The organism is Collinsella sp. AM42-18AC (assembly GCF_003467965.1).
Lineage (GTDB): Bacteria > Actinomycetota > Coriobacteriia > Coriobacteriales > Coriobacteriaceae > Collinsella.
This window is the reverse complement of the sequence record NZ_QSFY01000001.1, coordinates 173,015-403,700: the sequence shown is the minus strand read 5'-3', so window position 1 is coordinate 403,700 and position 230,686 is coordinate 173,015. Positions and strand designations below refer to the sequence as shown.

Below are 230,686 nucleotides of genomic sequence, written 5' to 3'. Positions count from 1 at the left end.
GCCGGGGAGCTCAGAAGGCTCCGAACGGCCCTTTGGGGCTTTAAAAAATACGTATCTGAACTAATTGTCCAGGAAAGGTTGGCGAGGGATAGAAAAAGGGTCGGAAGCGAGCTTCCGACCCTTTAAAAGCATCAAAGATGATGCGATGCGTGGCAGGCTACAGCGCGAAGTCGCCGCCGACGAGCGTGGAGACGGGCTCCTCGTGGTAAACGGCGGAGATGGCCTGAGCGAACTCCTCGGCGACCGAGATGGTCTTAATCTTGCCGCCGACCTCGACGGGAATGGCATCGGTGACGACGCACTCGACGATGGGGGCGTCGTTCAGACGCTCGATGGCCGGACCGGAGAAGATGCCGTGGGTGGCGCAGACGTAGATGTCGCCAGCGCCCATAGCCTTGAGCTCCTTGACGTTGGCGCACAGGGTGCCAGCGGTGTCGATCATGTCGTCATTGATGACGCAGGTCTTGCCCTTGATGTCACCGATGATGCCCATGACCTCGGCGGCGTTGTGGCGCGGACGGCCCTTGTGGGCGATGGCCAGGTCGCAGCCGAGCATGTCGGACAGCTTCTTGGCGGCCTTGGCACGACCCACGTCGGGGGAGACGACAACCAGGTTGTCGGTGTCGAAGTTCATGGCGTTGTAGTACTGGCCAAACAGCGGCAGTGCGGACAGGTGGTTGACCGGGATATCAAAGAAGCCCTGGATCTGACCCTGGTGCAGGTCGAGGGTGATGATGCGGTCGACGCCGGCGCGCTCGAGCAGGTTGGCGACGAGGCGGGCGGTGATGGGCTCGCGCGGGCCGGCCTTGCGGTCCTGGCGGGCATAGCCGTAGTGGGTGATAACGGCGGTGATGGAGCGGGCGGATGCACGCTTGGCAGCGTCGGTGGCGATGAGCAGCTCCATGAGCATGTCGTTGACGTTGCCGCCGGCCACGGACTGAATCAGGAAGACGTCGGCGCCGCGGACAGTCTCGTCGTAGCGGGCGTAAATCTCACCATTGGCGAACTGCTTTAGCGTAAGGCCCGAAAGCTCGACCCCAAGGTACTCAGCGATCTTCTGAGCGAGGGGACGGTTGGAGGAACCGGAATACACGCGGATGGACTTGCGCATATTCTCCGACTTCTCGGGATCATTAATCGGCATTACCCTTCTCCTTTATATCGAATGCCATATAGATGCCTTGTTGCATTGTAACCGCGCGGCGGGGTTTATCGGGTCCTGATAACGTCTTTACCGTCAACGGACACGAACCGACCACTCATCCGGTCGCGCAGGTCACGATAGAAAAAGGAGCCGTCCCCATGGGAACAGCTCCTTAGATGCTTGGTAAAACGTTATACCTCGTCATCCTCGTGCAGACGGCGGCGATAATCGGCGGCCCAGCCCTCGATATTTACCTGACGGGCGCGGCCCAGACCGAGTGCGTCGGCCGGGACCGGCTCGGTGATGACGGAGCCGGCGGCCACGAGCGCGCCGTCGCCGATCTGGGCGGGCGCGACCATCATGGTGTCGGAACCAATGAAGGCATCCTTGCCGATGACGGTCTTGTGCTTGTGGACGCCGTCGTAGTTGCAGGTGATGGAGCCCGCGCCCACGTTGACGCCGGAGCCCATGGTGGTGTCGCCGATGTAGGACAGGTGGGGCACCTTGGAACCCTCGCCAATCGTGGACTTCTTGATCTCCACGTGCGTGCCGGCCTTGGATCCGTCGAGCATGTGGGTGCCCGGGCGCAGGTAGGCGCGCGGGCCGCAGTCGACGCCGTTCTCGATGACGGCCTCGATGGCGATGGTCTCATCGATGGTGCAGCCGCTGCCGACGGTGGTGTCGGTGAGACGGCTGTTGGGGCCGAGCTGGCATTCCTCGCCCACGGTGACGTGGCCGATCAGGTGCGTCTGCGGCCACACGACGGTGTCGCGGCCGATGGTGGCGTCGGGGCCGATCCAAGCCTGCGTGGGGTCGATGAACGTGACGCCCTCTGCCATCCAGTGCTCGTTGATGCGGTCGCGCGCGATGGCGGTGAGCTGCGCGAGCTGGATACGACTGTTGACGCCCAGGCCGTCGCGGTAGTCGTCGCAGTGGAAGATGGAGGCTGCCTGGCCGTGACCCTTGAGGATTTCGAGCATGTCGGGCAGATAGTACTCGGACTGCGCGTTGTCGTTGCCGATCTCGTTGATGTGGGCGGCGAGCTGCGCGCCGTCGAAGGCGTAGCAACCGGCGTTGCACTCCAGCAGCGTGGCGGCCTGCTCGGGTGTGCAGTCCTTCTGCTCGATGATGCGCTCGATCTGACCGTCGGCGCCCAGCTTGATGCGGCCGTAGCCAAAAGGATCGGGCGGGGTCATGGTCATGACGGTGCAGGCGAGCTCGCCGGTGGCGACGGTCTGCGCGAACTTGGCGACGGTGTCGGCGGTGATGAGCGGCAGGTCGCCGTTGAGCACGACGACGGGGCCTTGCGTGATGCCGCAGGCCTCGAGCGCGACCTTGACGGCATGGCCGGTGCCCAGGCGCTCGGTCTGCTCGACGCACTCGACCTTGGTGGCGCTGTTGGCGTAGGCGCCATCGATGAGGGCGCGCATCTCGTCGGCGTGGCTGCCGATGACGACCACGACGCGGCTGCAGCCGGCCTTGATGGTGGCGTCGACGATCCACTGAACCATGGGCTTGCCCAGGATCTTGTGCGAAACCTTGCAGTGGTTCGACTTCATGCGGGTGCCCTCGCCGGCGGCGAGGATAATTGCGGTTGCGTCCATGTGATCTCCTGTTACGTTATTAGAGACGTGTGTTTGGAAACGATACACGGCGCAATATGATACCGCAGGCATATGATGAGCGCGTAACGATTGGTTTGCGGCAGCTGATGCTTGGGCCGGCGGTGCGGCGTTTGCGCTGGTTGTGTATGGCGGAGGCGCTGCGGCGTTGTCGTTTGAGCGAGGGGACGGGGGTGCCCGTGGATATCATGCGAGAGGAATCGGGCAACGAGCCCGTCGCGGCATTCTCGATGTCGCATCCGGCGGTGCCGGCACTCTACATGGTGCTGACGTTGGGGCTCACCATGTTCTCGATGCAACCGGTGCTGATCGCGCTGTCGCTCGCGGGCGGGTTGGCATACGGCTTTGCGACCCGCGGGGCTGCCCGCACGTTGGGCTCGCTTCGCTGGCAGCTGCCGGTGATTTTGATCATTGCGCTGGTCAACCCGCTGTTTAGTGCATCGGGCTCGACCGAGCTTTTCCATATTGGCATGCGCGCAGTGTATTTGGAGAGCATGGTATACGGCCTGTGTATGGGCGGGCTGTTTGTGGCGAGCGTGCTGTGGTTTGAGGCTGCGGCGTCGATGCTCGAATACGACAAGGTGCTCGCGTTGCTGGGCAACGCCGCGCCGGTGCTCGCGCTCATGATCTCGATGTGCATGCGGCTTATCCCGCAGTTTTTGCGCCGCGGCCGCACGGTGCTGGCGGTGCAGGACGCGATCGATGTGCCGGGGCGCGCGCCGGCTGACCCCGTGCGCTCGCGCCTGCGGGCGTCGAGCGTGCTGATGGGCTGGGGCATGGAAGATTCGCTTGAGCGCGCGGATGCCATGCGCTCTCGCGGGTGGGGTGCTGCGTCGCGCCGTACGACGTATGCGCGGTATCGGCTGAGGCGCGGCGATGTTGCCGCGCTGGTTGGACTTGCAGTGTTTGGTGCCGCCGCGGTGGCGGTGGCATGGACCGCGACAACGCAGTATTCGTTTTACCCGCAGCTTTCGGTGCCCGCGCCGTGGCTGGGCTATGTCGTGTACGCTGCCTGGATGGTGCTGCCCTGCGTGCTGCATGCGATCGATGAGAAGAGGTTCGGCTGATGGCTCGGTTGGATAGTGGCCCGGTGTCGGGCGCGGCGTGCGACCCGGATATGCCGGCGATTGAGGTGCGGAGCCTGAGCTTTACCTACCCCGGGGCTGATGCTGCGGTGCTCGAGGGGCTCGACTGGTCTGTCCCCCAAGGTGCATTTGCGCTGCTTGTTGGCGGTACCGGATCGGGTAAGTCGACGCTGCTGTCGTTGCTCAAGCCCGAGATCGCTCCGGCGGGCGAGCGCACTGGCGATGCGCGCGTGCTGGGCGAGAGCGTTGCCGACATGGACGTGCGCGCGTCTGCGGAGCGCATGGGCTACGTGTTCCAGGATCCCGAGAACCAGATTGTGTGCGAGACCGTGTGGCACGAGATGACGTTTGGCCTAGAGAATCTGGGTGTGTCGCGCGACGAGATGCGCCGCCGTGTTGCTGAGACCAGTTATTTCTTTGGTCTGGAGGATTGGCTTCATCGCGATACCGATACGCTTTCGGGTGGCCGCAAGCAGCTGCTGTCGCTTGCCGCCGTCCTGGCGCTGCGTCCGCGTGTGCTGCTGCTCGACGAGCCCACGTCTCAGCTCGATCCCGTTGCCGAGAAGAATTTTCTGCACGCGCTGTTTCGCGTGAACCGTGAGCTGGGCTGCACGGTTGTTGTGGCTACGCATCAACCGCGGCCGATGCTCGAGTATGCGACGTGTGCGTACCGGATGGAGGGCGGTCGCGTGCGCGAAGTGGCAGATATGGCTTCTTTGGGACGCCGAGAATCGCTGTTTTCCGATGACATGTTGGGGTGGGGTGCCATCCGATGTGCAAAAAACGGAGTATTCAGCAGGCGTGAGGACAATTTGGGCTCTCTGGAGCCGCCCGGGGACGTATCGAGCGCGAAAAAAAGTTCGGAATTGGACAAATCGTCCGAATTTGTGGCGCAAACGTCACTCGAGAACGGCTCGGAAGCCTTCCCGCGTACGGATGGAGGCAGAATACTCCAAAAAATGCACGGCGGGTCGGCTACCACCCTGTCGGAAGGCTGGTTTCGCTACGATCGCGTTGGCGGTTGGGTGCTGCGCGGGCTCGACGTGACGTTTTCGGCCGGTGCGGTGCATGCGATCGTGGGCGGCAACGGATGCGGCAAGTCGACGATGCTCTCGGTGCTGGCCAAGACGGCTAAGCTGCAGCGTGGCCGCATAGTGCGTGGGACGACTTCGGCGGCGCTGCTGCCACAGAATCCCAAGGCCCTGCTGGTCGCCGAGACGGTTCGCGATGAGCTGATGGAATGGGCCTCGACCTGCGGATATGACGAGAACTTGGCGCGGGAGCGTGCGGCGCAACTGGGATTGGACGGCCTGGAGACGCGCCACCCCTACGACCTCTCGGGCGGACAGCGCCAGCTGCTCGCGCTGGCAAAGCTGCTGCTGATTGGCCCCGAGCTGCTGCTGCTTGACGAGCCCACGAAGGGCTTGGACCTGGAGAGCCGCCGCATCATCGCCCGCGCCCTGCGTGACCATGCGAAGGCCGGTGGCACCGTCGTCATTGCCACGCACGACTTAGACTTTGCCGAGCAGGTGTCCGACGACGTCGCCATGATGTTTGACGGCGAGATTGCCTGCATGGAGCCCCCGGCCGACTTCTTTGCCGACAACGTGTTCTATAGGGCGTGATGGGATGACGGACTGTCGTTTCTCGCGCTTGCTTGCAAAACTGGAGATCCCGCTGCTGCTGGCGGTGCCGGCAGTGATGACTGCGGCGTTGCTGGTGGGCATTGAGCAGGCGGCGCTTGCCATGCTGGTTGTAGTGGCGCTCGTGCTCGCACTGTTCTTTGCGGGCTATGAGACATCACGTCCGGGCCTGCGCCAGATCATGCCCACGCTGGTGCTGGCGGCGTTGGCCGCGGCGGGGCGTATCTTGTTTGGCCCCATTCCCGACTTTAAACCGGTGAGCGCCATCGCCATTATCGCGGGGGCGACGCTTGGTCGCCGCAATGGTTTTATGGTTGGCGCGCTGGCGGCGCTGACCAGCAATTTCTTTTTTGGACAGGGCATGTGGACGCCGTGGCAGATGTATGCCTGGGGTCTGGTTGGCTATGTTGGCGGCGCGCTGGCGCATGCGGGCGCGTTCGACCGTGCGGATGGAACCGTGCGCATGCCGGCGCTGATGGCGTACGGCTTTGCCTCGGGCTTGCTCTACGGCGTTGTGATAAACGCGTATGACATCATCGGTTTTGTTCAACCGCTCACGTGGGCGGGCGCCATAGCGCGTCTTGCTACGGCGGTGCCGTTCGACATCACGCATGGCCTCGCGACCTGCGTGTTCTTGGCCGCTCTGTACAAGCCCTGGTGTCGCCGCATCAACCGCGTCGTCGTGAAATACGGGCTGTAGGGCTGGTTGCGCCGGGGCGGGAATCAATGCTGCCGAAGTGCCATTTCAAAACTATGCCGGTTTACGGGGCTAGATTGGCACAGGCAGACCATACCGGCTTTTTTCGAAATAGAGCAAGCCGTTTACCTGCGGTTTTATTATTTCGGAATTGCGTATGGTTGGGGGTTTGCGATTTAGCCCCGTAAACCGGCGTAGTTTTGAAATGGCCGGTTGATATGACGGGCATCATAGCCCTCAGAGGGTCAATTGATCCGTTTTCTTCCGTCCCCAGACGTCCCCAGGGAATCAGTTGACGGCGCTCGCCACGAAACTGGCCCATCTACTACGTTTAGCCCGACACCCCCAAGCACAACCGCGTTTTATGAAAAACCGCAGGCTTTCTACCTGCGGTTTTCTTTTTGCGTTGTTCGCTGTGGTTGAGGATGGCGGCCTAAACGTAGTAGATGGGCAGGTTTCGTGGCGGGCGGGGTGCGCGAACACGCTCGCAAGACGAAAACGACCCGCCTTTCTCCGCCTTTGGGAGATCAGTTGGGCTAGAGCTCCAGGGCGAGCGTGACGGGGCAGTGGTCGCTGCCAAAGATGTCGCCGCGGATGCCGGTGTCGCGTACGTTGCCGGCGATTGCGTCGCTCACCAGGAAGTAATCAATGCGCCAACCTGCGTTGTTCTTGCGGGCATTAAAGCGGTAGCTCCACCAGCTGTAGACGCCCTCGACGTCCGGATTGGCTGCGCGCCAAGTGTCGGTAAAACCGGCGTTGAGCAGCTCGGTAAACTTGCCACGCTCCTCGTCCGAAAAGCCTGCGTTGCCGCGGTTGGACTTGGGGTTCTTAAGGTCGATCTCCTCGTGTGCCACGTTAAAGTCGCCGCAGGTTACGACGGGCTTGCCGGTTTCGCGCTCAAGCGCGCTCAAAAAGCCGCGATAGGCATCGTCCCAGGCCATGCGCACGTCGATGCGCGCGAGCTCGTTTTGGGCGTTGGGCGTATAGACGTCCACGAACCAAAACTTGTCGAACTCGAGCGCGCAGACGCGGCCCTCGGTTGCGGCTTGGGCGACGAGCTCGGCCGCCTCGCCCTCGCCGGCGTAGGGCAGCAGTGCATCGGCGCGCAGCACGCGCAGCGGTTCCTGGCGGCTAAAGACCGCGGTGCCCGAGTAGCCCTTGCGCTCGGCGTAGCTCCAGGTTTGGTGATAGCCGGCCAGGTCGATATCGACCTGGCCCTCCTGCAGCTTGGTTTCCTGCAGCGCTAGGATATCGACATCGAGTTCCTGTGCGATCTGGGTAAAGCTCGGGTCCTTTTTGAGCACGGCGCGCAGGCCGTTAACGTTCCACGAGGCGAAAGTGTAAGTCTGAGGCATGGTGTCCTTTCGACGGGGTTGGCAGGCTTAAGATTAACGCAACTAGAGCGGGGCGGAGTCCGCGAGTGATAGTGCGAACGCCGCCGTCCCGGAGACACGGACGGAGGGCTCATATGACGCAGGCAATATCGGATCCCAAGCAGGCCTCCGCCGCGCTGGCGGAGCTTTTTGATACCCACAAGCGCGTGGTCTTCTTTGGCGGCGCGGGTGTTTCCACGGCAAGCGGCATTCCCGATTTTCGCAGCGTGGACGGCCTGTATCACCAGCAGTTTGCCTATCCGCCCGAGACCATGCTGTCGCACAGCTTTTACGAGACACATCCGGCGGAGTTCTTCGACTTTTACCGAACCAAGATGATCGCGCTTAACGCTAAGCCCAACCGCTGCCACACCAAGCTGGCCGAGCTGGAGCGCGTCGGCAAGCTTGATGCCGTGGTGACGCAAAACATCGACGGCTTGCATCAGATGGCGGGCTCGCAGCGCGTGTTTGAGTTGCACGGATCGGTCCATCGCAACATTTGCCAGTCGTGCGGAGCGGTCTATAGCGCCGAGTGGATTTGCTCGCGCGAGCACGAGGACGCCGCGGGCGTGCCCGTGTGCCCCGCGTGCGGTGGTCGCATCAAGCCCGATGTGGTGCTATACGAAGAGCCGCTCGACGAGCATGTGCTGACCGGCGCCGTTGCCGCCATCGCCGCGGCCGATGCCCTCATTGTGGGCGGGACCTCGCTCGTGGTGTATCCGGCGGCGGGCCTTACGCGCTACTTTACCGGCGATACGCTGGCCATTTGCAATCTTGCTCCCACCGATCAAGATGCAAATGCCGACCTGCTGATTTCTTGCGACATCGCGGCCGCGTTTGCGTTCTAGCCCGTGTGCGCGGATACAATAGAAAGACTGATTGCAAAGCGACCCCGCCGCCTGCGCCCGAGCGCGGCGGCGCGGGCATTTGAGGAGGATGTTCATGGCGAACGATAGCAAGACATGGCGGTGCGGAAAGTACGAGCTCAGCTTTGACCGTCCGCGCATCATGGGCGTCCTCAACGTGACGCCCGATTCGTTTAGCGACGGCGGGGAGCACTTCGACCCGGATGCCGCAATCGAGTACGGCCTGGCGATACTCGACGCCGGCGCCGACATCATCGACGTGGGCGGCGAGTCCACGCGCCCTGGTTTTACCCCGGTCAACCCCGACGAGGAGGCTCGCCGCGTGCTGCCCGTGGTGCGCGCGCTGGCCAAAGAGGGTGCCATCGTCTCGATTGACACGCGCCACGTGGCGGTTGCCAAGGCGGCCGTGCGCTGCGGCGCCTCTATTGTCAACGACGTGACGGGCTTCACCGACCCCAAGATGGTCGAGTTTGTTAAGACGAGCGCCTGCGGCGTTATCGTGATGCACGCCGGCGAGGTCGCCGCCCCTGCTCGTACGCACGCGACGGTGCAGCTTGATACCTCGGCTGCGGCGTTTGTTGCCGAGAAGGCACGCGAAGCGGCCGCCGAGGCCGCGCGCGAGGCCGAGAAGCCAGCCCGTCGCCGTCGCGGCAAGTTGCTGGGCGAGTCCAAGGTTGAGACCAAGCTTCCGGGCGGTGTGGTACAGCCCTCGCTGCCGTTTGGCGAATCAGAGCCCACGCCCGAGCCTGTTGCCGAGTCAGAGACGCCGGCTACCGAGCAGGCTGCCCCTGCTGCCGTTGCGCCCGAGGCCGTGCCCGCAGCTACCGAAGTCGCACCAGAGCCCAGCGACCACCTGGCCGCCATGATGCGCCGCAGTGCCCGCCGTGAGGAAGCCTATGTGCCCACCTCGCAGCTCCGCCGCTTTACCCTGCCCGATTCGGCGCCCATCATGCGCCGCGTCATGGGCTTTCTGTCCGACCAGGCCCGCGCGCTCATCCATGCCGGCGTGTCGCGCGACCGCATCTGCATCGATCCCGGTCCGGGCTTTGGCAAGACGGCCAACGAGGATATCGTCATCCAGCGCGAGACCGCTAAGATGGCGTCGCTGGGCTATCCGCTCATGTGCGCCGTGTCGCGCAAGCGCTTTGTGGGCGCCGTCTCGGGCGTGACCGATGCCGCCGCGCGCGATGCCGCCACGTTTGGTGTGTGCCTGGGCGCCATCCAGGCCGGCGCCAACATCGTGCGCGTGCATGACGTTGCGGGCTTTGCGCAGTTCCTGAACGGGTACTGGGCTGTCGCCAAGCCGCAGCCGCGCCGCGCGTTTGTGGCCGTGGGTTCCAACCTGGGGCATCGCTGCGCCAACATCCGCGCCGCACGCGACATGATCGCCGAGATTCCACTTACCTGCGTGTCCAACTCCTCCAAGATCTACGAGAGCGAGCCGGCCTACGAGACGCGCCAGGACGCGTTTGCCAACGCCGTCATCGAGATCAAGACCGAGTTGGCGCCGCTGGTGCTGCTCGACGAGCTCATGAAGATCGAGGCCGAGCTGGGCCGCGACCGCTCCAAAAAGGCCAAGGCCAACGGTCCGCGCACCATCGACTTGGACCTGCTGTGGATGGACGGCGAGACCCACGGCGGCAAAAAGCTGCGCCTGCCGCATCCGCTGATCGGCGAGCGTGACTTTGTGCTGGTGCCGCTCGAGGACCTGATGCACGACCCGGCGCGGTTCTTCCGCTATAACGGTGTCGAGGTCAAGGAACCCGAGGATCGCGTGGGCCATATCGTGGGCGAATTGGGGCGTATGTAGATGATCGAGATGAATGCTGTTGTCGCCGGTACCGAGCTCGACGCGGCGCGTGACGCGGGCCGCGAGGGCGTGTCCGCGGGCTGGTGCGCGTGGAGCGTGGGCGATGCTTCGCTGACGTTTTCGCTGGTTGTGCGCCCCGATGTGAACATGCATGCCTTCCACGGCCTGCCGTTTGTGGCCGCGATGGGCATGATGGACGCGCTCGTGGGCACGGCTTCGACGCCGGGGTTGGGCCTTGCCGGTAAGGTGGGTATCCAGTGGCCGAGCGATATCGTGTGCGGTGCGCCTGCGTTTGAGGCGTCGCTCGCGCGTGTTGCCGTGAACGGCGGTGCCGGTGCTGCGGGCATGTTTGCCGCGGTGACGGTTGATATTGAGCGTGCGGCGCTGGGTGAGCTTGGCGTGGATATGGCAGATGAGGCGCTGATCGAGGCATTGGCCGCCGCTGTGCTGACCCGCGTTGACGCCTGGGCGGTTGCCGCCAACACGCCGCAGGGCGCTGCCGGCCCGCTGGCTCCGGTGCTGGGCGAGTACTTTGACATGGTGCCACTGCTGGGTCGTCAGGTCGCGGCGGTGTCGCCCAACGGCTTGCCGCTCGCAGTCGGTGTGTTTGCGGGCCTGGACATCTGGGGCCGCGCGACCATCAAGACCGATGCCGGCGAGCAGGAGTTTCCGCCCGAGGCCGTACGGATTCGCGGACTGTAACGCGAGGCGCCCGCGCTCAAAGATAACGATGACAACGAAGCCCTCTTCGGCCTGTGCCGGGGAGGGTTTCGCCTATCTGGTGAATGGGTTGCCAGCGCCCTATTCCTCAAAATTGAAAATTTTTCAGTTTTGAGGAATAGGCTTGGCGAACGTTTGCGGGGCTGTGACATCGGGCGTGCTCGACTTATGTCCCTGTTTTACCCCCAGCTTCTGCATGCGGCGGTAGATTTCGCAGATGCCCTTGATGGTGAGCTGCCCGTCGACTATGTCGAAGGCGTCGGTCGAATCGGCGACGATGCTGGCGAGGCCGCCCGTGGCGATAACGGTGGCGTCCTCGCGGCCCAGCTCGCGCTTCATGCGCGCGACCAGGCCCTCGGCCATGGCGGCAGCGCCCACCACGGCGCCGACCTTGATGCACTCTTCGGTGTCGCGACCGATGGCGTGCTCGGGCGCCTCGAGCGGCACGCTGGCGAGCTTGGCGGCACGGGCGGCAAGCGCGTCCATGGAGATGCGGATGCCCGGCGCAATCGCCCCGCCAATGTAATAACCGTCCTCATCGATGACGTCGATATTGGTCGCGGTGCCAAAGTCCACCACGATCGCCGGCGCGCCGTAGAAAGTCTCGGCCGCAACGGCGTTGGCGACGCGGTCGGCGCCCACGGCCTGGGGGCGCGCCGCGCGCAGCTTGGTCACGGCGGCCGTCTGCGGCCCGATGACGATGGCGTCTGCGGCAATGCGGTCGGCCACGGCGTGCCACTCGCGCGAGAGCTGCGGCACCACGCCCACAAAGGCGATCGCGTCAACCGTATCGAGCGAGAGGCCGTACATCTTAAAGAAACCCATCAGGCGCACGTGGATCTCGTCGGCGGTATAGGAGCGGTCGGTGGGCATACGCCACGACTGCACCAGCTCGTCTCCGTCAAACAGGCCCATGGCCGTCTGCGTATTTCCCATATCGATAGCGAGCAGCATGTCTACTCCCGGTGTTGGCATAAAAGGACGCGCACCATTGTATACGTGCCGTCGACGGCGCTCGGCTGCAATTCGTTTACGGTGATAGGGGCTGAGGGGTTTAAATATGAAGGAATTATGCTCTACGAGATTTTCCTTGCCGTTTACCGAACTCCCGCGTAATATTCTTTCTTGCGCACATGAGGCGCCCAGACATTGCGGGGTGGAGCAGTCTGGTAGCTCGCCGGGCTCATAACCCGGAGGTCGTAGGTTCAAATCCTGCCCCCGCGACCAAGAACTTGCAGCTCGTCGGCCTAGCCGGCGAGCTTTTTTGTTATTCCGGGACTGTTCTCTCAGCCCAATTCCCAACATCTCAAACAAAATCTCGATCTGTAACATCTAGACCCGATTTGGGCGGCCAGGTGTTACAGATCGAGATATACCGGTGGGTTGGGTCCCGTTTGTCTAAATCTGTAACACGAGGGACGGATTTTGCCGAGTAACTGTTACAGATTGAGATTTTCTGCCGGGACGGTTTTGGTTTGTCTCGATCTGCTCCAATGTGCCCTGCGTCTTTATGGGTCTTGCCACGTCGTTCTTCACGTTTATGCTGCAGCAGCCGATCAACTTTGGCCACCTCTTCGCATTCTGGGCCTTTGGAATCGCGCTCGCGGTTTGCCTGGTTATGTCGGGAACGCTCGTGTGCTCGGCAATCTTTGGAAAAGAGCGCGCTATTCAGGCGCTTACGCCGCTCGATGTGCTCGAGGCACAGCGGAACCATAAATAAGAAAACTCGATTATCAGGGGCGGACGCCGTGAAGCACACCGCCCCCCTGTACGTGTGGCGTCAGGGCCATGCGCTCGAAAGCGTCGCCCAAACGCATGGTTCATCCGCACAAAGCCCATGGTCGCTATGGGCAAACATCGGTGCGCCTGCACATGGCTTTGAGTCTGTTTTCGAGCGAAAGTATGGCTGTCGATACGCATGCAATTCGCATGAAGTCCGGGTTCGTCCAAGAGCCCTATAAAGGAGGATTCGCATGAAACAGTTAGAGACCGACGTCGTTGTCGTTGCCGCGGGTCTGAGTGGCCTTGCCGCAGCGGTCGCTGCAGCCGAGGCAGGCGCTCGCGTCATTGCCCTAGAGAAGGCCCCCATTACCGGTGGCGCCGCCAACATGGGCATGGGGCCTGCCGCCGCTGGCTCTCCGCTTCAGAAGGCTTCGATGATCGAGGTCACGCCTGGCGAGCTCTTCCGTCGCCATATGTTCTACACCCATTACCAGGTCGATGCTCGCCTGGTGCGCGACTACTACTTTAAGTCGGGCGACACCATCGCATGGCTGCAGGACATGGGCGTGGTGTTTAACTCCGTGCGTCCGGCGTTCCGCGCCCGCGAGCGCACGCGTGCCTATTCCGACGGCGAGTACACCTGGCATGTCGTGCAGCCCGAGGACGGCTCGGAGCCCGGTCCTCGCGCGGCGACCACGATGACCAAACGCATGACCGAGCGTGCCCAGGACCTGGGCGTCGAGTTTATGTTCGAGTGCCCGGGCACCGGCCTTATCAAGGGCGAGGACGGCGCCATCTGCGGCGTGACCGCCAAGGACAAGGACGGCGAGGAGTACCAAATCTCGTGCAAGTCTGCGATTGTCGCTACGGGCGGTTTTGGCCACAACGCCAAGCTCATCAAGGAGAAGCTCGACTTTGAGTGGGGTAAAGACCTGTTCTCGTTTGCCATTCCGGGCATGGACGGCGACGGCATCAACATGTGCCACGAGGTCGGCGGCGGCCACACCCCGGTGACCATGGAGCTCATGTACCAGATCCCCGACAACATGAACCACTTCTATGTCGAGGGCGCATTCCGTCAGCCGTGCTACTGGTGCAACCGCCTGGGGGAGCGCTTTATGCCGGAGGACGAGATCTTCAACACCACCTTTGTCGGCAACGCCATCAACCATCTCCCCGGCAAGGTCGCCTATGCCATCTTTGATTCCCGTATGCTCAAGCACTGGAAGAAGGATGGTCCGGATATCGTCAGCCACGTTCATCCGCACGACCTGTACGACGGCTTTGAGGAGCAGTGGAACCGCGACCTGGAGGCCGGCTATCCGGCGATCTGCCAGGCCGATACGCTGGAGGAGCTTGCCGAGAAGGCGGGTATCGACGTGGAGGGTCTGCTCGCTAACGTCGACGAGTACAACGAGATGTGCGACAACGGCTGGGACGACATCTTTGAGAAAGAGCGCGAGTTTATGAAGCCGCTCGAGAAGGGCCCCTTCTATTGCTGCAAGCAGTACTGTGGCGCCTACGGCACCCTGGGCGGCGTGCTCATTAACCACAAGATGGAGGTCATGACCGACGACTATGAGGTCATCCCTGGCCTGTACTGCGTTGGCACCGATGCCTGCACCATCTATGGCGACTCCTATAACTACTGCATTCCGGGTAACACCATGGGCTTCTGCCTTAACTCGGGTCGCATCGCCGGTGAAAACGCCGCCGCAGCCCTCTTTGAGGACGCGGGCGACGAGGAGTGGTCGTAACACCGCAGCTATTCGCGCCTGCAGACACCCACGCGTTGGGTGCGGGCGGGGATTTGCCCTACAAGCGAGGCGCTCGGGATCGCTTTGGTCCCGGGCGCCTTTCTGGACAAGAGCGACGTTTTGAGGGGAACGAATGAAGCTAACGATTAATGGAGCCGAGGTCGAGGCACGCGAAGGGCAAAATGTCCTGGAAGCCGCGCTCGATGCCGGTATCTATATTCCGCATCTGTGTAAACATCCCGATCTTGAGGCCGTCGGCGGATGCCGTCTGTGCATGGTCGAGATCGAAGGCCAAGATGAGCCGGTGTGTGCCTGCAAGACGCAGGTTGCCGAGGGAATGGTCGTCAACACGACAGGCGAGCAGGCCGAGCGCGTGCGCAAGCTGGCAATGGAGCTTATCTTGGCCACGCATCCCGCCGATTGCACCGGCTGCCCCAAGTATGGCAAGTGCGAACTGCAGTCTATGTATCAGTACCTGGGAGTTTCGCCTGCGCACTGGCGCGCCAAGAGCCGTCCGGTCGCAACGGACGAATCGAACCCGCTGATCACCCATATGTTCACCCGCTGCATTCGCTGCGGCCGCTGCGTGCGCGCGTGCCGCGAGCTGCGCGGCGCCGGCGTCTTGGACTATCAGCGTACCGAGGACGGCATTCGCATTGGTACCGACGGCAGCGTGAGCCTGCAGGAGGCCGGATGCCGTTTTTGCGGCGCCTGTATCGAAGTGTGTCCCACGGGCTCGATCGTCGACACGCTCAATATGTTTGACGAGAACAAGTCCTATGCCGATAACGTGGTTCCCTGTCGCTCGGGCTGTCCCGCCCACGTGGATATCCCGCGCTACCTGCGTCACATCCGCAACGGCGAGTACACCCGAGCCGCCGCGGTGGTGCGCGAGAAGGTCCCGTTCCCCGAGAGCCTGGGCGACATTTGCGTCCATAGCTGCCAGGATGCCTGCAAGCGCAACGAGCTCAACGGCACGCCGGTTTCGGTTTGCCGTCTTAAGCGCGCCGCGGCCGTGCGCGATACGGGCGACTGGAAGGCCAACGTGCGCCATGAGCCGTTGAGCGGCAAGAGCGTCGCCGTTGTGGGTGCCGGTCCCGCCGGTTTGACCGCCGCACTCTATTGCGCCGAGAAGGGCCACAAGGTCGTGGTGTTCGAGGCCAACGAGAAGGTCGGCGGCCAGATGCGCTACGGCATTCCGGCGTATCGCCTGCCTGATGCCACGGTCGATGCCGAGGTTGCGACGATTTTAGAGATTGCCCAGGGTGATGACGCCGAGCCGCGCATTGAGCTGCGCTGTGGCGAGCGAATCGCCGAGCCCCAGGCGCTTTTGGAGCAGGGCTTCGATGCCGTGCTGGTTGCGGTGGGCACGCATGACGGAACGGTGCTTCCCATGCCCGGCCACGACCTCGAAGGCGTGCTGCGTAACACCGATTTTCTGAAGGCCGCCCGTATGGGCAGCGCCCCGGACCTGACGGGCAAGCGCGTCGTGGTGCTTGGCGGCGGCAACGTGGCGTACGACTGCGCCCGCACTGCCGTGCGTCTGGGTGCCGCCTCGGTCGATGTCGCCTGCCTTGAGGCCCAAGACGCGATGACCTCGACGCCCGAGGAGCGCGCCGAGGCTGCCGAGGAAGGCGTGGTCCTGCACGATGCCTATGCCTTTACCAGCATTAACGAGACCGAGGACGGTTCGGGCAAGGTCGGTTCCATGACGATCCACAAGATCGAGCGGTTCTACTTTGACGAGAACCACCGCGCCGTCACCGAACTGCTCGACGGCGGCGAGAAGACCATCGATGCCGACTGCGTGATCTTTGCCGTGGGTCAAAAGCCCGAGGGCACGGCCCAGATGGGCCTTGAGCTTACGCACGGCCCGTATATCGTGGCCGATACCGAAGGCAAGACGAGCGTTGAAGGCATCTGGTCGGCGGGCGACTGCGTGACGGGTACCAAATCGGTGATCGCGGCAATCGCTGCAGGTCGCACGTGCGCCTCGGCCATCGACCGCGCTTTGGGTGGCGATGGCAACATCGACGAGGAGCTGACCGAGCATGATGCTCCCGAGCAGTGGATTGGGCGTGTCCCCGAGGGCTTCTACGACGATGCCGTGCAGCCCGAGTTTGTCGATGCCCAGACGCGTAAGGACAACTTCGATACGTTTGAGTGCCCCTATACCGACCATGAGGCAACGTGCGAGGCGAGCCGCTGCTTGCAGTGCGATTTGCGCCTAACGATCAGCACGCCGCGCCTGTGGAACGAGTACTAGGAAAGGAGCGATAACTCATGACGATCATCAACTTTATGCCTGCGCATAAGCAGGCCCCCGTCGCGCTCTGGCTTCTTAAGAAGGACGTGGCGGCCGCCGCGGAAAAAATTGCAGGGGCCGGTGCCCAGGCGGTTTTGGTGCCGGCAGGCGATGAGGTCTCTGCCGCGCTCGCGGATGCGTTGGGCGAGTCCTGCCGCGTGATCGAGTGCGACCCGAGCCTGGGCTTTGTCCATGCCAACGGTTCGGCCGCGGCCAAGATGCTCGACGGCGAAAAGCCTCTCCCATCTTGCTGTGAAGGTGAAGGCGATGACCACTGCCTGAGCGGATCGGAGTTACTTGCCGCCGAAGGAAAACGCTGGGTGTGGTTTGACGGGGCCGATGAGCCCGTTGAGGTCGACCGCGTCGTGAGTGCGGAATCCTTGGTTGCCGCGGCGGGCGTCGACGACGCCAAAGCGGTGGGGATTGGCTATCCCAGCGGTCTGCTGCTGAGGCCCGACGACACCTCAAAGATTGAGCTATGCAGCGACTACGTGTGCGTCTATACCTCCAAAAACTGCATGGCAAAGGCGCTTTTGGACATTTGCACGCTGTATCGTCACGAGAGCTGCGGACGCTGTGTCTTTGGCTACGAGGGCTCGCATCAGATTGCGACGATTCTTGCCGATATCTGCCGCAAGAAGGGCAAGCCGGGTGACTTGGCGCTCTTTCGCGACCTTTGCCCCGTGATGCAGACGCAGTGCCTGTGCGAGCAGGGTCGCGTGCTGGCGCGCGCGGTGCAGTCGTTCCTCGACCTGTTCGAGGACGAGATTGTGCAGCACACCACCAAGAAGGTCTGTGCCGCCGGGGAATGCCAGGCATTCTTGACCTTCCATATCCTCGCCTCCAAATGCCAGGCATGCAACAAGTGTGTCGATTCGGGCGTTTGCGAGGAGGACGCGATTCTGGGAAGGCCGCGGTTCATCCACGTGATCGACCAAAAGGCTTGCACCCAGTGCGGTGCCTGCCTGGATATCTGCGACAACGGCGCGATTGTTACGGCTGGGGCCGTCAAGCCCAAGTGCCCGCCCAAACCCATTCCCTTTAAGCGCAAATAGCGCGATTCCCCCTCTCGTTTTGCCCACATTGAGCAGGGCGGGAGGGGACTTTGTTTATCTGCACGAGATGCCCTGCAGACTATCGCATGAGCCTTGGTTGCCTGGACGGTGCGCATGTTTTGCGTCTGCCGTACGCTTTTTGCGAAGTACACACGGGCAGAATCCGTGTCCAAAATGCTCTGGAGAGGAGCGACCATGTCGTTTAAAGTGATGGCGATTTGTGCCGGCAGGCACGGTGGCAACGGCGAGGCTTTGGCCAAAGAGGCCCTTTGCGCGGTGCGCGAGGCTGGCGGCGAGGTCGAGCTGATCAATTTGTTCGACTATAACATCTTGCCCTGCACCGGTTGCGAGGGCTGCACCATGCAGATGGGAAAGATGGGCGCCGGCCTGCAAAAGGAATATCACGGCTGCGTTCTTAAAAACAAAGACGATGTAGATGCGATTATTCGCGAACTGCAGACCTGCCAGGGCGTGATCTTCTCGGTTCCGACCTACGACCTTACGCCCAGCTCGGTGTACACCCGCTTTGCCCAGCGCTTCTTGGCATACGAGCTTTCGTTCTTGCTTGCCATCGGTGCCGTAAAGGAGAATCCGCATACCGTTGCCGGCCTCATCTCCGTCGGCGGCTCCATGCACGATTGGCAGTCCCTGGCACTGGAGAGCCTGCAGGCGACTATGTTTACCATGTCGATGACTGTCGTCGATCGCTATATGGCGCAGCGCGACGGCCGCCCGGGCAATGCTTTTGTGTGGGGAGACGACGTGGAGTGGGGCGGACAGATCGCCCGCGCCCACAAGATGGGCGAGAACATCGTCAAGGCCATTCGCACGCCTGTTGACGAGCGCTGCTGGCTGGGCGATCCGGATGACGGCGTGTGTCCCAACTGCCACAGCTCCCTGGTGTACCCCGGCGACAAGCATTGGGATGGGGTCGAGTTTCCCTGGGAGTGTGCGGTCTGCGGCGCGGGCGGCGATATCGTAACCGACGAGCGCACCGGTCGCCCCAAGCTCAAGATTGCCGAGAACGGCCTGATTCGCGACCGCAACGACGACCACGCGCGCGCCGAGCACCTCAACGAGATCAACAAGACCCGCGACGAGTTCTTCGCCCATATGGACGAAGTAAAGCCGCTCATGGAAAAGTACGCCAAGATGACGTTCCCCACGCTGGAGATTAAGCGCGACTAGTTTTGCCCAAGCCCCGCCCGGCCTACTTGCGGCAGTGCAGGTCGGCGCTGGTGCGGGGCTTAATCCTCGGCTCAAGAAAGCCAAGGTAGATTAGGGTGCGAATCGAGAGGTGGAACAAAAAGAGGTCCTCTCCCGATGCCAAGTCGTTACCGGTGATTTCCTTTATGCGGTTAATGCGATAGAGCAGCGTGTTTTTGTGAAGCGACAAGATCGCGGCGGTGCGCACCGTGTTACAGCTGTGCTGCATAAAGGCAAAGAGCGTCTCGACCAGCTCGGAATCGTGCGACTGGTCATGCTTCCAAAGTGCCCAGATTGCCGGATGGCAGTAGTTTATAAGGTTGATGTGGTCGTTGCAGATGTCGAGCATTTCCATGTAGGTGTATTCGCAATAGCGATACACATGGGTGTCTTCGAGGATTTTGGTAAAGGTCGAGCCGTATCGAATGGCGGCGCGTGCCTGATTGAGGTGCGAACGCACATCGGTTGCCTGGGAAAACTCGTTGCTGATGCCAATGAACAAATTGTTCGTGGCAGCAACGCGGGCAAGGATCGCCTCATCGTTGGCGGGTAGCTGCGTGGAGGGCGGACGGCTTACCAGCGCCACGAGCTCACCTCCGTACATGGTGATAAGGCTATGGTGCAGTAGCGGCTGCAATTGTCCTCGGATGCTCTCCGCCTCGCGCGCCTCGAGCTGGGAATCTTTTTTGAGCAGGCATACAACGTAGAGGGCGGGAAGCGGCGCAAAGCCGACGAGCTGCATTTTGCGTGTGCAGGTGATGGGGTTGGGGATTTCGTCGTCCAGGAGGCGCGAGAGAAAATATGGCCCCTGTTGCGGGCCGCCCAACGAAAGAAAGCCGCCTTTCTGCAGTTCTTGCGCGAGCAGTCGGACAAAGAACTCAAAGACCTCGCGATCGCTATCGCCAAAGGCGTGATTGCGTTCGATCATCATCGCCCGGCCCAGACACGTGCCGTGCACCTTGATCGCATCGGTCATGGTGTTGAGGCGGAACATGTCGTTATAGCGTGTAAGCGGGCCTGTCGAGCGGGCAATCTCCTCGTCTAAGCCGCATTTGATGATGTATCGCACGGCTTCGTCCTGCAGCATGTCACCTTCGGAGAGCTCGGCGCGGGTGATGGCTGCAAAGGGGGAGTCGTCGTCATCGTCGAGCTCAAAGCCGCCGCGGGCGGCATAGCGGTACACGGGATCGACGACGAGCACCGGGTTGTCCATAGCGGCAGAGGCCGTTTGCGTGAGGCTCTTGAGCCCCGCGTCGCTCAAGAGCGCCTCGAGCAGCGCTTGCTTTGCGGTAGACGTATCGGTGGTACTCGGTTGCATGGGTGTCCCTTCTGCCGCGTCTTCGCCGTAGTCGACGCGTGACCAAATTATTATCGCAGGCTGAGCGGTGCCAGGTTGTTTAAAACGGTGAGTGTGGCGGTCGTTTCCTCGAACGGGGACGGTGTCGTTGTTATTGGGGTTTGTCTCGATCTGTAACAGGTGGGTCCGGTTTTGGTCTGTAGTTGTTACAGATTGAGATGTTTCGGCAGGACGGTCTTCGTTTGTCTAAATCTGTAACACGAGGGACGGTTTTTACTGAGTAACTGTTACAGATCTAGATCTTTCGGCAGGCTAGATTGGTTTGTCTCAATCTGTAACAGTTGCTCGGCAAAATAGGGTCTTACTGTTACAGATCGAGACAAACCGACGGGCCGCCCCGCCCCATCCACCTGCCGCTACCTGCTGTCTGCCGATTTCCGTTGCGCCACTGTGCTCCCATGCCATATCCTCTAGACAACTACGCGGCACCATCGCCGCCGCGCCTATAAGAGAGGAATGTCCATGACCGCACCTGCATCCAAGCTGCTCCAGCCCATTACGGTTGGCCCCCTTGAGCTCAAAAACCGCATTATGTTCCCGCCGCTGACCACCGGCTACGAGGAGCGCGACGGTTCCATCGGCGAGCGCAGCCTGGCTTTTTACGAGCGCCTAGCCCGTGGCGGCGTGAGCTACATCGTCATCGGCGACGTCGCTCCCGTTATGACCGCGAGCCCCACGCCCAAGTTGGCGACCGACGCCCAGATCCCCACGTTTAAGGCGCTGGCCGACGCCGTTCACAAGCACGGCGCCAAGGTCGCGCTGCAGCTGTTCCACCCCGAGTACGACGTGCCCGGTGTCGGCCGCATGGTCATGGGTTCCATGGCCGCCGCCAAGGCTGCGCAGGAGGCTAAGGCCGCCGGCGACGAGGAGACCTTTGCCGCCAAGATGGCCGAGTCCAACGAGATCCGCAAGCAGGCCTACGCCAAGTTGCACCACGATATGCAGCACTTTGTGAACGAGGCGAGCGTAGAGCAGCTCACCCAGATCAAGGAGGCCATCGCCGCCTCGGCCGCTCGCGCGCAGCAGGCCGGCATTGACGCCATCGAGGTCCACGGCGACCGCTTGGTGGGTTCGCTATGTTCGGCCATCCTCAACAAGCGTACCGACGAGTACGGCGGTTCGTTCGAGAACCGCGTTCGCTATGCGCTCGAGGTCGTCGCCGCCATTAAGGAGGCCGCGCCGCAGCTGATGGTGGAGTACAAACTGCCCGTGATCATGGAGAACCCCGACGGCACGCCGCGCGGCAAGGGTGGCCTGCAGCCCGACGAGGCCTGCGAGTTCGCCAAGCTGCTCGAGGGCGCGGGCATCGACATGATCCAGGTCGCGCAGGCCAACCACACCGGCAACATGGGCGACACCATTCCGCCCATGGGTGCCATGCCCTACAACTGGACGCTGCCGGTGGCCGAGCGCGTCAAGGCCCTGGTCTCCGTGCCGGTGGCCACCGTCGGCCGTGTTGTTTCGGTCGAGGCCGGCGAGAAGATTCTTGAGGACGGCGCGGCCGACATTATCGCCTATGGCCGCTCGCTCATGTGCGACCCCGACATTGCGCTGAAGGCCGCGACCGGCGAGCCCATCCGCGAGTGCCTCAACTGCAACAAGGGCTGCGTCGATGCGATTCAAAACCGCAAGTACATCTCGTGCGTGCTCAACGCCGAGAACGGCGACGAGGCGACCATCGCCATTAAGCCGGGCGAGGGCGACAAGAAGATCGCCGTGGTGGGCGGCGGTATTGCCGGCCTGGAGGCCGCACGCGTGGCGGCCAAGCGCGGCTACGACGTGACCGTCTATGAGGCGAGCGATCACTTGGGCGGCCAGATTGTGCTGGCGGCCGCGCCTCCGCGCAAGGATGAGATTATGCGCTCGGTCGAGTATTACGAGAAGATTCTGCCCGGCCTGGGCGTGAAGGTCGAGCTCAACCATGCCGCTACGGCCGAGGATCTCAACGCCGCCGACGCCGCGATTGTGGCCGTGGGCGCACACGACGTGGTCATCCCCGTTCCGGGTGCCGACTCGGACAAGGTCGTCTCGAGCTGGGACGTGCTGGCCGGCAAGGTGGAGCTCAGCGGGCGCGTCGCCGTCATTGGCGGTGGCCTGGTGGGCACCGAGACTGCCGAGTACCTGCTGCAGCACGGCTGCGAGGTGGCGATCGTCGAGATGCTCGACAAGATTGCCGCGGGCGAGTCCGAGACCATTCTGCCGCTGATCATGAGCGACTTCGCCGCCCACAACGTGGAACAGCACGTTAAGACCCGCCTGACCGCCGTTACCGACGAGGGCGTGGAGGCCGTGCACACCACCGAGGACGGCCCCGAGGAGCCGGTGAAGATCGCCTGCGATTACGTGGTGATGGCCGTGGGCTCCAAGGCCAACGCGTTTGACCTGGATGGCGTGACGGTGCCCGTGACCTGCGTGGGCGACTGCTCGGGCGAGCGCACCGCCGACATTGCGAGCGCCATTCGCACGGCGTATCACGCGGCCAACGAGCTGTAGTTGAACATCGCGGCCAGGCGGGGCGGTAGCACGGATCCGCCTCGCCCGGCTGTGTCCCGTCGGGTGTCAACCGGTGCGGGGCCTGCAAGCGCAGCAGGCCCCGCCCTTTTTGTTTTGCTTCGGTGGATGGCAATGCGCGGTAATCATGAGGAGTAAGGACGTCTACTGCCTTGCCGATTACTCAAAATTATTGGGGGAGGGGTTAATAACTATATCCTCTATGCCAAAGGACATAAAGAGGTGTCAATTTTGTTGACAGGCGAATGACGATTGGCTGCGAGTCAGCTACCAGCGTAAATAATCGATAAAGAAATGTCGTAAATTGGTGCCAAATGCCCAGATAACGCCGCGTCTATTTTAATTAACTGCTTTGAGCAAACAGTAAAATGCTACTATCTAACTTGCACGTAAGAAAGCAGATTAACGGTTAAGGCTAAGAAGTGGCAGGTATGTCGGAAGCAACTAGGACTCGCACGCATGCGCCCGAGGTTAGGCAGCGCGCCGTCGAGATCCTCCAAGAGGGGGTCGGTCATCGCGCCCTCGCCGCGGAGCTTGGCATTCCCCAGGCCACGGCTCGTCAGTGGGCCCGCGCGTATGCCGTAGGCGGTGCCGACGCCGTTCTCAACGCCGGTTCGCATCATCACACCTATTCGTACGAAGTTAAGCTCGCCGTGGTCAAGGACCGCTTGGAAAACGGCTTAACGGTTCGCGAGGCCATGATCAAGCACAAGATTCCCAGCGAGTCTTCGGTCAAGGCTTGGTGCCGCCAGTATCGCGAGAGCGGTGAGTCCGCGCTGGTTGATAAGCCGCGCGGTCGCAAGCCGCGCGTTAAAAAGGCGGAATAGCGAACGGGATGGTGCGCCCACAGGGGCGCATTTTTCTTGCCGCGCCAACTTTTTGGACCGTCGTGAGCCTACTGGAACATCCTCCAAAGTGGTTAATAAACCGCGCGCAGTGGCCCGTGCGCCCGCCGCCGCGATAGGGGGAGCGTCGCCTCTCTGCTCCAAAGCGGACAGACTCGTTACCCCGTACGCCTAAAACTCCCCAGTTGACCGAAAACCCGCCGCCGCTACTCCTCAACTGAGCTATAACGTTAAACAATTGCAGCGTTTTTGCATGGGGGAGTGATGGTATGACGCTACTGTATTTCCTTACCCTGTTTCCGCTGGTACCGGCGCTGGGCATGCTGCTCGCGCGCGGTGACCGCGCCCGCGATGCGCTAGGGCTTGTAGGCTCTGGCATCATTATGGCGGTGACGGTTGTAGTCGCCGTCATGTTTTTTGGCACGGGCCCGCAGAGCTTCGAGGTTGCCCCCGGCACCTCGCATGTGCTCTCGATCATCAGCTCCGTCATCGACGTGATCCTGTGCGCCGTCATCCTGTACAACGCGCGTAAATATAAGAGCACGCTCACCACGGTGCTCGGCGTGGTGCAGCTGGTGGGTTCGGTTGCCTTCGCTGCCATGACGCTGCCCGCGGCCGAGGTTGTCACCGCCACGCCGCTCTACCTGGATTACATGAGTGTGATCATGGTGCTTGCCGTCGGCATTGTCGGCAGCCTTATCTGCGTGTACGCCCTGGGCTACATGAAGGACTTCCAGGCCCACGACGAGCACGAGGCAGCGCTGCGCGGGCAGGCGGCGCCCGACCGACGCCCGCAGTTCCTGGCGCTTATGTTCCTGTTCCTCTCGGCCATGTTCGTCATCGTGACAAGCGACAACCTTGAGTGGCTGTTCTGTGGCTGGGAAATCACCACCGTGTGCTCGTTCCTCATGATTGGCTACACGCGCACGCCCGAGGCCATAAAAAACGCTTTCACCCAGATCATCCTCAACATGCTGGGCGGCATCGCGTTTTTGGCCGGACTCATGTACCTGCACGTTAACGGCATGCCGCTGACCATCTCGGGCATGATCGAGCTTTCCAGCGCCGGAACCGCGCAATCCGCGCTGCTGGTGATGCCGGTCCTGTTGCTGTCGCTTGCCGCGCTCACCAAGGCCGCACAGATGCCGTTCCACACTTGGCTATTGGGTGCCATGGTTGCCCCCACGCCCACGAGTGCCCTGCTGCACTCGTCAACCATGGTCAAAGCCGGCGTGTTCCTGATGGTCAAGCTCAGCCCGCTCTATGCCATCTATCCCGTGACCGGCTTTATGGTCACGAGCGTGGGTGCCATCACGTTTTTGCTCGCTGCCCTCATGGCCATCTCGCAGAGCAACGCCAAACGCGTCCTCGCGTACTCCACCATTTCCAACTTGGGCCTCATCAGTGCTTGCTTGGGTGTCGGCGCGCCCGAGGCCGTATGGGCCGCCATCTTCCTGATCCTGTTCCACACGGTGGCCAAGTCGCTGCTGTTCCTGTGCGTGGGCACGGCCGAGCATCATATCGGCAGCCGCAATATCGAGGACATGGACGGTATGTTCAGCCGCATGCCGCACCTTACGCGTCTGATGATGCTGGGCATCATGGGCATGTTCGTGGCACCGTTTGGCATGCTCGTGTCCAAGTGGGGCGCCCTGGTGGCGTTCGCGCAGACCGGCAACGTGCTCATGATCATGGTGCTTGCCTTTGGCTCGGCCGCGACGTTCTTCTTCTGGGGCAAGTGGCTTGCCAAGCTTTCGGGCGTCGACCCCACGGCTCAAAACGTTGAGGTCAATGTCCATAAGACCGAATGGATGGCCCTCAACACCATCGCCGCGCTGCTGATTCTTTGCTGCGTGGCGTTCCCGCTCATCTCGAGCGGCCTGGTGTCGCCTTACTTGGCCATGGTGTTTGGCCGCGTGCCGTACGTTATTGGCAAGGACTCCATGTATCTGATGGTGGTTATCGTGGCGTTTATCGCCGTGGTGCTGCTGACTTCATTCCGCGTGAGCAACAAACCGCACGTAAACGTATATCTTTCGGGCGTGGGAACCGACAATTACCGCCATTTCCGCGGCTCGATGGGACACGAGGTGAAGGCCGAAAAGCGCAATTGGTACTCGGAGGACGCCCTTGGCGAGAAGCGTATTGGCCCCGCGGGTAGCGTCGTGTGCTGCAGCATTATCTTGTTTGCGCTGCTGTGTTGCGCGTGGATTGGGCCCGAGAGACTTGCCATGAGTGCGCCCTCGGTGCTGCGCGGTAAGTATTTTGAAGGTTCGGGTGTCGTGGGCATATTTATTGGTACCGTGGCGTTTGCCTTGATTGCGCCGCTTGTGGGTGGCCTGATCGACGGCCTTGACCGCAAGCTTTCGGCCCGCATGCAGGGCCGTGTGGGCCCGCGCCTGCTGCAACCGTTCTACGACGTTGCCAAGCTGCTGCGCAAGGCTCCTGCCAGCGTAAACACCATGGACGATACCTATATGGCATGCGCGCTCATCTTTACCGTCGTGGGCGGCGGCATCTTTGTGTCGGGTTCCAACACGCTGCTGTGCGCTTTTATGGTTACGCTCGCCGCGATCTTTGTGGTGCTGGCGTCCGCCTCGACGCAAAGCCCGTTTGCCCAGGTTGGTGCCGATCGTGAGTTGCTGCAGGTCATGAGTTACGAGCCCGCCGTTCTGCTGATGAGCGTGGGCCTGTACCTTGCCACCGACAGCTTCGATTCCATCGCCGTGACGGGGCAGTCGGCCCCCATCATCGTGTACAGCGCGCCCATTTTCCTTGCGCTGCTCGCGGTGCTCACCATCAAGCTGCGTAAGTCGCCGTTTGACCTTTCGTACTCGCATCACGCGCATCAGGAGATTGTCCAGGGCGTCGCCACCGAGATGAGCGGCAGCACGCTGGCCAAGATGACCCTTATGCACTGGTGCGAGACCGTGCTGTTTTTGATGTGGGTGGGCATGTTCTTTGTCTGGGACAACCCGGTGAGCTGGGTGGTCGCCCTGGTCGTGATGGTCGCGACGTATTTTGTCGAGGTACTGATCGACAACACCTTCGCCCGCAGCACCTGGCGCAGCTGCTTTAAGCTCGGCTGGGGCGTGGCGCTGGTGTTTGGCCTGCTCAACCTTATGCCCATCCTCGTCGACGTGTTTATTTAGGAGGCGGCATCCATGGATCATAAAATGTCGCGCTCGCCGTGGGTTATTCATTACGACGGCTCGAGCTGCAACGGATGCGATATCGAGGTGCTGGCCTCGCTCACGCCGCTGTTCGATGCGGAGCGCTTTGGCGTGGTCAACACCGGCAACCCCAAACATGCGGACATCTTTTTGGTGACGGGCTCGGTCAATGCCCAGAACCTGCCCGTCGTGCGCCAGATCTACAACCAGATGCTCGAGCCCAAGTGCGTGGTGGCGTGCGGCATCTGCGCGTGCTCGGGCGGCGTGTTCCGCGATGCCTATAACGTGATCGGCGGCGTGGACCGCGCGATTCCCGTGGACGTGTACGCGCCCGGGTGCGCCATTCGCCCCGAGACGGTGATCGATGCCATCGTGGAGGCGTGCGGCATCTTGGACCAGAAGGAGGCCGTGATGCGCGCCGGCGGCGACCCGCTCACCGTGGGCGGTGCCGCTACCTGGGACGGTGGCGTTGAGCTGGGCGAGGACGGGTTTGTGGCCGCGGGGGCCGGGACTGATGGCGCCGGTGACGCGCCTGTCGGGAAGCCCGCCGCGCCCGCCGCTGCGAAGGAGGCCGAGTAATGCAAAAGGCAATCTATACCACCGTCGGGATCGACGAGCTCCTGGCGCATGTACAGGCGCTCAAGGGCACCGGCGCGCGCTTTGTGCAGATGCATGCCGAGCGCTGTGTGGACGACGGCACGTATCGCTTGGTCTATACGTTTATCAACGTTCATGCTGCTCAGGAGCATATTGCGCAGGACGGTAGCTATGCGATCGAGAACCTGGTGGTTGAGGGAATTGATCGGCACCAGGAGATTCCGTCCATCAGCTCGTACTGTCCGGCGGTATTCCCGTTTGAAAACGAAGCGCACGACCTATTCGGTCTTGCCATCACCGATATGCAGATCGACTTTAAGGGCTTTTTCTACCAGGTCTCGACTGCCGAGCCCATGAGCGTTATCACGCCCGAGGTGAAGGCTGCGCGAGAGAAAGCCATGAAGGTCCGTGCCGCTGCCGAGGCCAAGGCGCGCAAGGCCGCGGCCGAGAAGGCCGCCGCTGCTGCGGCTGCTGCAGGGGAGGGCGCTGCCAGCGCCGGCGATGCCGCGGGCGCCGCTGCTCAGCCCGCTGCGGCTGCCGGCTCCGATGCTCAGCACGATGGGGCTGCTGCGAAGGCGGCGCTCAAGGCCGCCGAGATGGAGGCAAAGCTCGCCGCCATGGATCCCGAGAAAGCGGCCAAGGTCCGCGCGGCGCTTGCCGCCAAGGCCGCCCGCGACAAGCAGAAAAAGGAGGCGTAAGGTCCATGGCACATCGCTCCGTTATTCCGTTTGGCCCGCAGCACCCGGTGCTGCCCGAGCCGCTTCATCTGGACCTGGTGATCGAAGACGACCGCGTCATCGAGGCAATTCCGCAGATCGGCTTTGTGCACCGCGGACTCGAGAAGCTCACCGAAAAGCGCGACATGCATCAGTTTGGCTACATCGCCGAGCGCATCTGCGGCATCTGCGCCGTGGGCCATAGCTGCGGCTACGCCAGCGCCTGCGAGCGTATGCTCGGCATCGAGGTGCCTGGTCGCGTGCAGTATATCCGCACCATTCTGCATGAGCTTTCGCGCATTCATTCGCATCTGCTGTGGTTGGGTCTGCTTGCCGATGCCTTTGGTTTTGAGGCGCTGTTCTATCGTTCGTGGACCCTGCGCGAGCAGATTCTCAAGATCTTTGAGAGCACTTGCGGCGGCCGCGTGATTTTGTCGATCAACGAAATCGGCGGCCTTAAACACGACATTGAGGACTCTGAGCTGGCGGGCATTGTCCAGGCGCTCGATGCCATGCGCCCCGACTACGAGGCCCTGGTGCATACGTTTTTGGACGACAATAGCTGCGGCGAGCGCCTGCATGGCGTGGGCGTGATCAGCAAGAAGGACGCGCTGGAGCTTTCGATGGTCGGCCCGTTTGGGCGCGCCTCGGGCGTGGACTACGACGTGCGCATGTTCGGCGACGGTGCCTATGCGGACCTGGCTGCGTTTGAGCCCATCGTTGCTACCGATGGCGATTGCTATGCCCGCTGCCAGGTGCGTTGCGCCGAGGTCACGCAGGCCATGGACATCATCAAGGAGCTTGTGGGCAAGATTCCGCACGACGGGATCGGCGGGCGCGCCAAGCTTACGCCGGCCGACGGCGCACGCGGCGAGGTTGTGATTGAGCAGCCGCGCGGCGAGGCGTATTACTATGTGCGCGGCAACGGCACCAAGAACTTGGACCGTTTTCGCGTGCGCACGCCGACGTCGCAAAATCTGGCGGGTCTGACGCATGCGCTGCAGGGCGTGCTCATTGCCAACGTGCCCATGATTATCCTGACCATCGACCCCTGTATTAGCTGCACGGAAAGGTAGGCGCGGCATGAGTTTGCTGACATTTGCCAAGACGGCCTTGGGTTCTATGGTCAAGCAGCCGGTAACGGTGTGCTATCCGCAGGAGAAGCTCGCGGCACCCGAGCGCCTGCGCGGGCATATCGTCAACGATATGGACGTGTGCATCTGCTGCGGCATGTGCGCGCGCCGTTGCCCGGCGGGTGCACTTGCGGTCGATCGCAAGGGCGGAATGTGGTCGATTGACCCGTATGCCTGCGTGGTGTGCGGTGAGTGCATCGAGAGCTGCCCCAAGCACTGCCTGACTATGGACACCGCCCGCACTCCAGTCGCAGCGGACAAGACTCCCACGGTGGAAACCAAACCGGAATAGGGCTGGGATAGGGGCCGATGGGGCAAATGCCCCACCGGCCCCGCGCTTAAACGAGCGGTGGAGCCGCCGCGAACAAAACTATGCCGGATTACGGGGCTGGATAGCGAACCTCCGACCATACAGAAAATCGCAAAAACAAAACCTCAGGTAATTAGCCTGCCGTTTTTCAAAAAATGGTGGTATGGATAAGGGCCCCGACATTAGCCCCGTAATCCGGCATAGTTTTGAAATACCACCATATCCGTAGCATCCCTTGATCTCCCGTGGACAGAGGGAAACGGATCATTTTGGCCTTGCGAGGGCTGCCGCGTGACCCGTCTGCCACGAAATGGGCCCATCTACTACGTTTAGGCCGCTACCCTCAACCATAACGAACAACGCAAAAACAAAACCGCAGGTAAAATGCCTGCGGTTTTTCATGAAATGCGGCTATGGTCAGGGGTATCGGGTCAAACGTAGTAGATGGGCCAGTTTTGAGGCGAGCACCACCAATTGATCCCCCGGGGACGGAGGAAAACGGGTCATTTTTGCCTGATGGCTCGAGTCGCACCCGTTTTCCTGCGAAAACGCCGTGTCTCAACTTTGGTGAGACATTTGTCTCACGCCCAAAACACAATCTGGAACATGTGTCACCTGCCCTAATTGTGTCTCATTCCGTAACTTTAGGCTGATGCAAGGTCTGAGACCGCGAGAAGGGAGACGTGATGAGTAAGTACACGAGGGGTCTCTTGGCGGTGATACTTGCCGTAGTGCTTGTGTTGCCGGCTGCAGCATTTGCCATGCTGCCCGAGGCCAACGCCAGGTCCAGCACCGGAATGGACGGGCCGACAGTAAGCGGAACGGTCGTCGACCCCGACACCAGCGGACGCTGGGAAATCTGGGCGGCCGGTCACAACGGTAACAAAGTAACGACTCAAAACGTCGGCCGAATCTGGACCGACAAGACGGTCAAGAAAGCCGGAGAAAACGAAGCGTCAGATTTTGTGACTACGCTTTCGGCGATGTCCTCGACGTCTAATTCAACCGTAACGGTTACCACGCCACTCGACATCGTGATGGTGCTGGACGCCTCTGGCTCGATGGATGATCATATGGGCGGTATAGACTCACCTAAGCGTATCGATGCGTTGAAGAACGCTGCGAATAGCTTTATCGATACCATTGCCAAGCAAAACGAGGGCATCGAGGGCGTCAATAGGCAGCATAGGGTTGCCATTGTTAAGTTTGCGGGCAAGAAGTCCAACGATATCGGCAACAATATGTATCGCGACGGAGGGTACTCCTACAATTACACCCAGGTTATGAAAGAATTGACCTACTGTTCCGGCAGCAATGCGGATGATCTCAAGAAGAATACAATTAATCAAATTCAGCCTGCCGGCGCCACGCGCGCCGACTATGGCCTAGAGCTGGCCGAGGGAATCACTATCACTTCTGGCCGCAAAGACGCCAAGAAGATTATTGTGTTCTTTACCGACGGTACGCCAACAAAGCAAAATAAATTCGATGCGGGTGTCGCCAACGCTGCCGTGACAGCTGCTAAGAACATGAAGGACAGCAAGGCCACCGTTTATACTATCGGCATCTTTGATGGCGCGGACCCCAGCGCTGGTATCCAGGATTCGGGAAAAAGCCAAAAAGAGAACAAGTTCATGCACGCCGTTTCGAGCAACTACCCCAATGCCACGGCATGGGATACTCATGGTGCACGCGCGGAAAACTCCGACTACTACAAGTCGGCGACCAATGCCGAAGAGCTCAAGAAGGTCTTCGACGACATCTCGCAGGCCATCACATCGGAGGCGCCTTATCCGACCGAAATCCATAAGGGATATGACAAGACCAAGTCTGGCTACATCACGTTTACCGACGAGCTGGGCGACTTTATGCAGGTCGATGGATTTACCGAAGTCGTCATCAACGGCACGCCGTTTACCGAGGCGAGCAAGACGTTCAATGAAGAAACCAATACCGACACATATGAGTTCACCGGCAAGGCAAAAGACCTGCTCATTACCGTGCAGCGTGCCGGCGATGACAATCCCCAGAAGGGCGATATCGTAACGGTTAACATTCCTGCATCGTTGATTCCGCTGAGCCACTTTAAGACCGTAGACGGCAAGCTTTCGGTCGACAGCGTTAAGCCCATCCAGGTGAAGTATGCTTCGAGCGTGAAGAGTGTTGCGCTCGACAACCTATTTACGCCTGAGAAGGTCACGGGGCTCAAGACTTACATCGAAAAGAATACGACCGTTGCCGACGATGACAGCAAGACCGTGAGCTTCTACGCAAACAAGTGGAAGACCGGTGCGTTGGGTGATACGGTTGCGACCTTTGAGCCGGCCGATACCAACCGCTACTACTACTTCCAGAAGCAGACTCCCATTTACACCGATAAGGAATGCACGCAGCCTGCAAAGATTTCACTGGCAGAAAAAGGCACCTATTACTACAAGGATGAGTTTGAGGAGCAGGGCGAGAACAACGAGGCCAAGTCCGCCACTGCCGTCATCGAGTTTATCGGCGGCGACGCTGCGAAGTTTGACGGCGCCATAGTTCGCGACAAGGACGATAACCTTTCGTTTAGCGTGGGAACCGCGCGCCTGGCCTTTATCGACGAGCTCCACACCACCAAGGAGGGTGTGGGCGGCAACTTGACCGAGACCGCGCTCGACGTGCTCAACCCCAGGTGGAACAACGTGTCCGCCAAGGCGGGTGCTACGCATGTCAATTCCTACTTGGGCAACAACGGCAAGATCAGCTATAAGTACGACATGACGCCGGCAAAGGTTGACACCAAGGCTAGCTTTGGCCTGACCAAGGTGCTCGAGGGTCGCGAGTGGACGAAAGAGGACAAGTTTGAGTTTGGTCTGACGTCCGAGAACGGTGCCCCGATGCCGAAGTCCACGACCGCGGTCGCGACCCAGGGCAACAAAGCCATCGATTTCGGCGAGATTACCTACACCGAGCCCGGCACGTACGTTTATAAGGTCAGCGAGAAGAACGCCGGCCAAACTATCGATGGCATCACTTACAGTGGGAATGTCGCGGAGATTACCGTGACGGTAACGCCCAACAAGAAGGGTGAGCTCAGCGCTGACGTACAGGTGACTTCGGGCGAGACTGAGTTCAAGAACACCTACGCTGCAAATTCCGTCGATTCAAGCGTCACCGACAAGATCAAGGTGACCAAGGTCCTGACCGGACGCGACCTCAAGGCCGGCGAGTTCAGCTTTGAGCTGCGCGAGGGTCTCGGCGAAGACGCGAAGGTTATCGAGACCGTCAAGAATGACGCCAACGGCAACGTTACGTTCAAGGCTATCAAGTACACCGAGATCGGTCAGCACATCTACACGCTGCACGAGGTCAAGGGCAATGCCGGCGGCATCACCTACGATGGCACGACCTACACCATCGTGACGACCATCAGCGATAACAACAAGGGCCAGCTGGTGGCTACGCACGAGCTGCAGGGCGCCGCCGAGGACGTTAAGAGCATTAAGTTCGAGAACTCCTACACCGCCACGCCCGTCGCGGCATCGCTCGTGGGTAAGAAGAACCTGCAGGTTCCTGATGGCTTGACCCCGGCCGATATTGCCGGCAAGTTCACCTTTACCGTGACCGGTGAAGAGGGCGCACCCATGCCCGCGAACGCGAGCGTGACCAATGATGCCAAGGGCAAGGTCGACTTTGGCAAGATCACCTTTACGCTCGACGACCTTAACAAGGCCCTGGGCGAGAAGCCCGAGAAGCGCGAGCACACCTTTACCTACACCGTGACCGAGTCTGGCGAGGTCGCTGGCGTGACCAACGACGCTAACGCCACGCGCAAGGTTTCCTACACCGTGACCGATGACGGCAAGGGTAATCTGAGCGTATCCCACAAGCCGGACGGCGATGCGGCATTTGCGTTCACCAATACCTATAACGTGAAGTCTGTCGAGACGAGCGTCACCGAACAGATTACCGCGACCAAGTTCCTGACCGGCCGCGACATGGCTGAGGGCGAGTTCTCCTTCGAGCTCGTCGAGGGCGGGGACAAGGACGCCAAGGTCGTCGCCACCGGCAAGAACGCCGCCGACGGCACGATTACGATGAGCCCCGTGAAGTACGAAAAGGCCGGAACGCACACCTACACGCTGCGCGAGGTCAACGGTGGAACCACTAGCAAGGGCATTACCTACAGTGACGCCAAGTTCACCATCGAGACGACCATCACCGATAACGGCGACGGCACGCTCAGCGCCCAGCATGTTCTGAAGAACGCCGAGGCTGCAATCTTCAAGAACACCTACAGCGTGACCCCGCTCGACACTGAGCTCGACTTTGGCCTGAGCAAGGCCATTGACGGTCGCGACTGGACGGATGGGGACGAGTTCAGCTTTACCATCACCGCCCCCGAAGGCACCCCGCTGCCCGATCCCGCAACCGTAACCGTGAGCAAGAGGGACGCGAAGGACGGCATCGCCGCCATCAAGTTCGGTAAGATCCACTACGCCGCTGCCGGAACCTATAAGTACGAGATTCGCGAGAACGCGGGCAGCACGGTCGGCATGACGTATGACGCGCATGTCGCAACCGCCGAAGTGACCGTGACCGAGGACAGCGATGGCACCCTGACCGCCAACGTCACTAAGAAGGAAAACGGACGCTTTACCAACACGTACCGCACTGAGCTCGATTACGCCGCGGCCGGCGGCCTCAAGCTCAGCAAGACCCTCTACGGACGCCCCATGACCGAGGGCCAGTTCACCTTTACCGTGACGCCCGCCGACGATGGTTCGGCTAGCGCACTTGGCCTGCTGCCCGGGGCCAACAACTATGAGTCCCCCGCAACGATAGAGGGAACAGTCGGCCAGATTGACATTCTGGCGGGCCATGAGGTCAAATTTACGCAGGCTGATGCCGGCAAGACCTTTACATACACCGTTGCCGAGAAGAATGACGGCCAGCCGGGTTACACCTACGACGACGCTGTCCGCACCGTGACGATCGCCATCGCCGACGACACCGCCGGCACGCTCACCGCCACGACGACCGTCTCCGGCGGTTCCGAGGGCACGCTGGTGACCGAGTACAAGACCGGCGCGGCCGCGGTCGAGAGCGCCGTGGTCCCGTTCGTCAACAGCTATAGCGCTACGACCAACACGCCTGGTGGCACCGCTGCTCAGGTCGTTGCCGCCAAGACCCTGACCGGTCGCCCGATGGTTGACGGCGAGTTCTGGTTCGGTATCGCCTATCAGGGTGAGCTTGTGGGTTATGAAAATCTCAAGCCCAATATCGGTGGGCACGTGAGCTTTGATGCGCTGCACTACGACACCAAGATGCTTGCCGATCTTGAGTCTGCCGGGCTTGCCCATCGTACCGACAAGGACGGTAAGCTTGCTTGGACCATTAACTACACGGCCTACGAAGCTATACACGGGCTGCCGAACGGCGTTTCTGCTACAACGTGGTACTTTGGCTTTAAGGTTATCGTCGTCGATAACGGTGACGGTACCCTGACGGCAACGGTCGACTACGGTGGCATCGAGCCCTTGTTCGAGAACGTCTACGGCGCCGATGCCGTTGACGCCGCGCTTGCCGGCACCAAGAAGCTCCAGGCTGCCGAGGGCCTGACCCCGGCCGACATCACGGGTAAGTTTACCTTTACCGTGGCCGCCGATGAGGCGGGTGCCCCGATGCCCGAGCGCACGACCGCAACCAACGACGCGGCCGGCAACGTGGACTTTGGCAAGATCCACTTTACGCTCGAGGACCTCAACCGCGCCCTGGGCGTGACGGACGATGCGACCGATAAGGCCGAGGCAGACGAGGCCGACGAGGCAGAGGCTGAAGAGGCCAACGCCGACGCTGATGCCAACGCCGACGAGCCCAGCGACGAGTCCGAGCCCGCAGGTCCCGCTGCCCCGCGCTCGCACACCTTTACCTACACGGTGACCGAGTCCGGCACCGCCCCTGGCGTGACTAACGACGCCAATACCGCGCGCAAGGTTTCCTACACCGTGACTGACGACGGCGCTGGGCACCTGAGCGTCAAGCGCGACGGCGGCGACGGTGCGGACTTTACGTTCACCAACACGTACAGCGTGACGCCTACCGATTCTTCCGTGACCGATCAGGTCACGACCGTCAAGCGTCTGACCGGACGTGATCTTGCAGCTGGCGAGTTCACGTTTGAGCTGCTCGAGGACGGCGTGACTGTCGCTAGCGGCACCAACGACGCTAACGGCACCGTTACGCTGAGCCCGATCCGCTACGAGGCACCCGGCACGCACATGTACACGCTGCGCGAGGCTTGCCCCAACGCGCTCGGCCTGTACAAGGGCGTCACCTATGACGGTACGACCTACACCGTCGTGACCACCGTCTCCGACAATGGTGACGGCACGCTGACCGCGACGCACAAGCTCGAGGGAACCACCGAGTCGGCTGGCTTTACCAACAAGTATCACGCCATGCCCACGCAGGTTTCCATCGGCGCCATCAAGGTGCTCGAGGGACGCGAGCTCAAGAAGGACGAGTTTAGCTTTAAGCTCGTTGGCGAGGACATCGAGTCCACCGTCACCAACGATGCCGACGGCAAGATTAACTTCGACAAGTTCGAGTACGACGAGCCTGGTACGTACGTCTACACCATCAGCGAGGTCAAGGGCGACGAGGCCGGTATGACCTACGACAAGTCCGTCTTTACCGCGACCGTCAACGTGGTCGACGACGGCGAGGGCAACCTCAAGGCGAACGTCACCTTTACCAAGGGCGACAAGAGCGTCGAGGGTATCGTGTTCAACAACACGTACAAGAAGCCCGAGACGCCCGTGCCGACGCCCGATCCCGGCACGCCCAAGACCGTGACGAACATCGTCAAGACGGTCAAGGGTTTCCTGCCCACCACGGGTGACCAGCAGGCCGCCGCACTGCTCATGGCATTTGTTATTGCCATGGCCGGCGTCGGAGCCCTGGTCTGGGGTATCCGTAAGCGCTAGGCACGCTGGCAGCGCCCGGGGCCAAAAGGCCCCGGGCGGCCGGCGGGGAGCCAGAACATAGCCCCACCCCCACCCCCAGCCGCCACGGAGACGTCTCCCTTCTCCGTGGCGGCACTTTTGTGCGCAGGGGAGGAAGGGCCGCCACGAAATCGGCCCATCTACTACGTTTATCCCCTTACCCCCAACCATGCCAAAAAACGCGAAAACAAAACCGCAGGTAGAACGCCTGCGGTTTTCTGGAAAACAGGGGTATGGTCGGGGGTATCGAGTCAAACGTAGTAGATGGGCCGATTTCGTGGTTGGCGCCGCCAAATGATCCCCCGGGGACGGAGGAAAACGGATCATTTTTGGCCCCACGCGGCTGGTGGGTGCGTTCGCGCAGGACCGTTCAAACAAAACTATGCCGTTTTCGGGGCTAAACTCAGGACTCCCATCCATACCCGCGTTTTCTGCAAAATGACGGCTCGTCTACCTGCGGTTTTATTTTCACGAATATCGGCATGGTTGGGGACTCGTGACTCAGCCCCGGAAACCGGCATAGTTTTGAAATGGCATTAAATCGGTGGCAGCCATTTTGCTATGCCGGAGCGGTTGATCGTCGGGCAACTACCCTCGCAGGTAGGCGATGGCGATCTGCGTGCGGTTGCGCAGGCCCATCTTTGCCAGGATCGAGCTGATGTGGTTGCGTACGGTGCCTTCGCCCATATAGGCGGTGGCGGCAATCTCCTTGTTGTCGAGGCCGCGGGCGATGAGCTCGGCGACTTCGAACTCGCGGTCGGTTAGGCTGGCGAAGGCCGCGGGCCGGCGGGTCGTGCCGGCATCGACGCCCGTCCCATCAAAGTTGATATCTTCGATCGCCTTACCCTCGAGCACGCGTTTGCCGTCCATGACTTGCGCCAACGCCGGAGGAATGACGGCGACATCGGTTTTAATCAGGTAGCCGCGGGCGCCCAGTTTGAGCGCCGACACAATGTACTCGTCATCCGAGAATGTCGTCAGAAACACCACGCGCGCCGAAGGGTCGCGCTCAAGGATTTCGCGCGCCGCCGAAAGGCCGTCGCGCCCCGGCATCTGAATGTCGAGCAGCGCGATATCGGGCGCGTGCTCGGCGTAGAGCGCCACCGCGTCGTTGCCGTCGGCTCCGGTGCCCACCACTTCGATCTGCGGCTGGGCGCCCAGGATAATCTTGAGCGAATCGACTACCAAGCGGTCGTCGTCGACAACTATGAGCCTCATCGGGCGTCATCTCCTTGCTGTTTGGGGACGGTGGCAAACACGCGCCAGCCGGGGGCGCCGGCGCGCAGGCCGGCGGTGAAGGTTCCGCCAAGCGCCTCGACGCGCTCGCGCATGGAGACGAGCCCCATGCCTTCTGCGACGTTGCTGCTGCTCGCCGGGGTCGCGTCTGCGCCATCATCGGTAACGATGAGCTGGTAAAACGACGGATGCTCCATGCACCGCACGGTAATGGTTTTGGCATGGGCGTGGCGCATGGCGTTGGAAAGCGCCTCGCGCAGCACCGCCGCAAAGCAGTTGGCGACGTTGGCGGGCGCATGCTCGGTCAAAACCTCAAGCTCAATCTGCGGACCGCTGTCCGAGCGTGCGCCTTCAACGATGCGTTCGAGCTGCACGGAGAGGTTGGTTGCATTGTCGTTGAGCGCGTGGACGCTGGCGCGCACGAGCTGGAGCGCCTCGTCAACGGTGTATTTGACGTCGGCGAAATCGGCGGCAACGCCGGGCTCGTTGGCATGGACCACGCGCAGGGCTTCGGTTTGAAGCGAAGCGCGCGTGAGCTGGTGGCCCACGTTATCGTGGATTTCGCGCGCGATGCGGGCGCGTTCGGCGAGCGTCGCGAGCTCGACTTCGTAGTCCTGGCGGTCGGCGAGGTCGCGGTTGCGTGCCTCGAGTGCCAGGGCGCGTTCTTGCAGCTTGTCGCGGGTGCGACGCATGCGTTCCTGTTCGCGCTCCAGCTGCGCGGTGCGCAGCGACAGCAACGTGGCGGCGACCGAAAGGATGGCGGTCAGCAGGAGCGTTCGGGCGGTGAGCGCGTCGGTGCGAAGGTCCGCGACGAGCGCAAAGACAAAGGTGGCGCCAATGCCCAGCGCGGCCCAGGCGTGCTCACGGCGCGCCCGCCGCGCGATGTCATAGAGGGCGAGAGGCGCAAACGGCACAAACGGCGGCACGAAAACGGCCGCGATGACGTAAGCGCAGCTCGCGGTCTCGCTCGCGCGCCGGGCGCTTTTCCCCTGCGCGAGCTCAGCCAGCGAGGTGGCAATAACGCCAAGGCAAAACGCCGCGACCAGGCGAGCATCCACAGCAAGGCCCGTGGCGGCTGCGATGCAGCACGCCAGCACGATCGATTTGTCGAATAGCCTGTTCATACGGGTATTGTACGCGATGCCGCGCACGGGGGAGGCGCCACTCAGAGCAAGCGTGACATTCCTCCCACGCGGCGGGGCGGTCGCGTCAGCAGGCCACGCGACCAAGCCCCGCACTCGTGACAAAGCTCACTGGTGCGCGCCGGCGGTTCCTGCGATGATGCAATCGTACCGGGCCGCAATCAACAGAAGGGCCGCCTCATGACAGACATCGTCCACGTCGAAAATCTCGTCAAGCGCTACGACGATCTTATCGCGCTCGACCACTTTAACCTGTGCATCGCCCCTGGCGAGATCTTTGGCCTGCTGGGCCCCAACGGCTCGGGCAAGACCACGTCCATCAACTGCATCCTGCAGCTGCTCGCCTACGACAAGGGCACCATCGAGCTATTCGGCGAGCGCATGACGCCCGCCCGCTACGACCTCAAGCGCCGCATCGGTGTGGTGCCGCAGCAGGTGGCGGTGTTCGACGAGCTCACCGTGCGCGAGAACATCGACTATTTCTGCAGTCTCTACGTCAACGACCGCAAGCGCCGCCGCGCGCTGGTGGACGAGGCGATCGACTTTGTCGGCCTGGGCGACTTTACCAAGTTCCGCCCCGGCAAGCTCTCGGGCGGCCTGGCGCGTCGTCTCAACATTGCCTGCGGCATCGCGCACAAGCCCGAGCTCATCTTTTTTGACGAACCCACGGTGGCGGTCGACCCGCAAAGCCGCAACGCCATCCTGGAGGGCATCTGCCGCCTGCGCGACGAGGGCGCCACGGTGGTGTATACCAGCCATTACATGGAGGAAGTCGAGCAGATCTGCAGCCGCATCATGATCATGGACGGCGGCCGCGTGCTGGCGCAGGGCACTAACGACGAGCTCAAGCGCATGATTCAGATGGGCGAGAAGATTGTAATCGAGGTCGGCGAGGTTCCGAGTGCGGCGCTCGGTGCCGTCGCAAGCCTGCCGCACGTTCTGGACCTTTCGGCAACGGCGGGACAGCTCACGTTTTCGTGCGAAGCGAGCCCGCACAACCTGACGGACATTCTCGATGCGCTGCGCTCGCATGACGTGCCGCTCGGCCGCATCTATTCCGAACCGCCGACCCTCAACGACGTGTTCCTCGAGATCACCGGCCGCGAGCTGCGCGACTAGGGGGCGGCCATGTTCAACACCATCATCACCACGGTCAAGACGCTGCTGCGCCGGCCGAGCACGTGGGTCTGGGGCGCTCTCTTTCCTATTGCGCTTTCCACGATGTTCATGTTTATGTTTGCGAACCTCAGCTCCGACGGCACGGTCGACCCGGTGCCGGTTGCCGTCGTGGCGGACGAGGCCTGGGATGCCTCGACCTTTAAGGACGTGGCAGCTTCGCTTGCCAAGGCAAGCGACGATCAGCTGCTCGATGTGAGCGAGTACGAAGACTTGGCTGTCGCGCGCAAAGCACTCAAGGCCGGCGAGGTCGCGGGCATCTATACGGTTGATGCCGCGGGCACGCCCAGGCTCACGCTGCTGTCGAGTTACGACAGCTCGCGCGCCTCGTCGGTGCTCACCGACCGCAGCATCCTTGAAACGGCGGCAAGCTCGTATACGCAAAATGTCGAGCTCATGCGCCAGATTGCCCAGGACAACCCGGCGACGCTCGCCGATCCGGCGGCGGTTGCGCACGCCCTGTCGCTCGAGGGCGGAACCCGCCGCGTGAGCCTGACTCGTGCCACGCCCGATGGCACGGTCATCTACTACTACGCGCTCTTTGGCCTGGTCGCGATGATGTCTGCCGAGTTTGCCGCCTTGAGCGTCGTCGATTTGCAGCCTAATCTGTCGGGCCTTGGCGCGCGCCGCTGCGTGGGCGGTCTTTCCAAGACGGCGTCGCTGGCCGGCATTTTTGTCGGCTCGTGGCTGGTTTCCTTTGCATCGATGGCGGTTGCGATCGGCTACGTGCGCCTGGTCGTGGGCGTCGACTTTGGCGGGCGCGAGGGGTTGTGCCTGCTGGGCGGGGCTGCATCCGCGCTTGCCGCCACGGGCCTGGGGCTTTTTGTGGGCACGCTTCCCGTTAAGGGCGGCAAGGCATCCAAGTCGGGCATCCTCACGGGCTTTGCCACCACGTGCGCCCTGTTCGCCGGCCTCTACGGCGAGCCGGCGATGGCGCTTGCCGACGACGTCGCCCGCGCTTGTCCGGTCGAGTGCTGGCTCAACCCCGTCAAGCTCATCTGCGACATGTTCAATCGCCTGTATTTCTTTGAGGACCTGGGGCCCTTCGCTGTTCGCGCCGGCGCGCTCGTCCTGATGGCCCTGGTGTTTGTCGCCGCCGCTACGCTGATCTTTGGAAGGAGCCGCTATGAGCACCTTTAAGACCGCGCTTCGCATGGCGCTGGCGCACCCGTTTTACCTGCTCATCTATACGGTGTTCATCTCGCTCATGGGCGTATTCATCGCGGCTTCGGTGAGCTGGAACTCGTCGCAGCTTACCGAGTACAAGCCCTACGACACCAACGTGATCGTGGTCGACCGCGACAATAGCGACCTTTCGCGGGCACTTACCAAGCACCTGGGCTCACGCTTTGACCTGGTCACGGGCGTCGGCGACGACACGTACGACCTTGCGGATGCGCTCGCCAAGAGCAACAGCGCCAAGGGCAGCGCCGATTGCGTGTTCTTTATCCCGGAGGGGTTTGAGGACGATCTTGTTGCAGCCGCCCGCGCGGGGGAGGCCCTGCCCAAACTCGACGTGACGTACGGCTCCGGCACCATGGCGGCAGCGCTTTCGTCTGCCGAGGCCTCGCGCTGGATCTCGCTTGCGGGTGCTGCGGCGGCACTTGAGCCAGCTGCTTCCGACAGCGATGTCGCCAAAGCTGCCGAGCATGCCGCTGCAAAGCGCGCGGAGGTCCAGATCGAACAGGTCAAGGTCGACTCGACTGCCGCCGCCACGCTCGAATCGTACTTCAATTTTGGCGCGTACGCGATCATCTCGTCGGTCATCGTGTCGGTGGGATTGGTGTTCTCGGGCATGAATGAGCCCGAGCGCGTGCGTCGTATGGATGCCGGCCCAATCCCCGAGCGCCAGCGTTCGCTCGCTGTGTTCGCGGCCGCCGCCGTGCTCACCGTCTGCATCTGGCTCGTGTCGAGCATGATGGGCGTCGTGGGCTTTGCCAGCGCGGTTGCCGAGGTCGGCGTGGGTCGCGTGTGCCTGGCGCTGGCGGCAACGTTTGCCCTGGCGTGCACGCCGCTGGCCGTTGGCTTTACGCTGTCGAGCCTGGGCGCGCGCGAGGAGCTGCTCAACGGTGTGGGCAACCTGCTCGGCATGCTCATGACGTTTTTGGGCGGCGCCTGGATGCCGCTGTCGCTCATGGGCTCGGCCGTGCAGACGGTGGCGCACTTTGTGCCGACGTATTGGGTGAACGACGCGATCGGCAAGGCGCTCGCCGCGGACCTGACGTCCACCGTGCTGGGCGACATCGCCTGCGATCTGGGCGTCACGGTGCTCTTTGCCGCGGCCATCGCCGCCGTAGGCCTAGCCCTCGCGCACAACAAATCCCACGCCTAGCCACCTAGTCATTGGGGACGTTCTTAAACGACTGGTCGCTGGGGACAGTCTTTGCCGATTCGCCGGCTCGCCGGCCGGGCTGGCAAGGACTGTCCCAATATGTCGGCACTTGGGGACGTTCCTTTCCTGCCGGCACTCATTGGGGACAGACTTAAATGAGCGATTTCACTCATTTAAGTCTGTCCCCAATGAGTAGGTTGGAAAAAATTGCGCCTGTCGCTTAAAAATAGTTCACCTGGGTTTACTATTACCTTAGAAAAGTAGCAGAAGGCTAACAACGGGGGATAGCATGGCGACAAAGCGTGCCTACGTCCAGGTCAACGGACTCAAGAAACACTATGGCGACGGTGATGCACGCCTGACGGTGCTCGACGGCATCGACACGTCCATCAACCGCGGCGAGATCTGCGTCATGCTGGGGCCCTCGGGCTCGGGCAAGTCGACCTTTCTCAACCTGATCGGCGGCCTGGAGGATGCCGACGGCGGCTCCATCATGGTGGACGGCTGCGATCTCACGGCGCTCAAGCCCGCCGATCTGGGCGAGTACCGACGCCGCGAGCTGGGCTTTGTCTTCCAGTTCTACAACCTGGTGCCCGACCTTACCATCAAGGAAAACATCGAGGTCATGGCGCACCTGTCCAAAAACCCGCTCAATGTCGACGATCTGCTGCGCTCGCTGGGCCTCTACGAGCACCGCAACAAGTTTCCGCGCCAGGTCTCGGGCGGCCAGCAGCAGCGCTGCGCCATCGGCCGTGCGCTCGTCAAAAATCCGGGCCTGCTGCTGTGCGATGAGCCCACGGGCGCGCTCGACTACAAGACATCCAAGGAAATCTTGCGGCTCATGGAGGATGTCAACCGCACCTACGGCTGCACCATCATCATTGTCACCCACAATGCGGCCATCGCGCACATGGCAAATCGCGTGCTGCGCCTGCGCGACGGGCGCATCGTCGAGGACGAGCTCAACGAGTCGCCCGTCGCGGCCGCCGAGCTCGATTGGTAGGCGGCGCCATGACACCTCTCGCAAAACGTCTCCCGCGCGAGCTGCGCCGCAATATCGGCAAGTACCTGGGCATCTTTTTGCTTATGTGCGGAAGCATCGCCCTCACGTCGGGCTTTTTGCTCGCGGCGCATTCCATCGGCTGCCTCATTGACGACATGCGCGACGACTACACGATTGAGGACGGCCGCGTGACTACCTCCTTCGAGGCCACCAAAGATCAGCTCAAGGCTGCCGAAGACGCGGCTGAGGACGTCGGCGGCGTTACGTTCTACAAGAATTTCTCCATCGACGCCATCATCAAAAAGGCGGCTGGCGACGACGGCACCAAGCGCACCCTGCGCACCTACGCGCATCGCACCAAGGTTGACATTGCGTCCTACTGCGAAGGCAGGCAGCCCAAGACGGACGATGAGGTGGCAATCGACCGTGTTTTCGCCACCAACAACGACCTCGCCGTGGGTGATAAGGTCGAGCTTGAGGGCCGCACCTACACCATCTGCGGCATCATGACCCAGCCCGATAGCCAGGCGCTGTTCCTCGACAATTCGGACTTTACGGTGAACACCATCACGTACGGCGTGGCCGAGGTCACCGACGCCGGCTTTGCCGCGCTTGAGGACGCCGGCGGCGCGCCTGCCTACACCTACTCCTTTACCTTTACCGATCGCGACCTCCCCACCGCGGATCGCATCGATGCGGAGCAGGATATGGTCGAGGCGCTGACCGATGCCGATGCGCGCGTGGACGATCTGATCGATGCCGATTCCAATCAGGGCATTGGCTATGCGCGCGACGACGTGGACGGCGACTCCATGATGTGGATGACGTTGCTCGACATCATCATCGTGATCATGGCGTTTGTCTTTGTGGTGCTCACCGACGCCACCATCGAGGAGGAGAGCGCCATCATCGGCACGCTGCTCGCCAGCGGCTATCGCCGCCGCGAGATCGTTCTGCACTACCTCGCGCTTCCCGCCATCGTGGGCGTGCTCGCGGCGCTTTTGGGCACCGCGCTCGGCGTCGCGTTCTTTACCGAGCCCATGCGCGGCCTCTATTACGGTTCGTATAGCCTGCCTCCCTTCCAGGTGTACTGGAGCTGGGAGATCTTCGTGAAGTGCGCCGTGGTTCCCGCCGCCGCGCTCATCCTCATTACGCTGGTGGGCCTGCTCCGCAAGATGGGCAAGACGCCGTTGCAGTTCCTTCGTCACGAGGCGAGCGGCAAATCGGGCACCAAGCGCGGCCTGCAGCTGCCGGAGCGCATGGGCTTTGTCTCGCGCTTTCGCCTGCGCATCTTCCTGCGCAACCTGGGCAACTTCGCCACGCTCTTCGTGGGCATTGCGTTTGCGTCGCTGCTACTGCTCTTTGGCCTGGCGATTTTGCCCACGATGACGCACTACGCCGACAACCTCGAGACGAGCCTGGTCGCCGAGCATCAGTACACACTCAAGGCGCCGCTGGAGCTCGAGGGCACTACCGAGGAGCGCGAGCAGTGGTCGGCACTCGAGCGCTTGCAGTCGGTTGACGGCGCGCTGCTTTCTGCCGCCCAGGATGCCGATGACGAGCTTGACGGCGCGGCCGATGCGGCGCAGACGGCAGCCGATGCCGCGACCGCATCTCCGTCTGCCGAGAGCCTGACCGCAGCGCAGGATGCGCTTGCCAAGGTCCAGGACAAGAAGGATGCGCTCTACGCGCGCCTTGACGATCTTGCCGATGCCCTCGGCTGCAACCGCGATGAGGCCATCGATCTGATCGACAAGGCCTCTAAGATCGACACTGACAACGACGATATCCACCCGGTCAATACGACCGACAACGGCGCGGGCGCAATCGCGCAGGCCGAGAAATATGCCGTTCACCAGCTGCAGTACGACCGTGGCGACGGCAATGGCGAGGAGACGATTTCTGTCTACGGCATCTCGTCCGATTCGCGCTACTGGAAGGGCCTCAACATCGGCGATGGCCGCGTCGTCTTTGGCGGCGGTCTGCTCGATAAGTTTGGCTGGAGCGAGGGCCAGAAGGTCACGCTCAGCGACAAGTACGAGGGTGAGCATTATTCCTTTGAGTACGCGGGCAAGGACTGTGCCTGGGGCTCCAAGTCGGACATGAACATCTATATGAGTATCGACGACTTTAACGAGCTGTTCGACAACGACGCCGCCTACTTTAACGGCTATGTGAGCGACGAGAAGCTCGACCTCGACGCGCGCTACTTTGCCGGCGACACCACGCCCGACGACATGCGCGCCGTGGGTGACCAGTTCATCGGCATGATGAGCAAAATGATCGGCATGATGGTCGGGCTCGCGGTGTTTATCTTCCTGCTGTTTATGTACCTGCTGACCAAAGCGGTGATCGACCACAGCGCCCGTTCGATCAGCTACATGAAAGTCTTTGGCTATCGCGATAGTGAGATCTCGCATCTGTACATCCGCTCGATCACGCTGTGCGTGGCGGCGTCGCTCGTGCTGAGCCTGCCGGTCATTATTGGCTCGCTCACGGCCATCTTCCGCTCGATGCTGCTCGCCTACAACGGCAATATCGAGATTTACGTGCCCACTTGGTCCATGGCGGCGTGCGTGGGCATCGGCTTTGCAACTTACCTGGTCGTGGCGCTGCTACACACGCGCTCTATCAAGCACGTCAGCCTAGCCGAGGCCCTCAAGGTGCAAGAGTAGTCATCGGGGACGTTCTTGAACGACTAGTCATCGGGGACGGTCTTTGCCGATTCGCCGGCTCGCCGGCCGGGCTGGCAAGGACTGTCCCTGACGGCACCCATTAAAGTCTGTCCCCAATGAGTGGCCGTGCTTGACTTCAACCCCACTTCACCGGGTACCATCCTCTATGTCTGTAACGCCATATAGACCGAGGGGATATATCTATGACCGCAACCGCACCCGCAGCACCGGCAAAGGTGTACTTCACCAACCTGCGCACGCATGCTCGCGAGAGCCAGCTCGACAAACTCAAGCGCCTCATTCGCCGCGCCGGCATTGAGCAGATCGACTTCGAGAACAAGTTTGTCGCCATCAAGATTCACTTTGGCGAGCTGGGCAACCTGAGCTTTTTGCGCCCCAACTACGCCCGCGCCGTCGCAGACGTCGTGAAGGAGCTGGGCGGCAAGCCCTTCCTCACCGACTGCAACACGCTCTATGTGGGCAGCCGCAAAAACGCGCTCGAGCACATCGATACCGCCTACCAGAACGGCTTTACCCCGTATGCCACGGGCTGCCAGATCATCATCGCCGACGGCCTCAAGGGTACCGACGAGGCGCTCGTCCCGGTCGAGGGCGGTGAGTACGTGCGCGAGGCAAAGATCGGTCAGGCGCTCATGGACGCCGACATCGTGATTAGCCTCACCCACTTTAAGGGCCATGAGCAGGCCGGCTTTGGCGGCGCCATGAAGAACCTGGGCATGGGCGGCGGCAGTCGTGCTGGCAAGATGGAACAACATGCCGCCGGCAAGCCGAGCGTCGATACCACCAACTGCGTAGGTTGCCGTGCCTGCGAAAAGATCTGTGCGCACAACGCCATCACGTTTGACGACACGCGCGAGCGCGAGCTTGCCAACGGCAGCACCCGCACGGTTCGCGTGGCTGCCATCGACCACGATCGCTGCGTGGGCTGCGGACGCTGCATTGCGGCGTGCAACCAGGACTGCATCAAGCCCGACTATGATGCCGCGGCCGACGTACTCAACTACAAGATCGCCGAGTACACCAAGGCCATCGTCGACGGCCGCCCGAGCTTCCACATCTCGCTCGCCATGGACATCAGCCCCAACTGCGACTGCCATCCCGAGAATGACACGCCCATCGTCAACGACATCGGCATGTTCGCGAGCTTCGACCCGGTCGCCATCGACCAGGCCTGCGCCGACGCCGTCCTGGCATCCGAGCCGCTGCCTAACACCGAGCTTACCGACAGCGCGGCCAAGATGGAGCATAATCACGAGCATCTGGAGGGCGAGCAGGCCAAGGATCCCTTCTGCATCACGCATCCCGACACCGACTGGCGCGCGTGCATCGCGCATGCCGAGAAGATCGGCCTGGGCACGAGCAAGTACGAGCTCATCGAGGTCAAGTAGCACCTAACTATTGGACATATCAAGCGCTTTTGTAGTGCAACGTTAGTAAAAGCCGCCCGCGAGCACAGTGCCCACGGGCGGCTTTTCGGAAGTGCGGTGAAAAATCGAATACCGCCGACCACAAACCGTTTTTTGACAACAAAACCCCTGATAAATTGTTGGTAAAACTGTGGTCTGGTCGGGCTTCGTGCGATTTCCCCGCACTTCCGAAAACAGGGGGTCAGATAGACAAGTAAACCGTACTATTTGCCTAAAAATTCTCGTCGAGGAAGCTGTCGACCGTGTTCCAGTAGAGTTCGGGGTCGACTTGCGCGCTCTTGGCATGGGTGGCGCCGTGGATAGTGAGCTTTTGCTTGACCTTGCTGGCGCACGCCTCGTAGTTTTGGTCGAGCATGCTGTACGGTACAAAGGTGTCTTGGTCGCCGTGGATAAATAGCATGGGAACCGTCGCGTGTTTGAGTTGCTCCACACTGCTCGCCTTATGAAAGTCGTAGCCCGCGCGCACGTTGCACACCAAGTTTGCTACATCGAGCAAGGGAAAGCTGGGCAGGCCGAACACGTCCTTGAGCTGCAGAGAAAACTCGTCCCAAACACTCGTATAACCACAGTCCTCGATAATGCATTTCACGTTGGACGGCAAAGATTCCCCCGCGACGTCCATGGCGGTTGCCGCACCCATCGACTCGCCAAAGACCAGGATGCGCGCCTCGGGGTCAGCCTGAACGATCCGCCCAATCCATGCAACGACATCGAGCCGCTCGGGCCAGCCCATGCCGATATAGTCGCCGCCGGAGCGCTCGTGGGCACGGGCGGCAGGCGCGAGCACGTTCATGCCGCGGTCATGGAATCGTTTGGCGTATCGGGCCATACCGATGGGCTCATCGGTGTATCCGTGTAGGCAGATAGCGTAATTGTGCGTGCTCTCTGGGGCGGCAAAATACCAAGCGGAGAGCTCGGTTCCGTCATCTGCGGTGAGGCTGCTGCTCTCGCGGTTCTCTTTAAACCATGCCCGCGCCTCGGTTCCCTCGGCATCCGGCTGCTCACTTTCTTTGTCGTCCTTGCCGTCCTGCATCATCTTCATGGTGTATGGCGCGCGGGGATTCAGCGCGAAGTCAAACAGAAAGTTGCCGGCAAATCCGAGCAGCACAATGACAACCACCAGTGCAACGATGCCGGCTATCTTGAGCTTTCGATGGGAATGTTCGTTTTGAGCCATGCGGTATTCTCCTATAAGATGTTAATACATCAACATTTAAAACAAGCGCATTATGGATGTTCGCCGTTGATGCGTCAACAAGCAAAGAATGGGTAAACAAAGGGTCACGTATGGTGCAAATTTCGCACGTACCCAGACGCTTTGATATAGTGTTGAGAACTCTTTACATTGGAGGATGTAACCGGCATGTCCGATTCGAGCGACAGTTCCAAGCCGCGACCCAAGATCGCGGCCGTTCCGCACTACACGGTGGGCGAGGAGATCATGAACTCCGTCACCCATGGTGTCGGCTGCTTGCTGGGTATCGCGGGTCTGGTGCTCCTGATCGTATTCGCTGCACTGCGCGGCGGTGGCCCGGCCCACATGGCCGCGGCAATTGTCTATGGCGTCAGCATCATCCTCGAGTACCTAGCCTCCACGCTCTACCATGCGATTCAACCCGCGCGCGCCAAGCGCGTGTTCCGCATCATCGACCACAGCTGCATCTACCTGCTCATAGCCGGCAGCTATACGCCGTTTTGCCTCATCACGCTCGCAAACGACGGCGGCGCTGTGCTGTTCTTTGCCGTATGGGCCATCGCCATTATCGGCATCGCCCTCGAGTGCTTTATGCGCGAGCGTCAACCGCACTGGGTAAGCGGCCTGGTCTACCTGCTGATGGGCTGGCTCGTTGTCTTTAAGCTGCCCGAACTTGTGGCGCTGCTCAACCCCGTGGCACTTGCCCTACTCGCCGTCGGCGGCGTGTGCTACACCGCGGGCGTGCCGTTCTATATCGCCAAAAACGTGCGCTATCTGCACAGTGTTTTCCACTTGTGGGTGCTCGCCGGCAGCATCTTCCAGTTCATGGCGGTGATCCTCTTCGTAATCTAGCGACCGCGCCCACGGCCCCGCTCGCACGGGCGACCGGCGCAATTGCCCTATCCGTCACCTACGCTTACTACCCAACGTCCCGAATCTTGGAGGTTCGAGAAACTCCCGATGGACATAACCATCTCCCTTATTACCACGCTCGTTTTAACGCTTATCAACGGCTACTTCTCCATGTCCGAGATGGCTCTCACCACGGCTAAACGCGCCGTGCTGGAGCACGATGCCGAGGAGGGCGATAAGCGCGCCGAGCGCGCCGTCCAGCTCGCCGCCGACTCCGATCAGCTGTTGGCTACCATCCAGGTCGCCATCACGCTCGTGGGCTTCGCCTCGTCCGCCGTCGCCTCGACGAGCCTGTCCGACCCGCTCGCCACGTGGCTCATGAGCTTTGGCATCGCGCCGCTTTCCGCCATCGCACGCGGCCTGGCGCCGGTCATCATCACCGTCGCCGTCGCCTTTGTGTCCATCGTGATCGGCGAGCTCGTCCCCAAGCGCATCGGCCTGGCCAATGCCGAGGGCGTGTCCAAGCAGGTCGTGGGACCGTTGTCGTTTTTCCAAAAGATCGCCCGTCCGCTCGTGTGGCTGACTGGCGCTTGCTCCGACGGCCTGGCCCGCATCCTGCGCATCAAGAGCGCCGACGACCGTCAGAACGTCTCGGAAGAAGAGATCAAGTACATGGTCTCGGAGCAGGACGACCTGCTCGACGAGGAAAAGCGCATGATCCACGAGATCTTCGATCTGGGCGACACCGTTGCCCGCGAGGTCATGGTGCCGCGCGTGGACACCACCATGTGCGAGGACGACGAGACGGTCGCCGACGTGCTGTCCACCATGCGCCAGACCGGCTTTAGCCGCATCCCCGTCTATCACGAGGATCCCGACAACGTCGCGGGCATTGCGCACATCAAGGACCTGATCCAGCCCGCGCTCGACGGCAAGGGCGACCAGCCCATCGCCGGCTTTTTGCGCGACGCCACCTTTGTGCCCGACACCAAGGACATCCTGCCGCTGCTGTCCGAGATGCAGACCTCGCACGACCAGATCGTGGTCGTCGTGGATGAGTACGGCGGCACGGCCGGCATCATCACCATCGAGGACATCGTCGAGGAGATCGTGGGCGAGATCGAGGACGAGTTCGACCCCGACAACAAGTACCTCACGCGCCTTTCGCGCCGCGAGTGGCTCGTCGATGGGCGTTTTTCGTGCGATGACGCGATTGAGCTTGGTTGGCCGCTCGAGGAAAGCGATGATTATGAGACCATCGCCGGCTGGATTTTGGAGCTTTGCGACTCGGTGCCCGACATCGGAGAGGTGTTTGAGGTCGCGGGGTACAAGTTTAAAGTGCAGTCGATGCGTGGCCAGCGCATCTCGCTCATTCGCGTGATCGCTCCGGCCGAAACCGATAAGAAGGATTCCGAGTCTTCGGTAGACGAGCCGACGACGTCGGGTGCGGGTTCCGCGAATCCGCACGACGGCGACGAGTAGGACAAGGAAGAGTAGGGGAGAGTTATGGCAGGCCTGTTCAACATCCTTAAGGTCACCGTCAGTGAGGACAAGATCTGCGCGCATGTGCTGGTGAACCCCGGCATGCCGCTCATGACCTCGGAGGACATCGAGGCCACGGCGCGCGTGTACTACCTGGTGCCCGCGATTGCCAAGCACCTGTGCCTGGGCGATTCCGGCCGCGAGTTCCAGGACTGCATGGGTCAGACCGAGCTCTGCCACCTGCTGGAGCACGTGACGGTCGAGCTTATGAACGAGACCGGTCTTGCCGGTAGCATCTCGTGCGGCCGCACGCGCGTAAGCGAGCATGACGAGCGTGTCTTTGAGGTCGAGCTTTCGTGCCCCGACGACGCACTGGCCATCGGTGCGCTGTCGTCGGCCACCTTTATGATGGACTGGGCGTACCTGCACGCCGACCAGCCTGCCCCCGACGTGGAAGGCACGGTCGCGGGCCTGCGCAACCTGGTGCTGGGCATGCGCGCCGAGGCCGAGGGCAAGGATCCTCACGAGGCCGTCGCTGCTGCGAACGGCGAAGATGCTGCCGAGGACGAGGGTGCTGACGAGGGCGATGTGCCGGTCGACGCCGAGCCCGTTGCCGATGCGACCGCCGAGCCCGTTCCCACCGAGCCCCAGGGCGCCCCCAACTTTGACGACGAGCCCCAGGTGGCGATTGATACCGAGGGCGCGGTTGCCGAGAACCACGAGGCCTCCGCTGCCGTCTTTGGCGGTGCTGCGACGGTTCCGGTAGGACCTGCGCATGAGGGCGGCCTGCCGCTCGTGGACGGCGCCGGCGAGGACCCGGGTGCCACGGTGGCCATGCCGGCTATGCCTCAGGAGTAGGCCTACGCGTTTATCGCCATCACGTACCTGCGCCTTTGCCGTACGCAGATGAGCGGAGCGGCAAGTGATGCGCTGCGGGTATAATGGACAGCATTCAAACGGTGGGCACCGACGTGCCCGCAGGAGAGGAATGATCATGGGTAAGACTTTCAGCTTTGTCTCCGGCGCACTTTTTGGTGCCGCTGCCGGCGCTATTATCGGTGTTGCTCTGGCCCCGCGCTCGGGCGCCGAGACCCGCGCCATGGCTGCCGATATCGCCAACGACGCCTGGGACAATATGCGCGACACCTACGAGCACAGCGCCGAGGAGGCCCGTGCTGCGGTGAATGACTTTGGCCCGATGGTCGACGCCAAGACCGACGACCTGCGCGCCAAGGTCGACCTGGCCCGCGAGCGCATGGACCAGCTGCGCGAGCAACTCAACGACGCCATTTCGGGCGGCAACGTGACGCCTGCCGCCGACGTCGTGGTCGAAAACGCCGTCGAGGCTGATACCGAGGCTGCGGAGCCCTCGACCGAGGCATAATGCGCGCCGGGGATTTTGTCGGCGCCAAGATCTATCGCAAGCCTACCGAGGACAAGCGCACCAAAAAGGACGGCACGCCGCGCAGCCCTAAAAAGCTCGGAAAGATTCACTTTCCGGTCTTTACCCCGGGCGGTACGCGCGTGGTCGGCTTTATGGTCCGCCAGTCCGATATCGCGGGCATGATCGAGCGTCCCGATCGATTCGTAGCGCTCGACGCCATTGGTGTCTACGAGGGCGCCATTGCGGTCGATGACGTCAAGGACACGTACGATGCCGCCGCCGCCAAGCGCCTCGACATCAACCTGGACGATTGCATCATCTGGGTCGGTATGGACGTGCGCACGGAATCGGGCGACGTCGTGGGCTATTGCTCGGACGTTGAGTTCAAGCCACGTTCGGGCATCGTGCAGGCATTCTATGTGACCGCCGGTGCTGCTTCGAGTGTTTTGGTTGGTGACACGCAGGTGCCGCCGACGATGCTACGCGGCTACGAGAACGGTGCGATGGTCGTCTCGGACGAGGTCAAGTCGCTTGGGTATTCGGGCGGTGCGGCCGCCAAGGCCGCCGAGGCCAGCGTCGTGGTGGGCGACAAGGTCAAAAAGGGCGCCAAGGTGCTCGACGACAAGGGATCGGTCGCCGTGGACAAAGGCAGTCGTGCACTGGGCAAGCAGCTCGGCAAGACGCGCGGCATGTTCAAGGCCTTTAAGGACGAATACCAAAAGGCGAGCGGAGGCTCGTCAAAAGCTACAAAATAGCGACGTACCAAATGATGGGAGGCAAGCCGGAGACCTGTTGCTCCGGCTTGCTGTGTTTATGGGGGAGGGCACATGCGCCAAAACGGATCCAACTTAAACGGGCGTTCGGGTGCGCGTCCGACGGCGCGCCGCGACCTGGGGCAGCTGCCCAGCGGTCAGCGCCGTCGCCGCCGTAAGCCCGGCGCGATGTACCTCAACCATAGCCGCGGGTTTAGCGACCGCAGCGCGCGCATCGGCAACGGGCGCTCGCCGCGCCGACCGTCCCGTCTGCCCTATGCGCTCATTGCCGTGGGCTGTGCGCTCGTGCTGTTTATCGCTGCCGTCGTGGGCTACGTCAACCGCAGCGTGGACGTGGAACTCAACGGGCAAAAGACCGCGGTGCGCGTGGGCTCTACGCTGCAGAATCTCATCGACGACCAGGAGTTGACCGATACCTACGACGCAGGCGACCTGCTGGCCGTCGATGACAGCGTGCTCAAGCGCCATGGCGGCGAAAAGCTGTCGGTTAAGGTGGACGGCAAGCGCATAAAACAGGGCAAATGGGATAGCCGCGAACTTGAGGGCGGCGAGAAGGTGACGGTCAAGGATGGCCGTAACACCTACGAGAAGCACGAGGTTCAGGCTACGGTTATCGAGCCCAAGCTCAAGGTCGAGGGCACGGGCGCTATCGAGTATGTGCAGACATGGGGTGTCCAGGGCCGCTCCGAGGTGTGGGTTGGTGAGCAGTCGGGCAAGACGCAGGACCGCGGCGAGGTTGTGCCCGCCACCGATTGCGTCGTTGCGTGCGCCAGCGTGGCGCCCAAGGGCAACAAAAAGTACGTGGCGCTGACGTTTGACGAGGGTCCGAGCGGCGCCACCAAACAGATCTTGCAGGTGCTCAAGGAAAAGGGCGTTACCGCGACGTTCTTCCTTTCGGGCGATGCGGCCGAGGCCTCGCCTGCCACGGCCAAGGCGATTGTCGATGCCGGGTGCGAGATCGGATCCAACAGCTACAGCGACGATTCGCTCAAGGGTCAGGACCGTGAGACGGTACGCGAACAGATCACGAAAGGCACCGATGCGATTAAGTCGGCGACCGGCGTGAAGACGATGCTGCTGCGTGCTCCCTACGCTGCCTTTGACGAGCAAAACTGGATTGATGCGATGGACCTGGTCTCCGCCGTGGTCTCGTGGAATATTGACTCGGGCGACTGGCTGCTCAACGGTGCCGACGAGCAGGTCTCAACGGTGCTCGATTCGGTGACGCCGGGCAATATCGTGCTGCTCACCGATAGAGACGAATGCGCCGAGCAGACGCTCGAGGCGCTGCCGCAGATTATCGACGGTCTTGTCGCCGACGGATACAAGATCGTGACGCTCAGCGACCTGGTCAAGACGGACACATCGCTCAGCAAAAAGCTCACCTCGCTGACGAAGGTCACCATGCCCAAGGACGCCGTGTTCCCCCAACTTGCCGAGGACGATGACACCACAGAGTAGTCATTGGGTAGTCGTTTAAGAACGTCCCCAAGGGCTATGTCACGGATACGTCAGCGTTTGGTATGCCTGCAATGTGCAGCGCATAAATTCGATGCCGCAGGGCGATGCTGATGCTATAGTTACTGCGGTTAATGAGGGTCAAGAGAAAGGTTACAGGTGAAATCCAAACCTCGACCATACAGTCGATGACCCCATGCAGGTGCTTTTTGCGCATGCACGGGGTGTAAGCGTCGAGCGGCGTGCCGCCCGCGCATGCGTATACATATCCAGAAGCCCCCGGACGCCGCACGCGCGGCCGCGTCCGGAGGAATAATGATGGGGAGCACCATTGAATTATCTGAGTGAGATGCTCAAATTGCCGGTCTTGGACGTCGACGGCGAAAAGCTCGGCGTGGTCAACGATTTTGGCATTGCTACCGGCGAAGTTTTTCCGCACGTGACGTCGCTCGCGTTCCGCGGCCCCGGCAAGACGCCGTTTATGATCAGCTGGCGCAAATGGGTCGACCGTATCGACGAGACGGGCGTGTATCTCAACACGTCTGCCACCAATATTCGCTTCTCGTACCTGCAGCCGACCGAGCTCCTGCTGGCGCGCGACGTGCTCAATAAGCAGATCGTCGACACGCAGGGCATGAAGGTCGTGCGCGTCAACGACATCAAGTTTTCCATGTCGGGCGAAAACCAGCTGCGCCTGTTGGGTGCCGAGGTCGGTGCCCGCGGTCTGCTGCGCGCGATCAGCCCCGCACTCGAGCACGTCGTCGAGGGCTTTATGAAGCACCTGGGCAAGCCGCTCAGCGAGGACATCATCGCTTGGTCCTACATGGACCTGCTCGACCGCTCGACTAAAAACATCCAACTCTCGGTGTCGCACAAGACGCTCGGCGAGCTGCACCCTGCCGACATCGCCGACATTATCGAGCAGCTCGACCCGCGCCTACGTGCGCAGGTGTTTGCGCAGCTCGATACCGCCCAGGCAGCCGAAGCTATCTCGGAGTTCGATGACGACGAGCTTATGACCGAGATGCTCGAGGGCCTGTCCGACACGGACGCATCGTCGATGCTGGCCATGATGGACCCGGACGACGCTGCCGACCTGATCGACGAGCTTGATTACGAGAAGGCCGAGAAGCTCCTGCGCCTGATGGGCGTCAAGGAGGAGAAGGCGATTCGTAACCTGCTGGGGTATGAGGACAACACCGCCGGCCGCATCATGACCTCGGAGTTTGTCTCCCTGCCCGCCACGGCAACGGTCGGTGACGCCATCGAGGCGATTCGCGAGCTCGACGAGGACTTCGAGAGCGTCTACTACGTCTATACCGAGGATCCGAGCGGCATGCTGACCGGTGTGCTTTCGCTGCGCACGCTGATCGTAGCCGACCGCGACGCCACGCTGGGTCAGCTGGCCTATCGCGACCTGGTCTACGTGTCGCCCGACGAGGACCAGGAAGACGTGACGGACGAGATGACCAAGTACGACCTGGTCGCTATCCCCGTCTGCGACGAGAACCGTCATATCCTGGGTATCGTAACCTTCGACGACGCCATGGACGTTATCGCCGAGGAGCATCAGGAGGACCTGCAGATCGCCGGTGTCGGCTCGGGCGACAGCGCGTCGGACGACTCGACGAACGTGCTCAGCTGGTTCGTGCATCGCCAGTACTGGGTTGTTGTATGGGGCATCGCGTCGTGCATCATGGCGACCGTGCTGGGAACGGCGCTCGGCTCCGCGCATCTGGTGGTGTTCCCCATGTGCGCCATGCCGCTCGTGCTGCTGGCGGCCTCGCGCATGGTGTCGTTCGTCAAGAACTACTTCCTGGAGTATGACGGTCACGACGACGAGCCCAAGCCGTATCTGGGGTTCTTCTTCCAGAGCACGGGCATGGGCCTGATTCTGTCGCTCGTGACCTACCTGTGCGCCCAGCTGGTGCGCACCGCTGCGTTCCTCGATGCGCCCATGTTTGAGGAGCAGCTCTTTACCGGGTGCTTTAATATCGCTGCCATTATTTGCCTGGTTGGCAACATGAGCGCCGTGATTTACCTGATGGTGCTGTTCTGGCGTGACGAGCATGACCTCAACACGTCGGGCACCGCCATGAACGTCATTGCCGTCATGATTTCGTGTGTGGCGTATTGCATCGCCGCGGTGCTGCTCGCCATATCAGTCATGGGTTAGGTGGTCGCGTGCAAAATACCAAGCAAAAGTCGGGCACCAAGCAAAAGTTGACCATCGCGGCCATCTTTGGCGCTATGGGTCCCGGTCTGCTGGCGGCGCTTTCGGGCAATGACGCCGGCGGCATTGCAACGTATTCCAGCGCGGGCGCCAGCTATGGCTACAAGATGCTGTGGATGCTTCCTGTCATGACTGTGCTGCTCATCGTGACGCAGGAGACCGCGGCGCGCTGCGGCTGCGTCACGGGCAAGGGCCTGGCATCGCTCATTCGCGAGCGCTTTGGCGTGCGCAAGAGTGTACTTGCTATGGCGGCGCTGTTGATCGCCAACACGGCTGTGACCATTTCGGAGTTTGCGGGTATTGCGAGCGGCCTTGCCCTCTTTGGCGTGCCGGCGAGCATCTCGGTGCCGTTGGTGGCGCTGCTGGTGTGGATGCTTACCATGTCGGGGAGTTTCCAGCGCATCGAGAAGATTCTGCTGCTGGTGAGCTGCGTGTTCGTGACCTACATCGTCGCCGCGTTTATGGCTGGCCCCAACTGGGGTGAGGTCGCGGTCGACCTGGTCGTGCCTAACATTCAAAATGACCCCAGCTACGTGTCGCTCGTGGTCGCAACGATCGGTACCACCATCGCGCCGTGGATGATTTTCTTGGCGCAGAACAACGTGGTCGATAAGAACGCGGGCGAGGACGACATCGTGCTGCAGCGTATTGATACCGTGAGCGGCTCGCTTGCCGCCGATGTTATTGCCGGCTTTATTATCATCACGACCGGCACGGTGTTGTTCCCGGCGGGTATTCAGATTAGCGATGCTGCCGATGCTGCCCGCGCGCTGGAGCCTATTGCGGGTCAGTGGTCTACGGTACTGTTTGCCTCGGGCCTGGTCGCGGCGAGTTTCTTGGCTGCCTGCGTGCTGCCGGGCGTTACGTCGAGCGCTATCTGCGAGGCATTTGGCTGGGAGCGCGGTGCCGACCGCAGCTGGGACGAGGCCCCGGTCTATCGCGGCATCATTACGGCCATCATCGGTATCTCTGCCGTGCTGGTGCTTATGCCCGGCGTCGATCTGTTCCAGATTATGATGACCTCGCAGGTCATCAATGGCGTGCTACTGCCCGTGGTTCTGGTGTTCCAGGTGGTTATCGCCGCCGACCGTCACATTATGGGCGCCAACCGCAACGGCCGCGTATGGAACGTGCTCACGTGGGCGACTATCGGCGTGATTACGGTGCTCACGGTCGTCATGTTTGTCCTGCAGGCGATGGGCTACAGCGCTTAACGCCCACTTTTGCTTCCGAACAGGCCGCAGCGATGGACTGCGGCCTGTTTTTTGCCCGCTATAGGGCATTAGTTATATGGCAGTGGACAAAAAATGCCAAATATGAGTACTGTTGCTAAGTGAATAGCATTTACATCCAAGAAGATAATGGACATAGCCGATAGTATGTTCATTAAAATTGGCTCCAATATGTCTTAAACCAGTCAGGTTGGCTGCTTTAGGGGGTTGTAGGGGTCGCTCGGACGTCATTTTGGGTGGTTTTGCCTGCTACTAAAATGGTAACAGTACTCATATTTGCCCCTTTTTGTCCACGACCCCTTGGAGCCGGCTCGAAAAGAGTGATTTTGGGTTGTTTGCTGCGGGTGTGGGCTTGGAAACAACGTTCGGGGTGGCGAGGCGCCCAGAATTTGGTCGCAAGGAGGGCGTTCCTCGGCTGTGTCAGGAGTGTCCCTGGGTGCCGGCACATAAGGAACGTCCCTAACTGTCGGAGGGGGTGCCTGCCGTGGCGCACCCCTCCGGATGTGGGAAGTTTGCGCTGCAGGTTACTTGTCGGTGCCCAGCTTGTGCGGCTTGAGAGCGAGCGCATTGACGAGCGCGTCGGTGGCAGACTTGACGGCCGCCGGCTGCAGATCGTTGACGTGATCCTCGGGATGCACGGGCAGGTCCTTCTTGACTGCATCGTGGATCAAGTTGAGGTACTCAGTCACGCCAGTGGTCGACAGGTGCGTGCCATCGCCATCGAACAGGTCGTTGCGATTGGCACTGTATCCGTACCAGTCGATAACGCGCACGTTCTTGTAGCGCGTAGCAGCGTTGGCGATGGCCTGGTTGGTAGAGCCAACCCACGGCTGCGGGCTGCGCGTGTTCACAAACACCACAATACGCTTATCTCCTGCATCGGTCATGATGGCGTCGATCTGGTCGTCGGTTACCAAGCCGTTGGTGCCCAGTGCAAAGACCACGATCTTGCCGGCAAGGTTCTGTTGGAGATAGCCCTCAAATGTCGCGCGGCCCGCATCAAACTGGCGGCCCTTTTCGGCATCGATATGGCTGTGCGGGAACACGCCGTCAAAGGAATCAACGGCGCGCAGCGACACGGAGTCACCGATCATCAACAGGTCGTAGGAGCCATCGGGGAAGCCGTCGTTGTCCTTGTCGGTGTCGTCGGCCGCCTGTTGGTCTGTGGGCGCGGTGTTTTTGGCTTCCTTGTTGAGGACTTCGGCGCCCTCACCGCTCAGTGCGGAGGTCTCCGGCACAAAGATCAGGCCGCCCAGTGCAACGACCAACACGACAGCGCAGGCTGCGCAGACAGGGACGTGCGCGCGCACCCAGTTGGCGGGCGCGGTGATGCCGTCGCGGAACTCGGATACGGTGCGCCCAAAGGCGCCCTTTCTAAACGGCGTCTCGATAAAGCGATATGAACATTCGGCTACGGCGACCACCAACAACACCTGCAAAATGTACTGCCACCACGGCGTATCGTTGATGTTGGCGACCGGGTTCATGAGCAACAGTAGCGGATAGTGCCACAGGTAGATGCTGTACGAGCGCTTGCCAACCCACACGAGCGGCTCGGCGGACAGTGCGCGGGCAACCATTCCCTGGGGCTGCACGCAGGCCGCGATGACCATGAGCGTGAGGATGGAGCATAGCAGCGTGCCGCCGCGATACTGGAACGCGGTGTAGCCGTTGGTGAGCGCGACCATGGCGGCAAGGCCAACCAGACCCACGACGCCCAACACATCGATGGATGCGGGCGAGGACCAAAAGCGCACGAGGGCGCTCGGCTGTGCCGGGACGGTCTCGGCTGCGTTGTCGGCCTTCTCGCCAGGCTTGCCCTCGGCGTTCTTGCCGTGCTTGGCGGCGCCAGCCAGGCGATTGAGCCCCAAACGATGAGCGAGACACACCGGCGCCAGGTCGCGATCGGGGATAAAGGCCATCCAGGCGCCCAGCAGCAGCGAGAAGACGCGGGTGTCGGTGCCGTAGTACACGCGGCTGGGGTCGGCGGCAGGGTTGTAGAGCACCATCATGGCAAGGGCGGATACCGCTGCGAGTCCCAGGACCATACGGCGCGTGTTGGGTTTGCTCACATGCATGGACACCATGGCAAACAGCAGCGGTGGCCAAACCAGGTAGAATTGTTCCTCGATGGCGAGCGACCAAAAGTGCGTAAGCGGCGAGGGGTCGCCCAGGGCGTTGAAGTACGAAACGTCCTGCATAATCTGCCACCAGTTGTTAAAGAACAGCAGCGACGGCAGAATGTCGGGACGCATCTTGGTGAGCATCACGTGGTTGAAGACGGTGCACAGCGCACAGGTTACAACCACAACGGTCACCACGGCGGGGACCAGGCGACGGATGCGGCGGATCCAGAAGCTCTTGAGGTCGATGCGGCCGGTCTTAGCGACTTCGTTGAGTAGCAGGCGTGTGATCAGATAGCCCGAAAGCACAAAGAAGATCGTGACGCCAAGCAGGCCGCCCTGAGCCCACGTGAGGTTGAGGTGATAGAGCACCACCGCGACGACGGCAAGCGTGCGCAGGCCGTCGAGCGCAGGGATGTAGCGGGACTTGGGGCGAGCAGGCGTCTGCTCCGCGGCGGGAGTGTTGGCGCGGCCCGCGTTGTTGGCAGAAGCGCGATGGGGGCTCGCGGTGCGTCGCGGCTCGTTGGCACGGCGCTCGCCCTTCACGCGTTCGTGCGGCGCCGGCTCGTTGCCCGTGCGGCGTCGACCGCGCGAGCCCGATTGCGAGAATTGTTCCATAAAACATCATCCAATGACGAGAATAATCAGCACGTATTCATTGTAGCTGCCTGCCCCTGTGAATGCTTGCTGCTGGCGCAAGCTCAAGCGCGCGTCCACATCAAAGTGGACTAAAGTTATAGGGGGTGCGAGAGTGCACAATCGTTGGTCGATGGTGGGCGCAAAGCCTGAAGACGAGGAGGTTTCCATGGCGGATCACAGCATCGTTGCGGTGTTCGGCAGCATGAACATGGACCTTTCGGTGGCGTGCGAGCGCATGCCGCGCGCGGGCGAGACGGTCGATGGCAGCGGTTTTATCACCAACGCCGGCGGTAAGGGAGCCAATCAGGCCGTTGCCGCTGCGCGCATGGGTGCGCGCACGTGCATGATCGGCGCTGTTGGGCGCGATACCTTTGGCGATGCGCTTGTGGCAGGGCTCCAAGATGCCGGCGTGGGCGTTGAGTCCGTGACACGTCTCGACGACGTGGAGACCGGTACTGCGACTATCATTCGCTGTGAGAGCGACAACCGCATCGTGCTGTCGCCGGGCGCCAACCATGCGCTTGCGGGCGAGGACGTTGCCCGCGCACTGAGGCGTTTGGTGGCCGACGAGCTCGACGGCGATGCCAGCGAGATTGCCCCGGCTGCTGGCGGCGTCTTTATCGCCCAGGGCGAATGTGACCTTGCGGCGACGGCCGGGGCGCTTGCTTGCGCTCACGAGCTGGGGTTCTATACGATCTTTAACCCGGCGCCCGCCTGCGACCTGCCGGCAGGAGCGTGGCCAGCGGTCGACCTGGTCTGCCCCAACGAGACCGAGTGCCAGGTACTGACGGGCATTCTGCCCACGGATGATGCGAGTTGCGTCGCCGCGCTCAATGCGCTGCTCGACAAGGGCGCCGGGGCTGCGGTCATCACGTTGGGCGGCGCCGGCTCGGTTACGCTCGGCGATGGCGGTGAGCCGCTGCGCATGCCGGCGCTTTCGAGCGCGGTGGTCGATACGACGGCCGCGGGCGATACGTTTATCGGCGCGTTGGCGGCGGCTCGTCTGGAGGGCCTGCCGCTCTTTGAGTGCATGGCGGCGGGTGCTCGCGCCTCGGCGGTGACGGTGTCGCGCCTGGGCGCTCAGCAATCAATTCCCACGCGTGCGGAAGTCGAGCACAAGTTTGGTTTAGACGGTTTGGATGTAGACGGAGAAGCGGAGTAGAACAATGGCAACCAAGAAGCTGATCCTTGATCTGGATATGGGTGTGGATGATGCGATGGCGCTTGCCTACGCCATCGCGAGCCCCGAGGTGGAGCTCGTCGGCATCACCACGTGCTTTGGCAACGTGCGCGTCGAGCAGTCGGCGCACAACTGCTTGGCGGTGCTCGACCTGTTGGGTCGTCCCGAGGTGCCGGTGTACCTGGGCGCCGATCGTCCCATGAAGGCGACCGAACCCTACACGCCGCCGGCGTCCACCACGCTTATCCACGGCAAGAACGGCATCGGCGGCGCAAGCGTGCCCGCCTCGCCGTACGAGCCGGTGGGCGCGACGTCGGCCGACGGCAATGCGGCGGTCGATTACCTGATTGATGCCGCGCGTACCTATGGTCCCGATCTGGTCTACGTTGCGACCGGCCCGCTCACCAATCTGGCGCTTGCCCTGGAGCGCGATGCGGCGGCGATGATGTCTATCGGCCGCGTGGTCGTGATGGGCGGCGCCCTTACCGTGCCCGGCAACGTGAGCGCGGGCGCCGAGGCCAACATGGCGGGCGACCCCGAGGCTGCCGACGCTGTGTTGCGCTCGGGCCGCAAGCTCACCATGGTGGGCCTGGATGTGACGCACCGCGTGGTGCTCACACGTCGCGACGTTGCCGGCTGGACGGGCTCGGGCACTATGGCTGGCTGCGCGTTTGCGAGCATGGTCGAGCACTATATCGGTTCGTACGAAATGAACGCGCCCTACCTGGGCGGCTGCGCGCTGCACGATCCGCTGGCGGTTGCCGTGGCGATTGATCCCACGCTCGTGGGTGCGCTCGGCTGTAACCTGCGTGTCGACCTGCTGGGCGAGTATCGCGGCCGCACCATCTGCGACGAGCACCGTCTGTCCGATCCAGATAAGAGCGCGCTCGTGGCGCTCACCGTGGACGCCCCACGCTTCCTGTCCGAGTTCAAGGCGCGTATGGCCCGCGTCCTGGGCTAAATGTTTTTCACGCCCCGCCCCAAGTAGTCAATTTGGGACGGGGCTTTTTTAGCTACCGAGCAAATGTGCCCGTTGGGGGAATAGTCGCGTCGCTTCGCTTGACAACAGGCTAAACTAGCTATTAAACATTTACTATTCTGTTTAGATTGAATTTGCGGTCGTTTAGTTGTCGAGTCACGGGGCGGTCAGGCCACGATGCTCGACCGCGACCGCTACTAGGGGGAACAATGGCCAAAGCAAGTGTTCGCGAAATCAGCCGCATCACCGGTTTTTCGCCTGCGACCGTGTCCAACGCGCTTAACCGCAAGCGCAGCGTGAGCGAGGAGACCGCCAAGGTCATCCTGGAGTGCGCGCGGTCGCTCGGCTATCAGCAGTCGACGCAGCTCGAGAGCATCCAGTTTGTGCTCGCGCGCAAGACGGGCGCCATCCTGGACGAGAGCACCTTCCACCCCGCGGTCATCGAGGGCGTGGAGCGCCAGGCGCGTCGCCACGGCATGAGCACGAGCTTTGTCTCGCTCGACTTTAGCGACCTGGACGCCGTGCGCCCGCAGGTCGAGGGCCTGATCGCCGACCCGTCGGCCGCCATCGTGCTGATGGGTACCGAGCTGGGTGAGGAAGACTATGCCTTGTTCGCCAACGCTGCCGCCCACTTGATCGTGCTCGATGGCTGGAGCGATCGTCAGTACTTCGATGCCGTAGTCATTGCCAACACCGACTCGGTGCTGCGCGCCGTGGACTACCTTATCGAGAAGGGTCACAAGCAAATCGGCTATCTGGCAGGCGACCTTCGCATCCGCAACTTTAAGGATCGCGAGCGCGGCTATCGCCAAGCGCTTGAGGATGCGGACCTTGAGGCCAACCCGACATGGCGCGTCACATTGGGCACCACGCTCGAAGGTGCTTATCGCGACATGGGCGCATGGCTCGACAGCGTCTCGCGCGACGACCTGCCGACGGCTTTCTTTGCCGAAAACGACGTGCTCGCCGTAGGCGCCATGCGCGCGCTGAACGAGCACGGCATACGTGTCCCCGAGGATGTCTCAATCATCGGCTTTGACGATCTGTCTTTGGGCGCCTTCTCCAATCCGCCGCTCACCACGGTGCACGTTCCCAAGCACGAGGTGGGCGAGATCGCGGTGCGCCGCCTGGTGGGCAACATCCGCAATCCCAAGAGCTATACCTGCAAGACGGCCGTGTCGACCTATTTTGTCGAGCGCCAAAGCGTGCGTGAGATCTAGGCAAAGGCAACGCTGGGCCGTAGGGAGGCAAAGCTCGCTAAGGCAGCCATACATAACGCTACTAAGAGAGGGTCCTTTGGGCCCTCTTTTTGATGCCCTTGTATGTTCAGTTTGTTTACATACCGTTTAGGCTGATTTCTCTACCGTCTACGGGTATTTCGCGTTAAACTTCTAAACAGTAGAGTAAAACATTTAGTAAACAGAACAAAACGAAACATGCGTCTGTTTACTGAACATGTGATTAGGGGAGGACGTACATGGACAAGATCAAGCTCGGCTTTGTGCCCACGCGCCGCAGTATCTTTAGCGCGCCGGACGCAATCAAGTATCGCGGCCTGACGGCTGATCGCCTGCGCGAGATCGGCGTCGACATCGTGGATATCGACGACATCAATGAAGAGGGCCTGCTGTTCGACGACAGCCATATCGAGCCCATCGTCAAGAAATTCCGCGCCGAGGGCGTCGATGGCATTATGCTGTGCCACGCCAACTTTGGCACCGAGTACGTTTGCGCTCGCCTTGCCCGCGAGCTCGGTCTACCCGTACTGCTGTGGGGTCCGCGCGACGAGCGCCCCGAGCCCGACGGCACACGCCTGCGCGATAGCCAGTGCGGCCTGTTCGCCACCGGCAAGGTCCTGCGCCGCTTCCAGGTTCCCTTCACCTACATGACCAACTGCCGCCTGACCGACCCCGAGTTCGAGCGCGGCGTTTGGGACTTTTTGGCCGTTTGCAACGTGGTCAAGACCTTCAAGCACACCCGCATCCTGCAGATGGCCACCCGTCCGTTCGACTTCTGGTCGACCATGTGCAACGAGGGCGAGCTGCTCGAGAAGTTCAACATCCAGCTTTCGCCTATCCCCATGACCGAACTTGTCCAGGCTGTGCGCGACGCCCAGGCCGACGAGCAGGCCATGGCCGCCATGCTTGCCCACATCAACGACAGCTTTGAGATCTGCATCCCCGAGGACAAGGTCCCCGCGGTCGCCGGTCTTGCCATCGCCATGAAGCGCTTGGTCGAGAAGTATGGCTGCAACGCCGGTGCCATTCAGTGCTGGAACGCTCTGCAGGACGAGCTGGGCATTATGCCCTGCGCCGCCAACGCCATCCTCAACGAGATGGGCATTCCTATCGTATGCGAGACCGATATCCACGGCGCCATCACCGCGCTGATGGTCGAGGCCGCCGACCTGGGCCGTCACCGCGGCATGTTCGCCGACTGGACCGTGCGCCATCCCGATAACGAGAACGGCGAGCTGCTGCAGCATTGCGGCCCCTGGCCCTGCAGCTGCGCGGCCGTCAAGCCCAAGCTCACCTACCCGCTGGCTTTCGATCACCCCGGCGCGCTGACGGCCGAGGCCAAGCACGGCGACCTCACCCTTGCCCGCTTTGACGGCGACAACGGCGAGTACTCGCTGCTGCTGGGCAACGCCCGCGGCATCGACGGCCCGGCCGGCATGGGCACCTACCTGTGGGTCGAGGTCGACAACCTCAAGCGCCTCGAGGCCAAGATCGTCGAGGGTCCCTACATCCACCACTGCGTCGCCATTCACGCCAACGTGGTGCCGGTGCTCTACGAGGCGTGCAAGTACATCGGCATTGTCCCCGACCTGTACGACCCCATCGAAGAAGACGTCAAAGCTTACCTGCGAGGAGAGTAGAAATGGCAACTATCGAAGAGCTTGAATCCCTGCGTTGGGACCTTCGCCGCGATTGCGTCGATATCATCATGGCTGGCGCCGGCGGGCACATCGGCGGCGACATGTCGGTCATCGATGCGCTGATGACCCTCTACGCCAATCACCTCAACATTTCGCCCGAGACCGTCGACGATCCCAGCCGCGATCGCTTCGTGCTCTCCAAGGGCCACGCCATGGAGGCCTACTACGCGGTGCTCTGCCACGAGGGCTATCTGGACCTCGACGACGTCAAGGCCCGCTTCTCCAAGTTCGGCAGCCCCTACATCGGTCACCCCAACAACAAGCTCAAGGGCATCGAGATGAACTCCGGCTCGCTGGGCCATGGCCTGCCCGTGGCCGTCGGCATGGCGCTTGCCGGCAAGATGGACGGCCGCGACTACCGCGTCTACACCATCATGGGCGACGGCGAGCTTGCCGAGGGCTCGGTCTGGGAAGGCGCCATGAGCGGTGGCAACTACCAGCTCGATAACCTGTGCGCGCTCGTGGACCGCAACCGCCTGCAGATCAGCGGCAGCACCGAGGACGTCATGAAGCAGGATTCGCAGGAGGAGCGCTGGGCTGCCTTCGGCTGGAACGTGCTTTCCATTCCGGGCAACGACATCCAGGCCATTGACGCCGCGCTGACGCTTGCGGCCGAGACCAAGGGAAAGCCCACGGTCATCATTCTCAACACGGTGAAGGGCTATGGCTCGCCCATTATGGAGGACAAGGCCGCCTGGCATCATCACCTGCCCAACGATGAGGAATACGCCCAGATCATCGCCGATTTCGCTGCCCATAAGGAGGCCATCAATGGCTAACAAGATCGCCAACCGTAAGGTTATCTGCGACACGCTGCTCGAGGCCGCCGAGACCGATAAGGACATCGTCGTCCTGTGCTCCGACTCCCGCGGTTCCGCATCGCTCACGCCGTTCTTCGATCAGTATCCCCAGCAGTCCGTCGAGGTCGGCATTGCCGAGCAGGACCTGGTGAGCATCGCCGCCGGTATGGCTTCGTGCGGCAAGAAGGCCTGGGCCGCCTCGCCGGCGTCCTTTGTGACCACGCGCTCGTATGAGCAGTGCAAGGTTGATGTCTCGTACTCCAACACCAACGTCAAGCTCATTGGCATCTCGGGCGGCGTGTCCTACGGCGCCTTGGGCATGAGCCATCACTCCGCGCAGGATATCGCTGCCATGAGCGCGATTCCCAACATGCGCGTATATCTGCCGAGCGATCGTTTCCAGACTGCCGAGCTCGTACGCGCCCTGGTTGCCGACAACAAGCCGGCCTATATCCGCGTGGGCCGCAACCCGGTCGAGGACGTGTACACCGAGGACGAGTGCCCGTTCCAGATGGACCGTGCCACCTGGGTACGTCGCGGCACCGATGTGACGATTGTCGCCACCGGCGAGATGGTCCGCCATGCCGTTGACGCCGCCGATCTGCTGGCCGAGCAGGGTATCTCCGCTACCGTGCTCGACATGTACTGCGTCAAGCCGCTCGACGCCGAGGCCGTGATTGAGGCCGCCGGTGCCACGCGCGCCGTCGTGACCGTCGAGGAGCACAGCCCCTTTGGCGGCCTGGGCTCCATGGTCGCGCAGGTCGTGGGCGAGCATTGCCCGCGTCCGGTTAAGTGCCTAAGCCTGCCCGACGCGCCGGTCATCACCGGCACGAGTCCCGAGGTCTTTGCGCACTACGGTCTCACCGGCGAAGGCATTGCCAAGACGGTTACCGAGTTCCTGCCCGCAGAGTAATTGGAATGTGACAAAGGGACAGCCCCTTTGTCACATTCGATTTGACGGAAGGAATGGGAGAGTACATGAGCAAATACATCATCGGAATCGATCAGTCCACGCAGGGCACGAAGGCGCTGCTGGTGGACGAGGGCGGCCACCTGATTCATCGTGCCGATCGCTCGCATCGCCAGATCGTTAACGGGGCCGGCTGGGTGAGCCATGATCCGGCCGAGATTGCCGCCAACGTGTTGGCCGTGGCACGTGCCGTGGTGGAGGAGACCGGGGTCGATCCGGCCGATATCGCCGGCATTGGCATCTCCAACCAGCGCGAGACCACCGTTGCCTGGAGCCGCACGACGGGCGAGCCGCTGTGCGACGCCGTGGTGTGGCAGTGCGCCCGCGCCCGCGAGCTGTGCGACGAGCTTGCTGCGCGCGAAGGCGTGGCCGAGCTGGTGCGCGACACGACAGGCCTGGTGCTTTCGCCCTACTATCCGGCGGGCAAGATGGCCTGGATCCTCGCGAACGTTCCGGCGGCTGCCGAGGCAGCGGCGGCGGGCGAGCTGTGCCTGGGCACCATCGATGCCTGGGTTGTCTGGACGCTCACGGGCGGCGCGGAGTTCCGCTGCGACTGGTCCAATGCTAGCCGCACGCAGCTCTTTGACCTGCGCCATGGCTGCTGGAGCGAGCCGGTGTGCGAGGCCTTTGGCATCGATCCGGCTTGCCTGCCGCAGGTGACCGACTCCGACGGTCTCTTTGGCACGACGGACCTGGACGGCTTTTTGCCCGCGCCCGTGCCGGTGCACGGCGTGCTGGGCGACAGCCATGCGGCCCTGTTTGCGCAGGGTTGCCACAGCCGCGGTATGGCCAAGGCAACGTATGGCACCGGCAGCTCGGTCATGATGAATGTCGGCAACGAGTTTGTCGCCAGCTCGCACGGGCTTTCGAGCTCGCTTGCGTGGCGTATGAACGGCGTGACCGAGTACGTGCTCGAGGGCAACGTGAGCTACGCCGGCGCCGTCAAGACCTGGCTGCGCGACGATTTGGAGCTCATCAACAACCCCGAGGAGGTCACCGACCTGTGCTACGCCGCCAATCCGTCGAGCCGCGTCTACTTTGTGCCGGCGTTTACCGGCCTGGGCGCGCCGCACTGGGCGAGTGATGCCGAGGGCTGCGTCTTTGGCATGACGCGCACCACGGGTCGTGCGGAGTTCGTAAAGGCCGCCGATGAGTCGATCGCCTATCAGATCTTCGACGTCATTGATGCGATGGTCGAGGATTCGGGCGCGGCGCTTGCCGAGCTTCGTGTTGACGGCGGCCCCACGCGCGATGCGTACCTGATGCAGTTTGAGAGCGACTTGGTCGGCTCGCCCATCCGCATTGCGAGCAATGACGAGATGAGCGGTCTGGGCGCAGCTTGGGCCTGCGGCATTGCGCTGGGCATGTACGCGCGCGATGTCGTCGACGTCTATGGCGCCCGCGGCATCGTGGAGCCTGCCATGCCCGCAGACGAGCGAGCCAAAAAGATCGTCGGCTGGCGGCATGCCGTCGATGCGACCATCGCGTACACGGCCTAAAATGATTTTTCTGGGACGGGGATTAAAAACTCATTGATCCTCGTCCTAGGCAGCTCATTTGGGACGGGGCTTTTTTGACTGGTATGATTGGTGCGACCATTCGAACCAGCTAAAAGAGCCCGTCCCAAATTGACTATCGAGAGGATCTGCCATGGAGCGCATCGCCAGCTTTTCCGTTGACCATCTGCTGCTTGAGCCCGGCGTTTATGTGAGCCGCATCGACCGCGATCCGGCGACCGGCGCCGCCGTCACCACGTTTGACCTGCGCCTGACCACGCCCAACAAGGAGCCGGTCATGAACACCGCCGAGTGCCACACCATCGAGCACTTGGGTGCGACGTTCCTTCGCAACCATGCCGAGTGGTCGCGCCGAATTGTCTACTTTGGCCCCATGGGCTGCCGCACGGGCTTTTACCTCGTCGTATTTGGCGAAGTGACGAGCGAGGAGATCCTGCCGCTCGTGCGTGAGCTGTTCGAGTTTGTCGCCGACTTTGAGGGCGATGTCCCCGGTGCCGCTCCCGAGGAGTGCGGTAACTACCTGGACCAGAACCTCCCCATGGCAAACTGGCTCGCGCGCCGCTACCTCGACCGCGACTTGGCCGATATCGACGAGAAGCACCTGCACTATCAGCAGGCCTAAGGGCTATATCGCCTAAAACGCGCGCATTGGGCGCCTTCGCTTATACGGGGGCGCCTTTTTGTTGAGTGGTCGGGACGAGCGTTCAAAATCGCTCATGTTTGTTCTAGAATGTTCGTATAGTCATATTTACGAACAGGAGCGAACATGCATATCTACTCTGTTAACGATCCCGAGTTCAAATCCTATGGCAACGTTTGGGATGACGTTCCGTCCGAGCTCACGTCGCCCGTGCTCGAGGCGCTCTCTGCCACGCCCATTCCTGAGGGCAGCAAGTACGTAGCGAGTGCGCCGGAGCTCGAGGGCGTCAAGGATGCCGACAAACTGGGTTTTCTCATGTTTGGCGGTCGTCCCTTCCAGCTCGGCTGGTGCAATGGCCACAACACGAAACTCAACTGTCTGGAGTATCACCGCGCCAGCGAATTCAACCTGGGCGCTCGCGACTTTATCCTGCTTGTGGCGCATCGCTGGGAGATCGAGGACGGCAAGCTCGACACCGCGTGCGTCAAGGCGTTCCGCGTGCCGGCGGGTACGGTCATCGAGGTCTTCAACACCACGCTTCACTACACGCCGTGCATGGTCGACGGCGGCGGCTTCCAGGTGATGGTGGCGCTGCCCGCCGGCACCAACGGGCCGCGCCCCGAGGCCGCGGCCGACATGCCTGCGGTCGGCGACAGCTACTGCTACTGGAAGGCCGACAAGTGGGTTCTCTGCCACGCCGACAGCCCCAAGGCAGCCGAAGGCGGCTACGTAGGCCTCATCGGCAAAAACCTCGACATCACCTGCGACTAGAATCTTCTGTCTCGATCTGTAACATCTAGCGGGCTAAATCGCCTCTACCTGTTACAGATCGAGACAAACCGTAGAGGGCCGCCCGAAAAATCTCAATCTGTAACACCAAACCCGATTTTGACGGCCTAGCTGTTACAGATCAAGACAAACCGGCCCAAACCACCACAAAGGTACCTGTCCCCTTTGTGGTGGTTTGGGCAGGCGGGTATCAAAAAGTGTCAGACGGGGGCGGCCGGCAGGCGCCTGCGCGCGAAAAGAAGTATCGACTTGTGCTGTTGCCGTTGAGCGACGCACTGTTTGCAGGGATACTGAGCCTACGACAAACAACGTGTGAAAGGATCGATGCATGGCTTTCCGTAACGACTTCCTGTGGGGCGGCGCAACAGCTGCCAACCAGTGCGAGGGCGCCTACAACGTGGACGGCCGCGGCCTTGCCAACGTGGACGTGGCTCCGCACGGCCCCGAGCGCTATGCGGTGGTCTCCGGTCAGCGCAAGATGCTCGACTTCGAGGACGGCTATTACTATCCCGCGCAGACCGGCATCGATTTCTATCACCATTACAAGGAGGATATCGCCCTCTTTGCCGAGATGGGCTTTAAGACCTTCCGCATGAGCCTGGCGTGGACCCGCATTTTCCCCAACGGCGACGAGACCGAGCCCAACGAGGCCGGCTTGGCCTTTTACGAGGACGTATTCCGCGAGTGTCAGGCGCACGGCATCGCGCCGCTCGTGACCATTACGCACTTCGACTGCCCGATTCACCTCATCAAGGAGTATGGCGGCTGGCGCAATCGCAAGCTCATCGACTTCTACAAGAACCTCGCGACCACGATCTTCACCCGCTACAAGGGCCTGGTGAAGTACTGGCTCACCTTCAACGAGATCAATATGATTCTGCACCTGCCGTTTATGGGTGCCGGTCTGGTCTTTGAGGAGGGCGAGAACAAAGAGGCCGTCGAGTACCTGGCCGCCCACAACGAGCTCGTCGCCAGCGCTTGGGCAACCAAAATTGCCCACGAGATCGACCCCGAGGTCAAGATCGGCTGCATGCTCGCCGCGGGTAGCTACTACCCCTACAGCTGCCGTCCGGGCGACGTGCGCCAGGCGCAGCTCGATAACCAGAGCAACTACTTTTTTGTCGACGTCCAGAGCCGCGGCTACTACCCGGCCTATGCGCTCAAGAAGCTCGAGCGCCTGGGCATTGACGTCGGGATGACCGATGAGGATCGCGAGATCCTGGCCGCCAACACCGTCGACTTCATCAGCTTTAGCTATTACAGCACCCGTTGTTCCGCCGGTGCCGATAACCCTGATGTCGAGCGCACCCAGGGCAACGCCTTCGCCGGCGCCAAGAACCCCTACCTGCAGGAGAGCCAGTGGGGCTGGGCCATCGATCCGCTGGGCTTCCGCATCACCCTCAACGACCTGTACGACCGCTATCAGAAGCCGCTGTTTGTGGTCGAGAACGGTCTGGGCGCCAAGGATGTTGTCGAGGAGGATGGCTCCATCAACGACGACTACCGTATCGACTACCTGCGCCAGCACATCGCCGCGATGCGCGATGCAGTGACCGAGGATGGCATTGACCTGCTGGGCTACACCACCTGGGGCCCGATCGACCTGGTGAGCGCCGGCACGGGCGAGATGTCCAAGCGCTACGGCTTTATCTACGTCGACCGCGACGACGCGGGCAACGGCACCCTCAAGCGTTCCAAGAAGAAGAGCTTTGACTGGTACAAGCACGTCATTGAAACGAATGGTGAGGATCTGTCCTAAGGAAGCCGAGACACTCAACTTCAGAGTTTCCTAACCAAAACGCCCGGCGAGCAGTTAATGCCCGCCGGGCGTTTTGTTAAAAGAAGTGAAAGCACTCATTGGGGACGTACTTAAATGACCAGTCAAACAAGAACGTCCCCAACGACTACTCATTTAAGTCTGTCCCCAATGAGTGCCCCAAAGTGAGAGTGGATAATCTGCCGTTTTTGGCCTGTTTGGGGGCTCAAAGTGGGAGATTATCCACTCTCGTCATTTGGCCGGCACTTGGGGGCACTTCTTGTTGAGTGTGAGCGCCGTCGCTGCTACGCGACGGTGATGGCGACCTGGCCGTAGCGGGTGCAGGGGCGCTCGGCGCGCGTCTGCACGGTAAGGGTGAGCACAAGGCGGTCGCCGGGCCGCGCGTCGGCGGGCACGATGAAAGCGGTGTCTACCGTGCATTCTTGCCACAGCGACAGATCCTGGGCGCCTGCATAGCTCGACGGGTCCACGGCGACATCCCAATGCACATCGAAGCCCTTGCCGTCGGGGTCGACGATGGTCGCTGTAAGGTCGACGCGCTCGCCGGCTGTGGCGCTGCGGTCGGCCGTGACCTCGACAACATGTGCCGGATGCGAGCAGGCTGCCGGATCATGGGCACACCATTGCACGCGGGCGGCAAAGTCTTCCTGATAGGCACGCAGGTAGGGATTGAGATTGTCGTCTGCGGGCGTGCCGATGGAGGCAAAACCGGCGGGCGCGTTCGCATCGGGATGCCCATCAAAAAACATGCGGCCCAGCAGCGTATCGAAGTCGCGGTCGTCGATACCGCGCAGGCCAAACGGAAGCAGCGGAATATAGGTCATGCTGTCGCCTTCGGCCATAAAGTCGCCGCGCTCAAACTGCACCGCGGGCCTGCCTTCTAGGCCCCAATCCAGACGGGCATGCTTGCCAAACTGAAAGCGCTCGGGCTCGTTTTCGTAGACCTTACCATCGCCATAGAGCATATAGCGTGCCATGAGGGGTCCGTTGCCCTGCGTGAGATTCCGCTCAGGCCAAGGAGCCTTAAACAGCGGCAGCGTATCGGGCTGAGCTGTTTTGGCGTCGAAATAGTTGCCATACATATAGGGCGTACGCCAAAAGATGAGCTCGGGAAAGAGCTCGCGTCCATGGTCGAGCCACGAGTTGTCCTGCCCCACGCCATCGGCAACGCCCATCACGCGCACCTTCTGATAGACCCGCTGCCGTACGGCGGGCCACTCGGGCGTGGCGCGATAGCGCTCGGCAATACTCATGAGGGCGCGAACGATCGTATTCATACCACCCCAGCTGAGCAACCATAACGTACGCGGATCATCATCCAGAATCGCCTGCGCAATTACGCGAGACCCCTCAGTTTCCTCAGTCACATCACCCTCAAAGGCAACATTTCCCACAAAGGTGCGCTCGATCATCTGGGCGGGCGTGGGAAACGGCGGCTCACCGGCAGCGGCCGCATTTGCTTGCAACTGCGGCCAAGCCTGGGCATATTCATTACTCCAGAGACTCTCAATCCAATGCTCGGGAAACGGCCGATACTCACGAAGCTCGCCGGCTAGCGGATCGGGCTCATGAGGCACAACAGCCCACTCATAAGAGCGCCGCCCTTTGGTCCGCCAATGCGAATTCACCTCGCCGAGCGTATGAACCCCATCCCCAAGAAAGTGATACTGCGAAGCCGTATACACCACAGCCTGAACATCAAGCAAGTTGAGATACAGAGCCAAATGAACAAGCGAGTTCATATCATCGACTTCCATATCAGTGGTAACAATCACCCGAGTCAACTTCTGGGACATAGGAACAGCTCCAATCAAAATCAATTCAGCCAGTTACGCGCAAGGCAAGACGGGACCCATGCCCCCATCGCCACCGACCCGGCGGCCCGCTAGAAGCGGCCGGCCAGGGTCACAGCAACGTCAACGCAGCGGAGACCGGGGTTTAGTCTTGCAAACATTCCGCAGGGGGCATGGGCAGGCGCAGCGCGAAGCGCAAAGCGCCAGCCCATGCATGCCCGAGGACGTTTGCAAGACTAAACCCCGGTCCCCGCGATGGGAGGGCTTAGCGGTCGACCCTGGCCGACCACTCCCAGCAGCCCACCGGCTCGCCGTCGATGAGTACGTTGCCCCCGTCGAAGTCTTGATAACACAGGTCGTTGAATTGGTGGATCCACACGCCGTGGTTGAACGTCTTCTTGGCCGAGCCGTCGGCCTCGCGATACACGCCGGTCAGGTCCTCGACATGGCTAAAGTAGGTGAGATGCACGTTGGCGCCGGCATCGCGCAGGCGCGCGAACAGCGGCAGCACGGTCTGCTGCGGGCACACGAGCTCGTCGCCCTTGGAGTGCGTAAACCACAGCGGCGTCTTGGCGAGCGCGGCTACGTCCTCGTCCGTGGCGTTGTACCACGGGGCGCAGCAGGGAAGGCCCGCGGCGAAGAAATCGGGGTAGTCGGCGCACAGGCGCAGGGTCATAAAGCCGCCGTTGGAAAGACCGGCGACCACGATGCGGTCGGTGTCGATGCGGTCGGCATGCTCGGTGACAAACTCATCGATAAGTGCCTTGAGCACGGGGGAGTAGATGCTCTGGTTGGAGTGACCAAGCTGCTCGACGCCGTTGTCCATCCAAAACGTGGGCGACTGCGGCACGAGCACCCAGGCAAAGCCGCCAAAGTAGCGCTGGATCTGCGCCTGGCTGATGGCCGTCACGCGGTTGCCGATATAGGCGCGCGTGGCGCCTTCGCCCTGCGTGGCGCCCTTGCCCTCGCCGGCGCCGTGCAGATACACCACGAGCGGTGCCTTTTGGGGCACGGCCGTGGCCTCGGGCGCAAAGGGGTTGAAGCATGCCGAGTCCTCGGCCTTAAAGCTGGGCTCAAAGAAGCCGTATTCGAGCGCGATACCGTCGACGGCGGTCTTTTGCGTGTCGTTGCTCCAGCCTTTGAGCGCAGGGCAGATATCGCCACGGCAGGTGTCGAAGACCAGGCCGCAGGTGGGATCGTCGCCGTCGTTGCCGGGAAGAGCCGCGAGCTGCGTGATGCGCAGCTGGTCATCGAGCATGCGCGAGCCCATGACGCCGCCTTCGATGGTCTTGGTCAGGCGCTGCTCGGCGACCTCGAGCGCCACATGGGTGCCCACGGCGAGCTTACGTCCGTTTTCGTCGCACGGATATGCGGCGAGAACGTCGATGTAACCCACGGAGGGCGCGGCATGGTCGGCGCCGCGCTCCTTGCGCATCAGAACTTCGCCCGAGCGTTCGTGACGCTCTATATATATATGGAAGGTGTTCGCGTCGATGTCGTTGGCGCGCACGGTGCAGGGCAGGTCGAGTACGACCTTGCTGATCCAGGGGCCAAAGTCGCCCAAGGTGGTGACGGTTGCGTAGGTACACAATTTGAGTTCCATGAGCTGCCTCCCTTGCGCCGCTAGTGGGAAACAAAAGCGGCAATACAATCTAAACATGTTTAGTTTAATCCAGAATTGCAGAACAAGCTGATAAACTCGGTAAACGGCAAAATTTAACACGCCATGAACTACTAAACATATGTTTACTAGCTTCTAGCAGGGCTTCTGTTGATGAGTTAACAGGTCATAGAGGTGTTTATCAAAATAAAAGCCCACGTAAAGAGCCATTTATCAATAGACAGTCAAAGAGACTATCTCCCGCCATTGGAATACGTTCACCCCCGATTTCCTACCGTTCGCCGGACTCTGCACGGTAAAATTGCCACAAATGAGGCGCTCCGTGTAAACTAAAGCCCGTAAACGTTCAGTAAACACTTTGTTTACGACAGCGTATCCAAGGGTCCGGCAACCGTAAGGGGTTATAGTCGCCGGGCCAAAGGCGTGCCTAAGCCCAAGGGGGCTGGCACACGAAGATATGGGGAGGGGTCCCATGGCAGTAGATAACAAGCAGATTGCCACCGATGTCCTCGAGCTCGTGGGCGGCGCGGAGAATGTTTCCGTTGCCACCAACTGCATGACGCGCCTGCGTCTGACGCTCAAGGATAACAACAAGGTCGACGTGGAGAAGATCAAGAAGGTCAAGGGTGTTCTGGGTTGCCAGTTCGCCGGCGCCCAGCTCCAGGTCATCATCGGCCAGAACGTGCCCAAGGTGCTCGCCGAGTTCGTCGCCATCTCCGGCGTCAAACAGGGCGAGGCGGTCAACGAGAACCTCGACGCTCCCAAGGAGAAGTTCGAGCTCAAGAACCTGCCTAACATCATCCTCGACTATCTGTCGGGCTCCATGACCCAGCTCATCCCGCTGCTCATGGCCGGTGGTCTGTTCCGTACCATCGCGGCCGTCCTCGGCCCCACCATGCTCGGTGTGCTCTCGGCCGACGACCCGACCTATACGTTCCTCTACACCACGCTGTACGAGGCCACGTTCACCTTTATCCCCATCTACCTGGGTTATGCCGCCGCTAAGAAGCTCGGCGCCAGCCCGGTGCTCGGCATGCTGCTCGGTGGCGCCCTCATGGCTCCTTCCGTGGTGAGCGTCGCCACCCAGGAGGGCGGCGGAATCATCTCCGTCTACGGCATCCAGATCGCCGCTGCCAACTACCAGCAGTCCGTCCTGCCGATCATCCTTTCGGTGCCCGTCCTGTACTTCATCGAGAAGTTCTTTAAGAAGGTTATGCCCGACGTGCTGTCCACGGTCTTCACGCCGTTCTGCACCATGATCGTCACGATCCCCATTGCCTTCATCGTCCTCGCTCCGATCGGCAACGAGATCGGTACGCTGATCGCCAACGCCCTCTTCGGCCTTGCTGACCTTGGCGGCATCGGCATCCTGATCGTCATGGCCATCCTCGGCGCCTTCTGGCAGCTCTTCGTGGTCTGCGGCATGCACATGCCCGTCATCCTGCTCGCCCAGGTTCAGATCATCGCTGCCGGTTACGATCCCTTCGTCTTCGTTTCCACCAACTGCGCTATGGCCGCTGTCTGGGGCTGCGCCTTCGGTGCCTTCCTCAAGATGAAGAACCCCGACGAGAAGTCTCTCGCCATCGGTTACGTCATCTCCGCCATCGCCGGCGGCGTCACCGAGCCCGCGCTCTTCGGCATCCTCATGCGCTTCCGTCGCACCATGTTTGGCATGTTCATCGGCGGTGCTATCGGCGCTGTGTTCTCCGGCCTCATGGGTGTTACCTACTACCTCGCAGGCGGTGCCTCCAACTTCCTGGTCTTCACCAACTACCTGCAGGGTGGCCAGATGAACACCGTCTGGGCTATCGTTGGTATGGCAATCTCCTTTGTCATCGCCGCTGCCGTCGTCTTTGCCTGCGGCTTCTCCAAGGAGGAACTCGCCGAGATGGAGGCCTAAGGCCAAACCATTCGGTTGCATATGACCTCACCTACACGACAGGGCCCCGTCAGGCGCAAGCCCGGCGGGGCCCTTCTTGCAAGGTAGACTGATGGGGGGCGGGTGAGATTCGCCCGCGAGGGTTTGCCAAGCGGCGGGGGCTTTCGCGCGGGGTTACCGCGAAAGTTTCCGGCGGTTCGCAAATCCTTTATCGAACGAAAGGACATGCAGATGAGTTTGGGAACGCTGACCGTCAACGGTCGCCAGGATGGCTTTTTGTGCGAGGGCAAACCGTTCTTTTGGTTTGCCGATACGTGCTGGAGCGCGTTTACGAGCATTGCCGAGGCCGATTGGGACTACTATCTGACCCGTCGCGCCGAGCAGGGCATGAACGTGCTGCAGATCAACACGCTGCCGCAGTGGGATCGCTGCTGCCCCGATCTGGGCATTTGGCCCTATGCCAGCGAGGATGGCGTGCATTTTGATTGGTCCCGACCCAACCAAGCGTACTGGGATCGTGCCGCCGCCATGTGTCGCGCTGCCGTCGAGCACGGCATTCGTCCGGCACTCGTGCTTATGTGGTGCAACTACGTGCCCGGTACCTGGGGCGCCAAGATTGCCGAGCATTGCGGTGCCGAGGTTATGCCGCGCGAGGAGGTCCGTGCCCACGTTGCCCGCGTCGTCGAGAACCTGGGTGAGTTCGACCCCGTTTACGTGGTGACGGGCGATACCGACTTTACCAGCGACGAGGCGATCGCCTATTACGAGGATGCCCTCGACGAAGTCGTCAATCGCGCGCCCGAGGCGTTGCGCACCATGCATATCAACCGCGGCAACCGCACCATCCCGGCACGGTACCTGGACCGCTTGGACTTCTACATGTTCCAGCCCGGCCACAACTACGAGGGCCAGCCCGAGGCTTGGCACTTGCCGCAGGACTTTATCGCCAACTATCCCAAAAAGCCGATGGTCAACTCTGAGCCTTGTTACGAGCAGATGGGTGCGTCGCGCAATGTGTACTGGCGCTTCACCGCGCAGGACTGCCGCGCGAGTGTGTGGTCGTCGATCCTTGCCGGCGCCAGCGCGGGTGTGACCTATGGCGCGCACGGTGTTTGGAACTGGCAGACTAGCAAGAGCCAGGGCTCGGTGCTGGGCGAGGGCTTCGATATGCCGTTCCGCTGGCAGGAGTGTCTGCAGTTTGCGGGCGTTTGGGACTTTGGCGCGATCGAGCATGTGCTTGCCGGCCTGGGTGCTACGGCTGGCGACGACGCACTTGCCGTGGTTCCGGCGCAGGAGCTCCTCGATGACGCGCGCGAGGCCATTCGTGTGGCGCGCGTTGGCGATCGCGTCGTCACGTACCTGCCGCGCACCACGGCGCTCAAGTTTAAGCTCGACGGCGCGCGTGGCTGGACGGCGACGGTTCTCGACATGGAAGACAAGCGCGTCGCCAAGCTGCCCGTTCGCGACAACGGTGACGGCACCGTGCGCGTGGCTCAGCATCCCTTTGAGCACGACGCCCTGGTGATCCTGACCCCTGGGCGCTAACGGCTCTTCTCCAACATTTACAACCCAGTCCCTTTCATAAGGCTGCGACGGAATGGTTCCTGCATGACGGCTTTAAGCTGTCAAGGGGAGCCATTCCGCCGCACTCATTGGGGACGTACTTAAATGAGTGGTTTAACTTGAGACGGGACTTTTTGACCGCCTGATGGGTCGCGCGCCACAATTCGGGCGCTACAGTAGCTCGCCGTGGCGGGCGATGTAGCGGCGCTTGACCAGCTGGGTGAGCGCGATATAGGCGGTGACGATGCCGACGAGCAGCGCGAAGAAGCTCGGCGGCAGCGGCATGAGGCCCAGCGCATCGGCGATGGGGCTTGCCGGCAGCCAGGTGACGAGTGCCAGACCCAGCACGGTGAGGGCGCACAGCGCGGGCGCGGCGTGGTCGCGCGGGCTCGGCAGGCGCGGGGAGCGCAGCATATGGATCACGAGCGTCTGTGACCACATGGACTCGACAAACCATCCGCTCTGGAAGAGCGCCGCAAAGGCCGCCATGCCTGCGACGTTGCCCGCGGCGGCAAGCTCTGCCCAGCTCGCGCCCACGGTTGCGGGGCACACCACAAAGAAGAGCGCGGCAAAGGTCACAATGTCAAACAGCGAGCTCACGGGGCCCAGCTCGAGCATAAAGTCCCTAATGGACGTGGCATCCCAGGCGCGCGGGCGGGCAGTCCAGGCGTCGTCGACGGTGTCCCACGGCAGCGCGATGCATACGATCTCGTAGACCAGCGACAGCAGCACCAGCTGCAGGGCGCTCAAGGGCAAGAACGGCAGGAACAGGCTCGCGACGGTCACGGACAGCACATTGCCAAAGTTGGAGCTCACCGTGGTCTTGAGGTACTTGAGCAGGTTGCCGTAGGTGCGACGGCCTTCGATGGCGCCGCGCTCGAGCACGCCCAGATCCTTCTGAAGCAAGATGATATCGGCGGATTCCTTGGCGATGTCGACGGCGGAATCGACCGAGATACCGCAGTCGCTCGCGCGCATGGCGGCGGCGTCGTTAATGCCGTCGCCCATAAAGCCCACGGTGTGACCGAGCAGCTCGCGCATGACGCGCACCAGGCGCGCCTTCTGCAGCGGCGAGAGCTTGGCGAAGAGATGGGTGTTCTCGGCGCGCTCGGCAAGCTCGGCGTCATCGAGTGCATCGATCTCGGAGCCCAGCAAGACGTTGCTCGCGTCGACACCGATTTGCTCGCAGACGGTGGCGGCGACACGGTCGTTGTCGCCGGTCAGGACCTTGACCGCCACGCCCTTGGCCTCGAGGGTGGCGACAGCGCCGGCGGCACTTGCTTTGGGCGGATCGAGGAAGGCCAAAAAGCCCATCAGCACCATGTCGCACTCGTCGGCGATGCCAAACTCACCCACGCAGCGCGGATTGGTCTTTTGCGCCACGGCGATCACGCGCAGGCCCTCGGCATTGAGTTCGGCGACCTGCTTGCGAATCTGGGCGAGCTTGTCTTTGGTAAGCGGCTGGGCAGTGCCATCGACCTCGACAAAGGAGCAGATATCGAGCATTTCCTCGGCAGCCCCCTTGGTAACCATCTGGGTTTTGCCCTGGGTATCGGCGACGACTACGCTTAGGCGACGGCGCGAGAAATCGAAGGGCACCTCGTCGACCTTGGTATAGCGGTCGCGCAGGCTCTGCCCCAGCATGGCATCGGGCACGACGGTCGAGGGCGTCATGTCGGCACGGTCGATGACGGCCAGGTCTATAAGGTTCTTGAGGCCGGTCTGGAAGAAGCTGTTCAAAAACGCATGGCGCAGCACGCGCGCGTCCTCGTTGCCGTCGGTGTTGAGGTAGCGCTCCAGCACGATGCGGTCTTCGGTGAGGGTGCCGGTCTTGTCGCAGCACAGGACGTCCATCGCGCCGAGGTTTTGGATCGCCGGCAGCTCCTTGACGATAACCTGGCGACGGGCGAGGTCCTTGGCGCCCTGCGACAGGCTCGTGGTCACGATGACGGGAAGCATCTGCGGCGTGATGCCCACGGCTACGCTCGTGGCGAACAGCAGCGCGTCGATGACGTTGCCCTTGGTGGCGGCGTTGATGGCAAAGACGGCCGGCGCCATAACGAGCATAAGGCGTACGAGCAGTATGGAGACGCTCGAGACACCGCGGTCAAACGCGCTCTTCTCGCCGCGCCGGTTGAGCATCTTGGCGATGCCGCCCAGGTAAGTGTCCGAGCCGGTGGCTACGACAAGTGCCATAGCGGTGCCGTTTTGCACGGAGGTGCCGGTAAAGACGATGTTCTTGCAGGCGGGGAGCGGCAGCGCGGAGCTGCCGGCACCCTCGGCGACGGTGATGGCAGCGATCTTTTCGACGGCCTCGCTCTCGCCGGTGAGTGCGGACTCGATCACAAACAGGTCGCGCGCGGTGATGATGCGGGCATCGGCTGGCACCATATCGCCGGCAGAGAGACGGATTACATCGCCGGGGACGAGCTCGTCAAAGGGGATCTCGATACGCTCGCCGTCGCGCAGGGCACAGCAGGTGTTGGAGACCAGGTCCTTGAGGGCCTCGGCCGCATTGCCGCTGCGGGCTTCCTGGATAAACTTCATGCCGCCCGATACCAGCAGCATGATGCCGATGACGATGACCGTGGAGGGATCGCGTTGCGGCTCGGGCACGGCGAGCACGTCGATGTAGAGCGAGACCAGCGCGAGCGCGGCGAGGATACCGGCGAAGGGATCGATGAACGCGTTGGCGATGCGGCGGGCGAGCGTCTTGGTCGGCGCCTCGATGGTGTTGGGGCCGGAGGCGTCCAGGCGCTCGGCGGCGTGCTCGGCAGTGAGTCCGTCGGCCGTGGCGTCAAGCAGCACGAGGGCGTCCTCGGCGCTATGGGCGGCGGCGAAGATGGTGTTCTTGGATAGGCCGGTGTGAGCGGCGGGGCGCGCCGTGCGGCGGCGCTTGGAGATGGCTTCGAGTACCGTGGCGGTTTTGAGCATCAGCATAGGGTCCTCCTTGTTGAAGGGAGTTAGCGTACGTGTCGTATGTGCTTCAAAAAACCTAGATGTCGCTCACGTCATGCTTTCGAACCACCACAAAGGGACAGGCACCTTTGTGGTGGTTTTGACGATCGGCTGTTGGCGCTTATGCGTGCGCGGAATCCTCGCGGCGTGCCGAGAGCGACATGCAGGTTTTTCGACTATGACTGCCTTCCATGGCACACCTCCTTAAGGCCGGGCGCGGCGCGCTTTGGGTATCTCGTACCCGTTACAATCCGCCCGTATTCTTGATGAGGGGGTTTGCCGTGTCAACCCCAATGTTTGGAAAACCATTGCCCCTGACAAAGCCTTTACAGAATGCCGAGGCCCCAAAGCGCGCCCGCAACGCGCCCTGCCTGCGCTAAACTGGAAGGCACGTACGCGATTACGAGAGGAGCCCGCATGGAGGCTTACAAGCAAGAGTTCATCAAGTTCATGGTTGAGTCCGACGTTCTTAAATTCGGCAGCTTTACGCTCAAGAGCGGCCGTCAGTCCCCGTTCTTTATGAACGCCGGCGCCTATGTGACGGGCTATCAGCTCAAGAAGCTGGGCGAGTATTACGCCCAGGCCATCCACGATAACTTTGGCGACGACTTTGACGTGCTGTTTGGACCGGCCTACAAGGGTATTCCGCTGGCCGTCGTGACCGCAATTGCCTACCACGAGCTGTACGGCAAGGAGGTCAAGTACTGCTGCGATCGCAAGGAGGCCAAGGACCACGGCGCCGACAAGGGCAACCTGCTGGGCTACGAGCCCCAGGACGGCGACCGCGTGGTCATGGTCGAGGACGTCACTACCAGCGGTAAGTCCATCGACGAGACCTATCCCAAGGTCAAGGCTGCTGCCGATGTCGAGATCAAGGGCCTCATCGTGTCCCTCAACCGCATGGAGGTCGGCAAGGGTGGCGTGACCACCGCGCAGAAGGAGATCGAGGCCAAGTACGGTTTCCCCGTCGCGAGCATCGTCTCCATGGCCGAGGTCGTCGAGACCCTCTACAACCACGAGATCGACGGCAAAGTCGTCATCGACGACGAGCTCAAGACCGCTATCGACGCCTACTACGAGCAGTACGGAGCTCGGGAGTAGTTACGCGGGTTTACCAACCCGCGTAACGGCTCGACGCTGCAAACCCGCCAGAGCGGCAATCTGCCTTTCAACTTCGGCGGCATGATCGAAAGATCAATGCCGCCTCGTTTCAAGGCACCTTGCTCGCTCTGGCGGGTTTTCGCTGTCGTTGCCAAAACATCGGCGTTGCCTTGGTAGTCATTGGGGACAGACATAAATGAGTAGTCATTGGGGCGTTCTTAAATGACTACTCAGGATGAGCGTCCAAAAATCCGCGCTCGTTCGATTGGCGCATGTCTACGCAGCGTAGGTTGTCGAGCCTGGCCTTCAAATGGATACTGACTGTCGAACCGGTTCACTCCATTTCTTCAATTTGATTGGACAGCCCATGAACCAGACACGGCAAACCAATGCCTCCCATACTTTTTTGGCAGCGCATGCCATCAAGCAGCTGCGCGAAGAGCGCGGCCTCACCCAGCGCGCCCTGGCGGAAAGCCTTGGCGTGACCGATAAAGCCGTCAGCAAGTGGGAATCCGGCCGCGGCCTTCCCGACATTTCCCTCGTTGAGCCTTTGGCCCAGAGACTCGGCATAAGCGTGGCCGAGCTTTTGGCTGGTGACATTCGGGCCAACGCCAACCGTGCAGGCAATATGCTCAAAGGCGTCTTTTACGTTTGCCCTATCTGCGGAAACGTTGTGCACGCGCTCGGAGAAGGCAGCTTTAGCTGCTGTGGCTCCACGATGTTTCCCCAGGAGGCCGAAGAGCCGGACGCGGACCACGCCTTTTCCATCGAGCGCATCGAGGACGATTGGTACGTCACGCTCGATCATCCCATGACCAAGGATCACTACATTAGCTTTGTGGCATATGCGACTATGGACGGCATCTGCTTTAAGAAGCTCTATCCAGAGCAATCGGTGCAGCCGCGCTTCCATATTACCGGGCGCGGCAGGATATATCTTTACTGCAACCAACACGGACTCTTTACGTCGCTGACGCCTCGCAAATAACGGCTGTCTTCCGCCCTCCTCATGCGTTCCCAGGGGACCCAAAATGAGCGTGGATAATCTCCCGGTTTTGGCCTGTGTGCGGGCTCAAAGTGGGAGATTATCCACGCTCGTTATCTGAGTGTCCAAAAATCCACGCTCGTCGCTACTTGAGTCCGGGCAGGCGGGTGTAGGGGAACGAGCGCTCTAGGAACTCGGAGCAGCGGGCGTAATCTTTGGCAAAGTAGCTGCTATAGAGCGAATCGAGTACGTATTGCACGGCGATATGGCTGGCGAACTGCGTGATGCGGTGCGTCATGCTCTCGTGGTCGCTTACCGTGAGATAGGCGGCAAAGCCGGGGTGAATGCGGGCACAGTACGGCGTGCCGATGACGATGACCGGGACATGTCGACTGCTGAGGATTGGCAAGATCTCCCTGAGGTTGGGGGCAAGGCCGCTGTAGGAGATAACGATTGCCACATGGTCGGGGCCCGAGGCGAGCGCCGTACGCACCTGCGCCTCGACACTGTCGTGGCACGTCGCGCTTTTGCCGGACGAGAGCAGGCGATCGCGGAACATTCCCGCTGGATACAGGTTATGCGAGCCCGTGTAGATGTCCACGGTGCCGGCGCGCATGATGAGCTTGGCGGCGTGGTCGAGCTGTGCAGAGTCGAGCAGCTCCTGCGTTTCGGCCAGCGTGGTCTGGTAGAGCCCCTCCATGCGCTCCATCACCTGCGCAGGGGTGGAGGTTGCATCGAAGGGAAAGTTGATATCCACCTCGGCGGCGGAGTCTGCGCGCAAGGCTGCGCGTACCAGCTCGACCTTGAGCTCCTTAAAGCCCTCAAGGCCGAGCTTTTTGCAAAAGCGGTGGATGCTCGCGACGGAGACATTGGTCTGGTGCGCAAATTCCTTGATGGAGAGCCCGCGAACGTTCTCACCCATGGCGAGAACCGTCTGCCCGAGCTGCTGCTCGGTGGGGGTGAGCCCCTTGCCCTGGGTGATTTTGCGCTTGATATCCATATGGCTCCCATGCATTCGTATCGCGATGTATCAATCATAACGGTAAATAAAACGCCCGGCTAAGCCGGGCGTCTCGTAAGGGGCTGTTGCGCGGGGTCGCTACCCGAGCACGCGGACGGGACCGAGTAGGCCGCTGGGATCGGAGGGTTCTGTCATGCCGAACATGTCGGGGACGGCGTGGTCGAGGGTGTTGATGATATCGATCGTAAGCGCGTGCTCGCCGGCCAAAAGCGCGCCGGCCTCAAAGCGGTAAGGCGGACAGATGCGTGTGCCGAGGGATTTGCCGTCGAGGGTGACGGTTGCGGTCTCAAAGACCTCGCCAAGGTCGATGACGGTGCGGGTGGCCGCTTCGCCCAGGACAAAGGAGGCCCGGTAGCGGAATGTGCCGGCCTTGCCGGGGAACTCGGCCGAGGAAAGGTCGCGCAGGTCTGCAAGCTCAACAGACTCGCCAAAGGCATCGGTGCCAGGGGCAGAGAAGGCAACCGCCCAGGGCCCGTCGACGCATGTGGCTTCGTCTTCGGCGGTTGCCACAGCAACGGAACCTGTAGCCCCAAGGACCACGATGCAGCTCTCGTAGGGAGCCAGCTCGAGCGTGCCGTCAAAGGCGGCGGGCTCGGTGCCGTTGAGCAGGTCGAGGCGCGCGCCTGCAACGGGTGTGCCGTCGGCAAGCGCAATCTGAGTGGAGATACCCTGCTTGGGATGCTCGTTGACGAGCATCAGATAGCTCTCGCCCGCCCGCTCGTAGCGCAGTGCGCGCAGCCAGGACTGGGGCTCGGCGCAAACCACGGTCTGCATGCCGGTATTGGCAAGTGTGTCTGCGAGCTCGGTGGTCGCCAGGAGCTTGATGTCGGCGACCGCGGCTGCATCCAGGGAGGCAAAGCCCTCGCGGCCTGCAGTGTCACCGTCGTAGCGCTTGTTCGGCAACTCATCCAGCGCGTACACGGCAACACCTGCGGCTGCGGCGCGCGCGGCAAAGTCGAGCACGGCTCCGCCGACAAACTCGGCTCCGGGCATCACCAGGCAGCGGTATGCCTGGCCGTTCACGCTAAAGCCGCTACCGTCTGCGGCAATTTCAACGGCATAGCGCCCTGCGTCCTCAAATGCCTCTGCCGGCACGATGTCAAAGTCGACCTGCGCGCGCAAAAGCTCGGAGGCGGCATGCTGCATAAAGTTCGCCTCGCCTGCCCACTCGGCGTCCGCATGGTAGAGAAGCGCCACCGGGGTCGTTGCGCGCCCGCCGCTCAGCAGGCTCGCCGTACGGTTCATGTAGCTCATGAGCTGCCCAAAGTGTGCAAACTGGGGGTTTTGGCCATGCGCATAGAAATGCGGCGGGCAGTCCCAGTCGGGGAAGGCGGCCATGCTAAAGGCATGCGGCACAAACCAATTGACGCCGCGCACCAAAAAATGATCGGCGATCCACTTCATCTCGCGTAGGCCTTCGTGCCATCCAAATGCGCCAAAGACCTCGGCCATGCAGCGCCCCTGCTTTTTGGGATCGAGGTGTGCTGCCGAGGAGCCCAGCTTGGGCAGCACGTAGTTATAGAACTCGAGGTCCCACACGCCGCGTCCGTAGCTGTGAAGGCCGCGGTCCATGCCGGGTACCAGCTGGTTGATCACGATGTCGACGCCCGCCATGTCCTGACCGCCCACGGCGCGGAAGTAGTGCCCGGCGCCCACGCCCAGGCGCGCGTGGCAGTCCTTGTCCTCGATAACGTGGCCGATGTACTGCACGCCGCGCGCGCGGCACCAGTCTCCGAGCTGGTCGCAGAAGCACTCCTTATAGAGGGTGCTCGCGATGTCCATATAGACGTGGCGTACGTGCGCGCCGGCCGGCTCGCGGTCCCACAGGTGCGGGAGCTCGGCCAGGTAGCGCTCGCCCAGTGCCGCGCGTAGGCGACGCTCAAGCTCGGCCGACCAGGGTAGGGGCGCGGTGGCCTTGCCGATGAGCGTGTCCGAGATGCCATCGGGGCCCGTGGTGCCCTTCTCGTTGGCAAATCCGGGCTCATCGGAGAAAAAGCCCAGGATCGTCTTGCCAAACTCATCGCCCAGATGCTCAAAATGCGGCTCGTAGACAGCATCGATGAGCTGCGCCACCGAGGCGCGGTCGACCATATTGATGTAGTCCTCGTTGTAGGAGGTCTTGCCGCTCGTGAACATCACGCATGCCTGCGTGAGGCCCGCAGGTGCATCGAAGACCAGGCGGCTGGGGTTGCCGTCTGCATCGTCGATTACTCGGTAAGCGACGTCGACGGGGCTGCCGTCCTGCATAAATGTCACGCCGTGGAAGCGCTCCGTTTTGTCGAGCATGTTGGCGAGCGCGATGCTCGCGGCGGACGTGGAGCCCACGATGTCGAACGTGCGGTGCGTGAGCACGATCTTGCGGAGCTCGGGCACGGCCTCCTTGACGGCGCCGTTGGCAAAGCCCGTGGGGAAGTGCGCGTCGTCCAAGATCCAGAGCTTAAGGCCCAGCTGCTTGCACTCGTCAATGACAAAGCGCAAGTCGCGCCACCAGCCCTCGCCGCAAAAATCGGGGTGTGGGCGGCTTTCGAGACAGACCTCGTGGATGTCGGCGCCGGCGATCTTTTCCAGATACTCGGCAATGGTCTTATGGCTCTCGCCCTTCATCCACAAAAACGGAAGCACGTGGTTGTCGTATGTGCCCTCGAGCACCTGCTGATAGTACGCGGTCATGGATCCTCCTTGGCTCGATCGATCTGCTGCATAGCACAGATTATGGACGCGTCGGCGCGTTCTGCTAATATCTGAATCACGACGAACTATGACCAAATCAACGATTGGCAAGCCATGGAGATCGACGAGCTCGAGCGTAGGCTCAGCGAACTGAGCACCAGTGAGATCGCTTATAAAGACGGCATGGCATTTGATTGGTCGATTATGACCGAGCATGTCGAAATCGACGGATGCCCAGTGCGCAAGATTGGGCAGCCAGGGTTTGCCTATGCCCAGCCCGGCATGCCGCGTGGCCTGACGATAAGGAAAAACTCGCGCTTTAATGCAGTTCCCGAGCACGTGCATGATTACGTGGAGCTGAGCTATGTGTATCGCGGACGCTGCCCGCAAACGGTGGCGGGGGAGAGGCTCGAGCTGGGCCGCAACGAGGTGCTTTTGCTCGACGCCCTCTGCCCGCATGCCGTGGCGGCGCTTGGTGAGGACGACATCATGCTAAGCATGACCGTTTCACGCTCTTTTTTGCGCCGGAGTCTCGAGTCGAGCCTCTCGCGCGAGAGCGCGGTCTCGCGGTTTTTGTTCAACGCGCTCAACAGCGAGACGGACCATCGGGGCCATGTCCGTTTTCATTGCGGCGAGAGCCGTCGGATTCGGCGCTACATGCAGGAGATGCTCTGCGAGCTGTACGACCCGAGCCCCAACGGTCCCGAGATCGTCTTGCGTCTGTTTCAGCTGTTTTTGGCCGAGCTCATGGATTGCTACGAGCGCGAGCTGGTGCGCGGCGCGGCGGACGGCGCGGCGGGGCCCACTGCCCTGGTGACGGGAATGCTCGGCTATATCGATCGCGAATTCGCCGCGTGCTCCCTCGAGGGGATGGCGGCGGAGTTTGGCTTGAGCCCTAATTATGCGACGGCGCTCCTCAAGCGGCATGTGGGCAAGACCTTTAGGCAGCTTGTGCAGGAGCGACGCCTGGTACGTGCGGCCGAGCTTCTGTGCGGCGGCGCCACGGCCGGGGCGGCTGCGCATGCGGTGGGCTATGAAAACATGAGCTTCTTCTACCGTAAGTTTCACGACAAGTATGGCTGCACCCCCGCGGCATACCGCCGGTAAGCGCGGAGCGGATCGTCTTCGCTCCTTCGGTGTCAAAAAGTTTCAGCTGCAGCGCTGTTGCAGCGCGCGTCTGCGAAAAGAAGTGTCGGGTTTGGCACCCCTGCCCCTGTCTGTCGCGTGCGTGGGCGATACTCGGCTTATCGACCCGCGATGCAAAGGAGATGCTCATGGCAAACATCAAGTTCCCCGAGGGCTTCTATTGGGGTGGCGCCACCGCCGCCAACCAGTTTGAGGGCGCTTGGAACGTGGACGGCCGCGGTCCTTCCGTCGACGACCATTTCTTGGGCGGCAGCTACAAGGAGCCGCGTCAGATTACGATCGACATCGATCCCAACCGCTTCTACCCCAATCATGACGGTATCGACTTCTACCATCACTACGAGGAGGACATCGCGCTGTTCGCCGAGATAGGCTTTACCATGTTCCGCATGTCCATCTCTTGGAGCCGTATCTTCCCCAACGGCGATGACGCTGAACCCAACGAGGCCGGCCTTGCCTTCTACGACCGCGTTTTCGACTGCCTGCGCGCTCACAATATCGAGCCGCTCGTGACCCTCTCGCACTACGAGATGCCCTATCACCTGGTCGAGAAATACAACGGCTGGGCGAGCCGCGAGCTCATCGGCTTCTTTGAGAAGTACTGCCAGACCGTCTTCGACCGTTACCAGGACAAGGTCAAGTTCTGGCTCACCTTCAACGAGATCAACTGCGGTACCCAGGACATGGGCAACCTCTTTGAGACCAGCATGATCCAGGGCTTTGAGGGCCCGGCTTCGGCGGTCCACACTACGCCGCAGGAGCGTATGCAGGCGCTGCATCACCAGTTTGTTGCCAGCGGCCGCGTCGTGCGCTACGCCCACGAGCACTACCCGCAGTTTAAGATGGGCAACATGGACTGCTTCATCCTGTCCTATGCCGCCACGTGCGATCCGGCCGACGTGTTCGCCACACAGCAGGAGATGAATACCATGAACTGGTACTGCTCCGACGTGCAGGTGCGCGGCAAGTACCCGTTCTATGCCAAGCGCTTCTGGGCCGAGAACGACGTTGAGCTCGTGATGGAGGACGGCGACCTGCAGGATATCGCCGACGGCAAGGTTGATTTCTACACCTTTAGCTACTACATGTCCGGCACCGTGGGCACCCACAAGGACCACGAGATGACCGAGGGCAACATGACCTTTGGCGGCAAGAACCCCTATCTGGAGTCCACCGACTGGGGCTGGCAGATCGATCCGCTGGGTCTGCGCATCGCCCTCAACGAGATTTACGCCCGCTATGAGATTCCGCTGATGGTGGTCGAGAACGGCATGGGCGCCTACGACGAGGTCGAGGAGGACGGCTCCATCCACGACCCGTACCGCATTGCCTACCTGCGCGGCCACATCAAAGCCATGGGCGAGGCCATTGCCGACGGCGTCGACTTGATCGCCTACACCTGGTGGGGCCCCATCGACCTGGTGTCCGCCGGCACCGGCGAGATGCGCAAGCGCTACGGCTTTATCCACGTCGATAAGTACGATGACGGCACCGGTACCTACGAGCGCCGCCGCAAGGACAGCTTCTACGCCTACCAGAAGATCATCAAGTCCAACGGCGCCGAGGGCCTGGAGTAATCGACAATATGAGTGCCGCTGGGGAATAGCCTTGGGATGGGCTCGCGATTCGAGTCCCCACCTTAGCATTTGAACCATTTGGCACTATAATCACCATAGGCATGCGCATAACGTTGCGCTTAATCAAGAGGAGAAAACGCATGGGTCTGTTTGATATGTTCAAGAAGAAGGCTGAGCCCGCGGCTGCCGCTGCTCCTGCCTCCATCTCTGCTTCTGCCGGCGCCGACGTGCTGTGCTCGCCCGTCAAGGGCAAGGTCATCAAGATGGCCGACGTGCCCGATCCCGTCTTTGGTGGCGAGGTTCTGGGCAAGGGCTGCGCCGTGTGGCCCGAGGACGATCTGGTCTACGCTCCCTGCGACGGCAAGGTGACCGTCACCATGGGTCACGCCGTGGGCCTGCAGTCCGATAGTGGCATCGAGGTCCTGGTGCACGTTGGCGTCGATACCGTCAACATGAACGGCGACGGCTTCGAGGGCTTCGTCAAGGCCGACGATGTCGTTAAGGCCGGCCAGCCCATACTTAAGATTGACCGCGCCAAGATCGCCGCTGCCGGCTACAAGGACTGCGTCGTCGTGGCCGTGTCCAACACCGCCGAGTTTGCCGATGTCGAGCTCGCCGTCGAGGCCGAGTCTGCCGTTGCCGCCGGTGACGCCATCGTTAAGGTCGTCCGCAAGTAGTCTGCGGCATCCAGAAGATGCACAAGGGTGGTCGGATTATCCGGCCACCCTTTTTTAATGGGCCAAGCAGGCGCATTTTATTGCAGAGGGGCTTGCTTTATGGGCCATTCGTTCGTCAAATTGAGCCGCCTGCGCTTTTGCGACGCAGAGGGTTGGGCCGGGCTGCTAATATGGACTTGCTGTTACGACGTGCGCTGCGCAGGGAACGCGGCGCCGCTTGTTTGGAGGAATGTCATGAAAAAGAAGCTGCTGCTTGCGCCCCTGATGGCTGCCCTGGTCGCGTGCGTGGTTTTGCTTTCCGGCTGCGGAGGGCCTTCGGTGGAGGAGCTCATCACCAACGACCTTACGAGCCAGTTTGACGAGATCAAGAACGGCGGCGATGACTTCCTTGCCGGTCTGGAAGAGGCTTCGGGCGACGAGTTTGAGCAACTGGGCATCGATCCCAAGGAGTACGCCAAGAGCTATCTCGAGGGTTTTGATTACAAGATCGGCGATGTGACGGTCGATGAGGACAAGGGCACCGCGACCGCCGAGGTTACCATCACCTGCAAGTCCATGAATAAGATCGTCGAAGATTTCGCCACCCAGTATCAGGAGAAGGTCGCCGCACTCGATACGATGCCTTCCGAGGACGACCTGTACAAGATGGCCGGCCAGGTGATGGTCGACGTGACCAAGGCCGCTAAGACCAAGGACACCAAGGTCACCTTTAAGTATTCCGCCAACGAGGATAACGAGTGGTCTGCCGACGATTCCGCAACCACCGAGATGATGAATGCGATGATGAGCTAGTTTGTTACGCGGTTTTGCCAAACCGCGTAACGGCTCGACGCTGCAAGCCCGCCAGAGCGGCAATCTGCCTTTCAACTTCGGCGGCATGACCAGAAGGTCAATGCCGCCTTGTTTCAAGGCACCTTGCTCGCTCTGGCGGGCTTTCGCTGTCCGTCCTCTACCTGCGGCGTTCTCGTTGCTGGAAGGTGGCAGTTGGGGACGTTCCTTTTCTGCCGGCAGTTGGGGACACTCCTTGTGCCGACGTTGCATCGAGTGGTCGGGAAAATGCGACCCGGTTTTTGGCCGAATAATGGGTCGCGGTTTCCGGATGGGGTGGGTTGCGGAAACCGCGACCCGGAATATTGCTCTGAAACGGGATGCCGTTTCCCCGATGGGGCTCAACCGGAAAATGCGTCCCAGTTTGAGGCATCAAAACGGGACGCATTTTCCGCACGGCAGCATCGCCGCGACCGAGCAGCGCGTCAGCTTCGTTACTCGCCCAAGATTAGCTCGGCGAGTTCGTTCTGGGTGTCTACCACGCAGTCGGCGCCGGCGGCTTCCAGCTCTGCGCGGCCGCGGAAGCCCCAGCTGACGCCCGCGCTCTTAAGGCCGGCGTTGTGGCCGGTCAGAACATCGACATTCGAATCGCCCACATAGAGCGTGGTTGCCGGATCGGCGCCCAGCTCTTTCATCACATGCAACGTGACGGGTGCTTCGGGCTTGGGCGGAAATGCGTCCACACGGCCCTGTACCAGCGCAAAGCGATCGGGGCCAAAATATTTCTCGATAAGCGGGGCTGCCGAAATATGATCCTTGTTGGTGAGCACGGCAAGCTGAACGCCCGCTGCGCGCAGACGGTCGAGCATCTCAATCGTGCCGGCGTAGGGTGAGGTGTGGTCCTCCTTGTGCTCGCCGTAATAAGCTCTAAACTCGGCAAGCGTTTGCTCAAACATACGGCCGTCGCCCGCATACTCGGCGGGCATAAAGCGCTCAACCAGCTTGAGCATGCCGTTTCCCACCTTGTAGCGGTACTCGTCGACGGCAAACGTGGGCCAGCCGTGCATCTTGCAGGTATGGTTGCCGGCGGCCGCCAGGTCCTCGAGCGTGTTGAGGATGGTGCCGTCAAGGTCAAAGATCACGGTGGAAAAAGCTGCCATAGGTACGCTCCCATCTATATAGCTCACGCAAACGGCAACCATAATAGCGCGTGCCGCCCAGCCGGGAATGGGCGGGTCAAAAGTCCCGCGGGGGCATTCGGGCCACTCAATCTTGTGGGCGGGTTTGGTTCGTCAGCGGCCTGGTGGCGATAGAGGTTGCCTATAGGCGGTTATCCGGGAGCCATATGGCTCGGATATGGCGGTTTTTGTGTAGTGCATTGACCGATTTACCTGCGGTAACGTACACTTCCTCCGTTAAAAAATAGAAGCCGGAGCACGGGTGCGCGCGAGCGCATAAAGGGGAATCGGGTGAGAATCCCGAGCAAGGCGGTTACTGTGTGCGGGCGCGCCCGCGAGCCAGATTACCTGCCCGCGCTCTTCTCGAAACCGAGGGCCTCTCTGCTTGCCGCTGGATTCCGGTCTACAAGGGGTGCTGCTGAGCGTGCGTTTTGCTGCTGATAGGGTGGCTGGCGTGCGCTTTTGTGCTGCCGGGGCATCGCCTGCCCCGCCTTCTTCGCCACGGCTCTATTGCAGGTTCGCGAAAGAAGGAGAACGGGTGACGCGAAACAACATTATGCTCAAGCGCCTGGGAGCCGCTGCTTTCTCGGTGCTACTCGTCTGGTCGATGCCGGGTACGTCGGCATTTGCCGAGGGCGTGGCAGAGATCGCTGTGCAGGCGCAGGCCCAGGCCTCGCAGCAGGCGGATACTGCCGAGAACGCCGACGAGTCGGGTTTCACTGCGGACGAGCAGACGGGTGCTGAAGGCGCCGAGGCGTCGGCGGACGAGGCAAGATCCGACGTTGCTCCGTCTGCCGATGAGGGGCTTGCCGCCATGCTGAGTGCGGACGGGCAGAACGCCGCCGCGGTGAACGTCGACGATGACGACGCCGATGTTCAGCAGGCACGTGACGTGCGTGTCGCCAAGGCCGGCGAGACGGTGACGGTCTCTTCTGCCGATGAGTTGCCTGCCACCATCGAGGCCGGGGCTGTCGTGAAGCTCGCGGCGAATATCAGCCTTGAGGCTGACCAACAGATCGAGACCGTGGCCGGTACGCTCGATGGCCGGGGCCATAGCATCGTGCTCAACGGCAAGGCGTTGGCGAAGAGCGTGACCGGTACAGTGCAGAATCTGGGCGTGACGGGCCGGGCAACCATGGGCGATTATGAGGGCGCCCTTGCGATCAATTGCTCGGGAACCGTGCAGATGTGCTGGTCGACGGTCGCTTTGAGCGATGGCGGCTCTTGGGCCGATTACGGTGGCCTGGTGGGAACGCTCAACGGTGGGTCTGTAATCAACTCCTATGTTTCCGGATCGATGTCGGGCTTTTTCGCTCATGGTCTCGTTTGCCGGTATAGCTCCGGTGCTATGGTCAACAACCTCTTCACCGCGGGCGACCAGGCTTGCGGTTTTGGCAATGATTCTTCCTTCGGCACCAAAATCTCGACCGACGAGCTCAAGACCCAGGCCTCGGTCGACAAACTCAACACCGACGCCCCCGCCACCGGCTTTAGCTGGTCTGCACGGGGCGGTTTGCCCGTGCTGGTTTCGGGCAGCGCCGTGGTCGTCGTGAACAAAGATGCCCTCAAGGCCGCCATCGACGACGCCAGCGCCAAGGTCGAGAACGACTACACGGCCGAGAGCTGGTCGAAGCTCGCCGAGGCCCTTGTGAGCGCTCAAGACGTCTACGCAAACGATGACGCCAAGCAGGCCGAGGTCAACGCTGCAACCAAGACGCTTACCGATGCCATTGCCGCACTCGAGAAGCCCAAGCCCACCGAGCCCGTGGCTCGGCCGCAGAACGTAGTGCGCCTGAGCTCGCAGAGCGACCTCGAAAACAAGTTCAAGCCCGCCGACGCCGACGCCTACTACGTGCTCGACAACGACATCACCATCGATGACAGCTGGTTCTTTGCCCCCATGGGCATGCTCGCGGGCACGCTCGACGGCCAGGGCCACACCATCACCTTCGCCAACGGTGGCGGCGTGAAGTCGCTCATGGACGGCGTTGCCTCTACGGGCGTGGTGCAGAACATCTCGTTTTCCGGTGAACTCAAGCAGGCGACGGACGGCAAGGCGTTCGGCCCCCTGGGCAACAAGGTTCAGGGTGCCGTGCTCAACTGCTCCACGAGTGTGACCGGCAAGGGCGTTGCGGGCTTTGCGCGTACGCTCGACGGCGGCATCGTGTCCAACTGCGTGTCGACCTCCGAGGGCACAGCGGGCGCGCTGTTCGCGACCTATAGCGCGGGCCAGCTCGTTAACACCTACTGGGGCGCATTCCTCACCAACAAGATGGACGCTCCCGCCTCGGCACTCGTCAACTCCTATGCCGTCGACCCCGCCGACATGGCCACCGATGCCTTCGCCGATCTTATCAACGCCAACTGCGGCGCCAACGGCAGCAGCTGGGGTATCGATAAAAGTGGCACGCCGGTCTTTGGCTCGGGCAACAGCTACCAGGCGCCCGAGGACACCGCGCCCGACGACGCCTACACCGTGAGCTTCACGGCCAACGACGGCACCAGCCAGACGGTTGCCGGCCATATGCTCGAGGTTTCGCCTGATGCTGTGGACGCCTACCGCAAACTTGGCGTCTTTGCACTTAAGGGCGTCCCGGCCACGAGCACCATCACCTAGGGCACCGATGACGCCAACCGCGGCAACATCGGCATCAACGAGTCCACGGGAGAGCTCTACGTCTACGACAACGCTACCGGCACGGTGACCGCCACCGAGCGCAAGGTCGATGGCTCCGAGCAGACCGTGGCTACCATCAAGATCAAGGCCAAGGCCAAGCAGTTCGACGACTTTGAGCTGTGGTATCGTGCCTCCGACGGCACCGTGAGCAACGTGACCGATGGTGCGGCTACCGTCCAGGGCTCCGAGGTGCGCAACCTCGAGATTCGCGTGCATTACGTCGACGCCGATAAGGGCGAGTACGTGCCCGTCTCGTTCAGCCGCTTCCACTTTGCCTCGAGCGATCCTACGACCATCTACAGCAACGACTACTCGGCCTGCTTTTACTTCAAGCATGCCGGCAGTGCCACGATCACCGTTACCCCGCGCGACGCCGCATCTGCGGGCGCCGGCTCCAAGAGCGTGACGCTGACGTCAGAAGCCGTGGCCGCCACGTCCATCTCGATGGGCTATAACGAGGACGGCGCCACCGTCTACCTGCAGGGCCGCAGCCCACTCTCCGAGCGCGGCGCGTTTTTGACCGATCACGCACGCCCGGTGGTGGTGCCCGACAACGCCACCAACCGCGACAACTTTACCGTGACGAGCAGCGATCCTGCCGTGGCGGCCTACACCACCGCGGGCGAGATCGGCTACACGGCGTACAAGGCTGGCACCACCACGTTTACCGCGACGCTGCCCGACACGGACGCCGATGGCAAGGTCATCAGCGCGTCGTGCGACGTGACTTATGCTTACCAAAATCCGCTTGCCAGCGTGACGGCCGGCACGGACAGCCTCTACCTCAAGGCCGGCTCGGCGCAAAAGCTCGACCTGGCCTTTACCGGCAAGAACGACGCGGACGGCTGGAGCGTGACCGAACCCGGCCTCACTTGGACGTTCAAGACACTCGACGGCAAGGACGCCTCGGGTATCGTGGGCATCGACCGCAACGAGAAGGGTGCCTGGAAGCACGTTGACGGCGCTCCCGATGACGGCCTGTACGTGGCCTCGAGTGACTACACGGTGACGGCGCTTTCGGCCGGCACGGTGATCGCGACGGGTACGCCGGTAGACGCGACCGCCGGCGCCGAGCCCGTGACACTTACCATCACCGTGGCCGGCGTGGCCGCGAGCCCCGCTACGAGTGAGTCCGCCTCGGCGGGCATCGATGCTGCTGCTGCGTTCATCGACGCACACCGCAGCTCTGACGCCTTCCAGTACGGCGACGAGTGGGAGATTTACGACTTTGCCAAGGCGGGCCGCACGATCGATTCCGGGCTGCTCGACAATTACCATGCCTCGCTGGCCGAGCACAAGGCCGAGTGGGGGAGCGCGACCTGCGCTCTGACCGAGACCGAGCGTGTGGCGCTGGCTCTCTCCGCCATCGGCGAGGACATCACCGACTATGACGGCGTCAACCTGGTCGAGCTCATTTGCAGTCGCACCGATATGATGCGCGCCAACGAGAAAATCTTCGCGCTGATGGCGCTCAATGCGAGCGGCTCGGATGCACCCGCCGGTTCCGCCTGGACGCGCGCGAGCCTCGTGGACGCCGTCTGTGAGCTCCTCGGTAGCGGCGACGCTGTGGAAGGTGCGCGGCTGGGCGACGTGGACCTGACGGCCATGGCGATCCAGGCCGTGGCGCCCTATGCGGGCGACACCAAGGTCGATGCTGCCATCGAGAACGGCCTCTCCTACCTCAAGGTCAAGATGAGCGCGGGTACCTGTGACTTCGGCTCTGCCGAGGCCAATGCCCAGGTGATCCTCGCGCTGCTTTCGCTCGACCGAGACCCGGCCAACCCCGTCAACGGGTTTGCAAATGCTGTGACCAACGTGGTCTGCGCGCTGGACCTGTACCGCGTGGACGGCGGCAACGGCTATGCGCACAGCAAGGGCGGCGCGGCCAACGGCATGGCGACCGAGCAGGCGCTCCGCGCGCTCACGACGTATCGTGTCTCCTCGGGAGAGACGATTGCCTGGAAGACGGCCGTGACGGCGGGCAAGGGCTCGAGCAGCAAGGACCCGCAGAAGCCCACGGTGGCGCCGGGCGTTCTGACGCTGGGTACCGGGTCGGCCAGCGGTGCCGGCAACGGAACCGGCGGTTTTGCGGCCGTGATGGCTCCTGTGGCCGCCAAGATGGCCGGTGCTTCCTCGAGCGAGGGCGCCAAGGCAGCTGGTGATTCCAAGGTCGAGACTGAATCCGGCAAGAAGGATTCGACGGAGTCTTCCGTCGCCGGTAAGACAGACAAGAGCGCCAAAAAGTCGGGCACGTCCGGCAAGACCGCCGTGTTGAGCGCCGGCGCCGCCAACAAGGCTGCGGACGCGGGTTCAAACGGCTTTGCTATCGCTGGCGTTGCCGTGGGCATCGTCGGTATCGGGGCCGTCGGCGGCTGGTTTGTCTACACCAAACGCCGCGCGGCGTAGCGAGCCTCTGCCTACCAGGTAAATACTGCAAGGAGTATGGTCTTGCAAAGCGAAGGGCCCTCCTGCCGATTAGCTCGGCAGGAGGGCCCTTCCATCTCCCCACAGTTTGAGTGGGGCAACGTCCCAGTGAAAATGGGCGGGCCGATTGTGGCCGGATGCTGGGCAGCTTGCAGAGCAGCCGCTAGCAAATCCTAGGCAGCTGCTCTCCCACGAGCATGTCGAGGATGCGGGTCGATCCCCAGCCGGTGCGCACGCGCACAGCGGGGCGGGCGTCCTCGGCAAGCGGCAGCACGCGACCGATAATGGCGGCGTTTTCGCCGTAGCGGGCGGCGCGCATGGCGGCCAGCGCGGCATCGGCCTGCTCAGCAGGCACCACGGCGACCATCTTGCCCTCGTTTGCCACCTGCAGCACATCGTAGCCGAGCATCTCGCAGGCGGCCTGCACGTCGGGGCGCACGGGCACGGCATCCTCGTCAACTTCCATGGCAACATCGCTGGCCTGGGCAAACTCGTTAAGCGTCGAGGCCAGGCCACCGCGCGTGGGGTCGCGGAAGCAGCGTGTGTCGGGGGCGGCGGCGAGCACATCGGCAATCAGGTGGTTGAGCGGTGCGGCGTCGCTTTCAATCGCGCTCGAAAACGCCAAGCCCTCGCGCTGGCTCATGATGGCGATGCCGTGGTCGCCTAGCGTGCCTGAGACCAGGATGACGTCGCTGGGGCGGCAGTTGGCGCCGCTGAGCGCCACGCCCGCGGGCACCTCGCCCACGCCGGCGGTATTGATGTAGACGCCGTCGGCACCGCCACGCTCGACCACCTTGGTGTCGCCGGTGATAATCTTCACGCCCGCCTCGCGCGCCGTTTCGGCCATGGTCTGCACGATCTGGCGCAGCTTGTCCATGGGATAGCCTTCTTCGAGGATAAAGCCGCATGAGAGGTAGCGCACGTTAGCGCCCGAGGTCGCGACGTCGTTGACGGTTCCGCATACGGCGAGGCGGCCGATATTGCCGCCGGGGAAGAACTGCGGCGTTACCACAAAGCTGTCGGTCGACATGGCGATTCGCTCGCTTGCGGGCAGCGCGGCGACACCAGCATCGTTGCCCGCAAGCAGCTCGGGCGACCCAAAGGCATCCAGAAAGACCTCATCGATAATGCGCTTCATCATCTGGCCGCCGGAGCCGTGGCCCAGCAGGACAGTGCTATCGGTGGCAGTACGGGACATATCGAAAACTCCAATCGTGGGTGGTGTCAGCATGCGGGCGCGTCCGGGTTAGTCGCGGTAGCGGTAGTACGCCGCGCAGCTGCCTTCGGAGCTCACCATGCACGGGCCGACGGGGTGCTCGGGCGTGCAGGTGCGGCCAAACAATGGGCAGTCGCTCGGCGTGATGGCACCGCGCAGCACGTCGCCGCAGCGGCACCCGCGCGGCTCGACCGTCGCCTCAATGGGCACGTCAAAGCGGGCGCCGGCATCAAAGCGCGCGAATTCGGGTCGGATGGAAAGACCCGAGTTGGCAATCGGTCCCAGCCCGCGCCACGTGGTGTCGCACGGCTCAAACACCTGCTCGACCAGCTGGCGTGCCACGGGGTTGCCGTCAGCGTTGACGCCGCGGCGGTAGGCGTTGTCGATTGCGGGCCTGTGCTCGACAACCATCTGGACCAGCATGCTGATGCCCTGCAAGATATCGACCGGCTCAAATCCCGTGACCACGCCGGGGGTCTCGAACTCATCGACCAAAAACCTAAAGGGTGCCAGGCCCGTGATGGTAGCGACGTGACCAGGCAGGATAAAGCCGTCGATGGTCGTCTCGGGGTCGTTGGAGATCGCACGCAGAGCCGGCGGCGTGGTCTTGTGAGCACAGTAGACCGAGAAGTTCTGGAGCCCGCGCGCGTCGGCCTCCAGGATAGCGGCGGCAATGGTGGGCGTTGTGGTCTCAAAGCCGACGCCCATAAAGATGACCGGGCGTTCGGGATTTTGCTTGGCAATGTCGAGTGCGTCGAGCGGAGAGTAGACGATGCGGATGTCGCGCCCCGCCGCCTTTTGCGCGGCAAGCGAGGTGGACGATCCGGGCACGCGCATCATGTCGCCAAAGGTGGTGATGATGGCGCCGTCCATGTTGGAAAGCGCGATTGCGTGATCGATGTCGCGGTTGGCGGTGACGCAAACGGGGCACCCCGGGCCGCTTAGCAGTTTGAGCCCCGTCGGCATAATGGAGCGAAAGCCATAGCGGCCAATGCTCACGGTATGCGTACCGCAGACTTCCATAAGGTTGATGCTGCGGTTGCCGACAAGCTCATGAATACGATCGATGAGCTCGCGGGCCAGCTTGGGGTCGCGAAATGCCGAAAAGTCGATACCGGAGCGAACCGGCTGCGCCGCCGCCACTAGTATGCCTCGGCTGGGTTGGTGGCGAGTTGGTCCTCTTTGGCCAGCTCGGTCATGGTATTGACGAGCTCGAGTGTCTCTTGGGCTTCCTGCTCGTCGACAATCTGAATGCCAAAGCCGGCGTGCACGAGAATATAGTCGCCTACCTGTGCCGTCGGCACGAGGCGCAGCGAAACGGGGCGCTCGATGCCCATCATGTCGACGGTCGCCTTAAGGTCGTCGTCGCGTTTGACCACTTTACCGGGAACGGCAAGGCACATAATGTTCCCCTTTTATACGTTTTGCGCTGGATAGGCGCCTAATTACCCATCAGTTGATGGTAGCGCTCGCGGGAGTCACGAGCAAACGCGTTACACCTGTGAGACGGCGGCGCGCAGGCTGGCAAAACAGCCTATCGCAACGCCGTCTGCGCGAGGCGAGCGCGAGCGATGGCGGCCTGACCGTAGGCGATGCAGCCGTCGTTGGCGGGTACAGCGTGGGGGACCAAGACGGCAAGACCGGCGTCTTTGAGTTCGTGGGTAAGGAGCTGAAGCAAAAGCCGGTTCATGAACACACCGCCCGAGAGCGCGACGGTATCGAGGCCTTCGCGCGCGCAGATTTCGCGTGCGATTCGTGCCGAAGAGCGCACGATGGCGATATGGAAGTCGAGCGCGAGCCTGTCGGCCGGCGCGCCTGCCTCGATTCCATTCAGAAGAGCTTCGATGAGCGGTTGGGGGTCCAAGATGGGGGAGTCGTCGGCAGACGTGAATACGCCCGTATGATTGCCGTCGAGACGAACGGTCTTACCGTCGAGCGCGCGCCAGGCGGCGGCTTCGAGTTCTATGGCGGGTTCGCCTTCGTAGGTTGCCTTGTCGCAGATGCCCAGAATCGCTGCCGCGGCATCAAAGAGACGCCCCATGCTGCTGGTACGCGGGCTGTTGATGCCGCGCTCGATCATGGTGGCTGTCACGCTGCGTGTTTGCTCGTCGAGGGTGCCCAATAGCCCCGCGGCACCCGGATGCTCGAGCAGGCCGAGCTCGCTCAGCAGGGCAAAGGCATTGCGCCGGGCATCGCGCACGGATGTGGCTCCGCCTGGCAGCGCCCAGGTGCGCAGGTGCGCGGCGCGTTCAAAATCGGCAAGGCCGGCGATAAGAAACTCACCGCCCCATATGGTGCCGTCGGTGCCGGCACCCGTACCATCGAAGGCAATACCGAGGACGCGTGCATCAGGCGCAATCCGGCCAGCGACAATCGCCTCTGCCATTACGCTCGCGATGTGCGCATGATGATGCTGGATTTCGATTAGCGGCAGACTGTGCTCCCGTGCCCGCTCACGCGCCCACTGGCTCGATAGATAGTTGGGATGCATGTCGCATGCCAGGGCGGCAGGCGTCAGGTCAAAGAGGTTTTCTAGACGTGCGCGGGCGGCGCTCCAGGCATCGAAGGTCGCGCCGTTTTCGACATCGCCGATATGCTGCGACACAAAACAGGCCACATGGCCGTCGGCGTCCTCGCGCGTGAGCGCGATCGTGGCTTTTTGCTGCGGCCCGCAGGCGAGCACGCAGGGTGCAGTGCCGTCGAGCGCCGGCAGCGACAACGGTTGCGGCGCATATCCGCGTGCGCGACGCACAGGCATGACGGTGCCGTCGACCACACGTACCACGGAGTCGTCGTAGCGTGAGAGAATCGCACGGTCGTTGCCAAGTAGCGCGTCGGCGATGCCGGCGGCAACAAGATGTTCCCATGCAAGGGCATCGTCGGTCTCGATAGGTTCCTCGCTCAGGTTTCCGCTGGTCATGACCAGCGCGTGCATGCCATGCGACGAGGCAGCTGCAAGCAGCAGATGCTGAAGCGGTGTATAGGGGAGCATGACGCCGAGATCGGGTAGATCGTGCGCGACGGATGGCGCGAGTGTAAGGCCGTCGGGGGAATCTCCCTCGCCAACAACACGGCGGCGCAGCAGCACAATGGGGCGGATGCTGCCGGCCAGCAAGTCGCGCTCGGCATCATCGACATGGCACAGGCGTTCAGTATCGGCAAGGCTGCGCACCATAACGGCAAGCGGCTTGTTGCTGCGGCGCTTGCGACGGCGCAGCTCGACCACCGCCTGCTCATTGGCGGCGTTGCAGGCCAGATGGAATCCGCCCAGCCCCTTGATGGCGACAATACCGCCGCTGGCCAGCAGCTCGACACAGCGGTCAATAATGGCATCGCTGGTTTCGCGCGTGCTGCCGACGGCCGGCATCGCCCCCGAGCCCTCGAGCTCCATGTCGCCCGCCGCCTCGCGCCAGGTAATATGTGGCCCGCAGTCAAAGCAGGCATCGGGCTGCGCATGAAAGCGCCGGTCAAGCGGGTCGCCATACTCTGCAGCGCACTCGGGGCACATAGGAAAGCAATCCATCGACGTGGCCGCTCGGTCATAAGGCAGCGACCGGATGATGGTAAAGCGCGGCCCGCAGTTGGTGCAGTTGATAAAGGGGTAGTGATAGCGACGGTCGGCGGGGTCGAACAGTTCGCGCAGGCAGTCGTCACAGGTGGCGATATCGGGGGAGATGAGCGTCGTGTGCACGGTCTGATCCTGTGACGCTACAATACGAAAGACCTGCTCATCGTCGGCATCCCAAGCGTCGGGCTCCAGGTCTGCAACAGCGACATGCTCAACGCGGGCTGCGGCCGGCGCGTGCTCCGACAGCGCGGTGACAAATTCGTCGAGCGCCTCGCTCAAAGCATGCGCCTCGATGTGTACGCCATCGCCCGCGTTGAGCACCCAGCCACAGATGCCATGCGCCATAGCCTCGCGATACACAAATGGCCGCATGCCAACGCCCTGCACAATGCCCGTCACATGAATATGCACATGCCGCATGTGGCTTCCCCTCGTCAAAACCGACCAAAAAGGGACAGGTTTATTTTGGTCGGTAAAACTTCTAAACCTGCCAAAACAAACCTGTCCCTTTTTGGCAGGTGCGCTGCGGGAAATCCCGCTACAGCCCCAGGCTCTGCTTGGTGGCGGCGCAGGTGAGCTCGCCGTGCTTAACGCCGCGCAGTCCCAGCAACCGGTCCGCTAGCTCATAGACGCGTTTGCCGCGACCCTTGAGCGCCAGAATCTCCAGGCAGTTGTGGTGGTCCAGATGCACGTGCATGGTCGAGACAATCTCGTCGGTGTAGTCGTGCTGCACCTCGTCCAGACGGCGCGTCAGATCGCCGGTATGGTGGTCATAGATCATGGTGAGCGAACCGATGACCTGCTCGTCGGGCGTGCGCATCTGCTCCTTGGCGATCGAGGCGCGAATCAGATCGCGTACGGCCTCGGATCGGTTAGCCACGTCACCGCGGCGCGCGATCTGCTCGTCAAAGCGGCGCAGCAGGTCGTCGGGCGCGGTGACCGAAAAGCGGACCAGCTCGGAGCTGGAGCCGCTGTAGCGGCAGCTTGCATCGTCGTCCGCACCGTGATTGTGCGCGTGCTCGTGCTCGGCCACGTTACACCAGCTTCACGGAGCCGACGGAGTTGTGGTCGGCCTCGATGGCCTCTTCGTAGCCCTCGAGTGCGTCGTGGGCCTCGTGCAGCGCGGCCATGGCTGCCTCGAGCTTGGCGCCGATGCGCTCCATGTCAAAATTCTCGGTCGCATGCAGCAGCTGATGGCTCCACTCGTGAGCGAGCTCGATGGTGTCGTCGACCTGCTTGACGCTCATGGCAAGCTGGCTCATGTTCATTCCAACATCATGCATGGAAAATCTCCTTTTGTATGGGGCAGTTCAGTGGTTCAGATTTTACTACGCTCGCTCTATGCGCTGCTGCATAAGAAAACGGGTACGAGTCTGTGTGACTCGCACCCGTTCACTGGGGGCTGTTTGTAACTACCATACTATCCGTGGTCGCACGCGCCGCACCCGGCAGTCCGGCGAGCGGTGCAAAACCGCTCATGGACGGCGGGCAAGTAACAAGCGTATTACAGATGCTTCTCCAGCAGCGCCTGCAGCCTCGCCTTGGGCAGAGCGCCAACCGAGCGGTCAATCTCCTCGCCGTTCTTAAACACAATCAGCGTGGGGATGCTCATGACGCCATACTTCATGGCCAGGTCCTGGTTGTCGTCGACGTTGCATTTGGCAACGGCAAGCTTGCCCGCCAGCTCATCGGCTACCTCGTCCACGATGGGCGAGAGCGATCGGCAGGGCCCGCACCAGGGCGCCCAAAAATCGACCAGCACGGGCAGGCTGTCGTTAACGATGGAATCGAAGTTCTCGGGGGTAATCTGCTTAATGTCAGCCATGGTGACCTCCATAATACGACGCGGCTCGGCCGCGTAAAACTCAGTACGACCGTGCTTATACCCAGCCGCCCGCAAAGCAACCACTCGCGGGCAGCTCTTTTATATAATGGTGGGCACGCAAACGATTGGAGAGCGCATGTCCACGTCACAAAGCCAGAAAAAAGAAGCCATCGCCCAGGCGGCCGAGCAGGAGCTCACATCGCTTGCGGTCCGTGGCGTGCGCATCGTGGGTAACGCGTGCTCGCCGATCGTGCTGGTCAAAGGCGATTTGGACGAGGCCGAGCGTTCGGGCGGCGAGCTGGCTGCCGGTCCGGACGGTGCTGCGCTGCGCAAGGCGCTTGGGGCCATCGGCTACGCGCCCGAGGATTTTTGCGTGCTGGCAAGCGTCGCCGGCACAGGTGACGGAGCGGTCGCGGTGGGCGAGACTCTGCCGTGCGAGCTGTTCCGCGAGGCGCTTGAGGCTCTGGATCCCGAGGCGGTGCTGCTGCTCGATAACAGCGCGGCCGATGTCATGCGCGAGACCTATGCCGATATGCTTGTGGCAATTGATGACTTTGACACCGCCATGCTCAAGCCCGGCCTGGTCGCCCATGTGCAGGGGCGCCGCGTGCTGGCGCTCGACGGTTTTGAGGCGGCGCTCACCGACAAGGCCGCCAAGCAGCGCATGTGGGCCTACATTAAGCAGCTGACCCCGGCGGCTGCACCGCTGTAGCGAGGTTGGCGGCAGCCCCTACATCACGGCGCGCAGCTCAAACCGGTCGCCGTTAATGCGGAACTGGCAGTTGCCGTTCATGCGCTCGACGGCAAGCATAATGCTCTTGGTGCCAAAGCCGTGCCCAGTGTGCTGAGTCACGGGCATGCCGTCGACCATGTGCGGCGCACGGCCAAACGTGTTGGAAACCAGCAATAGAAGCTGACCGTCTTCGTAGCGAAGGTCCAGGTCGACAAACCGCTTGCCTTCGGGGGCGGCGCTCGCCGCGGCGATGGCATTGTCCAGGGCGTTCGATACCACACTGAATAGATCGACATCGCCCACGTGGACGGTTTCGGGCACGGCGGCGTGCAGGTCGGCGGTGATGCCGTGCGCGTTGATGTCCGCGGAAAGCGACGAGAGCGCAATGTTGACCGTTTCGTTGGCGCAGTAGCGGCGCACGGCGGTGCGGTCGTTGGTCTCGCAGAGCGCGTCGATGCGCTCGAGTGCCTCATCGGTGTGACCCTCTTCGATCAGGGCCGCTAGACCGCGCAGGTAGTGGCGCATGTCGTATCACATTGAGACCAAGTCAAGAAGAATCGCTTCGGTCGAATCGCGTCTTTTGGGTGAGTTCTCAACGTCCGCTGCCGCTGGTTTCCACCGTATGCCGAAAACACCCGGACGATGCCGTGCAGATCGCTTCGCTCTGCTATAGTCTCCCAAATTCACGTTTTCTATTGGGATGGTGGTTAATATGGGCGACATACTCGAATCGTTCCTGCGCGTGGCGATGGTGGTGTTCATCGTCGGTCCGCTCACTGCATGGGTCGCCCGTCGCGGCGCGCGTGAGCGCAGTGAGGCGACGGACAGCCTCGATCGCTTCACGGTGCGCGTGCCCGCTGCCATCCGCACGATCATCGCCTGCTGCGCGGTCGCGTTCGAGCTGCTCATGTTGGGTGTTTACGTCTGGCAGGGCGTTTCGCTGGGCGAGTGGGGCCACGAGCTTGTGTGGTTCGGCCACGCCATGGCACTTGCGGGCATGGCCATCTGGGCCCTGCTGAGCATCCCGCGCATCGACGTGGACGGTGAACGAATTCTCTCGCGTAACGCCTTCGGCATCCGCAAGGAGACGACGTTCGGCAACATCACCCATGCAACGCTTCACACGCAGATGATGAGGATCGACCTGTTCGAGGGCGATCGAAAGTTCTGCTCGATAAGCCTCGAGGGGGTGTGCTCGCTCAACCTCCTCGCCCGTCTGGAGGAAGAGGGCATCGAAGTCTCGGACGCCGTCGACGGTCCCATGACCAAGGCGGGCCTGTGTTGGTCTGCCGTCAAGCCGTTGACGATTGTTTTCAACGGCATGGCGCTCGTCTTCTCGCTCGTGATCGCCTTCATGGCTGTTTTCACCGATGCCGGAGCCCGCTTGCTCTTGCTCGTTCCGTTCCTCTTCCTGTTCATAGGGGGACTCCTGCCCCTGCTTATGCTCAGCATGCCCGCCCGTGGTATCTACGAGATCGGCAGGCAGGAGCGCGAACTCGGTTTCTCCTTCGCCGAGGAGATGGCAAGTCGAGGTGCCACGGGCACTTCGCTTGTCGACGACGATTGGTTCATCGAGATCAGCAATGCCCGCGTCGTGGCGTTCCGTCGCGATTACCTCAAGAAGGTCACGGCGCACGAGAACAGCGAGAGCGGCGACCGTTGCACGGTGACCACGAAAGGCGGTCGCAAAATCAAGGTGTATGCAGCGGGCAGCACGCTCGAGGACCTGCGCTCGTGGTTCAAACAGGGTGCCAAGGCCAGAAGCACGCTCGACCGTGCAGAGGACGCGCTCGAGACGACGTCTTATTGGGTTGTCTGACCTGTATCGTCTTTTCGGACACGCATGCTAGAGGCCCAATCCTTTAGAATGCATTCATCGACGACCGAGAGGACGGTATGCTATGTCCAACCCAGCCGCCAAGTACACCGACGAGTTCAGGCGCGAGACCGCCGACTACATCATCTCGACGGGCAGGCCGATAACGGAATGCTGCGCAGAACTGGGCCTGAATTCCAAGACCGTGAACAAGTGGGTGCAGAACCGCCGGCGCGAGCTTGCCGGCGGGCCCGACCCCAAGGCCGAGGACCGCGAGCTTCGCGAGGCGAAAAGGCGCATACGCGAGCTCGAGATGGAGAACGCCTTCTTGAAAAAAGCCGCGGCCTTCTTCGCCAAAAGCCAGGCGTAGCCGCATGCTACCGGATGATGTTGGCGGAGAAGGCCGAATTCCCGGTGAAAATGATGGCCCGCGTGCTCGGCGTGAGCCGATCGGGCTTCTACTCGTGGCTCTCCAACGGCTGCCCGCGAGAAAACTGGTCGGCCGAGCGCGAGGCGGTCCGGCGCGTGTGGCTGGAGTCGGACCGCAGGTTCGGCTTCCGGTTCGTGAAATGCTTCCTGCCCGGCGAGTTCTCCGGATTGACCCTGTACAGGGTGCGCAAGCTGATGCACGAGCTGGGAATACGCGGCTGCACGCCCAACGCCAGGAAGCGCACCACCATCCCCGACCCGAAGGCCAGGCCCCGGCCCGGCCTGGTGAGCCGCGACTTCACCAGTCCCGTTCCAACCTACAAGCTCGTGGGCGACATCACCTACCTGCGCACCGGCGAGGGATGGCTGTACCTGTCGACGGTCATCGACCTCAACACCCGCATGGTGGTGGGCTGGTCGCTCTCCGAGCGCATGACCGCCGACATCGTGGTTTCGGCGCTGGCGTCGGCCAAATCGCGCGGCTACGTGGCCGGCAACGCGATATTCCACGCCGACCGCGGCGCCCAGTACACCAGCAGGCTTCTGGCCGAATGGGCGCGCGACAACGACGTGCGGCTGTCCTGCAGCCGCACCGGCAACTGCCACGACAACGCGGTGGCTGAGTCGTTCCTCGCCACGCTGAAGAACGAGATGTACTACAGGCGCAGCTTCCCGACCAGGGATTCCGCCAAGCACGCGGTGGTCGAGTTCATCGAGGCGTACTACAACCGCCGAAGGCCCCGCTCGACGATCGGCTACAAGGTGCCGGCCGAGGCCATGGCGGCCTTCTTCGAGAGAACCGAGCCCAAGCCCGAGGCCATGCCTATGGCCGCTTGATTCCTCGAGCTTGCGTGTCCGAAATCTTGACACAGGTCAGAAGGCCTCGATGCCAGCGCTGCGCCGATATGGGGCAGCGGCCCCCCCGTTGGCCGCCATGGCCCTGACTTCCGAGCGTATGCTGGCGCCGCTCGTCTTAAGACGTCGACCTCCATCCGGAGCCTGCGGTTCTCGCGCTCGGGCTCCAGGATCCGGTTCTACTCGGGCGTGCGGTTGTCGGCGGCGCGCGGCGAGCCGGTCTCGTTTATCGACTTGACCCGCCTCTCCACGGTGCTCTTGTCGAGGTCGCACTCGTCCATGGCCTCGCGCCTGGGCTTTCCGGCGTTGTGGAGATCGACTATCTTCCTCTTGAACTCGTCGGTGAAATGCCTCGGTCTGGGGCCGGTCGAGGCCGAGCCCCCGGTCCGGCTGGGGTAGCATGTCGCTGCGGACCACTGTCTTTCCTCTCGTTGAATATCTAGGCGCTGACGATTCTAGGCGATGGCCCTCTCTTGCTTCTTACACCTCGATTGTGCTCGCTACCCCCAGCGGGTCCGGATCGAGCGATCCGGCCCCGCTTTTGGGGTTTGCCGGAAACCCGGTGGTCAAAAAAGGCCAAATATGAGTACTGTTACCAGTTTAGTGGCAGCCAAATGGCCTCCAAAATCGGTGCCAGCGGCCAAAAGTGCATCGATTTTCGTCCTTCAGAGTCGTGATCGGGCTCCAAACAAGGCGATTTTGCTGCTCTGGACCGGAAAATCGATGCTACCAATTTGGTGACAGTACTCATATTTGGCCTTTTTTGACCACCGCCCCTTGGTCCAGGACAATGCGGGCCGCTCGAATCTTGGGGCGGGTCCATTTTCGACTATCCTCAGCTTGCCAGTTCGAAAATGGACCCGCCCCATGATTGAATCTTTATTCCAACTTTACACCTGGCTTTACAGCTGTCTTGTCAGCTGTAAAGCCAGGTGTCATACTAAAGCCCCAAGATTCGCCAAAAGAGAGGGGCCTTGATGGCACAGAGCGCGAACATGGATGCGTCGGAGCTTGCACGCGATATCGCGGCCGGCCTAGCATCGGCAACGACGGCAACGGAGCGCGCGGCACTGGTGCCCGCAGAGCTCGTCGAGGCCATTCAGCAACTAAAAACCCAACGTGACGCGGTGATCCTGGCGCACTACTATGTGGCGCCCGAGGTCCAAGCCGTTGCCGATTACGTCGGCGACAGCTTCTACCTGGCAAAGCTCGCCAAGAGCCTGCCGCAGCAGACTATCGTGCTGTGCGGCGTGGAGTTTATGGGCGAGAGCGCCAAGCTGCTCAACCCCACCAAGACCGTGCTGCTGCCCGAGCCGGGCGCGGACTGTCCCATGGCGCACATGGTCAAGCGCGAGACGGTCGACGCGGCGCGCGCCGAGTATGGCGACGACCTAGCTGTCGTCTGCTACGTCAACTCGACGGTCGAGATCAAGAGCTGGAGTGACGTGTGCGTTACCAGCTCTAACGCCGTCAAGATCGTGTCCGAGCTGCCGCAGCAGCACATCTTGTTCATTCCCGACCAGAACCTGGGCCGCTTTGTGGCCGAGCAGGTGCCCCAAAAGCACGTCATTCTCAACAACGGCTACTGCCCGCGTCATCACATCATCACCGTCGAGCAGATCGTCGACGCGCAGGAGGCGCACCCCGACGCGCTCGTGCTAGCGCACCCCGAGTGCAAGGCCGACGTCCTGGCTGAGGCCGACTACATCGGGTCTACTGCCGGCATCATCAAGTATGCCGAGGAGTCGGACGCGAGCGAGTTCATCATCGTGACGGTCCGCGGCGTGCTCTACGAACTTGAGCGCCGCTGCCAGGGCACCGGCAAGAAGTTCTACTTCCCTGCGGTGCAGCCCACCTGCGTCAACATGGATCTCATCACGCTCGAAAAGCTCGTGCGCTGCCTGGAGACGGGCGAGGGCGAGGTGCGGATTGGCGTGTCGGACGAGGCCGCCGATCAGGCCAAGCTCACGCTCGACCGCATGCTCGAGTACGCGGCGCGCTAAGCCAATGTGACATGAGGGACCATCCCTTATGTCACATTACAAGGGAGAGGATTCCTGTGGAAACCAAACAATACCCCGATATGGAGTGCGATGTCGTCATTGCCGGTTGCGGCGTGGCGGGCCTGTATGCGGCTCTCAATCTGCCGACGAGCACGCGCGTAATCATGCTCTCCAAGGGCGCCGTCGACGAGTGCGATTCGATGCTCGCGCAGGGCGGTATCTGCGTGCTGCCCGAAGGCTCTGACTACGATGCCTTCTTTGAGGACACCATGCACGCCGGCCATTACGAGAACCGCCGCGAGAGTGTTGACATCATGATTCGCTCGAGCCGTTCGGTCATCAACGACCTGCTGGCCATGGGCGTGGACTTTGAGCGCAAGGCCGACGGCAGCCTCGACTTTACCCGCGAGGGCGCGCACAGCCGCCCGCGCATCGCCTTCCATGCCGATATTACGGGCAAGGAGATTACGACCAAACTGCTCCAGGCTGTCCGCAAGCTGGACAACGTGCAGATTCTCGAACACGTTGCCATGACCGATATCCTGACTGCCGAGCGCGATGGCGCCACGGCGTGCACCGGCGTCGTCGCCGTTTCCGTGGACGAGGACGATTCAGCTCGCCCCGCCGACGAGCTGACAAATGCCGCTGAGGACGTGCATGCCGGCGAGCCCTTTAAGATCCATGCCCGCCATACGCTGTGGGCAACGGGCGGCATCGGCGGCGTATACGACCACTCGACCAACTACCCGCAGCTCACCGGTGACGCCTGCTACATCGCGCAGGAGCACGGCATCACGATGGAGCACCTGGACTACGTGCAGATTCATCCCACGGGACTGTTCTCGCCGCAGCCGGGCCGCACCTTCTTGATCAGCGAGAGCTGCCGCGGCGAGGGCGCGATTTTGCTCAACGCCGCCGGCGAGCGCTTTACCGATGAGCTCCAGCCGCGCGATGTGGTCGCTGCCGCCATCCGCGAGCAGATGAAGCGGGACGGCGTCGAGCACGAGTGGCTGAGCTTTGCCCCCGTCGAGCGCGACGTGGTGACCGGGCACTTTGCCAACATCCGCGCGCGCTGTCTGGAGGACGGCCGCGACATCTTGGACGAGCCCATTCCCGTCACACCCACGCAGCACTACTTTATGGGCGGCGTGTGGGTCGACAAGGACGGCCGCACCTCGATGCCCGAGCTCTACGCCGCCGGCGAGACGGCTTGCAATGGCGTACACGGCAAGAACCGCCTTGCATCGAACAGCCTGCTCGAGGCGCTGGTCTGGGGTCGTCGCGCCGCGTGGTACATGCGTGCCGGCGAGTCACTGGCCGTGGAGCAGGCCGGTGAGCCCGCGCTTGACGGGCGTCACCGCGCCCTGAGTGCCGATACCCTTGCAATCGATGATTTGGCCCGTGCCGCCGGCACGCAGGCCGTGGAGGAGTAGACCATGAATCCCATTACCATGAAGCTCGTCGTCGATGATCTGATTCTGCAGGCTCTGCGCGAGGACATTACCTTTGAGGACGTGAGCACGGCGAGCGTGTGTCCCACGGCGCGTCCCGCCACGGTGGAGCTTATCGCCAAGGCCGATGGCATCATCGCGGGCTTGGATGTGTTCGCTCGCACCTTTGAGCTGCTGGATCCGCAGAGCTCTGTGTTGTTAGATGTCGCGGACGGCGACGAGGTGCACGCCGGCGACCACGTGGGCCAGGTGCGCGGCGATGCGCGCGTACTGCTTTCGGGCGAGCGCGTGGCGCTCAACTACCTGCAGCGCATGAGCGGCATCGCTACTTACACGCATCGGATGGCGGCTGCGCTCGAGGGCACCAAGACCGTGCTTGTCGACACGCGCAAGACCACGCCGGGCATGCGCGTCTTTGAGAGGGCCGCAGTCGAGATCGGCGGTGGCAGCAACCACCGCTATAACCTGTCGACGGCTGTCATGCTCAAGGACAACCACATCGACGCCGCCGGTGGCGTGGCGCGCGCGATTGAGGTGGCGCGCGCCCATGCGTCGTTTACCACGACGGTCGAGATTGAGTGCGAGAACCTGGACATGGTACGCGAGGCCGTGGAGGCCGGTGCCGACATCATCATGTTCGACAACATGACCCACGATGACATGGCTACTGCGATTGAGCTTATCGCCGGTCGTGCCAAGACCGAGTGCTCGGGCAACGTAGACGCCGACAACATTCGCGCCCTGGCCGACCTGGGTGTTGACTATATTAGTTCGGGCGCTCTGACGCACTCTGCGCCGATCCTCGACCTCTCGCTTAAGCACCTGCGTCTACTGGACGGTAAATAATGGACGCCCGCGAGCGTCGCCGTTCCATCATGGCCGTGCTCGAGGAAGCCAAAGATCCTGTCTCGGGCAGTGCGCTTGCCCGCGAGGTGGGCGTGAGCCGTCAGGTTGTGGTGCAGGACATCGCCCTGCTGCGCGCCGACGGGCACGATATTGTCGCCACCAATCGCGGCTATGTGCTACAGGAGGCAGCGAGCAGCCCGGCTGTGCCCACGCGTCTGGTCAAGGTACGCCACGGCGTGGATCAGGCGGGCGATGAGCTCACGAGCATCGTCGACGCGGGCGGCGCCGTGCTCAACGTGATCGTCAACCACCGCGTGTACGGTAAGATCACAGCCGACCTGGACATCCGCAATCGTCGCGATGTTGAGCGCTACCTGCACGATATCGAGAGCGGCAAGAGCTTTCCACTATTAACGGTGACGAGTGGCTATCACTTCCATCGCATTGCGGCAGATGACGAGCAAACTCTCGACGAGATCGAGGCCATGCTCAAGGAGAAGGGCTACCTTGCCGATTTAATGCCCTACGAGGACGATCTCTCTTAGCCGACGCTGCAAACGCTCCTAAGCGGCAATCTGACGTTCAATCGTCGGTCGCGTACCAAAGTACGCTTCCCTCCTCTTTCACGTCACCTTGCTCGCTTAGGGGCGTTTTCGCTGACGTGAGCTCAACCTGCGACGGTGCCAAATTAGTTATCCGCACAAAAAAGGAGGCCTCCGCGGCGATGCGGAGGCCTCCTTTTTGTGCACGGTGTACTTTTGAGTGTGCAGGTGGGGGAGCTGTTACTCCTCGACGATCTCGGTGATCGCGCCGGCGGGGCAAGCGTCCTGGCAAGCGCCACAGGCGACGCAGGAATCCTCGTCAGCGACGGTAGCGACGTCCTGGAGCTCCAGAACGCCAGCGGGGCAGGAGTCGACGCAAACGCCACAAGCGATGCACTCGTCGGCATCAATTACGGGATGAGCCATGGTAGTTTCCTCTCTGTTGACCGACGCTACAGGCGATGCGCGTCGGTTTGATTCGGGCAAAAACATACCACGGGAGCGACCGTTTGCAATACCCTCTGACCGGCATCTTCATACCGTTCGCCGAGTATGCCACGGCTTACTAAAAAACATGCAGGTGAGGCCGTTGAGCTGCGCAAATGTTAGCTACAGGTGACTTGAAATATAGGGCGATTGAGCGTGCTTGCGGAAAGCGCATCCCGTTATTTAGCCGAGAAACGGGTCGAGCTTTCCCCAGGGAAGCCCGGGGCCGCCATGTGCGCTCCCAAGCCCAAACCTCAGTCATCTCTACATAGATCTCAGTAGATTTGCCGAGAACTCAAATAGCGCTTCTACCTGCGCATTTGAGAACCTAAACTCTCAGAGATAAGAAATCTTATATGAATTGACTTAGATTTTGTATATTCCGGCCCATAAGGGGATACACTACATCCTGAAAGACAAGCCGAAGCGCCGCGCGACAGACCGTCGAGGCGGCGCGAACGCAAAAGAGAGAGGGAATTTCTAATGAGTAAGATTCTTGGTATCGACCTTGGTACTACTAACTCCGCTATGGCCGTCCTCGAGGGCGGTTCTCCGACCATTATCGTGAACGCCGAGGGCGACCGCACCACCCCGTCCGTCGTGGGCTTCCGTGCCGACGGCGACCGCGTCGTGGGTAAGGCCGCTAAGAACCAGGCCGTCACCAACCCCAAGAACACCGTGTTCTCCATCAAGCGCTTCATGGGCCGCAAGTACTCCGAGTGCACCTCTGAGATCAAGACCGTGCCGTATGAGGTCAAGGAGGGCCAGGGTGGCCGTGCCGTCGTCGATATCGAGGGCAAGGATTACACCGCCGAGCAGGTGAGCGCCATGACGCTCGCAAAGATGAAGGCCGACGCCGAGAAGTATCTGGGCGAGACCGTCACCGACGCCGTCATCACCGTCCCGGCCTACTTCAACGACGCCCAGCGTCAGGCCACCAAGGACGCCGGTAAGATCGCCGGCCTCAACGTCAAGCGTATCGTCAACGAGCCGACCGCTGCTGCTCTGGCCTATGGCCTGGACAAGCAGGGCACCGACCAGCGCATTCTGGTCTTCGACCTGGGCGGCGGCACCTTCGACGTCTCCATCCTCGACCTCGCTGACGGCGTGTTTGAGGTTCTGTCCACCTCGGGCGACAACCACCTGGGCGGCGACGACTGGGATCAGCGCGTCATCGACTGGATGGCCGATAAGTTCCAGCAGGAGAACGGTGTCGACCTGCGTCAGGACCCCATGGCCCTGCAGCGTCTGAAGGAGGCCGCCGAGAACGCCAAGAAGGAGCTCTCCGCAGCCCAGCAGTCCACCATCAACCTGCCGTTCATCACCATGAACCAGTCTGGCCCGCTGCACCTCAACTACACGCTGACCCGCGCAGAGTTCGAGAAGATCACCCGCGACCTGCTCGAGCGCTGCAAGCAGCCTGTCACCAACGCCCTGCGCGACGCCAAGCTTAAGCTCTCCGATCTGACCGAGGTCATCCTCGTCGGCGGCTCCACCCGTATGCCCGCCGTCCAGGATCTGGTCAAGACCATGACCGGCAAGCAGCCCAACATGTCCGTGAACCCCGACGAGGTCGTTGCCGACGGCGCTGCCGTCCAGGGCGGCGTGCTCACCGGCGACGTCGAGGGCATCCTGCTGCTCGACGTTACCCCGCTGTCGCTGGGCGTCGAGACCATGGGCGGCATCATGACCAAGATGATCGACCGCAACACCACGATCCCGACCTCCAAGACCGAGGTCTACTCCACCGCTGCCGACAACCAGACCAGCGTCGAGATCAACGTGCTCCAGGGCGAGCGCGAGCTTGCCCGCGATAACAAGTCGCTCGGTAAGTTCCAGCTGACCGGTATCCCGGCTGCCCGCCGCGGTGTGCCGCAGATCGAGGTCACCTTCGACATCGACGCCAACGGCATCGTCAAGGTCTCTGCTAAGGACAAGGGCACCGGCAAGGAGCAGCAGATCACCATTTCCGGCTCCACCGCGCTTTCCGACGACGAAGTCGATCGCATGGTCAAGGACGCCGAGGCTCATGCCGAGGAGGACAAGAAGCAGAAGGAAGAGGTCGAGGTCCGCAACCAGACCGACAGCCTGTGCTACTCCACCGAGCAGACCCTCAACGAGCTGGGCGACAAGGTTTCCGCCGATGTAAAGTCCAAGGCCGAGGCCGCTATCGCCGACGCCAAGAAGGCGCTCGAGGGCTCTGACGTCGAGGCCATCAAGGCCGCTGGCGAATCCCTGCAGTCCGTAGCCTACGAGCTGGCTCAGGTTGTCTACGCCGACGCTCAGCAGCAGACCGACGGCGCCGCCGGTGCCCAGCCTGCCGACGATGACGTTGTCGACGCCGACTACGAGGTTGTGGACGACGAGGACAAGTAATCATGTCCGCCCGTAAAGCTCGCACGGAGGCGGCCGCCGCTGGCGCCGCCCCCGTTGACTCTGAGGAGAAGGACGTGAAGATTCCCGTAGAGGCCGTCGACGATACCGAGGCCAACGAGGCCGAGGCCGCCGAGGCTGCCGAGAACCAGGTAGAGGATTCCAACAAGGAGGCGACGATGACCGAGGACGAGATGGTGGAAGCCGCTATCCGCGCCGGTGAGGAAGCCGCCGACAACGACTTTAAGCTTAAGTTCGAGCAGGCCCAAAAGGAGCTTGCCGACGTGCGCAATGAGCTCGATGCTGCGGCAGAGGCTCAGAAGGCCGCCGAGGACAAGGCGAAGGACGCCACCGAGCGCACCGCCCGTCTGCAGGCCGACTGGGAGAACTTCCGTCGCCGCACCGCCAACGAGCGCATCGCCGAGCGCGAGCGCGCGACCGAGAAGCTCGTTACTGCGCTGCTGCCGGTGGTTGACGATATCGAGCGTGCGATCGACCATGCCCGTAGCCAGGAGCTTTCCGACGACTTTAAGCAGTTCGTCGATGGCGTCGATGCGGTGCATGCCAAGCTGCTCGATGTGTTTGCGCACGAGGGCGTTGAGCCCATCGACCCCAAGGGCGAGGCGTTCGATCCGCTCGAGCACCAGGCCGTGGGGCGTGTCGAGGACGCATCGCAGTACGACGAGACTGTCAACGACGTGTACCAGAAGGGCTACCGCATGGCGGATCGCATCCTGCGTTCCGCGATGGTGACGGTGACCTACGGTGGCGAGAAGCGCCCCGCACCGGAGCCCGAAGCGGCGCCCGAGGATGCTACGGCCGATACGGCCGAGAGCACCGAGGAGTAATTGAGAAGGGCCCCGGGGCAACACCCGGGGCCCTTTCTGGCCTAGTGCCATATGAAAGCATGAGCCGCCGCCCGCTGGGCGGCGGATGAAACAGGAGAGGAGCTACGATGGCTGCAGGCAAAACCTTCTATGACATCCTGGGCGTATCCAAGAGCGCCTCCGACAAAGAGATCAAGAGCGCGTTTCGCAAGCTCGCGCAAAAATATCACCCCGATGCCGGCGGCGACGAGGCCAAGTTCAAGGAGATCAGCGAGGCCTACGAGACGCTTTCGGACGAGAAGAAGCGCAAAGAGTACGACCAGATGCTCATGTTCGGCGGCATGCCGGGCGCGGGCGGCGCGTATGGCGGCGGCTACGGTGCCGGCGCCGGTGCGAGCGGCTGGGGCGATATCTTCGACAGCATCTTTAGCGGCAACGGCGCCTGGGGCAGCGATTGGGGCTCGGGCTTTGCCGGGGCTGCGGGTGCTGCCGGTGCCGGCGCGGGCCGCAGCCGTGCTCGCAAGGGCGGCGACCTGTCGCTGACTGTCGACGTGACGGCCGAGGACGCGTTCCGCGGCGTGACGCACAAGGTCACCTACCGTATTCCCTCGACGGGCGAGCAGCAGACCATTACGGTCTCGGTGCCTGCGGGCGCCGTGGATGGCGGCAAGCTGCGCTACAAGCGTCGCGGCGAGTATGGCGTTGCCGGCGGCGAGCGCGGCGACCTGGTCGTGACCACGCACGTGGAGGAGCATCCGCTGTTTAAGCGTAAAGGTGCCGACGTGACCATGGAGGTGCCGATCTCGGTCTATGAGGCGGCGCTCGGCTGCACGGTGGACGTGCCCACGCCCGGCGGTGCGACGGTTCGTCTGAAGGTGCCCGCGGGTACCCAGACGGGCAAGAAGTTCCGCTTTAAGGAAATGGGGGCGCCCGACGTTAAGCACCGTGGCCGTACGGGCGCGCTGCTCGTCGAGATCAAGGTGCAGGTCCCCACGAACCTATCCGATGACGAGCGCGATGCCATGACCAAGCTGCGCGAGGTCGACACGCGCGATTATCGCGAGAAGGTCAACCGTTACAAGGCGACGTACTAGGGCGGTCGTGGCGCACACCCGCGCCCGCGGGCTTATGATGGACGATAACGAGACGGAAAGGGGTCAGGTAGCATGGCCGAGGACAATAGGAATAAACCGCTGTACATGATCAGCGTGGCGGCCGAGTTGACCGGCATGCATCCGCAGACTCTGCGCGTCTACGAGTCCAAGGGCCTGGTGAACCCCCAGCGCTCGGGCGGCAACACGCGTCTGTATTCGCGTGCCGATATCGAGCGCCTGGAGCTCATCAACCAGCTGACTGACGAGGGCATCAACCTTGCCGGCGTGGTGCGCATCCTCGATATGAAGGAGCGTGCCGAGGAGCGCGAGCGCGAGAACGAAAGACTCCGCGCACGCGTGCGCCAGCTCGAGGACGAGCTGCACGAGTACAAGATGCAGAAGAAGATCACCGCCCTGGCCCCGCGCGACGGCTCGGTCAACCCCGAGCAAGTCATGCGCAAGCTGCTAGGTACGGGTAGCGACCTATAGCTCCGCCGACGCTGCCGGGCACTCATTGGGGACAGACTTAAATGAGTGCCCGCAGAATGAGAGTGGATAATCTCCCGTTTTTGGCCTGTTTGCAGGCTCAAAGTGGGAGATTATCCACTCTCGTCATTTCGGCGTCTAAGTCTGCCCCCGGCACCCAACTCGTTCTTTGCTTTACTGAGATAAAGTGAACGCGCAGATTCGTAGCCCACTCGCAACCGTTCTATGGCACGATATTGAACGAATGTATGCTATGCGCCCAAATTGTTTGGGCAGAGTGGGAGACAGTATGGTCAAGCTGTACGAGGACGGCATCTACCTGCGCCGTGGCAGCGAGGTTGTGCCTGCGGCCGAGGCTGCTGAGCGCGGCATTACGCAGACGCCCGAGGATGCCAAACGTGGCACCATCGCGTATTCGATCCTTCAGGCACACAATACGTCCGGCGACCCCGAGGCGCTCAAGATTCGCTTCGACGCCATGGCGAGCCACGATATCACCTTCGTCGGCATCATCCAGACGGCGCGTGCCTCGGGCATGGAGCAGTTCCCGCTGCCCTACGTGCTCACCAACTGCCATAACTCGCTGTGCGCCGTGGGCGGCACTATCAACGAGGACGATCACGTCTTTGGCCTCTCCGCGGCCAAGAAGTACGGCGGCATCTTCGTTCCGCCGCACATCGCGGTCATCCACTCCTTTATGCGCGAGAACTTCGCCGGTTGCGGCAAGATGATCTTGGGCTCCGACTCGCACACCCGCTACGGCGCCCTGGGCACCATGGCTGTGGGCGAGGGCGGCGGCGAGCTGGCAAAGCAGCTGCTGCGCGACACCTACGACGTCGCCTATCCCGGCGTTGTGGCCATCTACCTCACGGGCGCCCCGCGTCCCGGCGTCGGCCCGCACGACGTTGCGCTTGCCATCATCCGCGCCGTCTTTGCCAAGGGCTACGTTAAGAACAAGGTCATGGAGTTTGTGGGCCCCGGCATCGCGAGCATGACGACCGATTACCGCAACGGCGTCGACGTCATGACCACCGAGACCACCTGCCTTTCCTCCATCTGGGCCACCGACGAGGACACTCACGCATTCCTGACCATGCACGGCCGCGGCGACGACTACCGCGAGCTCAAGCCCGCCGATGTCGCCTACTACGACGGCTGCGTCGAGGTCGATCTGTCGAGCATCAAGCCCATGATCGCGCTGCCGTTCCATCCTTCCAACGGCTTTGAGATTGACGAGCTCAACGAGAACCTCGAGGATATTCTGCACGAGGTGGAGCTCGAGGCCGCCAAGATCGGCGAGGGTAAGACGCACTTTAGCCTGCTCGACAAGATCGTCGACGGCAAACTGCACGTGCAGCAGGGCGTTATCGCCGGCTGCTCGGGCGGCAACTACGACTCCGTGGTCCAGGCTGCCCGCGTGCTCAAGGGCGCCAACACCGGCTGCGGCGAGTTCTCGCTGTCGGTCTATCCCACGAGCCAGCCCGTGGCGCTCGAACTCACGCGTCGCGGCTATATCTACGACCTTATGGAGGCCGGCGCGATCGTGCGCACGGCGTTCTGCGGCCCGTGCTTTGGCGCCGGCGACACGCCTGCCAACAACGGCCTGTCCATCCGCCACACCACGCGCAATTTCCCCAACCGCGAGGGTTCCAAGCCGGGTAATGGCCAGCTGAGCGCTGTGGCTCTGATGGACGCCCGCTCCATCGCGGCGACGGCTGCCAACGGCGGCGTCCTGACGCCGGCGACCGACCTGCCCGAGGAGACTTGGGACGAGGCCTGCGAGTACACCTTTGACGACGCTCCCTACAAGAAGCGCGTGTACTGGGGCTTTGGCAAGGCCGAGCCGGCAGACGAGCTGGTCGAGGGTCCCAACATCAAGCCGTGGCCCGCGATGGAGCCGCTCGGCGACGACATCCTGCTTAAGGTGTGCTCCAAGATCATGGACCCGGTCACCACGACCGACGAGCTCATTCCCTCGGGCGAAACGAGTTCCTTCCGCTCCAACCCGCTGGGTCTGGCCGAGTTTACGCTGAGCCGCCGCGATCCGGCCTACGTGGGTCGCTCCAAGGAGGTCGACGCCGTGGAGAAGCGCCGCGTGGCCGGCGAGGCCACGGGCGACCTGGCGGCGCTCAATGCCGAGCTTGCCGGTGTGTTTGAGGCGCTGGCCGGCGCGGGTGTCGCGGCCGATGCCAAGGCGACCGAGTATGGCTCCATGCTCTATGCCAAGAAGCCCGGTGACGGTTCTGCCCGCGAGCAGGCTGCGAGCTGCCAGCGCGTGATCGGCGGCCTGGCCAACATCGTCCACGAGTACGCCACCAAGCGCTATCGCTCCAACGTGATGAACTGGGGCATGGTGCCCTTCCAGATGGAGGCCGAGCCCAACTTTGAGGTGGGCGACTACGTCTTTGTGCCGGGTATCCGTGCTGCGCTCGATGGCGACCTGAAGGACATCGCCGCCTACGTGGTGCGCGCCGACGGCACGGTTGAGCAGATTGAGCTCTACATTGCCGATATGACGGCAGAGGAGCGTGCCATCGTCAAGGCCGGCTGCCTGATCAACTACAACAAGTTCAAGGCCGCTGCCGAGTAACGCACTTAATTGTCCGCCCGGGGCTTACCCTTTCCCGCTCGCTCACGCGCTTCGCGAGGGTCGCGTTCGGGAAAGGGTAAGCCCCGGGCTACATTTCTGCGTTCTCGTTGGGTCTTGAGGGACGCTAAAAAAGACTTGCTTGAAGCCGCTTCTCTTAATGGGGCGGCTTCTTTTTGTCGAAAACCGCCACAAAGGGGACAGGCGCCTTTGTGGTGGTGGGGCGAGCTCGATATGGCCGCGCTCGTTGAGGGACAGTTCAATAAATGTCCCTACAGGATTTCATCCGGGTTGGCGGGTTTGGTTGTTTTGGGGATGCCGAGTTTGGATGACGCGAAATCGTCAACATTGTCCTTAATTCCGTCTTTGGTGTAGACAGTGACCATATAGGTGCTGTGTCCGAATTCGCCCTTGTCGCGTGTTGCCCAGGCATCCCAGTAGGCGGCCCCGTTTCGCCCTTTGATTTTTCCGACACGGCGGAGTTCTGTTCGCTTTAATTTCTGGTTGCTATAGATGGTTCGACCGGCCTCCTCGGTGAGCCCGCACTGTCCAAGCATCTTGTCGAGGACTTGGTTCATGTGGCGCTCATCGGTGTTTGGTGCGTAGTCGTAGGCGAGGGTGATGAAGTCGAGTGGCTGGTCGTCGATTAGATAGTTTAGCGTCTGAGGTCCAAGGCAGAAATAGGGGGAGCATCCGTCGATCTGACCGAGCAGTGGCAACTTTGACTGCCAACTTCCGGTGGGAATTCCATCTTCGTAAAACACGCCGCGACAGATAAAGGAGAGCGAGGTGGCACGCGAGCCGGCGTCGACCATTCCGCATAAATCGAAGGGCGAGGTGATACCAAGGGAAAAGGGCGTGATGACGATAAGGAAGAGCATCACGATGGGTATGGCGAGAATGGCGATGACGTTGCGACCGGTGGAATGAGGCGGCTTCATATGCGCTCCTCGAGACAAAGATCTGTTGAGGATAGGCAGAAATGGATATGTTCAGAGAGCAATTCAAGTTTAATCTCATTGCGCGAGATGGTCGACCGTTAGCGTCGAAAACCACCACAAAGGTGCCTGTCCCCTTTGTGGTGGTGAGGAGCGCGCGGCTTCTTTTGGTAATAGTGTTAGCTGGCGGTATCATTAGTGCAGGTGGCGAAGGTTTGCATTGTGGGGTGTTTTGCCGTGAGCCGTTCTGCCCGTATTGGATTGATTGTCTTGGCGCTTGCGATCGCTGTGGTTGGCGCGGGCGCTGTCGGTATGGCATTTCTACCTGCTGCGGTGACGGAGCCGGTGGTCAAGCCTGTGACTCAATCTGTCGAACTTCTGACCGGCGACGACAAGCCCGAGACCATTACCGTTGATTTTGATGAGCAGCCGGCTGTGCTGGGTATTAGCAATTATCCGCGTATTCAGCTTGGGGCCATGCGCTATACCACGGATACAAGCCTGATCGATAGGGCGTCCGAGCTACTCAAGGGCAAAACCTTTAAGCGTTGGTACGGATATGCGTCCTATCGGGCAAAAGCGAACGACATGGTTGGCGGATGCCACTCGTCCATCGAGCTGGACACTGCAAACGGCGCAAAGTTATGTGATGTCTCGTACGATCCGGGCTACGAGGGCAATGAGGGTCCGGGCATCTACATCATGGACGGCGATGTCGCCTATGTCATGGAGGGCGACCAGACCGAGCTCAACGATTTTATGGGTCAGTGTATCCAAGATGCCTATAAACAGACCTGCTTGCCTGACCCGCAGACTGCACGCGATAGTGGGTCTGCCCGTACATGGCTGTTCGAGGATGAGATGCCCTGGACCGTCGAATCGGGAAGTACGGGTTCGGCGAAGGAGTAGAGACCGCGACCACCACAAAGGTGCCTGTCCTCTTTGTGGTGGTTTTCGGTCTGTCTCGATCTGTAACATCTAGGATCAAAAATGGCTGCTAGATGTTATAGATCGAGATGGTAGTGCGCCTGGGCAGCGACGGGCTGACATCTCAGTACCCTATCCATCAATCACTCAGAAAATCTTATATATAGAGACTTAGATTTGTGTATAAGATCGTACAAAGCTGGCAACAATACTTCTCGAACAACGTGAAGCCGCCCCGTAGGGCGGCCGCCCCAAGAGAGGTGATTCCATGAGAATCGATAAGCTAGCAATGACGTCGCGCGAGGCGCTGCAGACCGCCATGAGCACGGCTGCCGACGCGCAGGCCGGCGCGGTGGAGCCGATTCACCTGCTGTCTGCCCTGCTTGGTGCCGGCGAGCGCAATATCTCCGTGATCATCGAGCGCATCGGCGCCGACCCGGCCCAGCTTGCACGCTCCACACAAGATGCCATCGACCGCGTGCCCAAGGTTTCGGGCGAGGGCCAGCAGATGGGCCTGTCCAATGAGCTCGTCCGCGTTATCGAGAAGGCCGAAAAGAAGGCCACCAAGATGGGCGACAGCTTTGTGGTGACCGAGCATCTGCTGATGGCGCTTGCCGAGGACAAGGGCGAGGCCGGCCGTGTTCTGCGCGACGCCGGCGTCACCAAGGAGCGCATCGAGCAAGTCTACGAGGAGCTGCGCGGTGATGACCGCGTGACGTCTGCCGAGGACAAGACCCAGTTTGAGGTGCTGGAGCAGTACGGCCGCAATATCTGCGACCTTGCCCGTGCCGGCAAGCTCGACCCGGTCATCGGCCGTACCGACGAGATCCGTCGTACCATTCAGGTTCTGTCCCGCCGCACCAAGAACAACCCCGTGCTCATCGGCGAGCCGGGCGTCGGCAAGACGGCCATCGTCGAGGGCATCGCCCAGCGTATCGTGGCCGGCGACGTGCCGAGCACCCTGCGCGATCGCGACCTCATCGAGCTCGACATGAGCGCGCTGGTCGCCGGCGCCAAGTATCGTGGCGAGTTCGAGGACCGCTTGAAGGCCGTGCTCAAGGAAGTGCAAAAGTCCGAGGGCAAGGTCATCCTGTTCATCGATGAGCTCCACACCATCGTGGGCGCGGGTGCCACCGAGGGCTCCATGGACGCCGGCAACATCCTGAAGCCGGCGCTTGCCCGTGGCGACCTGCACGCGATCGGAGCGACTACGCTCGACGAGTACCGCAAGTACATCGAGAAGGACGCGGCACTCGCCCGTCGTTTCCAGACTGTTATGGTGAGCGAGCCTACCGTCGAGGACACCATCTCCATCCTGCGTGGCCTCAAGGAGAAGTACGAGATCTTCCACGGCGTGCATATCACCGATAGCGCGCTCGTGGCAGCTGCCGACCTCTCCGATCGCTACATCGCCGACCGTTTTCTGCCCGACAAGGCCATCGACCTGGTCGATGAAGCGGCAAGCCGCCTGCGCATGGAGCTCGACAGCATGCCGGTCGAGATCGATGCCACCACGCGTCAGCTCACTCAGCTGCAGATTGAGGAACAGGCGCTCATGAAGGAGACCGACGAGGCCTCCAAGGAGCGTCTGGAGGCTCTGCGCCAAGAGATCGCTGAGGTCCAAGAAAAGCTCAACGTGCAAAAGGCCGGCTGGCTCAACCAGAAGAACGCTATCGACCACGTGCAGGAGCTCAAGGGGCAGCTCGACGAGGCCAAGAGCGAAGAGGAGCGTGCGACGCGCAACGGCGACCTGGGCCGTGCGTCCGAGCTGCGCTACTCCGTGATTCCGGGCCTGCAGCAGCAGATTCAGGATTCCGAGGCTGCGCTCGAGGCGCAAAAGCAGCAGGACGGCGAAGGCCTCAACGAACAGGTGACCTCCGATGAGATCGCTGAGGTCGTGAGCGCTTGGACCGGCGTGCCCGTCTCCAAGATGATGCAGGGCGAGCTCGACAAGCTGAAGGGCTTGGAGGGCGAGCTGCATAAGCGCGTCATCGGCCAGGACGAGGCGGTCTCCGCTGTCGCCGCGGCCGTGCGTCGCAGCCGTGCGGGCCTCTCCGATCCGGACAAGCCCATCGGCAGCTTCTTCTTCCTGGGCCCCACCGGCGTGGGCAAGACCGAGCTCGCCAAGGCGCTTGCCGAGTGCCTGTTCGATGACGAGCGTGCGCTCGTGCGTATCGACATGTCCGAGTACATGGAGAAGTCCAGCGTCCAACGTCTGATCGGTGCGCCTCCGGGATACGTGGGTTACGACGAGGGCGGCCAGCTTACCGAGGCCGTGCGCCGTCGTCCGTACTCCGTGATTTTGCTCGACGAGATGGAGAAGGCTCATCCGGATGTCTTTAACGTGCTGCTGCAGGTGCTTGATGACGGCCGTCTGACCGATGGCCAGGGTCGCCAGGTGTCCTTCAAGAACACGATCATCATCATGACGTCTAACGTGGGCTCCAAGGCCATCGCCGATCTGTCCGGTAAGGACGAGGAGGAGATGCGCCATCAGGTCGACGCCGCCATGGCTCAGACCTTCCGCCCCGAGTTCCTCAACCGTATCGACGATATCGTGGTGTTCCATCCGCTCGGCATGGCGCAGATCGAGAAGATCGTCGACATCCAGCTTGCCGACGTCCGCGCGCGTCTGGCCAAGGAGCGCATGACGCTTGCCATCACCCCGGCGGCCAAGCAGATGCTCGCCGTGGGTGGCCTGGACCCCGTGTTCGGTGCCCGTCCGCTCAAGCGCCTGGTCCAGCGCGAGGTCGTGGACGCCATCGCCGCCGCCATCATCGACGGTACGGTGCGCGAGGGCGATCAGGTGACGGTCGATGCCGACAAGGACGGCGGCTTTACCGTCGTGTGCGACAACACGCCGTCTGCTACCTACGAGGTCCCCGACGCCGAGTAGATTTATGGGACATGCCTTAAAATCTGCCAGCCGTCTCTAAACGCCAAGGGCGGCGGATCCAATTGGGTCCGCCGCCCTTTTTCGTGCGACAATCGATAATGTTGAACACGATTGCATGGCAAGGAGATATGCAGATGATAGACAAGAACAAGACGAATGCGCCGGTCGCCAACGCCGCGCCGGCCGCACCCAAGTCTGTGCCCAAGCCTGTGCCCAAGCCGCGCGACCCCTACATCCGTGCCGAGAACGAGGATGACGACGGCTACGATCCTTATAGCGATCGTCGCCCCGAGCGCGAGCCCCTCTTCGAAGCCGACCCCTGGCGTTAAGTAGCTCATTTGGGACGGGGCTTTTTTAGCTACTTTGTTTTCGGCTAGAGGCGTTCATGCCTGCCCCCCTCGGCCGCTCGATATCCTCCGGGAGCGGCCACTAATAGAAAACTTGCTTATCCATTAATCAAGATACGCATAATCTTGCTCTCCTGCTAATCAAGAATCGTTATAATCTTGATTAGCAGGAGAGCAAGATTGGAGAATTATGGCATTCAACGACTTGGTGGCTCAAAAAATAAAGGACTTTGAGCAACAGGGGATTCCGCAGGTCTTTGAGCGCGACCTTGATCTGGGCAACCCGCAGGAGCCAAAGCGCGACAACATCGTATATGTGATTGTGGGCGCCCGTCGTTGTGGAAAGACGTATCGCCTGTATCAGGAGATACGGCGGCTTCAGGGCCAAGGCGTCGAGCTTGACCGGATGCTATATTTCAATTTTGAGGATGAGCGCTTGCGTCCGTATGAGCCATCGCTACTAGCGGACGTGCTCGATACATTCTATGCACTATATCCTGCTGCTCGAGGCGAGGGCGCCTACCTTTTCTTTGACGAGATCCAGGAAATACCCGAATGGGGTGCGTTTCTGCGACGCGTGGTCGATACGGAGAAGGCGACCGTTTACGTGACGGGATCTTCTTCTAAGATGCTGTCCTCAGAACTTAAGAGCGAGTTCAGGGGCCGTTCTCTTGTGCGAGAGCTTTTTCCGTTGAGTTTTTCGGAATACGTCCGATATAAGACGGGGAGCGTTCCTGAGTCGAACGCACCCTTCTCCTCGAGCGATGCAGCGTTGCTCCGACACCATCTGGTCGGATATCTCGAGCGAGGGGGATTCATCGCGACACTTGAGCAGACGCCCGCAGACGCGATTCAGCTGCTACAGGAATATGCGTCGCGAACGGTCGCCATGGACGTCGTTGAACGTTACGACGTCAAGAACCCCCGTTTGGCCTCGCTGTTTCTGGCGCGGTGCATGGCATCTTCGGGACGAGAGCTGTCAGTGAACAAAGTGTACAACGAGTTCAAGAGCAGACAGATATCCGTCAGTCGAAATACGCTCAGCGACTTACTTGAGTATTACGAGGATGCCTACCTGCTGTTTTCGGTGCCGGAGTTCACGCGTTCGCTTGCAAATAATACGCGGTCTGCGTCTAAGGTCTACGCCGTCGATCCTGCGATGTTCGGAGCGTTCTCCCCCGCATCGGCATTGGATCATGGTCAGAGGCTCGAGACCGCGGTGTTCAATGCGCTCAGAAGAAGGACCCCCGCCGTGCGGCCCGGTTCGGTTTGCCGCCTGCTGATTAAAGATAAGAATAAAAGCCATGAGGTGGACTTTGTGGCTGGGGATGCACTGCTCATGCAGGCTTACGGCCTGATTCAGGTAAGTGTGGATATGACAAGCGAGAAAACGCGCGAGCGCGAAATTGCCGCGCTCGATGCCGCGATGGCCCAGTTTGATCTTGGCGAGTCGGTAATCGTTACCATGGATGAGCAGGCCGATATTCCATGCAAACACGGCGTGGTACATGCTGTGCCCGCATGGAAGTGGCTCCTTTCCTAATCGTCTATGGATTTGCGAGGCCAGGACTCAGGTGTCATGGTCCGCTAGTCCTGGGCCTTGATGCTCGGCAACAGAATCTGGGCGAGGTAGTCGGTCTCGAGTTTGGTCGCGGCGTCGGCCTTGCCGTCTTTGCCGACCAGTACGTTCTTGATCTGGCTATAGGTGTAGCGGTTGCCGGTCGTGAGCTCGACAAGCTCAATGGCCGAGTCCATAGGGTAGGTCGACACGGGATTCTGCGTCCGTCCGTTGATGGTCTGGGGCACCACGTACGGATAGACGGGACCGCTGGCGTAGACGGTATAACCGTTGCCTAGGTTGGCCGCACCCAAAACCGTATCGCCCTCATCGGGCGTAAAGCTCTCGCCCTCGCGCACTGCGACGAGCGTCACAATCGGTGTATCGCTGTCGCCGGCAAGATAGATGCATAGCGTGCTGCCATTTTGCCAAGTCTCGACCTTGCCGTACCACTCGACGGGGATATCGAGCTGGTAAAGGTCGGTTGCCTTGTGGCGGGCGTCGGCATCACGGGCCGCCTGTGCCTTTTGCGCGCTCACGGCATTGACGGCGGCATCGCGCCGCGCGGTTGCCGCCTGCTGGAGCACCTTGGCGGTGGCGGCGGAGCTCGCACCTCCCTCCTCGGCATATTTGGCGGCGGCATCGATCTGGTCGTCGGTTACCGTGTCGGCCGAAGGCACCTTGAGCTTAAAGGTAGCCTGGGCACTTAAATCCTGTCCATCGCTCTTAACGGTGACCTGCGCCTTGGTGGTCGGGACGGTATAGATAGTGCCGTCGGCCGCGATGGGGGAGGCAGCGATGGAGAGCGTGTAATCGCCGGGCAGCAGTTTGATGCCGCGGCCGTGCTCGTCAACATAGAGCGTTTCGCTCACGGAGGAGCCGTCAGAATCCTGACCGCTCACCTGTACGGGAATCTTGGAGCCAGTGGAACAGTTGAGGCCCGCGGCATGCACGCCAATCTGCACTGACATCATCGTGTGGGCATTGGCGGCGACAGCGGCAGCCTGCTCTTGCTGATATCCGTTCCAGGCAGCATAGCCTGCACCGCCGGCGACGAGCGCGACGGCCACGACACCGGCGACCATCAGATTGCGGCGCTTGGGCGACATCTTACGATGACGAACCTCGGCTTCGTGTGCCGAGGGAGCGGACGGCAGGGGAATATCTCCCATGGCGATGGTCTCGTCGACGACTGGCGCAGAGCCCAAGCCGGGGAGCTCGCGGGTGAGCGATTCGTCGACGGGCAAGTCGCCAAGCAGGGAGGTCTCATCTCCCGCGTTGGGTTCCGGTTGGCCATTGCCCTCGTCATCGCCTTTTTCGACATCGGCTTCATCGCGAGCATCCTCGACGTCGTCGCCCGTATCCGGTATGCCATCGCCCGCCGCGTCCTGCATGTCGGCGATTGTCTCGTCAAACGCAACTTCGTCCAGCGAAAACCGGTCTAGGCTCTCCAAGGCCTCGGCGCACGCCGCTGCATCTTGGGCCGCGTCCTCTTGGCCCCTCGTCTCATTTTCCATATATCCCCCAAGCTCAATATCGGGACAACAATGTACCCAAAATTAAGGTCACATAGAGCTGGCGTGCAGTCGGAAATTCGATTTTATCTGCGCGATACATTGTGAATATGTGCATGAATGCACGCGCGACAGCAAAAAGCCCCCGGAAAGCAAACGAATTGCTTTCCGGGGGCTGCGCATAACGCGAGATTACGGAGCCAAAGAGACGCGCCTACATCCAAATGCGGACGGCAGCGAGCGCGTTACTCGGCGTGTGCGTAATCCACCTTGGCGCGGCGAGCGGTAGCCTTCTCCCAATCGCTGGTGCCCTCAAAGACATCCTGCTTGTAGGGATTGCGGCCGAGCTTCTTGGCGCGGTAGGCGATGTAGATGATCGCGGCGATGTTGGCGACCAGTGCGGCGATCGAGACCGCAGTAGCGGCGCTGGGGTCGAGCGTGGAGTGGGTCACAAAGATGGACTCCTCCTGGAAGTACGGGAACACCTGGGCAAACATGCACCAAATGGCCAGCGTAAAGGCGCGGTTCTGGATCCAACCGCCCTTGTTCCAGATAAAGGCGGCGACGGTGGGCGCCAGCAGCAGCGCAAAGCCGCAGAACCAGGAGTGGGCGGGCAGGCAGTTGTAGGTGTAGCAGAAGTTCCAGATATCGTAGGCGATGATGTAGACCCAGGTCATGTCGGGCCACAGCATGTCGGTCTTGTCCTCGGAGGCGTAGACGCTCCACCAACCGGTCATGCAGAAGATGTTGATGATACCGGCGATGCCGTTGAACACGTTGTTCCAGCCAGCAAGCTGCGTAGCACCTTCGGAGGTGACCCAAGTGGACTGGCCCAGGACAAAGAAGTGATAGGCGCTCTCAAAGTCGGACACGACGGCGATCATGATGTTGATGGCGACGATCACAAACGGCCACGCGCGGAACCAGTGCGCCTTGCCGATCTTGCCCCACTGATACTTAATGGCGATGAAGCCCCAGCAACCGGCCAACGCCGCGTAGACCTTGGCGTAGTGGAACCAGCTGTTCTGGTACACATGGGTGGGGTTGGTGAGCGCCCACTCGGCGCCCTGCGAAACGCCGATGGCGATAGCGACGCAGTAGATGGTCATGGCCAGCGGAGCCACGCCAAAGATGATTGCCGCGCCCAGCTTGGTGCGGCGGCCGATCTCGTTGAGCACGATCAGGCCAATAAAGACCATGGCCCAGCCGGCCCAGTGGATAAGGGTATCGCTACCCCAAACATCGAACAGCATGCTGCTCTCCTTTCACACGCCCGCGGCCCCTCTTCTGATCGCGGGCAGTTTGGCCAAATGTCGTCAGTTCTGGGGCTTGCGCTCCGGATACTTGGCGGTATAGCCCTCGATGTGGAGTGTCGAGGCGATGATTTCCTTGACCGTCTCGTCGGGCACATCGGGGTGCGTGCGGATATACATCAACAACCCCATAATGAGGGTGTAGAACGTCTCGTAGACATGGTCGATGCGTAGCTCATGATGGGCGACAAAATCCACCACGGTGGTATCGCAGATATACTGCGCCACGCGCTGGACCACGTTGTGCAAAAAGCCGCCGTAGAGCGCGCCGCTGCTCGAGGTGAGCGTGCTCGGCAACTCGTGGCCGCTCACGACCAGGCGCTTAAAGAGCGGAGCAACGGTGTCGAGTGCGCCTTCGATGTCGCCAACCGTGCGGCTGGCGTTCCACTGCTCGAGCTCGGCGATAAAGCCGTCGATTGCCTCGTCCATAACGGCGGTGACGGCGGCATCCATATCGGCAAAGTAGTGGTAGAACAGCGAACGCGTGCAGCCAGCCCGCTTGGTCACGGCCGATACCGAAAGATGGGACACACCAAGCTCGGCGCTCACGGCGCGCACAGCGGCGAGGATCTCGCGACGGCGCTCGTCGCCCGTCAGGCGTTTTGCCGCGCTATCGGATGCGGGGACGGCATCGACCACAGAGATATCTGCTGCGTTGTTGCCCATGTTTTGCCGCCTTTCATCCTCTTTTGCCTGACCGTTCGCCTAACAGTCTTGAATATTGTTGACGGTTCGTCAATACTATTTTTGACACAATGTCAACAATGGCGGGTGAAAGGCATGGGGGCATGCCCGGCCTGCAAAAAAAGAGGGGCGCTGCGGTCTCGCCGGGCTGTGGCAAGAGAAGGGACGACTATGATTCTCAACGGACCGGGGATTAGCTATACCGAGCCCGATATCGGCGCGGAGTTCGTGCCGCCGATACCGGAGCATCCGCGCGAGGCCATCGTCAAACTGTGTGAGCACTGCACCAACCGCCTGCTGCACCGCGACGAGCTGCTGGGCTACGAGTACTGGTCGTTTGCCGAGGCCGCAACCGACGAGCAGGCCGAAGTGCTCTGCAAGATGAAGATGCGCCGTCCCTATACGCTGCCCGAGATGGTCAAGCTCACCGGCATGCCCGAGGCCGATATCGAAAAAATGCTCGACGACATGAGCTACACGGGTCTGCTCGAGTACAACTGGGAAAACCCCGAGCGCGCCAAGCAGTGGGTGCTGCCCATGCTGGTGCCGGGTTCCGCCGAGTTCCTCAACATGCGCGTGAGCCAGCTCGAGGAGCATCCGGTCTATGCCAAGTTCTTTGAGCAGGCGTCCAAGGGACCGCTGTCCAAGGCCACGCCGATGGTGCCGCCCGGCGGTGCCGGCATCGGCATGCATGTCATTCCGGTCGAGAAGGCCATCGATGCCGCGAGCACCTCGGTGCCGATCGAGCATATCGAGCATTGGCTCGACAAATACGAAGGTAAGTATGCCGCTAGCACCTGCAGCTGCCGCGCGAGCCGTCGCGTGATGGGAGAGGGCTGCGCCGACGACCCGGCCGATTGGTGCATCGCCGTGGGCGATATGGCCGACTACGTGGTCGAGACCGACCGCGGCCATTATGTGACGCGCGAGGAGGTCTACGACATCCTGCGCCAGGCCGAGGACAACGGCTTTGTGCACCAGATCACCAACATCGACGGTGAGAACAAAATCTTCGCCATCTGCAACTGCAACGTCAACGTGTGCTACGCCCTGCGCACTTCGCAGCTGTTCAACACGCCCAACCTGTCGCGCTCGGCCTACGTCGCCAAGGTCGAGAAGGACAAGTGCGTGGCCTGCGGTCGCTGCGTTGAGGTGTGTCCGGCCGGCGCCGCCAAACTGGGCCAGAAGCTCTGTAGCAAAAAGGCTGGCGGACAGGTGCCCGAGTATCCGCGCCAGGAGCTGCCCGATGCCACCAAGTGGGACCACACCAAGTGGTCGCCCAACTACCGCAACGACAACCGTATCGAGACGCATGAGTCCGGCACCGCTCCCTGCAAGACGGCCTGCCCCGCGCACGTTGCCGTTCAGGGCTATTTGAAGCTCGCGGCGCAGGGCCGCTATGACGAGGCGTTGGCGCTCATCAAGCGCGAGAACCCGTTGCCCGCTATCTGCGGCCGTGTGTGCAACCGCCGCTGTGAGGATGCCTGCACCCGCGGTCGCGTGGACGAGGCCGTGGCCATCGACGAGGTCAAGAAGTTTATCGCCCAGCGCGATCTGGATGCCGCGACTCGCTATGTCCCACCTGTGGTGACCCCGACGCGTGCCGGCGGCTTCGACCAGAAGATCGCCATCATCGGCGCCGGTCCGGCCGGTCTGTCCTGCGCCTTCTATCTGGCCGAGAAGGGCTACAAGCCCGTCGTGTTCGAGAAAAACGAGCGCCCGGGCGGCATGCTCACCTACGGCATTCCCAGCTTTAAGCTGCAGAAGGACGTTATCGAGGCCGAGGTCGAGGTCATTCGCCTGATGGGCGCCGAGTTCCGCTATGGCGTGGAGGTCGGTCGCGATGTGACGCTCGACGAGCTTCGCGCGCAGGGCTTTAAAGCCTTTTACGTGGCCATTGGCTGCCAGGGTGGCCGCCTTGCCGGTATTCCGGGCGAGGATGCCGAGGACGTGACCGTGGCCGTCGACTTTTTGCGCGAGGTCAACAGCGGCAAGATCGACGCGCTGCCCGGGCGCACCATCGTGGTGGGCGGCGGCAACGTGGCCATCGATGTCGCGCGCAACGCCTGCCGTCTGGGTTCCGAGCACGTTGAGATGTTCTGCCTGGAGAGCGAGGTCAAGATGCCTGCCAGCGAGGAGGAGCGTCGCGAGGCCATTGAGGACGGCGCGCACATTAGCTGCGGCTGGGGCCCCAAGGAGATTCACCTGGACGAGGCCGGTCGTGTGTGCGGTATCACCTTTAAGCGCTGCACGCGTGTCTTTGACGACGAGGGCCGTTTTGCGCCCGAGTATGACGAGAACGACTTGCGCCGTGTCGATGCCGACCGTGTCGTCATGTCGATTGGCCAGTCCATTGTGTGGGGCGACCTGCTGGCTGGCTCCAAGGTGGAGCTCGGCCGCAGCCAGGGTGCCCTTGCCGATCCGCAGACGTACCAGACCGCCGAGCCCGACATCTTTGTGGGCGGCGACGTCTACACCGGTCCCAGCTTTGCTATCGACGCCATCGCCGCCGGTCACGAGGCCGCCGTGTCCATCCATCGCTTTGTGCAGCCGGGCTCCACGCTCACCATCGGCCGCAACCAGCGCCGCTACGCCGCGCTCGACCGCGACGATGTCGTGATCGAGAGCTATGACAACGCGAGCCGTGAGGTTGCCCACGTGGACCACGAGCGCGAGAAGGCCGCGCCCTTCAGCGAGTACGTCGAGACCTTTACCGAAGAGCAGGTGCGCGCCGAGACCGCCCGTTGCCTTGGCTGCGGTGCCTCAATCGTCGACCCCAACAAGTGCATCGGCTGCGGCCTGTGCACCACCAAGTGCGCGTTCGATGCCATCCATCTGGATCGCGATCGCCCCGAGTGCTCCACGATGGTCAAATACGAGCAAAAGCTCCCGAGCCTTGGCAAGTATGCTTTAAAGCGTGCAATCAAAATCAAGTTCGGTCGTAAATAGGTAACCATGGCGGGTAAGGGGACGGCGCAGACTAGATTTCGCTGTCCCCTTGCTTTGAGTTTGCATCGCATCAACCGTTGTTGAAAGGTTTCTACCTTGCATGAATTGGGAATCGTTTATCACATTATTCGCGATGTTGAGAACGTGGCGCGCGCCAATGGCGTGCGTCGCGTTTCGAGCGTCACGCTGCTGCTGGGCGAGGTCTCGGGCGTCGTTCCCGACTTGCTGCTCGACGCTTGGCGCTGGGCGGCAGATAAAAAGTCCATCACGCAGGGCGCGGAGCTTATCGTGGAGCCCGTCGAGGCCGTGACGCATTGCGAGGCGTGCGGCTGCGACTACGCGACGGTCGAGCACGGCAAGACCTGCCCCCATTGCGGTAGCGGCGAGACCTATCTGCTGCAGGGCCAGGAGGTCATGATCAAGCAGATCGAGACCCCCGACGAGGACCCGACAGACGCTGCCCCCGACGGCCTCTCCGATGCCCCCGATGCCGTCGACGCCGCCAACCCCCTCCACATCGCCTAACTTAGTCGTTGGGGACGTTCTTAAACGACTAGTCATTAAAGAACGTCCCCAACGACTACTTTCCTAGAGCATATTCCTTACCATTAGTCAAGCACCATCTGTTTAAACGAAATAGCCTCAACCCGAGCACATTTGTGTCTGTTTAAAACCGGCAATAATGAACAGCGTGCTCAATTCGGTCATGTAAATAGATCAGCTATCAATCCTCAGCAGCAAATCAGCCAAAATACTGGAATGTAATCAGCTTGTAACAAAACAAGACGTTTAAACAAATAATGCTACCTTTTGCAGTTTTTCAAACAATTCTGCTGTATTTGCAGCTATACTCCATAACTGTCGTGTAGGAATTACGTAGACAAAAAGGAGGTTATGTGATGGTAAGTATTGTTCTTGCTAGCCATGGTGACTTGGCGGCTGGAATCAAGCAGACGGGCTCGATGGTCTTTGGCGATCAGCCGTCTGTAGCCGTGGTCTCGCTCGAGCCGAGCATGGGCCCCGACGACTTCCGAGCCAAGGTCGAGGAAGCAGTCGCTTCCTTCGAGGACCAGGAGCAGGTGCTCTTCCTCGTTGATCTGTGGGGCGGCACGCCCTTCAACCAGATTAGCGGTCTCATCGAGGGCCATGATTCCTGGGCTATCGTCACCGGTGTCAACCTGCCTATGCTCATCGAGGCATATTCGCAGCGCTTTGACGCAAAGAACACTGCACATGCGATCGCAAAACATCTCGTGACTGAGGCTAAGGCCGGTGTGCGCGTCAAGCCCGAGTCTCTGGAGCCCGAGGAGAAGAAGCCGGCTGCGGCCGCCGCTGCTCCTGCGGGTGCCATTCCTCCGGGAACGGTGATCGGCGACGGGCACATCAAGATCGCCCACGTCCGTATCGACACGCGTCTGCTGCATGGTCAGGTGGCCACCACGTGGACCAAGCAGATCAACCCCAACCGCATCATCGTGGTCTCCGACGGCGTTGCTCACGACGAGCTCCGCAAGACCATGATCGAGCAGGCTGCCCCTCCGGGAGTCCACGCCAACGTCGTGCCCATCAAGAAGATGGCCGAGGTCGTCAAGGACACGCGCTTTGGCGACACCAAGGCGATGCTGCTGTTCGAGAACCCGCAGGATCTGCTCAGGGCCATCGAGGCCGGCGTCGACATCAAGGAAGCCAACATCGGTTCCATGGCCCACTCCAAGGGCAAGGTCGTCGTCACTAACGCTGTCGCTATGGGCGATGACGACGTCAAGACCATCGAGGCTCTCAAGGCCAAGGGCGTCAAGTTCGAGGTCCGCAAGGTTCCTTCGGATTCCTCCGAGGATCTCGACGCCATGTTGAAGAAAGCTAAGGCCGAACTGGCCGCTCAAGCATAGTAAAGGAGGGTCCGATACATGTCTGCAATCACTATTCTGCTTGTTGCGATTGTCGCGTTGCTTGCCGGTATGGAAGGCATTCTGGATGAGTTCCAGTTCCATCAGCCGCTCGTGGCATGCACGCTTATCGGTCTCGTAACCGGTCACCTTCAGGAGGGCATCCTCCTGGGCGGTTCGCTCCAGATGATGGCCCTTGGCTGGGCTAACGTCGGCGCCGCCGTCGCGCCTGACGCCGCTCTGGCCTCGGTCGCTTCTTCGATCATCATGGTGCTCGCCCTCAACGGTGGCGCCACCGATTCGGCCAAGGCCGTTACCGCCGCCATCGCCGTCGCCGTCCCGCTGTCGGTCGCTGGTCTGTTCCTGACCATGATCTGCCGTACCCTGGCTACCGCTATGGTTCACGGCATGGACGCCTGCGCCGAGAAGGGCGACTTCGCCGGCATCGAGCGTTGGCAGTACGCCGGCATCCTCATGCAGGGTGTTCGTATCGCCATCCCGGCAGTACTTCTGTGCATCATCCCGGCCGAGGCTGTTACCAACGCGCTTAACGCTATGCCCGATTGGCTGTCCGGCGGCATGGCTGTCGGCGGCGGCATGGTCGCTTCCGTCGGTTACGCCATGGTCATCAACATGATGGCCACCAAGGAGACCTGGCCGTTCTTCATCCTCGGCTTTGTCCTTGCTGCCATCCCTCAGCTCACGCTGATCGCCCTTGGCCTCATCGGCATCTCCCTTGCCCTCATCTACCTTGGCCTTAAGGATCTGGCCAAGCAGGGTGGCGGCATGGGCGGTGGCTCCGGTGACCCGCTCGGCGACATTCTGAACGATTACGAGTAGGAGGGGAGTGATACATATGGCAGAGAACAAGATTCAGCTCACCAAGGCTGACCGTAAGAAGGTTTGCTTCCGTCATCAGTTCCTTCAGGGCTCGTGGAACTACGAGCGTATGCAGAACGGCGGCTGGTGCTTCGCAATGATCCCTGCGATCAAGAAGCTCTACACCAGCAAGGATGACCAGATTGCCGCTCTTAAGCGCCACCTGGAGTTCTATAACACCCACCCCTATGTTTCCGCCCCCGTCATTGGCGTTACCCTCGCCCTCGAGGAGGAGCGCGCCAACGGTGCTCCGATTGACGATGTCGCCATTCAGGGCGTCAAGGTCGGTATGATGGGCCCGCTCGCCGGCGTCGGCGACCCCGCCTTCTGGTTCACCCTTCGCCCGATTCTGGGCGCACTGGGCGCTTCCCTGGCCCTGTCCGGCAGCATCGCCGGTCCGCTGCTGTTCTTCTTCGCGTGGAACATCATCCGTTACGCTTTCCTGTGGTACACGCAGGAGTTTGGCTACAAGGTCGGCTCCTCCATCGCCAAGGACCTCTCCGGCGGTCTGATGGGCAAGGTCACCGAGGGTGCTTCCATCCTGGGTATGTTCATCATCGGCGCCCTGGTCGAGCGCTGGGTGTCCATCTCCTTCACCCCGGTCGTCTCCAAGGTCACGCAGTCTGCTGGCGCCTATATCGACTGGGCCAACCTGCCCGCCGGTTCTGAGGGCATCAAGCAGGCACTGACGATGTACAGCTCTGTCGGTGCCAACGCACTCGACCCGGTGAAGGTCACCACGCTTCAGGCCAACCTCGATCAGCTCATCCCCGGCCTTGCCGCCGTGTGCCTGACCCTTCTGGTCTGCAAGCTCCTCAAGAAGAAGGTCAGCCCGATCGTCATCATCCTGGCTCTCTTCGCCGTCGGCATCATCGGTCGCGTCTGCGGCTTCATGTAAGCACGCTTCGGCTTAAGACCGAGAGTTGCTAGGCAAGGGCTTTTGAGCCATTGAAACGGACCGCACCCGGTGGGTACACTGGATGCGGTCCGATTGTTTTTATTGGAGGGCGAGGCGCGTATGGCGCAATCTCAGAACAGCACGGTCGATTTGGCAACGCCGGCAACCTGCCTGATGGGGCTTACCAGTCACGGTAATGTGATGGTGGGCAATAAGGCGTTTGAGTACTATAACGAGCGTAATCCCGAGGATTATATCCAAATCCCGTGGGACGAGGTCGACTATATTGCCGCCGAGGTTTTGCGCGGCACCAAGAAGATTACGCGTTTTGCCATCTTTACCAAAGAGAATGGCCACTTTACGTTTTCGACGCGCAATGACAAGGAAACGCTTCGCGCGGTGCGTAAGTACATTGACGAGGACAAGCTCGTTCGTTCGCCCGACTTTATCGATGTGACGGCCAAGGGCGCCAAGAGCATCCCCTCCGTCATCAAAAGCCTCTTCCATAAAGGCGACTAGTCGCCTGGGACGTTCTTAAACGACTAGTCATTAAAGAACGTCGCAGACGACTATCTCGAAGAGTGGCTATGCGCTGCATGGTAGTGGCGCAAATCTGCTACACTAGTACAACATGCCTCCGTAGCTCAGGGGATAGAGCACCGCTCTCCTAAAGCGGGTGTCGACGGTTCGAATCCGCCCGGGGGCACCAGAGGAATATCGAGCCCGGTACCGCTACGGTGCCGGGCTCTTCTGATTCATGCCATGTCAAAAATGAAGCGCCCGCTTGCTGGGGGAGCAAGCGGGCGCCTGTGAGCGAATATGTTTGCGGCGAGAGCCGTAATGAGCGGTTGGGTTGCGACTAGTTGGTCGTACCGGAATCGTCGCCCGTGCTCGTGCCTGAACCCGAACCCGAGCCAGAAAGTGCAACCGTCAGCGTAATCGTGCTGTCGGTGGACTGCTTGCCGGTGGGGGAGACGCCCGTGACGGTGGCGTTTTCGTTGCCACTCACGGGGTTGCCGTTCTGATCGCAGAATGCGATGTTGTAGAACCCGGCGTTGTTGAGCGCGGTGACGGCCGCGGAGATGCTCTTGCCGTACAGGTTGCCCGGAACGCTGGCCTTGCCGGACTTCTTGGCAATGACGACGGTAATCGTGGCGCCAGGCTTCTGCTTGCCGCTGGGGTTCCAGCTAATCACGGTGCCCTCGGTAACCGAATCGTTCTCCTGGTAGCTCACGTCGACGCCAAAGCCTGCCATATCGAGGGCGTTGCGCGCCTGGGCCTCGGTCATGTCGGTCAGATCGGGGACGGAGGTGGTGTCAGGACCGCTGGAGACCTTGTACGAGATGGTCGTGCCCTTCTCGACTTCCTTACCGGGTTCGGTGCCCTGCTCAAAGACCTGGCCCTCATCGGCCTCGTTGGCCTCCTCGGAGGCGTTGCCCTTCAGGCCAACGCTTGCCAGCGCGGCTTCTGCCTGGTCCTTGGTCAGGCCGACAAGCCGGGGAACCTCAACCTTCTCGGAGGGCTTGGGGCCCTTGGAGATTACCAGGTTAACCTTGGTGCCCTTGGCCTTCTTGGTTTTGCCGTTGGGCGTCTGCTCGGCGACCTTGCCCTCGTCGATATCGTCGTTGTAGCTTTGGTCGATGGTGCCGACCTCGAGGCCGGCTTCCTTGATCTGCTCGACGGCAGTCTGCTGGTCCTTGCCCAGCACATCGGGCACGGTGACCTGCTCGCCGCCAAAGAGTCCTGTGGCAAAGGCCACCACGATACCGATGACGGCAACGGCTGCCACCACGGCGGCGATGATCTTGTTCTTGTTGGATTTGGGCTTTTCGACCTCGTAGGAGCCGGTGGAGCCCGAAACCGAGCTACGGGCGGTATTCTGGCCGCTCACGCCCGAGACGGGACGTACCATGGCGCGCGTCTGATCGGAAAGCTCGCGAGTCTTGGTGGCGCCCAGTTCACCGGGTGCACCGATGATGCGCGTGGGCTCCGAGATGTTGACGGCACGGCCCGACAGGTAGCTGTTGAGCACCTGACGAAGCTCGTCGGCGGTCTGGAAGCGGTTTGCCGGGTCCTTCTCCATGCACTTGAGGATGATGCGCTCAAGGTCGGCGTCGACACCGGAGTTGATCTGGCTCGGCGGAATAGGCAGCTCGTTGACCTGCTTGAGTGCGACTGAGATGGCGTCATCACCGTCAAAGGGCACGCGGCCGGTGGCGCACTCGTACATCACGACGCCCAGCGAGTAGATATCCGAGGTGGGGCCGAGGTCCTGACCACGGGTCTGCTCGGGACTGACGTAGTGGGCGGTTCCCAGCACGTTGTTGTCTTGCGTGAGGTGGCTGTTCTTGGCGCGCGCGATGCCAAAGTCCATCACCTTGATGTTGCCGTCGGGCAGCACCATGATGTTCTGCGGCTTGATGTCGCGGTGGATGATCTCGTGCTTGTGGGCGACCGAAAGCGCGGAGCTGATCTGCGAGCCGATCTGGGCGACCTTCTTGGGGTCGAGGGCGCCGTGGCTCTTGATGCCGCTCTTAAGGTCGGTGCCGCGCAGGTACTCCATGACGATGTAATAGGTGTCGCCGTCCTTGCCCCAATCGTAGACGCCCACGATATAGGGGGAGGAGAGACCGGCTGCTGCCTGGGCCTCCTGCTTAAAGCGTGCGGCGAAGGTTGCGTCGCCAGCATACTGCGGCAGCATGATCTTGACGGCTACCGTGCGGTCGAGGACCTGGTCCTGCGCACGGAAGACGGTCGCCATGCCGCCTGTCCCCACCTTATCCTTGAGGAGGTATCTTCCCCCGAGGACCCTCTGTTCCATTCCTGCTCCTAACATAACTATTCGCTCAACGATGTGTGTAGTACCTACGATGTGGCCGCTGGGGCCGTGTGGCGCGTTGCCGCTAACTCTTCGGCCGCGGCGCGCCTCGGGTGTCCGATTCAATCATGGGCATCACGCTCCCTGTGCGGCGAGCGCCGCGGTCAGGACGATGCCGGCAATCTTGGCCGCCTTGACGTCGTGTTTGTCGTAATCCTCCAAGGCCACCGAGATGGCGACCGTGGGTGAATCGTAAGGTGCAAAGCCAACGAACATCGAGTTGACGTTGGTGCCGCCGGTCTCGGCCGAGCCGGTCTTGCCGGCGACCTTGACGCCGGGGACCTGGGCATCGGTGCCGGTACCGGACTGGACGACGGCGAGCATGGCCTGCTTGACCTGGTCGGCCGTGGCGGAGCTGACGGCCTGACCCAGCGAGCGGGACTGCGTGGTCTTGACCACAGTTCCGTCCGGGGCGAGTACCTGGGCTACAAAGTACGGGTCCATGACCACGCCACTGTTAGCGATGGCGGCGGCAATCACGGCGTTTTGCATGACGGTGGTCTGCGGGCCGGGCGTGTGGTCCATGCCGACAGGCTGGCCGGCGCCGGCCCAAGCGGTCTCCCACTCGGTCATGAGCGACGGGTCTGCCATGATGGAGGCCGCGGAGGTCAGGTCCTGGCCGAGCTTTTGGCCGTAGCCAAAGGCGTTGGCAAACTGCACGAGCGTGTTTGCGCCAACTTCGTTTGCCACCTGGCCAAAGACGACGTTGGAGGACACGGCAAAGGCCTGCTGCAGGCTGATGGTGCCGTAGCTCTCGTTGGCATAGTTGGTGACCGGCGCGTTGCCGATGTCCATGGAGCCGGGCGCCTGGTAGGTGCTGGTAAGGCTGGCGGTGCCGGTCTCGAGTGCCGCGGAAAGCGTAACGACCTTAAACGTGGAGCCCGGCGTGTACAGCGCGTCCATGGCGCGATTGTACATGGAGCCGTCCTCGCCGCCGCCCGCCTGCAGCAGGGCGTCGATGTTGGTGTTGTCATAGGTGGGCGAGCTGGCGCATGCGAGCACCGCACCGGTACGCGGGTCGATGACCACTACAGCGCCCTTAAAGCCCTTGAGCGCCTGCTCGGCCGCCGTCTGGATACGCGAGTCGATGGTGAGCTTGGCGGTGTTGCCCGGCTGGGTCTGGCCCGCGAGCGACGCGATGGCGTTGTTCCAGCTGGAGTAATCCTTAGAGCCGGTGAGCGTGTCGTTCATGACGCTCTCGATGGCGGTGGTGCCATACTGCTGGCTCACGTAGCCAACTACGTGCGCTGCCAGGTTGCCGTTGGGGTAGGAGCGTACGTAGGTGCCGTCCTCCTGCTGCAGCGACTCGGCCAGCGTCACGCCGTCGGACGTGATGATAGAACCGCGCTGGATGTACTTGGAGCGGGCGATAGTGTGGTTGTTGGTCGGCATATCCTGATAGTCCTTGGCCTTGATGACCTGGACATAGGTGAGGTTGCCGATAAGGATGGCGAACAGCGCCGTAAAGGCGAGCACCGCACGGGTTAGACGGTTGGCGAGCGCAACGCGGCCGAGCACACCGGATTCAGGCGTGTCGAGCAGGCGACGGCGCATGCGCGAGCCGACGGAATGGCTGCCGCTGCCGTAGGAAGACGAGGTGGCAAAGCGCGTGCCCGTCGGGGCGGCGGCGGATGCGACCTGATCATCGGTGATGGCGGTCATGGTGCCGGTGCCAGTAAGCTCGGCCTCGCGTCCGGTCGCTTCGTCACCGGCGCGCAGCAGGAGCGCGACGATGATAAAGCTTGCCAGCAGTGAGGAACCGCCCTGGCTCATAAAGGGCAGGGTGACGCCGGTCAGCGGGATCAGGCGGGTAACGCCGCCCACGATCAAGAAGGCCTGGAAGCTGATGGCGGCCGTAAGGCCCGTGGCGCTAAAGGCGGCGAGGTCGGATTTAGCGCGGGCAGCCGTGGTGAGGCCACGCACGGCAAAGAGCATAAACAGGATGAGCACGGCGCCGCCGCCCAAAAGGCCCATCTCCTCGCCGATGGCAGAGAAGATAAAGTCGGACTCGACGACAGGGATGTTGTTGGCCATGCCGTTGCCGATGCCAACACCGACCAGACCGCCATCGGCAAGCGAGAAGAGCGACTGGACGATCTGGTAGCCCTGGCCCTGGGCGTCCTTAAACGGATCGACCCAAACCTGGAAACGCACCTGAACGTGCGACAGGAACTTGTAGGCGCCCACGGCTCCAACGGCTAAGAGCGCAAGGCCGATAACGACATACGAAAAGCGCCCCGTGGCAACGTAGAGCATCAGCAAGAAGATGGTGTAGAACAGCACGGCCGAACCCAGGTCGCGTTCGAAGACGACGACGAGCAGGCACACACCCCACACGGCAAACAGCGGCAGCAGCAGTCGCAGGCGAGGGATCTTAAAGCCCAGGATCTTGCGGTTGGAGATGGAGAGCAGCTCGCGGTTCTCGGCCAGGTACCCGGCCAGGAACAGCACGATAAAGACTTTGGCGAACTCGCCGGGCTGGATGGTAAAGCCCGCGATGCGAATCCACAGCTTGGAGCCCGAGATCGTGGTGCCGATAAAGATAGGCAGCATCAGCAGAATGATGCCGATAATGCCAAAGGTGTACTTGTAGCGCATGACTACGTCGAGGTTCTTAACCAACGCGAGCGTTCCCACCATCAGGGCCACCGAGACAAACAGGATGATGAGCTGTGAGATCGCGAGAGCGGGTGCGAGACGCGTCACGAACGTGATACCGATGCCCGAAAGCACAAAGACAATGGGCAGGATGGCGGGGTCGGCACCGGGCGCCAAGATGCGCACGGCAATGTGGGCCGCAGCAAAGGCGGCAAAGAGGCCGATCGGTACGGCGAGCGTCTCAAAGGAGATGGCAGCGCCCGCGGTGAGCACGTACATCGCATACAGCAGGATGACGGGGAACGCCGAGGCGATGAGCAAGAGCAGCTCGGTGTTGCGGCGACTCATAAGCGGCACTCCCTTTCTAATTCTTATCGGAGGCTTCGGCCTCGGCGGACTGTTCGGCGGTTTTCTCGGAATCTGATTCGGAGGTCGATCCCTGATTGGTGTTGTCGCGAATCGTTTGCGCGTCGATCACCTGGCGGGTCTGCTCTTCATCGATCTGGTGGCGGTACTTGGATATCGTGTCCTGCGCATCGTCGACACTTGTTTGCGGAATGCCCGCCTTGAGGCGGTTTTGCGTGTCTTCGGGCAGGTCGGACAGCTTAATGCTGGTTTCGCTTTCGAGCCAGTGGAGCTTGAGTCCGAGCGGCTTGCCGGGCAGGCCGCGCCAGACGGCGACATTGCCCTGGTAGGTACCCAGGTAGTACGAGCCGGTGACACCCGTGTAGGCCCAGATGCCAGCTGCCAGCACAAAGACGAGGGCCAGGATGGCGGCGATAGTAATGTTGCGGCGACGCACGCGTTGCGCCTCGCGCATAACGCCATCGTCAACCAGGTCAACGACTACTACGGTCACGTTGTCGTGGCCGCCGGCGGCAAGCGCCGCGTCCACTAGGTTGTCGACGCAGATTTGCGCGGTTGAGGACTGCGTGGCGATGTTCTCGATATCGCTATCGGGAATCATGCTCGAAAGGCCGTCGGAGCACAGGATCAGGCGGTCGCCTTCCTCGATATGCAGAGTGAAGTGGTCGGCATACATGGCGGGGTCCGAGCCCAGCGCACGGGTGATGACCGAGCGGTTTGGGTGGACGCGAGCCTCGTCTGCCGTAATCTCACCGGCGTCCACGAGCTCCTCCACGTAGGAGTGGTCGCGGGTCACGCGGATGAGCGTGCCCTCGTGGAGCAGGTAGGCGCGAGAGTCACCCACGTGGGCGATGGCGAGCGTGTCGTTTTCGATATAGGCGCAAGTGGCTGTGCAGCCCATGCCGGGCTTGCCCAGGCCGTTCAGGGCCGCCTCGATTACGGCGGCGTTGGCTGCCTCGACGGCTGCGGCCAGGCGTGCTGCGTCGGCGGACTGCGGGGCCGTCTTGGCAATAGTCTCGACGGCAATGGAAGAGGCTACCTCGCCGGCGGCGTGACCGCCCATGCCGTCGCATACGCAAAAGAGCGGCGACTGCACCAGGTAGGAATCCTCATTGTGCGGGCGTACGCAGCCAACGTCAGAGCGGGCGCCCCACATGAGTTGCGTGGTGGTGCCGGCATCATAGGTCGAGTCGGTCTCGATGCGCTCCTCGGTCAGGGGCTCAAAGCTCATGGTCGAGCCGGGGTCTTTGAGCTTGGTCTCAACGGCGGCAACGTCGATCTCGGCTGTGTCACCGGGAGAGACGGTGTCGGTCTCGGCGTTTGATTCGGAATCGCCGGTGTCCGGGGAGCCGGGCTCCTCGGGCGCGCGGGCGGTCGACTCGTCGTCTTGCGGGCTGACGTCTATAGGCTCGGGCGCCGGCGTAGACGCGGGCGCAACCTCGGATGCCGGGGCTATGGGAAACGCCGGCGCGGCGGGTTCGGGTGCCGCAAACACCGCAGCGCTCTCGTTGATTGCCGCGGCGACGGGCTCTGCAAAGTGAGCCGGCGCCGGGGTTGCTTCGGGCGCTGTGGGCTGTTCCGCAGCATGTGCGCCGATGGGCGCCGCTACGGCATCCTCTTCGTCCTCGTTATCGGCGAGATCCGAAATATCATGCGTTACATGCGAAAGAGGCAGGGAGAACACGGTGTCCTCGGGCTCCACGGGCGCGGAGCCCGCCGGAGCGGCGTGGGCCGGCGCAGCTGTGGCGGCGGCCGGTGCCTCGGTCATAGTTGCGGACTTGTTCTCCTCGTCGATCATCGACGGTTCACCTTCATGACCACGTCGCCAATCTGGACTTCGTCGCCCTCACGCAGCGTCGCGGGCTCCACGAGCTGGCGGCCGTTGACGAGCGTGCCGTTAAGCGAGTTGAGGTCCTCGATGATGAGCGCCGGGCCCTGCAGCGAAAAGCGCGCATGCGAGGCCGAGACGAACGGTTCGTTGATGCAGATGTCCGAAGATGGCGAGCGACCGACGATGACGGGGCCGAGCATGTCTACGTGGATGCCGCGGATACCGCGCGGGCCCTTGTCCACATCGATCGTCCAGATAGCCGAGTCGCGGCGCTGCCCGCGCACGAGTCCCACGCCGGTCTTCATGACGGCGAACAGGAAGATATAGAGCAGGGCGACCAAGACGATGCGGCCTGCAAAAAGGACGATATCGATGTTCATAAGCGACTATCCCCTAAATTCAAAGGTACTCAGGCCAAACGTCAGCAGATCGCCGTTGCGCAGCGGGCAGCGCGTAATGCGGCGGTTGTTGACGAGCGTGCCGTTGGTGGAATTGAGGTCCTCGATCGACCAATCCGAGCCCGTAAAGGTGAGCTGGGCGTGGCGGCGCGACACGTTGGGGTCGCGCAGGGCAATGTCGGAAACTGAGCGCTCGCGACCGATGGTTACCTGTGCGGAGGTGATGCTATGGCTCTCGCCGCTCACGACGTCGACGAGCTGGGCGAGCGGGCGCTGCGGGGCGCGAGTGCTTGCCATGTTGGAGGCGATGCCGGCTGCGGCGCCTAGGCCCACGGCGGCACCGGTCGCGGCGGCTCCGCCCATGCCGGCAAGCGCGTCGCGCGAGACGGTCTGCGGCACCGGGATAGGAGCGGCGGGGTCGGGGACGCTAGGCGCGAAGGGATCTGCTACGGCAAGCGGGTCGGGAGCGGCGGCGCGAGGCGTCGGCTGCTGCTGGGGCATGGCGGCGGGGCGCTGCTGCTGCGGGGCAGCAAACTGCTGCTGGCCGGCGCGCGGGGCGCTGGCGGCACGGCTTGCCGCGGAGTTGTTCTGGCCCAGGCCGTTTTGATAGGCGCGCTCTTCTTCGTACAGGCGGCCGAGCGTGGGGGCATCGACGTTCTCGGCAAAGACCGAGAACTTGCCGGCGCGCAGCTGCGGATCGATCATAAAGCGCACAAGGGGCTCGCCGACAAAGACATAGCGGCGCTTTTCGGCCTGCGCTTTCACAAACTCGCGGACCTCGCGCGAAAGCTCGGGGTAGAACGGGGCGAGCATGGGGTCGTCGTCGGCGGCGATCAGGATGGTATAGAGTGCCGGCGCCGTGTTGACGCCGTTGATCACCAGAGTCTGATCCTCCATGTCGCGAGCGGCCTGCTTGGCAAGCTTCTTAAAGGAGAACGGGGCACGGGTGGCACCGAAGATGCCGGCCACGTGGTCCTCGAAGATGTTCAGGAAGTTCACGAAAGATCACTCTCCGTATAGGTTCTTTGGTATCCGAGCAAATATAGGCATATCCCAACGATTATAGAGGATAGGGTTCCCGCAACCGCCGCCTTGGCGACGACCGCGGCTGCAAGGCTGGCAATTTCCATATGGTGTGCAAGACAGGACGCCGCTGCGCAGCCGATGCCGGTGACAGCGATGGCGGCGATTGCGGCAAGGTTTGAGCCCTGATCGGCACGCTTGGCACGGGCATTGAGCAGCGCGGATGACGCTGCGGCAGTTGCCGCAACCAGCACAAAGGCAGCCCAAAGGAGCGGGTCTCCCAGCGCTGCGGCAACGTTACCGAGCCCCAGCACGCCTCCGGCTGAAAGCGCGACCGTGGCCAGACGGGCAAAAAGCGCGCCCATGCCCGTTGCCGCGGCGGCGCTTGCCGGGCCGAGCCAAAATGACGCGACGCCGGCGGCGACCCCAGCTGCCAGGAAGGTATTGCCGGTCAGACAGCCAAGCGCGAGTGCACAGGTGAGCGCGGCGCTCGCGGCAGCCTCGGTGCGACCCCAGGCGATCCACCAACCGGACATGGCGGCGGCAAAGATCACCGCGACGGGCAACATCGACAGGATGCCCTGTGCCTGCATGGTGGCGTTTGCCATGAGCACCAAAAAGCCCACAGCCGAGATGGCCGAGCCAATCTGGGGGGCCAGGCCGGCCGCCGCTCCGATCGCGATAGCCGCAATGACCAGGCCGGGAAGCGCCGCAACCCCAGCCGTTTGCATCAGCAAAAAGCTAAAGGTGCCGCACGCTAGCGCCGAGATAGCGCGCATGGTGTAGTCGCGCGCATGGCTCCAGCGCGTGCCCGCCCAGCCGAGTGCGGGGTCGACCTCGATGGCGTCGTCCTCGTAGTACGACGGCTCGATATCGTCGAGCTCCTGCTCGTCATCCGAAAGTTCGCCAACCATTTGCTCCAGGCTGCGACGGCCTTCGCGCACGCTGCCCAGACCGGCAAGGAGCTGGTCGCAAAATGCCTCGATGCTGTTGGGGCGGTCCTGCGGCATGGGGGAGAGCGCGCTCATGAGCGCGGCCTCGGCTCCCGGGGGAAAGTGTGGTATCAGCTCGCTGGGATAGGTGGCGCCGCCGATGATGCGGCCGAGCGAGTCGGCGGGCGTGGCCGCCATAAAGGGAGCGCTGCCGCACAGGCCCTCGTAGATCACACAGGCGAGGGCAAAGACATCGGCGCGCTCGTCGACCGTGCCGGTCTCGATATCGAGCTGCTCGGGCGGCATGTAGCCGATGGTGCCGCCGCGTGAGCCGCCAAAGCCACCGGCAGACGACAGTCGCGCCATGCCAAAGTCGGTGAGCTTTACATTGCCCGAGTGGTCGATGAGCACGTTGGCGGGCTTAATGTCCAGGTGGAGTACGCCATTACTGTGGGCGAAGGTGAGCGCCTGGCCCAGGGCATCGGCAATGGCCGCGGCCTCGTCAAAGGTAAGTGAGTGGCCGTCCGCGCGGTGCAAAAACTCGGCCAGCGACATGCCATCGACATATTCCATAACCAGGTAGGCATAGGCTGTGTCGTGCGTAAAGTCGATGACCTGCACGATGTTGGGATGTTGAAGCATGGCGGCAGTGTGCGCCTCGCGCAGGACATCCATGATGTCGCTAGCGGGCATGCCGGCACCGTTGATAAGGGGGATGCGTTTAATGGCGACGCGGCGGCGCAGGTGCGTGTCGCGGCAGATCTCGATGGAGCCAAAACCGCCGGTCGCAAGTGTCTCGAGCGGCTGGTACCGCTTGAGCAGCTCGCGAGAGCTGGTGCCCTCCAAAGGAACGTCCGGCGAGAACCGGGCGGTATGTTGCGAGAAAAGCGGCATGGCCAACCCTCGTGCGTTTAAAGTTCGTTTGCGAGCGGCGGGCGTGGAGCCGAGCCGTTCGCGGTGGCATAGATGCTGCTAGTGTAGCACGCTCGGGCAGATGGCGAGGAAACGGGGATGAGGTGGTCCGATCGATTCGGGCCGTTTCGGCTCGTTCGGAAAGCGCACCCCAGTTTTCAGCCAAATAATGGGATGCGCCTTCCAAATGGGGTGGGCTGCGGAAACTGCATCCCAGAATATTGCCCTGGAACGGGACGCGCTTTCCGAACCGGCGTCCAAAAGGAAACCGCATCCCGCTTTGATGTGGGGACTGCGAACAAAAGCCGGACCGTGATCTGGCGCGGATTGGAGTTCGCCTGAATCATTGATGCTGGCTGGTGTGAGAACAGAGATAAACGAGCGGCTCGAGCGATATAATGACACGCTATGGAGGCCATATGCTTTTTTCCCGCCGTTCTGCTACATCTGCCTGCACCATTGCGCTTGTCGTAATGGCGGCCACCCCTTATCACCGGTTTTCATCTTCAATCGGCCTGGCATCAGGTGCAATGACCTGGCTCGTTATCCTGGGCGCAAGCCTCGCGGCGTTTGTTCATGGTGCTGCGCTATGCAAGGGGGGAGAAATGAGACGGCCGAGGCATCTCGGTGCCATCGGTGTTTTCCTTGGTGTTATTGCAACGGTTCCCGAATGGGCCGACCTGGCTTTCTATGCTCGCGGAGACTCTATTCCAATCGTGTTTGCACCGATTTGGTTGTTACATGGCGTTTCGTGTGTCTCGTGCTTTGTTGGGTCGCTGCTTCTCTCATATGTTATTTGGGGCACGGCGGACTCTCCTTTGACGCAGAGGTCGACACGGACTGACGAAAGGGAAACTCGTCACCCGCAGGACGCGATTTTTACAGAAACAATAGCCGTCATGTCTTGCCTGCTGTTTTGCTGTCGAGTTTCATGGAGAGTCGTTCCCGAGCCATGGGGGATGCCCCCTGTAACGGCCGCGTCAATTGGCCTTGCGCTTTTAATTCCGTTGGTCTATCTCGCATTGACTGTGGCCCCGCCGTTTTGCCGCCCTCGTGCCTTTGGCCATGGGCGGCGCGACGTGTTTGCCTGTTCTGTGCTCGTAGCAGTTCCTATTGGTCTTATTCCGGCTGTTGAGGCGGCATACTTCGCAAGCGATGCCGTGGTCATTGCATTGCTGGCGATGGGGTCCGTTATCGCTGCTGCCTTCGTATGCATGTTGCTAAGGGGGAAACGGGACAACAATTCGGATATCGCCTGTGCGTCCGACACATTCGATGCGGGGGTGTTTTCCCCTGCCCTGTCGCCTAGAGAAGAGCAGTTTGTTCGACTGCTGCTCAAAGGGAAAACGCCGGCGGAAATTGCCAAGGAGACGGATACGAAGCCATCGACGGTGAGAACAACGCTTCACCGAGCATACGGGAAGGCGTCGGTTGCGGGCTCACGCGAGCTCGTGGCGCTGTTTGCGGGTGAGGGCGATACTGTAGGGCATGAGCTACCGCAGCGGCATGCTGACGATATAGTGGCATCAGCTCGAACGCGCCGGCTGTTTCGATACCTGCTCACATTATTCTTTATCCTCCTTGCGGCGGGGCCCTTGGTAATGGCGGATAGCGATTGGGGGTCCGGTGTTTCGCGGGCTGTCGCCTTTTCCCTCTTAAGCTACGCATTGGGTCTCGGACTGCTTCTGTCGCTACGCTACGCGGGTGGAAAAGCGAATCGTGGCGCTGCGCTGGATAGAGCGGGTGAAGCGATTTGGCTCGGAAGCCCGTACGTATGGGCGGTGCTATCTGCTGTGGAATGGTCTTTTATCTATATCGCGGCATTGATGTGCATACGCGTTCCGTTGATGGCTGTGCCGGTCCTGTTTTGCGGCGTGGCGTCTACGGCTTCGCTCGCTGTTGGGCTGCGTCCGTTTAAGGTGCATGCCCATGCTCGGGCTATCGTGCCGTTGGTGTCAATGGGCATGGTTGCCTTAATCTATGCGGTCGCTAGGGGGCGAATCCATGGACTTGCGGTGCTGACGGGGGTGCTGCTCACATATATAGTGATGCGAAGCTGTCCGCAGCGCAAAATGCTTGGGATATGGATGCTTTGCTTCGGGGCGACGGCTCCTGTTTGGGCTGTCTTGCTCAATATGGTGCAGGATCTGACGGTTTTCGAGCCGTTGTTCCTCGCGTCGTTGTTGGGGCAAAGTTCGGCTGTCAATGTCGTCGTGGCAACGGTGATTGTTTGCTGGTCTGTGCCCATGTTCGTTACGCACATCGCGCTCGCCCGCTCGGTTGAGGACGAGAAGGCCGTCTTGGAGTACCGGGCGAACGGGTCCACCGAAACGGCCCGCGTGCGCCAGCTGGCTCTGCTTACGTCGCGCTCCCTTTCCGATGTTCAGTCGCAAATCTTGCTGATGACGGCAGAGGGCGCAACGACAAAGGCTATTGCGGAGGACGTCGGTTACGCTGCATCTACGGTGCAAGCACTGCGGTCTGCATCTTACCGCCAGTTGAGGATCAAGAATAAAGCGGAGCTTGTTTCATTGTTATCGCAGGTAGATAACGTGTAAACGCCTGAGCGATTAACTCAATAGCGGGTGTTTACAGACATCATTCTCTATTCATGCAAAGGTTGCCGTGCGCCGACGCATCATTAACCGCTTGTGATTAGGGCCGGGTCGAGCGTTGCTGCTCGGCCTGGCCAATAGGAGGGTGATGTCGCTTGAATGGAAATCTATTACGGCACGAGTTGTCCAAGATATTTGGCAATCCTATATTTGCGTTGACCCTTATGGTTGCAACTGCAATTTCGATGGCGGCTGCCATTGAGGCATGGTGGACGCTCGAGACTGAGCGCAAGCAGCTGTTATCGCTTGGCTATGGCGTTGGTTTGCAAGCCCAGGCATACCTCGGCCAAACGCGTGAAAGTAGCTTTGGTAACTGGATCGTTGTGAGTGCAAATGCACCGCTATCGGCATCAGTGTTTTTCTATGCGCTGCCGTTGCTTGCCATGCTGGCCGGGTCGTGGTCATGCCTGTCCGAGCGTTTGGGCGGTTACGAGGCGCAGATCTGCACACGTGTTTCTAGAAATGCATACGTGAACGTGAAGATGCTGTCTGCTTTCCTCTCTGCGTTTGCGGTCACGGCTATTCCGCTACTCGTGAACTTCCTGATTGTCTCAATGCTGTTTCCCGCGTATCTCCCCCGGGTCGACGAATCGACTTACGTCGGGCTCTATCTGCATAGCTATTTTTCTGGCCTGTTTTATTCCCGGCCTCTGTTGTACGTGCTGGTTTATACACTGTTCGATGCGGTGACGCTGGGGGCTCTATCCATGGCCGTGACCGGTCTGTCGGTTGTGTTTCGCAGCAGAATCAAGGCGATGGTCGTTCCATATCTGATTATGGTTGCATGGCACTTTGTTAACGACTGGATTTTTAGCGTCCTTTCATGCGTCGGCTTTAACTGCAACATTCTTAACAGCATCAGGTCGGAATCACTAAATAACTGGCCCGACATTCGAGCAGGGTTTGCAGAAATCATTTTGCTGTTCGTCTTTTCTTTGATTTTCGCGAGATTCTTAAAAAGACGCGAGGTGGTCTGATGCTGTTTAGGCTGGTCGCCGCGGACCTGAGGACCGTTTTGAAGAAGAACATCATCACTTTTATTGCAATTGCGGCAGTGACCGTTGCGAACTTGGTGTACGCCTACGGATTGTCTTCTGTGTATGGGGTTAGAACGGATACCTTGGGGTTTGCGGATAATCTTGCGCTCGTGTTTGCCGGATCTGCTCCGTTTGAGCCTAGGCCCGGGGTCATGTTTGTGCCTCCGCTAGGATGGCTATTTCTCATTCTGCTTATTCTCTATACAACACTCGACTATCCGACCGAATCGTTGCACGGGTTTGGTTTGCAAGCGCTTGTTCGATGCCGGGCAAGAACCCTTTGGTGGGTCTCGCGTTTTATCTTGGTGGCGGCAGTAACGGCATTTTCACTGCTCGTGGTGGTTTGCTCTGTTGTGATTTGGAGCTTGGTGGTGAGCTCCTCGTTCAGCGCGGTCATTCATGGTGAGTCGCTTCAGCTGGCTAATTTGGCGCCGTGGTTTCTCAAAGCTGCCGAGGCGGATGCGCTGCCGTTTTTCGTAGGACTCTTTTTTGCTTTCGAGGCGCTTGCGTTTGCGCAGGCAGTGATTGGCTTTGTACTTGGGCCGTCGGTCTCGTTTGTGGTTTTAACGAGCTACCTGATCTGCTCGGCATATGCGCGACATTGGGCGCTATTGGGTAACGCCTTGATGCTGTTGCGCTGGGGCGGAATTGTCAAAGAGGGAATCGCGGCGGGCTCGAGTGGCTTGTTTTCAATTGTGATTATGTCGTTATGCCTATCGTTGGGTGGACTGTGGTTTCGAAGGGCCGACCTTATAGAAAAGGGGGACAAGATATGAGCGTGATCGTTAGGGACGTATCGAAGCGCATGGGCAAAAACGATGTTCTGCGCAACGTGTCCATCGAGGTTGACCCTGGGACTGTGGTCGGGCTTCAGGGGATAAACGGTTCGGGTAAGACCATGCTCATGCGAGCGGTTTGCGGGTTGATCAAGCCTACCGAAGGCGAAATCTCTATCGATGGCCAAAGGCTTGGGGCGGACATCTCGTTCCCGCCGAGTCTGGGGATGTTGATCGAGGCGCCTTCCTTTTTGGGATATCTGTCTGGCTACGACAATCTGAAGCTCATCGCTCAGATCAAGGGCGTTGCCACCCCCGAGGACATTCGCTCTGCCCTGCGGCTCGTGGGGCTCGATGCAGACGAAAAAAAGAAGTTCCGAGCATACTCGCTTGGGATGAAGCAGCGTCTGGGGATAGCTGCGGCAATTATGGAGAAGCCGAAGCTGCTTGTTCTCGATGAGCCAACGAATGCCCTCGACGAAGCGGGCGTTGAAATGCTCAAGCGCGTTGTGGCGATGGCGGCATCAACGGGTCGTGAGGTCCTTCTGTCCAGCCATGACGGAGAGGTGCTCGAGGAACTGGCCGATCGGGTTTACTGCATGCGCGACGGTGCCGTTGTGAAAGTTCGGGAAAGGTCGTGAGCGCGATGAAGAAGACCCTGTGGACGAGAAGATCGGCGCTCGCGCTTTTTTGCTGTGCTGCTGCCGGCCTTGCGGGCATGAGGGTGAGCGTCGTTAACGGGAACCGGACGGTCATTCCTGAGAAATATTACGCGGAGGGCGAATGGCTCTCGATGGATGGAGCGTTTCTGGGGTCGAAGGATGTGGTGACTGATGGGTATTCGTTTTGCATAGACGGGGCAGAGTTGCTCACGCCGCGCGAGTATCTCAAACGAGCACATGACGATTATTCAAAATATGGCACCGTGGATACGAAAACGAGACTGAAGGATGCCGACATCACGTGCGTTATCGCCGTAAAGATGCGTGTCAGAAATAGGGATAATATCGACGGTGGAATCAAAGCGTATGTTTGGCATCTGGTTCCGGAGTCTGCGCCAAACTATGATTTTGTAGTCAATACCGATCTGATAACGCAAGCCATGCCGGTCCTTGGCGGCTCTGCTGCGTTTGCCGTGGAGGTTGGGGCAGAAAACGAGTTGCTCGTCCCATTTATGATGCAGAACACCAACGACTATTTCGAAGGTTACGAGACCGTCCGTTTTGAGAAAGCATTTCCCGGGACTTACACGATGAAGATGACCGATCTGCCGGAGCGGAGGCTCTTAAGGTTTGAAGTGAAATAGCTCGAGAGCAAGGCAAAACGGGTCCATTGGCGGTACGCGCGCCCGATTCCAGGCGCCCCGGCCCGGAATCGGGCGCGGGACGAGGCGCCTTCGGTGTCGGCCGGCCTACCGCTTCTTCTTGCTCTTCTTCTGCTTGCGCTGCTTGCCCTTGGTCTCCTGGGGCTTGTCGCCCTGTTTTGCTTCGGCAGCGGCCTTTTCTGCCTTCATCTTCTTGCGTTTGGTCTCGATGCGGAGTTTTTTGTTGATGCGCGCCTTAAGGAAGGGACCGAACTGCTCGGCATCGCCGCGGACAAAGGTGTCCTTAGGGATCGTCACGCCCTGGTCGGCGAACATGGCCACAAAGATGCGCTCGCCGTCGAGCACGTGGTCGAGCTTTTCAAACGGGAAGAACTGCGACTTGCCGCTCGTGCCCCAAACCATCAGGCCGTCCTCGTTGGCGGCGACGCGGCGATAGCGGCCACCCATGGACTCGTCGGCCTCAACGGCGTCGATAAAGTCGCGGGCGAGGGTGTGGTGCAGGTTTTTGCTCCACCAGGCCAAAAAGGCGCCGAATACGATCAAGACGACGCCAAACTTGATCCAGTTGCCGCCGGCCACCAGCATGCCGATGCCGATGAGCGCGGCAATTGCCGCGGCGACATACAGCGAGCCGCGACGCCTGGGCGAGGCGACCAGGCGGGCGAAGTCGGTGACGAGGTCGTTTTCGTATTGGTACTCGTTGAGGTACAGGATGCCGTCGTCGGCTGCGGCCTGCTCCTCGAGCGCGACCTCGACCTGGTCGGCTGCTTCGGAGGGAACGAGGTTGCTCTCTGCGTCTGCCATGCTCTTTGGACTCCTATCGCGGCGGGCTCGCCGTACGGGTTATTATGGAATGCAGTATGCCGTGCGACCGCATGGCCGCCGCGGCAACAAGACTCAGTATACCCGGGGGAGCACCCATGGAATCGTTGTACCGAAAGTATCGCCCGCTCACCTTTGACTCCGTGGTGGGCCAGCAGCATATCGTCTCGACGCTCGAGCACGCCATCACCGAGGGGCGCCTGTCCCACGCCTACCTGTTCTGCGGACCGCGCGGCACGGGCAAGACCACCATGGCGCGCATTCTGGCCAAGGCGCTGCTGTGCCGCAATGCCGAGGCGGCGCGCGCCGAGGGTGCAAGCGGCTGCATGCCCGACGGTACTTGCGAGGAGTGCGAGCTCATTGCCGAGGGTAACCACCCCGATGTCTACGAGCTCGATGCCGCCTCCCGCACGGGCGTGGACAATGTGCGCGAGGAAATCATCAACTCCGTCAACTTTGCCCCGGTGCGCGGCAAGTACAAGATCTATATCATCGACGAGGTCCACATGCTCACGACGGCGGCGTTCAACGCGCTGCTCAAGACGCTCGAGGAGCCGCCGGCACACGTGATCTTTGTGCTGTGCACCACCGACCCGCAAAAGATTCTGGAGACCATCCTCTCGCGCTGCCAGCGTTTCGATTTCCATCGCATCGGCAACGAGGATATCGAGCGTCGCCTGGCATACGTGTGCGAGCAGGAGGGCTTCGATTACGACGATGAGGCGCTGGCTATCGTGGCGCGCCATGCCAAGGGCGGTATGCGCGACGCGTTGTCCACGCTGGAGCAGCTGAGCGTCTTTGGCAACGGTTCTGTGCATGCGGACGACGCCCGCTCGCTTTTAGGCGAGGTTTCGGACCAGATTCTGGGCGAGTTTTCCCGCGCCATTGCCGATCGCGATGTTGCCGAGCTCTATGGACTGATCCGTGCGCAGGTCGAGGAAGGAAACGACCTGCTGGAGCTGACGCGCGACCTGGTGGCGCATGTGCGTGACGTGTACGTTGCCTGCGTTGCCGGTGCCCGTGCCGAGCTGTTTGAGGGCGGCTCCGAGCAGGCCGAGGCGCTTGCTGCCGAGGCCGCTGCCTTTGGCGAGCATCCTGCCGACCGCCTGGCCCGTGTGCTGACGGTGCTCGACGATGCCGCACTGGAGATGAGGGGCGCGAGCGACGTGCGCCTGGTGCTCGAGATCGCCTGCACGCGCCTGGCACGTCCCGAGGCCGATTTAACGATTGAGGCATTGGCCGAGCGCGTGGCCCGCTTGGAGGCCATGGTTGCCAACGGCGCCGTGCCGGCGAGCGTGGCTGCTGCTCAGGCCGCCGCGCCTGCAGCATCCGTACCCGCTGCTGCCCAACAGCCGACGCTAATTTCGGGCGCTCGTGCTGCCGCTCCGGCGGCATCCGCTGCCCCCGCTGCTACGTCCGCGCGCCAGGGCGGTATGCCTTGGGACCGTGGTGCTGCTGTTCCGGCTGCCCAGCCTGCGTCCCGTTCTGCGTCCGTGTCAGCTTCCAAGCCTGCAGCGCCTGCACCTCAGCCTGCGCCGACTCCGACGCCTCAGCCCGTTGCGGCTCCCGCGCCTGCCACCGCTCCGGCACCTAAGCCCCAGTCCAACAATGCCGCCCAGGTTGCCGCCGCCGGTACTGCCGAGACGCCCGCGGTCGAGGATGCCGGAGAGCTGCAGCGCAAATGGGCCGAGGTTGTCGAGCGTGTCAAGGCGCGTCAGGCTTCCTACGCGGGGCTTTTGCTCAATGCCCGCGCCACGGCTGACGACGGCTCCAGGCTCACGGTCTCGTTCCCCGCGGGCTCGACCTTTGCCATCAAGATGCTTGGACGCGCCGACACGCAGTCGGTGGTCCTGCCGACAGTCAGTGCGGTCTTCGGTCGTCGTACCGTCGACTATGTCCTGGATGGGGGTGGCACGCCGGCTCCTCAACATGAGGAGCATTCTCCATCTGCACGGGCTGCGGTATCTGCGGACCCGCAACCCGTGTCCTCGGCGGCCCCTGCATCCTCGAGCGCCAGCGCGACGCAGCCAAAAGCAGCACCGATAGCGGCGCCGACCCCGTCGGCGCCTAAGCCCGTCATGGCCAAACCGGCTGCTCCGACACCCGCGCCCAAGCCTGCCTCGCCCGCGCCCAAGTCGTCTGACCTGGGCAAAGCCCCCTGGCTGCGCTCCGACAACCCCGCCGGCGCTCCTGCCACGGGCAAGCTCCCGACCGAGCCCGCGCCCCGAGCGCCCGAGCGCGCGTCCGCTCCCAAGGCTCAGCCCGCCGCGCCGTCTGCGCCATGGGAATCCGAGCAGGTTCCCTACGACGATGCCATGGTTGGCGGTTTTGTTGCCGATGCTGGTGGGGACGATCTGCCTCCGTTCGACGTGCCGGGTGCGGCGTCCGCGCCCAAGTCCGCTGCAACTGCCCCCAAAGAGGAGGACGCTCCTGCAGCTCCCTGGGAGTCCAACTCCGGTGCGGGCGGCCCCTTCGGCCATCAGGGTGCAGCCCCGAGCATCCCGCAGACCGAGGACGAGGCCAAAGCCCTCATCCGCAGCGTCTTCGGCCAGTCCACCATCTTCAAGCCGGTGGAGTAGCTGCGCAGGCGGGTATACTGCTCAAGAAGAGAACCCCTTGCCCGGGCGCATCTGTATTTCGGACATGTGCAACGTGGTGCCGCGTATATCGCATTCGAGCAGACAGGCGCGTGACGGTCGGCCTAGGATGCTGAGGTCGATACGATACGTCGCATGGCTGTCCGTGTACTCGACTTGCTCGGCGTTGACGGTTGCTCCGATTGTAAATAAAGAGCCCAGTTCGGCATCGACAATCTTGGAGTCCTTTATCTTGACCTTGAACTCTTGGTAGAGGGACGGGCTGTTGTAGTAAATGGTTCGGGTTCCGTCGGTGCATTCATCGGTCGTCTCCCATTTGACGACGGGCTGGTCCGAGCTGGCTATCAGCAGTTCTGCTCCAAAAGCTATGGCATGGGTGATGATAACCAGTAATACCCAGACGACAAAGAGATAGAGAACCACATATGCAACGGGGTGTTTTGAGCGGATGTTTTGGAGTACGGCTGGGACATTCACGAGGGCACCTCCAAATCGTCATCTATGACAATCAAATTATACCCAGCCGCCATGCGTGCCGCCTCGAGCAGCGGCTCGGCATTTTGCCATGTAGCCTTGTAGCCCTACGCATAAACTGCCTGGTTCCAGCTCTGCTAGATGTAGCTTGAGATAATTATGCAACCTTGCATAATTCGACCTTGCATAATCTTGGGCGTGCGTCACGCTCAAGGACATGTATATCGACTGAGGTAGCGTGTCCGCCCCGTTCGCTGGCCTCACGCCGTGGTACGATTTTTGAGCTTGAAAGTCCCGCCGCGCTCCGGCTGCCCTTGCAGCTCGGCGTGCGGCCGCACGTAAAGGAGCCATTATGGCCGGTATGAACATGCAGCAGATGATGAAGCAGGCTCGCAAGATGCAGGAGCAGCTTGCCGCCGCGCAGGAGAACCTCAAGTCCCAGACCGTCGACGCCTCTGCCGGCGGCGGTATGGTCAAGGTGACCGTTAACGGCGAGATGGAGCTCGTCAACCTCACTATTGACCCCGATGCCCTCGATCCCGAGGACGTCGATATGCTGCAGGACATGATCATGGCTGCCGTCAACGAGGCCGTCCGCGGCGTCAACGAGCTCGCCAACAAGCAGATGGGCGCCATCACCGGCGGCCTCAACATCCCGGGCATGCCGTTCTAAGACACGCATATATATGAGTGCGAATCACAGTCTGCAAAAACTGCTCGATGAGCTGGGCCGTCTGCCGGGCATTGGTCCCAAGTCGGCCCAGCGCATCGCCTATTACCTGCTCGAGGCCGATGCCGAGGAGGCCCGCCGCCTGGCCGAGGCCATCCTGGAGGTTAAGCAGGAGGTCCACTTTTGCAGCCGTTGCTTTAACTACGCCACGGCCGACGAGTGCTCCATCTGCCAGGATTCGATGCGCGACACTACTCGCATTTGCGTGGTGGGCGAGCCGCGCGATGTCCAGGCGATTGAGCGCACGGGCAGCTACCACGGTCTCTACCACGTATTGGGCGGCGTGATCAGTCCCATGGACAAGATTGGTCCCGAGCAGTTGCACATTCGTGAGCTGCTGGCACGCTTGGGCCACGAGGACATCCACGAGGTCATCATCGCCACCAACCCCAATATCGAGGGCGAGACCACGGCGAGCTACCTGGCCCGCACTATCAAGCCGCTGGGCGTTGAGGTATCGCGTCTGGCGAGCGGCCTTCCCGTGGGCGGCGACCTGGAGTATGCCGACGAGCTTACGCTTGGGCGCGCCATCGAGGCCCGTCGCACGATTTAGGTGGCGAGCCTGCTCCTGCCGTATGTCTTCATCGCGACGCACGGGGTAGCCATAATTTCCCCGTGCGACTGTAAGTTTGTTGTGCAACAAAGATGCTTTGTATCCGCTTATCGCATGGATGCTTCCACTCGCATCCTTAATTTGCCCATTCGTTGCGCAACCTTTTGGGTTCGCTGATACACTCAAATATGGATTCGAATGAATGCGCCGCTCCCGAGCGGCGTGTTTTTGTTGGAGGAGAACGCATGCGGCCCGGTGGCACTCAGACAAAGCGCGGCGCCGCGGTGCGCATGCGACGCCGACTGGGCTTGGCGCCGCGGGCGTACGCACTGCTGTCTTGCTCGCTGGTGCTGGTCATAGCTGGCGTTTCTGCCTATGGCATGACCGTGCCGTCCATGATGCAGGCACATGCCGCACGCGAACCGCGCGTGGGGCATGAGGTCAAAAGTGACCTGGGGACCACGACTGGATATGCTTGGGCAAGTGTGGTCGCGCATATTGTGTTTGGCACCGGCGACGCGGACGGCGCCGAGGCCCCGGACAACGAAGTCACGCTTGCCAATGGCAAAACCATCGTGCTCACCAACACCAAGATCATCGATCGGTTGTCCAACAATAGCGTGGCGGCAACGGTGAATAAGGTCGAGCAGCAGAAGGAGCAGGACGCCCAGCAGTCCGGAAAGCCCGGTAGCTCGGATACTTCTGGCTCCGGCTCGGATTCGTCGAGTTCGGGCGGTGGCTCTGGGTCGGGTTCCTCTGCCGGAGGGTCTGGAAACGGCGGCTCGACGGGCGGCAACACTGACAACGATGCAAACTCCGGTGGCCTTTCCGCTGCTGAGGAAGAGAGCATTCACAGCTGGCTTGTGACCAAGTACAACATGCTCGACGGCTATGTTTCTCGTGCCAATGACGTGGTCTCGACCTATAACTCTACGGGAGATCCCAGGCCGTGCGACAGCCTGGTCGGGGAGATGTTTGTCATTCGAGCCGAGTTCGGTCGTCAGACATTCTCGCCCCGGTCAAAGTGGTATCAGCAGTATGCCAATCTGTGGGGCTGTTACACCAACCTATGTCAATGGGTCGGCCATTACGGCGATGATGACGTCGCGCTCGGTAACTTCAACAATAACGTGGCGGCGCTTGCCCTATGATGACCGATCTTGCATCCACCACACCACAATCGCTCGGTCGCGATCCCATGGTCGGCCTGCGCCTGGCGCGTGTCGACGGGTTTGAGCCGGCCATTGCGCTCGGTCAGGACGAACTGCCTGCCTATCTGCGTCGTTTTACGATACTGTTTGCCGACGATGCCACCATGCGCCGTGGCGGTATCGGCCGCGTGACGCGTGCCGTCAACGCCCAAGGCGAGGCCGTGGCACTCAAGCAGCTCATCTTGCCAACGTGCGATGAGTTTGACGATGCCGCCGCCCATGAGGCGCTGGTCGCCAAGTTCAAAGCGGCGTTTCGCGAGGAATACGAATGCCATCGCGCCCTTTCGGGCCTTAAGGGCTTTCCCCGCCTCTATGGCTGGGGCGAGGTCGACGGTGTGCCTGCAATTGTCATGGAATGGGTCGAGGGCGAGACGCTCGCCCGCTTGCGCTCGCGCTTTGCCGTGGACGATGCCGGCCGCCTATCGCCGCTTGTGGCGGCGCGTCTGGGTCGCGACCTGTTCGATCTGCTCTGCCGTATGAGCCTGGTGGGCGAGGGCTTTGTCCATCGCGATATCTCGCCCGCTAATATTATGGTGCGTACGGCGCGTCTACCGCTTGACCGGCAGCTTGCCGAGGGCACCTTTGACCTGTGCCTGATCGACTTTGGCTCGTCGCTGACGCTTGAGCCTGCGTCGGCCGTGGCCGGTACCGGCGGCAAGGCGTCGTTTACGGAGCGCTATGCCACGCTGCGTCGCGCGACGGTTGCCTATGCCCCGCCCGAGATGCTCACCGACGATATTCCCGACCTGCGCGCTTTGCGTATGTCGCCGGCGATCGACGTCTATGCCGCAGCAAGCACGGTTTACGAGCTCATTGCCGGCGCCGCGCCATACGAAGCCGCGCCGAGCACTTCGGGCACCTCGGGTTCGCGCAAAAAGACGCGCGACATCGCCAGCCCCTACCGTCTCAAGATGGACACGCTGCCCGACTATCCCATTGGTGCCCATGCGCCCGGTTGCGATTTGACTCAGCTGCTTCGTCGTGAGCCCGATGTGGCGCTCGCTGCGGCCGAGCAGGCCCAGCAGCTGGGGCTTGAGCCGGATTCCGAGGAGCTACGCGATGCGCTGGCGTTTGTCGATGCCCAGCTGTTCGACGTGGTGATGGCCTGTCTGTCCAGCCATCAAAAAGATCGTCCCGAGCCGGCGGCGGTCGAGGCGGCGCTCTCGGCGTTTTGTGACCACTATGCGCAAAATGTCGGTCGTTCGCTCCGCGGCGAGCCGCTCACGCCGTGCCCCATGGATGCGTCTGGCCGCGCGGTTCGTCGCGCGCTGATGGTCGGCGCGACGGTCGTCTGTGGCGTGGTTTGGGCTGTGGTCGTGGTTTCGGCCGCGCTGCTGGCGTCGGGCGCTCGCGTGACGGCGACTTTGGGATCGCTCGTGTGGTCTGGGTCGCTACCGGGTATTATTGCCGCACTGGCGTTGGCGCTGCCAGGCATAGCCGGCGTTGCCGCGGGGGCACTTGCGCGCGATCGGCGCTCGGGCTTCCTGCAGGGTGTGCTTGCGCTTTCTGCCTGCGAGGTTCCGGTGCTGGTTGTGGCTGCATGTAGCGTATTTTCCCAACGCGCCGTGATGGGCGGCCTTGTTGCCGCTCTGGTTGCAACCTATACGCTTACGTGGTTTTTGCTTGCGATGGGCTTTGCCTTTGAACTTCCCGTTTCGGCACCGCGACGCACAAAAGCCCAGATGGCGACTCCGCTTGCCGGTGGAGCCGCAGCTGTCCGTACTTTTGGCGGACCTGTCGAAGTATCGTCCGATTCTATTTCTACGACCAAGGAGGCCTAGGTCATGGCATCTCAAGTTGAGCTCACCCCATGCGGGGCCATGTTTGACATCTTTAAGCGCGCAGCGCATCTGAGCCATATCGAGCTGTGCGGCTTGGTGCTTTCGTCCCGTCCGCTCGCCGACGGCCGCAGCCCGCAGAGCCGAGCCGCCGATCGCTCTTGGGTTTCCCGCTTTATCGTTCGCGCGCCGGTCGGCACGCTTCAGCAGCGCTACTTTGCCGAATACGGTACCTCGGCTGCGCGTATTATGTCGCAACTGGCCCTGCGCCAGCGCAATCCCATGGACTCCACGGCTGTAATCAATATGGTGTGCGGTCCTGCAGGTGAACCGATGGTACGCGCGCTCGAAGAGTGCCACCAGGACACGAATCTCTATCGCAACGCGCTCGATCGCCTGTCCCAGGCGGCGGAACTCATGCCCGCCGAGCGCGCCGAGGTCGTGCTGGTGCTGTTTGTCGCCGTCGGTTGTTCGGCGGATGTGCGGTCCTCGGTGAACTATGCCATCGACTACGCGAACGCGACCTGCGGCGGAGGCACATCCACGCCGCGTTCGCTTGGCATGTCGCTGACTGCGGGCGAACGCGAACCCGCCCCGGCGCACCCTTTGGGCTTGCTGCGCGTGCAAAACAGTTTTGTCGTGAGCGCCCCGCGCTGGATTCAGCCGAGTGAGCAGGGTGTTGAGATTGGTGCGCTGGCCACTGGTGAGGGCGACATTACCGACGTCGGCGACGACGTCTCGGCCCGCCATGCCCATATCTGGTGCGATGCTCAAAATATCTGGCACGTCGAGGACTTGTCGTCCACCAACGGAACCATGGTGGTAAACGGCGCGACGAACGTCTGCATTCAGGTCGAGCCCGGCCGTTCCGCCCAACTCAATCCCGGCGACGAGCTCAAGCTCGGCGAATCCACTACCTACGCCATCCTCTTCGGTGCCCTCTAGCCGGCAGATAGGGACGTTTCTTTTCTGCCGGCACTTGGGGACACTCCTCGGCGCGCCAGAGCCAGTCGCCCGGGGATGGAGGGGCCATTTTGGCCCTTGGCGGTCAGTCGGGGCGAAACTAGAAGATCTTTCCGATTCGCGGCTGTTCATGCTTGTAGAGCATCTAAAACAATAGGATGTTATTCTGGAATATGCCGGGTGCGTGAACTTGCCTGTCTTAGCCTTAATAAGGTATAGGGGAGTTTGGCTCAGGGGTTCCGTGTTGTTCTTCAGCGCAGTATTGTGGGACAGATTTGCTGAGATTGGCGCCTTACACCGCAGAGCGCACGGAAGGCTCTCGATTTGTGTTCTGGCCCCAGAATACAGGGCCTGATACTTACCAACTGTGGCATGGATGTAACATCTGTAGAAATCAACCCTTTTGTTGTCGACCTTTGTAAGAAAAACACTGCCATCAACTCTTTGGATGACGAAACTAGGGTGCTTGAGGGGAGCCTTTACTCCCCTCTGAGAGATGACTCATGTTTTTCGCTTGTCGTTGTGAATCCTCCGTTACTGCCGATTCCGGATGAGATTCCTTATCCCTTCGTTTGAGATGGAGGACAATCGGGTCTGGATAAAACACTTCGTATTCTTAAGGGTGGCGATACGCATTTAGAGAAAAACGGTAAATACTGCTAATAGGGGTGACGACGATGGTGCGGGGGCGACCCGCGATGCTCTCATCAATACGTCGGATACTTGGGAAATCAGGTCTAGATGCATGTATGATGATGCTGTGTGGCTATTCAATTAATCCGCGTTCCGAATGGGTGCAGGGTATAGCTGCGACATCGTATGCTTTTGACCCGGCGCGATACTCAGATATTTCTGAGGCGGTTGACGAAGTTTATACGCACTATGCCGCGCAAGGCGTTTCGGAAGTTTGCACATCTACGTTACGGGCTTAGGTTTCTTCAAGCGAGCAGGCCGGTTGAGTTATTTCGAGCGATTTTTCTAGTCTAGACGACAAAAGGCAAAGGATTTGATGGGTATAAAACGCGGACGTTTGTGGGCGGATGCTCAAATCTATTGTGGCAATCGGCCGGTTGAAAAAGATATTTCAACCGCCCGATTGCCAGGTTCGTCGGAGGAGATGTCCGATTCCGACTCTCTTGTAGGAAGAGCTTGAGATCGTATTGGCCCAAGGCAATCTTAAAGCAGTCTCATTGGCAAATCTTCGCTCCTGTTGTGTTGAGGTGTAAGGTATCAGTGATTGATGTTTTGTGGCGGGTAGATTGGGGCCTTCCTTGATTCGATGCGTTCTCTCGAGGTTCATCAGAGCAAAAGGGGCTTTCGTCTTCATTGCTATCACGGTGATTGGAACCGCTCTCTCCTATGCCATGCCATACGTGAACGGGAAATTCTTAGATTTTCTTCTCGGTAACCGCAGCGAAAGAGACGCCGTACTCTTCGCGCTCCTGGTTGCGTCAATAGGAGTTTTCTCCACCCTCTTTACTTATTTTGCAGGAACACTTTCCATTCGCATAACCACGAGACTTTCCTTTGATCTTCTCAGGGAGGCCGTCTTGCGTTTTGAAAGAGACGATTACTTGGTGAGTCGGACCATCGATCCAGCCTATACAACGCAACGGATTATTTCCGACTCTAGCGTGGTCTCATCCTTCGTTTTGGCGAATTTTATCAGTGCGCCGCTGTCCATTGTAGCCATTCCCATCGTATTGCTTATCATATGGTCAATTGATTCAACTCTCGCGGTGTTTTCCATCATTCTCCTCATCGTGTATTTCTGTGTAATTACTGGGTTGAGGAAACTTTTGTATAGGGTCACGTATGAGAAGAAAGAGGCGGACAGCGCCTTTTACGCCGCAATTGCATCGCAGCTTAATCAGATTCTCAACATTCAACTGACATCTTCGTACGGCAAGAGCGAACAAGCGCTCGACGCTGGGTTTAAGAGCTATTTTCCCAAAGTTTTGCGCTCCGGAAAGCTATCATATTCTCTGACATCGCTCGATGGTCTTTTCGCAGCGTTGTTTCAAGCGGTGATACTTGTTGTTTCCGGAGTACGAATCATTAACGGAACTATGTCAATAGGCGAGTACACTATCATCGGTACATACTTCGCGGTTCTCTTTAAGACTTTGAAAAGTATGATGTCATTGTTCAAATCCTATCAAGATGCCAAAGCATCATGGGATAGGACGGCTATCGCGACGAGAGAAAAGGAGAGATCGGGGTGGAATCGGACCGATTTAGCTAAACTCGATGAAATAAATGACATTTCGGTATCTGATTTGGAATTCTCGGTTGCCCTTCCAGACGGATCTGTCCGAGAGGTCCTCGGCGGGTTTTCTTTCAAGTTTTCCGGTCCTGGTACATATTGCATAGTTGGGGAAAACGGAAGAGGCAAGACGTCACTTCTTTACTTGATGCTCGGGCTATACTCATCGAAAGGCAAAGTAAAATACAACGGCGTGCCAATCGAAGAATGCGACTTGGATTACATACGTGCGAGAGAGATATCGTGCTGCCCACAGTCGTGCTTCGCGCCGGACGAAACGGTGAAAGAGCTGTTAGAGTATTTCGACACGCCCTTTTCTTCCTATCACCGGGGTGTAGATGGCCTACTTTCGCTGGAAAACAGCGTGAAGGAGTTGCTCGGGAAACGTTGCTCCGCGCTTTCGGGCGGTGAGCTGCGCCGAGTGTACTTATGGTCGGCGATTTCACGCAAGTCGTCAGTTTTGGTACTCGACGAGCCCACGACTGGGTTAGACGCTGTAAGCCGCGCCGAGCTTGCGGCCTATGTTAAGCGCAACAAGCAAAGCCAGCTGATCATCATTGTCTCTCACGATGACGAGATGGTCGGCGCGGTAGAAGGGGTAGTGGATTTAGGCAGCATGTACCGGGGTAAATGCTGACAAGTGTAGTGCTACCCAACTGACAGAGATAACAAAAAAGCGATGCAGATGCACGTAGCATTCAGTCGGTTCGGACTCGGTGCCTTCACGCCATCGCAACGCTTTCAGATATAGTTCTCATTCTCTTACTAAAGGAAACTTTAGTCTACGTTGTCTTGTCGAGACAGAGGTGAAGCGAAGTGTTGTCGCGACGTATCTTATTCCAGGTGGCTCAGTATCATCGTGAGAATCACACCAAAGTGTACTTACAATTCTCGTGTCCCACGGACAACATGAGCTGAGCATTGAGGTTCCACCCTTTGCTGCAACTACACGGGGTTGGACGGCAATGAATATGCCGGGCCGCATGCCACGCGCAGCGGGGGTCCATGCCCCAGTATGTTGCCTACAGCAGCCTCGATGTCCACGCACACATCATCTCTGCCTTCGTGTTCAATCCGTTTGCCGGAGAGTGCGAGGGTTACAAGGCCGTAGAATACGAGCCGAACAAATGAAATGCGGTATCGACGCATAGGATTAAACTGACGATTGCTTTGCACCGAAAATACGCCCGGAAAGCCGCTATGGGTGGCGGCCCGGGTTAAATTGAGAGGCCCGTCCGATCACTTTCATGTGACGAACGGTCGGGCTTCTTATTCCACTTGCCAATGCTCGGCTCATATTGGAAGAAAGCTACGCTAATGTTTGCGTGATACTCCTATTTTTTCCGAAGAAAGAATCGGATAATGAAGAATAACAATAAAAAAGGTGCCAGATATAAAGCAAGTACAAAGGTTAATCCAACGAGACCTTGCAATAATGGCATAACTCCTCCCAGACACGAGATTTTGGTATTTGTCCCCATCTTATTTTGAATTGGACCAAATAGTTCCTAGACACAAAAACTACTCGTCAACTGGATCGCACCAATCTGCTGGCAAAACACAGCTTGATTCTTTATCGACATAGCACCAATCCGCAACAGGGCACTCGGCGATGTCGTAAAAATTGCATATATCAACTCCAAGACAACAAGGCTCAACGGGAGTATGTTCATTTGAACCAACAGGATGGATATGCTTCATAACAGCTCCTCACCTTAATCCAATTAGAGACTACGTTTGATCAATGCCACAGTGATCTACAACGCAGATGCTGCCGCCATCCATGTCATAGTCGCAGTAATCGTATGCACCACAGCCATCTGCTTTATCATAAACAGTACAGATGTCAGTAATGCCCAAGAGGCAGTCAAAAGACATCGGCTTCACGCCTGCCTCGTCGCCACTTCCTGGATTAATCGGATGAATATGCTTCACGACTACCTCCCTTTGAGTGCAGAAAAACCTCAATATTGTGTATAACAAACCAAGATGTCTAGTTCACCATATTTCTAGAATGGTTTCGGCGAACGTAGCAATAAGCTTCGCAGACGGTAATCAGAAGAACGAACACCTCCACAATGGTGACAGCAATGCGCTGAACCGCTTATTCCGATACAGTAGCTTCTCGTTGATTTTTCTCCTGCGAAGATGAGTGGCGGGAAATAAGGTCAAAAGCCATCTCGTAGCACATTTTTCTATATTCACATGATGCAGGGTGTAGACTCTTGGGCAAGTAGCCGTGCTCGTCTGCAGCCTCCCAGCTACAGCCCCCACCACAGAAAGACCGAGCCCAACAGTCCGTACAGTCAATTCTTTTTTCGACACCCTGACTCCAGTTTTCAATATACCTAGTTTCGTCAATTCCGGTGACGATGTTGCCCATTTTGAATCGCATCATCCCGACAAACCTGTGACAGGGGTATACGTCCCCTTCGGGAGTCACGGAAATAAAACGCCTGCCAGCCCCGCATCCGACAAAGGCGATCCTGTTGCTCATAATCAAATCAACTGCAGTTTTCAATGTTCTAAACAAGGGCTTTTCCCCTTGATCAATCTGTTTGAGATATTGATCCGCCAAATCTATTAGGCCCGCCCTGATTTTGTTTAATGAGTGTTCGTCGAGTTTGATATTCTCATCGAATGAGCTCACGGGCGAGAAGTAAATCCTTCTGAAGCCCATCTCTTTAAACTGAAGATAGTCTTCAACAAGGTTACAGTTATTATTTGTTAAGGTCGCTCTTGCGCCGAAGGGGAACGACTCGGAAAAACGACGAACGTTTTTGTCGATATCGGAGAAAGAGCCGCCTCCCGTCTTGTACGGGCGCGATGCATCGTGCTTGCATCCTGTACCATCGAGACTAATCAGAACAGAAAACCCGTGCTCCTTGAAAGAATTCACAGCAGTGTCATTCAAAAGCGTTCCGTTGGTCGTAATAGAATAGGTAAAGTTTCTATTGGGGTATATTCTTTTTGAATAGTCGACCGTTTTCCATATCAGCGGCTCGTTAATCATGGGTTCCCCACCAAAAAAGACGATTGCAAGCGTTTCGTTTTCCGATGAACTTGCGACGAGGTAGTCGACCGCCTTGAAGGCTATCTCGTCTGTCATCAGCAGAGGAGACGTTCCATAATCTCCTTTACCGGCAAAACAGTAACTACAACCAAGGTTGCATGCATGTGAAACGTGGAGTTCGATGGATCTAAGTTTTCGAGGCGTGTCTTTTGTTAAGAAAGTCCGCTCAGACAATCGTTGATACTCATCAATGTCGTCTTCAAGTTCTGCTATGGTCGTTTGGTCGTAGCCTTTCGCAGCAAGTGACTTTGTTAGCAACTTCGAGTTGACCGTTCTTCCCGATGCTTCAAATATGCGAAGCGCATCTTCTGATGCTTGGTCAACCTGAAAGCAATTGCGAGTGACCTCATCGAAGCAGTAACGACGATCACTTACTGAGAAAAAATGCATACGTTCCTCAATTTCATGCTGGACTGGCACTAACCTTGTTTATTGTTGCGCAGCTATAAAAAACCACCAGCGGGGATTCGGTGTGCGGCCCAATCGGACTCCCAAAAGGTTCTATTTGAGACTGGCAAGCTTTGTGTTGTTGGCACTTCGACAGCGCTCTTTATTCCAACATGGAGCCTCGCAGTTTGAGTCGACTTGCCTCTGGAAGGTCCGATCTTAACTTGATTTAGGATGAAAACAGATTACAGGCGCGCTCCTCTAGAAAGAAAGGAAACCAATCGCCGCCTTTCACCAGGAAAGTTTTTATAGCCCACCTCGAGCAAAATGAAAGATGCGAGAGCGATTGGGGAACAACGCGAATCTCCCCTTTTGGGTGGGAGCGAGCCTTCAGCCACCGGCGAACGACTCGCCCTGGTCAGAATCTGGAAGTGGTGCCGGGCCGCTTGGGCCTCCCCGGTGACTTCGTGGGGCTTACCTGCCTGACGTCGAGGAGTACATCCGCAAGATTCGTTCCCTATGCCGTTTGCTCTCACGCCCGCCTTAGTTCCAAGTCGGGCGAGCCGCCGCGCTCATGCGACCCGTGGCGGCGACACGTCGACGCCGCGCTCGCTGAGCACATCTTCGGTCGCGGGCGAGCACGAGGTCGCGCCGGCGCATCCGCTGGGACTGCTGTGCGTGCAAAACGGCTACGTGGTGAGCGTCCCGCGCTGGATTCAGCCGAGTGAGGAAGGCGTTGAGATCGGCGCGCTGGCAACGGGGGAGGGCGGCATCACCGACGACGTCTCGGCCCGCCATGCCCATATCTGGTGCGATGCTCAAAATATCTGGCACGTCGAGGATTTGTCGTCCACCAACGGAACCATGGTGGTAAACGGCGCGACGAACGTCTGCATCCAGGTCGAGCCCGGCCGCTCCGCTCAGCTCAACCCCGGCGACGAGCTCAGACTTGGCGAATCCACCACCTACGCTATCCTCCTCGGCGTCGGCGCCCTCTAGTCGGCAGATGGGGACGTTCCTTTTATGCCGGCACTCCGGGACACTCCATGGCGCGCCAGGGCCAATCGCCCGGGGACGAAGCGTTCATTTTGGCCCTTGGCGGTCACCCGAGGTAAACCTTTACCGCCCACCTATATTTGTCGAAATTACACTTGGCGGCGGGGTACAATAAACCCGCATGCGGATTTCCGTTGCGGGTGCCTCCCATCGCCGGGGCGTGCCCGGGAGCATCCGGCATGCGGCCTTTGCGGCGCTCGGTCATGTGCAAGACGGGCGGTCGGGTCTGTGGGGCGCATCAGTTGCCCCTCGCCTCGGCATGTCTTCTCTCCACGCCACGTACCTGCTGCTGAGCCTGCCTGCCAGATGATTGGAAGCAACAGCGTAAATCCCATCACGCCAACATCCCGGCGATCGCCGGGGCCTGTATACCTATATGAGAGGAGAGGGGTATATGGCGCGTAAGTTTAAGTCTATGGACGGCAACGAGGCGGCCGCATATGTTTCGTATGCGTACACCGAGGTAGCGGGAATCTATCCCATTACGCCGTCCAGCCCGATGGCCGACCATGTCGACCAGTGGGCGGCCCAGGGTCGCAAGAACATCTTCGGCACCCCGGTCAAGGTCGTCGAGATGGAGTCCGAGGCAGGTGCAGCCGGTACCGTTCACGGTTCGCTGGGCGCCGGTGCTCTGACCACCACCTACACGGCTTCTCAGGGTCTGCTCCTGATGATTCCGAACATGTACAAGATCGCGGGCGAGCAGCTCCCGGGCGTCTTCCACGTCTCCGCGCGTTGCGTCGCTTCCCACGCCCTGAACATTTTTGGCGATCACTCCGACGTCATGGCCTGTCGTCAGACCGGCTTCGCCATGCTCGCCGAGGGCAACGTCCAGGAGGTCATGGACCTCTCGCCGGTGGCTCACCTTGCCGCCATCGAGGGTAAGACCCCGTTCCTTAACTTCTTCGACGGCTTCCGCACCAGCCACGAGATCCAGAAGGTCGCCATGTGGGACTACAAGGATCTGGCTGAGATGTGCGACATGGACGCCGTCCAGGCTTTCCGCGATCACGCGCTCAACCCTGAGCACCCGCACACCCGCGGCAGCCACGAGAACGGCGACATCTTCTTCCAGAACCGCGAGGCCTGCAACAAGGTCTACGACGAGCTCCCTGCCGTCGTCGAGGGCTACATGAAGAAGATCAACGAGAAGCTCGGCACCGATTACGGCCTGTTCAACTACTACGGCGCTCCCGATGCCGACCGCGTCGTCGTGTGCATGGGCTCCTTCTGCGACGTGCTCGAGGAAGTCATCGACTACCTCAACGCTCACGGCGAGAAGGTCGGCCTGGTCAAGGTTCGTCTGTTCCGTCCGTTCTCCATCAAGCACTTCGTCGACGTTCTCCCCGAGACCGTCCAGAAGGTCGCCGTCATGGACCGTACCAAGGAGCCGGGTTCTATCGGCGAGCCGCTCTACCAGGACGTCGTCTCCGCTCTCTACGAGGCTGGCAAGACGGGCATCAAGGTCGTCGGCGGCCGTTATGGCCTGGGCAGCAAGGACACGCCTCCCGCGTCCGCGTTCGCTGTCTTCGAGGAGCTCAAGAAGGACGAGCCCAAGCGCGAGTTCACCATCGGCATTGTCGATGACGTGACCAACCTGAGCCTGCCCGAGGCCGAGGATGCGCCCAACACCGCAGCCCCCGGCACCATCGAGTGCAAGTTCTGGGGTCTGGGTGGCGACGGTACCGTCGGCGCCAACAAGAACTCGATCAAGATCATCGGCGACCACACCGACAAGTACGTCCAGGCCTACTTCCAGTACGACTCCAAGAAGACCGGCGGCGTCACCGTCTCGCACCTGCGCTTTGGTGATTCTCCGATCCGTTCGCCGTACTACGTGACCAAGGCCGACTTTGTCGCTTGTCACAACCCCAGCTACATCGTTAAGGGCTTCAAGATGGTCCGCGACGTCAAGCCGGGCGGCACCTTCCTGGTCAACTGCCAGTGGAGCGACGAGGAGTTCGCCGAGCACATGCCCGCCGTGGCCAAGCGCTACATCGCGAACAACAACGTCAACGTCTACCTGATCGACGCTATCGACCTGGCCGCTAAGGTCGGCATGGGCAAGCGCACCAACACGGTGCTCCAGTCCGCCTTCTTCGCGCTGGCCAAGGTCCTGCCCGCCGAGGACGCCCTGCAGTACATGAAGGACGCGGCTACCAAGTCCTACATGAAGAAGGGCCAGGCCATCGTCGACGCCAACCACAAGGCTATCGATGCCGGCGCTACCGCCTTCCGTAAGTTCGAGGTTCCGGCCGACTGGGCAACTGCCGAGGATGCCGCTCCCGTCGAGCTCTCCGAGGAGACCAAGTCTGCCATCGCCCAGCAGGTCAAGAACCTGCTCGAGCCCATCGATCGCATGGATGGCGACAGCCTGCCCGTTTCCGCCTTTGTCGATTGCGCCGACGGCCAGTTTGAGCTGGGCGCCTCCGCATACGAGAAACGCGGCGTCGCCGTGGTCGTTCCTCACTGGGACGAGACCAAGTGCATCCAGTGCAACCAGTGCGCCTATGTGTGCCCGCATGCCACCATCCGTCCGTTCGCGATGACCGAGGACGAGGCTGCCGCCGCGCCCGAGGCTACCCGCACGCTCGACGCCATGGGCCCCAAGGCCAAGGGCATGAAGTTCACCATGGCCGTGTCCCCGCTCGACTGCATGGGCTGCACCAACTGCGTCAAGGTCTGCCCCAAGGGTGCCCTCGAGATGGTTCCCACCGAGCAGGAGATGGACCAGCAGCCCGTTTGGGACTACATGGTCGAGAACGTCTCCGAGAAGAAGGAGCTCATCGCGGCCAACGTTAAGGGCAGCCAGTTTAAACAGCCCTACCTGGAGTTCTCTGGCTCCTGCGCCGGCTGTGCCGAGACCGCCTATGCACGTCTGGTGACCCAGGTCGCCGGCGACCGCATGTTCATCTCCAACGCCACCGGCTGCTCCTCCATTTGGGGCAACCCCGCTGCCACCGCTCCTTACTGCAAGGACAAGGACGGTCACGGCCCGGCGTGGAACAACTCCCTGTTCGAGGACAATGCCGAGCACGGTCTGGGCATGGCCGTGGGCTATGAGGCTGTTCAGCACAAGCTGATTGCCGCCACCCAGGAGATCATCGCCGCCGATGGTCCGTCCGACGAGCTCAAGGCTGCCGGCCAGGCTTGGATTGACTCTGTCAACGACGCCGAGGCCTCCAAGACCGCTGCCGCTGCCTACGTTGCCGAGCTCGAGAAGTGCGGCTGCGAGGCTTCCAAGGCAATCCTCGCCGACAAGGCTTACCTCACCAAGAAGTCCTTCTGGATCTTCGGCGGCGACGGTTGGGCCTACGACATCGGCTTCGGTGGTCTGGATCACGTCCTGGCTTCCGGCCACAATGTCAACGTCTTTGTCTTCGACACCGAGGTTTACTCCAACACCGGCGGTCAGGCCTCCAAGGCCTCGAACCTGGGCCAGGTCGCTCAGTTCGCCGCTGCCGGTAAGGTGACCAAGAAGAAGTCCCTGGCCGAGATTGCCATGAGCTACGGCTACGTCTACGTGGCGCAGGTCGCCATGGGCGCCAACCCGGCTCAGACCCTCAAGGCCATCCACGAGGCCGAGGCCTACGACGGCCCGTCCCTCATCATCGGCTACAGCCCCTGCGAGATGCACTCCATCAAGAAGGGCGGCATGCAGAACTGCCAGGCCGAGATGAAGAAGGCTGTCGAGTGCGGTTACTGGAACCTCTTCCGCTTCAACCCCGAGGCTGCTGCCGGCAAGAAGTTCTCGCTCGATTCCAAGGAGCCCGCGGGCGGTTATCAGGAGTTCCTGATGAACGAGGCCCGTTACGCTTCGCTGACGCGTTCCTTCCCCGAGCGCGCCGAGGAGCTCTTCAAGGAGAACGAGCAGGCCGCTATGGATCGCTACGCTCACCTGCTGAAGCTCAAGACGGTGTACAACGAGGCCTAGGTCTCCCACCGCAGGATCTGAGGGCTAACCTTCGCGGACGTCCTCGGACATGAAAGAACCCCCGCTGCGCACTACGTGCGGCGGGGGTTCTTTCGTCCTGCGGAGTGTCCGCGAAGGTTAGCCCTCAGATCCTGCTACGACTACGTCCTCGGATTGTGGGGCTGAATGAAGGACGTGGCTGTGGGGGTGCCTTGTCCCGGTCGCTGTTTCGCGGCGTGGCCGCGAAACCACGCGCCACTTTGGGCATGGAGGGCTAGCTGATTGTGGCCTTCTGCTGCCCCAGTGCTGTTTCGCGCTTTGCGCGAAACATCGCAGCACTTTGGGCATAGTGGGGGAGTTGGTTGTCGCTGCCTTCTATCCCCTTGCTGTTTCGCGCCTTTGGCGCGAAAGGCGCAGTACTTTGGGCGTGGGGGCTGGCTTGCGGACTCAGATGACCTAGAGAGATATGGGTGCAAACGAGAAATCGTTGTTGGGGTCGTCCTTTTCCATAAACTCATCGAGACAGAATGTCATATAGATTGGAACGTAAAGGATCTTGCCCTCTTTGCAAAGGTTTTCGTGGCTCAGCACAACGGCCTCGGGAATTTTGTACTCGCCCACACTCATCAAACGGTCGAGGGCTGCATGTGCTCGAACTTTCTTGCCCGATTTGACTTCGATTGGGACAACATGCCCGCGGGCACCTTCGATTACAAAGTCGACTTCACCGACCTCACGCGTTTGGTAGTACCACGTATCTGCTCCGAGGGCAACGAGTTCCTGTGCGACCACGTTCTCATAGAGGCCGCCGAGGTTGGGGGTTTTCATGTCAAGGTAGACGGCGCGTGCCGTGCTGCCGGGATACCGCGATGCGAGCATACCTGTATCGGACTCGTATAGTTTAAAGGCCGTCGTTTTCTCCGTCCTCTTGAGAGGACTTCGTGCCTCCGTCACCTGGGGGGCCATCAATCCAACGCCTGCGTTCACCAGCCATAGGAAATCCTGCTCGTATTTTTGAAGACGAGCTCCCTTGCCTAGAGACGAGACGATAAAGCGATGGGACTCCGCCTCAAGCTGAACGGGAATTTGCTCGAAAATGGAGCGAACGTTAAACGCTCGAGTCGATGCATATTTAGAGATATCGCTTTTGTACTGATCGACTAGCTGAATTTGAAGCTCACGCGTTCTCACGAGCGAATAGCCCGAATCGATATAGTTCTGAACGACCTCCGGCATGCCGCCGCAAACGATATAAGCTCTAAAGTTTTTGAGCATCGCCTCATGAATAAAATTTTCGACGGGACGCCTCTCGACAAGGCAGCTGCGGATGTCTGCAAGCACATTCTCGCTGATGCTGTTTGCCCAACAAAACTCTTCAAAATCCATTGGCCGCATAACAATGTGCTCGACATACCCCACCGGGAAAGAAGAGATCCCCTTAAACTCAGTCCCAAGCATAGACCCCGAGAAGACATAGCTAAAGCGTCCGTCCTCGACCAGCGCCTTCATAAGTGTAACGATCTGCGGATACTCCTGAATCTCATCGACGAAGATAAGCGTATCTCCCTCAACAAGCGGTGCATCCGCAAGAAGGGCCACACGGTTGATGAAGTCAATGGAGTTCTTAGCGCCAACAAGTACGTCTCTTGCCTCGGCATCAAGTAGCAGATTGACCTCATAATACGAAGCGTAGTTGCTCTTTCCAAACGCGTGAATCGCATAGCTCTTGCCAATCTGACGCGCACCGGTAACAAGCAGGGCCTTATGGGAGTTATTCTTCCAGCTCAAAAGCCTATCAGTGACCTTGCGGCGTAGCATTAAAACACCTCATTGACAAAAATTGGCAAATAGATTTGCCCCTAATCATACAAAAATTGACAAATAGATTTGACCCAAATCATACAAAAATTGGCAAATAGCAAAGCTCACTTAGGCCTCAAAGCCAGCGAGCCAGCACGGTACTTTGCGAAAAGGCTGGCGGCGCCGTTGTTGAGGGTGGCCAGGTTGACAGTGGCGCCGTTAGCGTTCTCGGCTGCTTGGGCGCGCAGGAGCGAAAGGGCGTCGGCAGCGTTCATGCAGAAGCCGACGGTAAAGTTCCATACTGCGAACTCGCAGTCGCTTGCCGCGGGGTGAAGCGCGATCGGGTATCCCTTATGTTGGATGAAAAGCCCCATGTTTTTGCAGGGGTGCATACTCGTCAAATTAATGTATAGAATCGCGTATAGTGCGAGTAAGATATTGCGCTGTCCGTTTTGTGTTTAGCAAAGATATAGTTTGCATAATCTGGTCTAATCCCTGCTCTATTTAAATAAAGTTGCACGTAAATGGCGTAGATATGCCTGAACTGGGCTTCTTTACGCTGAGCGGGTAAAATCGACCGTTCGCCGCTTAGGTATTTTCAAAATGAATAAAATGAGCGATAAAGAGAATATAAACCTTAATAAACTCGCGTATCGCACGGACGCGGGTTATTAATGGGTTGTAGGCCTTTTACAGAAAGGATTCCAGCAATGTCTAAGCCTCTTGGCAAGCCCGATCGTATTGTCGTCGCCCTCGGCGGCAACGCCCTCGGCAACAACCCCGTCGAGCAGATCGAGGCCGTGAGCAACACCGCCCACGCTCTCCTCGGCCTCATCGAGCAGGGCAATGAGATCATCATCACCCACGGCAACGGCCCGCAGGTCGGCATGATCCAGAACGCCTTCGCCGCTGCCCACGATGCCATCGGTACCCCCGAGATGCCGCTGCCCGAGTGCGGCGCCATGTCCCAGGGCTACATTGGTTATCACCTGCAGCAGGGCATCGGCCGCGAGATGCACAAGCGCTATAAGCGTTGGCACGCCGCCACCGTCGTCACCCAGATCGAGTGCGATCCCGACGATCCCGCGTTCAAGAATCCGACCAAGCCGATCGGCCCCTTCTACACCGAGGAGCAGGCCAAGGAGTTCATGGCCGAGGATCCCTCCAAGGTCTTCGTCGAGGATTCCGGCCGCGGCTGGCGTCGCGTCGTCGCTTCCCCCGATCCCAAGAAGATCGTCGAGGCTGACTCCATCCTCAACCTGCTCGACAACGAGTTCATCGTCATCGCCTGCGGTGGCGGCGGCATCCCCGTCGTCCGCGACTACGAGAACAAGGGCTGCTACAAGGGCGTTCCCGCCGTCATCGACAAGGACCTGGGCGGCGAGCTGCTGGCCGAGGACTGCGATGCCGACGTTCTGTTCCTGCTGACCGCCGTCGAGCATGTCGCCATCAACTTTGGCAAGCCCAACCAGGAGGAGCTCGAGGACCTCACCGCCGACGAGGCCGAGCGCCTGGCCGACGAGGGCCAGTTCGGCAAGGGTTCCATGGAGCCCAAGGTTCGCGCTGCCATCAAGTTCGCCCGTTCCCGCAAGGGCCGCACCTGCATCATCGGTGCTCTGGACAAGGCCGCCGAGACCATGGCCGGCCTCTCCGGTACCCGCATCCACGAGTAGTCTCTACTCTGTTGCCTCTCTCGTGGGCGCCAGGCAAAGCGCCCACAAACTAGCCTCTCTTCATGAGCCCCGCAGTCCGCTCCGACTGCGGGGCTTTTGGGTGGTCATTGGGGACAGACTTAAATGAGTAGCACCAATCAACTGCGGAAAGTGCATCTCAGAATGAGCGTCCAAAACGGGGCACAGTTTCCCCGGGGTCCTCTACCGGAAAATGCATCCCGGAATTATGCCGAAAAGTGGGGCACAGTTTCCCAAGCAGGCCGCTAACGGAAGGCACATCCCGTCATCGAACTCCAAAGCGGGATGCACTTTCCGAGCCGGCAGTTCCGGGCAGCCTGGGACCACTCATTTAAGTCTGTCCCCGATGAGTGGGTACTCATTTAAGTCTGTCCCCAATGAGTGCCCAATGACTAGTAGTAGGCCCACATGGCTTCGACTTCGTTAAGGACCTCTACGACGCCCCAGCGGCGGGCGCTGCGGCTGGCCGAGTTGGGATCGAAGACTTCAATCTGGTTGGCATCGTCGATGCCGTAGAGCACGATGTAGTGGCCTACGTTGGTAAACGTACCGGGGCGCACTGCGGCGATAACGGGCGCACCCGAGCGAAGTGCTTGGGTAATCGATTCGCGATCGTTATAGAGCTGTGTTCCGTTGAGTCCCAGCTGCCACGCACCGCCTGTCATAAACGACCACTCGGTGGCACCAGTGGGGGCGTAGTTGCCGGCTTCGGCCAGTGCGCATATATCGACCGGCGTCTTATCGGTGTGGCCGGTCTTAAAGATATAGACCATGGTGAGGCAGGTGGGACCGCAAGCGTTTTCGCGAATAGTGCCACCGGCATAGGGCAGCTCCGACCATGCGGGGTCAATTTGGTAGATGTGGGGCATGGTGCCGGCCTGCCATTGCGAGCGTGGGGTCGAGAACGCAAAGGAGTAACCGGGCGCGACGGGAGCTTTAAGCAGCCTGTCCTCGGCAGTGGGCTCAAGACCGGCTGATCCGTGGGAGATACAGGATCCCAAAAACACAAAGACAAGGCAGGCGGCGATGGAGCAAAGCGTAAGGCGTAGGCGGCGGGCCGGAAGCGCGTGGCTTGTGGCGAGCGACGCAGGGCGAGGGGCGGAATTGCCGCGATCGCGTTGAGGTCGCGAAAAGGAGCGCTTGACGTAGTAGTCGGTCGTACGGAGATCGTAGCGGCGTGGCTGCGATGTGTCGATCTGGCGTTGGCGTGCGCTCGTGCTCACGCGGTCTGACTGCTGCACGGTACGGCTTTGTTGCCGCGAAGAAGCCCCGAGTTGCTCTTGGGGGCGCTGCGGGTTGTCGTTGTCGGAGGTGCTTCTGGGCGTTGGCGTGGTGCGGCCGGCAAGGCGCACGCTTTGTGGCCGTTGGTCGCCGTCATTGTATCCGTATGCCATTCGAATCACCTTGCCTCATGTGTAACTTGTCTATCCTACATAAAAAGATGCACGACACATGGGTATGTGCGCCAAAAGCCTGACAAATGGTATGAACGTTGCCGCGCCGCGCGCCAAGCGTCACGGCAACAGGTATTCAAAAGCAGACAAGATGAAAGCGTCCAAGACGAATGACGTCTCCCGCCGTTCGTCCCAAAAACGGTGCCGCTCGTTTTGCAGTTCTGCCTTCGGTCGAGCTGCGAGCGGCGCTGCTGCGCCAAGGCCGTATCTTAAAGCCATGGAATAAAAGCGCGCGGCAAAACGGACCGCGCAAGGGGTGACGCCAAGGGGCGTCAAAAAGGAAAGGAGGGGAACAATGGCGGACAAGAATGCAGAAGTTGCAGTCGAGGATAACGGCGGCATGAAGAAAACGCTTTCGCTCTGGAACTTCTTCACCATCGGTTTTGGTGCCATCATCGGTACCGGTTGGGTTCTGCAGGTCGGCGACTGGATGGTCGTGGGCGGCGGTCCCGTTCCCGCTATGATCGCATTCCTCTTGGGTGCAATCTTCCTCGTGCCCGTCGGAGCTGTTTTCGGTGAGCTCACGGCTGCTATCCCCATTTCGGGCGGCATCGTCGAGTATGTCGATCGTAGCTTTGGCCGTACGATGAGCTACATCACCGGCTGGCTCCTGGCCCTGGGCAACGGCATCCTGTGCCCGTGGGAGGCCATCGCCATCTCGACTCTCGTGTCCGAGATGTTCGGCAGCCTGCCAGGCCTTGAGTGGCTGCGCGCCGTCAAGCTCTACACCATCCTGGGCGCCGACGTTTACCTGTTCCCGACGCTGATCGCGCTCGGCTTTGCAACCTACGTCATCTTCCTCAACTTCCGCGGTGCCAGCTCGGCCGCCAAGCTGCAGGCCTTCCTGACCAAGGCTCTGCTCTGCGGCATGCTGCTCGCCATGGGTGTCTCGCTGTTCACCGGTTCGCCGGAACACGCCATGCCCGTGTTCTCCCAGGTCACCGGTGCTGGCGGCGGCAAGCCCGCTACCGAGGGCACCAGCCTGTTCGCCGGCATCGTGTCGGTCCTGGTTTTGACCCCGTTCTTCTACGCCGGCTTCGATACTATTCCTCAGCAGGCTGAGGAAGCAGCCGAGGGCCTCAACTGGAACAAGTTCGGCAAGATCATCTCCCTGGCCCTGCTGGCCGCCGGCGGCTTCTACATGGTCTGCATCTACTCGTTCGGCACCATCCTCGACTGGCATGAGTTTGTTAAGAGCCCGGTTCCCGCGCTGGCCTGCCTCAAGGGCATCAACATGCTCCTGTACCTGGCCATGCTCGTCATCGCCACGCTTGGACCCATGGGCCCGATGAACTCCTTCTACGGCGCCACGAGCCGCATCATGCTCGCCATGGGCCGAAAGGGCCAGCTGCCCGAGAAGTTCGCCGAGGTCGATCCCAAGTCCGGCGCTCCCAAGCTCGCCTGCGTCGTTCTGGGCGTCATCACCGTCGTCGGTCCGTTCCTGGGCAAGAACATGCTCATCCCTCTGACCAACGTGTCGGCTCTCGCCTTCATCTTCTCCTGCGGCATGGTCGCCCTCGCTTGCCTGCGCATGCGCTTCACCGAGCCCGACCTGCCTCGTCCCTACGAGGTGCCCGGCGGCAAGTTTGGCATCTGCCTCGCTGTCGCTGCCTGCGCCGTCATCATCGGCTTGCTCGTGATCCCGTTCTCTCCCGCCTCCCTCAACATGGTGGAGTGGAGCATCGTGATCGGCTGGCTGGCCATTGGCCTGGCCCTCATGGCTTTCACCAATTCCCGCAAAAAGTAACGCCTGGCCGGGGCGGATCGGGTGCGCGGAATCCTCTCTCCCGCGCACCGAACCCGGCACCACTTGGGTAGCTTTGTGAGGCCTTAACCCAACACGGCCTCGCCCACTATATGGATCCATAAGGAGGAACCATGTCCACTAAGTATGCAATCGTTGGCGGCAAGCTCATCGACGGTACCGGTGCCGAGCCGGTCGAGAACTCCCTCGTTCTCGTCGACGACAACGGCAAGATCGAGTACGCCGGCACTATGCAGGACCTTCCCGAGGGCGTTGAGGTTATCGACGCGGCCGGCAAGACCGTCCTTCCCGGCCTGATCGACACCCACCTGCACTTCTCGGGCAACCTGACCGACGATGACACCGACTGGGTCATGCAGCCGCTCCTCGAGAAGCAGGCCGTCGCCGTCAAGCAGGCCTACGACTGCCTCACCCACGGTCTCACCACCGTCTGCGAGATCGGCCGCTTTGGTATCCAGATCCGCGACTGCATCGACAAGGGCGTCTTCAAGGGCCCGCGCGTTCTGGCCACCGGCCTCGGCTTCTGCCGCGTTGCCGGCCACGGCGACTCCCACCACTGCAGCCAGCAGCTCAACAAGGAATCGCACCCCTGGGGCGACCAGGTCGACGGTCCTTGGGATCTGCGCAAGGCCGTCCGTCGTCGCCTGCGCGAGAACCCCGATGCCATCAAGATCTGGGCTACCGGTGGCGGCATCTGGCGCTGGGACTCCGGTCGCGACCAGCACTACTGCTCCGAGGAGATCCAGGCCGTGGTCGAAGAGGCAAAGATGGTCGGCATCCCCGTGTGGAGCCACTGCTACAACAACCACGCCGCTGCCTACGATTCCGTTCGCTTTGGCTGCGAGCAGCTGATTCACGGCTTCGATATCGATGAGCGCACCATGGACCTCATGGCCGAGCAGGGCACCTTCTTCACCCCGACGATCGCCTTCCTGCCCACCTGGTACGCCACCTATCCGCCCGTCTACGTCCCCGAGCTGCACGACAAGTACGAGGGCACCCTGGTCGAGAAGGAGCTGCAGCGCAACTACGACTGCCTGCGCGAGGCCAAGAAGCGCGGCGTCGTCATGACGATCGGCTCCGACTCCTTCTCCTTCGTCACCCCGTACGGCACCTGCTCCATCGAGGAGATGTACGAGTTTGTCGACAAGATCGGCTTCACCCCGGTCGAGACCATCACCTGTGCCACCCTCAACGGTGCCAAGATGTGCCACATCGAGGACGAGACCGGTTCCATCGAGGCCGGCAAGTGCGCCGACCTGCTGGTCGTCAACGGTGACGTCGCCGCCGACATCCACGTGCTCAACACCGACAACATGGACGTCATCATGAAGGACGGCTGGATCGTCGAGGCTGGCACCTTTGGCGAGGCCAACAAATACAGCGCCTAAGATACCGTTTGTCGATGGCTGGATGTAAAACACAGTTTTTGATTGCATAATGCAATGGAGAGGGTCGCTTGCGGCCCTCTTTATTGCTATGGGTGCGGTAGATAAAAGGGGATGACGGTGGATTTAAACAGGCTGATTCTGGGCAAGAGCTACAACTCTACCAAGGTCTTTCGTACGGCCCAGCATGTGGTCCAGGCCATCTTGCTCGGTATTGTCGTTCCGCTGCTTATCCTGCTGCTCATCTGGGATCTAACCGATAATCCCAATCCCGTTCCGGCCGTTGTCGTCATTGCCGGCTTGGTCATGCTATGCTTCTTCTTCTCGTACGTCTTTGTCGTTCCCGACGACCTCACGTCGAGCGCTACCGACCGCACGCTCGCCATCGCATCGAAAATATTCGCCTATACGTCGCGAGGCCTTACGCCCGAAGCGGCCCTGGGCGCTTCCAAAATCATCCTTTCCGAGACCATTGCCTCGGCCATCTGCTTTACCGACGGCAAGCAGGTGCTGGCGAGCTGGGGCGAGGACTCGGCAAAATGCCCTGCGGGCACTCCGGTTGTGCTGCGGACTACGCTCAACGTGATCAACAGCGGTGAACAAAGCGTGTTCTCGCGCGATGCCTCGACCGAGACGGGTGGCTACTTTCCGCGCCTGCGCGCCGGTATTGTCGCACCGCTTACCGTGCGCGGGCATTGCGTGGGCACGCTCGAGCTGTATTATCCCCGTCTGAGCAGCATCGATATGCGCCAGACGGCGCTTGCCTCGGGCTTTGCCGACCTCATTTCCACGCAGCTTGCAAGCTTTGAGCTCGAGCGCCAGGACGAGCTTACGGCCCGCGTGGAGCTGCGCGCCTTGCAATCGCAGGTCGATCCTCATTTTCTATTCAATACCATCAGCACCATCGTGTCGCTCGTACGTACCGAGCCGGACAAGGCCAGGTCGCTGCTGATCGACTTTTCCAATTACTACCGTCAGACGCTTTCTGATTCCGATACCCTCACAACGCTCGAGCACGAGGTGGAACAGGGCACTCGCTATATCAATCTAATGCAGGCTCGTTATGGCGACGGCCGTCTGCGCGTCTCGGTCGATATCGACTTTGAGGTGCGCGATTGCATGGTGCCGCCGTTTATCTTGCAGCCGTTGCTCGAAAACTGCATCAAGCACGCGCAGCGCGAGACCGAGCCGCTTTCTATTCATGTTAGGGCTTTTGAGACCGATGACGGTTTGGAGATCATCGTCGAGGACGACGGCATCGGTATGAGCGAAGAGGTCTGCGCACATCTGTTTGAGCAGCATCGCCTGGAGGAGCCCGAGAGCATTACCGCCGACGGCTCCGTCAAGCGAGGTTGCGGCCTGGCGCTCTTCAACGTGCTTCAGCGCATCCATTTCTTTTACGGAGAAGATTCCGGCATGCGCGTGAAGTCCCAGGAGGGCGTGGGAACGCAGGTCATCGTCGAGCTGAACGGCGAGCCGCATGAGCCCGCGCCGTTGACGGCGTAGCACGCGGTTGGATTGAGAGAAAAAGAGGGGAAGCACATATGTCCGAAGGCTGGAACATCTTGGTGGTTGATGACGAGCCCCCAATTAGGGCTGAGCTACGCTATCTATTGGAAAAGGATACGCGTGTGGGTCATATTGCCGAGGCGGGCAATGTCACCGAAGCCGTGGAGTCGATTCTGTCGAACAAGCCCGACGTGTTGTTTTTAGACATTACCATGCCCGGTCGCTCGGGAATTGAGCTTGCCGAGACGCTGCAGAACCTAAAGACGCCGCCGGTCGTGGTGTTTGTGACGGCATTTGCCGAGTATGCGGCTGATGCCTATAACCTCGATGCCGTCGATTATGTCGTCAAGCCGGTTGAGGACGCACGCCTGTCAAAGGCACTCGACAAGATCGAGGCGGCCTTGGGCGTCCGTCGTGTTATCCACGCTCCGCGCCAGCCTTTGCGTCTGACGGTGGACCGCGGGGGCAAAAAGGTGTTCATTCCCGCCGCAGACGTTTGCTACTTTGAGGCGCGCGCCGATTTTTGCAACGCCATCTGCGCCGAGGGAACGTACCTGATCAATGAGTCGATCTCTTCGCTCGAGCGTCGCTTGGACTCCGAGGGCTTTATTCGCGTTCATCGCAGCTACCTGGTCAATTTGGAAGACGTGCACAATGTTGAGATTGGCTCCACGGGGTTGATGGAGCTCAGGCTCGACCGCGTGAACTCGACGGTACCGGTGTCCCGTCGTCGTGCCGCCGAGGTCAAGTCGCACCTGGGGCTTGCGTAAGAGGCTTGCGTGCTGTCGTTTACCATCGCAGGTTTGGCATGGGCGCGCGGTGGGCATAATGGGTGGCATCGAATGAAATCGAAAGGATCATTATGCCCGCGCTTATCACCCATCATCTGTTTGGCGAGGAAAGCATCGACCGTCTTCCGCAGGGCGTCATCACGTCCGATGAAGAGCGCATTGCCTTTATCTTGGGCAACCAAGGCCCCGACCCGTTTTTCTTTCACATTCTGACACCGCGTGTTTCCGACTGCACGCTGCTGGCGCAGGTCATGCATCGGTCGCGCATGTCTCGCCAGTTCGCGTGCCTGCGCGACGGCGTGTCGCATCTGCTGCCGCGCGATGCCAGCTTGGGTCGTGCCTTTGCGCTGGGCCTGCTGTCTCATTACGTGCTCGACCGCAACGCTCACCCCTTTGTCTATGAGCAGCAGTTTGGCATCGTGGAGTCCGATTCAGAGCTTGAGGATTCGAGCAGTCAGGTCCATGCCGTGATCGAGAGCGACCTGGATGTACTGATGCTGCAGCTTAAACGCGATGGCGCTACGGTCGACGATTACCCGCCGGCGGGCGAGATCGTCACCACCGATCGCATCAATCGCGTGGCCGGCGTGCTGATGAGCTATGTTGCCGGACGCGTGTACGGCATTGACATTCCGGCGGGGGAGTACGGTGCTGCCGTTGCCAATATGCAGCGACTTTACCGCGCGATTGAGCCGGCCGGCTCCGCAAAGACGCGCGCGATCTCGCTGGTTGAGGGCTTGGTGCACGACTACTCGCTGCTCGACGGCCTTGCGCACCGCGTGACGACCGAGCTGCCCGAGCGTACCGGCAACCTGGGCCACTTGGCATGGAAGAACCCCTTTACCGATGAAGTCTCGACCGAGAGCTTCCCCGAGGTCTTTGACCGCGCGCTGCTCGATTACGAGTGCACGGTTGCCCGCTTTATCGAGACCGGCGATATGGAAGCCGTGACCAACCATGTCAATTACAGCGGTCGCGTGCTCAATGCCGATGAGGAGTTCGACCGCGAGGAATAGGGCTCATGCGTGCCCCTTTGCCGAATCCTTACCGGTGCTTCTGGACAATTGGGGTACGATGAACTAACTGCATATCGGGCAAATACGAAGGGTCCCTGTCCATGAAATACACCAAGCTCGAGCGTAACTGGGTTATGTACGATGTGGGCAATTCGGCCCTCGTGCTGCTCAATACCTCGGTGGTGCCCATTTACTTTAACGCCATCAATACCGGCGCTTCCTCGGCCGACCTGGTGGTCGCTTGGGGCAATGCGCAGACGATCGCCTCGCTGGTCATCGCCATGCTCATGCCCATTCTGGGCGCACTTGCCGACTACGCCGGCAACAAGATCAAGTTCTTCTTGGGCTTCTTCCTCACGGGCCTGGTGCTTTGCCTGGCGCAGGCTATCCCAATGTCTGCCATGGCATTTTTGACCGTGTACGTGCTGTGCACCATCGGCCTTAACTCTTCTATGACGTTCTACGACGCCATGCTGCCTGACATTACCACCGACGAGCGCATGGACGCCGTGTCCAGCTCGGGTTATGCCTGGGGCTACATCGGTTCCACCGTGCCGTTCGTCATCTGCCTGGCGCTCATCATGGGTGGCCCCGCTCTTGGCATCCCCACCATGCTGGCAACGCGTCTGTCGTTTATCATCACTGGTGCCTGGTGGCTCATCTTTACCCTGCCGCTCATTCGCACCTATAAGCAAAAGTACGGTCGCGAGCGCGGTCCCGAGGACACCATCGGCCACATCGTGGGCGGTGTGTTCTCCGAGGTCGGACACACCATGCGCGAGATTGCCCACAATAAGACCGTGCTGGTCTACATGATCGCGTTCTTCTTCTATATCGACGGTGTGCACACGGTCATTTCCATGGCCACCAGTTACGGATCGGCCTTGGGCATCGATTCGACGCAGCTGGTGCTGGCGCTGCTCGTTACGCAGTTCGTGGCCTTTCCGTCCGCCATCATCTACGGCAAGCTCGCCGGACGCGTGGGCACGCTCAACATGATCCTGGTGGCGGTCGCCGCCTACATGGGGATTGTGCTGTTCGCCGCGTTCTTCCTAAAGACCGCCTTTGAATTCTGGGTGCTTGCCATTATGGTCGGCCTGTTCCAGGGCGGTGTGCAGGCGCTCAGCCGTAGCTACTTTGGCCGCATTATCCCCAAGGAAAAGTCCAACGAGTACTACGGCTTCTTTGACATCTTTGGTCGTTATGCAAGCGTTATGGGCACCTTCCTGGTGTCGGTCGTCACCTCGCTGACCGGCAACCCGTCGCTGGGCGTCCTTTCCATTGGCGTGCTGCTGGTCGTTGGCTTTATGCTACTGGTCCGCCTGTCCCGCATGACTCGGGCGGCAGAGCATGCCGCATAGGAGCGAGCGGCTATTGTGCCTGTCCACGGTACTCTTTTGGGGTTATCCGCAATAAACATTGCGACTTGCGAGCAATGATTTGCCCAAGTGGGTATGATGGAATCAGCTAGGTCGCGGGGCGTCGCCTGTGTTTGGCGGCGTCCCGTTTTTGTGTTGCAGGGAGGGTAAGGCATGAACGCCACGGTCGTGATTCCAACGTATTGGGCGGGCGATGACGCTTGCGCAAACGCCCCTGGCACCTATGACCATTCGACGCGACTCAACGCAGACAATCCCGAACTCGACCGCTGCCTGGCCTCGCTTGAGCAGGTGTGCGACATCCCGCGCATCATCCTTTTGGTGGTCTGTCCTGTTTCTGCCACAGCCGATGTGTCGCTGCGCGTGCACGAGATTGTCGACGCGCATCCCACGCTCAAGGTCACCGTTGTCACCAACACCCAGGCCTCGCGCATCGCAGACCGGGTTGCTCAGATCGCGCCCAAGGGTTCGGGCGAGTGCGTGAGCCTGCGAGGCTACGGTGCCATCCGCAACATGGGGCTAGCCTGTGCCGCTGTGCTGGGGCATGACGCGGTTATCTTTTTGGATGACGATGAGACTGTCATCGACGCCGACTTTATGAAGCGCGCGACCTATGCGTTGGGGCAGCAGACGCGTCAGGGCTTGCCGATCTTGGTCAAGAGCGGCTATTTCTACGATCGCGACGGCTCGCCGCTGGCTCCCACGGACAAGGCGGGCATCTGCCATCGTTGGTGGACCAAGCGCATCGAGTTCAACCGTTGGATGAAAAAGGCGCTCTCGGGCACCCGCATCTCGCGCTCCAACTACGTGTGCGGCGGCCTGATGGCCCTGCACGCCCGCGCCTTTACGCGTGTGGCCTTTGACCCGTTTATCACCCGCGGCGAGGACTTGGATTACCTCTTTAACATGCGTATGTTTGGCTACGACGTGTGGTTTGATAACGAGTGGACCGTGCGCCATCTGCCTCCGGAGTCCGAAAAGCGCTCACCGCGCTTTATGCAGGATGTATACCGTTGGTACTACGAACGGGCCAAGTTGACGTTCGCCGCGCATCAAAAGGAGCTCATCCCCGTTACGGCGGCATCGCTCATGCCCTACCCGGGCCCGTGGATTTCGCGCGAGCTCGACGACCGCGTGCGCAAGACCGCTATGGTCCGCAGCGTGTTTACCCGCGAGCATGAGGGCTACCTGCGCATTTGGCGCCATGGTATCGGCGAGGCAAAGGCCTATGCGCGCCAAAACGCTGCAAGCTACCTGCGTTTCCAGAGCTTTTGGCCCAAGATCATGGACGGGCTTTGGCGTGACGCACAACTGATCAGTATCCTGGAGGGGGCCGAATGATCGACCGCCGCGCCCAGCGCGATAGTTCAATATCAATCTTTCGCATCATTGCCGTTGCATGCGCCATTTGCGTGCTGGTGTACTTTATTTTTGCCTTGGTGACCGGTATCGAGCCGATCGCCACGGTGATTGCCTGCGCGCTGCTGTGCATCTTTCTGTGCATCTTTATCTTTTTGACGCTCAATCCCGATTCGGTGCGCTCCCAGTACACCGAGGAGACGCTCTCGGTGGCCTCGGCCATGCTCGAGGACATTAAGGGCGGTCTGACGCAGGAGTCGGCGCGTTTGGTGTGCCGGCGCATTTTGCCCGAGACGCGCGCCATGACGGTGGCCATCACCGACGAGGACAACGTGCTTGCCTGCGCGGGCGAGTTTGAGGAAAAACTGCTGCCCGATACTCCCATCCACACGCTTGCCACACGCTACGTTATCGAACATGGCATCGTGCAATCGTTCAACCGTATGGTGGATGTCGTGGGCTCGGACGGCTCGCACAACCAAGTCCCCGCCGGCATTATCGCCCCCATCAAGGTGGGCGATCGTACCGTCGGCACGCTCAAGTTCTACTACAAGACCCCGCGCGCCGTCGACCGTACCCAGTACGCGCTTGCCTCGGGCTTTGCCGAGATCTTGTCCACGCAGCTCGCCATCCACGAGCTCGAGGTGCAAAAGGAACTCACAGCGCGCGCCGAGGTGCGTGCGCTGCAGGCGCAGATTAACCCGCACTTCCTGTTCAACACGCTGAACACCATTGCATCGTTTACGCGCACCGACCCGCTGCGGGCCCGCGAACTGCTTCGTGAGTTCTCATCGTTCTATCGCGCCACGCTCGACAACTCGGGATCGCTTATTCCGGTCTCGCGCGAGGTCGCACAGACCAAGCGCTACCTTACCTTTGAGAAGGCCCGCTTTGGCGAGGACCGCGTGCTTGCGACGTTCGATGTGTCCGAGGACGTGGAAGATACGCTGGTGCCGGCGTTCGTGATCCAGCCGATTGTCGAGAACGCCGTGCGTCATGGTATGGGCGATGACGACGCCCTGAGGATCGACGTGACCGTTCACCAAGACGGCGAGGATGCAATCTTGATTGCCGTGGCCGATAATGGCGTGGGCATGGATGAGGGTACCGCCGCCAGACTGTTTGACGAGCGCTCTGCCCGTCCCGACGCCAGCTCTCCTCAGGGTGGCGGCGCCGGTGTGGCCATGCACAATATTTCGGAGCGCATCCATCGCTTTTTTGGGCCGCACTCCTATACGCGTGTCGAATCGGCGCCGGGCAAGGGCACCAAAGTGCTCCTTCATCTTGATTTGTCAGAGAGCATCTTTGACATTCAAGAGTAAAATAAAAAGCTACGGGCTCAACGTCATGCGACGGACGCCCGGCGTAGTTAGTTGACGAAAGGTTTTATCCCTATGCTGCGTGCGATGATTGTGGATGATGAGGCGCCGGCTCGCTCGGAGCTTCGCTTCCTGCTCGAGCAAACGGGCAAGATCGGCACGATCACGGAGGCGTCGAGCGTCCGCTCCGCCATCGAGATGCTTATGGAAAGTCGCGTGGATGTCGTGTTTCTCGATATCTCGATGCCCGGTGCCTCGGGCCTGCAACTTGCCGAGGCGCTGCATAAGCTCAAAAATCCGCCGGCGATCGTGTTTGTGACTGCGTATAGCGACCATGCGGTCGAGGCATTCGACGTCGATGCCGTCGATTATCTGATGAAGCCTGTCGAGGAAGCTCGCTTGGATCGCGCGATCGAGAAGGTCATGCAACGCGCCAAGCCGGTTACGGACAGCAAAGTGACCATCGAGCGTATCCCGGTGGAAAAGGGCGGCCGCAAGGTGCTCATTCCCGTGGATGACATCCGCTTTATCATGGCAAAGGACGATTACTCCTGCATCTATACCGTCGATGATCGCTTTTTGTCGACGACCTCGCTGGCGCAGTTTGAGGCCAAGCTCTGCGACTTTGGCTTCTTCCGTGTTCACCGCCGCTATATCGTCAACCTAGCGTGCGTCACGGACGTTGAGACGGTGCCCTCGGGCGCCATCCAGCTGGGCATTACGGGCGTCGACGAACGCGTGCCGGTTTCGCGCCGCCGCGTCGTGCCGCTCAAGAAGGCTCTGAGTCTCTAGCACACTGGCCCCGCAGCCCTGTAGACCCATCGTCTGCGGGGCCGTGGGGCCTTTTTTGTATGTATCTGCCGAATCGTTTTTTTGCGGAAGGGATCCCATGAACAGTGCAAGCGCCAAGCGTATCGACATCATCTCGGACACCCACGGCTATTTATCGCCTGCGCTCTTGGATGAGCTTGAGGGCGCAGATCTGATCATCCACGCCGGCGACCTTACGTCAGAGATGGACTACGAGCACCTATGCACCATCGCCCCCGTGCGGGCCGTCTTGGGCAACAACGATTACTACCGCGACTACGGTCCCGATGTAGACCGTCTTGCGCTCTTTACCTACGAAGGCCTCAAATTCGCCGTAGCCCATTACCGCGAAGACCTTCCGGTGGGATCCGTAGACGTAGCCATCAACGGCCACACCCACGTAACCAAAGAAGCCCAGGTGGGCCGCTGCCTAGTCCTCAACCCGGGCAGCGCCAGCTACCCCAGAGGCAGCCGAGGCCCCACTATGGCCAGAATGCTAGTAAAAGACGGCCATGTCATAAGTACCAAGTTTATTGACCTAGACTAACCGCAACAAAAACGGGGGATGCACAAGGCATCTCCCGTTTTTCTTTGAGCCAAAGTAAGAAGTCCAACCAGAACAATCAGACCACCCCCGCCGAGGAACACGCGGGCTAGCCGCGCAGCGGCGCACGCCCGCAAAACTGGTTGAAGAAAGTGACGGCAGGGAGGGTCTCCGGGGCTGGGGGCGGGGGTTAAGTTTGTCGCGAGTTCCGCACGCAAAGGAAAGCACTTAATGTGCTTTCCGTCTTGCGCAGGACTGTAGAGCAGCAAACTTAACCCCCGCCCCCAGCCCCGGAGACCCTCCCGGAGGGACCGAAAAATTTTTTCAAAAAAGTTGTTGCGCGCCGGACAGACTTCTGTGTATACTAATCCCCGCAGCGCACGCGAGCGGAAACAAACGCGAACGTCTGCCTGGGGAGTTAGCTCAGTTTGGTTAGAGCGCCGGCCTGTCACGTCGGAGGTCGCGGGTTCGAGCCCCGTACTTCCCGCCAACGCAATTAAAGCCACGTCTTCGGACGTGGCTTTTTGCGTTTGATACACTTTGTTTCGATAGAACGATCGCCCTGATGCATCTTTGCCCAGAATCCCCGCGCCTTCGGGAACGCAAGTAAAATCTAATAAGTCTATCTGTCTGAACAACAGCTTTGTTGCGCAACACCTGTTCAACGAGACAGGGGGTTAGGTTATACTAAATTGCACTGTAGGCCGCATCTGATGCATTTCGCTCCAAGCGCGGCACTCAGTGGATATCCGATTTACCATTTGGATGTCCTGCGGTCATTTAGCGTCTCGACACAAGCTCGGCCCCGGAGCTCGTTCGAGCTGTTCGTATTCCTTGAAAGGGGAAAAATGGACATATCGAGGAAGACTGATTACGCCCTTCGTATGCTGGCGATGCTTGCCGAGGATCCGGAGCGTTTGCTTTCTGTTCGCACCGCTGCCGAAGAGGTCAATGTTCCGTATTCGTTTGCCCGCTCGATTCAGCACGGTTTGGTCCAGGCCGGTATTGTGGAGAGCCTGCGTGGCGTCCACGGTGGCATGCGTCTCAAGGTCAGTCCGGACGACGTCACCATCCGCCAGGTCGTCGAGGCCGTTCAGGGCCCTATGGTTATGAATGATTGCACCGCACCCGATGGCGACTGTGCACGCATGGGCACGTGCTGCTATCATCCCCTGTGGGCCGGAGCTCAAGCGTTGATGCGCGATTACCTCGATTCCGTTTCGCTCGGCGACATCGTCGCTCACCGCCAGTTCCCGGCCGTCGATCCCAAATTCGCCGACCGCGAAGCGTTTCCCGAGTACGCCACCTGCGCGTGCGCTTGCCGGGAGGAATAGCGCCGCATAAGGAGCATAGATATGATTCAGGACCCCTTTCGTTCGATGATTCGTTCGGAAGGGGTCCTGCGTTATCGCGACCTTCCGTGGCGCCGCACGCGCGATCCGTACATCATTTGGCTTTCCGAGGTCATGTTGCAGCAAACACAGGTGCCACGCGTGGAGACGCGTATGCCGGCGTGGCTCGATCGCTTTCCGACCGTGCAGGCGCTTGCCCAAGCCGCGCCTTCCGATGTTTTGGACGCTTGGCAGGGCATGGGCTACAACCGACGCGCTCTGGCGCTCCACAAGGCCGCTCAGCGCGTTGTGGAGGACTGGGACGGTGAGTTTCCGCGTGAGACGCGTGACTTGGTCGCTCTGCCTGGTATTGGCCCGGCAACGGCGCAAGGTATCCGGTCGTTTGCGTTTGACCTTCCAGGCGTGTATCTGGAGACCAACGTGCGCACGGTCTTTCTGCATCACTTCTTTCCCGATGTACCGGCTGTTCCCGACCGCGAGCTGGTGCCGCTGATTCAGGCGGCCTGTCCGGCGGTCCCCGGTGCGGCGACCGACGAGATCGCTCCCTTTGCCGTGCCGCTCGATGATGCCGACACGCCGCGCGCGTGGTATTACGCGTTGCTGGATTACGGCGCATATCTAAAAAAGACGTTGCCCAATCCGTCCAGGCGCTCGGCGGGCTATAGCCGTCAATCAAAGTTTGAGGGCTCACGTCGCCAAAAGCGCGCGCATATCGTGCGCATGTTGCTGGCAGCGCGCGATGGCCAACCGGCGGGGATTACGCTTGCTGATGCCGTGGTGGGCGTTAACGATATGGAAGCGGCGGCTGGGCGCGGGCCGGTCGAGCGCGAGCTTGTCGCGGGCATTCTGGCCGACCTGGAGCGTGAGGGCTTTTGCCGAGCCGAGGGCGATCGCTGGCTGAGCATTTAGCCCGTGGAAATCTGAAGAACAGGATTGTAAGGTTTAGATTTCCGACATGAGGGCATCCTAAAGACGAGGCCGCTCGAAGCCTACGGGCGGCATGCGTTGAAGGGAAGTACACCTATGGATTTTGAGAATTCCCAAACCAAGAAGAACCTCGAGACCGCTTTTGCCGGTGAGTCCCAGGCACACACCAAGTATCGCTACTATGCCTCCAAGGCAAAGAAGGACGGCTACGTTCAGATCTCGAACATCTTTGCCGAGACGGCTGGCAACGAGTCCGAGCACGCCAAACTGTGGTTTAAGTATCTGCACGATGGCGCCGTCCCCGATACCCTGGACAATCTGCGCGATGCCGCCGCGGGTGAGAACTACGAGTGGACCACGATGTACGACGAGTTTGCCAAGACCGCCGAGGAAGAGGGCTTTGCCGAGATTGCCGCAAAGTTCCGTGGTGTCGCCGCCGTCGAGAAGGCCCACGAGGAGCGCTACAACAAGCTCGTCGAGCGCATTGAGTCGGGCGAGGTGTTTGAGCGCGAGGGCGTAAAGGTGTGGAAGTGCCTGAACTGCGGACATCTGCACGTTGGTGCCGAGGCACCTGAGGTGTGCCCGGTGTGTAACCACCCCAAGGCGTACTTTGAGGAGCAGGTGGTGAACTACTAGCGCTTGGCGCTGGCTGCTGCGGAGCGCAGGGCGGGGAAATACCTTTCCCTCTCGCTCACGGCTTCGCAGAGTCGCGCGAGGCAAAGGTATTTCCCCGCCTTGCGCTCCGGCGTTGGGTCGTCGCGTGCTCGATACAGAAAAGCTGATAAAAAAGGTTGTGTGCCGCCCCTTTTTGGGGCGGCACGTTTTTGTGGGGTCCTGGTCTCCACAATTTTCGTCAAGCTATTGGTTAGATTTTGGTCAGTTGGCGTAAGGGTGGAAGGCCAAAAGATTGTTGGCGAAAAAAGCTCAGAGAAAGTGCTGGTAGGGGAGTTGTTGAGCTTTTCGACAGCTTTTGAGCAAAAGAAACTTTGTGGCTATTGCCGGCGATTGCGTTGTCGCGGTCATGGCGGTGCGGGATGCTGGTCGTAAGCGTCGAATGCTCCGATTTTGGAGGCCAGCATGGATCTGTTTCTTGAGACTCCGCAGCAACAAGCTGAGCGCATGCTGCGTCAGCAGCAACGACTCATGGAGATGCAAATGCAAGGGGTTGCCAACCAGGCGCCCGTGCAAAACGTCGTGCCCGCTGCTGTACCTGCAGCTGTGCCCGGGTGTGAATCGGCGCCAGAGGCCTATTCCGTACAGCAAGATTCATATGCGCAGGAGCTCGCGTTCGACAAGCATCGTGCGCGTCGCCGTCGCTGGGCCCAGCGCCTGCGTACGTTGGCGATGATCGTGCTCATCCCGTTGGGGCTTGCGGCCATCTTTCTGGCGTCGTATGCCCTCACGTGCATCCTCAACGGTGCATCGCCCAACGAGGTGCTCCAGCATCTAGCGGCCCTAGGCCAGCGCTTAGGTGACGTCATAACAACCATCCGCGCCGGCTGGGAGAGTTAGCGTTTGTCACATTAGGACTTCTAGGGTGTAGGGATTCTCGCCACGAGTAGGATTCTTGCATCCTGTGGGTCCTGTCGTGCGACTGAATAGTATTATTGAAGATGAATAATAATAGGATTTGCTATGTATAAGCAGGATTTAGAGCAGACTCTTTTGGATATTGACGAAGAGGCGGAGCTGGAAATAGGTCCAAGAGACGATAGGCCGAGCGTTGTATTGGTGGGAGGAAGCGCCTTCATGCTAAACGATGTGACGAATCGGTCGGTTACACATGACATTGATGTGTTTGAGGCAGACAGGTGCCTCCGCGAGATCATAGCTCGATACCCCGAGGTGAATGGCATGGTAGTGGCATATTGCAACCAGATGCCATTCAATTACGAAGATCGACTGATCCCATTGGAGATCGGGGCGCATTTTATCAGGTACTTTACGCCATCTTTGGAGGATCTGGCGGTGATGAAGCTTTATGCCTATCGTCCGAACGACATCGTCGACCTCCATAGTCGAACATTTATCGACCGACTTGATTGGGATCTGCTCGAGCGGCTTATATTCGATGAAGGAGAGGCGTTGGCCTCGTCGCCTTCAGAGCGGAGTTATCAAGAGATGGTCTGTGCATACAGGCAATACAAAAAGGAGGTGCTCGGTTGAATCTGACTTTTGAGGGATTTTTGAAAGGCTATTGCCGAGAGCTGTCCGGACAGCAGTCGCTGAGTTTTAGGAAGCTTGTAAAGCAGGCAACAACGGTTGAGCCGCGTGTGGCGGAGCCTCTGTTTTTGCTCGCTTTGGCGCAGGGTAAGGCCGAATACGTTCTGGGTTTATCCGAGGGCTCGTGGATGGAAGAGGGCTATCGAGGTGTTTTGTCTCTGTATGGCCAAGCGAGTAGCCTGGCATCTCTATGCTCCGAGGATAAGCTCCCCAATCGTTACGCCAACGTTTGGCGTGCGTATAGAGGGGTGAAAGAAAAGCCAGCGGCCGACAGAAGGGTGAACGCCCTGATGAGAAAGAGAACACTTAAAGCATTGGAGGAATCGGGTGTAACGCGCTACGGTCTCTGCCGCGATTTGAATCTGAATAAGGGAAACGTGTACGCATACTTAGCCGGTGATGACTCGAAGGTGAGCAGGAAGACAGCGCGTCGCATTATGGAATATGCGGAGGAGAGAAGCACCCAAGAAGGGGCCGGGCGCCCGGTGCGTGTGGCGGGGTAAGATTGATCGCGGTTTTGATTGATAATCGATTGGGTTTGTTGGGCGGAGTCTATGTCTGCTATTGATATTGCGCTTGTTGTGATTGCCTTGGTGGCGGTGGGAGTTGCTGCGGTCTGCGCCCTGCAGCTTAAGGGCCTTCGTGCCGAGTTGCGAGAGCGTGGCGGCAACGAAGCGGAAACGCTCGCGGCACTCGAGCAGGCCAACAGCGCGCTCGATGCCCTGAACGTCGCGCTGACAGAAACCCGCCGCACGGCAAACGCCATCGCGCAGCAGCAGACGACCGATGCGGCCGTGGAGCAGCAACGCTACCTGACCATCGCGCGAGAGTTCTCGCAGGCCGGCGACCGTATGGATGACCTGCGCCGCGAGACGGCCCAACAGCTCGGCGCCAACCGCGAGGGCATCGAGCATCGCCTGGACAAGGTGCGCGAGACGGTCGATGCCCAGCTGGGCGCCATCCGCAAAGACAACAACGTGCAGCTCGATCAGATGCGTGCGACGGTGGACGAGAAGCTCTCTCGCACGCTCAACGACCGACTGTCGGCATCGTTTAAGCAGGTGAGCGACCAGCTCGAGGCCGTGTACAAGGGTCTGGGCGATATGCAATCTATCGCCACCGGCGTGGGCGACCTTAAGCGCGTGCTGGGCAACGTCAAGGCGCGTGGCATTTTGGGCGAGGTGCAGCTGGGTGCAATCCTGGCGGACATCCTCACACCCGACCAGTATCTGGAAAACGTCGCCACCAAGCCCGGCGCCTCGGAGCGCGTTGAGTTTGCCGTCAAGCTGCCGGTGGACGAGGGCGATCCCGTGCTGCTGCCGATCGACTCCAAGTTTCCGGGCGACGCGTACGAGCACCTGCTCGACGCGCAGGAGTCGGGCGATGCGGAGGCCGTGGCGGCTGCGCGCAAGACGCTCGACACCATGGTCAAGCGCGAGGCTAAAGACATCTGCGAAAAGTACCTGAGTGTGCCGACAACGACCAACTTTGGCATCATGTTCGTGCCGTTTGAGGGACTGTACGCCGAGGTCGTCAGCCGCCCCGGGCTTATCGAGACCCTGGGCCGCGACTATCACGTCAACGTAGCCGGTCCCAGCACCATGGCCGCCATTCTCAACAGCCTGCAGATGAGCTACCAGACGTTTAGGCTGCAAAAACGTACCGACGACGTACTGCGCGTGCTCTCCGCCGTCAAGGCTGAGCTGCCGCGCTATCAGGCGGCGCTGCGCCGCGCCCAGCAGCAGATCGAGACCGCGGGCAAAACGGTCGAGGGCATCATCACCATGCGCACCAACGTCATGGAGCGCAAGCTCAAGGACATCGACGCGCTGGAAGACGCGCGGGAGGCCGACGAGATTTTGGGCTTGGAGTCCGCGGACCTTCCCACAGACCAAGAAGACGAGGACTAATTGCAACAAGACGGTGGGGCACCGGCGCAAACGCGGGCGCCCCACCGCTTTTCGTATCGCACTTGTCTGAAGCGTGCTCCAATGTGCAACAATGGCGTTTCGCCCTGTCAGACGCGAAAGGAAGCCCATGTCTCAGAGAAGCACCAGTCCGCTCAAGCGTTCCACCGTGCGCCGCACGCTGCAGCGTTTTTGGGATGTCACGCGCACGCAGCCGCTGATTGTCTTTCTCTCGGTGCTCTCGTCGGCGGGCTACATCTTTTTGCTCACGTTTGCCAACACCTACGTGATGGCCCTCATCGTCGACCGCGTCCAGGCCGGCCCCGTGGCGGGCGATCAAGTATTCGAGGTCTTCGGCCCCTATATCCTGGCGCTTGTACTCGTTAACCTGGTGGGTCAGATCCTCTCCAAGCTACAGGACTACACCGTCTACAAGCTCGAGATTGCGGGCAACTATCACCTGGCGCGCCTGTGCTTTGACACGCTCTCCAATCAATCCATGACATTCCACACCAGCCGCTTTGGCGGATCGCTCGTGAGCCAGACGAGCCGTTTTATGAGCGGCTACACGGGTCTGGTGGACGTGACGGTGTATTCGCTCATCCCCACTATCACCTCGGTCATCTGCACCGTGGCGGCGCTCGCTCCGGTGGTGCCCACATTTACCGTGATCCTGGTGTGCATCATGGTCGTCTACATTGCGTTTGTCTGGCTTATGTACAAGCGCATCATGCCGCTTTCGGCCGCGACGTCCGCCGCGCAGAACAAGCTCTCGGGCGTGCTCTCCGACGCGGTCACGAACATCCTGGCCGTCAAGACCTGCGGGCGCGAGGACTTTGAGCACGATCTGTTCGATGCCGCCGACCGCGCCGCGCGCGATGCCGAGACGGTCTCGATGCACGCCATGATGCAGCGCAACTTTACGACCTCGGGCCTTATCGTCATCACCATGGCCGTGGTGAGTGTGTTCGTGGCGGGTGGCAATGCGTGGTTTGGCATCTCGGCCGGCTCGCTCGTCATGATCTTTACCTACACCTATAACCTCACCATGCGCCTGAACTACGTGAGTTCCATGATGCAGCGTATCAACCGCGCTTTGGGCGATGCGGCCGAGATGACGCGCGTGCTGGACGAGCCACGCTTGGTGGCAGACGACCCGGATGCCCCCGAGCTCAAGGTGAGCGAGGGCGCGATTGATTTTGAGCACCTGAGCTTTGCGTACCGTGACGCTGCGGCGGGCGAGAACGTGTTCGATGACCTGACACTTCATGTGGCGGCGGGCCAGCGCGTGGGCCTGGTGGGCAAATCGGGCTCGGGTAAGACGACGCTCACCAAGCTGCTGCTGCGCCTGGACGATGTCCAGGGCGGCCGCGTGCTCGTGGACGGTCAGGATGTCTCGCGCTGCACGCAGCAGAGCCTGCGCCGCCAGGTTGCCTACGTGCCGCAGGAAGCGCTGCTGTTCCACCGCTCCATTCGAGAAAACATTGCCTACGGTCGTCCCAGCGCCACTGATGAGCAGATTCGCGAGGCTGCGCGCCTGGCCAACGCCCTGGAGTTTATCGACCGCTTGCCTCGTGGCTTTGACACCATGGTGGGCGAGCGCGGCGTCAAGCTCTCGGGCGGCCAGCGTCAGCGTGTGGCTATCGCCCGCGCGATTCTCACCGACGCGCCGATTCTGGTGCTCGACGAGGCGACCTCTGCCCTCGACAGCGAGTCCGAGGCGCTGGTGCAGGAGGCGCTCGAAAACCTGATGCGTGGACGTACCTCCATTGTGGTGGCGCACCGCCTGTCCACCGTGGCGGCGCTCGACCGCATTGTGGTGCTGGCCGATGGTGAGATCGTCGAGGACGGCACACATACGCAGCTTGTCGAGGCGGGTGGCGAGTACGCGAGCCTGTGGAGCCGTCAGACCGGCGCATTCTTGGAGGCGTAAGCGTCTCGGACGTGGGACAATTGTGCCCATAGGTTTGTTGTGCCGTTGAGCCAAGGAGTCGTTATGCCACGCGAGACCAATGCTGCCAAACGCGAGCGCGCCGTTGAGGTGTGCGAGCGCCTCAACCGTCGCTATGGCCCGGTCGAGTGTTTTTTGGACCACGAGAATCCCTTTAGGCTGCTCATCGCGGTGCTGCTCTCAGCGCAGACGACCGACGCGCAGGTCAACAAGGTGACGCCGAAGCTGTTTTCCCAGTGGCCCACGCCCGAGGCTATGGCGGGGGCAAGCGTGGCCGATGTGGCCGATACCATCAAGTCGCTTGGCTTTTATAAGAGTAAGGCCAAGCACGCCGTGGAGGCCGCGCAGATGATCGTTGCCGATTACGGCGGCGAGGTACCGGCCGACATGAAGGAGCTCGTCAAGCTGCCGGGCGTGGGGCGCAAGACGGCGAACATCGTACTCAACGTGGGGTACGGCATCGTGGAAGGCATCGCAGTGGATACGCACGTCAACCGCATTGCGCACCGCCTGATGCTGAGTCCCAAGACGCATGCCAAGGAGCCGCTCAAGACCGAGCAGGATCTGCTCAAGATTTTGCCGCACGAGTATTGGGAGTCGGTCAACCATCAGTGGATCACCTTCGGTCGCGAGATCTGCGATGCCCGCAAACCCAAGTGCGACGAGTGTCCGCTGGCAGATTTGTGCCCCAGCGTGCGCGTAGCGGGGTAGGGCGGAATGCATCTTCGTCTGGCGTTTTTTGCAGGGCCGGGTTTGCCCTCGAGCAGGAGTCCTCTCCATGCGCTACCATGACAAACAATGATCTTTGACGTACGACCCGCCGAGCTTGCCCCGGCGGGCTTTTGGCGTTGCGATGCCGGAGGAACAGCATGCTCATTCACCGTATAGCCGCGCAGCTCTACACTGCCGAGGCCTTGCAGGCCGTCGAGGCCGGACTCGATGCCGGCGAGGACGTGACGCTGGCCGTGTCGCAGTCGGGCCGTACGCTTATGGCGGCCGCCCAGTTTGCGCGCCGTCCGCGCCCGACGGTCTACATCGTGAGCGGCGAGGATGCGGCCGATCGCGCTGCGCGCAGCCTTGCCGCCTATGTGGGGCTGGCGCGCGTGTGCCGCTTTCCCGAGCGCAAGGACTATCCGTGGCGCGAGCAGGCGCCCGACGATGCCGTGGTGGCGCAGCGCTGCGAGGCCCTGGGACGCATCGTGCGCGGCGACAACTGCATTATGGTCGCCTCGGCCCGCGCACTGCTGCGCTGCGTGCCGCCGGTCGAGAGCCGCTACTGGGAGTCCACGACCTTTGCGGTGGGCGAGGAGATCCCTTTTGACGAGGTGCCGCAGCGCCTGGTGGGCATGGGCTACACCAATGCCGGCGCCGCCGATGCACCCGGCCTGTTCCGCGTGCACGGTGACACCGTCGAGGTGTTTCCCGCACAGGAAAAGGCGCCCGTGCGTATCGAGTTTTTCGGCGACGAGATCGACCGTATCCGCCGCATGGTGAGTTCCACGGGCCAGACCATCGGCAACGAGGACAGCATCGAGATCTTCCCCTGTCGCGAGCTCGCACTCACCGACGACGCCGTCCACAACATGCATGTGGCGCTCTATCGTGCCAGCCAGGACGACAGCAAACTGGCGGCGCTGCTCGAGATGGTGGATGCGCGCATCGTCACGCCCGAGCTCGACCGCTTTTTGCCGGTGATGTACGGCCAGACCGTGAGCCCGCTGTCGCATGTGAGCGGCAAGGCGCTCGTGGTGCTGTCCGAGCCGCGCTCGCTGTTCGACGATTGCCTGCGCGCCTACGAGGATATCGAGGCACGTGCCGGCGAGGCGGGGGTCGACCGTCTGGACGGCCTGTACGTGCGTGCCCAGCAACTCGACTTTGGTGCCCAGCAGCGCCTTAACTACGTGAGCTTGATTCGTGCCGGCGGTGCGGTGACGGCAGAGCTCAAGATTGAGCAGCCGGCCATCGCGGGCTCGGACAATCGCTTTATGACGCGCATCCAGGAGGTCGTGGGCAAGCGCTATGCCTGCGTGTTTGCCATCCCCGACCGCGGTGCGCGCGAGTCGATGGAGCTCACCTTTGGCGATGAGGGTATTACTTTTGAGGAGTCGCTGACGGCCGCGCCCGAAAACGCGGGCGCTATTGGCGACCGCGTGCGCGTGGCAGCGGCAGATTCTGCCGATCGTGCTGTCCGCCAGGATGCTCATGCTGCAATTCGCGAACGCAAGGCCGACGCGCTCAACGCCCGCTCGCTCGAGGCAGGTGCCGCCCAGGCTGCCGCCGGTGCCGCCGTGCCCACCATCTCGCGCGGACGCGTGACCTTTGTCGATGCCGCCTTGCCGCAGGGCGTGGTGGTGCCCGATGCCAACCTGGCCGTGTTCTCGATTGCCGACCTCAACGCCCGCATGGATGCCAACCGCGCGCGCAGCCGCCGCAAGGTGGACATTACGCAGATCACGTTCCCGTTTAAGCCGGGCGACTACGTGGTGCACGCCACTCACGGCATCGCGCTCTTTAGCGAGATCGCGCGCCAGGAAGTGGGCGGCAAGGAGCGCGACTACTTTTTGCTGGAATACGCCGATGGCGACAAGCTCTACGTGCCGCTGGAGCAGGTCGACCGCATTACGCGTTATGTTGGCCCCGACGGTGACAAGCCACGCCTGACCAGGCTCAACACCGCCGACTGGACGCGTGCCACCAATAAGGCGCGCAAGAACGCCAAAAAGCTGGCGTTTGACCTGGTCGATCTGTATACGCGCCGCTCTTCGATTACCGGTATCGCCTGCCCACCCGATACGCCCGAGCAGATTGAGATGGAGCAGAGCTTCCCTTACGACGAGACGCGCGACCAGCTGGAGGCCATCGCTGACATTAAGGCCGACATGGAGGCGCCCAAGCCCATGGACCGCCTGCTGTGCGGCGATGTGGGCTTTGGCAAGACCGAGGTCGCCCTGCGCGCGGCGTTTAAGTGCGTGGACTCCGGCCGCCAGGTCATGGTGCTCTGCCCCACGACCATTCTGGCCCAGCAGCACTACGAGACGTTCTTTGAGCGCTTTGCCCCGTTTGGCCTTGAGGTCGAGGTGCTCAGCCGCTTCCGTACGCCGGCGCAGCAAAAGCGCGCGCTCAAGGCATTTGCCGAGGGCACGATCGACGTGCTTATCGGCACGCATCGTTTGCTTTCCGCCGATGTGAACCCCAAGAACCTGGGCCTGGTGATCATTGACGAGGAACAGCGCTTTGGTGTGCAGCACAAGGAGCAGCTCAAGAACCTGCGCGAGCAGATTGACGTGCTTACGCTTTCGGCCACGCCTATCCCGCGTACCATGCAGATGGCCACGAGCGGCGTGCGCGACATGAGCCTGATCACCACGCCGCCGACTGGGCGTCGTCCCGTGATCGTGCACGTGGGGGAGTACGACCCCGACGTGGTGAGCGCGGCGATTCGCCTGGAGGTGGGCCGCGGCGGCCAGGTGTACTACGTGTCAAACCGCGTCAAGACCATCGACGACGCCGTGGCGCGCGTGCACGAGGCCGCGCCCGAGGCGCGCGTGGGCGTGGCGCACGGCAAGATGAGCCCGCGCGAGGTCGAGGACGTGATGATCGAGTTCGCGACCAAAAAGATCGACGTGCTCATCGCCACGACCATCGTGGAGAGCGGCATCGACAACGCGACCGCCAACACGCTCATCATCGAGGACTCGCAGCGCTTGGGTCTGGCACAGCTCTACCAGCTTAAGGGCCGCGTGGGCCGCTCGGCCACGCAGGCATACGCGTACTTTATGTTCCCCGGCGAGCTGCCGCTCACCGAGGAGGCAACGGCGCGCCTGACTGCACTGTCCGAGTTCCAGGACCTGGGCAGCGGCATGCGCATCGCCATGCGCGACCTGGAGATCCGCGGCGCCGGCTCGCTCATGGGCGCCGAGCAGCACGGCAACCTGTCGAGCGTGGGCTTTGACCTGTTTACGCAGATGTTGGGCCAGGCCGTGGCCGAGGCGCGCGGCGATGACGACGCCGGCGTGGAGGCGGCGAGCGTGGGTATTAATCTGCCGGCCGATTACTTCTTGTCCGAGGAGTACCTGCCGGCGGTGGACCAGCGCGTGCTCGTGTACCGCAAGCTCGCAGCGGCTGAGGACCTGGAGAGCATCGACGAGGTGCAGGAAGAGACCGAGGCCGCGCATGGCGAGCTGCCGTTGGCGGGACTCAATCTGTTCAACCGCGCGCGTATCCGTATCCGCGGCGAGCGCCTGGGGCTCGAGAGCGTCACGCTCAGCGGTGGACGCATTACCTTCCTGGGTGTTGACGTGCCCAAGAAGGTGGCCTTTGAGCTTAAGACCCGCTATGGCGCGGTGAACTTTCCCAAGAGCCGCAAGCTGTCGGTGCCCTACAAGGCGGGCGCCGGCGCGGGCAGCGGCCTGGGTCGCGGCCTCGACGCCAACGACGGCACCGGCCCCGTGGCCGCGGCACTCATGCTGCTGCAGCAGTTGGGTGCCAGCGACGACGACTAACGGGTCGACGCTGCAAACGCCCCATTTGGGCAATCTGACCCTCACTCGTCGGTTGCGTACGCAAGTACGCTTCCCTCCTCCTTCGGGCCACCTTGCCACAAATGGAACGTTTTCGCTTACTTATGCTCAACCTGTAAGGGTATTTACGGGACAAAGCCATCTTCGTCTCACCCACATTGCAGGTTGACTGCCCTTCGCCCGACCGAAAGGAAAGCATGTTCGGATACATCTATAAGAAAGATGTCGCCATTATCGCGGCCGTCCTGTGCCTTTGTCTGGGCGTGGGCAGCTTCTTTGATTATCAAATCTCGAGTGCGCTGTTCAACATCGGCAGCATGTACGGTCGCTTTGTCGAGGCGGCCGGTGAGCTGCCGTTCGAGCTGACGGCGAGCATCGCGGGCGTTATGCTCGTGCGTTCGGCACGCCCCGATTCCAAGACGAGCAAGTGGCTTGCCGCGCTGGGCGTTCTGGTCAACGTGGGCCTGACCGGCTACGAGATCGTTTCGTCCCTGAGGGTTGGCGGCAAACTCATCGCGGCTCAGTTGGTGCTGACGTTTGTGCTGGTCATCGCGGTCAACCTCATCGCCTATCGCCTTACGCGTGACACCGACCCCGACGAGCTCACGCGCTGGGCGCTGATGGTGCTTGCCGTGTGGGTCGCTCAGGCCATCATCCTCAACGTGGTTGTCAAGCCGCTGTGGTCGCGCCCGCGCATGCGCGTGATCGAGGTCACGCCGGGGCTCAATTTTCAGCCGTGGTGGGTGATTGGCAACCCCGACAAGTGGACCTATATCGCCGCCGGCGTAATCAAGGACGGCTTTAAGTCGTTTGCGAGCGGACACACGGCGCACGCGGCGATCGGCCTTATGCTCGCCGGGCTTCCCGCGGCGGCTTTTACGGAAAAGCCGTCGCGACGCCGCGTGGTCTTTTGGGTCGCTGCCGTGGTCGCGGCGCTCGTCGCCTTTGGCCGTATCGTGATCGGTGCACATTTTTTGACTGACGTGAGCTGCGGCTTTGCCCTGGTGTTGGCACTTGAGTGCCTTGCCGCGCGCATTGCCTATCCTCACGGCGTACAATAGCCCCACCTGAATCATCTGGCCGATACCTGGTAAGAGAGGATTGCCATGCTCGCGTTCAACAACGACTATTCCCACGGCGCACATCCGGCGGTGCTGCAGGCGCTCGTCGACACCAACATGGAGCCGCAGCCTGGCTATGGCACCGATGCGCACACCGAGCGTGCCAAGCAGCTGATTCGCGAGGCCTGTCAGGCTCCCGATGCCGACGTATTTTTGCTGGTGGGCGGCACGCAGACCAACGCGACGGTGATTGACATGCTGCTCGCGCCGTACGAGGGCGTGGTTGCCGCCGAGACCGGCCACGTTGCCTGCCACGAGGCGGGCGCCATCGAGTTTGGCGGCCACAAGGTGCTCACCATCCCCGGCTACGAGGGCAAGATGCACGCCGAGGATCTCGAAAACTATATCCAAGTGTTCTACGAAAACGAGAGCTGTGAGCACATGGTGTTTCCGGGCGCCGTGTATGTGAGCCTGTCGACCGAGTACGGCACGCTGTACTCCAAGGCTGAGCTCGCGGCAATCCATGCGGTGTGCCAGAAGCGCGAGATTCCGCTGTTTGTGGATGGCGCCCGCCTGGCCTATGCGCTGGCGGCCGATGAGTGCGACATTACCCTGCCCGAGCTGGCGCAGCTGTGCGACGTATTCTACATTGGCGGCACCAAGTGCGGCGCGCTCTGCGGCGAGGCTGTGGTGTTCTGCGGCATGCACGCCCCGGCGCATCCCATTCCGCGTATTAAGCAGCACGGCGCGCTGTTGGCCAAGGGCCGCCTGACGGGCGTGCAGTTTGAGGCGCTCTTTACCAATGGCCTGTATTTTGAGATCGGTCGCCAGGCGATTGAGACGGCTCAGGCGCTGCGCCGCGTGCTGCATGAGCGCGGCTACGAGTTCTTCTTGGAGACGCCTACGAACCAACAGTTCGTGATTCTGCCCAACGAGGATATGGCCCGCATTCGCGAGCATGCCTCGATCGAGTACTGGGAAAAGTACGACGAGACCCACACGGTGGTGCGCTTTTGCACCAGCTGGGCCACGACGCAGGAGGACATCGACGCGCTGGCGGCTGTCCTGTAGCTTGATGCAATGACGAGGGCCGCCTTGCGCTTGGGTTTGGCGCAAGGCGGTCTTTGCTTTTGAGGGGGAGGGGCTGTATGCCCGAGATGTCCGATCCGACGATTCGCCTGGCGACGCCCGAAGACGCGCCGGCGTTGCTTGCCATCTATGAGCCATATGTGCGCCAGACGGCGATTACCTGCGAATACGAGGTACCGAGCGTTGAGGAGTTCGCCGGGCGCATCGAGCGTACGCTCAAGCGCTATCCGTATTTGGTGATGGAGCTGGACGGGCTTCCGGTAGGCTATGCCTATGTGAGCCCGCTCAACAACCGCGAGGCCTATGACTGGTCGGTCGAGACGTCAATCTACCTGGCGCGCGACGTACGTCACGGCGGCCTGGGCCGCAAACTGCACGATGCACTCAAGCAATGCCTGATCGCGATGGGCATCACCAACATGTGCGCGCTCATCGCCGTGCCGCACGACAAGGACGACGAGTACCTGACGCACAACAGCCAGGACTTCCATGCTCATATGGGGTATCGCCTGGTGGGCGCCTTTGACCGCTGCGCCCAAAAGTTCGGCCGCTGGTACGACATGTGCTGGATGGAGCTGGTTCTAGCCGAGCGCATTCCCAACCAACCCAAACCAACCTGGTTCCCCGACCTCCTCAAACCTACCATTTAGGGACAGGTTTATTTTGGCAGGTTTTTGGCTGTCTTGTGGTATCAAATCGCCGCAAGAAGCGTGGCGTTTGTACGCTATTTTGACCTGGATTGTCCCCTCGGGACGCCTTGCGGGCTAAGTGAGTAGACTTTTTGGCGCAGGCCGAGCACAAAGCGTATCTGCCTTAGTAAAACCGCAGGTCACGGAGGTGGCTGTTTTGAATGTGCTCGGCAGGTCGCGAAAAGTCTACTCACTTAGATTTACGGTGCTGGATATTTTGGGCAGGAACAGTTGAGCTTGGGCGGCGAGTGTTGCCAGGCGATGTTGGCATTTGCGCCATGCCGGCTTGAGATTTAATAAAAACCGCAGGTAAAACGTTTATTAGGTACATTTTGCCTCGTTTGGTGCGCTAGCCGATGGGCTCGGTGTATTTGGCGCGGTCGGTGCGTTGGATGCGCTTGGAGACATGGAGCGGACGGCCGTCGGTGTCGTAGACGTAGTCGGTGATCAGGATCAGCGCCTGCCCGCGCTCGACGTTGAGCAAAAATGCCTCGTTTTGCGACGCATAGCACACCTCAAAGGTCTTATGCCCCTGCGCCGGCGCACGATGGAACTCCTGGCGCAGCGTGGCGTAGAGCGAACCGTTGATATCGCGATCGATGAGCGACCCAAAGCTTGGCGGCAAATAGGTGGTCTCCAGGCACAGTGGCGCATCGTCCAGGTAACGCAGGCGGACAAGTTTGACAAGCTTGCTGCCCACGCTAGCGTCAAAGAACTTGGCCACGCTGCCCATTGCTTTGGCAAAGCCCGAGTCCACCGTGCGCGTGGTGGGCTTCATACCCTGGCCTTCGACCTGCTTGGTATAGCTCGAAAACACCAGGTTGTTCTCGTGGAGCGCCGGCGTGTCAGCCACAAAGGCGCCGCGTCCGCGCTCGGTGCGAACCAGACCCTCGTCAACAAGCACCTTAAGCGCGTGACGCACAGTGCTGCGCGACAGGCCCGATTCGCCCATGAGCTCCATCTCGGACGGCAGCTTGTCTCCGCGCGCGTAGATGCCGGCGGCGATGCGGTCACGCAGCGTACCCGCCAGACGCTCGTATTGGGCCAAGTTCTTTTTCGACGAAGTGCTCATGCGAACAACCTGTATCTAACCTGTATGCTTACTGAACCAAGCATGTATCCAACATGACAACAAAACCGCTGATAATGGATTGCCGAAAACTTTACAGCAAAATATCTAAGACAAATATAGCATACAACTAGTCGACATAACCAAAACATGTATGTAACTTGTATGCCATCAAGAGCATCAAACGAGAAGAAAGGCTGATGCACGATGACTACTCAGGAACAGGTTAAGGATGTCGTCTCCCAGGTTTTGGCTGACAAGGCAGACAAGGGCGGCATCAGGCGCGTCGTGTGGATTGGCGCCGGCGGATCCAACGGCGGCAACTATCCTGCTCAGTACTTTATGGAGCACGAGGCCACGCAGGTCGTGAGCTCCAGCTACACCAGCAACGAGTTCGTGCACGCAACCCCTGCCTACGTTAACGAGAACACCCTGGCCGTCGTCGTGTCCATGCGCGGCACCAAGGAGACCATCGTCGCCGCCCAGGTCGCCAAGGACCACGGCGCCAGCACCATCGCCATCTATGTTGACGAGTCCGGCCTCACCGAGGTCTGCGACTACAAGATCCAGTACGACAGCTTGGCCGTTGACGAGTCTTGCATGGGCCGCACCAACTCCGCCGTCGTGACCATGATCGCCATGGAGCTCACGCAGCAGACCGAGGGCTATGCCGAGTACGAGACCGCTATGGCCGCGTTCGACTTGGTCGACCCCATCTATCGCAAGGCCGTCGAGTACACCCGTCCGCTCGCTGCTAAGTGGGCCGAGCAGAACGCCGACAAGCCCTGCATCAACGTCATGGCCCAGGGCCCGCTCTTTGGTGCCGCCTACGTCTTTAGCATCTGCAACGTGCAGGAGATGCTGCAGATCGACTCCTGCACCATCAACACCTGCGACTTCTTCCACGGCCCCTTCGAGATTCTGGACAAGCGCACCTCGCTGTTCCAGCTCATCAGCGTCGGCCGCAGCCGCTGCAATGACGAGCGCGGCATCCGCTTCGTCAACCAGTACGGTGGCGAGCGCGTCTATCAGCTCGACGCCAAGGAGCTCGGCCTCAACGACATCAAGGACAGCGTGAGCGAGTACTTCAACCACCTGATCTTTGCCCCGATTCTCAACAACGTGTACATGCGCGCTCTCTCTGCCGTTACCCACAAGGACTACATGACGCGCCGCTACATGTGGAAGCTTGAGTATTAGTTACGGCGTTTACCAAACGCCGTAACCGCTCGACGCTGCAAACCCGCCAGAGCGGCAATCTACCTTTCAGCTTCGGCGGCATGACCAGAAGGTCAATGCCGCCTCACTTCAAGGCACCTTGCTCGCTCTGGCGGGTTTTCGCTGACATTGCCAAAACATCGACGATACCGTGGCTGGCGGGACACTCCCTTTGTCTAGAGATTTCCCGTTTGCCGATTTGTGCCTTGAAAAATGTATATAACGACTATAACGTAGTGTGAAACATATTGGAAACAATACCGAGGAGGCTGCGTTGAAGAAAAGCAATCTGGGCTATGTGCTGGTGCTGATCGCCGCGCTTATGTGGGGCAGCATCGGAATCTTTGTAAACGGCATCTCGGCCATGGGCGTTACGTCCCAGAGTATGGCTGCCTTTCGCTTGTTGTCGGGTGCCGTCTTAATGGCTCCGGTCTTGGCATTCATGGGTTGCCAGGGAGGTGCTCGTGAGGGAAAGGCATCGGGTCCCCTGGCACTGTTCAAGGCAAGTCCTAAAGAGCTTGTTCCTTGTGCGCTTCTTGGCATTATCGGCCTCGCCACCGCTAACACGCTTTATTACGAGTGCATGGGCGAGGTGGGCATGTCCACGGCCTCGGTGCTGCTTTACACCTCGCCGGTGTTTGGCGTCATGCTCGGTCGCGTACTTTATCGCGAGGATGTGACTCCCAACAAGCTCGTTGCCATCGCTTTTAACATCGGTGGCTGTGTACTTGCAGTGACCGATGGCGACCTTTCCGGTTTTCATTTTTCGGTTTGGGGCGTCACGTCGGGCGTGATTGCGGGCTTTTGTGGCGCGTCGCTCGCGGTGTTTAGCCGGATAGCAACCAAGACGGTCCACCCGCTGGCTGTCACGTTTTGGGGCCTTGTTTTTGGCGGTGCGGTTATGGCGGCTATCGCGGCTCCGTGGCCAGATGTCGCCGCAGCAATGTCGCCACAGCTGCTGCTGCTGTTCCTTGGCTTTGGACTCATCCCCACAGCCGTGGCCTATGTCTTATATATGCAGGGTCTGTCCATGGGGCTCGAGACGTCGAAAGTTCCCGTCGTAATGTCATTCGAGACGGTCGTCACCGTGCTGCTGGGCATTGGTGTCTACGCCGAGCCCGCCGGTGCGATCAAGGTTCTGGGCATCGTTTTGGTGCTCGCGTCCATCGTGATCATGAACACCGACTTTTCCAAGCTGCGCAACAGTGTGTTTGTCGACCATGTCATTGAGAGCATGACCTTTAAGCCCAACGCGTGGTGGACGGAGAAATCGCAGGACATGGATCTGTTCCGCGAGCGCACGGGCATTACGCTGGAGCCCACCGTGCAGGAAAGCCCCTGGTACTTCGTGCGATAGGGGATTGGCGGAGTGTTTGAGCAGGTAGCGCCCGGCGTTTGGCCGGGCGGTGCCTAGCCAGCGCCGACCTACCCAAGACCATCGTTTCGATTGCGTTAAACCCGCCAACGGTCGTTTTTCACCCGCGAACGGTTTATATACTAATTAGCAAAATAAGCAACGTATAAGACGTTATAATGACCATAACGAAAAGGAGGAGGCAAGATGAATCAGATCATTCTCGCATCTCATGGCGGCCTGGCCGCAGGCGCCAAAGACACGCTCGAGATGGTTCTCGGCGACGTGTCGAACGTCCACGTCGTGTCGCTTGCTCGTGACGACAAGGAGCCCATCACCAATAAGGTGGACGCCATGATCGCCACGTTCAACGCGGACGACACCGTCTATGTGCTGACCGATATGCTCGGCAGCTCGGTCAACAACAGCATGGTCGAGCTTTCCAAGAACGGCACGAAGTTCACGGTTGTCAGCGGTTTCAACATTCCGCTGGCACTGACGCTCGCTATGAGCCCCGCCCCCGTCAAGGGTGCCGAGCTCGCGGCCCTCATCAACGAGGCCCGCACCGGTCTGACCAACCCCAACGCACCGGTCGAGGTCGCCGCGGCTCCCGCCAAGAAGGCCAAGGCGTCCCGTCACAGCTCCGGTCCCGCCAAGATCGTCCTCGCACGTCTTGACTACCGTCTGCTGCACGGCCAGGTCGTCTTTACCTGGACCACCAAGGTTCAGGCCGAGCGCATCATCGTCGTCGACAACGCTGCCGCCAACGATGACATCAAGAAGGGCGCTCTTAAGCTGGCCAAGCCCCAGGGCGTGCGCCTGAACGTCTTCACCGTCGAGCGTGCCCTCGCCAAGATGGACAAGCTCAACACCCTCGGCGAGCGCGTCATGTTCGTCTTTGGCAACACTGCCGAGATGCTGCAGTTCTGCCAGGGCTACAAGCTCGACGCCATCAACCTGGGCGCCACCGCCAACCACGACGGTGCCGAACAGGTCGGCGGCAAGGACAGCTCCGTCTTCTTCGACGCCACCCAGAAGGCCGACGTCAACCAGCTGCTCGACATGGGCATTAAGCTCTATGTCCAGCAGACCCCTACGTATCAGAGCGTCGACATCGACGCCAAGCTGTAATCAACCAGGCTTTTGCCTGACTGAAAGGAGAAGGGTATGAATACGTTCATCAGTGCGGTGCTCGTCGGCCTCGTCGGCGTGTTCTGCATGTGGGACTCCCGCCTGCTCGGTCGTCTTAACTTCGAGCAGCCCCTCGTTGGCGCTACGCTCGTCGGTCTGCTGCTGGGCGATGTGCCCACCGGCCTTGCCGTCGGTGCCGCCGTCGAGCTCGTGTCCATGGGCCTGGTGCAGGTCGGCGCCGCCGTTCCGCCCGATATGGTCCTGGGCGGCATCGTGGCCGCTGCCTTTGCGTGCCTGACCGATGCTTCCGCCGAGACCGCCATGACGATCGCCATCCCGGTCGCCGTCCTGGGTCAGCTCCTCGGCATCGTGTTCCGTTCCATCATCGCCGCCCTCACCCATGTGGCAGATAGCGCGATCGATAACGGAAAGTTCAAGACCGCCTACCGTATGCACATCTGCGCCGGCTCCGGTCTGTACGCCATCATGTACTTCCTGCCGATCTTCCTCGCCGTCTTTGTTGGCACCGACCTGGTTCAGGCCATCGTCAACATGGTTCCCGAGTGGCTGTCCACTGGTCTTAACGTTTCGACCAAGATCATGACCGCCTACGGCTTGGCCCTGCTGCTCACCATGATGATCAAGAAGGGTATGACTCCGTTCCTGTTCATCGGTTTCCTGCTCGCCGCTTACCTCAACCTGTCCGTCATCGCGGTCGCTCTGATCGGTGTGTGCCTGGCTGTCGTCTTCATGGGCTTCAAGTTCAACGGTTCCCATGCAGCCGCCGGTGTCGATTCCGACTACGATCCGCTCGAAGACGACGAAGACTAAGGAGGAACACACTATGGCAACCGCAACCAAGGACGTGTCCCTGAACAAGAAGGTCAGCCAGTTCTTCTGGCGCTCCTGGGCCATCCAGGCCTCTTGGAACTACGAGCGTCAGATGAACATGGGCTTCCTCTACGGCATGGTTCCCACGCTCGATCGCCTCTATCCGGATGAGTCCGACCCCAAGCAGCTCGCTGCTAAGAAAGAGGCTTACCACCGTCACATGGCGTTCTACAACTGCACCCCGCAGACGAGCGCTTTTGTCCTAGGTCTCGCCGCCTCCATGGAGGAGGAGTACGCCAAGGATCCCGAGAACTTCGACCCCGATTCGATCAACGCGGTCAAGACCTCCCTCATGGGTCCGCTTTCCGGCATCGGTGACTCCCTCTTCCAGGGCACCATCCGCGTTATCGCCTTTGGCCTGGGCGTTCAGCTGGCTCAGCAGGGCTCCATCATGGGCCCGATCCTGGCCATGCTCATCTCCATCGTCCCCTCTGTGCTGATCACTTGGTTCGCAGCCAAGATGGGCTATCAGGGCGGCCACGAGTACCTGAGCAAGCTTCAGGGCGGCGACCTCATGGAGAAGCTCATGTATGTCTGCGGTATCGTGGGTCTTATGTCCGTGGGCGGCATGATCGCCACGCTGATCGGCGCCACCACCCCGCTGCAGTTCGCTGACGGCACCGTCGTGATCCAGGACATCCTGGACGGCATGATGCCCCAGATGATCTCCCTCGGCCTCACCGGCCTTATGTACTGGCTCATCAAGAAGAACGTCAACACCGGTTGGCTTCTCGTGATCGCCATCGTGGGCGGCATCGCCCTCTCCGCGGCCGGCATCCTGGCCTAGTCGCGACCCAGCGTCTAACCGCTTTCCCCCGGGGGCCTGTCTGGCATCCCATACCCCAGGCAGGCTTCCATCCCTATACGTGACAAAGGACAGTCCCTTTGTCACATCCTCAACGGGCCGGCGACTCGGTCCAAACCACGGTAACCCTGCGAGCGCCCGGCAATGTGGCGCCGCAAAAAATCGAAAGGAATGTGTCAGATGTACGAGATCGACCTTAACCTCCCTAAGCAGATCGTCGCTGACGTCCTGTCCAACCACGAGATCCACAGCGTCGCCTTCGTCGGCTGCGGTGCTTCCATGTCCGACCTTTACCCTGCCAAGTACTTCCTGGCCAACAACACGGACAAGCTGAACGTTCAGATCTTCACCGCTAACGAGTTCAACTACGACACGCCTTCCTGGGTCAACGAGCACACCTTCGTGATCACCTGCTCCCTCGGTGGCTCCACGCCCGAGACCGTCGAGGCCAACAAGACCGCCAAGAAGCACAACTGCCCGGTCGTCTCCCTCACCAACAAGGCCGGCTCCGCTCTGACCGTCGACGCCGACCACGTCATCGTTCACGGCTTCCATGCCAACTACGCTGCCAAGTGCGAGAAGCCTGGCTACGCCATCGCTCTTGCTCTCGAGATCCTTCAGCAGACCGAGGGCTATGACCACTACGAGGACATGATCACCGGCCTCACCAACGTTTTCGATCTCTGCGAGAACGCCGCTCAGCACTGCAAGAAGCTCGCCAAGAAGTTCGCCGAGGACTTCAAGGACGACAAGATGATCTACTTCATGGCTTCCGGTGCCTCCGAGAAGATGGCTTATTCTCACGCCGCCTTCCTGTTCACCGAGATGCAGTGGATCGACGCCGCCGCCTACAACACCGGCGAGTACTTCCACGGCCCGTTCGAGGTTTCCACCGAGGGTAAGCCCTACGTCTTCTTCATGTCCGATGGCGCTACCCGTCCGATGGACGCCCGCGCCCTCACCTTCCTTGAGCGCATGGGCGCCAAGGTCGCTCTGATCGACTCCAAGGACTACGGCCTGGCTGACGCCGTGCCCGCGAGCGTCATCACCTACTTCAACCCGCTGCTGCACCTCGCCGTTATGCGCGAGTACGGCAACCAGATCGCCGAGGCTCGTCAGCACCCGCTGACCATGCGTCGCTACATGTGGAAGCTTTCCTACTAATCACAAGTAAGTAGACCTTACGGGTTGATTGAGAGGGGATGGGGTTTGCGCCCCGTCCCCTTTTTGCTTTGGGGGCGTGTCTGTCGCGTCGCAAAACACCAGATAAAACCTACCAAAATAAACCTGTCCCTTTTTGGCAGGTGGGAGGAGATGCGTATGATCAAGGCAGTGCTGTTTGATATGGACGGCGTGCTGGTCGATACCGAGTGGTTCTACAACCGTCGCCGCGTGGCGTTTATGGAGGAAAAGGGGTTCCACTTTGACGAGATCCCCGATCTTTCGGGGTCTAACGAGCCTGCCATCTGGAAGTCGCTGGTGCCCGACGATGTTGAGCTGCGCGAGCGCTTGCGCGTTGAGTACAAGCAGGTCTACAGCCCGGTTCACCCTGTTCCGTATGCCGAGCTGCTCAACGAGCAGACGGAGCCGGTGATGCGCGAGCTGCACGAGCGCGGCGTCAAGTGTGCCATCGCGAGCTCGTCCTATCGCGAGCTCATTGACGAGCTGGTGGAGATTGCCGGTATCACCGACGTGCTGGACTACACCATCAGCGGTCACGAGTGCAGTGCATTTAAGCCCGACCCCGAGATCTACCTGCGTGCCATGGAGGCGCTGGGTGTGGAGCCTACCGAGTGCCTGGTTATCGAGGACTCGCCTTTGGGCATCGAGGCCGGCAAGCGCTCCGGCGCGCGCGTCCTGGCACTGCGTCCGCACGAGGGCGTTAACCTGGACCAAACGGGAGCCGACGCCGTCATCGACAACCTCGCCGACATTCTGACCGCTTTGTAGCGTCAATTCGCCGCAAGAAGTGCGGATTCACACGTCTCTTGCGGTGGATTGGCTCATTTTGGCTTCGATTTAGATCCGTTTGGCTTCGACTCGGACTAAGTGAGTAGACTTTTTGGCACATGCCGAGCACAAAGCGTATCTGCCTTAGTAAAACCGCAGGTCGGAGAGGTGGCTGTTTTGAGCGTGCTTGGTAGATCGCGAAAAGTCTACTCACTTAGAATTTGGCTCTTTGGTTGGGGAGCTGCTGGCTCGTTTTGGTTGTCGAGAGAGGGTGAATTGAAGCGCCCTCTCGCGCTCCATGCTACAATCGCCGGCATGCCCCACAATTACATCTGCCTTCGAAAGGAGCCTACGTGGCGAACGCCATCGATCAGCTCACGGACCGCGTGCTCGTGCTCGGCCGTCTCACCATCGTCCGCCGCGCCATTACTGCCGTGGCGGTCACCATCTCCGCCGTTCTCCAGACATTTCTGATTCAGGCGTTCATTCGCCCCGCCGACCTGCTTCCGAGCGGCCTCACCGGCGTCGCGGTCCTGCTCGATCGCGTCACCTCGCTCGGCGGCGTTCATATCGACATCTCGCTCGGCATGCTCGCGCTCAACATCCCCGTGGCGCTCCTTTGCTGGAACGGCATCAGCAAGCGCTTCGTCATCTTCTCGATGATGCAGGTCATGCTCTCGTCGCTGTTCCTCAACATCTTTCACTTCGCCCCGTTTTTGGGCGACAAGATCATGCTCATCATCTTTGGCGGCGTGGTCTCGGGCCTGGGCGCCGCCATCGCGCTTAAGTCCGGCGCATCCACCGGCGGCACCGACTTTATCGCGCTGTGGGTTTCCAACCATACAGGCAAGACCATCTGGGGCGTCATCTTTGGCTTTAACTGCGCTATCCTGGCGATCTTTGGCTTTATGTTTGGCTGGGACAATGCGGCGTATTCCATCGTGTTCCAGTTTATTTCGACCAAGACCATCGACAGTTTCTACCGACGCTACGACCGTGTGACGCTGCAGATCACGACATGCAAGGCAGACGAGGTCATGACAGCCTATGTTGACCATTTTCAGCATGGCATTAGCTGCGCCGAGGTCATTGGCGGATACAGCCGCGAAAAGATGTATCTGCTGCACGCCGTTGTCTCGACCTACGAGAGCCAGGACATTATCAAGCTGGTGTGCGATATTGATCCCGGCGCCGTGATCAATGTGTTCCACACGCTCAACTTCGTGGGCGGCTGGTGGGGCGGTCATGTCGACGAGCCCATGCCCACGGCCGTACCCGATCCCGACAAGCCCGCGCGCATGGCCAGCAGGCAGGCGCGCCTCAGCGAGCAGGACAGTCTGCAGCAGGACGACGGCAAGTAAGGATTTGCTGTATGTGGTGTATCGTTTTATCAAACTGAGATAACATATAAAAAGACGTTATATACGTATTAGTTATTTCGCTATTTTGATAAGAGTGATCAGATATGCCCGCACCCAAAAATGCACCACTTTACCAGCAGATTTACGACGAAATCAAGGATGCGATCGAGAAAGGTGTTTATGCACCCAAGGAGCGTATCCCGTCCGAGCTTGAGCTTGCCGAGCAGTACGAGGTAAGCCGCATTACGGTGCGTCGCGCCGTTGAGGAGCTGTGCTCCGATGGCTACCTGGTTAAGCAGCAGGGCCGCGGCACCTTTGTCTCCACGCCGCACATCAACCGCCAGTTCCACGCCTCGACGTTGCAGACGTTTACCGCGCTGTGTGCCGACAATGACATGAAGGCGGGTGCACACGTGGTCGATCGCCAGATTGTGCCGGCACGTCAAAACGAGATGGAGTTCTTTGGCCTGCAGAAGGACGCGCTGCTACTGCACATTAAGCGCGTGCGTACGGCCGACGGCGAGCCCATCTTTGAGGAAAACATCTTTGTGCCGTTTGATACATACCGTGAGCTGTTGACGGCCGATCTTGAGGACAAGTCGATTTTTGCCGAGGTCGAGCGTGTTGGCGGAACGCCGATTGTCTCGGTTGGCTACCGTACGGTCGAGGCCGTTCGCGCTAACGCCGAGCAAGCGGCCGAGTTGGGCATTGCTCCGCACGATCCACTGCTCAATCTGCGTGCCGGCTTTATCGGCCCCAATGGCGAGCCGGTCCTGATGGGTAAGCAGTACTACGTGGGCAGCCGCTACGTCATGGTGATGTAGCTCTAGTTGCGCGGTTTTCCAAACCGCGCAACGGCTCGACGCTGCGCCTTTGGTTCCGCCGTTCTGACGAACGGCGGACCGGTCGACGCTGCAAGCCCGCCAGAGCGGCAATCTGCCTTTCAACTTCGGCGGCATGACCAGAAGGTCAATGCCGCCTCGTTTCAAGGCACCTTGCTCGCTCTGACGGGCTTTCGCTGACTTTGCCAAAACATCGACTACCCGCAGAATGAGCGTGGATAATCTCCCGTTTTTGGCTCGGTGACGGGCTCAAAGTGGGAGATTATCCATGCTCATCAGGAAAGTGTCCAAAAATCCACGCTCGTTCCCTCGGATCGCGTTGCTTGTGGCCGGCAGCCGTGCGGCACCGGTCCGCGTGGCGGCGTATAATCGGCGGCAGATGACTTGGACGTTAGGAAACCATGACCGATAGCATGCAGCAGACGGCGCTCGACACGCTCGGCGCCTATTTTGGCTACACCTCGTTTCGCCCGGGGCAGGACCGTATGGTCGATGCGATCCTTGCCGGCTGCGACGCGCTGGGCGTTATGCCCACGGGCGCCGGCAAGTCCATTTGCTACCAGGTACCCGCGCTCATGCTGCCCGGCATCACCTTTGTGGTGAGTCCGTTGCTGTCGCTTATGGAGGACCAGACCCGCGCGCTGCTCGCGGCGGGTGCGCGCCCCAGTTATCTCAACTCCAGCCTTACTCCGGCCCAGCAAAACACCGTGCTCAAGCGGGCGCGCGAGGGCCGCTACCAACTTATGTACGTGGCGCCCGAGCGCCTGCTCGAGCCGCGCTTTTTAGCCTTTGCGCAGGAGGCCGCGGCGGACGGCGGCATTGGCGTGCCGCTCGTGGCCATTGACGAGGCCCACTGCGTGAGCCAATGGGGCCAGGATTTCCGCCCCGCCTACCTGCAGATTCGTGAGTTCATCGATTCCCTGCCGCAGCGCCCCATCGTGGCGGCCTTTACCGCTACGGCGACTGAGCGTGTGCGCGCGGACATTCAGCAGATGCTCGGCCTGCAAAATCCCGCGACGGTGGTGACGGGCTTCGATCGCAAGAACCTCTACTTTGGCTGCGAGGAGATGGGCGACAAGGCCAAGGCAGCGTGGGTGCGCGACTACGTGATCGCGCATTCGAGCGAGAGCGGCATCGTGTATTGCTCGACCCGCAAGACGGTCGATGCGCTGGCAGGCGAGCTTGCCGAAGCGCTGGGCCCCAGCGGCATTCGCGTTGGCCGCTACCATGCCGGCATGGGTAACGACGCCCGCCGCCAAAGCCAGCGTGCCTTTATTGACGACGATATCCAGGTGATGGTTGCCACCAACGCCTTTGGCATGGGCATCGACAAGCCCAACGTGCGCTACGTGATTCACAACAACGTGCCCGAGAGCATCGAAGCCTACTACCAGGAGGCGGGCCGCGCCGGCCGCGATGGCGACCCGGCCAGCTGCCATCTGCTGTGGAACGGTAACGATTTTCGCATGCGTCGCTTTTTGATCGACCGCGGCGATGCTGCCGATGAGGCGCTCGACGACGAGCAGCGCGCGTGGGCGCTCCAGAATCGATATCGCCTGCTCAGCCAGATGGAGGGCTACTGCAACACCACCGGCTGCCTGCGCGAATACATGCTGCGCTACTTTGGCGACGAGGCCGCGGCCGAGCATGCGGCAGCCGCCGCGGGCGGCACCGCCACGGACGAAGCCGAGGGCTGCGGCAACTGCAGCAACTGCCTCACGCAGTTCGAGGTCGAGGACGTCACCGATATGGCCCGCGCTGCCGTGCGCTATGTGGCCACGCGTCCCATGCGTTTTGGCAAGTCGCTGATCGCCGACGTGCTCCACGGCGGCAACACCGAGCGCATTCGCCAGATGCATCTGGACGAGGACCGCGGCTACGGTGAGCTGTCGAGCGAATCGGTCGGGCGCATCAAGGACATCATCGGCCAGCTGTGCGGCCGCGGTTATCTGGCCACCTCGCAGGGGCAGTACCCGGTCGTTGGGCTGGGCCCGCGTGCCGGCGAGGTCGAGGATGAGGCGTTCGCCTTTACCGTTAAGCGTCGCGCGTCCAAGCGCAAGGCCTCGGCCCGCGCCCGCCGCGCGGTGGATCTGCTGCGCGAGGAGGCTGAGCTGGATCAGCGCCCGCGCGTGGGCGACGATGCCGAGCTGTTCGAGCGCCTGCGTGCCTTGCGCAAGGAGATCTCGACCGAGCTGGAGATGGCGCCGTATATGGTCTTTTCCGACAAGGCTCTGCGCGGCCTGTGCCGCCTGCGCCCTCAAACGCGCGAGGAGCTGATCCGGGTCAACGGCATTGGCGAGAAAAAGGCCGACGCCTTTGGCGAGCAGTTTATGGCGGCGATTGAAGAATTTGAGTCCGAGCATGCGCGGGATGGAGCGTAATGATGGCAGCCGATAGCAAGACCGAACGTTCCGAGCGCGCCGAGGTGTCCGCCGTGCCGCTGTACCAGCAGGTTATGGACGACCTAAAGGGCGAGATCGCGCGCGGCGTGTACCCTGCCGGTTCGCGCATTCCTGCCGAGATGGAGCTCGCGAAGTCCTACGGCGTGGGGCGCATCACCGTGCGCCGTGCCATCGAGGAGCTGTCGCGCGCGGGGTATCTCCACCGACAGCAGGGGAGGGGCACCTTTGTGTGCGCTCCCAAGCTCAAGCGCAAGATTGTCCAGAAAGGCGACGTCCAGAGCTTTTCCGAGGGTTGCGCCGCCAACGACATGGTGGCCGGAGCGCGCCTGGTGTCGCGCACGGTGGTTGCGGCGACGCACGAGGACGCGGCATTTTTTGGCGTGGAACCCGGCTGCGAGCTCATTGTGGTCGAGCGCGTGCGCACGGCAGACGGCGTGCCCGTCATGCTCGAGAACAACGCCTTTGTGCTCGCCGACCATCCCTACCTGCAGACGCTTGCCGATAAGGACCTCGCCGACAACTCGATCTTCTCGCTCGTTGCCGAGCATTCGGGTCGCGCGCCGCTCAAGTCCGACCCCTGCACCGTGGAGATTGCGCTGGCGGATGCCCAGGCGGCCCCGCTGCTGGAGGTGCCGGTCGGCGAGCCGCTCTTTTATATGGAGGGGTATTTTACCGATGCAGACGAGCGCCCCCTGCTGCTCGGGCGCCAAAAGATCGTGGGCTCGCGCTACGTGTTCGACATCTAACGTCCACAGATAGAACAACATAGAACAAATTTGCCGGGATGACTTCACGGGCGTTATTACACGTGCTATAAATAGGACAACATAGAACGACCGCAGGTACGAGCTGTCGTCGTTCGAAACCGCCACACAAGGAGGGACATCACCATGAACGCACACGATCTGGTTCAGGAAATTATCGAGCGCAAGGGCAAGATTGAGAACGTCTTTTGGATTGCTTGCGGCGGTTCGATGATCGACCTGATGCCGGCCAACGAGCTGCTCAAGCGCGAGGCGACCACGTTTACCTCGACGGTTTACACGGCGCGCGAGTTTTGCCTGATGGCCCCCAAGAGTCTTGGCGAGAAGTCACTCGTCATCGCCTGCAGTCACAGCGGCAATACGCAGGAGGTCGTCGACGGTTGCGAGATGGCGCTGGCAGCCGGCGCCGAGGTCGTGGCCATGACCGACTGCGAGGGCTCCAAGATTGATAACGGCAAGTGGACCACCTGGGTCTATCCGTGGGGCGAAGGCGTGCCGCAGGCCGAGGTTCCGCAAGGCATCGGCGTCCTGATGGCTGCCGAGCTGCTCGACCAGCAGGAGGGTTACGAGGCGCTCGCCGATATGTACGCCGGCCTTAAGCAGATGGATGCGCTGTTGCCCGCTGCCCGCGAGAAGGTCAATGCCGAGCTGGGCGATCGCTTTGCCGAGCTCTGCCAGCACCACAAGTTCTTCTATATCCTGGGCTCCGGCCCCAACTTTAGCCAGACCTATGCCATGGCCATCTGCTCGCTCATGGAGATGCAGTGGCAGCACTGCTGCTACATCCACTCCGGCGAGTACTTCCACGGCCCGTTCGAGGCTACCGAGCCCGGCGTGTTCTACTTTGTGCAGCTCGGATCGGGCGAGTGCCGCCCCATGGAGGAGCGCGCGCTGGCGTTCCTCAACACGCACACCGATACGGTCATGGTGCTCGACGCACTCGAGTACGGCGTGGGCGACGTGCCTGCCAGCGTGCGTTCGTACCTGGAGCCGATCTTCTTCTACAACATGAGCTGCGAGCTGCGCGCCGCCCGCGGCAAGGTGTTCGACCACAGCCCCGAGGTTCGTCGCTACATGGGCATCGAGCAGTACTAGGTAACGGGAATTATCTTTTTTGACGGGGTCTGCGCTGCGCGCGGGCCCCGTTTTGCGTTGTGGCGGCCGGATTCGTGTCTGCGCGAAAACGAAGGTGAATACTTTTCCGCGAAGTGAACGACCTATTTTGGACCCCCGAAGCATCCACACTTTTTGACGCCAAAACTGCAGGAAAAACTCGGCGAAACCGCAGGAAACGGCGTCTGAAAAGTGTCGATGCTTCGGGGGCTCGTTTTTGCTCGTTCACTTCGCGGAAAAGTATTCACCTTCGATTCGCAAGGGCACTGCGTGAGTCAAAAAAGCGGGCCGCGCCGGGGATTTCCGGCGCGGCCCGCTTAGTATCGCGCTTAGATTCGCAAGGTTGCGGCAGCCATCGGCCTACTTTGCATCGTAGGCCTCGGTGTCCCACCAGTCGAGCTGGGCGATGTTGTCGCGGATGTGCTGGCAGCTCTTGTGGAAGCCCTCGAGCTCGTACTCGGACAGGTCGAGCGTGTAGACCTCCTCGACGCCCTCGGCACCGATCACGCACGGCAGGGAGGTAAAGATACCCTCCTCGCCATACTGGCCGGTCATGAGCGTGGAAGCGGAAAGCACGGCGTGCTCGTTGTGCAGCACGGCGGCGCAGACGCGCGCGGCGGAGTTGGCGACGGCGTATTCGGTGCACTGCTTGCCCTGGTAGGTCACATAGCCGCCCTTACGCGCGAGCTCCTCGACCTCCATGTGGTCAAAGGAGTACTTGTCGGGGTTCTCGGCCTGAAGCTCGTTGAGGTTTTTGCCGGCGATGGTTGCGGCCTTAAAGGCGGCAAGCTGGCTAAAGCCGTGCTCGCCGATCATGTAGGCGTCGATGGACTTGGGGCTCACGCCGACCTTCTTGGAGATCTCGGTGCGCAGGCGGGCGGAGTCCAGGCCGCAGCCCGAGCCGATGATCTTCTTGGGATCGTAGCCGGTCAGGTGCCACAGCTCGGTGCACACGACGTCGCAGGGGTTGGAGATGCTCACGAAGATGCCGTCAAAGCCGGCGTCGACGATGCGCTTGGCAAAGGTGCGGGCGGCGTCGGTGGTAAAGAACAGCTCGCCGTCGCGGTTGCCGGCGGCCAGCGCGACCTTGCCGGCGGCGTTGACGATGACGTCGCAGCAGGCCAGCTCCTCGTAGTGGTCGTAGCAGTTGACGATCTTGGTGTTGTACGGGACAAACGAGAGGGAGTCGCGCAGGTCCTGGACCTCGGACGTCACCTTGGCCTCGTTGATATCGCACAGGTACAGCTCATCGGCAATGCCCTGCATGAGCAGGCTGTTGGCGACATGTGCTCCTACGTGGCCCTGGCCGACCACACCGATCTTACGCGTCTGGTACATATATGTATCCTTTCGGCCGAGTTTTTCGCGTCGAACCATTGTAGCCTCCTGCCGTCACTTTGCTAGGCTAAAGCGAAGTAGATTTTTGGGACATGCTTTAATCTCTACTTTTGGAGTGATTTGGGCCGCCGGCGACATCGCCGGGCGATGTGCTCGCGCGGATGGGGCCGGTCGTTGTACCATAGCTGCAACTGACTCGTAAGGAGCATCCATGCCCATTCGCATCCCCGACGCCCTCCCTGCCGCCGCGCAGCTCGAGAGCGAGAACATCTTTGTCATGACCGAGTACCGCGCGCTGCACCAGGACATCCGTCCGCTGCGCGTGCTCATCCTCAACCTCATGCCCACCAAGATCGCCACCGAGACGCAGATCATGCGCAAGCTCTCCAACACGCCGCTGCAGGTGGAGGTGGACCTGCTGCGCACCAAAACGCACGAGGCCACCCACGTGAGCGCCGGCCACCTGGAGACGTTTTACCGCACGTTCGACGACATCCGCGACATCCACTACGACGGCCTGATCATCACGGGCGCGCCGGTGGAGCAGATGCCGTTCGAGGAGGTCGACTACTGGCCCGAGCTCTGCCAGATCATGGATTGGTCCACCACGCACGTGCACTCTACGCTGCACATTTGTTGGGGCGCGCAGGCCGGTCTGTACCATCATTACGGCATTCAGAAGTATGACCTGCCGGCAAAGGCGAGCGGCGTGTTCGAGCATTATCTGGTCAAGCCGCAAAGCCCGCTGGTCCGCGGCTTTGACGACCGTTTCTATGCCGTGCATTCGCGCAACACCGATGTGCGCCGCGAGGACGTGGAGGCCGAGCCGCAGCTCGAGGTCGTGGCCGTGTCCGACGAGGTGGGGCTGTACATCGTCAAGTCGACGGACAGTCGTCGCTTCTTTGTCTTTGGCCATCCCGAGTACGATACCGATACGTTGCGCCTGGAGTACGAGCGCGACGTGAAGCGCGGGCTCAACCCTCAGGTGCCGGCGCATTACTTCCCGAATGATGACCCCACTGCCGAGCCGCGCAACGTCTGGCGCAGCCAAGCTCAGCTGCTCTACACCAACTGGCTCAACTATTACGTCTACCAGACCACGCCCTACGACCTAGCCCGCGCCGGCGAGGAGCACTAGGCTGCGATGGTACTGCTGTAGCCGTGGTTGATGTGGCGGCGATTAGGCGCTGATGATGTTGGGCAGCGGCAGGTCGTGGGCATCGGTGGGGACGTGGTTGATGCGTTGTTCGTCAAAGGCGATGCCGATGATGTGGCAGTCGGGACGAAGCGTGGGCAGGTAGCGGTCGTAGCAGCCGCCGCCGTAGCCCAGGCGCGCGCCGGCGCGGTCGAAAGCCACGAGCGGCACGACGATCATGTCGAGAGCTTCGGCAGGCACAATGGGGAAGCGGCTGCTGTCGATGTCCGTGGCCGCAAAGGCCCGCGTGGGGTGGGCGATAAACGTAGCCGCGTCCGCGTCGCCGGCAGCAACTGCCCGCATACACATGCGCTGGCCACAAGCTGCGGCGTCTGTTGCCGAGAGCATGCACGGATAGGCCACGCGCCAGCCACGTTTGGCGGCAGCTGCGGCAAACGCGGCTGAGTCGACTTCGGAACCCATCGCGGCATAGACGGCAACGGTGTGCGGCGCCGCGGCATCCAAGCGGCCCAGCAGCTCAACCAGCCGCGCACAGATATCAGCAGACTTCGCCGCCCGCAAGTCCAAATCAAGAGCATCGCGCCGAGCAATCACCGCCCGCCGCAACTCAGCCTTGTCCATCCCGGCTTCCTCTCCCAAACCTACCAAAAAGGGCAGGTTTATTTTGGCAGGTTTTATCTGGGCAAATGTCGAAACCACCACAAAGGTGCCTGTCCCCTTTGTGGTGGTTTTGGCCCATGCGTTAACGCTATAACGCCGCGGCGATTGCTTCGGTCACAAACTTATTGAGTGACTCGCCCTTCTTTGCCGCTGCCAGCGCCGCCTGTTTGTGGAGCTCAGAGCCCGTTCTTACGTTGAACGAGCCCTTAAAAGCCCGCTCGGGCTCTTTGCCCTTCTCGGCGCAAAACTCAAGGTAATCGTCGACGGCGTCGTGGAAGCATTGTTCCACTTCTTCAGCCGTGGAGCCTTCAAATACGATTGCGTCTCTAATGCCGGCGACCATACCTGTTAGTACACGCTGCTCGGCATCGAACTCGACTGGGGCGAAATAGCCCTTGTATGCCAAAACGTTACTCATGACTGCCTCCGACATCCTGCAGAAATCGAACGATGTTTCGAATTGTCCCCGCTGTCAATTCGTCAGATGGATGAGGCGCGTGCATCACGAACATCCTGCCATCTGAGGGCCTGTAGAAGCGAACGCGCGATCCGGAAGTCTTGCCTTTGCTGTCCATTTCAAAGCCATATGAGACCATGACTTTTAAAAAATCGGCATACCGATACGTCGAAGGGCAGCTAAACAGTTGGGCGATGAGTTTATCGGCTCGAGTCATCCCGCCTCACATTCTGCAACTATATTCTAGTTGCAATTTAAGTCCGATGCAAACACTCATAATATAGAACATGTGTACGTATAGAACAAGTGTTCGAATCACCACTGAGAAAGGGGACAGGCACCTTTGTGGTGGTCTGTGCTGTGGAGTGGGCGTCTGCGGCAGTTCGTCTCGATCTGTAACAGTAACTCGGCAAAAATGGGCCTAGCTGTTACAGATCGAGACAAAGAGCCGGCGACATTCGGAAACGTCTCGATCTGTAACATCTGGAGCCGATATTGCCGTCTAGATGTTACAGATTGAGACAAACCGCCGCGGTGGGCTGCGCCGCCCCGCCCAAGCCGCAGAAAAAAGGTAGATTTTCAGGCATGTCCCAAAAATCTACCTTTGCTGTGCGTTAGCCCAGCAGGTCGATGACGTTAAAGCCGGCGTTGCTCTTGGCGATGACGTCGCGGCCGCCAAAGACGCAGGTGGGCGACGCGGCTGCGATGCGCGTCACATCGGCGCCGAGCGAGCGCAGCTCACCGGGTGTGGCCGCAAGCATCTGGGCGCGGCGCTCCTCGCGGGCGTGCGGATCGAGTCCAGCCAGGTAGGTCGTGTTGCGGCGTTTGGTGAGCGCGTACGGCTTCACGGGCGCGTCCATGCCGCTCACGCAGCTCACGATAAAGCCCTCGAAGGCGGCCTCGTCAGGTTCAAAGCTGCCGAGCCATTCGCCTGCGCGCGCCACGCGCTCAATCGAGGGGTCGATTGCTGGGTCGCGGTAGGTGTAGAACGCCGCCTGACGCTCGCCGGCAGCGCGGAATCCGCAGCCGTACGCACCGCCCTTCACGCGGATCTCGTTCCACAGGTAGTCGTAGGAGAGCGCGTTGGCGGCAACCGCCCAGGCGCCCGTCACGTCGAGCCCCAAGCGACGCGGGTCGCACGCGCTTGCCGCAAAGCAAATGTCGCTGGGGATGACGAAAGCCTCGTGACGGTCGCGCGGCGTCGGCACCACGAGCGCGTTGCGGCCGGCATCGGCGCCGTCGCCTGCGCCAAGCTCCAGGTCGCCCGCGGCATCCCAGTACGCGTCAAAGTCCTCATCGCTGCCGGTAAAGCTCGCCATGCAGCCGTCGACCACAAAGATACGACCTGCCAACTCGGCAAGCTTGGCGCGCAGGTCGTCCAGTCGCTCGTCAAAGTGCTCGAGCAGATCGCGCAGGAACAGATAGAAATCAACGCCCGAAAGCTGCTCGCGCACCACGGCCGAAGGCGAGCTGTAGCTCATCGCGCGACCGAGCGCCGCCGAGTGACCGTTGTTGATAAAGCCCTGCTCGAGCCCAATGCGAATCTGCGTGAGCACGTCGCGCACGCGGTCGGCGTCGGCATCGAGCAAAAGCGTGCTCGACCACACCTCGCGCGGCAGGCTCGCCAGCGCATCGATCTTCTCGGACAGGGCGCCGGCGCTCACCAGCAGGTAGGGGCGCACGCCGTCCACGTCGGGCTGGGTCATGACCTCGGTCGTAAAGCTCAAAAAGCCCAGCTTGCCGGCAAGCAAGTTGTCGAGCTCCTCGGCCGAGTGCTCGCTCGTGGGCAGCTGCTTAAGCAGGCGGCAGAGCAGCGTCACATAAGGCAGGTCCTCAAACGCGACGCAGCTCAGGTCGAAGTACTGCATGGCGTAGGCCAGGCGGTTGGTGGGGATGCCGTGGCGCAGGCAGGGGATGGGCGCGGTCGTGTCCACAACGAGCGGCGGCTCGGGGCGTGCCTCGCCAATGTCGGATACACGCAGGCGTGGCAGCGTGGCCTTGGCCTCGGGCGTGTCTTCCGCCTCCTGTGCGGCACGCAACGCGGCCGTGCGCTCGACCACATCGGCCAGCTCGGCATTGGTCATGGCATCGCGCTTGGCTGCCAGCTCGGCGGCCTCGACGCCCTCCGAACCCTCAGCGGCGTCCACCGGCACCAGCTCGACCAGCGCCATGTGGTCGTTCTGCAGCACCAGCTCGCGCAGCAGGTCCTCAAAGTAGCTGCCGTCCAGCTCGCTACGCAGCTCCTCGTACACCGGGCCGTACTTGAGCGCCAGCGTTGCGGCGTCGTCATCGTAGAGCCAGGTGCTCAGCGCGTCGCACGCAATGGCCACGCCGTCGGCGATGCCGTAGTCGCGCTGGCGCAGGTCGTATTCGTTGCTGCTGATGATGGCTTCCAGGCGCTCGCGCGGAATGCCGTGCTCGCACAGGTCGCGGCAGGCGTCCTGGAACACGCGGCGCAGCTCGCGCGCCACGCCGGGCTGCGCGTTTTGCAGCATGATGAGCTCGTAGGGCTGCAGGCTTTCGGCCGCGGTGTAGCTCACCACGTTGCCGCCCAGGCCAGCGGCCAGAATGGCCTTCTTAACCGGCGCTTCGTTGGAGCCCAGCAGCGCCTCGAACAGGATGTCCGCGGCGATCGTGCGCTTGCGGTCGAGTGCGCTGCCCAGCACAAGGCCCAGGCCCACCAGGGCGTTTTCGGGCGTGGTGGACATCTCGACGCGCTTATACTCGCAGGTCACGGGTGTCTGCACGACCAGCGGATTGGGCGCCAGCGCAGACGGGTCCTCGCCGGCGGCGACGGCTGCGTCCATGCGGCGGCTCGCGGCGCTCGACTGCGACAGATAGCGCTCGTCCAAAAAGGCCAGCGCGCGGTCCACGTCCAGGTCGCCGTAGAGCGTGATGTAGGAGTTGGAGGGGTTGTAATGGCGCGCGTGCGTGTCCAGGAACTGCTCGTAGGTGAGCGCGGGAATCGCGCGCGGATCGCCGCCGCTCTCGTGCGCATAGGCCGTGTCGGGGTAGAGCGCGGCGTTGACGGCGTCGTCCAGCACGCTCATGGGGTCGGACAGCGCGCCCTTCATCTCGTTGAACACCACGCCGTTGTAGCGCAGCGTTCCCTCGCGTAGATTTTTGGGACATGCCTCAAAATCTACCTCGCCGGTGTCGTCATCGGCGCCGTCGCCCTCCGGCAGGTCCAGCTCGTAGTGCCAGCCTTCCTGCTCAAAAATGGTGGGCTTGGTATAGATGGCCGGGTTGAACACTGCGTCCAGGTACACGTCCATCAGGTTGTACAGGTCCTGTTCGTTGGTGGTGGCAACGGGGTAGATGGTTTTGTCGGGGTAGGTCATGGCGTTGAGGAACGTCTGCATGGAGCTCTTGATCAGGTCGACAAACGGCTCCTTGACGGGGAACTTGGCCGATCCGCACAGCACCGAGTGCTCAAGAATATGGAACACGCCAGTGGAATCGGCCGGCGGCGTTTTAAAACCGATGGCAAAGGCCTTGTTTTCGTCGTTGCACGCCAGGTACAGCAGGCGAGCGCCCGAGGTGGTATGGCGCAGCACGTAAGCGTCCGAGTCGAGCTCGGGTACGGTCTCGCAGCGCTCGACGGTAAAGCCGTGGCAGGTAGTGCCGGGCACCAGCAGCGCGGCAGCAGCGGCGCGCGGGTCGGTTGAGGTAGTGGACATATGCAGTCTCCTTTGACGCCCCAACGGGGGCGAATCGAGTCGAATCCCCGAGAGTATACCCATATGGGGCCGCGGCTCTGCATCGAACTGAAGACGATGTGGGTGGACTAGCCTAACTGGGTTGACGGCGGATGCCGCGGGTAGCCGCTGTATCCCGCTAAAGTGAAATAACACCCCGTTTACCGAATCATTTAGGAAATATATGGACTCCTAAAAAGTTCTAATACAATATAAGTCATCTATCTATAAACTGCTGATTTCTTGTAAAGGTATGGTTGATATGGTTGAGGCAAATAGCGTTATCCCCCTGTACAAACAGATTGTTCGTGCGCTTTCTGATTCAATCGCCAACGGCACGTACCGCCCGGGAGATAAGCTTCCGACCGAGGCGGAGCTTATCGAGCAATTTGGCGTGAGCCGAATAACGGTTCGCTCCGCAATTAAAGAAATGGAAGATGCTGGGCTTGTTGAGAGGGCCCGCGGCAAGGGCACGTTCGTTTCGTCGGACACGCAGATGTATGCCGCGGACGACCGTGAGAGCTTTACCCATTCGTGCCAGCTTGCGGGCAAACAGGCGTCTACCAGGGTTCTCGAAATGGGCTGGGACTTCCCAAGTCTGCGAGACGCGAAGTTCCTGGGCGTAGACGATACCCAAAAGGTATTGCGTAGCCGTCGTCTGCGCCTTGTGGATGGCAAGCCCACGATGCTGGAAACCAATAGCTATTCCGCTGCGCTTTCTTTTTTGGAGCATGAGTCCCTCGATGATTCGCTGATGGCGGTACTCGATCGCCAGGGGATCAAGATGGGTCCCAACACGCGTACGCTCGAGGTCTGCTATGCGAGCGAGCTCGAGGCGGCATACCTTAAC

At 60.9% G+C, this 230,686-nt stretch carries 176 protein-coding genes, 3 tRNA genes, 2 pseudogenes and 1 riboswitch (1 of these 182 only partly in view); of the genes and pseudogenes, 133 read left to right on the top strand and 48 right to left on the bottom strand.

The genetic code is table 11. The features are described from left to right. Window positions 1-157: 157 nt before the first annotated feature. Both DW913_RS01600 and glmU read right to left on the bottom strand, forming a co-directional pair. On the bottom strand, window positions 158-1,144 hold the full coding sequence (locus tag DW913_RS01600; RefSeq protein ID WP_055251541.1) for a ribose-phosphate pyrophosphokinase: 987 nt from the start codon (window positions 1,142-1,144) through the stop codon (window positions 158-160). 191 nt (window positions 1,145-1,335) lie between these two features. Next, complete coding sequence (gene glmU / locus DW913_RS01595) at window positions 1,336-2,748, bottom strand: bifunctional UDP-N-acetylglucosamine diphosphorylase/glucosamine-1-phosphate N-acetyltransferase GlmU (protein ID WP_117766309.1); 1,413 nt, start codon at window positions 2,746-2,748, stop codon at window positions 1,336-1,338. 206 nt (window positions 2,749-2,954) lie between these two features. Here glmU and DW913_RS01590 point away from each other — a divergent pair, with 206 nt between their 5' ends. Genes DW913_RS01590 through DW913_RS01580 form a run of 3 tightly spaced genes read left to right on the top strand, consistent with a single transcriptional unit; the run spans window position 2,955 to window position 6,194 of the window. After that, window positions 2,955-3,833, top strand: coding sequence for an energy-coupling factor transporter transmembrane component T (locus DW913_RS01590; RefSeq protein ID WP_117797391.1), 879 nt, complete (start codon window positions 2,955-2,957; stop codon window positions 3,831-3,833). Next, complete coding sequence (locus DW913_RS01585; protein ID WP_117797368.1) at window positions 3,833-5,476, top strand: ABC transporter ATP-binding protein; 1,644 nt, start codon at window positions 3,833-3,835, stop codon at window positions 5,474-5,476. The genes DW913_RS01590 and DW913_RS01585 overlap by 1 nt, the downstream gene beginning before the upstream one ends. Window positions 5,477-5,480: 4 nt before the next feature. Further along, window positions 5,481-6,194, top strand: a complete 714-nt coding sequence (locus DW913_RS01580) for a DUF6580 family putative transport protein (protein WP_117797366.1) — start codon at window positions 5,481-5,483, stop codon at window positions 6,192-6,194. Window positions 6,195-6,727: 533 nt separating this feature from the next. Here DW913_RS01580 and DW913_RS01575 read toward each other — a convergent pair. After that, on the bottom strand, window positions 6,728-7,546 hold the full coding sequence (locus tag DW913_RS01575) for an exodeoxyribonuclease III (RefSeq protein ID WP_117634639.1): 819 nt from the start codon (window positions 7,544-7,546) through the stop codon (window positions 6,728-6,730). 113 nt (window positions 7,547-7,659) lie between these two features. Here DW913_RS01575 and DW913_RS01570 point away from each other — a divergent pair, with 113 nt between their 5' ends. The 3 genes from DW913_RS01570 (at window position 7,660) to DW913_RS01560 (ending at window position 10,942) form a co-directional block, all read left to right on the top strand. Beyond that, window positions 7,660-8,412: an NAD-dependent protein deacylase gene (locus tag DW913_RS01570; protein WP_117637152.1), complete on the top strand. Its 753-nt coding sequence runs from the start codon at window positions 7,660-7,662 to the stop codon at window positions 8,410-8,412. A 94-nt stretch (window positions 8,413-8,506) separates the two neighbouring features. Then, window positions 8,507-10,240 (top strand): 2-amino-4-hydroxy-6-hydroxymethyldihydropteridine diphosphokinase, encoded by a 1,734-nt coding sequence (gene folK, locus DW913_RS01565; protein ID WP_117797364.1) that lies wholly within the window; start codon window positions 8,507-8,509, stop codon window positions 10,238-10,240. Continuing rightward, the gene (locus DW913_RS01560) at window positions 10,241-10,942 is read left to right on the top strand and encodes a hypothetical protein (protein WP_117759348.1); all 702 of its coding nucleotides are present in this window, start codon (window positions 10,241-10,243) and stop codon (window positions 10,940-10,942) included. It begins immediately after the preceding gene. Between the two features lie 123 nt (window positions 10,943-11,065). On the opposite strand, the gene DW913_RS01555 is transcribed toward DW913_RS01560, so the two are convergent. Continuing rightward, a complete protein-coding gene (locus DW913_RS01555) occupies window positions 11,066-11,914 on the bottom strand; it encodes a type III pantothenate kinase (RefSeq protein WP_158566168.1) in 849 nt (282 codons plus the stop codon). A gap of 196 nt (window positions 11,915-12,110) precedes the next feature. On the opposite strand from DW913_RS01555, the gene DW913_RS01550 reads away from it, so the two are divergent. The 6 genes from DW913_RS01550 to DW913_RS01525 all read left to right on the top strand — a co-directional run bounded on the left by DW913_RS01550 (window position 12,111) and on the right by DW913_RS01525 (window position 18,987). Further along, window positions 12,111-12,187 (top strand) — tRNA-Met (locus DW913_RS01550). 283 nt (window positions 12,188-12,470) lie between these two features. Beyond that, window positions 12,471-12,680 (top strand): hypothetical protein, encoded by a 210-nt coding sequence (locus tag DW913_RS01545; RefSeq protein ID WP_117797360.1) that lies wholly within the window; start codon window positions 12,471-12,473, stop codon window positions 12,678-12,680. 253 nt (window positions 12,681-12,933) lie between these two features. After that, window positions 12,934-14,439 carry an FAD-dependent oxidoreductase gene (locus DW913_RS01540; protein WP_055251513.1) on the top strand — a complete coding sequence of 502 codons (1,506 nt, stop codon included), beginning with the start codon at window positions 12,934-12,936 and terminating at the stop codon, window positions 14,437-14,439. A 133-nt stretch (window positions 14,440-14,572) separates the two neighbouring features. Further along, window positions 14,573-16,705 carry an FAD-dependent oxidoreductase gene (locus DW913_RS01535; protein WP_117797358.1) on the top strand — a complete coding sequence of 711 codons (2,133 nt, stop codon included), beginning with the start codon at window positions 14,573-14,575 and terminating at the stop codon, window positions 16,703-16,705. Between the two features lie 17 nt (window positions 16,706-16,722). Continuing rightward, the gene (locus DW913_RS01530; protein WP_117797356.1) at window positions 16,723-17,799 is read left to right on the top strand and encodes an NADH-ubiquinone oxidoreductase-F iron-sulfur binding region domain-containing protein; all 1,077 of its coding nucleotides are present in this window, start codon (window positions 16,723-16,725) and stop codon (window positions 17,797-17,799) included. A 195-nt stretch (window positions 17,800-17,994) separates the two neighbouring features. Next, window positions 17,995-18,987 (top strand): flavodoxin family protein, encoded by a 993-nt coding sequence (locus DW913_RS01525; RefSeq protein ID WP_117797354.1) that lies wholly within the window; start codon window positions 17,995-17,997, stop codon window positions 18,985-18,987. A 22-nt stretch (window positions 18,988-19,009) separates the two neighbouring features. On the opposite strand, the gene DW913_RS01520 is transcribed toward DW913_RS01525, so the two are convergent. Continuing rightward, window positions 19,010-20,323, bottom strand: a complete 1,314-nt coding sequence (locus tag DW913_RS01520; protein ID WP_117797352.1) for a CdaR family transcriptional regulator — start codon at window positions 20,321-20,323, stop codon at window positions 19,010-19,012. Between the two features lie 501 nt (window positions 20,324-20,824). Between DW913_RS01520 and bilR the strand changes: the two genes are divergently transcribed. The 8 genes from bilR to DW913_RS01475 all read left to right on the top strand — a co-directional run bounded on the left by bilR (window position 20,825) and on the right by DW913_RS01475 (window position 36,615). Beyond that, the gene (bilR, locus tag DW913_RS01515; protein ID WP_233541967.1) at window positions 20,825-22,855 is read left to right on the top strand and encodes a bilirubin reductase, long form; all 2,031 of its coding nucleotides are present in this window, start codon (window positions 20,825-20,827) and stop codon (window positions 22,853-22,855) included. 449 nt (window positions 22,856-23,304) lie between these two features. Beyond that, the gene (locus tag DW913_RS01510; protein ID WP_089573462.1) at window positions 23,305-23,700 is read left to right on the top strand and encodes a helix-turn-helix domain-containing protein; all 396 of its coding nucleotides are present in this window, start codon (window positions 23,305-23,307) and stop codon (window positions 23,698-23,700) included. Between the two features lie 287 nt (window positions 23,701-23,987). After that, on the top strand, window positions 23,988-26,870 hold the full coding sequence (locus DW913_RS01505) for a proton-conducting transporter membrane subunit (protein ID WP_117797348.1): 2,883 nt from the start codon (window positions 23,988-23,990) through the stop codon (window positions 26,868-26,870). Window positions 26,871-26,882: 12 nt separating this feature from the next. After that, window positions 26,883-27,470 carry an NADH-quinone oxidoreductase subunit B family protein gene (locus DW913_RS01500; RefSeq protein WP_117797346.1) on the top strand — a complete coding sequence of 196 codons (588 nt, stop codon included), beginning with the start codon at window positions 26,883-26,885 and terminating at the stop codon, window positions 27,468-27,470. After that, on the top strand, window positions 27,470-28,186 hold the full coding sequence (locus DW913_RS01495; RefSeq protein ID WP_117797344.1) for an NADH-quinone oxidoreductase subunit C: 717 nt from the start codon (window positions 27,470-27,472) through the stop codon (window positions 28,184-28,186). The genes DW913_RS01500 and DW913_RS01495 overlap by 1 nt, the downstream gene beginning before the upstream one ends. A 5-nt stretch (window positions 28,187-28,191) precedes the next feature. Further along, window positions 28,192-29,280, top strand: coding sequence for a nickel-dependent hydrogenase large subunit (locus tag DW913_RS01490; protein ID WP_117564061.1), 1,089 nt, complete (start codon window positions 28,192-28,194; stop codon window positions 29,278-29,280). Between the two features lie 7 nt (window positions 29,281-29,287). Beyond that, a complete protein-coding gene (locus DW913_RS01485; protein ID WP_117564062.1) occupies window positions 29,288-29,629 on the top strand; it encodes a 4Fe-4S dicluster domain-containing protein in 342 nt (113 codons plus the stop codon). Between the two features lie 704 nt (window positions 29,630-30,333). Beyond that, the gene (locus DW913_RS01475; protein ID WP_117564063.1) at window positions 30,334-36,615 is read left to right on the top strand and encodes a Spy0128 family protein; all 6,282 of its coding nucleotides are present in this window, start codon (window positions 30,334-30,336) and stop codon (window positions 36,613-36,615) included. A 606-nt stretch (window positions 36,616-37,221) separates the two neighbouring features. Here the strand turns inward: DW913_RS01475 and DW913_RS01470 are convergent. Together DW913_RS01470 and DW913_RS01465 are read right to left on the bottom strand one after the other, a co-directional pair. Continuing rightward, window positions 37,222-37,851 carry a response regulator transcription factor gene (locus DW913_RS01470; RefSeq protein WP_117564064.1) on the bottom strand — a complete coding sequence of 210 codons (630 nt, stop codon included), beginning with the start codon at window positions 37,849-37,851 and terminating at the stop codon, window positions 37,222-37,224. Beyond that, a complete protein-coding gene (locus DW913_RS01465) occupies window positions 37,848-38,993 on the bottom strand; it encodes a sensor histidine kinase (RefSeq protein ID WP_147324140.1) in 1,146 nt (381 codons plus the stop codon). The genes DW913_RS01470 and DW913_RS01465 overlap by 4 nt, the downstream gene beginning before the upstream one ends. A gap of 198 nt (window positions 38,994-39,191) precedes the next feature. Between DW913_RS01465 and DW913_RS01460 the strand changes: the two genes are divergently transcribed. The 6 genes from DW913_RS01460 (at window position 39,192) to DW913_RS01435 (ending at window position 47,606) form a co-directional block, all read left to right on the top strand. Beyond that, complete coding sequence (locus DW913_RS01460) at window positions 39,192-40,130, top strand: ABC transporter ATP-binding protein (protein WP_117564074.1); 939 nt, start codon at window positions 39,192-39,194, stop codon at window positions 40,128-40,130. Between the two features lie 9 nt (window positions 40,131-40,139). Further along, window positions 40,140-41,327, top strand: coding sequence for an ABC transporter permease (locus tag DW913_RS01455; RefSeq protein WP_117564066.1), 1,188 nt, complete (start codon window positions 40,140-40,142; stop codon window positions 41,325-41,327). Next, the gene (locus DW913_RS01450; protein WP_117564067.1) at window positions 41,314-42,519 is read left to right on the top strand and encodes an ABC transporter permease; all 1,206 of its coding nucleotides are present in this window, start codon (window positions 41,314-41,316) and stop codon (window positions 42,517-42,519) included. The genes DW913_RS01455 and DW913_RS01450 overlap by 14 nt, the downstream gene beginning before the upstream one ends. A gap of 289 nt (window positions 42,520-42,808) precedes the next feature. Beyond that, on the top strand, window positions 42,809-43,522 hold the full coding sequence (locus DW913_RS01445; RefSeq protein ID WP_117564507.1) for an ABC transporter ATP-binding protein: 714 nt from the start codon (window positions 42,809-42,811) through the stop codon (window positions 43,520-43,522). An 8-nt stretch (window positions 43,523-43,530) separates the two neighbouring features. Then, entirely contained in the window at window positions 43,531-46,197 is a 2,667-nt protein-coding gene (locus DW913_RS01440) for an ABC transporter permease (protein ID WP_117564508.1), read from the top strand. A 203-nt stretch (window positions 46,198-46,400) separates the two neighbouring features. Continuing rightward, window positions 46,401-47,606: a DUF362 domain-containing protein gene (locus tag DW913_RS01435; RefSeq protein WP_117637173.1), complete on the top strand. Its 1,206-nt coding sequence runs from the start codon at window positions 46,401-46,403 to the stop codon at window positions 47,604-47,606. A 250-nt stretch (window positions 47,607-47,856) separates the two neighbouring features. On the opposite strand, the gene DW913_RS01430 is transcribed toward DW913_RS01435, so the two are convergent. After that, window positions 47,857-48,822 (bottom strand): alpha/beta hydrolase, encoded by a 966-nt coding sequence (locus DW913_RS01430; RefSeq protein ID WP_117797342.1) that lies wholly within the window; start codon window positions 48,820-48,822, stop codon window positions 47,857-47,859. Between the two features lie 186 nt (window positions 48,823-49,008). Here DW913_RS01430 and DW913_RS01425 point away from each other — a divergent pair, with 186 nt between their 5' ends. The 8 genes from DW913_RS01425 to DW913_RS01390 all read left to right on the top strand — a co-directional run bounded on the left by DW913_RS01425 (window position 49,009) and on the right by DW913_RS01390 (window position 58,236). Further along, entirely contained in the window at window positions 49,009-49,692 is a 684-nt protein-coding gene (locus DW913_RS01425; protein WP_199407916.1) for a hemolysin III family protein, read from the top strand. A gap of 108 nt (window positions 49,693-49,800) precedes the next feature. Further along, window positions 49,801-51,174 carry a hemolysin family protein gene (locus DW913_RS01420; RefSeq protein WP_117564511.1) on the top strand — a complete coding sequence of 458 codons (1,374 nt, stop codon included), beginning with the start codon at window positions 49,801-49,803 and terminating at the stop codon, window positions 51,172-51,174. 24 nt (window positions 51,175-51,198) lie between these two features. Beyond that, window positions 51,199-52,032 carry a hypothetical protein gene (locus DW913_RS10115; protein WP_233502314.1) on the top strand — a complete coding sequence of 278 codons (834 nt, stop codon included), beginning with the start codon at window positions 51,199-51,201 and terminating at the stop codon, window positions 52,030-52,032. A 136-nt stretch (window positions 52,033-52,168) separates the two neighbouring features. Beyond that, window positions 52,169-52,558 carry a YtxH domain-containing protein gene (locus DW913_RS01410; RefSeq protein WP_099432470.1) on the top strand — a complete coding sequence of 130 codons (390 nt, stop codon included), beginning with the start codon at window positions 52,169-52,171 and terminating at the stop codon, window positions 52,556-52,558. Continuing rightward, window positions 52,558-53,313: a hypothetical protein gene (locus DW913_RS01405; protein WP_055252569.1), complete on the top strand. Its 756-nt coding sequence runs from the start codon at window positions 52,558-52,560 to the stop codon at window positions 53,311-53,313. The genes DW913_RS01410 and DW913_RS01405 overlap by 1 nt, the downstream gene beginning before the upstream one ends. A 72-nt stretch (window positions 53,314-53,385) precedes the next feature. Next, the gene (locus DW913_RS01400; RefSeq protein ID WP_233502635.1) at window positions 53,386-54,792 is read left to right on the top strand and encodes a polysaccharide deacetylase family protein; all 1,407 of its coding nucleotides are present in this window, start codon (window positions 53,386-53,388) and stop codon (window positions 54,790-54,792) included. 328 nt (window positions 54,793-55,120) lie between these two features. Beyond that, on the top strand, window positions 55,121-56,965 hold the full coding sequence (locus DW913_RS01395) for a magnesium transporter (protein ID WP_117564512.1): 1,845 nt from the start codon (window positions 55,121-55,123) through the stop codon (window positions 56,963-56,965). Between the two features lie 74 nt (window positions 56,966-57,039). Continuing rightward, window positions 57,040-58,236 (top strand): Nramp family divalent metal transporter, encoded by a 1,197-nt coding sequence (locus tag DW913_RS01390; protein WP_006235731.1) that lies wholly within the window; start codon window positions 57,040-57,042, stop codon window positions 58,234-58,236. A 542-nt stretch (window positions 58,237-58,778) separates the two neighbouring features. Here the strand turns inward: DW913_RS01390 and DW913_RS01385 are convergent. Continuing rightward, entirely contained in the window at window positions 58,779-60,995 is a 2,217-nt protein-coding gene (locus DW913_RS01385) for an acyltransferase family protein (RefSeq protein ID WP_117564513.1), read from the bottom strand. A 187-nt stretch (window positions 60,996-61,182) separates the two neighbouring features. Between DW913_RS01385 and DW913_RS01380 the strand changes: the two genes are divergently transcribed. The 10 genes from DW913_RS01380 (at window position 61,183) to DW913_RS01335 (ending at window position 72,588) form a co-directional block, all read left to right on the top strand. Beyond that, a complete protein-coding gene (locus DW913_RS01380; RefSeq protein WP_070097149.1) occupies window positions 61,183-62,178 on the top strand; it encodes a ribokinase in 996 nt (331 codons plus the stop codon). Window positions 62,179-62,182: 4 nt separating this feature from the next. Next, the gene (locus DW913_RS01375) at window positions 62,183-63,157 is read left to right on the top strand and encodes a nucleoside hydrolase (protein WP_117564514.1); all 975 of its coding nucleotides are present in this window, start codon (window positions 62,183-62,185) and stop codon (window positions 63,155-63,157) included. Window positions 63,158-63,384: 227 nt separating this feature from the next. Then, window positions 63,385-64,395, top strand: coding sequence for a LacI family DNA-binding transcriptional regulator (locus DW913_RS01370; protein ID WP_117564515.1), 1,011 nt, complete (start codon window positions 63,385-63,387; stop codon window positions 64,393-64,395). Window positions 64,396-64,652: 257 nt separating this feature from the next. Further along, entirely contained in the window at window positions 64,653-66,053 is a 1,401-nt protein-coding gene (locus DW913_RS01365) for an L-fucose/L-arabinose isomerase family protein (RefSeq protein WP_117564516.1), read from the top strand. Window positions 66,054-66,055: 2 nt separating this feature from the next. After that, window positions 66,056-66,892, top strand: coding sequence for a transketolase (locus DW913_RS01360; protein WP_199407917.1), 837 nt, complete (start codon window positions 66,056-66,058; stop codon window positions 66,890-66,892). After that, window positions 66,885-67,826: a transketolase family protein gene (locus DW913_RS01355; protein WP_117564517.1), complete on the top strand. Its 942-nt coding sequence runs from the start codon at window positions 66,885-66,887 to the stop codon at window positions 67,824-67,826. Before DW913_RS01360 ends, DW913_RS01355 begins: the two co-directional genes overlap by 8 nt. 65 nt (window positions 67,827-67,891) lie before the next feature. Then, on the top strand, window positions 67,892-69,382 hold the full coding sequence (locus DW913_RS01350; protein WP_117648224.1) for a glycerol kinase GlpK: 1,491 nt from the start codon (window positions 67,892-67,894) through the stop codon (window positions 69,380-69,382). 151 nt (window positions 69,383-69,533) lie between these two features. Further along, entirely contained in the window at window positions 69,534-70,022 is a 489-nt protein-coding gene (locus DW913_RS01345) for an S-ribosylhomocysteine lyase (RefSeq protein WP_117564519.1), read from the top strand. A gap of 144 nt (window positions 70,023-70,166) precedes the next feature. Then, window positions 70,167-70,811, top strand: coding sequence for a DUF4867 family protein (locus DW913_RS01340; RefSeq protein ID WP_117564520.1), 645 nt, complete (start codon window positions 70,167-70,169; stop codon window positions 70,809-70,811). Between the two features lie 346 nt (window positions 70,812-71,157). Then, window positions 71,158-72,588 (top strand): 6-phospho-beta-glucosidase, encoded by a 1,431-nt coding sequence (locus DW913_RS01335; protein WP_117797340.1) that lies wholly within the window; start codon window positions 71,158-71,160, stop codon window positions 72,586-72,588. Between the two features lie 302 nt (window positions 72,589-72,890). On the opposite strand, the gene DW913_RS01330 is transcribed toward DW913_RS01335, so the two are convergent. Next, window positions 72,891-74,402, bottom strand: coding sequence for a nucleoside hydrolase-like domain-containing protein (locus tag DW913_RS01330; RefSeq protein WP_117797338.1), 1,512 nt, complete (start codon window positions 74,400-74,402; stop codon window positions 72,891-72,893). A gap of 262 nt (window positions 74,403-74,664) precedes the next feature. Continuing rightward, window positions 74,665-76,002, bottom strand: coding sequence for a prolyl oligopeptidase family serine peptidase (locus tag DW913_RS01325; RefSeq protein WP_117797336.1), 1,338 nt, complete (start codon window positions 76,000-76,002; stop codon window positions 74,665-74,667). Between the two features lie 490 nt (window positions 76,003-76,492). Here DW913_RS01325 and DW913_RS01320 point away from each other — a divergent pair, with 490 nt between their 5' ends. Both DW913_RS01320 and DW913_RS01315 read left to right on the top strand, forming a co-directional pair. Then, on the top strand, window positions 76,493-77,920 hold the full coding sequence (locus tag DW913_RS01320; RefSeq protein ID WP_117797334.1) for a PTS transporter subunit EIIC: 1,428 nt from the start codon (window positions 76,493-76,495) through the stop codon (window positions 77,918-77,920). A 210-nt stretch (window positions 77,921-78,130) separates the two neighbouring features. After that, window positions 78,131-79,444, top strand: coding sequence for a DUF4038 domain-containing protein (locus DW913_RS01315; RefSeq protein WP_117797390.1), 1,314 nt, complete (start codon window positions 78,131-78,133; stop codon window positions 79,442-79,444). 189 nt (window positions 79,445-79,633) lie between these two features. On the opposite strand, the gene mgtA is transcribed toward DW913_RS01315, so the two are convergent. Further along, window positions 79,634-82,402 (bottom strand): magnesium-translocating P-type ATPase, encoded by a 2,769-nt coding sequence (mgtA, locus tag DW913_RS01310; RefSeq protein WP_117797332.1) that lies wholly within the window; start codon window positions 82,400-82,402, stop codon window positions 79,634-79,636. 435 nt (window positions 82,403-82,837) lie between these two features. Here mgtA and pyrE point away from each other — a divergent pair, with 435 nt between their 5' ends. Both pyrE and DW913_RS01300 read left to right on the top strand, forming a co-directional pair. Next, complete coding sequence (pyrE, locus tag DW913_RS01305) at window positions 82,838-83,521, top strand: orotate phosphoribosyltransferase (protein WP_006236284.1); 684 nt, start codon at window positions 82,838-82,840, stop codon at window positions 83,519-83,521. Window positions 83,522-83,888: 367 nt separating this feature from the next. Further along, window positions 83,889-84,509 carry a helix-turn-helix domain-containing protein gene (locus tag DW913_RS01300; protein WP_055250846.1) on the top strand — a complete coding sequence of 207 codons (621 nt, stop codon included), beginning with the start codon at window positions 83,889-83,891 and terminating at the stop codon, window positions 84,507-84,509. 142 nt (window positions 84,510-84,651) lie between these two features. Here the strand turns inward: DW913_RS01300 and DW913_RS01295 are convergent, their stop codons facing one another. Beyond that, window positions 84,652-85,506: a MurR/RpiR family transcriptional regulator gene (locus DW913_RS01295; RefSeq protein WP_117797330.1), complete on the bottom strand. Its 855-nt coding sequence runs from the start codon at window positions 85,504-85,506 to the stop codon at window positions 84,652-84,654. A gap of 99 nt (window positions 85,507-85,605) precedes the next feature. Next, window positions 85,606-88,197 carry a glycoside hydrolase family 2 gene (locus DW913_RS01290; protein WP_117797328.1) on the bottom strand — a complete coding sequence of 864 codons (2,592 nt, stop codon included), beginning with the start codon at window positions 88,195-88,197 and terminating at the stop codon, window positions 85,606-85,608. 114 nt (window positions 88,198-88,311) lie between these two features. Here DW913_RS01290 and DW913_RS01285 point away from each other — a divergent pair, with 114 nt between their 5' ends. From DW913_RS01285 to DW913_RS01270, 4 genes are all read left to right on the top strand, one after another. Then, the gene (locus tag DW913_RS01285) at window positions 88,312-89,304 is read left to right on the top strand and encodes a helix-turn-helix domain-containing protein (RefSeq protein ID WP_117797326.1); all 993 of its coding nucleotides are present in this window, start codon (window positions 88,312-88,314) and stop codon (window positions 89,302-89,304) included. 167 nt (window positions 89,305-89,471) lie between these two features. Further along, window positions 89,472-90,920 (top strand): glycoside hydrolase family 1 protein, encoded by a 1,449-nt coding sequence (locus tag DW913_RS01280; RefSeq protein ID WP_117797324.1) that lies wholly within the window; start codon window positions 89,472-89,474, stop codon window positions 90,918-90,920. Window positions 90,921-91,060: 140 nt separating this feature from the next. Beyond that, complete coding sequence (locus DW913_RS01275) at window positions 91,061-91,597, top strand: PTS glucose transporter subunit IIA (protein WP_022093778.1); 537 nt, start codon at window positions 91,061-91,063, stop codon at window positions 91,595-91,597. 234 nt (window positions 91,598-91,831) lie between these two features. After that, window positions 91,832-92,389 (top strand): hypothetical protein, encoded by a 558-nt coding sequence (locus tag DW913_RS01270; protein WP_117797322.1) that lies wholly within the window; start codon window positions 91,832-91,834, stop codon window positions 92,387-92,389. Between the two features lie 470 nt (window positions 92,390-92,859). On the opposite strand, the gene DW913_RS01265 is transcribed toward DW913_RS01270, so the two are convergent. Continuing rightward, the gene (locus DW913_RS01265) at window positions 92,860-93,525 is read right to left on the bottom strand and encodes an HAD family hydrolase (protein ID WP_199580709.1); all 666 of its coding nucleotides are present in this window, start codon (window positions 93,523-93,525) and stop codon (window positions 92,860-92,862) included. A 261-nt stretch (window positions 93,526-93,786) separates the two neighbouring features. Next, window positions 93,787-93,914, top strand: a riboswitch (cobalamin riboswitch). A gap of 167 nt (window positions 93,915-94,081) precedes the next feature. Here DW913_RS01265 and DW913_RS01260 point away from each other — a divergent pair. Continuing rightward, the gene (locus DW913_RS01260; RefSeq protein WP_117797318.1) at window positions 94,082-96,160 is read left to right on the top strand and encodes an FIVAR domain-containing protein; all 2,079 of its coding nucleotides are present in this window, start codon (window positions 94,082-94,084) and stop codon (window positions 96,158-96,160) included. A gap of 84 nt (window positions 96,161-96,244) precedes the next feature. Continuing rightward, window positions 96,245-98,626: a hypothetical protein gene (locus DW913_RS01255; RefSeq protein ID WP_117797316.1), complete on the top strand. Its 2,382-nt coding sequence runs from the start codon at window positions 96,245-96,247 to the stop codon at window positions 98,624-98,626. Between the two features lie 181 nt (window positions 98,627-98,807). Here DW913_RS01255 and hypE read toward each other — a convergent pair whose 3' ends face one another. The 7 genes from hypE to trxA form a co-directional block, all read right to left on the bottom strand. Beyond that, window positions 98,808-99,842, bottom strand: a complete 1,035-nt coding sequence (gene hypE / locus DW913_RS01250) for a hydrogenase expression/formation protein HypE (protein WP_117797314.1) — start codon at window positions 99,840-99,842, stop codon at window positions 98,808-98,810. A gap of 48 nt (window positions 99,843-99,890) precedes the next feature. Further along, window positions 99,891-101,003, bottom strand: coding sequence for a hydrogenase formation protein HypD (gene hypD, locus DW913_RS01245; protein ID WP_117797312.1), 1,113 nt, complete (start codon window positions 101,001-101,003; stop codon window positions 99,891-99,893). Next, on the bottom strand, window positions 101,003-101,263 hold the full coding sequence (locus DW913_RS01240) for a HypC/HybG/HupF family hydrogenase formation chaperone (protein WP_117757708.1): 261 nt from the start codon (window positions 101,261-101,263) through the stop codon (window positions 101,003-101,005). Before DW913_RS01240 ends, hypD begins: the two co-directional genes overlap by 1 nt. A gap of 131 nt (window positions 101,264-101,394) precedes the next feature. Beyond that, window positions 101,395-103,848, bottom strand: coding sequence for a carbamoyltransferase HypF (gene hypF, locus DW913_RS01235; RefSeq protein ID WP_117797310.1), 2,454 nt, complete (start codon window positions 103,846-103,848; stop codon window positions 101,395-101,397). Window positions 103,849-103,966: 118 nt separating this feature from the next. Continuing rightward, window positions 103,967-104,461, bottom strand: a complete 495-nt coding sequence (gene nikR / locus DW913_RS01230) for a nickel-responsive transcriptional regulator NikR (protein WP_117757710.1) — start codon at window positions 104,459-104,461, stop codon at window positions 103,967-103,969. Between the two features lies 1 nt (window position 104,462). Continuing rightward, window positions 104,463-104,711 (bottom strand): hypothetical protein, encoded by a 249-nt coding sequence (locus DW913_RS01225; RefSeq protein ID WP_006235225.1) that lies wholly within the window; start codon window positions 104,709-104,711, stop codon window positions 104,463-104,465. A 221-nt stretch (window positions 104,712-104,932) separates the two neighbouring features. Then, the gene (gene trxA, locus DW913_RS01220) at window positions 104,933-105,253 is read right to left on the bottom strand and encodes a thioredoxin (RefSeq protein ID WP_055250861.1); all 321 of its coding nucleotides are present in this window, start codon (window positions 105,251-105,253) and stop codon (window positions 104,933-104,935) included. Window positions 105,254-105,389: 136 nt separating this feature from the next. Here trxA and DW913_RS01215 point away from each other — a divergent pair, with 136 nt between their 5' ends. Next, window positions 105,390-105,965 (top strand): hypothetical protein, encoded by a 576-nt coding sequence (locus tag DW913_RS01215; protein ID WP_117797308.1) that lies wholly within the window; start codon window positions 105,390-105,392, stop codon window positions 105,963-105,965. A gap of 18 nt (window positions 105,966-105,983) precedes the next feature. Here DW913_RS01215 and DW913_RS01210 read toward each other — a convergent pair whose 3' ends face one another. Beyond that, window positions 105,984-106,511 carry a GHKL domain-containing protein gene (locus DW913_RS01210; protein ID WP_117797306.1) on the bottom strand — a complete coding sequence of 176 codons (528 nt, stop codon included), beginning with the start codon at window positions 106,509-106,511 and terminating at the stop codon, window positions 105,984-105,986. Window positions 106,512-106,698: 187 nt separating this feature from the next. On the opposite strand from DW913_RS01210, the gene DW913_RS01205 reads away from it, so the two are divergent. The 7 genes and pseudogenes from DW913_RS01205 to DW913_RS01175 all read left to right on the top strand — a co-directional run bounded on the left by DW913_RS01205 (window position 106,699) and on the right by DW913_RS01175 (window position 113,931). Next, on the top strand, window positions 106,699-107,805 hold the full coding sequence (locus DW913_RS01205) for a hypothetical protein (protein ID WP_233541966.1): 1,107 nt from the start codon (window positions 106,699-106,701) through the stop codon (window positions 107,803-107,805). An 82-nt stretch (window positions 107,806-107,887) separates the two neighbouring features. Next, window positions 107,888-108,115: pseudogene (locus tag DW913_RS10110) on the top strand (transposase); the annotation flags it as partial. Continuing rightward, entirely contained in the window at window positions 108,016-109,068 is a 1,053-nt protein-coding gene (locus DW913_RS01200) for an IS3 family transposase (RefSeq protein WP_158566167.1), read from the top strand. The pseudogene DW913_RS10110 and the gene DW913_RS01200, both read left to right, overlap by 100 nt. A gap of 995 nt (window positions 109,069-110,063) precedes the next feature. Further along, window positions 110,064-111,089 carry a quinolinate synthase NadA gene (gene nadA / locus DW913_RS01190; protein WP_117797300.1) on the top strand — a complete coding sequence of 342 codons (1,026 nt, stop codon included), beginning with the start codon at window positions 110,064-110,066 and terminating at the stop codon, window positions 111,087-111,089. A 56-nt stretch (window positions 111,090-111,145) separates the two neighbouring features. Then, complete coding sequence (locus tag DW913_RS01185; protein ID WP_233541965.1) at window positions 111,146-112,522, top strand: L-aspartate oxidase; 1,377 nt, start codon at window positions 111,146-111,148, stop codon at window positions 112,520-112,522. A 3-nt stretch (window positions 112,523-112,525) separates the two neighbouring features. Beyond that, on the top strand, window positions 112,526-113,386 hold the full coding sequence (nadC, locus tag DW913_RS01180; protein WP_117797296.1) for a carboxylating nicotinate-nucleotide diphosphorylase: 861 nt from the start codon (window positions 112,526-112,528) through the stop codon (window positions 113,384-113,386). Beyond that, a complete protein-coding gene (locus DW913_RS01175) occupies window positions 113,386-113,931 on the top strand; it encodes a transcription repressor NadR (protein ID WP_117797295.1) in 546 nt (181 codons plus the stop codon). Before nadC ends, DW913_RS01175 begins: the two co-directional genes overlap by 1 nt. A gap of 237 nt (window positions 113,932-114,168) precedes the next feature. Here the strand turns inward: DW913_RS01175 and DW913_RS01170 are convergent, their stop codons facing one another. Then, window positions 114,169-114,354 (bottom strand): DUF362 domain-containing protein, encoded by a 186-nt coding sequence (locus DW913_RS01170; protein WP_006235216.1) that lies wholly within the window; start codon window positions 114,352-114,354, stop codon window positions 114,169-114,171. A gap of 543 nt (window positions 114,355-114,897) precedes the next feature. On the opposite strand from DW913_RS01170, the gene dnaK reads away from it, so the two are divergent. From dnaK to DW913_RS01145, 5 genes are all read left to right on the top strand, one after another. Then, the gene (dnaK, locus tag DW913_RS01165) at window positions 114,898-116,790 is read left to right on the top strand and encodes a molecular chaperone DnaK (RefSeq protein WP_117564548.1); all 1,893 of its coding nucleotides are present in this window, start codon (window positions 114,898-114,900) and stop codon (window positions 116,788-116,790) included. Between the two features lie 2 nt (window positions 116,791-116,792). After that, window positions 116,793-117,635 carry a nucleotide exchange factor GrpE gene (locus tag DW913_RS01160; protein ID WP_117797293.1) on the top strand — a complete coding sequence of 281 codons (843 nt, stop codon included), beginning with the start codon at window positions 116,793-116,795 and terminating at the stop codon, window positions 117,633-117,635. Between the two features lie 107 nt (window positions 117,636-117,742). Beyond that, complete coding sequence (locus DW913_RS01155) at window positions 117,743-118,708, top strand: DnaJ C-terminal domain-containing protein (protein WP_117790316.1); 966 nt, start codon at window positions 117,743-117,745, stop codon at window positions 118,706-118,708. A gap of 72 nt (window positions 118,709-118,780) precedes the next feature. Continuing rightward, complete coding sequence (locus DW913_RS01150; RefSeq protein ID WP_117797291.1) at window positions 118,781-119,197, top strand: heat shock protein transcriptional repressor HspR; 417 nt, start codon at window positions 118,781-118,783, stop codon at window positions 119,195-119,197. Between the two features lie 286 nt (window positions 119,198-119,483). Beyond that, entirely contained in the window at window positions 119,484-121,784 is a 2,301-nt protein-coding gene (locus DW913_RS01145) for a hydratase (RefSeq protein WP_117797289.1), read from the top strand. A gap of 269 nt (window positions 121,785-122,053) precedes the next feature. Here DW913_RS01145 and DW913_RS01140 read toward each other — a convergent pair whose 3' ends face one another. Continuing rightward, window positions 122,054-122,722 (bottom strand): hypothetical protein, encoded by a 669-nt coding sequence (locus tag DW913_RS01140; protein ID WP_117797287.1) that lies wholly within the window; start codon window positions 122,720-122,722, stop codon window positions 122,054-122,056. 234 nt (window positions 122,723-122,956) lie between these two features. Here DW913_RS01140 and DW913_RS01135 point away from each other — a divergent pair, with 234 nt between their 5' ends. The 4 genes from DW913_RS01135 to DW913_RS01120 all read left to right on the top strand — a co-directional run bounded on the left by DW913_RS01135 (window position 122,957) and on the right by DW913_RS01120 (window position 128,432). After that, complete coding sequence (locus DW913_RS01135) at window positions 122,957-123,628, top strand: hypothetical protein (RefSeq protein ID WP_147329350.1); 672 nt, start codon at window positions 122,957-122,959, stop codon at window positions 123,626-123,628. A 286-nt stretch (window positions 123,629-123,914) separates the two neighbouring features. Then, window positions 123,915-126,542 (top strand): ATP-dependent chaperone ClpB, encoded by a 2,628-nt coding sequence (gene clpB / locus DW913_RS01130; protein WP_117797282.1) that lies wholly within the window; start codon window positions 123,915-123,917, stop codon window positions 126,540-126,542. A gap of 134 nt (window positions 126,543-126,676) precedes the next feature. Next, complete coding sequence (locus DW913_RS01125; RefSeq protein ID WP_233539944.1) at window positions 126,677-126,871, top strand: hypothetical protein; 195 nt, start codon at window positions 126,677-126,679, stop codon at window positions 126,869-126,871. Between the two features lie 208 nt (window positions 126,872-127,079). After that, window positions 127,080-128,432, top strand: coding sequence for an ATP-binding protein (locus tag DW913_RS01120; protein WP_055250796.1), 1,353 nt, complete (start codon window positions 127,080-127,082; stop codon window positions 128,430-128,432). A gap of 44 nt (window positions 128,433-128,476) precedes the next feature. Here DW913_RS01120 and DW913_RS01115 read toward each other — a convergent pair whose 3' ends face one another. The 3 genes from DW913_RS01115 to DW913_RS01105 form a co-directional block, all read right to left on the bottom strand. Further along, on the bottom strand, window positions 128,477-129,964 hold the full coding sequence (locus DW913_RS01115) for a hypothetical protein (RefSeq protein WP_117797280.1): 1,488 nt from the start codon (window positions 129,962-129,964) through the stop codon (window positions 128,477-128,479). Between the two features lie 242 nt (window positions 129,965-130,206). Next, entirely contained in the window at window positions 130,207-131,214 is a 1,008-nt protein-coding gene (locus DW913_RS01110) for a DUF5692 family protein (RefSeq protein WP_117634470.1), read from the bottom strand. A 63-nt stretch (window positions 131,215-131,277) separates the two neighbouring features. Then, window positions 131,278-131,940, bottom strand: coding sequence for a TetR/AcrR family transcriptional regulator (locus DW913_RS01105; protein WP_117634468.1), 663 nt, complete (start codon window positions 131,938-131,940; stop codon window positions 131,278-131,280). A 189-nt stretch (window positions 131,941-132,129) separates the two neighbouring features. Here DW913_RS01105 and DW913_RS01100 point away from each other — a divergent pair, with 189 nt between their 5' ends. The 7 genes from DW913_RS01100 (at window position 132,130) to DW913_RS01070 (ending at window position 139,279) form a co-directional block, all read left to right on the top strand. Further along, window positions 132,130-134,907 (top strand): FAD-dependent oxidoreductase, encoded by a 2,778-nt coding sequence (locus tag DW913_RS01100; RefSeq protein ID WP_199580707.1) that lies wholly within the window; start codon window positions 132,130-132,132, stop codon window positions 134,905-134,907. Window positions 134,908-135,003: 96 nt separating this feature from the next. Further along, window positions 135,004-135,432 (top strand): hydrogenase maturation nickel metallochaperone HypA, encoded by a 429-nt coding sequence (locus DW913_RS01095; protein ID WP_117797278.1) that lies wholly within the window; start codon window positions 135,004-135,006, stop codon window positions 135,430-135,432. Window positions 135,433-135,806: 374 nt separating this feature from the next. Beyond that, a complete protein-coding gene (locus DW913_RS01090) occupies window positions 135,807-136,796 on the top strand; it encodes a PTS sugar transporter subunit IIB (protein WP_117637934.1) in 990 nt (329 codons plus the stop codon). Window positions 136,797-136,814: 18 nt separating this feature from the next. Beyond that, window positions 136,815-137,633 carry a PTS mannose/fructose/sorbose transporter subunit IIC gene (locus DW913_RS01085; RefSeq protein WP_089573274.1) on the top strand — a complete coding sequence of 273 codons (819 nt, stop codon included), beginning with the start codon at window positions 136,815-136,817 and terminating at the stop codon, window positions 137,631-137,633. Between the two features lie 16 nt (window positions 137,634-137,649). Next, window positions 137,650-138,570, top strand: a complete 921-nt coding sequence (locus DW913_RS01080; RefSeq protein ID WP_117564942.1) for a PTS system mannose/fructose/sorbose family transporter subunit IID — start codon at window positions 137,650-137,652, stop codon at window positions 138,568-138,570. A 120-nt stretch (window positions 138,571-138,690) separates the two neighbouring features. Beyond that, on the top strand, window positions 138,691-139,089 hold the full coding sequence (locus DW913_RS01075) for a DUF956 family protein (protein ID WP_117736764.1): 399 nt from the start codon (window positions 138,691-138,693) through the stop codon (window positions 139,087-139,089). A gap of 114 nt (window positions 139,090-139,203) precedes the next feature. Then, window positions 139,204-139,279 (top strand) — tRNA-Arg (locus DW913_RS01070). A 150-nt stretch (window positions 139,280-139,429) separates the two neighbouring features. Here the strand turns inward: DW913_RS01070 and pknB are convergent. The 6 genes from pknB to DW913_RS01040 all read right to left on the bottom strand — a co-directional run bounded on the left by pknB (window position 139,430) and on the right by DW913_RS01040 (window position 149,490). Next, complete coding sequence (gene pknB / locus DW913_RS01065; protein WP_117797276.1) at window positions 139,430-141,391, bottom strand: Stk1 family PASTA domain-containing Ser/Thr kinase; 1,962 nt, start codon at window positions 141,389-141,391, stop codon at window positions 139,430-139,432. 132 nt (window positions 141,392-141,523) lie between these two features. Then, the gene (locus tag DW913_RS01060) at window positions 141,524-144,394 is read right to left on the bottom strand and encodes an FtsW/RodA/SpoVE family cell cycle protein (RefSeq protein WP_117797273.1); all 2,871 of its coding nucleotides are present in this window, start codon (window positions 144,392-144,394) and stop codon (window positions 141,524-141,526) included. A gap of 16 nt (window positions 144,395-144,410) precedes the next feature. Continuing rightward, on the bottom strand, window positions 144,411-146,210 hold the full coding sequence (locus DW913_RS01055) for a Stp1/IreP family PP2C-type Ser/Thr phosphatase (protein WP_117797271.1): 1,800 nt from the start codon (window positions 146,208-146,210) through the stop codon (window positions 144,411-144,413). After that, the gene (locus DW913_RS01050) at window positions 146,207-146,623 is read right to left on the bottom strand and encodes an FHA domain-containing protein (RefSeq protein WP_006235180.1); all 417 of its coding nucleotides are present in this window, start codon (window positions 146,621-146,623) and stop codon (window positions 146,207-146,209) included. The genes DW913_RS01055 and DW913_RS01050 overlap by 4 nt, the downstream gene beginning before the upstream one ends. Window positions 146,624-146,629: 6 nt before the next feature. After that, window positions 146,630-147,640 (bottom strand): FhaA domain-containing protein, encoded by a 1,011-nt coding sequence (locus DW913_RS01045; RefSeq protein ID WP_070097545.1) that lies wholly within the window; start codon window positions 147,638-147,640, stop codon window positions 146,630-146,632. Beyond that, the gene (locus tag DW913_RS01040; RefSeq protein WP_117797269.1) at window positions 147,637-149,490 is read right to left on the bottom strand and encodes a serine/threonine-protein kinase; all 1,854 of its coding nucleotides are present in this window, start codon (window positions 149,488-149,490) and stop codon (window positions 147,637-147,639) included. Before DW913_RS01040 ends, DW913_RS01045 begins: the two co-directional genes overlap by 4 nt. A gap of 437 nt (window positions 149,491-149,927) precedes the next feature. On the opposite strand from DW913_RS01040, the gene DW913_RS01035 reads away from it, so the two are divergent. The 5 genes from DW913_RS01035 (at window position 149,928) to DW913_RS01015 (ending at window position 155,242) form a co-directional block, all read left to right on the top strand. Continuing rightward, complete coding sequence (locus tag DW913_RS01035) at window positions 149,928-152,066, top strand: LuxR C-terminal-related transcriptional regulator (protein ID WP_158566166.1); 2,139 nt, start codon at window positions 149,928-149,930, stop codon at window positions 152,064-152,066. Between the two features lie 179 nt (window positions 152,067-152,245). After that, window positions 152,246-153,100 carry a hypothetical protein gene (locus DW913_RS01030; RefSeq protein ID WP_128620769.1) on the top strand — a complete coding sequence of 285 codons (855 nt, stop codon included), beginning with the start codon at window positions 152,246-152,248 and terminating at the stop codon, window positions 153,098-153,100. 38 nt (window positions 153,101-153,138) lie between these two features. Next, on the top strand, window positions 153,139-153,936 hold the full coding sequence (locus tag DW913_RS01025) for a hypothetical protein (RefSeq protein WP_147349620.1): 798 nt from the start codon (window positions 153,139-153,141) through the stop codon (window positions 153,934-153,936). Beyond that, window positions 153,933-154,577 (top strand): ATP-binding cassette domain-containing protein, encoded by a 645-nt coding sequence (locus DW913_RS01020; protein ID WP_117797262.1) that lies wholly within the window; start codon window positions 153,933-153,935, stop codon window positions 154,575-154,577. The genes DW913_RS01025 and DW913_RS01020 overlap by 4 nt, the downstream gene beginning before the upstream one ends. A gap of 5 nt (window positions 154,578-154,582) precedes the next feature. Then, the gene (locus DW913_RS01015; RefSeq protein ID WP_117584193.1) at window positions 154,583-155,242 is read left to right on the top strand and encodes a DUF5028 domain-containing protein; all 660 of its coding nucleotides are present in this window, start codon (window positions 154,583-154,585) and stop codon (window positions 155,240-155,242) included. 105 nt (window positions 155,243-155,347) lie between these two features. Here the strand turns inward: DW913_RS01015 and DW913_RS01010 are convergent, their stop codons facing one another. Further along, window positions 155,348-156,064, bottom strand: coding sequence for a hypothetical protein (locus tag DW913_RS01010; RefSeq protein ID WP_089573261.1), 717 nt, complete (start codon window positions 156,062-156,064; stop codon window positions 155,348-155,350). Between the two features lie 116 nt (window positions 156,065-156,180). Here DW913_RS01010 and dnaX point away from each other — a divergent pair, with 116 nt between their 5' ends. Further along, the gene (gene dnaX / locus DW913_RS01005; protein WP_158551940.1) at window positions 156,181-158,661 is read left to right on the top strand and encodes a DNA polymerase III subunit gamma/tau; all 2,481 of its coding nucleotides are present in this window, start codon (window positions 156,181-156,183) and stop codon (window positions 158,659-158,661) included. Between the two features lie 21 nt (window positions 158,662-158,682). On the opposite strand, the gene DW913_RS01000 is transcribed toward dnaX, so the two are convergent. Continuing rightward, a complete protein-coding gene (locus tag DW913_RS01000; protein ID WP_117648547.1) occupies window positions 158,683-159,156 on the bottom strand; it encodes a hypothetical protein in 474 nt (157 codons plus the stop codon). Window positions 159,157-159,505: 349 nt separating this feature from the next. On the opposite strand from DW913_RS01000, the gene DW913_RS00995 reads away from it, so the two are divergent. From DW913_RS00995 to DW913_RS10210, 8 genes and pseudogenes are all read left to right on the top strand, one after another. After that, window positions 159,506-159,826, top strand: a complete 321-nt coding sequence (locus tag DW913_RS00995; protein ID WP_006235174.1) for a YbaB/EbfC family nucleoid-associated protein — start codon at window positions 159,506-159,508, stop codon at window positions 159,824-159,826. Window positions 159,827-159,839: 13 nt separating this feature from the next. Beyond that, entirely contained in the window at window positions 159,840-160,436 is a 597-nt protein-coding gene (recR, locus tag DW913_RS00990) for a recombination mediator RecR (protein ID WP_089573257.1), read from the top strand. Between the two features lie 245 nt (window positions 160,437-160,681). Next, entirely contained in the window at window positions 160,682-161,587 is a 906-nt protein-coding gene (locus tag DW913_RS00985; RefSeq protein WP_117564927.1) for a hypothetical protein, read from the top strand. Further along, window positions 161,584-163,428: a hypothetical protein gene (locus DW913_RS00980; RefSeq protein ID WP_117797260.1), complete on the top strand. Its 1,845-nt coding sequence runs from the start codon at window positions 161,584-161,586 to the stop codon at window positions 163,426-163,428. The genes DW913_RS00985 and DW913_RS00980 overlap by 4 nt, the downstream gene beginning before the upstream one ends. A gap of 3 nt (window positions 163,429-163,431) precedes the next feature. Continuing rightward, window positions 163,432-164,370 (top strand): FHA domain-containing protein, encoded by a 939-nt coding sequence (locus DW913_RS00975; RefSeq protein WP_117797258.1) that lies wholly within the window; start codon window positions 163,432-163,434, stop codon window positions 164,368-164,370. Between the two features lie 327 nt (window positions 164,371-164,697). Further along, window positions 164,698-164,964: pseudogene (locus DW913_RS10265) on the top strand (methyltransferase); the annotation flags it as partial. A 695-nt stretch (window positions 164,965-165,659) separates the two neighbouring features. Further along, window positions 165,660-167,291: an ABC transporter ATP-binding protein gene (locus DW913_RS00965; protein WP_055310069.1), complete on the top strand. Its 1,632-nt coding sequence runs from the start codon at window positions 165,660-165,662 to the stop codon at window positions 167,289-167,291. A 368-nt stretch (window positions 167,292-167,659) separates the two neighbouring features. Next, window positions 167,660-167,785 (top strand): hypothetical protein, encoded by a 126-nt coding sequence (locus DW913_RS10210; RefSeq protein WP_255413194.1) that lies wholly within the window; start codon window positions 167,660-167,662, stop codon window positions 167,783-167,785. A gap of 390 nt (window positions 167,786-168,175) precedes the next feature. On the opposite strand, the gene DW913_RS09980 is transcribed toward DW913_RS10210, so the two are convergent. From DW913_RS09980 to DW913_RS00960, 3 genes are all read right to left on the bottom strand, one after another. Next, a complete protein-coding gene (locus tag DW913_RS09980; RefSeq protein WP_128620790.1) occupies window positions 168,176-168,355 on the bottom strand; it encodes a hypothetical protein in 180 nt (59 codons plus the stop codon). A 30-nt stretch (window positions 168,356-168,385) separates the two neighbouring features. Continuing rightward, entirely contained in the window at window positions 168,386-168,589 is a 204-nt protein-coding gene (locus DW913_RS09975) for a hypothetical protein (RefSeq protein WP_124785779.1), read from the bottom strand. A gap of 169 nt (window positions 168,590-168,758) precedes the next feature. After that, a complete protein-coding gene (locus tag DW913_RS00960) occupies window positions 168,759-170,117 on the bottom strand; it encodes a radical SAM protein (protein WP_082421808.1) in 1,359 nt (452 codons plus the stop codon). Between the two features lie 516 nt (window positions 170,118-170,633). Here DW913_RS00960 and DW913_RS00955 point away from each other — a divergent pair. Beyond that, entirely contained in the window at window positions 170,634-171,113 is a 480-nt protein-coding gene (locus DW913_RS00955; RefSeq protein ID WP_117564921.1) for an FHA domain-containing protein, read from the top strand. Window positions 171,114-171,564: 451 nt separating this feature from the next. After that, window positions 171,565-175,104 carry a pyruvate:ferredoxin (flavodoxin) oxidoreductase gene (nifJ, locus tag DW913_RS00950; protein ID WP_117797256.1) on the top strand — a complete coding sequence of 1,180 codons (3,540 nt, stop codon included), beginning with the start codon at window positions 171,565-171,567 and terminating at the stop codon, window positions 175,102-175,104. A gap of 435 nt (window positions 175,105-175,539) precedes the next feature. On the opposite strand, the gene DW913_RS00945 is transcribed toward nifJ, so the two are convergent. Together DW913_RS00945 and DW913_RS00940 are read right to left on the bottom strand one after the other, a co-directional pair. Continuing rightward, window positions 175,540-176,901 carry an ATP-binding protein gene (locus tag DW913_RS00945; RefSeq protein WP_117797254.1) on the bottom strand — a complete coding sequence of 454 codons (1,362 nt, stop codon included), beginning with the start codon at window positions 176,899-176,901 and terminating at the stop codon, window positions 175,540-175,542. Between the two features lie 107 nt (window positions 176,902-177,008). Beyond that, window positions 177,009-177,257, bottom strand: a complete 249-nt coding sequence (locus tag DW913_RS00940) for a hypothetical protein (protein WP_147349619.1) — start codon at window positions 177,255-177,257, stop codon at window positions 177,009-177,011. A 336-nt stretch (window positions 177,258-177,593) separates the two neighbouring features. Between DW913_RS00940 and arcC the strand changes: the two genes are divergently transcribed. After that, window positions 177,594-178,556, top strand: coding sequence for a carbamate kinase (gene arcC, locus DW913_RS00935; RefSeq protein WP_006235166.1), 963 nt, complete (start codon window positions 177,594-177,596; stop codon window positions 178,554-178,556). A 410-nt stretch (window positions 178,557-178,966) separates the two neighbouring features. Here the strand turns inward: arcC and DW913_RS10105 are convergent, their stop codons facing one another. Continuing rightward, entirely contained in the window at window positions 178,967-179,968 is a 1,002-nt protein-coding gene (locus tag DW913_RS10105; protein ID WP_233541964.1) for a C39 family peptidase, read from the bottom strand. Between the two features lie 355 nt (window positions 179,969-180,323). Between DW913_RS10105 and DW913_RS00925 the strand changes: the two genes are divergently transcribed. The 24 genes from DW913_RS00925 to DW913_RS00810 all read left to right on the top strand — a co-directional run bounded on the left by DW913_RS00925 (window position 180,324) and on the right by DW913_RS00810 (window position 207,588). Then, a complete protein-coding gene (locus tag DW913_RS00925) occupies window positions 180,324-181,775 on the top strand; it encodes an APC family permease (protein WP_117797250.1) in 1,452 nt (483 codons plus the stop codon). A gap of 131 nt (window positions 181,776-181,906) precedes the next feature. After that, on the top strand, window positions 181,907-183,184 hold the full coding sequence (locus DW913_RS00920; RefSeq protein WP_117564945.1) for an amidohydrolase family protein: 1,278 nt from the start codon (window positions 181,907-181,909) through the stop codon (window positions 183,182-183,184). Between the two features lie 117 nt (window positions 183,185-183,301). After that, entirely contained in the window at window positions 183,302-184,687 is a 1,386-nt protein-coding gene (locus DW913_RS00915; protein WP_233540662.1) for a sensor histidine kinase, read from the top strand. Between the two features lie 38 nt (window positions 184,688-184,725). Continuing rightward, window positions 184,726-185,460 carry a LytTR family DNA-binding domain-containing protein gene (locus DW913_RS00910; RefSeq protein WP_117648125.1) on the top strand — a complete coding sequence of 245 codons (735 nt, stop codon included), beginning with the start codon at window positions 184,726-184,728 and terminating at the stop codon, window positions 185,458-185,460. 92 nt (window positions 185,461-185,552) lie between these two features. After that, a complete protein-coding gene (locus DW913_RS00905; RefSeq protein WP_117634430.1) occupies window positions 185,553-186,497 on the top strand; it encodes a zinc dependent phospholipase C family protein in 945 nt (314 codons plus the stop codon). 101 nt (window positions 186,498-186,598) lie between these two features. Further along, window positions 186,599-187,858 (top strand): MFS transporter, encoded by a 1,260-nt coding sequence (locus DW913_RS00900; RefSeq protein ID WP_055252086.1) that lies wholly within the window; start codon window positions 186,599-186,601, stop codon window positions 187,856-187,858. A 171-nt stretch (window positions 187,859-188,029) separates the two neighbouring features. Then, window positions 188,030-189,217: a glycosyltransferase gene (locus DW913_RS00895; protein ID WP_117564949.1), complete on the top strand. Its 1,188-nt coding sequence runs from the start codon at window positions 188,030-188,032 to the stop codon at window positions 189,215-189,217. Next, the gene (locus DW913_RS00890) at window positions 189,214-190,557 is read left to right on the top strand and encodes a histidine kinase (protein ID WP_117757814.1); all 1,344 of its coding nucleotides are present in this window, start codon (window positions 189,214-189,216) and stop codon (window positions 190,555-190,557) included. Before DW913_RS00895 ends, DW913_RS00890 begins: the two co-directional genes overlap by 4 nt. Window positions 190,558-190,629: 72 nt before the next feature. Next, window positions 190,630-191,346, top strand: a complete 717-nt coding sequence (locus tag DW913_RS00885; protein ID WP_006235156.1) for a LytTR family DNA-binding domain-containing protein — start codon at window positions 190,630-190,632, stop codon at window positions 191,344-191,346. Between the two features lie 97 nt (window positions 191,347-191,443). Then, window positions 191,444-191,911: a YfcE family phosphodiesterase gene (locus tag DW913_RS00880; RefSeq protein WP_117629725.1), complete on the top strand. Its 468-nt coding sequence runs from the start codon at window positions 191,444-191,446 to the stop codon at window positions 191,909-191,911. 409 nt (window positions 191,912-192,320) lie between these two features. Beyond that, window positions 192,321-192,398, top strand: a tRNA-Asp gene (locus DW913_RS00875). A 358-nt stretch (window positions 192,399-192,756) separates the two neighbouring features. Continuing rightward, a complete protein-coding gene (locus tag DW913_RS00870; RefSeq protein ID WP_117629049.1) occupies window positions 192,757-193,242 on the top strand; it encodes an Rrf2 family transcriptional regulator in 486 nt (161 codons plus the stop codon). A gap of 21 nt (window positions 193,243-193,263) precedes the next feature. Next, a complete protein-coding gene (locus DW913_RS00865; protein ID WP_117564952.1) occupies window positions 193,264-194,169 on the top strand; it encodes an adenine glycosylase in 906 nt (301 codons plus the stop codon). 114 nt (window positions 194,170-194,283) lie between these two features. Further along, a complete protein-coding gene (gene rbr, locus DW913_RS00860) occupies window positions 194,284-194,823 on the top strand; it encodes a rubrerythrin (protein WP_055252097.1) in 540 nt (179 codons plus the stop codon). Between the two features lie 441 nt (window positions 194,824-195,264). Then, window positions 195,265-195,699: a hypothetical protein gene (locus DW913_RS00855; protein ID WP_117797248.1), complete on the top strand. Its 435-nt coding sequence runs from the start codon at window positions 195,265-195,267 to the stop codon at window positions 195,697-195,699. 123 nt (window positions 195,700-195,822) lie between these two features. Next, on the top strand, window positions 195,823-196,353 hold the full coding sequence (locus DW913_RS00850) for a DUF6036 family nucleotidyltransferase (RefSeq protein WP_117736879.1): 531 nt from the start codon (window positions 195,823-195,825) through the stop codon (window positions 196,351-196,353). Continuing rightward, window positions 196,350-196,913 (top strand): transcriptional regulator, encoded by a 564-nt coding sequence (locus tag DW913_RS00845; protein WP_117629046.1) that lies wholly within the window; start codon window positions 196,350-196,352, stop codon window positions 196,911-196,913. The genes DW913_RS00850 and DW913_RS00845 overlap by 4 nt, the downstream gene beginning before the upstream one ends. Before the next feature lie 51 nt (window positions 196,914-196,964). Then, window positions 196,965-198,320 carry a DNA recombination protein RmuC gene (gene rmuC, locus DW913_RS00840; protein ID WP_117797246.1) on the top strand — a complete coding sequence of 452 codons (1,356 nt, stop codon included), beginning with the start codon at window positions 196,965-196,967 and terminating at the stop codon, window positions 198,318-198,320. Between the two features lie 127 nt (window positions 198,321-198,447). Next, complete coding sequence (locus DW913_RS00835) at window positions 198,448-200,250, top strand: ABC transporter ATP-binding protein (RefSeq protein ID WP_117797244.1); 1,803 nt, start codon at window positions 198,448-198,450, stop codon at window positions 200,248-200,250. Between the two features lie 63 nt (window positions 200,251-200,313). Next, window positions 200,314-200,979: an endonuclease III gene (gene nth, locus DW913_RS00830; RefSeq protein ID WP_117736876.1), complete on the top strand. Its 666-nt coding sequence runs from the start codon at window positions 200,314-200,316 to the stop codon at window positions 200,977-200,979. A gap of 158 nt (window positions 200,980-201,137) precedes the next feature. Continuing rightward, window positions 201,138-204,770: a transcription-repair coupling factor gene (gene mfd / locus DW913_RS00825; protein ID WP_117797242.1), complete on the top strand. Its 3,633-nt coding sequence runs from the start codon at window positions 201,138-201,140 to the stop codon at window positions 204,768-204,770. A 215-nt stretch (window positions 204,771-204,985) separates the two neighbouring features. Beyond that, entirely contained in the window at window positions 204,986-205,849 is an 864-nt protein-coding gene (locus DW913_RS00820; RefSeq protein WP_117797240.1) for a phosphatase PAP2 family protein, read from the top strand. A 45-nt stretch (window positions 205,850-205,894) separates the two neighbouring features. Further along, window positions 205,895-206,920 carry a low specificity L-threonine aldolase gene (locus DW913_RS00815; RefSeq protein ID WP_117797238.1) on the top strand — a complete coding sequence of 342 codons (1,026 nt, stop codon included), beginning with the start codon at window positions 205,895-205,897 and terminating at the stop codon, window positions 206,918-206,920. Between the two features lie 77 nt (window positions 206,921-206,997). Next, a complete protein-coding gene (locus DW913_RS00810) occupies window positions 206,998-207,588 on the top strand; it encodes a GNAT family N-acetyltransferase (protein ID WP_117797236.1) in 591 nt (196 codons plus the stop codon). Between the two features lie 388 nt (window positions 207,589-207,976). Here the strand turns inward: DW913_RS00810 and DW913_RS00805 are convergent, their stop codons facing one another. Next, window positions 207,977-208,699 carry a GntR family transcriptional regulator gene (locus tag DW913_RS00805; RefSeq protein WP_117797234.1) on the bottom strand — a complete coding sequence of 241 codons (723 nt, stop codon included), beginning with the start codon at window positions 208,697-208,699 and terminating at the stop codon, window positions 207,977-207,979. A 204-nt stretch (window positions 208,700-208,903) separates the two neighbouring features. Between DW913_RS00805 and DW913_RS00800 the strand changes: the two genes are divergently transcribed. The 12 genes from DW913_RS00800 (at window position 208,904) to DW913_RS00745 (ending at window position 222,509) form a co-directional block, all read left to right on the top strand. Then, complete coding sequence (locus DW913_RS00800) at window positions 208,904-209,896, top strand: SIS domain-containing protein (protein WP_117640936.1); 993 nt, start codon at window positions 208,904-208,906, stop codon at window positions 209,894-209,896. Between the two features lie 292 nt (window positions 209,897-210,188). Continuing rightward, a complete protein-coding gene (locus tag DW913_RS00795) occupies window positions 210,189-211,271 on the top strand; it encodes a DMT family transporter (RefSeq protein ID WP_117797232.1) in 1,083 nt (360 codons plus the stop codon). Window positions 211,272-211,475: 204 nt separating this feature from the next. Continuing rightward, window positions 211,476-212,399, top strand: coding sequence for a PTS mannose/fructose/sorbose transporter subunit IIAB (locus DW913_RS00790; RefSeq protein WP_117640938.1), 924 nt, complete (start codon window positions 211,476-211,478; stop codon window positions 212,397-212,399). Window positions 212,400-212,435: 36 nt separating this feature from the next. Then, the gene (locus DW913_RS00785) at window positions 212,436-213,230 is read left to right on the top strand and encodes a PTS sugar transporter subunit IIC (protein WP_022095161.1); all 795 of its coding nucleotides are present in this window, start codon (window positions 212,436-212,438) and stop codon (window positions 213,228-213,230) included. Window positions 213,231-213,243: 13 nt separating this feature from the next. Further along, window positions 213,244-214,077: a PTS system mannose/fructose/sorbose family transporter subunit IID gene (locus DW913_RS00780; RefSeq protein ID WP_117629034.1), complete on the top strand. Its 834-nt coding sequence runs from the start codon at window positions 213,244-213,246 to the stop codon at window positions 214,075-214,077. A 198-nt stretch (window positions 214,078-214,275) separates the two neighbouring features. Then, the gene (locus DW913_RS00775; RefSeq protein WP_229077274.1) at window positions 214,276-215,259 is read left to right on the top strand and encodes an SIS domain-containing protein; all 984 of its coding nucleotides are present in this window, start codon (window positions 214,276-214,278) and stop codon (window positions 215,257-215,259) included. Between the two features lie 156 nt (window positions 215,260-215,415). Further along, window positions 215,416-216,045, top strand: coding sequence for an HAD family phosphatase (locus DW913_RS00770; protein ID WP_158558606.1), 630 nt, complete (start codon window positions 215,416-215,418; stop codon window positions 216,043-216,045). A gap of 353 nt (window positions 216,046-216,398) precedes the next feature. After that, a complete protein-coding gene (locus DW913_RS00765) occupies window positions 216,399-217,406 on the top strand; it encodes a YitT family protein (protein ID WP_117797230.1) in 1,008 nt (335 codons plus the stop codon). A 104-nt stretch (window positions 217,407-217,510) separates the two neighbouring features. After that, window positions 217,511-218,230 carry a GntR family transcriptional regulator gene (locus tag DW913_RS00760; RefSeq protein ID WP_117736865.1) on the top strand — a complete coding sequence of 240 codons (720 nt, stop codon included), beginning with the start codon at window positions 217,511-217,513 and terminating at the stop codon, window positions 218,228-218,230. Between the two features lie 419 nt (window positions 218,231-218,649). Further along, on the top strand, window positions 218,650-220,629 hold the full coding sequence (locus DW913_RS00755; protein ID WP_117797228.1) for an ATP-dependent DNA helicase RecQ: 1,980 nt from the start codon (window positions 218,650-218,652) through the stop codon (window positions 220,627-220,629). A 2-nt stretch (window positions 220,630-220,631) separates the two neighbouring features. Next, window positions 220,632-221,396: a GntR family transcriptional regulator gene (locus DW913_RS00750; RefSeq protein WP_117797383.1), complete on the top strand. Its 765-nt coding sequence runs from the start codon at window positions 220,632-220,634 to the stop codon at window positions 221,394-221,396. Window positions 221,397-221,540: 144 nt separating this feature from the next. Continuing rightward, on the top strand, window positions 221,541-222,509 hold the full coding sequence (locus DW913_RS00745; RefSeq protein WP_117797226.1) for an SIS domain-containing protein: 969 nt from the start codon (window positions 221,541-221,543) through the stop codon (window positions 222,507-222,509). 378 nt (window positions 222,510-222,887) lie between these two features. On the opposite strand, the gene DW913_RS00740 is transcribed toward DW913_RS00745, so the two are convergent. Continuing rightward, complete coding sequence (locus DW913_RS00740; protein WP_117797224.1) at window positions 222,888-223,865, bottom strand: L-lactate dehydrogenase; 978 nt, start codon at window positions 223,863-223,865, stop codon at window positions 222,888-222,890. Between the two features lie 211 nt (window positions 223,866-224,076). On the opposite strand from DW913_RS00740, the gene metA reads away from it, so the two are divergent. After that, the gene (gene metA / locus DW913_RS00735) at window positions 224,077-225,003 is read left to right on the top strand and encodes a homoserine O-succinyltransferase (protein ID WP_055250586.1); all 927 of its coding nucleotides are present in this window, start codon (window positions 224,077-224,079) and stop codon (window positions 225,001-225,003) included. Window positions 225,004-225,045: 42 nt separating this feature from the next. On the opposite strand, the gene DW913_RS00730 is transcribed toward metA, so the two are convergent. The 4 genes from DW913_RS00730 to DW913_RS00715 all read right to left on the bottom strand — a co-directional run bounded on the left by DW913_RS00730 (window position 225,046) and on the right by DW913_RS00715 (window position 229,818). Then, window positions 225,046-225,642, bottom strand: a complete 597-nt coding sequence (locus DW913_RS00730; RefSeq protein ID WP_117797222.1) for a 5-formyltetrahydrofolate cyclo-ligase — start codon at window positions 225,640-225,642, stop codon at window positions 225,046-225,048. Window positions 225,643-225,769: 127 nt separating this feature from the next. Next, a complete protein-coding gene (locus tag DW913_RS00725; RefSeq protein ID WP_117634371.1) occupies window positions 225,770-226,099 on the bottom strand; it encodes a type II toxin-antitoxin system HicB family antitoxin in 330 nt (109 codons plus the stop codon). Beyond that, window positions 226,092-226,355, bottom strand: a complete 264-nt coding sequence (locus tag DW913_RS10260) for a type II toxin-antitoxin system HicA family toxin (protein ID WP_117776679.1) — start codon at window positions 226,353-226,355, stop codon at window positions 226,092-226,094. The genes DW913_RS00725 and DW913_RS10260 overlap by 8 nt, the downstream gene beginning before the upstream one ends. A 397-nt stretch (window positions 226,356-226,752) precedes the next feature. After that, entirely contained in the window at window positions 226,753-229,818 is a 3,066-nt protein-coding gene (locus DW913_RS00715) for an insulinase family protein (protein ID WP_117797220.1), read from the bottom strand. Window positions 229,819-230,098: 280 nt separating this feature from the next. Here DW913_RS00715 and DW913_RS00710 point away from each other — a divergent pair, with 280 nt between their 5' ends. Beyond that, on the top strand, window positions 230,099-230,686 hold the 5' portion of the coding sequence (locus tag DW913_RS00710; protein WP_117563729.1) for a GntR family transcriptional regulator. Its footprint extends 117 nt past the window's final position; the window shows 588 of its 705 coding nt (coding positions 1-588); it begins with the start codon at window positions 230,099-230,101; its stop codon lies beyond the right edge, outside the window.

Coding starts and splice junctions, on each gene's coding strand:
- hypF (WP_117797310.1), bottom strand. CDS start 103,848: ATGCGGCATGTGCATATTCATGTGACGGGCATTGTGCAGGGCGTTGGC.
- nadC (WP_117797296.1), top strand. CDS start 112,526: ATGAATCCCATTACCATGAAGCTCGTCGTCGATGATCTGATTCTGCAG.
- DW913_RS00805 (WP_117797234.1), bottom strand. CDS start 208,699: ATGAGCACTTCGTCGAAAAAGAACTTGGCCCAATACGAGCGTCTGGCG.
- DW913_RS00865 (WP_117564952.1), top strand. CDS start 193,264: ATGATTCAGGACCCCTTTCGTTCGATGATTCGTTCGGAAGGGGTCCTG.
- DW913_RS01570 (WP_117637152.1), top strand. CDS start 7,660: ATGACGCAGGCAATATCGGATCCCAAGCAGGCCTCCGCCGCGCTGGCG.
- DW913_RS00885 (WP_006235156.1), top strand. CDS start 190,630: ATGCTGCGTGCGATGATTGTGGATGATGAGGCGCCGGCTCGCTCGGAG.
- DW913_RS01155 (WP_117790316.1), top strand. CDS start 117,743: ATGGCTGCAGGCAAAACCTTCTATGACATCCTGGGCGTATCCAAGAGC.
- DW913_RS00780 (WP_117629034.1), top strand. CDS start 213,244: ATGGCAACCGCAACCAAGGACGTGTCCCTGAACAAGAAGGTCAGCCAG.
- DW913_RS01285 (WP_117797326.1), top strand. CDS start 88,312: ATGGAGATCGACGAGCTCGAGCGTAGGCTCAGCGAACTGAGCACCAGT.
- mgtA (WP_117797332.1), bottom strand. CDS start 82,402: ATGCTGATGCTCAAAACCGCCACGGTACTCGAAGCCATCTCCAAGCGC.
- DW913_RS01525 (WP_117797354.1), top strand. CDS start 17,995: ATGTCGTTTAAAGTGATGGCGATTTGTGCCGGCAGGCACGGTGGCAAC.
- DW913_RS01465 (WP_147324140.1), bottom strand. CDS start 38,993: ATGAACAGGCTATTCGACAAATCGATCGTGCTGGCGTGCTGCATCGCA.
- DW913_RS01450 (WP_117564067.1), top strand. CDS start 41,314: ATGAGCACCTTTAAGACCGCGCTTCGCATGGCGCTGGCGCACCCGTTT.
- DW913_RS00975 (WP_117797258.1), top strand. CDS start 163,432: ATGGCATCTCAAGTTGAGCTCACCCCATGCGGGGCCATGTTTGACATC.
- DW913_RS00770 (WP_158558606.1), top strand. CDS start 215,416: ATGATCAAGGCAGTGCTGTTTGATATGGACGGCGTGCTGGTCGATACC.
- DW913_RS10260 (WP_117776679.1), bottom strand. CDS start 226,355: ATGACTCGAGCCGATAAACTCATCGCCCAACTGTTTAGCTGCCCTTCG.
- DW913_RS01320 (WP_117797334.1), top strand. CDS start 76,493: ATGGCAGTAGATAACAAGCAGATTGCCACCGATGTCCTCGAGCTCGTG.
- DW913_RS10210 (WP_255413194.1), top strand. CDS start 167,660: ATGCCCCAGTATGTTGCCTACAGCAGCCTCGATGTCCACGCACACATC.
- DW913_RS01400 (WP_233502635.1), top strand. CDS start 53,386: ATGCGCCAAAACGGATCCAACTTAAACGGGCGTTCGGGTGCGCGTCCG.
- DW913_RS01150 (WP_117797291.1), top strand. CDS start 118,781: ATGGCCGAGGACAATAGGAATAAACCGCTGTACATGATCAGCGTGGCG.
- DW913_RS01010 (WP_089573261.1), bottom strand. CDS start 156,064: ATGGCAGACGCAGAGAGCAACCTCGTTCCCTCCGAAGCAGCCGACCAG.
- DW913_RS01405 (WP_055252569.1), top strand. CDS start 52,558: ATGCGCGCCGGGGATTTTGTCGGCGCCAAGATCTATCGCAAGCCTACC.
- DW913_RS01170 (WP_006235216.1), bottom strand. CDS start 114,354: ATGGCTCATCCCGTAATTGATGCCGACGAGTGCATCGCTTGTGGCGTT.
- DW913_RS01270 (WP_117797322.1), top strand. CDS start 91,832: ATGAAAAAGAAGCTGCTGCTTGCGCCCCTGATGGCTGCCCTGGTCGCG.
- DW913_RS00900 (WP_055252086.1), top strand. CDS start 186,599: ATGAAATACACCAAGCTCGAGCGTAACTGGGTTATGTACGATGTGGGC.
- DW913_RS01545 (WP_117797360.1), top strand. CDS start 12,471: ATGGGTCTTGCCACGTCGTTCTTCACGTTTATGCTGCAGCAGCCGATC.
- DW913_RS01210 (WP_117797306.1), bottom strand. CDS start 106,511: ATGCGCCACTACCTGCGCGGTCTAGCGGCCCTGATCGAAGAGGGTCAC.
- DW913_RS01290 (WP_117797328.1), bottom strand. CDS start 88,197: ATGACCGCGTACTATCAGCAGGTGCTCGAGGGCACATACGACAACCAC.
- DW913_RS00785 (WP_022095161.1), top strand. CDS start 212,436: ATGAATACGTTCATCAGTGCGGTGCTCGTCGGCCTCGTCGGCGTGTTC.
- DW913_RS00730 (WP_117797222.1), bottom strand. CDS start 225,642: ATGGACAAGGCTGAGTTGCGGCGGGCGGTGATTGCTCGGCGCGATGCT.
- DW913_RS01330 (WP_117797338.1), bottom strand. CDS start 74,402: ATGTCCCAGAAGTTGACTCGGGTGATTGTTACCACTGATATGGAAGTC.
- DW913_RS01265 (WP_199580709.1), bottom strand. CDS start 93,525: ATGGCAGCTTTTTCCACCGTGATCTTTGACCTTGACGGCACCATCCTC.
- DW913_RS01275 (WP_022093778.1), top strand. CDS start 91,061: ATGGGTCTGTTTGATATGTTCAAGAAGAAGGCTGAGCCCGCGGCTGCC.
- pyrE (WP_006236284.1), top strand. CDS start 82,838: ATGGAGGCTTACAAGCAAGAGTTCATCAAGTTCATGGTTGAGTCCGAC.
- DW913_RS01115 (WP_117797280.1), bottom strand. CDS start 129,964: ATGGAAAATGAGACGAGGGGCCAAGAGGACGCGGCCCAAGATGCAGCG.
- DW913_RS09980 (WP_128620790.1), bottom strand. CDS start 168,355: ATGAAGCATATCCATCCTGTTGGTTCAAATGAACATACTCCCGTTGAG.
- DW913_RS00955 (WP_117564921.1), top strand. CDS start 170,634: ATGCCGTTTGCTCTCACGCCCGCCTTAGTTCCAAGTCGGGCGAGCCGC.
- DW913_RS00745 (WP_117797226.1), top strand. CDS start 221,541: ATGAACGCACACGATCTGGTTCAGGAAATTATCGAGCGCAAGGGCAAG.
- DW913_RS00815 (WP_117797238.1), top strand. CDS start 205,895: ATGCTCGCGTTCAACAACGACTATTCCCACGGCGCACATCCGGCGGTG.
- recR (WP_089573257.1), top strand. CDS start 159,840: ATGAGTGCGAATCACAGTCTGCAAAAACTGCTCGATGAGCTGGGCCGT.
- DW913_RS00945 (WP_117797254.1), bottom strand. CDS start 176,901: ATGCTACGCCGCAAGGTCACTGATAGGCTTTTGAGCTGGAAGAATAAC.
- DW913_RS00925 (WP_117797250.1), top strand. CDS start 180,324: ATGGCGGACAAGAATGCAGAAGTTGCAGTCGAGGATAACGGCGGCATG.
- DW913_RS01470 (WP_117564064.1), bottom strand. CDS start 37,851: ATGAGGCTCATAGTTGTCGACGACGACCGCTTGGTAGTCGATTCGCTC.
- DW913_RS00760 (WP_117736865.1), top strand. CDS start 217,511: ATGCCCGCACCCAAAAATGCACCACTTTACCAGCAGATTTACGACGAA.
- DW913_RS01490 (WP_117564061.1), top strand. CDS start 28,192: ATGGCACATCGCTCCGTTATTCCGTTTGGCCCGCAGCACCCGGTGCTG.
- DW913_RS01385 (WP_117564513.1), bottom strand. CDS start 60,995: ATGGAACAATTCTCGCAATCGGGCTCGCGCGGTCGACGCCGCACGGGC.
- arcC (WP_006235166.1), top strand. CDS start 177,594: ATGTCTAAGCCTCTTGGCAAGCCCGATCGTATTGTCGTCGCCCTCGGC.
- DW913_RS01495 (WP_117797344.1), top strand. CDS start 27,470: ATGCAAAAGGCAATCTATACCACCGTCGGGATCGACGAGCTCCTGGCG.
- DW913_RS01315 (WP_117797390.1), top strand. CDS start 78,131: ATGAGTTTGGGAACGCTGACCGTCAACGGTCGCCAGGATGGCTTTTTG.
- DW913_RS00715 (WP_117797220.1), bottom strand. CDS start 229,818: ATGTCCACTACCTCAACCGACCCGCGCGCCGCTGCTGCCGCGCTGCTG.
- DW913_RS01370 (WP_117564515.1), top strand. CDS start 63,385: ATGGCCAAAGCAAGTGTTCGCGAAATCAGCCGCATCACCGGTTTTTCG.
- DW913_RS01390 (WP_006235731.1), top strand. CDS start 57,040: ATGGGTCCCGGTCTGCTGGCGGCGCTTTCGGGCAATGACGCCGGCGGC.
- DW913_RS01540 (WP_055251513.1), top strand. CDS start 12,934: ATGAAACAGTTAGAGACCGACGTCGTTGTCGTTGCCGCGGGTCTGAGT.
- DW913_RS10105 (WP_233541964.1), bottom strand. CDS start 179,968: ATGGCATACGGATACAATGACGGCGACCAACGGCCACAAAGCGTGCGC.
- DW913_RS01360 (WP_199407917.1), top strand. CDS start 66,056: ATGGCAACTATCGAAGAGCTTGAATCCCTGCGTTGGGACCTTCGCCGC.
- DW913_RS01585 (WP_117797368.1), top strand. CDS start 3,833: ATGGCTCGGTTGGATAGTGGCCCGGTGTCGGGCGCGGCGTGCGACCCG.
- DW913_RS01240 (WP_117757708.1), bottom strand. CDS start 101,263: ATGTGCCTTGCCGTTCCCGGTAAAGTGGTCAAACGCGACGACGACCTT.
- DW913_RS01085 (WP_089573274.1), top strand. CDS start 136,815: ATGTCTGCAATCACTATTCTGCTTGTTGCGATTGTCGCGTTGCTTGCC.
- DW913_RS00980 (WP_117797260.1), top strand. CDS start 161,584: ATGATGACCGATCTTGCATCCACCACACCACAATCGCTCGGTCGCGAT.
- DW913_RS00995 (WP_006235174.1), top strand. CDS start 159,506: ATGGCCGGTATGAACATGCAGCAGATGATGAAGCAGGCTCGCAAGATG.
- DW913_RS00880 (WP_117629725.1), top strand. CDS start 191,444: ATGAACAGTGCAAGCGCCAAGCGTATCGACATCATCTCGGACACCCAC.
- DW913_RS01555 (WP_158566168.1), bottom strand. CDS start 11,914: ATGCTGCTCGCTATCGATATGGGAAATACGCAGACGGCCATGGGCCTG.
- DW913_RS01090 (WP_117637934.1), top strand. CDS start 135,807: ATGGTAAGTATTGTTCTTGCTAGCCATGGTGACTTGGCGGCTGGAATC.
- DW913_RS01485 (WP_117564062.1), top strand. CDS start 29,288: ATGAGTTTGCTGACATTTGCCAAGACGGCCTTGGGTTCTATGGTCAAG.
- DW913_RS00960 (WP_082421808.1), bottom strand. CDS start 170,117: ATGCATTTTTTCTCAGTAAGTGATCGTCGTTACTGCTTCGATGAGGTC.
- DW913_RS01590 (WP_117797391.1), top strand. CDS start 2,955: ATGCGAGAGGAATCGGGCAACGAGCCCGTCGCGGCATTCTCGATGTCG.
- DW913_RS01075 (WP_117736764.1), top strand. CDS start 138,691: ATGGCGCAATCTCAGAACAGCACGGTCGATTTGGCAACGCCGGCAACC.
- DW913_RS01340 (WP_117564520.1), top strand. CDS start 70,167: ATGCATATCTACTCTGTTAACGATCCCGAGTTCAAATCCTATGGCAAC.
- DW913_RS01345 (WP_117564519.1), top strand. CDS start 69,534: ATGGAGCGCATCGCCAGCTTTTCCGTTGACCATCTGCTGCTTGAGCCC.
- DW913_RS00985 (WP_117564927.1), top strand. CDS start 160,682: ATGCGGCCCGGTGGCACTCAGACAAAGCGCGGCGCCGCGGTGCGCATG.
- trxA (WP_055250861.1), bottom strand. CDS start 105,253: ATGGCTGACATTAAGCAGATTACCCCCGAGAACTTCGATTCCATCGTT.
- pknB (WP_117797276.1), bottom strand. CDS start 141,391: ATGGAACAGAGGGTCCTCGGGGGAAGATACCTCCTCAAGGATAAGGTG.
- DW913_RS01100 (WP_199580707.1), top strand. CDS start 132,130: ATGATTCTCAACGGACCGGGGATTAGCTATACCGAGCCCGATATCGGC.
- bilR (WP_233541967.1), top strand. CDS start 20,825: ATGACCGCACCTGCATCCAAGCTGCTCCAGCCCATTACGGTTGGCCCC.
- DW913_RS01455 (WP_117564066.1), top strand. CDS start 40,140: ATGTTCAACACCATCATCACCACGGTCAAGACGCTGCTGCGCCGGCCG.
- DW913_RS01365 (WP_117564516.1), top strand. CDS start 64,653: ATGGACAAGATCAAGCTCGGCTTTGTGCCCACGCGCCGCAGTATCTTT.
- DW913_RS01505 (WP_117797348.1), top strand. CDS start 23,988: ATGACGCTACTGTATTTCCTTACCCTGTTTCCGCTGGTACCGGCGCTG.
- DW913_RS01205 (WP_233541966.1), top strand. CDS start 106,699: ATGGGCGACATACTCGAATCGTTCCTGCGCGTGGCGATGGTGGTGTTC.
- DW913_RS01575 (WP_117634639.1), bottom strand. CDS start 7,546: ATGCCTCAGACTTACACTTTCGCCTCGTGGAACGTTAACGGCCTGCGC.
- DW913_RS01225 (WP_006235225.1), bottom strand. CDS start 104,711: ATGCATGATGTTGGAATGAACATGAGCCAGCTTGCCATGAGCGTCAAG.
- DW913_RS01110 (WP_117634470.1), bottom strand. CDS start 131,214: ATGCTGTTCGATGTTTGGGGTAGCGATACCCTTATCCACTGGGCCGGC.
- DW913_RS00725 (WP_117634371.1), bottom strand. CDS start 226,099: ATGAGTAACGTTTTGGCATACAAGGGCTATTTCGCCCCAGTCGAGTTC.
- DW913_RS01410 (WP_099432470.1), top strand. CDS start 52,169: ATGGGTAAGACTTTCAGCTTTGTCTCCGGCGCACTTTTTGGTGCCGCT.
- DW913_RS00905 (WP_117634430.1), top strand. CDS start 185,553: ATGCCCGCGCTTATCACCCATCATCTGTTTGGCGAGGAAAGCATCGAC.
- DW913_RS01510 (WP_089573462.1), top strand. CDS start 23,305: ATGTCGGAAGCAACTAGGACTCGCACGCATGCGCCCGAGGTTAGGCAG.
- DW913_RS00890 (WP_117757814.1), top strand. CDS start 189,214: ATGATCGACCGCCGCGCCCAGCGCGATAGTTCAATATCAATCTTTCGC.
- DW913_RS01040 (WP_117797269.1), bottom strand. CDS start 149,490: ATGCCGCTTTTCTCGCAACATACCGCCCGGTTCTCGCCGGACGTTCCT.
- DW913_RS01430 (WP_117797342.1), bottom strand. CDS start 48,822: ATGGCTCAAAACGAACATTCCCATCGAAAGCTCAAGATAGCCGGCATC.
- DW913_RS01425 (WP_199407916.1), top strand. CDS start 49,009: ATGTCCGATTCGAGCGACAGTTCCAAGCCGCGACCCAAGATCGCGGCC.
- DW913_RS00820 (WP_117797240.1), top strand. CDS start 204,986: ATGTTCGGATACATCTATAAGAAAGATGTCGCCATTATCGCGGCCGTC.
- rbr (WP_055252097.1), top strand. CDS start 194,284: ATGGATTTTGAGAATTCCCAAACCAAGAAGAACCTCGAGACCGCTTTT.
- DW913_RS01530 (WP_117797356.1), top strand. CDS start 16,723: ATGACGATCATCAACTTTATGCCTGCGCATAAGCAGGCCCCCGTCGCG.
- DW913_RS00755 (WP_117797228.1), top strand. CDS start 218,650: ATGACCGATAGCATGCAGCAGACGGCGCTCGACACGCTCGGCGCCTAT.
- DW913_RS01080 (WP_117564942.1), top strand. CDS start 137,650: ATGGCAGAGAACAAGATTCAGCTCACCAAGGCTGACCGTAAGAAGGTT.
- rmuC (WP_117797246.1), top strand. CDS start 196,965: ATGTCTGCTATTGATATTGCGCTTGTTGTGATTGCCTTGGTGGCGGTG.
- mfd (WP_117797242.1), top strand. CDS start 201,138: ATGCTCATTCACCGTATAGCCGCGCAGCTCTACACTGCCGAGGCCTTG.
- DW913_RS01020 (WP_117797262.1), top strand. CDS start 153,933: ATGAGCGTGATCGTTAGGGACGTATCGAAGCGCATGGGCAAAAACGAT.
- DW913_RS00790 (WP_117640938.1), top strand. CDS start 211,476: ATGAATCAGATCATTCTCGCATCTCATGGCGGCCTGGCCGCAGGCGCC.
- DW913_RS00810 (WP_117797236.1), top strand. CDS start 206,998: ATGCCCGAGATGTCCGATCCGACGATTCGCCTGGCGACGCCCGAAGAC.
- DW913_RS01145 (WP_117797289.1), top strand. CDS start 119,484: ATGGTCAAGCTGTACGAGGACGGCATCTACCTGCGCCGTGGCAGCGAG.
- DW913_RS01475 (WP_117564063.1), top strand. CDS start 30,334: ATGAGTAAGTACACGAGGGGTCTCTTGGCGGTGATACTTGCCGTAGTG.
- clpB (WP_117797282.1), top strand. CDS start 123,915: ATGAGAATCGATAAGCTAGCAATGACGTCGCGCGAGGCGCTGCAGACC.
- dnaK (WP_117564548.1), top strand. CDS start 114,898: ATGAGTAAGATTCTTGGTATCGACCTTGGTACTACTAACTCCGCTATG.
- DW913_RS01420 (WP_117564511.1), top strand. CDS start 49,801: ATGGACATAACCATCTCCCTTATTACCACGCTCGTTTTAACGCTTATC.
- DW913_RS01175 (WP_117797295.1), top strand. CDS start 113,386: ATGGACGCCCGCGAGCGTCGCCGTTCCATCATGGCCGTGCTCGAGGAA.
- DW913_RS01125 (WP_233539944.1), top strand. CDS start 126,677: ATGATAGACAAGAACAAGACGAATGCGCCGGTCGCCAACGCCGCGCCG.
- DW913_RS01280 (WP_117797324.1), top strand. CDS start 89,472: ATGGCAAACATCAAGTTCCCCGAGGGCTTCTATTGGGGTGGCGCCACC.
- DW913_RS01015 (WP_117584193.1), top strand. CDS start 154,583: ATGAAGAAGACCCTGTGGACGAGAAGATCGGCGCTCGCGCTTTTTTGC.
- DW913_RS01445 (WP_117564507.1), top strand. CDS start 42,809: ATGGCGACAAAGCGTGCCTACGTCCAGGTCAACGGACTCAAGAAACAC.
- DW913_RS00800 (WP_117640936.1), top strand. CDS start 208,904: ATGACTACTCAGGAACAGGTTAAGGATGTCGTCTCCCAGGTTTTGGCT.
- DW913_RS01380 (WP_070097149.1), top strand. CDS start 61,183: ATGGCGGATCACAGCATCGTTGCGGTGTTCGGCAGCATGAACATGGAC.
- DW913_RS01520 (WP_117797352.1), bottom strand. CDS start 20,323: ATGCAACCGAGTACCACCGATACGTCTACCGCAAAGCAAGCGCTGCTC.
- DW913_RS01140 (WP_117797287.1), bottom strand. CDS start 122,722: ATGAAGCCGCCTCATTCCACCGGTCGCAACGTCATCGCCATTCTCGCC.
- DW913_RS01055 (WP_117797271.1), bottom strand. CDS start 146,210: ATGATCGACGAGGAGAACAAGTCCGCAACTATGACCGAGGCACCGGCC.
- DW913_RS01325 (WP_117797336.1), bottom strand. CDS start 76,002: ATGGAACTCAAATTGTGTACCTACGCAACCGTCACCACCTTGGGCGAC.
- DW913_RS01500 (WP_117797346.1), top strand. CDS start 26,883: ATGGATCATAAAATGTCGCGCTCGCCGTGGGTTATTCATTACGACGGC.
- DW913_RS01350 (WP_117648224.1), top strand. CDS start 67,892: ATGAGCAAATACATCATCGGAATCGATCAGTCCACGCAGGGCACGAAG.
- DW913_RS00775 (WP_229077274.1), top strand. CDS start 214,276: ATGTACGAGATCGACCTTAACCTCCCTAAGCAGATCGTCGCTGACGTC.
- dnaX (WP_158551940.1), top strand. CDS start 156,181: ATGGAATCGTTGTACCGAAAGTATCGCCCGCTCACCTTTGACTCCGTG.
- DW913_RS01335 (WP_117797340.1), top strand. CDS start 71,158: ATGGCTTTCCGTAACGACTTCCTGTGGGGCGGCGCAACAGCTGCCAAC.
- glmU (WP_117766309.1), bottom strand. CDS start 2,748: ATGGACGCAACCGCAATTATCCTCGCCGCCGGCGAGGGCACCCGCATG.
- DW913_RS01560 (WP_117759348.1), top strand. CDS start 10,241: ATGATCGAGATGAATGCTGTTGTCGCCGGTACCGAGCTCGACGCGGCG.
- DW913_RS00895 (WP_117564949.1), top strand. CDS start 188,030: ATGAACGCCACGGTCGTGATTCCAACGTATTGGGCGGGCGATGACGCT.
- DW913_RS01535 (WP_117797358.1), top strand. CDS start 14,573: ATGAAGCTAACGATTAATGGAGCCGAGGTCGAGGCACGCGAAGGGCAA.
- DW913_RS00850 (WP_117736879.1), top strand. CDS start 195,823: ATGTATAAGCAGGATTTAGAGCAGACTCTTTTGGATATTGACGAAGAG.
- hypE (WP_117797314.1), bottom strand. CDS start 99,842: ATGTCCCGTACTGCCACCGATAGCACTGTCCTGCTGGGCCACGGCTCC.
- DW913_RS01460 (WP_117564074.1), top strand. CDS start 39,192: ATGACAGACATCGTCCACGTCGAAAATCTCGTCAAGCGCTACGACGAT.
- DW913_RS01580 (WP_117797366.1), top strand. CDS start 5,481: ATGACGGACTGTCGTTTCTCGCGCTTGCTTGCAAAACTGGAGATCCCG.
- DW913_RS01440 (WP_117564508.1), top strand. CDS start 43,531: ATGACACCTCTCGCAAAACGTCTCCCGCGCGAGCTGCGCCGCAATATC.
- DW913_RS01105 (WP_117634468.1), bottom strand. CDS start 131,940: ATGGGCAACAACGCAGCAGATATCTCTGTGGTCGATGCCGTCCCCGCA.
- DW913_RS01355 (WP_117564517.1), top strand. CDS start 66,885: ATGGCTAACAAGATCGCCAACCGTAAGGTTATCTGCGACACGCTGCTC.
- DW913_RS01215 (WP_117797308.1), top strand. CDS start 105,390: ATGTCCACGTCACAAAGCCAGAAAAAAGAAGCCATCGCCCAGGCGGCC.
- DW913_RS01050 (WP_006235180.1), bottom strand. CDS start 146,623: ATGAACATCGATATCGTCCTTTTTGCAGGCCGCATCGTCTTGGTCGCC.
- DW913_RS00835 (WP_117797244.1), top strand. CDS start 198,448: ATGTCTCAGAGAAGCACCAGTCCGCTCAAGCGTTCCACCGTGCGCCGC.
- folK (WP_117797364.1), top strand. CDS start 8,507: ATGGCGAACGATAGCAAGACATGGCGGTGCGGAAAGTACGAGCTCAGC.
- DW913_RS00750 (WP_117797383.1), top strand. CDS start 220,632: ATGGCAGCCGATAGCAAGACCGAACGTTCCGAGCGCGCCGAGGTGTCC.
- DW913_RS01120 (WP_055250796.1), top strand. CDS start 127,080: ATGGCATTCAACGACTTGGTGGCTCAAAAAATAAAGGACTTTGAGCAA.
- DW913_RS00740 (WP_117797224.1), bottom strand. CDS start 223,865: ATGTACCAGACGCGTAAGATCGGTGTGGTCGGCCAGGGCCACGTAGGA.
- DW913_RS00920 (WP_117564945.1), top strand. CDS start 181,907: ATGTCCACTAAGTATGCAATCGTTGGCGGCAAGCTCATCGACGGTACC.
- DW913_RS01300 (WP_055250846.1), top strand. CDS start 83,889: ATGAACCAGACACGGCAAACCAATGCCTCCCATACTTTTTTGGCAGCG.
- DW913_RS00940 (WP_147349619.1), bottom strand. CDS start 177,257: ATGGGGCTTTTCATCCAACATAAGGGATACCCGATCGCGCTTCACCCC.
- nifJ (WP_117797256.1), top strand. CDS start 171,565: ATGGCGCGTAAGTTTAAGTCTATGGACGGCAACGAGGCGGCCGCATAT.
- DW913_RS00870 (WP_117629049.1), top strand. CDS start 192,757: ATGGACATATCGAGGAAGACTGATTACGCCCTTCGTATGCTGGCGATG.
- metA (WP_055250586.1), top strand. CDS start 224,077: ATGCCCATTCGCATCCCCGACGCCCTCCCTGCCGCCGCGCAGCTCGAG.
- DW913_RS00910 (WP_117648125.1), top strand. CDS start 184,726: ATGTCCGAAGGCTGGAACATCTTGGTGGTTGATGACGAGCCCCCAATT.
- DW913_RS01435 (WP_117637173.1), top strand. CDS start 46,401: ATGACCGCAACCGCACCCGCAGCACCGGCAAAGGTGTACTTCACCAAC.
- DW913_RS01035 (WP_158566166.1), top strand. CDS start 149,928: ATGCTTTTTTCCCGCCGTTCTGCTACATCTGCCTGCACCATTGCGCTT.
- DW913_RS01060 (WP_117797273.1), bottom strand. CDS start 144,394: ATGAGTCGCCGCAACACCGAGCTGCTCTTGCTCATCGCCTCGGCGTTC.
- nadA (WP_117797300.1), top strand. CDS start 110,064: ATGGCACAGAGCGCGAACATGGATGCGTCGGAGCTTGCACGCGATATC.
- DW913_RS01375 (WP_117564514.1), top strand. CDS start 62,183: ATGGCAACCAAGAAGCTGATCCTTGATCTGGATATGGGTGTGGATGAT.
- DW913_RS01600 (WP_055251541.1), bottom strand. CDS start 1,144: ATGCCGATTAATGATCCCGAGAAGTCGGAGAATATGCGCAAGTCCATC.
- nth (WP_117736876.1), top strand. CDS start 200,314: ATGCCACGCGAGACCAATGCTGCCAAACGCGAGCGCGCCGTTGAGGTG.
- DW913_RS00855 (WP_117797248.1), top strand. CDS start 195,265: ATGGATCTGTTTCTTGAGACTCCGCAGCAACAAGCTGAGCGCATGCTG.
- DW913_RS01160 (WP_117797293.1), top strand. CDS start 116,793: ATGTCCGCCCGTAAAGCTCGCACGGAGGCGGCCGCCGCTGGCGCCGCC.
- DW913_RS01295 (WP_117797330.1), bottom strand. CDS start 85,506: ATGGATATCAAGCGCAAAATCACCCAGGGCAAGGGGCTCACCCCCACC.
- DW913_RS10115 (WP_233502314.1), top strand. CDS start 51,199: ATGGCAGGCCTGTTCAACATCCTTAAGGTCACCGTCAGTGAGGACAAG.